This is a genomic window from Collinsella sp. CLA-ER-H3 (genome assembly GCF_040092425.1).
Lineage (GTDB): Bacteria > Actinomycetota > Coriobacteriia > Coriobacteriales > Coriobacteriaceae > Collinsella.
Genome location: NZ_JBBNLP010000002.1, coordinates 57,672 through 288,357, shown reverse-complemented (window position 1 = coordinate 288,357; position 230,686 = coordinate 57,672). Strand labels below are relative to the sequence as shown.

Annotated in this window: 192 protein-coding genes, 1 tRNA gene, 1 other RNA gene and 1 riboswitch (2 of these 195 only partly in view); of the genes, 123 read left to right on the top strand and 71 right to left on the bottom strand. The window is 59.8% G+C overall.

The annotated features are described in order from the left end of the window. From AAAX32_RS02805 to larD, 12 genes are all read left to right on the top strand, one after another. On the top strand, positions 1-61 hold the end of the coding sequence (locus tag AAAX32_RS02805; RefSeq protein WP_349099933.1) for a CpsB/CapC family capsule biosynthesis tyrosine phosphatase. 590 nt of this gene lie to the left of the window's left edge; only the last 61 of its 651 coding nucleotides appear in the window; the start codon falls outside the window, past its left edge; its stop codon occupies positions 59-61. A gap of 39 nt (positions 62-100) precedes the next feature. Beyond that, positions 101-601: a GNAT family N-acetyltransferase gene (locus AAAX32_RS02800; protein ID WP_349099932.1), complete on the top strand. Its 501-nt coding sequence runs from the start codon at positions 101-103 to the stop codon at positions 599-601. A gap of 202 nt (positions 602-803) precedes the next feature. Further along, on the top strand, positions 804-2,828 hold the full coding sequence (htpG, locus tag AAAX32_RS02795; protein ID WP_349099931.1) for a molecular chaperone HtpG: 2,025 nt from the start codon (positions 804-806) through the stop codon (positions 2,826-2,828). A gap of 492 nt (positions 2,829-3,320) precedes the next feature. Continuing rightward, complete coding sequence (locus tag AAAX32_RS02790) at positions 3,321-6,086, top strand: YhgE/Pip domain-containing protein (RefSeq protein ID WP_346963938.1); 2,766 nt, start codon at positions 3,321-3,323, stop codon at positions 6,084-6,086. Beyond that, positions 6,087-8,276: a YhgE/Pip domain-containing protein gene (locus AAAX32_RS02785; RefSeq protein WP_349099930.1), complete on the top strand. Its 2,190-nt coding sequence runs from the start codon at positions 6,087-6,089 to the stop codon at positions 8,274-8,276. A gap of 339 nt (positions 8,277-8,615) precedes the next feature. After that, on the top strand, positions 8,616-9,599 hold the full coding sequence (locus AAAX32_RS02780) for a DMT family transporter (protein WP_349099929.1): 984 nt from the start codon (positions 8,616-8,618) through the stop codon (positions 9,597-9,599). Between the two features lie 115 nt (positions 9,600-9,714). Beyond that, complete coding sequence (locus AAAX32_RS02775) at positions 9,715-11,010, top strand: M20 family metallopeptidase (RefSeq protein ID WP_349099928.1); 1,296 nt, start codon at positions 9,715-9,717, stop codon at positions 11,008-11,010. Between the two features lie 123 nt (positions 11,011-11,133). Beyond that, positions 11,134-12,438 (top strand): MFS transporter, encoded by a 1,305-nt coding sequence (locus AAAX32_RS02770; RefSeq protein ID WP_349099927.1) that lies wholly within the window; start codon positions 11,134-11,136, stop codon positions 12,436-12,438. Between the two features lie 304 nt (positions 12,439-12,742). Continuing rightward, on the top strand, positions 12,743-14,056 hold the full coding sequence (hisS, locus tag AAAX32_RS02765) for a histidine--tRNA ligase (RefSeq protein WP_117640032.1): 1,314 nt from the start codon (positions 12,743-12,745) through the stop codon (positions 14,054-14,056). A gap of 338 nt (positions 14,057-14,394) precedes the next feature. After that, a complete protein-coding gene (locus AAAX32_RS02760; RefSeq protein ID WP_349099943.1) occupies positions 14,395-17,127 on the top strand; it encodes a phosphoenolpyruvate carboxylase in 2,733 nt (910 codons plus the stop codon). Positions 17,128-17,592: 465 nt separating this feature from the next. Next, the gene (larA, locus tag AAAX32_RS02755; RefSeq protein ID WP_349099926.1) at positions 17,593-18,870 is read left to right on the top strand and encodes a nickel-dependent lactate racemase; all 1,278 of its coding nucleotides are present in this window, start codon (positions 17,593-17,595) and stop codon (positions 18,868-18,870) included. Between the two features lie 49 nt (positions 18,871-18,919). Then, complete coding sequence (gene larD, locus AAAX32_RS02750; RefSeq protein ID WP_349099925.1) at positions 18,920-19,651, top strand: D/L-lactic acid transporter LarD; 732 nt, start codon at positions 18,920-18,922, stop codon at positions 19,649-19,651. 307 nt (positions 19,652-19,958) lie between these two features. Here the strand turns inward: larD and AAAX32_RS02745 are convergent, their stop codons facing one another. The 4 genes from AAAX32_RS02745 to serB form a co-directional block, all read right to left on the bottom strand. Continuing rightward, positions 19,959-20,498, bottom strand: a complete 540-nt coding sequence (locus AAAX32_RS02745; protein WP_349099924.1) for a TetR/AcrR family transcriptional regulator — start codon at positions 20,496-20,498, stop codon at positions 19,959-19,961. 2 nt (positions 20,499-20,500) lie between these two features. Further along, on the bottom strand, positions 20,501-21,424 hold the full coding sequence (locus AAAX32_RS02740; RefSeq protein ID WP_349099922.1) for a LarC family nickel insertion protein: 924 nt from the start codon (positions 21,422-21,424) through the stop codon (positions 20,501-20,503). A gap of 10 nt (positions 21,425-21,434) precedes the next feature. Then, the gene (larB, locus tag AAAX32_RS02735) at positions 21,435-22,217 is read right to left on the bottom strand and encodes a nickel pincer cofactor biosynthesis protein LarB (protein ID WP_349099921.1); all 783 of its coding nucleotides are present in this window, start codon (positions 22,215-22,217) and stop codon (positions 21,435-21,437) included. A 114-nt stretch (positions 22,218-22,331) separates the two neighbouring features. Continuing rightward, entirely contained in the window at positions 22,332-22,967 is a 636-nt protein-coding gene (gene serB, locus AAAX32_RS02730; protein ID WP_055285969.1) for a phosphoserine phosphatase SerB, read from the bottom strand. A 256-nt stretch (positions 22,968-23,223) separates the two neighbouring features. Between serB and aspS the strand changes: the two genes are divergently transcribed. After that, positions 23,224-25,011 carry an aspartate--tRNA ligase gene (gene aspS, locus AAAX32_RS02725; protein ID WP_117770446.1) on the top strand — a complete coding sequence of 596 codons (1,788 nt, stop codon included), beginning with the start codon at positions 23,224-23,226 and terminating at the stop codon, positions 25,009-25,011. A gap of 307 nt (positions 25,012-25,318) precedes the next feature. Here the strand turns inward: aspS and AAAX32_RS02720 are convergent, their stop codons facing one another. Then, positions 25,319-26,335 carry a LacI family DNA-binding transcriptional regulator gene (locus AAAX32_RS02720; protein ID WP_349099920.1) on the bottom strand — a complete coding sequence of 339 codons (1,017 nt, stop codon included), beginning with the start codon at positions 26,333-26,335 and terminating at the stop codon, positions 25,319-25,321. Positions 26,336-26,710: 375 nt separating this feature from the next. On the opposite strand from AAAX32_RS02720, the gene AAAX32_RS02715 reads away from it, so the two are divergent. The 9 genes from AAAX32_RS02715 to AAAX32_RS02675 all read left to right on the top strand — a co-directional run bounded on the left by AAAX32_RS02715 (position 26,711) and on the right by AAAX32_RS02675 (position 38,035). After that, the gene (locus AAAX32_RS02715) at positions 26,711-29,719 is read left to right on the top strand and encodes a glycoside hydrolase family 2 TIM barrel-domain containing protein (RefSeq protein WP_349099919.1); all 3,009 of its coding nucleotides are present in this window, start codon (positions 26,711-26,713) and stop codon (positions 29,717-29,719) included. Between the two features lie 3 nt (positions 29,720-29,722). Next, a complete protein-coding gene (locus tag AAAX32_RS02710) occupies positions 29,723-30,178 on the top strand; it encodes a hypothetical protein (RefSeq protein WP_117770449.1) in 456 nt (151 codons plus the stop codon). A gap of 153 nt (positions 30,179-30,331) precedes the next feature. Next, positions 30,332-31,795, top strand: a complete 1,464-nt coding sequence (locus AAAX32_RS02705; RefSeq protein ID WP_349099918.1) for an amino acid permease — start codon at positions 30,332-30,334, stop codon at positions 31,793-31,795. Between the two features lie 421 nt (positions 31,796-32,216). Further along, a complete protein-coding gene (locus AAAX32_RS02700) occupies positions 32,217-32,465 on the top strand; it encodes an HPr family phosphocarrier protein (RefSeq protein WP_195362300.1) in 249 nt (82 codons plus the stop codon). Between the two features lie 188 nt (positions 32,466-32,653). Further along, positions 32,654-32,896, top strand: coding sequence for a FeoA family protein (locus tag AAAX32_RS02695; protein ID WP_022094360.1), 243 nt, complete (start codon positions 32,654-32,656; stop codon positions 32,894-32,896). 39 nt (positions 32,897-32,935) lie between these two features. After that, positions 32,936-33,157, top strand: coding sequence for a FeoA family protein (locus tag AAAX32_RS02690; protein WP_006234774.1), 222 nt, complete (start codon positions 32,936-32,938; stop codon positions 33,155-33,157). A 123-nt stretch (positions 33,158-33,280) separates the two neighbouring features. Next, positions 33,281-35,608 (top strand): ferrous iron transporter B, encoded by a 2,328-nt coding sequence (locus AAAX32_RS02685; protein WP_349099917.1) that lies wholly within the window; start codon positions 33,281-33,283, stop codon positions 35,606-35,608. A gap of 174 nt (positions 35,609-35,782) precedes the next feature. Then, positions 35,783-35,983, top strand: coding sequence for a hypothetical protein (locus tag AAAX32_RS02680; RefSeq protein WP_349099916.1), 201 nt, complete (start codon positions 35,783-35,785; stop codon positions 35,981-35,983). Positions 35,984-36,085: 102 nt separating this feature from the next. Continuing rightward, entirely contained in the window at positions 36,086-38,035 is a 1,950-nt protein-coding gene (locus AAAX32_RS02675) for an NAD(P)/FAD-dependent oxidoreductase (protein WP_349099915.1), read from the top strand. 99 nt (positions 38,036-38,134) lie between these two features. Here the strand turns inward: AAAX32_RS02675 and AAAX32_RS02670 are convergent, their stop codons facing one another. After that, the gene (locus AAAX32_RS02670; RefSeq protein ID WP_349099914.1) at positions 38,135-38,497 is read right to left on the bottom strand and encodes an FCD domain-containing protein; all 363 of its coding nucleotides are present in this window, start codon (positions 38,495-38,497) and stop codon (positions 38,135-38,137) included. Here AAAX32_RS02670 and AAAX32_RS02665 point away from each other — a divergent pair. Next, entirely contained in the window at positions 38,496-38,675 is a 180-nt protein-coding gene (locus tag AAAX32_RS02665) for a hypothetical protein (RefSeq protein WP_205217223.1), read from the top strand. The genes AAAX32_RS02670 and AAAX32_RS02665 overlap by 2 nt on opposite strands. A gap of 108 nt (positions 38,676-38,783) precedes the next feature. Next, positions 38,784-40,562, top strand: a complete 1,779-nt coding sequence (gene ilvD, locus AAAX32_RS02660) for a dihydroxy-acid dehydratase (protein ID WP_349099913.1) — start codon at positions 38,784-38,786, stop codon at positions 40,560-40,562. 195 nt (positions 40,563-40,757) lie between these two features. Here the strand turns inward: ilvD and AAAX32_RS02655 are convergent, their stop codons facing one another. Next, entirely contained in the window at positions 40,758-40,988 is a 231-nt protein-coding gene (locus AAAX32_RS02655; RefSeq protein ID WP_230320329.1) for an ArsC/Spx/MgsR family protein, read from the bottom strand. Positions 40,989-41,489: 501 nt separating this feature from the next. Here AAAX32_RS02655 and AAAX32_RS02650 point away from each other — a divergent pair. The 6 genes from AAAX32_RS02650 (at position 41,490) to AAAX32_RS02625 (ending at position 45,708) form a co-directional block, all read left to right on the top strand. Next, a complete protein-coding gene (locus AAAX32_RS02650; protein WP_035136865.1) occupies positions 41,490-42,929 on the top strand; it encodes an MDR family MFS transporter in 1,440 nt (479 codons plus the stop codon). 3 nt (positions 42,930-42,932) lie between these two features. Further along, entirely contained in the window at positions 42,933-43,439 is a 507-nt protein-coding gene (locus AAAX32_RS02645) for a CBS domain-containing protein (RefSeq protein WP_349099912.1), read from the top strand. A 174-nt stretch (positions 43,440-43,613) separates the two neighbouring features. Continuing rightward, complete coding sequence (locus AAAX32_RS02640; RefSeq protein WP_006234744.1) at positions 43,614-43,922, top strand: MGMT family protein; 309 nt, start codon at positions 43,614-43,616, stop codon at positions 43,920-43,922. 505 nt (positions 43,923-44,427) lie between these two features. Further along, positions 44,428-44,763 carry a hypothetical protein gene (locus tag AAAX32_RS02635; protein WP_349099911.1) on the top strand — a complete coding sequence of 112 codons (336 nt, stop codon included), beginning with the start codon at positions 44,428-44,430 and terminating at the stop codon, positions 44,761-44,763. Between the two features lie 5 nt (positions 44,764-44,768). Next, positions 44,769-45,395, top strand: a complete 627-nt coding sequence (locus AAAX32_RS02630) for a tyrosine-type recombinase/integrase (protein ID WP_329932505.1) — start codon at positions 44,769-44,771, stop codon at positions 45,393-45,395. Between the two features lie 73 nt (positions 45,396-45,468). Beyond that, on the top strand, positions 45,469-45,708 hold the full coding sequence (locus AAAX32_RS02625; protein ID WP_052044012.1) for a hypothetical protein: 240 nt from the start codon (positions 45,469-45,471) through the stop codon (positions 45,706-45,708). Positions 45,709-45,935: 227 nt separating this feature from the next. Here AAAX32_RS02625 and AAAX32_RS02620 read toward each other — a convergent pair whose 3' ends face one another. Further along, positions 45,936-47,027: an ATP-binding protein gene (locus tag AAAX32_RS02620; RefSeq protein WP_349099910.1), complete on the bottom strand. Its 1,092-nt coding sequence runs from the start codon at positions 47,025-47,027 to the stop codon at positions 45,936-45,938. Positions 47,028-47,528: 501 nt separating this feature from the next. Between AAAX32_RS02620 and AAAX32_RS02615 the strand changes: the two genes are divergently transcribed. After that, positions 47,529-48,221 carry a GntR family transcriptional regulator gene (locus AAAX32_RS02615; protein WP_349099909.1) on the top strand — a complete coding sequence of 231 codons (693 nt, stop codon included), beginning with the start codon at positions 47,529-47,531 and terminating at the stop codon, positions 48,219-48,221. A 326-nt stretch (positions 48,222-48,547) separates the two neighbouring features. Here the strand turns inward: AAAX32_RS02615 and eda are convergent, their stop codons facing one another. Together eda and AAAX32_RS02605 are read right to left on the bottom strand one after the other, a co-directional pair. After that, positions 48,548-49,189: a bifunctional 4-hydroxy-2-oxoglutarate aldolase/2-dehydro-3-deoxy-phosphogluconate aldolase gene (gene eda / locus AAAX32_RS02610; protein ID WP_035136869.1), complete on the bottom strand. Its 642-nt coding sequence runs from the start codon at positions 49,187-49,189 to the stop codon at positions 48,548-48,550. 253 nt (positions 49,190-49,442) lie between these two features. Then, complete coding sequence (locus AAAX32_RS02605; protein ID WP_349099908.1) at positions 49,443-50,477, bottom strand: sugar kinase; 1,035 nt, start codon at positions 50,475-50,477, stop codon at positions 49,443-49,445. 234 nt (positions 50,478-50,711) lie between these two features. On the opposite strand from AAAX32_RS02605, the gene AAAX32_RS02600 reads away from it, so the two are divergent. From AAAX32_RS02600 to ligA, 7 genes are all read left to right on the top strand, one after another. Then, entirely contained in the window at positions 50,712-51,734 is a 1,023-nt protein-coding gene (locus AAAX32_RS02600) for a LacI family DNA-binding transcriptional regulator (protein ID WP_349099907.1), read from the top strand. A 42-nt stretch (positions 51,735-51,776) separates the two neighbouring features. After that, the gene (locus tag AAAX32_RS02595) at positions 51,777-52,271 is read left to right on the top strand and encodes a type II toxin-antitoxin system RelB/DinJ family antitoxin (RefSeq protein ID WP_196031451.1); all 495 of its coding nucleotides are present in this window, start codon (positions 51,777-51,779) and stop codon (positions 52,269-52,271) included. After that, positions 52,258-52,629 carry a HepT-like ribonuclease domain-containing protein gene (locus AAAX32_RS02590; RefSeq protein ID WP_117770061.1) on the top strand — a complete coding sequence of 124 codons (372 nt, stop codon included), beginning with the start codon at positions 52,258-52,260 and terminating at the stop codon, positions 52,627-52,629. The genes AAAX32_RS02595 and AAAX32_RS02590 overlap by 14 nt, the downstream gene beginning before the upstream one ends. Before the next feature lie 134 nt (positions 52,630-52,763). Beyond that, the gene (locus AAAX32_RS02585) at positions 52,764-54,101 is read left to right on the top strand and encodes a glutamine synthetase family protein (protein WP_349099906.1); all 1,338 of its coding nucleotides are present in this window, start codon (positions 52,764-52,766) and stop codon (positions 54,099-54,101) included. Positions 54,102-54,151: 50 nt separating this feature from the next. Continuing rightward, positions 54,152-54,814 carry a response regulator transcription factor gene (locus AAAX32_RS02580; RefSeq protein WP_349099905.1) on the top strand — a complete coding sequence of 221 codons (663 nt, stop codon included), beginning with the start codon at positions 54,152-54,154 and terminating at the stop codon, positions 54,812-54,814. A 208-nt stretch (positions 54,815-55,022) separates the two neighbouring features. After that, positions 55,023-56,477: a trypsin-like peptidase domain-containing protein gene (locus AAAX32_RS02575; protein WP_349099904.1), complete on the top strand. Its 1,455-nt coding sequence runs from the start codon at positions 55,023-55,025 to the stop codon at positions 56,475-56,477. Positions 56,478-56,726: 249 nt separating this feature from the next. Continuing rightward, complete coding sequence (gene ligA, locus AAAX32_RS02570) at positions 56,727-58,955, top strand: NAD-dependent DNA ligase LigA (protein WP_349099903.1); 2,229 nt, start codon at positions 56,727-56,729, stop codon at positions 58,953-58,955. 156 nt (positions 58,956-59,111) lie between these two features. Here ligA and AAAX32_RS02565 read toward each other — a convergent pair whose 3' ends face one another. Beyond that, positions 59,112-60,458 carry an MATE family efflux transporter gene (locus tag AAAX32_RS02565; RefSeq protein ID WP_349099902.1) on the bottom strand — a complete coding sequence of 449 codons (1,347 nt, stop codon included), beginning with the start codon at positions 60,456-60,458 and terminating at the stop codon, positions 59,112-59,114. A 258-nt stretch (positions 60,459-60,716) separates the two neighbouring features. Here AAAX32_RS02565 and AAAX32_RS02560 point away from each other — a divergent pair, with 258 nt between their 5' ends. From AAAX32_RS02560 to gatB, 15 genes are all read left to right on the top strand, one after another. After that, positions 60,717-62,546, top strand: a complete 1,830-nt coding sequence (locus AAAX32_RS02560; protein ID WP_349099901.1) for an ABC transporter ATP-binding protein — start codon at positions 60,717-60,719, stop codon at positions 62,544-62,546. Then, a complete protein-coding gene (locus tag AAAX32_RS02555) occupies positions 62,539-64,437 on the top strand; it encodes an ABC transporter ATP-binding protein (protein WP_349099900.1) in 1,899 nt (632 codons plus the stop codon). The genes AAAX32_RS02560 and AAAX32_RS02555 overlap by 8 nt, the downstream gene beginning before the upstream one ends. Positions 64,438-64,652: 215 nt before the next feature. Then, the gene (locus AAAX32_RS02550; protein WP_349099899.1) at positions 64,653-65,690 is read left to right on the top strand and encodes a hypothetical protein; all 1,038 of its coding nucleotides are present in this window, start codon (positions 64,653-64,655) and stop codon (positions 65,688-65,690) included. A 233-nt stretch (positions 65,691-65,923) separates the two neighbouring features. Then, positions 65,924-66,979, top strand: coding sequence for a GTP 3',8-cyclase MoaA (gene moaA, locus AAAX32_RS02545; protein WP_349099898.1), 1,056 nt, complete (start codon positions 65,924-65,926; stop codon positions 66,977-66,979). Positions 66,980-66,983: 4 nt separating this feature from the next. Then, positions 66,984-68,282, top strand: coding sequence for a molybdopterin-guanine dinucleotide biosynthesis protein B (gene mobB / locus AAAX32_RS02540; RefSeq protein ID WP_349099897.1), 1,299 nt, complete (start codon positions 66,984-66,986; stop codon positions 68,280-68,282). 265 nt (positions 68,283-68,547) lie between these two features. Beyond that, a complete protein-coding gene (locus AAAX32_RS02535) occupies positions 68,548-69,834 on the top strand; it encodes an MFS transporter (protein ID WP_349099896.1) in 1,287 nt (428 codons plus the stop codon). A 224-nt stretch (positions 69,835-70,058) separates the two neighbouring features. Next, positions 70,059-70,880 carry an HAD family hydrolase gene (locus AAAX32_RS02530; RefSeq protein WP_349099895.1) on the top strand — a complete coding sequence of 274 codons (822 nt, stop codon included), beginning with the start codon at positions 70,059-70,061 and terminating at the stop codon, positions 70,878-70,880. Positions 70,881-71,385: 505 nt separating this feature from the next. Next, positions 71,386-74,865: an FctA domain-containing protein gene (locus tag AAAX32_RS02525; RefSeq protein WP_349099894.1), complete on the top strand. Its 3,480-nt coding sequence runs from the start codon at positions 71,386-71,388 to the stop codon at positions 74,863-74,865. Next, the gene (locus tag AAAX32_RS02520) at positions 74,858-76,528 is read left to right on the top strand and encodes a SpaA isopeptide-forming pilin-related protein (RefSeq protein ID WP_349099893.1); all 1,671 of its coding nucleotides are present in this window, start codon (positions 74,858-74,860) and stop codon (positions 76,526-76,528) included. The genes AAAX32_RS02525 and AAAX32_RS02520 overlap by 8 nt, the downstream gene beginning before the upstream one ends. Before the next feature lie 114 nt (positions 76,529-76,642). Continuing rightward, the gene (locus AAAX32_RS02515) at positions 76,643-77,530 is read left to right on the top strand and encodes an isopeptide-forming domain-containing fimbrial protein (RefSeq protein WP_349099892.1); all 888 of its coding nucleotides are present in this window, start codon (positions 76,643-76,645) and stop codon (positions 77,528-77,530) included. Continuing rightward, the gene (locus AAAX32_RS02510) at positions 77,527-78,384 is read left to right on the top strand and encodes a SpaA isopeptide-forming pilin-related protein (RefSeq protein ID WP_349099891.1); all 858 of its coding nucleotides are present in this window, start codon (positions 77,527-77,529) and stop codon (positions 78,382-78,384) included. Before AAAX32_RS02515 ends, AAAX32_RS02510 begins: the two co-directional genes overlap by 4 nt. 561 nt (positions 78,385-78,945) lie before the next feature. After that, positions 78,946-79,863, top strand: coding sequence for a class C sortase (locus tag AAAX32_RS02505; protein WP_349099890.1), 918 nt, complete (start codon positions 78,946-78,948; stop codon positions 79,861-79,863). Between the two features lie 326 nt (positions 79,864-80,189). Then, positions 80,190-80,501: an Asp-tRNA(Asn)/Glu-tRNA(Gln) amidotransferase subunit GatC gene (gene gatC, locus AAAX32_RS02500; RefSeq protein ID WP_055250987.1), complete on the top strand. Its 312-nt coding sequence runs from the start codon at positions 80,190-80,192 to the stop codon at positions 80,499-80,501. Further along, positions 80,501-82,015 (top strand): Asp-tRNA(Asn)/Glu-tRNA(Gln) amidotransferase subunit GatA, encoded by a 1,515-nt coding sequence (gene gatA, locus AAAX32_RS02495; RefSeq protein WP_349099889.1) that lies wholly within the window; start codon positions 80,501-80,503, stop codon positions 82,013-82,015. Before gatC ends, gatA begins: the two co-directional genes overlap by 1 nt. Next, a complete protein-coding gene (gene gatB, locus AAAX32_RS02490) occupies positions 82,015-83,691 on the top strand; it encodes an Asp-tRNA(Asn)/Glu-tRNA(Gln) amidotransferase subunit GatB (RefSeq protein WP_117648459.1) in 1,677 nt (558 codons plus the stop codon). The genes gatA and gatB overlap by 1 nt, the downstream gene beginning before the upstream one ends. Before the next feature lie 224 nt (positions 83,692-83,915). Here the strand turns inward: gatB and AAAX32_RS02485 are convergent, their stop codons facing one another. Next, entirely contained in the window at positions 83,916-84,914 is a 999-nt protein-coding gene (locus tag AAAX32_RS02485; protein ID WP_349099888.1) for a helix-turn-helix transcriptional regulator, read from the bottom strand. Between the two features lie 120 nt (positions 84,915-85,034). On the opposite strand from AAAX32_RS02485, the gene AAAX32_RS02480 reads away from it, so the two are divergent. The 5 genes from AAAX32_RS02480 to AAAX32_RS02460 all read left to right on the top strand — a co-directional run bounded on the left by AAAX32_RS02480 (position 85,035) and on the right by AAAX32_RS02460 (position 91,717). After that, the gene (locus AAAX32_RS02480) at positions 85,035-86,861 is read left to right on the top strand and encodes an ABC transporter ATP-binding protein (protein WP_349099887.1); all 1,827 of its coding nucleotides are present in this window, start codon (positions 85,035-85,037) and stop codon (positions 86,859-86,861) included. Further along, positions 86,862-88,619 carry an ABC transporter ATP-binding protein gene (locus AAAX32_RS02475; protein WP_349099886.1) on the top strand — a complete coding sequence of 586 codons (1,758 nt, stop codon included), beginning with the start codon at positions 86,862-86,864 and terminating at the stop codon, positions 88,617-88,619. It abuts the gene before it with no gap. Positions 88,620-88,814: 195 nt separating this feature from the next. Further along, positions 88,815-89,060, top strand: coding sequence for a DUF6110 family protein (locus AAAX32_RS02470; protein ID WP_035136895.1), 246 nt, complete (start codon positions 88,815-88,817; stop codon positions 89,058-89,060). 78 nt (positions 89,061-89,138) lie between these two features. Continuing rightward, positions 89,139-91,154, top strand: coding sequence for a heavy metal translocating P-type ATPase (locus AAAX32_RS02465; RefSeq protein WP_349099885.1), 2,016 nt, complete (start codon positions 89,139-89,141; stop codon positions 91,152-91,154). Between the two features lie 74 nt (positions 91,155-91,228). Then, positions 91,229-91,717 (top strand): PIN domain-containing protein, encoded by a 489-nt coding sequence (locus AAAX32_RS02460; protein ID WP_349099884.1) that lies wholly within the window; start codon positions 91,229-91,231, stop codon positions 91,715-91,717. Positions 91,718-91,775: 58 nt separating this feature from the next. Here AAAX32_RS02460 and AAAX32_RS02455 read toward each other — a convergent pair whose 3' ends face one another. Beyond that, positions 91,776-92,210: a hypothetical protein gene (locus AAAX32_RS02455; protein WP_117817140.1), complete on the bottom strand. Its 435-nt coding sequence runs from the start codon at positions 92,208-92,210 to the stop codon at positions 91,776-91,778. 239 nt (positions 92,211-92,449) lie between these two features. On the opposite strand from AAAX32_RS02455, the gene ssrA reads away from it, so the two are divergent. The 8 genes from ssrA to AAAX32_RS02415 all read left to right on the top strand — a co-directional run bounded on the left by ssrA (position 92,450) and on the right by AAAX32_RS02415 (position 101,927). Continuing rightward, positions 92,450-92,813: a transfer-messenger RNA gene (ssrA, locus tag AAAX32_RS02450) on the top strand. A gap of 762 nt (positions 92,814-93,575) precedes the next feature. Next, positions 93,576-94,454 (top strand): patatin family protein, encoded by an 879-nt coding sequence (locus AAAX32_RS02445; RefSeq protein WP_118094438.1) that lies wholly within the window; start codon positions 93,576-93,578, stop codon positions 94,452-94,454. A gap of 157 nt (positions 94,455-94,611) precedes the next feature. After that, the gene (gene rplM, locus AAAX32_RS02440) at positions 94,612-95,055 is read left to right on the top strand and encodes a 50S ribosomal protein L13 (RefSeq protein ID WP_022094635.1); all 444 of its coding nucleotides are present in this window, start codon (positions 94,612-94,614) and stop codon (positions 95,053-95,055) included. Positions 95,056-95,057: 2 nt separating this feature from the next. Then, positions 95,058-95,453 carry a 30S ribosomal protein S9 gene (gene rpsI, locus AAAX32_RS02435; RefSeq protein ID WP_022094634.1) on the top strand — a complete coding sequence of 132 codons (396 nt, stop codon included), beginning with the start codon at positions 95,058-95,060 and terminating at the stop codon, positions 95,451-95,453. 122 nt (positions 95,454-95,575) lie between these two features. Then, on the top strand, positions 95,576-96,913 hold the full coding sequence (gene glmM / locus AAAX32_RS02430; RefSeq protein ID WP_117805965.1) for a phosphoglucosamine mutase: 1,338 nt from the start codon (positions 95,576-95,578) through the stop codon (positions 96,911-96,913). Between the two features lie 101 nt (positions 96,914-97,014). Then, positions 97,015-97,482 (top strand): PTS glucose transporter subunit IIA, encoded by a 468-nt coding sequence (locus AAAX32_RS02425; protein ID WP_320676340.1) that lies wholly within the window; start codon positions 97,015-97,017, stop codon positions 97,480-97,482. Between the two features lie 272 nt (positions 97,483-97,754). Then, positions 97,755-98,483, top strand: coding sequence for a glucosamine-6-phosphate deaminase (gene nagB / locus AAAX32_RS02420; protein ID WP_349099883.1), 729 nt, complete (start codon positions 97,755-97,757; stop codon positions 98,481-98,483). A 444-nt stretch (positions 98,484-98,927) separates the two neighbouring features. After that, complete coding sequence (locus AAAX32_RS02415; RefSeq protein ID WP_349099882.1) at positions 98,928-101,927, top strand: BTAD domain-containing putative transcriptional regulator; 3,000 nt, start codon at positions 98,928-98,930, stop codon at positions 101,925-101,927. 69 nt (positions 101,928-101,996) lie between these two features. Here the strand turns inward: AAAX32_RS02415 and AAAX32_RS02410 are convergent, their stop codons facing one another. The 6 genes from AAAX32_RS02410 to AAAX32_RS02385 form a co-directional block, all read right to left on the bottom strand. Then, the gene (locus AAAX32_RS02410; RefSeq protein ID WP_349099881.1) at positions 101,997-102,296 is read right to left on the bottom strand and encodes a YhbY family RNA-binding protein; all 300 of its coding nucleotides are present in this window, start codon (positions 102,294-102,296) and stop codon (positions 101,997-101,999) included. 182 nt (positions 102,297-102,478) lie between these two features. Further along, positions 102,479-103,204, bottom strand: a complete 726-nt coding sequence (locus tag AAAX32_RS02405) for a methyltransferase domain-containing protein (RefSeq protein ID WP_349099942.1) — start codon at positions 103,202-103,204, stop codon at positions 102,479-102,481. A gap of 480 nt (positions 103,205-103,684) precedes the next feature. Next, positions 103,685-105,049 (bottom strand): PFL family protein, encoded by a 1,365-nt coding sequence (locus AAAX32_RS02400; protein WP_349099880.1) that lies wholly within the window; start codon positions 105,047-105,049, stop codon positions 103,685-103,687. Positions 105,050-105,157: 108 nt separating this feature from the next. Beyond that, the gene (locus AAAX32_RS02395) at positions 105,158-107,713 is read right to left on the bottom strand and encodes a homocysteine S-methyltransferase family protein (RefSeq protein WP_349099879.1); all 2,556 of its coding nucleotides are present in this window, start codon (positions 107,711-107,713) and stop codon (positions 105,158-105,160) included. A gap of 9 nt (positions 107,714-107,722) precedes the next feature. Further along, positions 107,723-108,511, bottom strand: a complete 789-nt coding sequence (locus AAAX32_RS02390) for a hypothetical protein (RefSeq protein ID WP_349099878.1) — start codon at positions 108,509-108,511, stop codon at positions 107,723-107,725. Next, complete coding sequence (locus AAAX32_RS02385) at positions 108,511-109,383, bottom strand: methylenetetrahydrofolate reductase (protein ID WP_349099877.1); 873 nt, start codon at positions 109,381-109,383, stop codon at positions 108,511-108,513. The genes AAAX32_RS02390 and AAAX32_RS02385 overlap by 1 nt, the downstream gene beginning before the upstream one ends. Before the next feature lie 423 nt (positions 109,384-109,806). On the opposite strand from AAAX32_RS02385, the gene AAAX32_RS02380 reads away from it, so the two are divergent. Beyond that, positions 109,807-111,894 (top strand): glutamine synthetase III, encoded by a 2,088-nt coding sequence (locus AAAX32_RS02380; protein WP_161155731.1) that lies wholly within the window; start codon positions 109,807-109,809, stop codon positions 111,892-111,894. Between the two features lie 636 nt (positions 111,895-112,530). On the opposite strand, the gene AAAX32_RS02375 is transcribed toward AAAX32_RS02380, so the two are convergent. The 4 genes from AAAX32_RS02375 to AAAX32_RS02360 form a co-directional block, all read right to left on the bottom strand. Beyond that, positions 112,531-112,607 (bottom strand) — tRNA-Glu (locus tag AAAX32_RS02375). A gap of 93 nt (positions 112,608-112,700) precedes the next feature. Continuing rightward, positions 112,701-114,878: a MurT ligase domain-containing protein gene (locus tag AAAX32_RS02370; RefSeq protein WP_349099876.1), complete on the bottom strand. Its 2,178-nt coding sequence runs from the start codon at positions 114,876-114,878 to the stop codon at positions 112,701-112,703. 45 nt (positions 114,879-114,923) lie between these two features. Then, complete coding sequence (locus AAAX32_RS02365; RefSeq protein ID WP_349099874.1) at positions 114,924-115,967, bottom strand: hypothetical protein; 1,044 nt, start codon at positions 115,965-115,967, stop codon at positions 114,924-114,926. After that, on the bottom strand, positions 115,967-117,043 hold the full coding sequence (locus tag AAAX32_RS02360; protein WP_349099873.1) for a hypothetical protein: 1,077 nt from the start codon (positions 117,041-117,043) through the stop codon (positions 115,967-115,969). Before AAAX32_RS02360 ends, AAAX32_RS02365 begins: the two co-directional genes overlap by 1 nt. Positions 117,044-117,543: 500 nt before the next feature. Here AAAX32_RS02360 and AAAX32_RS02355 point away from each other — a divergent pair, with 500 nt between their 5' ends. The 6 genes from AAAX32_RS02355 to AAAX32_RS02330 all read left to right on the top strand — a co-directional run bounded on the left by AAAX32_RS02355 (position 117,544) and on the right by AAAX32_RS02330 (position 124,155). Next, positions 117,544-118,767 (top strand): iron-containing alcohol dehydrogenase, encoded by a 1,224-nt coding sequence (locus AAAX32_RS02355; RefSeq protein ID WP_035136916.1) that lies wholly within the window; start codon positions 117,544-117,546, stop codon positions 118,765-118,767. 83 nt (positions 118,768-118,850) lie between these two features. Continuing rightward, positions 118,851-119,951, top strand: coding sequence for a glycerol dehydrogenase (locus tag AAAX32_RS02350; RefSeq protein WP_349099872.1), 1,101 nt, complete (start codon positions 118,851-118,853; stop codon positions 119,949-119,951). 145 nt (positions 119,952-120,096) lie between these two features. Then, the gene (locus AAAX32_RS02345; protein WP_349099871.1) at positions 120,097-121,164 is read left to right on the top strand and encodes a glycerol dehydrogenase; all 1,068 of its coding nucleotides are present in this window, start codon (positions 120,097-120,099) and stop codon (positions 121,162-121,164) included. 151 nt (positions 121,165-121,315) lie between these two features. Beyond that, positions 121,316-122,569, top strand: coding sequence for a 4Fe-4S binding protein (locus AAAX32_RS02340; protein WP_349099870.1), 1,254 nt, complete (start codon positions 121,316-121,318; stop codon positions 122,567-122,569). 114 nt (positions 122,570-122,683) lie between these two features. Continuing rightward, on the top strand, positions 122,684-123,760 hold the full coding sequence (ychF, locus tag AAAX32_RS02335) for a redox-regulated ATPase YchF (protein ID WP_349099869.1): 1,077 nt from the start codon (positions 122,684-122,686) through the stop codon (positions 123,758-123,760). A gap of 11 nt (positions 123,761-123,771) precedes the next feature. Then, on the top strand, positions 123,772-124,155 hold the full coding sequence (locus AAAX32_RS02330) for a DUF1648 domain-containing protein (RefSeq protein ID WP_055309951.1): 384 nt from the start codon (positions 123,772-123,774) through the stop codon (positions 124,153-124,155). Positions 124,156-124,164: 9 nt separating this feature from the next. Here the strand turns inward: AAAX32_RS02330 and AAAX32_RS02325 are convergent, their stop codons facing one another. Further along, entirely contained in the window at positions 124,165-124,554 is a 390-nt protein-coding gene (locus tag AAAX32_RS02325; protein WP_349099867.1) for a hypothetical protein, read from the bottom strand. Between the two features lie 76 nt (positions 124,555-124,630). On the opposite strand from AAAX32_RS02325, the gene AAAX32_RS02320 reads away from it, so the two are divergent. Next, the gene (locus AAAX32_RS02320; protein ID WP_118935309.1) at positions 124,631-124,849 is read left to right on the top strand and encodes a helix-turn-helix transcriptional regulator; all 219 of its coding nucleotides are present in this window, start codon (positions 124,631-124,633) and stop codon (positions 124,847-124,849) included. A gap of 22 nt (positions 124,850-124,871) precedes the next feature. On the opposite strand, the gene AAAX32_RS02315 is transcribed toward AAAX32_RS02320, so the two are convergent. Next, positions 124,872-125,885, bottom strand: a complete 1,014-nt coding sequence (locus tag AAAX32_RS02315; protein ID WP_349099866.1) for an asparaginase — start codon at positions 125,883-125,885, stop codon at positions 124,872-124,874. A 267-nt stretch (positions 125,886-126,152) separates the two neighbouring features. On the opposite strand from AAAX32_RS02315, the gene guaA reads away from it, so the two are divergent. Then, positions 126,153-127,751 (top strand): glutamine-hydrolyzing GMP synthase, encoded by a 1,599-nt coding sequence (gene guaA, locus AAAX32_RS02310; RefSeq protein ID WP_035136929.1) that lies wholly within the window; start codon positions 126,153-126,155, stop codon positions 127,749-127,751. Between the two features lie 154 nt (positions 127,752-127,905). On the opposite strand, the gene AAAX32_RS02305 is transcribed toward guaA, so the two are convergent. From AAAX32_RS02305 to AAAX32_RS02295, 3 genes are all read right to left on the bottom strand, one after another. Beyond that, on the bottom strand, positions 127,906-128,736 hold the full coding sequence (locus tag AAAX32_RS02305) for a class I SAM-dependent methyltransferase (RefSeq protein WP_349099865.1): 831 nt from the start codon (positions 128,734-128,736) through the stop codon (positions 127,906-127,908). Between the two features lie 115 nt (positions 128,737-128,851). Further along, entirely contained in the window at positions 128,852-129,457 is a 606-nt protein-coding gene (locus tag AAAX32_RS02300; RefSeq protein ID WP_349099864.1) for a class I SAM-dependent methyltransferase, read from the bottom strand. Next, positions 129,444-130,073: a class I SAM-dependent methyltransferase gene (locus tag AAAX32_RS02295; protein WP_349099863.1), complete on the bottom strand. Its 630-nt coding sequence runs from the start codon at positions 130,071-130,073 to the stop codon at positions 129,444-129,446. Before AAAX32_RS02295 ends, AAAX32_RS02300 begins: the two co-directional genes overlap by 14 nt. Positions 130,074-130,398: 325 nt before the next feature. Here AAAX32_RS02295 and AAAX32_RS02290 point away from each other — a divergent pair, with 325 nt between their 5' ends. Together AAAX32_RS02290 and AAAX32_RS02285 are read left to right on the top strand one after the other, a co-directional pair. Beyond that, positions 130,399-130,929, top strand: coding sequence for a flavodoxin family protein (locus AAAX32_RS02290; RefSeq protein ID WP_349099862.1), 531 nt, complete (start codon positions 130,399-130,401; stop codon positions 130,927-130,929). A 180-nt stretch (positions 130,930-131,109) separates the two neighbouring features. Continuing rightward, a complete protein-coding gene (locus tag AAAX32_RS02285) occupies positions 131,110-132,399 on the top strand; it encodes an ATP-binding protein (protein ID WP_117776003.1) in 1,290 nt (429 codons plus the stop codon). A gap of 98 nt (positions 132,400-132,497) precedes the next feature. On the opposite strand, the gene AAAX32_RS02280 is transcribed toward AAAX32_RS02285, so the two are convergent. Both AAAX32_RS02280 and AAAX32_RS02275 read right to left on the bottom strand, forming a co-directional pair. Then, positions 132,498-134,738, bottom strand: coding sequence for a DNA gyrase subunit A (locus AAAX32_RS02280; RefSeq protein ID WP_349099861.1), 2,241 nt, complete (start codon positions 134,736-134,738; stop codon positions 132,498-132,500). Positions 134,739-134,783: 45 nt separating this feature from the next. Beyond that, positions 134,784-136,781, bottom strand: a complete 1,998-nt coding sequence (locus AAAX32_RS02275; RefSeq protein ID WP_349099860.1) for a toprim domain-containing protein — start codon at positions 136,779-136,781, stop codon at positions 134,784-134,786. 465 nt (positions 136,782-137,246) lie between these two features. On the opposite strand from AAAX32_RS02275, the gene AAAX32_RS02270 reads away from it, so the two are divergent. Then, positions 137,247-138,263, top strand: a complete 1,017-nt coding sequence (locus AAAX32_RS02270; protein ID WP_349099859.1) for a hypothetical protein — start codon at positions 137,247-137,249, stop codon at positions 138,261-138,263. Between the two features lie 166 nt (positions 138,264-138,429). On the opposite strand, the gene AAAX32_RS02265 is transcribed toward AAAX32_RS02270, so the two are convergent. The 3 genes from AAAX32_RS02265 to AAAX32_RS02255 all read right to left on the bottom strand — a co-directional run bounded on the left by AAAX32_RS02265 (position 138,430) and on the right by AAAX32_RS02255 (position 144,481). Continuing rightward, positions 138,430-142,797: a hypothetical protein gene (locus AAAX32_RS02265; protein ID WP_349099858.1), complete on the bottom strand. Its 4,368-nt coding sequence runs from the start codon at positions 142,795-142,797 to the stop codon at positions 138,430-138,432. Positions 142,798-142,952: 155 nt separating this feature from the next. Continuing rightward, positions 142,953-143,957, bottom strand: coding sequence for a LuxR C-terminal-related transcriptional regulator (locus AAAX32_RS02260; RefSeq protein ID WP_349099857.1), 1,005 nt, complete (start codon positions 143,955-143,957; stop codon positions 142,953-142,955). Positions 143,958-144,100: 143 nt separating this feature from the next. Then, a complete protein-coding gene (locus AAAX32_RS02255; RefSeq protein ID WP_349099856.1) occupies positions 144,101-144,481 on the bottom strand; it encodes a hypothetical protein in 381 nt (126 codons plus the stop codon). A 132-nt stretch (positions 144,482-144,613) separates the two neighbouring features. On the opposite strand from AAAX32_RS02255, the gene AAAX32_RS02250 reads away from it, so the two are divergent. The 4 genes from AAAX32_RS02250 (at position 144,614) to AAAX32_RS02235 (ending at position 146,296) form a co-directional block, all read left to right on the top strand. Continuing rightward, positions 144,614-144,934 (top strand): PadR family transcriptional regulator, encoded by a 321-nt coding sequence (locus AAAX32_RS02250; protein WP_349099855.1) that lies wholly within the window; start codon positions 144,614-144,616, stop codon positions 144,932-144,934. Then, complete coding sequence (locus tag AAAX32_RS02245) at positions 144,921-145,553, top strand: hypothetical protein (protein ID WP_349099854.1); 633 nt, start codon at positions 144,921-144,923, stop codon at positions 145,551-145,553. The genes AAAX32_RS02250 and AAAX32_RS02245 overlap by 14 nt, the downstream gene beginning before the upstream one ends. Before the next feature lie 5 nt (positions 145,554-145,558). Further along, entirely contained in the window at positions 145,559-145,813 is a 255-nt protein-coding gene (locus tag AAAX32_RS02240; protein WP_349099853.1) for a hypothetical protein, read from the top strand. Positions 145,814-145,987: 174 nt separating this feature from the next. Beyond that, positions 145,988-146,296, top strand: coding sequence for an ATP-binding cassette domain-containing protein (locus tag AAAX32_RS02235; RefSeq protein ID WP_349099852.1), 309 nt, complete (start codon positions 145,988-145,990; stop codon positions 146,294-146,296). Between the two features lie 169 nt (positions 146,297-146,465). Here AAAX32_RS02235 and AAAX32_RS02230 read toward each other — a convergent pair whose 3' ends face one another. The 3 genes from AAAX32_RS02230 to AAAX32_RS02220 all read right to left on the bottom strand — a co-directional run bounded on the left by AAAX32_RS02230 (position 146,466) and on the right by AAAX32_RS02220 (position 149,596). Continuing rightward, complete coding sequence (locus AAAX32_RS02230; protein ID WP_349099851.1) at positions 146,466-146,915, bottom strand: PH domain-containing protein; 450 nt, start codon at positions 146,913-146,915, stop codon at positions 146,466-146,468. Between the two features lie 870 nt (positions 146,916-147,785). Beyond that, the gene (locus tag AAAX32_RS02225) at positions 147,786-148,925 is read right to left on the bottom strand and encodes an ATP-binding protein (RefSeq protein WP_349099850.1); all 1,140 of its coding nucleotides are present in this window, start codon (positions 148,923-148,925) and stop codon (positions 147,786-147,788) included. Then, positions 148,922-149,596 carry a response regulator transcription factor gene (locus AAAX32_RS02220; RefSeq protein ID WP_349099848.1) on the bottom strand — a complete coding sequence of 225 codons (675 nt, stop codon included), beginning with the start codon at positions 149,594-149,596 and terminating at the stop codon, positions 148,922-148,924. Before AAAX32_RS02220 ends, AAAX32_RS02225 begins: the two co-directional genes overlap by 4 nt. Before the next feature lie 90 nt (positions 149,597-149,686). On the opposite strand from AAAX32_RS02220, the gene AAAX32_RS02215 reads away from it, so the two are divergent. From AAAX32_RS02215 to AAAX32_RS02200, 4 genes are all read left to right on the top strand, one after another. Further along, positions 149,687-149,833 (top strand): CD1871A family CXXC motif-containing protein, encoded by a 147-nt coding sequence (locus AAAX32_RS02215; RefSeq protein WP_035136962.1) that lies wholly within the window; start codon positions 149,687-149,689, stop codon positions 149,831-149,833. Further along, positions 149,826-150,728, top strand: coding sequence for a 4Fe-4S binding protein (locus AAAX32_RS02210; protein WP_349099847.1), 903 nt, complete (start codon positions 149,826-149,828; stop codon positions 150,726-150,728). The genes AAAX32_RS02215 and AAAX32_RS02210 overlap by 8 nt, the downstream gene beginning before the upstream one ends. A 30-nt stretch (positions 150,729-150,758) precedes the next feature. Then, complete coding sequence (locus AAAX32_RS02205; protein ID WP_349099845.1) at positions 150,759-151,730, top strand: TlpA disulfide reductase family protein; 972 nt, start codon at positions 150,759-150,761, stop codon at positions 151,728-151,730. A 253-nt stretch (positions 151,731-151,983) separates the two neighbouring features. Continuing rightward, positions 151,984-155,238 carry an ABC transporter ATP-binding protein/permease gene (locus AAAX32_RS02200; RefSeq protein WP_349099844.1) on the top strand — a complete coding sequence of 1,085 codons (3,255 nt, stop codon included), beginning with the start codon at positions 151,984-151,986 and terminating at the stop codon, positions 155,236-155,238. Positions 155,239-155,282: 44 nt separating this feature from the next. On the opposite strand, the gene AAAX32_RS02195 is transcribed toward AAAX32_RS02200, so the two are convergent. Then, entirely contained in the window at positions 155,283-156,416 is a 1,134-nt protein-coding gene (locus AAAX32_RS02195) for a hypothetical protein (RefSeq protein WP_349099843.1), read from the bottom strand. 250 nt (positions 156,417-156,666) lie between these two features. Here AAAX32_RS02195 and AAAX32_RS02190 point away from each other — a divergent pair, with 250 nt between their 5' ends. Both AAAX32_RS02190 and AAAX32_RS02185 read left to right on the top strand, forming a co-directional pair. Further along, on the top strand, positions 156,667-157,620 hold the full coding sequence (locus tag AAAX32_RS02190; RefSeq protein ID WP_349099842.1) for a tRNA-dihydrouridine synthase family protein: 954 nt from the start codon (positions 156,667-156,669) through the stop codon (positions 157,618-157,620). 244 nt (positions 157,621-157,864) lie between these two features. Further along, positions 157,865-159,052 (top strand): IS110 family transposase, encoded by a 1,188-nt coding sequence (locus tag AAAX32_RS02185; protein WP_349099841.1) that lies wholly within the window; start codon positions 157,865-157,867, stop codon positions 159,050-159,052. Between the two features lie 132 nt (positions 159,053-159,184). On the opposite strand, the gene AAAX32_RS02180 is transcribed toward AAAX32_RS02185, so the two are convergent. From AAAX32_RS02180 to AAAX32_RS02170, 3 genes are all read right to left on the bottom strand, one after another. After that, on the bottom strand, positions 159,185-160,069 hold the full coding sequence (locus AAAX32_RS02180; RefSeq protein WP_349099839.1) for a Sir2 silent information regulator family NAD-dependent deacetylase: 885 nt from the start codon (positions 160,067-160,069) through the stop codon (positions 159,185-159,187). Beyond that, a complete protein-coding gene (locus AAAX32_RS02175) occupies positions 160,011-160,796 on the bottom strand; it encodes a protein-ADP-ribose hydrolase (RefSeq protein WP_349099837.1) in 786 nt (261 codons plus the stop codon). The genes AAAX32_RS02180 and AAAX32_RS02175 overlap by 59 nt, the downstream gene beginning before the upstream one ends. Positions 160,797-160,937: 141 nt before the next feature. Next, the gene (locus AAAX32_RS02170) at positions 160,938-161,270 is read right to left on the bottom strand and encodes a helix-turn-helix domain-containing protein (RefSeq protein ID WP_117862845.1); all 333 of its coding nucleotides are present in this window, start codon (positions 161,268-161,270) and stop codon (positions 160,938-160,940) included. Positions 161,271-161,468: 198 nt separating this feature from the next. Here AAAX32_RS02170 and AAAX32_RS02165 point away from each other — a divergent pair, with 198 nt between their 5' ends. Genes AAAX32_RS02165 through acgM form a run of 3 tightly spaced genes read left to right on the top strand, consistent with a single transcriptional unit; the run spans position 161,469 to position 163,406 of the window. Beyond that, the gene (locus tag AAAX32_RS02165; protein WP_349099836.1) at positions 161,469-161,669 is read left to right on the top strand and encodes a hypothetical protein; all 201 of its coding nucleotides are present in this window, start codon (positions 161,469-161,471) and stop codon (positions 161,667-161,669) included. A 24-nt stretch (positions 161,670-161,693) separates the two neighbouring features. Further along, complete coding sequence (locus AAAX32_RS02160) at positions 161,694-162,314, top strand: 4Fe-4S binding protein (RefSeq protein ID WP_349099834.1); 621 nt, start codon at positions 161,694-161,696, stop codon at positions 162,312-162,314. A gap of 45 nt (positions 162,315-162,359) precedes the next feature. Further along, the gene (acgM, locus tag AAAX32_RS02155; protein WP_349099833.1) at positions 162,360-163,406 is read left to right on the top strand and encodes a radical SAM/SPASM domain protein, ACGX system; all 1,047 of its coding nucleotides are present in this window, start codon (positions 162,360-162,362) and stop codon (positions 163,404-163,406) included. 74 nt (positions 163,407-163,480) lie between these two features. On the opposite strand, the gene AAAX32_RS02150 is transcribed toward acgM, so the two are convergent. Both AAAX32_RS02150 and AAAX32_RS02145 read right to left on the bottom strand, forming a co-directional pair. Beyond that, positions 163,481-163,726: a glutaredoxin gene (locus tag AAAX32_RS02150; protein WP_349099832.1), complete on the bottom strand. Its 246-nt coding sequence runs from the start codon at positions 163,724-163,726 to the stop codon at positions 163,481-163,483. A 52-nt stretch (positions 163,727-163,778) separates the two neighbouring features. Then, positions 163,779-164,606 carry a TipAS antibiotic-recognition domain-containing protein gene (locus AAAX32_RS02145; protein WP_349099831.1) on the bottom strand — a complete coding sequence of 276 codons (828 nt, stop codon included), beginning with the start codon at positions 164,604-164,606 and terminating at the stop codon, positions 163,779-163,781. A gap of 140 nt (positions 164,607-164,746) precedes the next feature. On the opposite strand from AAAX32_RS02145, the gene AAAX32_RS02140 reads away from it, so the two are divergent. Further along, positions 164,747-165,484, top strand: coding sequence for a TrmO family methyltransferase (locus tag AAAX32_RS02140; RefSeq protein WP_349099830.1), 738 nt, complete (start codon positions 164,747-164,749; stop codon positions 165,482-165,484). A gap of 112 nt (positions 165,485-165,596) precedes the next feature. Further along, positions 165,597-166,808, top strand: a complete 1,212-nt coding sequence (locus tag AAAX32_RS02135) for an aminotransferase class I/II-fold pyridoxal phosphate-dependent enzyme (protein WP_349099829.1) — start codon at positions 165,597-165,599, stop codon at positions 166,806-166,808. Between the two features lie 96 nt (positions 166,809-166,904). On the opposite strand, the gene AAAX32_RS02130 is transcribed toward AAAX32_RS02135, so the two are convergent. Both AAAX32_RS02130 and AAAX32_RS02125 read right to left on the bottom strand, forming a co-directional pair. Further along, entirely contained in the window at positions 166,905-167,384 is a 480-nt protein-coding gene (locus tag AAAX32_RS02130; RefSeq protein WP_349099827.1) for a pyridoxamine 5'-phosphate oxidase family protein, read from the bottom strand. A gap of 42 nt (positions 167,385-167,426) precedes the next feature. After that, positions 167,427-170,231, bottom strand: a complete 2,805-nt coding sequence (locus AAAX32_RS02125) for a transporter substrate-binding domain-containing protein (protein WP_349099825.1) — start codon at positions 170,229-170,231, stop codon at positions 167,427-167,429. Between the two features lie 213 nt (positions 170,232-170,444). Between AAAX32_RS02125 and AAAX32_RS02120 the strand changes: the two genes are divergently transcribed. From AAAX32_RS02120 to AAAX32_RS02110, 3 genes are all read left to right on the top strand, one after another. Continuing rightward, positions 170,445-170,870, top strand: a complete 426-nt coding sequence (locus AAAX32_RS02120; RefSeq protein ID WP_349099824.1) for a potassium channel family protein — start codon at positions 170,445-170,447, stop codon at positions 170,868-170,870. Positions 170,871-170,906: 36 nt separating this feature from the next. After that, a complete protein-coding gene (locus AAAX32_RS02115; RefSeq protein WP_349099823.1) occupies positions 170,907-171,440 on the top strand; it encodes a TIGR00730 family Rossman fold protein in 534 nt (177 codons plus the stop codon). A gap of 125 nt (positions 171,441-171,565) precedes the next feature. Next, positions 171,566-172,855, top strand: coding sequence for a chloride channel protein (locus AAAX32_RS02110; RefSeq protein WP_349099822.1), 1,290 nt, complete (start codon positions 171,566-171,568; stop codon positions 172,853-172,855). Positions 172,856-172,938: 83 nt separating this feature from the next. On the opposite strand, the gene AAAX32_RS02105 is transcribed toward AAAX32_RS02110, so the two are convergent. From AAAX32_RS02105 to AAAX32_RS02085, 5 genes are all read right to left on the bottom strand, one after another. After that, a complete protein-coding gene (locus AAAX32_RS02105) occupies positions 172,939-173,325 on the bottom strand; it encodes a hypothetical protein (protein WP_349099821.1) in 387 nt (128 codons plus the stop codon). After that, positions 173,322-173,675: a class I SAM-dependent methyltransferase gene (locus AAAX32_RS02100; RefSeq protein WP_349099820.1), complete on the bottom strand. Its 354-nt coding sequence runs from the start codon at positions 173,673-173,675 to the stop codon at positions 173,322-173,324. The genes AAAX32_RS02105 and AAAX32_RS02100 overlap by 4 nt, the downstream gene beginning before the upstream one ends. Positions 173,676-173,953: 278 nt before the next feature. Further along, the gene (locus tag AAAX32_RS02095; RefSeq protein ID WP_349099818.1) at positions 173,954-174,652 is read right to left on the bottom strand and encodes an ABC-2 transporter permease; all 699 of its coding nucleotides are present in this window, start codon (positions 174,650-174,652) and stop codon (positions 173,954-173,956) included. After that, entirely contained in the window at positions 174,649-175,530 is an 882-nt protein-coding gene (locus AAAX32_RS02090) for an ABC transporter ATP-binding protein (RefSeq protein WP_349099817.1), read from the bottom strand. The genes AAAX32_RS02095 and AAAX32_RS02090 overlap by 4 nt, the downstream gene beginning before the upstream one ends. Before the next feature lie 23 nt (positions 175,531-175,553). After that, positions 175,554-175,934 carry a GntR family transcriptional regulator gene (locus tag AAAX32_RS02085; protein WP_349099815.1) on the bottom strand — a complete coding sequence of 127 codons (381 nt, stop codon included), beginning with the start codon at positions 175,932-175,934 and terminating at the stop codon, positions 175,554-175,556. A gap of 215 nt (positions 175,935-176,149) precedes the next feature. On the opposite strand from AAAX32_RS02085, the gene AAAX32_RS02080 reads away from it, so the two are divergent. The 3 genes from AAAX32_RS02080 to AAAX32_RS02070 all read left to right on the top strand — a co-directional run bounded on the left by AAAX32_RS02080 (position 176,150) and on the right by AAAX32_RS02070 (position 179,332). Then, complete coding sequence (locus AAAX32_RS02080; protein ID WP_349099814.1) at positions 176,150-177,763, top strand: peptide chain release factor 3; 1,614 nt, start codon at positions 176,150-176,152, stop codon at positions 177,761-177,763. A gap of 156 nt (positions 177,764-177,919) precedes the next feature. Continuing rightward, positions 177,920-178,642 carry a VUT family protein gene (locus AAAX32_RS02075; protein ID WP_226812554.1) on the top strand — a complete coding sequence of 241 codons (723 nt, stop codon included), beginning with the start codon at positions 177,920-177,922 and terminating at the stop codon, positions 178,640-178,642. A gap of 9 nt (positions 178,643-178,651) precedes the next feature. Next, the gene (locus AAAX32_RS02070) at positions 178,652-179,332 is read left to right on the top strand and encodes an SDR family oxidoreductase (RefSeq protein ID WP_349099813.1); all 681 of its coding nucleotides are present in this window, start codon (positions 178,652-178,654) and stop codon (positions 179,330-179,332) included. A 50-nt stretch (positions 179,333-179,382) separates the two neighbouring features. Here AAAX32_RS02070 and AAAX32_RS02065 read toward each other — a convergent pair whose 3' ends face one another. Then, positions 179,383-180,108, bottom strand: coding sequence for a uracil-DNA glycosylase (locus AAAX32_RS02065; protein WP_349099812.1), 726 nt, complete (start codon positions 180,106-180,108; stop codon positions 179,383-179,385). An 88-nt stretch (positions 180,109-180,196) separates the two neighbouring features. Next, positions 180,197-181,099 carry a DMT family transporter gene (locus tag AAAX32_RS02060; protein ID WP_349099810.1) on the bottom strand — a complete coding sequence of 301 codons (903 nt, stop codon included), beginning with the start codon at positions 181,097-181,099 and terminating at the stop codon, positions 180,197-180,199. A gap of 158 nt (positions 181,100-181,257) precedes the next feature. Here AAAX32_RS02060 and AAAX32_RS02055 point away from each other — a divergent pair, with 158 nt between their 5' ends. Continuing rightward, positions 181,258-182,124, top strand: a complete 867-nt coding sequence (locus AAAX32_RS02055; protein ID WP_349099809.1) for a LysR family transcriptional regulator — start codon at positions 181,258-181,260, stop codon at positions 182,122-182,124. A gap of 27 nt (positions 182,125-182,151) precedes the next feature. Here the strand turns inward: AAAX32_RS02055 and AAAX32_RS02050 are convergent, their stop codons facing one another. Further along, complete coding sequence (locus AAAX32_RS02050) at positions 182,152-183,534, bottom strand: MATE family efflux transporter (protein ID WP_349099807.1); 1,383 nt, start codon at positions 183,532-183,534, stop codon at positions 182,152-182,154. Positions 183,535-183,712: 178 nt separating this feature from the next. Here AAAX32_RS02050 and AAAX32_RS02045 point away from each other — a divergent pair, with 178 nt between their 5' ends. Further along, a complete protein-coding gene (locus AAAX32_RS02045; protein ID WP_349099806.1) occupies positions 183,713-184,528 on the top strand; it encodes a putative RNA methyltransferase in 816 nt (271 codons plus the stop codon). 127 nt (positions 184,529-184,655) lie between these two features. Here the strand turns inward: AAAX32_RS02045 and AAAX32_RS02040 are convergent, their stop codons facing one another. Beyond that, positions 184,656-185,057 carry a hypothetical protein gene (locus AAAX32_RS02040; RefSeq protein WP_349099804.1) on the bottom strand — a complete coding sequence of 134 codons (402 nt, stop codon included), beginning with the start codon at positions 185,055-185,057 and terminating at the stop codon, positions 184,656-184,658. A 436-nt stretch (positions 185,058-185,493) separates the two neighbouring features. Here AAAX32_RS02040 and AAAX32_RS02035 point away from each other — a divergent pair, with 436 nt between their 5' ends. Then, positions 185,494-186,198: a class I SAM-dependent methyltransferase gene (locus AAAX32_RS02035; protein ID WP_349099803.1), complete on the top strand. Its 705-nt coding sequence runs from the start codon at positions 185,494-185,496 to the stop codon at positions 186,196-186,198. A gap of 48 nt (positions 186,199-186,246) precedes the next feature. On the opposite strand, the gene AAAX32_RS02030 is transcribed toward AAAX32_RS02035, so the two are convergent. Next, positions 186,247-186,543, bottom strand: a complete 297-nt coding sequence (locus AAAX32_RS02030; protein WP_055310006.1) for a hypothetical protein — start codon at positions 186,541-186,543, stop codon at positions 186,247-186,249. 77 nt (positions 186,544-186,620) lie between these two features. Here AAAX32_RS02030 and AAAX32_RS02025 point away from each other — a divergent pair, with 77 nt between their 5' ends. From AAAX32_RS02025 to AAAX32_RS02010, 4 genes are all read left to right on the top strand, one after another. After that, complete coding sequence (locus tag AAAX32_RS02025; protein ID WP_349099801.1) at positions 186,621-187,109, top strand: N-acetyltransferase; 489 nt, start codon at positions 186,621-186,623, stop codon at positions 187,107-187,109. A 306-nt stretch (positions 187,110-187,415) separates the two neighbouring features. Next, positions 187,416-189,419, top strand: a complete 2,004-nt coding sequence (locus tag AAAX32_RS02020; RefSeq protein ID WP_349099800.1) for a translation factor GTPase family protein — start codon at positions 187,416-187,418, stop codon at positions 189,417-189,419. Between the two features lie 93 nt (positions 189,420-189,512). Then, positions 189,513-190,631 (top strand): ATP-binding protein, encoded by a 1,119-nt coding sequence (locus AAAX32_RS02015; RefSeq protein WP_349099798.1) that lies wholly within the window; start codon positions 189,513-189,515, stop codon positions 190,629-190,631. A gap of 10 nt (positions 190,632-190,641) precedes the next feature. Further along, positions 190,642-193,137 (top strand): excinuclease ABC subunit UvrA, encoded by a 2,496-nt coding sequence (locus tag AAAX32_RS02010; RefSeq protein WP_349099796.1) that lies wholly within the window; start codon positions 190,642-190,644, stop codon positions 193,135-193,137. Positions 193,138-193,166: 29 nt separating this feature from the next. Here the strand turns inward: AAAX32_RS02010 and AAAX32_RS02005 are convergent, their stop codons facing one another. From AAAX32_RS02005 to AAAX32_RS01980, 6 genes are all read right to left on the bottom strand, one after another. After that, complete coding sequence (locus AAAX32_RS02005; protein ID WP_349099795.1) at positions 193,167-193,766, bottom strand: tRNA (cytidine(34)-2'-O)-methyltransferase; 600 nt, start codon at positions 193,764-193,766, stop codon at positions 193,167-193,169. A gap of 99 nt (positions 193,767-193,865) precedes the next feature. Next, positions 193,866-194,996: a GTP-binding protein gene (locus AAAX32_RS02000; RefSeq protein WP_118226587.1), complete on the bottom strand. Its 1,131-nt coding sequence runs from the start codon at positions 194,994-194,996 to the stop codon at positions 193,866-193,868. Between the two features lie 86 nt (positions 194,997-195,082). Continuing rightward, entirely contained in the window at positions 195,083-195,424 is a 342-nt protein-coding gene (locus AAAX32_RS01995; protein ID WP_055252194.1) for an ArsC/Spx/MgsR family protein, read from the bottom strand. A 17-nt stretch (positions 195,425-195,441) separates the two neighbouring features. After that, positions 195,442-196,065, bottom strand: coding sequence for a flavodoxin family protein (locus AAAX32_RS01990; RefSeq protein WP_349099792.1), 624 nt, complete (start codon positions 196,063-196,065; stop codon positions 195,442-195,444). A 111-nt stretch (positions 196,066-196,176) separates the two neighbouring features. Further along, positions 196,177-197,706 (bottom strand): diguanylate cyclase, encoded by a 1,530-nt coding sequence (locus AAAX32_RS01985; RefSeq protein WP_349099791.1) that lies wholly within the window; start codon positions 197,704-197,706, stop codon positions 196,177-196,179. A 128-nt stretch (positions 197,707-197,834) separates the two neighbouring features. After that, positions 197,835-200,552, bottom strand: a complete 2,718-nt coding sequence (locus AAAX32_RS01980) for an EAL domain-containing protein (RefSeq protein ID WP_349099790.1) — start codon at positions 200,550-200,552, stop codon at positions 197,835-197,837. 324 nt (positions 200,553-200,876) lie between these two features. On the opposite strand from AAAX32_RS01980, the gene AAAX32_RS01975 reads away from it, so the two are divergent. After that, positions 200,877-201,746, top strand: coding sequence for a patatin family protein (locus AAAX32_RS01975; protein WP_349099788.1), 870 nt, complete (start codon positions 200,877-200,879; stop codon positions 201,744-201,746). A 101-nt stretch (positions 201,747-201,847) separates the two neighbouring features. Here the strand turns inward: AAAX32_RS01975 and AAAX32_RS01970 are convergent, their stop codons facing one another. From AAAX32_RS01970 to thiM, 3 genes are read right to left on the bottom strand one after another with little or no spacing between them, the layout of a single operon-like run. Next, positions 201,848-202,543 carry a thiamine phosphate synthase gene (locus AAAX32_RS01970; RefSeq protein WP_349099786.1) on the bottom strand — a complete coding sequence of 232 codons (696 nt, stop codon included), beginning with the start codon at positions 202,541-202,543 and terminating at the stop codon, positions 201,848-201,850. Further along, positions 202,540-202,881 (bottom strand): thiamine-binding protein, encoded by a 342-nt coding sequence (locus tag AAAX32_RS01965; protein ID WP_229108032.1) that lies wholly within the window; start codon positions 202,879-202,881, stop codon positions 202,540-202,542. Before AAAX32_RS01965 ends, AAAX32_RS01970 begins: the two co-directional genes overlap by 4 nt. 3 nt (positions 202,882-202,884) lie before the next feature. Then, the gene (gene thiM / locus AAAX32_RS01960; RefSeq protein ID WP_349099784.1) at positions 202,885-203,724 is read right to left on the bottom strand and encodes a hydroxyethylthiazole kinase; all 840 of its coding nucleotides are present in this window, start codon (positions 203,722-203,724) and stop codon (positions 202,885-202,887) included. A gap of 51 nt (positions 203,725-203,775) precedes the next feature. Then, positions 203,776-203,887, bottom strand: a riboswitch (TPP riboswitch). Positions 203,888-204,050: 163 nt separating this feature from the next. On the opposite strand from thiM, the gene AAAX32_RS01955 reads away from it, so the two are divergent. From AAAX32_RS01955 to AAAX32_RS01945, 3 genes are all read left to right on the top strand, one after another. Continuing rightward, positions 204,051-204,959, top strand: coding sequence for an HAD family hydrolase (locus AAAX32_RS01955; protein ID WP_349099782.1), 909 nt, complete (start codon positions 204,051-204,053; stop codon positions 204,957-204,959). A gap of 10 nt (positions 204,960-204,969) precedes the next feature. Beyond that, on the top strand, positions 204,970-205,866 hold the full coding sequence (locus AAAX32_RS01950) for a LysR family transcriptional regulator (protein WP_089572921.1): 897 nt from the start codon (positions 204,970-204,972) through the stop codon (positions 205,864-205,866). Between the two features lie 155 nt (positions 205,867-206,021). Then, the gene (locus tag AAAX32_RS01945; RefSeq protein WP_349099780.1) at positions 206,022-207,155 is read left to right on the top strand and encodes a 5-methyltetrahydropteroyltriglutamate--homocysteine S-methyltransferase; all 1,134 of its coding nucleotides are present in this window, start codon (positions 206,022-206,024) and stop codon (positions 207,153-207,155) included. A gap of 231 nt (positions 207,156-207,386) precedes the next feature. On the opposite strand, the gene AAAX32_RS01940 is transcribed toward AAAX32_RS01945, so the two are convergent. Next, positions 207,387-208,052, bottom strand: a complete 666-nt coding sequence (locus AAAX32_RS01940) for an alpha/beta hydrolase-fold protein (RefSeq protein ID WP_349099779.1) — start codon at positions 208,050-208,052, stop codon at positions 207,387-207,389. A 137-nt stretch (positions 208,053-208,189) separates the two neighbouring features. Beyond that, positions 208,190-209,500, bottom strand: a complete 1,311-nt coding sequence (locus tag AAAX32_RS01935; RefSeq protein ID WP_349099777.1) for an NCS2 family permease — start codon at positions 209,498-209,500, stop codon at positions 208,190-208,192. Between the two features lie 193 nt (positions 209,501-209,693). Between AAAX32_RS01935 and AAAX32_RS01930 the strand changes: the two genes are divergently transcribed. Together AAAX32_RS01930 and bsh are read left to right on the top strand one after the other, a co-directional pair. Continuing rightward, positions 209,694-210,113: a peptide deformylase gene (locus AAAX32_RS01930; RefSeq protein WP_117746174.1), complete on the top strand. Its 420-nt coding sequence runs from the start codon at positions 209,694-209,696 to the stop codon at positions 210,111-210,113. 131 nt (positions 210,114-210,244) lie between these two features. Continuing rightward, a complete protein-coding gene (gene bsh, locus AAAX32_RS01925; protein WP_349099776.1) occupies positions 210,245-211,210 on the top strand; it encodes a choloylglycine hydrolase in 966 nt (321 codons plus the stop codon). A 79-nt stretch (positions 211,211-211,289) separates the two neighbouring features. On the opposite strand, the gene AAAX32_RS01920 is transcribed toward bsh, so the two are convergent. Both AAAX32_RS01920 and AAAX32_RS01915 read right to left on the bottom strand, forming a co-directional pair. After that, positions 211,290-213,506, bottom strand: a complete 2,217-nt coding sequence (locus AAAX32_RS01920; RefSeq protein WP_349099941.1) for a KUP/HAK/KT family potassium transporter — start codon at positions 213,504-213,506, stop codon at positions 211,290-211,292. 243 nt (positions 213,507-213,749) lie between these two features. After that, on the bottom strand, positions 213,750-214,661 hold the full coding sequence (locus AAAX32_RS01915; RefSeq protein ID WP_349099775.1) for a DMT family transporter: 912 nt from the start codon (positions 214,659-214,661) through the stop codon (positions 213,750-213,752). Positions 214,662-214,779: 118 nt separating this feature from the next. On the opposite strand from AAAX32_RS01915, the gene AAAX32_RS01910 reads away from it, so the two are divergent. Continuing rightward, positions 214,780-215,637 (top strand): LysR family transcriptional regulator, encoded by an 858-nt coding sequence (locus AAAX32_RS01910; protein ID WP_349099774.1) that lies wholly within the window; start codon positions 214,780-214,782, stop codon positions 215,635-215,637. 201 nt (positions 215,638-215,838) lie between these two features. After that, the gene (locus AAAX32_RS01905) at positions 215,839-217,320 is read left to right on the top strand and encodes an aminotransferase class I/II-fold pyridoxal phosphate-dependent enzyme (protein WP_082435486.1); all 1,482 of its coding nucleotides are present in this window, start codon (positions 215,839-215,841) and stop codon (positions 217,318-217,320) included. 75 nt (positions 217,321-217,395) lie between these two features. Here the strand turns inward: AAAX32_RS01905 and AAAX32_RS01900 are convergent, their stop codons facing one another. Continuing rightward, positions 217,396-217,806 (bottom strand): peptide deformylase, encoded by a 411-nt coding sequence (locus tag AAAX32_RS01900; protein ID WP_349099773.1) that lies wholly within the window; start codon positions 217,804-217,806, stop codon positions 217,396-217,398. Positions 217,807-218,020: 214 nt separating this feature from the next. Between AAAX32_RS01900 and AAAX32_RS01895 the strand changes: the two genes are divergently transcribed. Continuing rightward, on the top strand, positions 218,021-218,920 hold the full coding sequence (locus AAAX32_RS01895) for a hypothetical protein (RefSeq protein ID WP_349099772.1): 900 nt from the start codon (positions 218,021-218,023) through the stop codon (positions 218,918-218,920). 352 nt (positions 218,921-219,272) lie between these two features. On the opposite strand, the gene pdxT is transcribed toward AAAX32_RS01895, so the two are convergent. Further along, on the bottom strand, positions 219,273-219,860 hold the full coding sequence (gene pdxT, locus AAAX32_RS01890; RefSeq protein ID WP_349099771.1) for a pyridoxal 5'-phosphate synthase glutaminase subunit PdxT: 588 nt from the start codon (positions 219,858-219,860) through the stop codon (positions 219,273-219,275). A gap of 20 nt (positions 219,861-219,880) precedes the next feature. Continuing rightward, positions 219,881-220,771 (bottom strand): pyridoxal 5'-phosphate synthase lyase subunit PdxS, encoded by an 891-nt coding sequence (gene pdxS, locus AAAX32_RS01885; protein ID WP_349099770.1) that lies wholly within the window; start codon positions 220,769-220,771, stop codon positions 219,881-219,883. Between the two features lie 145 nt (positions 220,772-220,916). Here pdxS and AAAX32_RS01880 point away from each other — a divergent pair, with 145 nt between their 5' ends. Together AAAX32_RS01880 and AAAX32_RS01875 are read left to right on the top strand one after the other, a co-directional pair. Continuing rightward, positions 220,917-222,356 carry a PLP-dependent aminotransferase family protein gene (locus AAAX32_RS01880; RefSeq protein WP_349099769.1) on the top strand — a complete coding sequence of 480 codons (1,440 nt, stop codon included), beginning with the start codon at positions 220,917-220,919 and terminating at the stop codon, positions 222,354-222,356. Between the two features lie 540 nt (positions 222,357-222,896). Then, positions 222,897-223,778, top strand: a complete 882-nt coding sequence (locus AAAX32_RS01875) for a hypothetical protein (RefSeq protein ID WP_349099768.1) — start codon at positions 222,897-222,899, stop codon at positions 223,776-223,778. 243 nt (positions 223,779-224,021) lie between these two features. Here the strand turns inward: AAAX32_RS01875 and AAAX32_RS01870 are convergent, their stop codons facing one another. After that, positions 224,022-224,585: a ferritin family protein gene (locus AAAX32_RS01870; RefSeq protein ID WP_070097113.1), complete on the bottom strand. Its 564-nt coding sequence runs from the start codon at positions 224,583-224,585 to the stop codon at positions 224,022-224,024. Between the two features lie 254 nt (positions 224,586-224,839). Between AAAX32_RS01870 and AAAX32_RS01865 the strand changes: the two genes are divergently transcribed. The 6 genes from AAAX32_RS01865 to AAAX32_RS01840 all read left to right on the top strand — a co-directional run. After that, positions 224,840-226,060, top strand: coding sequence for an iron-containing alcohol dehydrogenase (locus AAAX32_RS01865; RefSeq protein WP_349099767.1), 1,221 nt, complete (start codon positions 224,840-224,842; stop codon positions 226,058-226,060). A gap of 8 nt (positions 226,061-226,068) precedes the next feature. Further along, positions 226,069-227,448, top strand: coding sequence for an aldehyde dehydrogenase (locus tag AAAX32_RS01860; RefSeq protein ID WP_349099766.1), 1,380 nt, complete (start codon positions 226,069-226,071; stop codon positions 227,446-227,448). Between the two features lie 423 nt (positions 227,449-227,871). Continuing rightward, complete coding sequence (locus AAAX32_RS01855; RefSeq protein WP_349099765.1) at positions 227,872-228,198, top strand: HIRAN domain-containing protein; 327 nt, start codon at positions 227,872-227,874, stop codon at positions 228,196-228,198. 18 nt (positions 228,199-228,216) lie between these two features. Continuing rightward, complete coding sequence (locus AAAX32_RS01850; RefSeq protein ID WP_349099764.1) at positions 228,217-228,396, top strand: hypothetical protein; 180 nt, start codon at positions 228,217-228,219, stop codon at positions 228,394-228,396. 51 nt (positions 228,397-228,447) lie between these two features. Next, positions 228,448-229,008: a metallophosphoesterase gene (locus AAAX32_RS01845; protein WP_349099763.1), complete on the top strand. Its 561-nt coding sequence runs from the start codon at positions 228,448-228,450 to the stop codon at positions 229,006-229,008. Positions 229,009-229,146: 138 nt separating this feature from the next. Beyond that, a protein-coding gene (locus tag AAAX32_RS01840; RefSeq protein ID WP_349099762.1) for a DUF2130 domain-containing protein crosses the window boundary here: on the top strand, positions 229,147-230,686 show its 5' portion. 218 nt of this gene lie beyond the right edge of the window; the window shows 1,540 of its 1,758 coding nt (coding positions 1-1,540); it begins with the start codon at positions 229,147-229,149; the stop codon falls past the right edge of the window.

The following is a 230,686-nucleotide window of genomic DNA, read 5'->3' as shown; positions in this document are numbered from 1 at the left end:
TTACGACTGCCTGGCGAAGGCTCGCGCGAAGTTTAGCGTGCGCGGAGCTCATTTTCGCTAAAATCTGTCCCTAACGTTCGCGTTGAATGAAAGGGCAGCTATGGATATCCAACTTAAGACGGGATGCTTTGATGACGCGGCGTTGGTGCGCCGCGTCGTTTTTATGGACGAGCAGGGGTACGAGAATGAGTTCGACGCTATTGACGAGGATTCAAACAGCATTCATGTGACGCTCTATGTAGACGGCGAGCTTGCCGGTTGCTCGCGCGTGTTTCCCGAAGAGCTTGAGCGCGTGGCTGACGCAGAGGCCCCGGTGTCGCCGGCGTGCGACTTGGACGAAGGCGTTGCGGCGGGGGAGACCTACATTATGGGGCGCGTCGCCGTGCTGCCGGCCATGCGTCGTCGCGGTCTGGCAAGCAAGATTGTCGAAGCAAGCGAAGCTGCTGCGCGCGATGCCGGCGCCAAGCTCATAAAGTTGCATGCACAGGAGTACGTGCTGCCGCTCTACGTCAAGGCGGGCTACACGCAGATCGCGCCGGTGGACTACGAAGACGAAGGCCAGCCTCATGCCTGGATGGCCAAGCGCGTAGATGGCAGATAGGGACGCTCCTTTTCTGCCGGCAGGGGGGGGCACTCCTTGACAATTGGCGCATCGGAGCGTTTAGACATACAGTTTTTCGATTCCGTATGTATATATGCGCGCTAATGGGTTATAAAATCTAAGTCTGAACATAGCAGGTCTGCGATGCGGCTCGGGCAACCGGGCCGTTTTTGCGGGCAGGGGTAGCGCGAAAGGACTGCACATGCGTCAATTTAAGACCGAGAGCAAAAAACTGCTCGACCTCATGATCAACTCCATCTACACCAATAAGGAAATCTTCCTGCGCGAGCTTATCTCCAACGCGAGCGATGCCGTCGACAAGCTCAACTTTAAGAGCCTGCAGGACCCGAGCGTCAAGATCGATCAGGGCGACCTGGCCATTCGCGTCTCCTTCGATAAGGATGCCCGCACCATCACGATTTCGGATAACGGCATCGGCATGACCGGCGAGGAGCTCGAGCGCAATCTGGGCACCATCGCCCATTCCGGCTCCGAGGAGTTTAAGACCGAGAACGCCGAGCAACAGGGCTCCGATGTCGACATCATCGGCCAGTTTGGCGTGGGCTTCTACTCTGCCTTTATGGTTGCCAGCCACGTAAAGGTTGTCAGCCGCGCCTATGGCGAGGACACCGCTCACGTGTGGGAGTCTGATGGTCTTGAGGGTTACACCATCGAAGACGGCGAGCGCGCCGAGCACGGCACCGATGTCATCCTGACGCTGCGCGAGAACGAGAAGCTCGACGCCGACGGCGAGGCCGAGACCTACGATCGTTTCCTGACCGAGTGGGGCCTCAAGAGCCTGATTCAGCAGTACAGCAACTATGTGCGTTACCCGATCCAGATGATGGTGTCCAAGAGCCGCCAGAAACCCAAGCCCGAGGACGCCGGCGACGATTACAAGCCCGAGTACGAGGACTACCAGGAGCTCGAGACCATCAACTCCATGACGCCGATCTGGAAAAAGCGCAGCTCCGATGTCGAGCAGAAGGACTACGACGAGTTCTACAAGTCCACGTTCCACGACTTTGACGATCCTGCGCGCACCATCAGCTTCCACGCCGAGGGCACGCTCGAGTATGACGCCCTGCTGTTTGTGCCGGGACGCGCGCCGTTCGATCTGTACAGCAAGGACTACGAGAAGGGTCTGGCGCTCTACAGCTCCAACGTCCTGATCATGGAGAAGTGCGACGACCTGCTGCCCGACTACTACAACTTTGTCCGCGGCGTCGTGGATTCCGCCGACGTGTCGCTCAACATCTCGCGCGAGACGCTGCAGCAGAACCGTCAGCTCAAGGCCATCGCCAAGCGTGTGGAAAAGAAGATTACCGCCGACCTTGAGGATATGCGTGACAACGACCGCGAGGCCTACGAGAAGTTCTTTGAGAACTTTGGCCGCGGTCTTAAGTACGGCATCTACTCGAGCTATGGCATGAAGGCCGATGAGCTCGCCGACCTGTTGCTGTTCTGGTCTGCCAAGGAACAGAAGATGATTACCCTGGCCGAGTATGCCAAGGGCATGCCTGAGGATCAGAAGGCCATCTACTACGCCGCCGGCGACTCGCGTGAGCGCTTGGCCAAGATGCCCGTGGTAAAGGGCGTGCTCGACCGCGGCTATGACGTGCTGCTGCTGACGCAGGATGTGGATGAGTTCACGTTCCAGGCTATGCGTGAGTACGTTGCCGCCGATATGCCCAAGATCTACGAGGACGATGCTGCCCGCGAGGCTGCCGAGAAGGCTGTGGCCGACGGTGCCGAGCCCGAGGTCGAGGATCGTCATCTAGAGCTCAAGAACGTTGCGACCGGTGATCTTGACCTGGCGACCGAGGACGAGAAGAAGGAGGCCGAGGACGCCACCAAGGAGAACGAGGACCTCTTTAGCGCTATGAAGGAGGCGCTCGGTGACAAGGTCGAGAAAGTCGCCGTCTCCGCGCGCCTGACCGATGCCCCCGCTTGTATCACCACCGAGGGCCCACTTTCGCTCGAGATGGAGAAGGTGCTCCAGAAGGGACCCGAGGGCGCGCCCGACGGCATGCCCAAGAGCCAACGCGTGCTCGAGCTCAACGCCAAGCACCCGGTCTTTGACAAGCTTGTCGCTGCCCAGAAGGCAGGCGACGCCGACAAGATCAAGCAGTACTCTGGTCTGCTCTACGATCAGGCCCTGCTGGTCGAGGGCATCCTCCCCGAGGACCCCGTTGCCTTCGCGGCGGCTGTTTGCAACTTGATGTAGTTAGGTAGTTACGCGGTTTTACCAAACCGCGTAACGGCTCGACGCTGCCCTCAGTTCCGCCGTTCTAACGAACGGCGGACCAGTCGACGCTGCGCGGGCGCCAGAGCGACAACTTGTCATTCAAAGAGGACGGCATGACCAGAAGGTCTATGCCGTCCTCTTTTCATGCCAATTTGTTCGCTCTGGCGCCCGCTCGCTGGCATTGCTAAAACATCGATGTTACCGTGGTCCAAACTAGTCGTTGGGGGCGTTCTTGTTTGACCAGTCGTTTAAGAACGTCCCCGATGACTATTTGAATTGCTAATTTGTGCGGGTTGTGGTTTTGTGACCTGCTGAAATTAAAGATACTGTACAACTGTACGTTAATTCGTCTTCGTAGTATATTGCTACCCGCAAAACTCAATACCATTGTGCTCTGAGACGCTAAAGCGCTTACGTACAATGGTTATCGATAGTACGATTCGATTCAACGACAGGATGGATGGTCCAAGCGTGAGTCTCGGCAGCAAACTATCCAATGCAAAGGTCTCCTTTGCGATATTTAAGCGCGACATTAAGCGACTGCTTGTGAACCCCGTCGCCTTGGTGGTTACCCTTGGCGTGTGCGTTATTCCCTCGCTGTATGCCTGGTACAACATCGTGGCCAACTGGGATCCGTACGGAAACACCCAGGGCATCAAGATTGCCATCGCCAACAACGATCGGGGCACCCAAAACGACCTGGTGGGCGAGCTCAACGCGGGCGATCAGGTCGTCGATCAGCTCAAGGAGAACGATCAGCTGGGCTGGACCTTCGTCGATTCTGCGGCCGATGCCAAAGAGGGCGTCGAGAGCGGTGAGTACTATGCGGCCATCGTAGTCCCCAAGAACTTCTCGGATAACCTGGTTTCGATGCTCGACGGCAACTACCATCAGCCCAAGCTTACGTACTACGTCAATGAGAAGAAGAGCGCTATTGCGCCCAAGGTTACCGACACCGGTGCAAACACCATCGAGGAGCAGATCAACTCGGAATTTGTCTCCACGGTGGGCGAGACCGTTGCCAGTATTGCCAAGGATGCCGGAGTCGATTTAAAGGACAAGGCAACCCAGACTCAGGATTCGTTGGCCGGTTCGGTATCAGAGGCTTCCGATACGTTGGGCGAAGTGCGTGATTCGATTGGCGACATGAATGCCGCCATCGATAAGACGAGTGGTTCCATTGCCTCGGCAGATGCGGCACTTGCCGGTCTGCAGGGTCAGGCGCCGTCGCTGACGCAGGCGATCTCCCAGGGCAATGACCTGCTGGGCGAGGCTCGCGCCACGGCGGGCAACTCTGTCGCCTCGCTCTCCAAGGCGCTCTCGGAAGGCAGCCTTGCGCTCACCAAGACGTCAGCCTCTGCGAACGCTGCCATCGGCAAGCTGACGGGCACGGTCACATCTACGACCACCCGTATCGACAACTCGCTCGAGTCTCTCCAAGCGACGATCGACCACAATAAGGCCGTTATCGGGCACTTAGAGATTCTCGCCAATGACACGTCGACAGGTTCCGAGGAAATTGACGCGCGCATTGTATCGACCATCGATTTGCTTCGAGAGCAGAATGAAAAGCTTCAGAGCATCAAGGACGGTCTGTCCGCGCAGTCGAGCGCCATGGCGAATGACGCAGCGGCTGTTTCGGGTGCCAGTGACGCTATCAATAACGCAATTCATACCGGTGCGACCAACCTTGGCCAAGCCCAGACGGACTTGGGCCAAAACGCGCTGCCGAAGGCCTCGAGCGCGCTCGACTCTTTTGCTGCCGTTTCGGGCGACCTGACCGGTATCGTCTCGGGTATGACACCTACACTTGCAAATGCGCGCGGCACGTTGGCGCAGCTTAGCGCTACGCTCGGCCAGGCCAAGACCACGCTGTCCCAGACCGATTCCTCGCTTGCCAAGGTCCAGGACAAGCTTGCAACCGCCGCCAATGACATCGCGGCGCTGCAGACCTCCGAGTCCATGGGCGAGCTGGCCGATCTGATGGGCGTCGATGTCAATGACGTGGCAGATTTCATGGCGTCTCCGGTTGAGTTGACGTCCAAGTCAATCTATCCGGTCAAGAGCTTTGGCTCGGGCATCGCTCCCTTCTACACCAATCTGGCGCTTTGGGTGGGCGGCTATGTGCTCATCGCCATTTACAAGCTCGAGGTCGACCGTGAAGGTGTTGGCAGCTTTACGGCGCGCCAAGGCTACTTTGGCCGCTGGTTGCTCATGGTGATCCTGGGCGCGTTGCAGGCCATCATCGTTACGGTAGGCGATCTGGTGATTGGCGTGCAGTGCGTCAGCCCGCTGCTGTTCGTGCTGGGCGGCATCGCCATTTCGTTCACCTACGTCAATATCATCTATGCGCTGTCCACCACGTTTAAGCATATCGGCAAGGCTATCGGCGTCATTCTCGTCATCGTGCAGATCCCGGGTTCGTCGGGCATGTACCCCATCGAGATGATGCCCGGCTTCTTCCAGTGGCTGCACCCGCTGCTGCCCTTTACCTACGGCATCAATCTGCTGCGCGAGACGGTCGGCGGCATGTATTCGTTCAACTACCTGTTTAACCTGTGCATTCTGGGCGTGTTCTTGATCGTGGCGCTCTTTATCGGCCTGCAGCTGCGTCCGCTGCTGCTCAACCTTAACCTGCTCTTTGATAAACAGCTCTCCACGACCGGTATGATGATTTGCGAGTCCAACGACCTGCCGCGCCAGCGCTACTCGCTGCGCACGGCCATGCGCGTCATGCTCGATTCCGATTCGTACCGTCGCGAACTGCTCGATCATGCGGTCGCCTTTGAACATCGCTACCCGTACTACATCAAGGGCGGTTTTGCCGCCGTGGTGGGCGTTCAGGTCCTGCTCTTTGTCCTGTCGACGGTTCTCGATATCGACAATAACGGCAAGATCATCCTGCTTGTCATTTGGATCATCTCGGTTATTGCCATCTGCGGCTGGCTTATCAATATCGAATATATCCGAGCGAGCCTCAATACCCAGATGCGCATCTCGGCGCTTTCGGATGAGGACCTGCGTCGCGAGATGCGCGAACACACGGCCGCCATTCCTGCCGCCCGCCACATGTTTGGCCTCAACGCCAGCGAGCGTGGTGCCAAGGGCGGCGATCAGTCCACGGGCCGCTTGCCGCATATCGGCTCGCACCATAAATCTCAGGGCAGCGACAGCACAGCCACAAATGATGGAGATACCACCGCGCTTGGCAAGCACTCCAAAGGAGGTGAGGCATAAATGAAGAACATCCTGCATCTGTTTAAGCGCGATGTCCAAAACGTGTCTCGCTCCGTGATCGGCTTGGTTGTCGTGATGGGCCTCATTATCGTACCGTGTCTGTACGCGTGGTTTAACATCGCCGGCAGCTGGGATCCGTACGGCAACACCGGCAATCTTAAGATCGCCGTGGTCAACACCGATGAGGGTTACGAGAGCGATTTGATCCCCGTCGAGGTTAACGTGGGCGAAAACGTGACCGCCACCCTACGCGGCAACGAGAGCTTCGATTGGGTTGTGCTCAACAATCGCGAAAAGGCTATCGAGGGCGTTAAGTCGGGCGCGTACTATGCTGCCGTCGTTATCCCCAAAACGTTTAGCGCTGACATGATGACGCTTTTCTCGACCGACGTGAAGCATGCCGATATCGAGTTCTACGAGAATCAGAAGGCCAACGCCATTGCGCAGATCGTGACCGAGAAGGGTTCGAGCGCCGTCCAGAGCCAGGTTAACGAAACTTTTACCGAGACCATTACGAGCATCGGTCTTAAGACGGTGTCCAGCCTGCTCGATTACATGAGCACCGACCAGGTCAGCAACTTTATCGCCAACCTGTCCTCGACGCTCGGCGATTCGATTGAGGACCTGCGAGACGTTCAGGCAAATGCTTCGTCGCTGGCGGGCATTTTGAGCTCCACGTCCGATTCGCTGACGTCGGCGAGCGGCATGCTCAAGCAGACTGGTGCCGTCGATGAGTCGACAAAGCAGCTCATGGAACATGCCAAAAGCGGCATCGATGATTCCAAAGAAGCGCTTAAGGCGGCAAACGATGCCATCGATGCCGCAATCGATGGAAGTGCTGGTTCGTTCGACAATGTGTCTGCCGAGCTCGCGAAGGCGTTCGACACCGCAAACCAGCATGTCGACCTTACGGTGTCCCAACTCAACGATGCCGCTGCGGCCCTCAATGCGCGCGCCAAGGATATCGATGCGATGGCCGATCAGCTCCGCAGCCTTGCCGACCAGGTGAGCGATGAGAATTTGAAGGACGGCCTCAAGTCCGCCGCGACGTCGCTGGGCAGAATCGCCGTTGAGTACCGCAACAATGCCAAGGATCTGGCGGCTACCGCGAAGTCTCTCTCCGATAGCATGGCCGAGGTCAACAACTCGCGTGCCGAGGTCGATCAGGCCATCGCTGATGCCAAGGCCGGCATCGCGGGTGCCAAATCCGATTACGATTCCACGTTCTCGGTTAAGGCCAAGGAGCTCAAGAAGACGGTTTCGGGCATTCTGGACTCGCTTGATGGCATCTCGGGCGACCTGGATAGCGCCGTAGGCGGCCTGACCGACGCATCCGGTTCGCTGGCAAAGGGCCTCTCCAAGGCTGCAAAGCTGGTCAACAAGGCTTCTGATCAGCTGGGCGAGGCGTCGGACAAGATCAGTGCGTTTAAGGACGAGCTCGACGGCGCCTTGATGTCGGATGATCTCGCCACGATCAAGACGATGATTGGCAACGATCCCGAGGGTCTGGCCGTGTCGCTTTCCGGCCCCGTCGCGCTCGATCGCAAGCCGGTCTATCCGATCCGCAACTACGGCTCGGCCATGGCGCCGTTCTACACGATTCTGTCGCTCTGGGTCGGCTCGATCGTGCTGGCGGCCATGATGAAGGTCTCGGTTGACGATGAGCTTATCAACGAGCTCATCCCCGTGCGCCTGCACGAGATCTACCTGGGCCGCTACCTGTTCTTTGGCGGTCTGGCCCTGCTGCAGGCAACGCTCGTGTGTGCGGGCGACATCCTGTTCTTTGGCATCCAGTGCGACGACCCGCTGCAGTTTGTGCTGGCGGGCTGGGTCGCGAGTCTCGTGTTCTCCAATATCGTCTACACGCTTACGGTTTCGTTTGGCGATATCGGCAAGGCGCTCGCCGTCGTGCTGCTGGTCATGCAGGTCGGCGGTTCGGGCGGCACGTTCCCCATCGAGATGACCGGTCCTGTGTTCCAGGCGATCTATCCGTTCCTGCCGTTCACTCACGGCATCAACGCCATGCATGCTGCCATGGCAGGCGCCTACCATATGGAGTACTGGGTTGAGCTGGGTATTCTGGCGAGCTATCTGATTCCGTCGCTGGCCCTGGGCGTCGTCTTCCGCCGTCCGGTCATCAAAGTCAACGACTGGATCATCGAAAAGCTGGAGTCGACAAAGCTAATTTAGTGCGGCAACGTTAACGCTGATGTAGCACTAATGCCAGCGAGCGAGCCGCATTTGCGCCAAGGTGACGTGAAATGAAAGGGCGCTGACCTTCTGGTCGCGCCCTTGAAATTGAACGTCAGATTGGCGTGAATGCGGCTCGCGCAGCGTCGGCCGGTCCGCCGTTCGGTAGAACGGCGGAACAAAACGCTTTAGTGGGCTGGATTGCGATGCAACGCCGGTTGTTGCTACAGTAGCGGGGCGTGCCGGGGGTCCGGTGCGCCCCGTTTTTATTTGACCATGAGGCGGCACGCAGCCATACGCGTGCGGACACCACGCCCAGATTGAGTGTGAGGATGTTCCATGGCCCAATACGCTGCCAACGAAATCGAAAACATGCCCGATAGCCCTGTCGCACGGGAGGACCTGGGCGCCGGCGGCACCTCCCGCGGCGCCGGCGCGCGTTCCCCGTTCTTCTGGAAGGTCTTGCTGCTATCGGTGGCGGTCATCTGGGGCTATTCCTTTACCACCATGAAAGATGCGCTCGACACCATTCCGGTGTTCGAACTGCTCTATATTCGTTTTCTTCCGGCTTCGCTGGTTATGTTCGCCATCTTCCACAAACGCATCATCGCGCACTTTAATGCCCGCAACCTTATCGTCGGACTTGGTATGGGCGCACTTATGTGGGGCGCGTACGGTTTGCAGACGATTGGCCTGGCACAGACCACGGCGGGCAAGAGTGCATTTTTGACGGGTACCTATTGCATCTTCGTGCCGTTTGCGAGCTACGTCCTAAGCGGCGAAAAGCTTACTCGTTACAACTTGGGCGCCGCGTTGCTGTGCCTGGCGGGCATTGGTCTGGTGGCGCTCGATAGCGTCGAGTTCAATGTCGGCGATGTCATCACACTGGGCGGTGCGGTCTTCTTTGCCATCCAGATGGCGGTGACCGCCAAGTATGGCCGCAAGATGGACATCAACGTCATCACGTTTTGGATGTTTGTGGGCAACGGCGTGCTGAGCCTGATCTCGTCGCTGTTATTCGAGACCCAAGCGCCGCTGTCCGTGTGGACGCCGAGCTTTATCGGTGTGATGGCGTTTCTATCGGTGGGCTGTACGTGTGTGGCTCTGCTCATCCAAAACGTCGGCCTGGCGCATGTCCCGGCCTCAACGGGCTCGCTGCTCCTTTCGATGGAGTCGCCTTCGGGTGTGCTGTTCTCGGTGCTGCTGATGGGGGAGGCGCTCACCTCGCGCCTGCTCGCCGGCTTCGCGCTCATCTTTCTTTCGATTATCTTGAGCGAGACGCATTTCGATTTTTTGCGTCGAAAGCCGCGTCCGCAATTGTAAACAATTTGTTGCGCCGCCTCCCGGGGCGGCATTTTTTATGCGTCGCCCTTAAAGTAGTACCTTGCACTTTACGCTATCAAAGTGCTTGCTGCAAAAACGTTACTGGAGGGCATCTATGGCACCAGCACTGTCCGATCTTCAACCGCAATCAGCGCCCAAGGCCACCGCGGCGGCGCAGACCGCTATCGGTGACGGTCTTGTTGCAGAAGCTCAGGCTTTTGCAGACGAGCTCGCTGCGTGGCGACACGATTTACATCAGATGCCCGAGCTGGGTAATAGCCTCCCGCAGACCTCTACGTATATCCAAGCGCGCCTGACCGAGATGGACATCCCATTTGCTACGCTCGTCGATGGTTCCTGCGTTGTGGGCCTTGTCGGCGCCGGTGCCGCCGCGGCCCAAGGCAATGGCATCTGCACGAATGAGCAGGCCGGTACGGTCATCATGCTGCGTGGCGACATGGACGCCCTGCCCGTTGCCGAGGAATCCGGCGAGTCCTTTGCATCCACCAACGGCTGCATGCACGCTTGCGGTCACGATATGCACGCGACGGCGCTGCTTGGTGCGGCTCGTATGCTCAAAGCGCGCGAGGCAGAGCTTGTTGATGCCAACGCTACGGTCAAGTTGCTGTTCCAGCCGGGCGAGGAAACCTTTGAGGGTGCCCGCGCCGCCATCGCCGACGGTCTGCTGCAGAACCCGCGTCCTCAGGTCGCCTTTGCCATGCATGTCAATAGCCAGTCGCCGCTCGGCCTGGTGCTCTACGGCAGCCCGGCGCTCTCGGGCGTGTACGGTTTTCGTATCACGCTTCAGGGCAAGGGCGGCCATGGCTCGAGCCCCGAGATTTGCATCGACCCCATCACGGCCGGCGTGCATGTGCATCTGGCGCTCCAGGAGCTTATCGCTCGCGAAGTGCCGGCGGCCAAGGAGGTCGCACTGACCGTGGGTAAGTTTGCCGGTGGCCAAGCGGCCAACGTCATCCCAGATACCTGCGTGCTCGAAGGCACGCTGCGCGGCTTTGACGTCGAGCTCATGGAGCACCTCAAGACCCGCATCGCGGAGGTCGTAAACGGCGTTGCCACAACATATCGTACGTCGGCGACCATCGAGACGCTTTCGGATGTTCCGCCGCTTGTACTCGACAGCGATATGACTCAGGTGTCGCTTGGCTACGTGGGCGCAGTGCTGCCCAAGGCGGCTTTCTTGCCGCTTTTCCATGCCATGGCGAGTGAGGACTTCGCGCTTATCTCGAGCGAGATTCCGAGTGCGTACTTTACCGTGGGCGCGGCCGTAACCGACACGGACGAACACTTTGCCCAGCACCATCCCAAGGCACGTTTTAACGATGCCGAGCTGCCGCTCGGTGCTGCGGCTTATACCGCCGTCGCTTTGGGCTATATCGCCGACCACCGGTAGCACCCAACCTTGCCTTTCAAGCCTGCGGGCATGGCCGTAAGGCCTATGCCCTTGTCTTTCAAGGCAATCTTGGGCACTACCGGCGCCCGGCGCCGGCTATTCGTTTGTTAAATAAGGAGCAGTATGCCCCAGCAGCGTAAGTTCTTCCCCGGCTGGCTCGTGGTGGCCTCCGGCTTCGTGATCATGGCCACGTGCTACACGATTTTCGTCAACTGCATGAGCCTGTTCCAGCCGCTCATCGTCAGCGACTTGGGAATATCTCTTGCGCAGTACAACATCTCCAATGCGATCTCTACCGTGGTGAGCGTTATCGGATCGCTTGTCATTGGCCATGTTGCCGATAAGGTGAGTGGCCGCGTATTGGGCTCGCTCACCGTTATCGCTACCTCTGCCGTTCTTGCCAGCATGAGCTTTGTCGGTGAGCTGTGGCAGGTCTACGTGCTCTTTGCCGTTTCGGGCTGCTTCGCTGTGGCCTCGACCCGCCTGCTCATCAGCCTAGTGACCGCCAACTGGTTTACCGCCAAGCGAGGCCTTGCCATCTCCATCGCACTTTCGGGCTCGGGCTTTGGCGGCGCTATTCTCTCGCCGATCGTGAGCTCGCTTATCGTGAGTGTGGGCTGGCGCTCTGCGTTCCTGGTACTCGCTGCCGTCTGCATGGTGGCGGCACTGCCCATCACGGCCTACTCCTTCCGCACTAAGCCTTCCGAGATCGGCCTTAAGCCGCTCGGCGAGAACCCGGACGATCCGTCCGTCTCGACGGCTGGCGACAAGGACGAGCACACGGCGCCCGAGGTTAGCGTCGGCTGGTCTCGCATCAAGAAGAGCCCGGCGTTTTGGCTGCTTGTCGTCGCCTTCCTCTTTATGGGTCTCGTTAACGGCGCCATCTTGCCCAACCAAGTCACCAACATGACGAGCGTTACCGTCAACGGCGCCAAGATCGTCACGGGCGGCCACGATCCCATGTGGGCCGGTACGGTGCTTTCGGCCTATATGGTCACCGTCGTTATCGCCAAGATTTCGCTCGGCGCCATCTACGATCGCTTTGGCCTGCGCTTTGGCAACGTGCTGGGATCCGTTGCGTGTATTGTCGCCTGTGTGGCGCTGTGCTTCCCCGCGACCGATCTTGGTCCCATCGTGGCTGCCGTGAGCTTTGGCGTCGGAACGTGCATGGGCACCATCACGCCTACTATTGCCGCGTCCAAGCAGTTTGGCATGGCCGACCTCGGCAAGGTCACGGGTACCATCACCTCGCTCGAGATGGTCGGCGGCACCGTGGGCGCCATTGTCTCGGGCGTGCTGTTCGACGCCACGGGCTCCTTTGCGAGCACCTGGATCGTGTGCTTGGCGTGCTCCGTGGTCATGCTCGTGTTCCTGCTGGTATCCGAGCCCATCGCCGCCAAGCTGCGCGCGAGCGTGGCGGGGGAGTAAGCACGCTGCCGCGTTTGCCGGCTCACCCAACTCTGCCCGCGGCGGTCTTGGGAGCCGAATGGATGCTCGTACCATCATTCGGTTTCCAAGGTCGCCGCAGGCCAAAGGACGATCCCTATTCCTCCGTCCCCAAGGAATCACGTGATCCGAAGGGGACGGAGGAAAAGGGATCACAAACAGCGGCGGCGCGTCTGGCCGAACGAGTCCCCATACCCTCGTTCGGTCAGACGCGCCACCGCTGTTTGTGTTTGTGCCGTATAATGACCGTTACCTATGACGCGATACAAAAGAAAGGTGTTTGCCCATGCAGGCACAGAAGGCGGAGGGAACCCGCGACCTTATCGGCGCCGAGATGCGCGCCTGGCAAAAGATGCAGCAGATTGCGGCCGGCGTGTTCGAGCCGTTTGGTTTTAAACCCATCGAGACGCCCGCGATCGAGCAGGTGGACGTGTTTGTCCACGGTATCGGCCAGTCGACCGACGTCGTGCGCAAGGAAATGTTCCGCGTGTTCAGCGGTGCCAACCTGGAGCGCGTCTTTACCGAGGGCACCGACACCAAACTCAAGCCCAAGCAGCGCCTGGCGCTTCGCCCCGAGGGCACGGCCGGCGTGGTGCGCGCTGTCGTCGAGAACAATCTGGTGCCCCAGGGCTCCACGCCGTTTAAGGCGTACTACGCCGAGGCCATGTTCCGCGGCGAGCGTCCCCAGAAGGGCCGCCTGCGCCAGTTCCACCAGGTGGGCATCGAGTGGCTCGGCGCTCCCGATCCGGCGGCAGACGCCGAGTGCATCATCATGCTCATGGAGTTTTACAAGCGCCTGGGCTTCGATCTTTCCAAGCTTCGTCTGCTCATTAACTCGATGGGCGACGCTCAGTGCCGTCCGGCTTACCGCGAGCAAGTCAAGCAGTTTATCCTCGATCACGCAGACGAGATGTGCGATGAGTGCCGCGAGCGCGCCGAGCTCAACCCGCTGCGTGCCTTTGACTGCAAGAACGACCACTGCCGCGAGATCATGGCCGAGGCTCCGCTGATGGGTGACAACCTGTGCGATGAGTGCCGCGAGCACTACGAGCAGGTCAAGCGCTATCTGGATGCCGCCGGTATCGAGTATGTCGAGGATCCCACCTTGGTGCGCGGCCTGGACTACTACACCCGTACTGTCTTTGAGGTCGAGGCCCCTGGCGCCGGCGTCGGCTCCATCGGCGGCGGCGGCCGCTACGATGGCCTGGTCGAGCTCGAGGGTGGCAAGCCCACGGCGGGCGTCGGCTTTGCTGTCGGTTTTGAGCGCGCCCTGCTGGCCCTGCAGGCCTTTGGCAGCGATTTGGGTGCCGATGAGGCCCCGTGCGTCTATGTCGCCAACGCCGGCAAGGAGCTGCGTCAGAACGTCTTTGCCATTACGCAGGAGCTTCGCGCCGCAGGTATCGTGACCGAGGCCGACTATCAGGGTCGTTCGCTCAAGGCCCAGTTTAAGCAAGCCGATAAGGTAGGCGCCAAGCTCATCTTGGTCCTGGGTGGCGACGAGCTTGCCGCCGGCAAGGTCAAAGTGCGCGACATGCAGAGCCATGACGAGGTGCTCGCCGATCTGGACAACGTCGTCGAGGCGGTTCGCGAGCGCCTGTAGCGCATCTTTTTGAGCTTCGGGCCTGCTAACGTGCCCTGCTCATGGAGAGCGATTGTTACGGGGGTGTTTCGCTTTTATGCGGAATGCCCCCGTTTACGTATGCCGCTCACCGAGAAATACGACCATTTAGGGCAAAAACCTTTGCAATGCAGAAAATACTTTTGTGTGGTAAAGCGCAATCAGTGTCGAAAGTATTTCTCAAGCGCCTATAATGAATACCGCATGTTACGTGCATAGAAGGAGGAATGGGAGGAAACGTGGCTGAGAACCTAAGCAACCAGTCTGTACCCGAAGCCGCGGCGCGTGTCGCTGCCGTGGTCAACCGCCTCGTTAACCGAATCGGCTCGAATGCCGAGTCCAGGGAGCGTCTCGCCGAGATCGAGATCCCCGAGGAGCTGCGCGACAATCTGGCGCTGTTCTTGCGCCTGGAGCGCCGTGTGCTTAGCGAGTATGATCCCGAGATCGCGGACCTGTTCGACAAGATTTTGACAGCCGAGATTGTGGTCAATGCCGGCAACCCCGGTACCTGCGCTGCCGACGAAGCCGTCGACAAGCAGGGCGTGCCCACCGCCGACGAGCCCACTGCCGTGGCATTTCGTGAGGTCGTCGATTTGATCGACAGCCTGCCGCTCGATAAGCAGCAGGTCATCGTTCGCGCCTTTACGAGCTTTTTCCATCTGGCAAACCTGTCGGAGGAGAACTACCGTGTGGCGCAGCTGCGCGAGCGCGAGGCCGGTGCGTCGACCGATACCGAGGTCGATCCTGCCAACGAGCTTACCGTTGCCTATCACCAGCTGGTGAATGAGCTGGGTGTCGAGGGTGCCAACGAGCTGCTCGACAAGCTCGAGTTCCACCCTGTCTTTACCGCACATCCCACCGAGGCCCGTCGTAAGGCCGTCGAGGGCAAGATCCGCCGTATCTCCAACCTGCTGGAGGAGCGTCCGCGTCTGGGCGGCTCCGACCTGGTGGAGAACGAGCGCCATATGCTGCAGGAGATCGACGCCCTGGTGCGTACGAGTCCCATCGCGCTCAAGAAGCCCACGCCGGTCGAGGAAGCCGATACCATCATCGACATCTTCGATAACACGCTGTTCGACGTTATCCCCGTTATCTATCGTCGTTTTGACGATTGGGTGCTGGGCGACAAGGCCGGTACTGTGCCGCCGCTGTGCCCGGCGTTCTTCCATCCCGGCAGCTGGATCGGTTCCGACCGCGACGGTAACCCCAACGTCACCGCCAAGGTGAGCCGTGAGGTCGCCGCCAAGTACTTTACGCACATGGTGCTCAAGCTCGAGGACAAGTGCCGCCACATCGGCCGCAACCTCACGCTCGAGGCTACCTACAGCAAGCCGTCGGCCGAGCTCATTAACCTGTGGAACCATCAGGTCGAGATGAGCCCTCGTTACACGGCCCGCGCCGAGCTGATCTCCGAGCACGAGCCACATCGCGCCGTCATGCTCGTCATGGCCGACCGCCTGAACGCCACCGTCCGTCGTATCACCGACACCATGTACCACAGCGCCGACGAGTTCCTGGATGACCTGCGCGTCGTCCAGCGTTCGCTGGCCGCCTGCGGTGCCGTCCGTGCTGCCTACGGCCCGGTCCAAACCATCATCTGGCAGGTCGAGTCCTTCGGCTTCCATATGGTCGAGATGGAGTTCCGTCAGCACTCCGTGGTGCATGCCCGCGCCCTTAAGGATATCCACGAGAACGGTATCCATGGCGACCTGCAGCCCATGACGCGCGAGGTCATCGATACCTTCCGCGCTATCGGCTCCATCCAAAAGCGCTACGGCAAGAAGATGGCGCACCGCTACATCATCTCGTTTACCAAGAGCGCTCAGCATGTGGCCGACGTCTTTGAGCTGGCGCACCTGTCCTTTGCACACGAGGAGGATGTCCCCGAGCTCGACGTGATCCCGTTGTTCGAGCAGCTCGAGGACCTCGAGGGCTGCGTCGACGTGCTCGATCAGATGCTTACGCTGCCCGTGGTGCAAAAGCGCCTTGCCCAGACCAACCGCCGCATGGAGGTCATGCTGGGCTATTCCGACTCTTCCAAGGATGCCGGTCCTACCACGGCCATGCTCGCGCTGCACTCCGCGCAGGAGCGCATCGCCAAGTGGGCAGAGAAGAACGATATCGACCTGGTGCTCATGCACGGTCGCGGCGGTGCCGTGGGCCGTGGCGGCGGCCCGGCCAACAAGGCCGTGCTGGCGCAGCCCAAGGGTTCGGTCAACTGCTTCTTTAAGCTTACCGAGCAGGGCGAAGTCATCTTTGCCCGTTACGGCAACCGCACGCTGGCTCAGCGCCATGTTGAGTCCGTTGCCGCCGCAACGCTTTTGCAGTCGGCCCCGAGTGTCGAGAAGACCAACACCGAGACCACGCAGAAGTTCTGGGATATGGCCGAGAAGCTCAACACTGCAAGCCACGAACGCTATCTGGACCTGCTGAACACCGAGGACTTTACACCGTGGTTCTCGACCGTGACGCCGCTGACCGAGGTCGGTCTGCTGCCGATCGGCTCGCGTCCCGCCAAGCGCGGTCTGGGCGCCAAGTCGCTCGATGACCTGCGTACCATCCCGTGGATCTTCAGCTGGAGCCAGGCGCGCATTAACCTGGCCGCTTGGTACGGTCTGGGCACCGCCTGCGAGCAGCTTGGCGATCTTGACCAGCTCAAGGCTGCCTACCAGGAGTGGCCGTTCTTCCGCACCTTTATCGACAACATCGAGATGTCGATTGCTAAGACCGATCAGCGCATCGCCAAGATGTATCTGCATCTGGGCGACCGCGATGATCTGTCCAAGAAGGTCTTTACCGAGATGCAGCTCACCCGTAAGTGGGTCCTTGCCATCGTCGGTGATGAGTGGCCGCTGCAGCGTCGTCGCGTGCTCGGCTGCGCCGTTCGCGTGCGTAACCCCTACGTCGACGCCCTGTCCATCGCCCAGGTCCGCGCCCTTCGCGAGGTGCGTATGAACCAGGACGAGATGGCCGAGGAGAAGAAGGCCGAGTACATGAGCCTGATTCTTTCGACTGTGACCGGCGTCTCGGCAGGATTGCAGAACACGGGGTAATCGATAGCCCTGTAGTCGTCCGGGCCCGCCATCAGTTTTCTTTTAGGCACGTCCTCGGACATGCAAGAAGCCCTCGCTGCGCACTTCGTGCGGCGAGGGCTTCTTGCGTCCTGCGGAGTGTGCCTAAAAGAAAACTGATGGCGGGCCCTGCGATGTCCGGTCTTCGGCGGATTACTGGCTGGGGGAATATTGGTGCGCTTCGCGCGCTTTGGATGGGGTCTGTCCCGGCGGCGCGTTTGGCGCTTCGCGCCGCGCGCCTTATCGATCGGGATTGAGATGCATGTGGTGCTTCTCGCCTTACGACTGTAGCGGCCGCGGTCCCGTTTGGGATCGCGGCCATTTTGGTGTGGGTCAAATATGAACGTTGTGTTAATGAGTCGGTGGACGGTGGTGTTTTTCGGTGAGCGGCGTATCCTTCCAACGGTTAATCTAGTGTGTCAGTTGAAAGGAAGAGGGCGCTCGTCATTGTTTGAATGTGAACTACCGTTTGACCACAAGACGTTGCATCTGGAGCTCGAGGATAAGAATTTCGCGGGTGTGATGGAAGGTCATCAAAACGAGTTTAAGACTACAAAATCGCAGGAAAAGCTGGTAGAGGAGTCACTTGCCAACCCTTATGGCTCGCCTTCGCTCGAGGAGCTTTGTGCTGGCAAGAAGGATATCGTCATCATTAGCTCCGATCATACGCGTCCCGTTCCCTCGCGTGTGACGATGCCTATTCTGCTGCATCACCTCCATTCCGCTGCGCCCGAGGCTCGAGTGCGTATTTTGGTTGCTACGGGTATGCACCGTCCGTCGACGCACGAGGAACTCGTCAACAAGTATGGCGAGGAGATTGTTGCCAACGAGGAAATCGTTATGCACGTCGCGACTGACGACAGCATGATGAAAAAGATTGGCACCCTGCCTTCTGGTGGCGAGTGCATCATCAACAAGATTGCCGCCGATTGTGACCTGCTGCTTGCCGAGGGCTTTATTGAGCCGCACTTCTTTGCCGGTTTCTCTGGTAGCCGCAAGTCTGTCCTGCCTGGCATCGCCAGCTACAAGACCATCATGTACAACCACAACGGTCAGTTTGTGAACGATTCCCATTCGCGTGCCGGCAACCTGTGCCACAACCACGTGAGCGAGGACATGTTTGCCGCTGCCGAGATGGCTCACCTTGCCTTTGTGCTTAACGTGGTGCTCAACGGCAAGCACGAGGTCATCGGCTCCTTTGCCGGCGACATTCACAAGGCGCACGAGGCCGGCTGTGAGTTCGTGAAGAGCCTTGCCGGCGTTGAGCCCGTTGAGTGCGAGATTGCCATCACCACTAACGGCGGCTACCCGCTCGACCAGAACATCTATCAGGCCGTGAAGGGCATGTGCTCTGCCGAGGCTACGCTTCCCGAGGGCGGCGTGATCATCGACGTCGCCGGTTGTGCCGACGGCCACGGTGGCGAGGGCTTCTATCACAACATCGCCGACAACGATCCGGCGGAGTTTGAGCGCGCCTGCATCGACCGTCCTAAGGACGAGACCCTGCCCGACCAGTGGACGAGCCAGATCTTTGCCCGCATCCTGGCGCATCACCCTGTGATCATGGTCACCGACCTGTGCGATCACCAGATGATCAAGGATATGCACATGACGCCGGTCAACACCCTCGATGAGGCGCTCAAGCTCGCCTTTGAGATGAAGGGTGCCGATGCCAAGGTGGCCGTCATTCCCGATGGCCTGGGCGTTGTCGTCGCTCAGCACTAGTACGCGGCCTAAACGAATCGTTTATAACCGACAAGAAAGATAAGGTTTTATGCTTACCAAACTCCTCTGCGAATTCGGCGCAACGGCCCTCATGATCATCTTTGGCGTGGGCGTGCACTGCGATACCGTGCTCAAGGGCACCAAGTATCAGGGTTCCGGCCATATGTTTGCCATCACCACTTGGTCTTTTGGCATCTCGGTCTGCCTGTTTGTCTTTGGCGGCGCCGTGTGCATGAACCCGGCTATGGTGCTTGCCCAGTGCATCGTAGGTCTGGTGCCGTGGGGCAGCTGCATCCCCTTCATGATCGCCGATATGCTCGGCGGCTTTGTGGGCGCTGTAATCGCTTGGCTTATGTACGCCGATGAGTTCAAGGCTTCCGAGGGCGTCGTCGACCCCATTGCCCAGCGCAACATCTTCTCGACCAACCCCACCACCGAGGGCACCAACTATGCCCGTAACTTCTTCTGCGAGGCTATCTGCACCTTCGTGTTCATCAGCGCCATCCTTGCTGCCGCTAGCCGCGCCGGCGAGAACGTTTTGATGCTCGCTATCTGCGTCGGTCTGATCGTTTGGGCTGTTGGCATGGGCATGGGCGGTATCACCGGCTTCGCCATGAACCAGGCTCGTGACCTTGGTCCTCGCATGGCCTATCAGGTGCTGCCGATCAAGAATAAGGCTGACAACAACTGGAAGTACGGCCTGCTCGTTCCTGGCATCGCTCCGTTTATCGGTGCCGCTCTGGCCGCGCTGTTTGTGCATGGTTTCTTGGGCATGTTCTAGGCCAAGACAATTGATATAACGCCCGGGTCCGGCATAGGTTAACTTTCCGCCGCGTCCTCGGACATGCAAGAAGCTCCCGCTGCGCACTTCGTGCGGCGGGAGCTTCTTGCGTCCTGCGGAATGCGGCGGAAAGTTAACCTATGCCGGACCCTGCGGGAATCCAGTTGCCTTCGAACAAGCAGCCCAACATATATATCTGAATATAGATGGGAGGGGCTTGTTGCTGTTGGGGGCGTTGAAGTGTGAATGACACTTTGGGATGCGTGGCGGCCTGGGTTGGGTCGATGATTTGGGATGAGCTTCTTACTTAGGTGAAGAGGGGCTTTATGGCTGAGAGGTAGTCTTTGGCTACGTCGGCTTTGTTTGCTTGGAAGTTGTGCCAGGCCCACCATTGGACCATTCCTACGAAGCTTGAGGCTATGTGGTGTAGTAGGAAACTGCGGTCCATGGTGGCGGCGGGGCCTTGGGGGCCGTTGGGGACGGTTTCGGCTGCGCGCGACATGATGGTCTTGCGGAGGCAGTCGGCGAAGACGCGTGAGCCGGCGCCGGCTACGAGGGCTCGAACGCCCTGACGGCGTTCCCAGAGGTTGTTGAGGATATGCTCGACTTGCACGAGTGGGTCGTCGAGCGGCGTACCATCGTCGTCGAGGGCGTGGGTGCAGATGTCGCTCACGAGCTCGGACAGTAGGTCGTCTTTGCTCTTAAAGAGGCCGTAGAATGTCGCGCGGCCTACGTGGGCGCGCGCGATGATGTCGCCGACGGTGATCTTGCCGTAGTCCTCTTCGCGCAGCAGCTCGGAGAACGCCGAAACGATGGCAGCGCGGCTTTTTGCCTTGCGGGCATCCATGGCTATGCGTCCGCGTGAACGAGCAGGCAGCGGAGCGTACCGGAGCAACCCTCGTAGGGGCGCTTGCCAGCGCCGTAGCCGACGGCTTCGATGCGGTAGCGTGAGGGCAGTTGGTCGGACGTACGCAGCGCGGTGACGATGGCGGCGCCCGTGGGCGTCACGAGCTCGCCGGCGACCGGTGCGGGCGTGAGGGCGATATTGCCCGCCTGGCACAGGTTGACGACAGCGGGGACGGGAATGGGCATGAGGCCGTGGGCACAGTGGATGGTGCCGTGGCCCTCGGAGAGCGACTCGACGACAATATCCTCGATGCCCAGGTCATCGAGGCAGATGGCGACAGAGCAGACGTCGACGATGGAATCGACGGCGCCTACCTCGTGGAACATGACGGTCTCGGGCGTTTTGCCGTGGGCCTTGGCCTCGGCGGCGGCGAGCGCGGTAAAGATGGCGAGCGCACGACGCTTGGCGCCATCGCTTAACTGCGAGCCGTCGATGATGGCGGTGACGTCCGCCAAAGAACGATGGTGATGGTGGTGGGCGTGATGATGGCCCTCGTGGCCATGGCCGTGGGTCTCATGATCATGCTCGTGTGTGTGCTCGTGTTCGTGTTCGTGTTCACCATGATCATGATGGTGGTGCTCATGCTCATGTGTGTGCTCGGCAGCTGCTTCGTTGCCGTAGAGCCAGGCCATGTCGTGGTCGTGGTTCTCGAGCTCCTCTGCAAGCTGGACGTCAAAGTCGCAGGCGTCGATGCCATGCTTGTTTGCACGCGTGACGGCGATCGAAAAGCCGTCGACCGGCAGCGTGGCGAGCTGTTCGCGCAGGTGCCCCTCGCTGGCGCCCAGGTCGAGCAGGGCTGCGACGGTCATATCGCCGCTGATGCCCGAGGTGCCGTCGATGATAAGCGTGTGCTGATGGTTGGACATGGAATGCTCCTTAACGGGCGCAGGGTGTGCCGGCGCTCAGATGATTGATAAGACTTGCCTGGTAGGCGGCACCGAAGCCGTTGTCGATATTGACGACCGAAACGCCGCTGGAGCAGGAGTTGAGCATGGCGAGCAGCGCGGCTACGCCACCAAAACTCGCGCCGTAGCCCACGCTGGTGGGAACGGCGATGACCGGACAGCTCACCAGACCGCCGATAACGCTCGCCAACGCGCCCTCCATGCCGGCGATGGCGATGACCACCTGCGCCTGTGCAAGTTCCTCGGCATGCGCGAGCAGGCGGTGCAGGCCGGCAACACCCACGTCGTAGAGGCGGTCGACCTCGTTGCCATAGAATTCGGCCGTCAACGCGGCTTCCTCGGCGACGGGCAAGTCGCTCGTGCCGGCGCAGGCGACGACGATGCGTCCGTTGCCGGTAGGGGAGGGCTTGCCGCCCACGAGGGCGAGCTGTGCGTCCGGGACATATCCCAGGTCGATGCCGTTGTCGAGGAGCTTCGAGGTACGGGCCGCTTTTTCGCTGTCCAGGCGCGTGACCAGGATGCGCTCCTGGCCGGCATCGCGCAGCGCCTCGATAATGGCGGCAATCTGCTCGGCGGTTTTACCGGCACCGTAGACAACCTCGCCGGCTCCCTGGCGCACCCCGCGTGAAAGATCGAGCTGTGCAAAGCCCAGGTCGGCGGTCGGCGCCGTCTGGAGGCGCGTGAGGGCGACTGCCGGGGTGACTACTCCGCCGGCAACATCGCTCAGCAATTGCTCAAGATCTCGCTTATCCATATATGTTCCCTTCGACGGCGCAAAGTCTAGCACTCAAAGGGTATGTTTCCGAACACTAAGACAAAATTGTTCGGAAACTATAGGACAGACTGATTCTCTTGTTAGAAGGATCGACTAGTCGCGCAGGATGATGTCCATGGCGAGCATCAGGTTGCGCTCATCGATGGCAAACGGGGCGGCTTCGCGCGTTTTGGGCTTGGCGCAAAACGCGATGCCCGTGCCCGCGGCCTGAATCATGGGGATGTCGTTGGCGCCGTCACCGATCGCGACGGTGTGGGCCATGTCGACACCGCACTCAACCGCCCAATCCAGCAGCTGGATGAGCTTGGATTCCTTGGTCACGATGTCTGCCGCCAGCTTACCGGTGAGCTTGCCGTCCACGACCTCTAGGCGGTTAGCCAGGCAAAAATCGATGCCCGCGGCGGCCACGATCTTGTCGGCCACCTCATGGAAGCCGCCGCTTACCACGCCGACCTTCCAGCCCTTGCTGTGCGCTGAGCGCACAAGCTCCAGCGCGCCAGGAGTAAACGTCACGCGCTCAAAGGTACGCTCGAACACACTCTCGTCCAAGCCGGCAAGCAGCCCCACGCGCTCCTCGAGCGCCTGCTTAAAGTCCAGTTCGCCGCGCATGGCGCGCTCAGTGATCTTCGCCACTTGCTCGCCTACGCCGGCCTCCTCGCCCAACAGGTCGATGACCTCCTGGTTGATGAGCGTGGAGTCGATATCCATAACAATGAGCCGTGCAGTCATGACGGGCCTTTCCAAGTGCTGTTTTATTGGGGCATATTGTCGCACGTGACGCGTGCAGACGGGTGCCGCGACGCATCAATTGTTTCGTCTCCGTCAAGTCTTTGGGCAGGAGCCACTTTTCCGCGGCACATCGACACAGGTGCGATAAGATAGAACGCCATGTCTGGCTGCGCGGTTTACGCAGGCTGGGCAAATCTGTACGACGCCGCCCGGAACGACACGGGGCGGCACAGATCCATAAAGGAGGATCACTGGTATGAGCCAGACCCGTCCCATCGATGAGCATTCCATGCACACCCGTACCTGCGGCGAGCTTCGCTTCGAGAACGTGGGCGAAGAGGTCACCCTCACCGGTTGGGTGAGTCGTCGCCGCGACCACGGCGGCCTTATCTTCTGCGACCTTCGTGACCGCGAGGGCATCACGCAGCTCACCTTCGACCCCGAGCACTCCGACGGCGATGCCTTTAAGATCGCCGAGACCATGCGTCCCGAGTGGCCCATCAAGATCCACGGCGTCGTGCGCGCTCGTGGTGAGGAGACCACCAACACCAAGCTCGCGACCGGCGAGATCGAGGTCCTGACCGACCACGCCGAGGTGCTCAACACGTCCGTCACCCCGCCGTTCCAGATCGAGGACGGCATCGAGACGAGCGAGGACACCCGCCTGCGCTATCGCTATCTGGACCTCCGTCGTCCCGAGATGATGGCCAACCTCAAGCTGCGCTCCGACTTTACCTTTGCCATTCGGGAGGCGCTGCACAACCGTGAGTTCATGGAGGTCGAGACGCCCTCCCTGTTCAAGTCCACGCCCGAGGGCGCTCGCGACTTCATCGTTCCCAGCCGTATTCAGCCGGGTAACTTCTACGCCCTGCCGCAGTCCCCGCAGCTCCTGAAGCAGCTGCTCATGGTCGGTGGCGTCGAGCGCTACTACCAGGTTGCCAAGTGCTTCCGCGACGAGGACCTGCGTGCCGACCGTCAGCCCGAGTTCACCCAGGTCGATATCGAGATGTCCTTCGTGGACCAGAACGACGTCATGAGCGCGCTCGAGGAGGTCCTGGCCGACGCCTTCGGCCGCATGGGCGTCGAGATGCCTACGCCGCTGCGTCGTATGGACTACTGGGAGGCCATGGACACCTATGGCTCCGACAAGCCCGATACCCGCTATGGCATGCACCTGGTCGACCTGACCGACATCTTCGCCAACTCCAAGTTCAAGGTCTTTGCGACTGCCGCAAACGAGGAGGGCTCTGTCGTCAAGGCCATCAACGCCAAGGGCGCCGGTGCCTGGGCACGTGCCAAGATCGATAAGCTTGCCGGCGTGGCCTCCACGTTTGGCGCCAAGGGCCTGGCCTGGATTGCTTTCCGCGAGGACGGCTCTATCAACAGCCCCATCGTCAAGTTCTTCTCGGACGAGGAGATGGCGGCTCTGCGCGAGCGCATGGATGTCGAGCCCGGCGACCTTGTGATGTTCGCCGCCGGCCCGCGCTTGCTCTCCGACGAGATCCTGGGCGGCATGCGTTCGCACATGGCCAATGCGCTCGAGATCAAGCGCGAGGGCCACGACTTCCTGTGGGTCGTCAACTTCCCGCTGTTCCACTGGGACGAGGATCGCAAGGCCTATGCTGCCGAGCACCAGCCCTTTACCCTGCCGACCGAGACCGACATCGCCAAGATCGAGGCCGACCCGTTGGCAGCCGGTTCTTGCACCTACGACTTTGTCATGGACGGCTTTGAGGCCGGCGGCGGCGGTATGCGTATCCACAACGCCGAGATGCAGATGTCCATGCTCAAGCTCCTGGGCTTTACCGAGGAGCGTGCCGAGTCTCAGTTCGGCTTCCTCATGGAGGCCCTCAAGTTTGGTGCGCCCCCGATGGGCGGTTTCGCTCTGGGCCTGGACCGCGTGTGCATGCTGCTCACCGGTTCCGACTCCATCCGCGACGTCATGGCGTTCCCCAAGACGGCCAGCGGCTCCGACCTTATGTCGGGCGCTCCGAGTGCCGTTAGCGGCGCCCAGCTCAAGGACGTCAGTCTGCGCCTGATGTAGGCGAGCGGCTACATCTTGCTTGCAACGAGGGAAGGACGTGTGTCTTCCCTCGTTTTTTATACGCCGAGATTGTGAGGGTATATAGGGTGACCGGGCGTCGCGGAAAGTGCGTCCCGGAATCTGGGTCCAGAACGGGTCGCGCTTTCCCAAAGGGGGTCCTCTGGGAAAGCGCGACCCAGAATTCGGCAAAATAATGGGGCACAGTTTCCGGTTGAGCTGTCTAACGGAAACTGTGCCCCAGAATGAGCACTCAAAACGGGGCAGGCTTTCCGTAACAACTGTCTGGCGGAAAGCCCGGCCCAGTTTCTTATAGCGAGTCTCTCTGGATCAGCTGCATGTGCATCACGGAGGTGGTGGGCTCGGCGCCCTTGATCATGTCGAGCGCAATGTTGGCGGCCATGTGGCCTTCTTCGCGCAGGGGCTGGCGGACGGTCGTGAGCGCGGGGACGCAGCGCGTCGCAATCTCGTGATCGTCGAAGCCGACGACAGAAATGTCCGCCGGAACGGATAGGCCTTCCTCGTTGAGTGCGGTGATGACGCCAGCCGCGATACGGTCCGATCCGCAGAGCACGCCATCGAAAGCAATCTCGCGCGCGAGGATCTGGTGCATGGCCTGATAGCCGTCTCCGTTGTTCCAGCCGGTATAGATAACGTTTGCGTCTGGGAGGTCTTCGCCCAAGACGGCGCGGTAGCCGCGCAGGCGGTCGACAACGGCGGGGTTGTCTTGCGGTCCCAACACGGCGACGATATCTTTGCGCCCTCGCTCCTTCATAGCGAGCGCTGCAAAGCGTCCGCCCTCTTCGTCGTCAGAGTAGACCGTCGAGAACACATCGCGATAGGGGTGGCCCTCGAGCTGGCCGCACAACACGGTGGGTACGCCCAGCTCGCGCAGCACCTCGAGCAGCTCGCTGCCCTTGTAGGGGGAGACGTCGATCACGGCGTCGAACGAGCGGCGCTCAAAGTGCTCGCGTGCGCGGTTGCGCTCATGCGTAGAAGACGCCTGCAAGATAACGGGCAGATAGGACGACTCCGACAGTTCCTCGGTAATGCCGCTCAAAAACTCGCTATAGGTGGGGTCGCTGAAGAGTTCACTCAGGGGCTCGGTCACGAGTACGGCGATGATTTCCGTGCGCCCGACAGCGAGCGCTCGGCCACGAGCGTTGGGGACAAAATTGACTTCCTTGGCCGCCGCGCGGACGCGCTTTTTGGTTTCCTCGCTAATGCGGGGCGAATCGTTGAGGGCGCGCGATGCCGTGGAGCGCGACACGCCGGCAGCTGCGGCAACCTCGGCAAGCGTAGGTGCGGTGCGAACTGGTTGGGTCATGGCGTCTCCTGGAAAATGTGGTCGATGTTGTCACTGATACGGGCTGGTGCGGATACAGCTTACTATAGTGCGCCTGAACAGCGTTCATGATATCCGGCCACTGGTGGCATTTCACAGTCAGGCTGCTGCTGAACATGGCTTGCAAGGGTGGGGCATAGATGGGCGCGGCCGTTGTCCGCTGCCTGGGAATGCTGTTTTGCGCTGAGTTTCGATACTCAGAGTGACATAAGTGTCGTGGTTGTACAACCGGTTGCACCGTTAATCCGGCGAAATCGACCGTTCAGCGGACAACCGGTTGCACAGTTTTTTGCATCGCCCGTAAGATAAGGACAACCGGTTGCACAAGAATCACTACGATGACGAAGGAGCATCACCATGGACGCCATTAACGATTGGGAAAACCAAGCGCTCACCCACAGGAACCGCCTGGCACCCCATGCGTACTTTATGGGTTACGAGACCGCCGATCTCGCCGCTACGTACAGCCGCGAGCTGTCGCGCGGGTTTGTCCAGCTGTCCGGCTCGTGGCAGTTCCGCCTCTTTGAGGGACCTGCTGCCGTTTCCAACGAGGAGCTCTCCACGTACGAGCCCGAGTGGGATCACGTGGAAGTTCCGCACCTGTGGCAGGTAGATGGCTACGGCAACCTTGCCTATACCGACGAGGGCTTCCCGTTCCCGGTGGATCAGCCGTTTGTTCCCTCCGATGACCCCACGGGCGTCTACCAGCGCATCGTCAACCTTCCCGCTGTTCCTGCCGGCGCTCGCGAGATCATTCGCTTCGACGGCATCGAGAGCTATGGCGAGCTGTACGTCAACGGTCAGTTTATCGGCATGACCAAGGGCTCGCGCCTGTCCGCCGAGTTCGACGTGACCGACGCACTTGTCGAGGGCGACAACCTTTTTGCGGTTAAGGTCTTGCAGTACAGCGATGGCAGCTACATCGAGGACCAGGATATGTGGTGGGCCTCGGGCATCTTCCGCGACGTGTACCTTATGCAGCGTCCCGCCGCGCATCTGGTAGACTTTAGGTTCCGCACGCACCGCGAGGGCGATACCGCTCTGATCACGCTCGATACGGTGGCCGAGGGCGCTTCCCGCATCGTGTTTACGCTCAGCGATGGCGAGAACGTGGTGGCTACGGGTGAGTGCGTCGACGGCCATGCCGAATGCAACGTGACCGATGCCCACTTCTGGAACCCCGAGGACCCCTTCCTCTATGACCTTACGCTTGAGGTCTACGACGGTGACGAGGTCAGCGAGTACGTTCCGCATCGCCAGGGTCTTGCCGAGGTGACGGTCGAGGGCAATCATATCTACCTCAACGGCACTTACTTTAAGATGCATGGCGTCAACCGCCACGATCACGACGATCACAAGGGCCGCGCCGTGGGCCTCGATCGCATGCGCCGCGACCTGGAGCTCATGAAGCAGCACAACATCAACGCGGTGCGCACGTCCCACTACGCCAACGACCCGCGCTTCTACGAGCTGTGCGATGAGTATGGCATCATGCTGGTCGCCGAGACCGATATGGAGAGCCACGGCTTCGAGAATATCGGCAATATCGCCCTGGTCACCGACGACCCGGCATGGGAGCCGGCCTACGTCGACCGTATTGAGCGCCTGGTGATGCAGGAGCGCAACCACGCCTGCATCATTATGTGGTCGATGGGCAACGAGAGCGGCTATGGCTGCAACATCCGTGCAATGTATGCCAAGGCTCACGAGCTCGATGGTCGTCCGGTCCATTACGAGGAGGACCGCAACGCCGATACCGTTGATGTCATTTCCACGATGTACTCCCGTGTTTCGCAGATGAACGACTTTGGCGAGCATCCGTTCCCCAAGCCGCGCATCAACTGCGAGTACGGTCACTCCATGGGCAACGGTCCCGGGGGCCTGTCCGAGTACCAGGAGGTCTTTGATCGCTGGGATTGCATCCAGGGCCAGTTTATTTGGGAATGGTGCGACCACGGTCTGGCTGCTGTGACCGAGGACGGCGTTGCCTACGATATGTATGGTGGCGACAACGGCGATTACCCCAACAACAGCAACTTCTGCATCGATGGTATGGTGTTCCCTTGGCAGCAGCCGAGCCCGGGCCTCACTGAGTATGGCCAGGTCATCTGCCCGGTTCGCATGGCCTACGATGCCGAGGCGGGCGAGCTGACTGTCACCAACAAGCGGTGGTTCACCACCCTCGAGGATGTCTGTCTGTCGGCGGAGACCCTGGTGGACGGCGACGTAGTGTGCCGCAAGACGCTCGTGCCCGGTGCGGTTGCCCCCGGTGAGTCCGTCCAGCTTCCGCTAGTGATTCACGAGGCCGCGGTAGGCGAGACCCTGCTGACCGTGCGCGCCTACACCATGGCCGCTCACGTCTGGTGCAAGCCGATGTTCCAACTGGGCGCAAGCCAGTTTGCCATCGCAAACCATCCGGCGCCGGCCATCGCCGCCCCCGCTCGTCCTGAGCTTACGGTCGAGGAGACCGAGCAGGAGATTCGCATTCACTCCCTCAATGGCGAGCTGACCTTCAGCAAGGTAAGCGGCACCGTGAGCGAGTGGAAGGCATCCGGCCGCGACGTCATGGCCTCCGGTCCCCAGGTTGGTTTTTGGCATCCGCTCGTCGACAACCACGCCCAGGAGTACGACTCCCTGTGGAAGGACAACTTCATCGATGTAATGCAGACGTCCACCCGCAAGGTTTCTTGGAAGCAGGACGGCAATGCGGTCGTCGTTACCGTGAGCCAGCGCATTGCTCCTCCCGTCCGTGCGTTCGGCATGCGCGTCGAGCTTGTCTACACCGTGCTTCCGAGCGGTCGCGTCGACCTCAAGGTTTCCGGCGAGCCTTACGGCGACTATTCGGACATTATCCCGCGCATCGGCATCTCCTTCGAGGTCCCCGGTTGCGATCGTGCCGTCGAGTGGTATGGCCACGGCCCGGGCGAGAACTATCCGGACTCGCTGTGCGCCAACCCGGTCGGCCATTACCGCACTACGGTCGACGACATGTTCACGCCGTATGTCATGCCCCAGGATTGCGCTAACCGCGAGGGCACCCGTTGGGTCGCCCTGCGCTCCAGCCACGGTGACGGCGTGTTGGTGACTCGTCCGACCGACGCCGCTTCCAACCCGTTCTCGTTCTCGGCATGGCCCTATAGCTGCGAGGCCATCGATAACGCCAAGCACGTCTACGACCTTGTCAAGGGTGACACGGTCACGGTCAACATCAACGACCAGCTGCTCGGCCTTGGCTCGAACTCTTGGGGTTCCGAGGTGCTCGATTCCTATCGCACCCGTTTTGAGAGCTTCAGTTTCGAGGTGTCCCTGCGACCGCTGACGTCTGCCGATCTGGCTCAGGCGCTGGCACCCATTAAGGAGGCATAAGTCATGCATGTCTTTAATTCGCGCGCCGATTTCGACGCTCAGATGAAGTCCGTCAGGAAGTGGATGCGTACCGGCCAGGCGCTCGATGGTGTTGCCGACCTGCAGCACGACGTGGCTTACTCCATCGGCGACTCGTTGGTGTACTGGTGGGTGAACGCCCACGAGGCGGCTACCGCCGATCTGGTCGGTCACCGTCGCTATCATGCCGTGCTCGCCCCGCTCGACGGTGACCTGACCGTCGAGGTTGCCCCCAAGGCAAGCCTAACCTGCACCCGCGCTTACAGCGATATCGATGATCGCGAGCGCTTTGAGGGTACGGGGGAGACTGTGACGATTCCCGCCGGCGGCGTTGCCGTCGTCGAAATTGACGAGGCCTACCGTGTCGTGGCCGATGCCGCGGATCCCCGCGTCGTGGTACTGCACGTGACGGTTGAAGGTTATTCCTTCCCCAACAAGTAGTATTCGTCCGTTTGGACGTTTGCTTCGCGCCGTTAAGGGGGATGGCTTTGTTGACTCCCTTTTCCCCATTCCCCTTAGCAGGTGCGCCGTCCACGATTGCGCTTGCAGTCCGGACGGTTTTAGATGACATTTAATAGATGATTGGGAGGGCTTATGAGCTCTGAAAAACGAGGAACGATCGGTTCGTTCGCTCTGCTGGGCATGACGGTCGCCGCCGTGTTCGGTATCAAGAACATCATCAACAACAACGCGGCCATCGGCTTGGCAGCTGCGCCGTCGTTCTTCTTTGCCACGCTTTTGTACTTTGTCCCCTATACCCTGGTTACCGCCGAGTTCGTCGGCCTCAACAAGGACTCCGAGTCTGGCGTGTACGCATGGGTTAAGACCTCGATGGGTGGTCGCTGGGCGTTCCTGACGGCATTTAGCTACTGGTTCGTTAACCTGTTCTTCTTTGCGTCCGTCCTGCCCAACGTCATCATCTACGCGAGCTACGTGTTCTTTGGTGCCAACGCCGAGCTTTCGCAGCTGTGGATCACCATTATCGAGATCGTCGTCTTTGCTATCGCCACGTGGGTTTCGACCAAGGGCGCTAAGTGGATCGGCTCCATTTCCTCCTTCGGTTCGACCGCGGCTCTCGGCCTGACCGCCGTGTTCATCCTGCTGTCCCTGGCTGCTGCCTTTGGCGGCGTTGAGTTCGCTACGGCTCCTACTCCCGCTAACATGGCTCCCGACATGAGCAACTTCGCAACTGCGTGGGGCTTCTTCGGTACGCTTGCCTGGATCATCCAGGGCGTTGGCGGCGCTGAGTCTGTCGGCGTGTTCCTCAACGACCTCAAGGGCGGCGTCAAGGCCTTCGTGCGCACTGTCGTTATCGCCGGCCTGACCATCGGCCTTCTGTATGCAGGCGCTTCGCTGCTGGTTAACCTGTTCATCCCCGAGGGCAGCGTTGCCATCTCCACCGGCATCTTCGACGTATTCGGCGCTGTCTTTGCCCACTTTGGCATTCCCATGGAAGTGTCCACGCGCGTCATCGGCCTGATCCTTCTCGCTGCCACGCTGGGCTCCCTCATGATGTGGACCTCCGCTCCCATCAAGGTGTTCTTCACCGAGATCCCCAAGGGCGTCTTTGGTAGCAAGATCGTCGAGCTTAACGAGCATGGCATTCCCGCCCGCGCCGCTTGGCTGCAGTTCGCTATCGTCGTCCCCATCCTGATCATCCCGGCCCTGGGCTCCGGTAATCTCGACGACCTGCTCATGATCGTCACCAACATGACGGCTGCCACCGCTCTGCTCCCGCCGCTGCTGATCCTGCTTGCCTACTTTATGTTACGCAAGAACTTCGACGCTGCTCCCCGTGGCTTTCGCATGGGTTCGCGCACCTTTGGCCTGGTCATTGCTGCATTCCTGCTTGTGGTCTTCTGCTTCGTGCTTATCTGCGGCACCATTCCGCTCGATCAGCCGCTGTGGCTGACGCTGGTCTACAACGTTGGCGGTGTGGTTGTCTTCCTGGGCCTTGCCGTGATGTGGTACAACCGCTACATCAACCGCCTGCGCGAGACCGATCCCGAGGCTGCCGAGAGCGAGCTGCGTCCGTCTGTCCTTGACATGATGGAGTAGAAGCTGGGATTAATCTACGGCTGTGGAATAAATCGATTCCCCTTCCTAAGGAGGGGCCTTACGAGGCCCCTCCTTTTGTGTTTTGGAGCATGGATTTTGGGTCCTGTGGACAAAAATGCCAAATATGAGTACTGTTGCAAAATAAGTGCCATATCTATCGGCCGGTTTTGAGCAAAAATGGACTCAAAATCAATTTATCTAACCCCCTTTAAAGGGCGTTTGACGGCTTTCAACCTCTTCGAATCGCTCAAAGTAGGCAATTTGCTCTCGATTTTGCTGCTACTAAATTGGTGACAGTACTCATATTTGCCACTTTTTGACCACGGGGTATCCAGAGGGGCTCTCGACAAGCATCTAACGCTACAATAACTACCACGTGGCTGGGTTTGCCGGCCGAATGTGCGATGCCGCGGGAGGGGACATGGTCGAGTTTACAAAGACGATTAAAGATCCGTTGGGATTACATGCCCGCCCGGTTGCGCTGCTCTATGACATCATTGCCAAGCACCGTAGTGACGTGTCAGTCAGTATCGGCGACCGCCACACGGATGGCCGCGATGTCATGGGGCTCATGGCCCTCTATGGTGAGTGCGGCGAAAACGTCGTCTTTCGTGTTTCGGGCGTGGATGAGGCCTCCTGCGTCACATCGATCAGAAATCTCTCGCTCTAGGCATGATAGGGCGTGGTAAAGGATGGTCCTTTGCCGCGCCCTTTTGTTTCGTATAGGAAACTTTTTCGAAAAACTGAACAGGACCCTTTCCAAAAAGTTAACCACGTGCTAGTTTACTATAGCGAACATAGACGTGGCTAACTTTTAACGCGTCGATGTTGAGGACGAACTGACGTTAGGAGCCACTCATGTCTTGCGGACCGCAGATGCCGGCCATGCCGCTTTCGATGGTAAAAGCGGGCGAAACCGTGCGCGTGTCGCGTGTAAAGGGCAATGAGGACATGAAACACCACCTCAAAGACCTCGGCTTTGTCGAGGGCAACGAAATCCACGTGGTGAGCTCGAGTGGCGCCAATATCATCGTCACGGTGCTGGGCGCACGCTTTGGCATCGATTCCAAGGTTGCCATGCACATCATGACCGTCGGTTAGTCCGCAGCATTTCATAAAAACCGAAAGGGGGACAAGAGGATGAAGACGTTGGGTGACGTTAAGGTGGGCGAGAGCTCTACCATCGTCAAGCTTCACGGTGAGGGTGCGCTTCGCCGCCACCTTATGGACCTGGGGCTCATCAAGGGCACTTCGTTCAAGGTCGTGAAGGTTGCACCGCTCGGTGATCCGGTCGAGATCAACGTGCGCGGCTACGAGCTTTCCATCCGCAAGGAGGAGGCGGCTGTCGTCGAGGTCCAGTAAGGGCTCGCGGCGTATATTTCTGCAGATAAAGTTAGGTATTTCTAACTTAATGCAGCAACTTTGAAGCACATTATCCAGCCTGTGCGGAGAAAGCAGCGCAGGCACACAAGGAAGAAGGATTGAATGGCGGATTCTCAGATCCATGTCGCGCTGGCGGGTAACCCCAACTGCGGCAAGACCACGCTTTTCAACCTGATCACCGGCGCCAACGGCTACGTTGGCAACTGGCCCGGCGTCACGGTTGAGAAAAAGGAGGCCAAGCTCCTAAGCGACAAGAACGTTACCATCACGGACCTCCCCGGCATCTACTCGCTTTCCCCCTACAGCCCCGAGGAGCAATGCTCGCGCGATTATCTCATGAGCGGCGAGCCCGATGTCGTCGTTCAGGTGGTCGATGCCACCAACCTGGAGCGCAATCTATACCTGGCGCTTCAGGTCATCGAGACCGGCCTGCCTGTGGTCGTTGCCCTCAACATGGCCGATCTGGTCGAGAAGAATGGCGACAAGATCGACACCGACAAGCTCTCCAAGAAGCTTGGTTGTCCGGTCATGATGATCTCGGCTCTTAAGAACAAGGGCATCAAGGAGCTCTTCGAGCAGGTCAAAAAGTCCGCTGCTTCTAAGGGTCAGGTGCCGGAGCACAAGTTCGATTCCTCCATCGAGGACGTTCTGACGCACATCGAGAACAACCTTCCGGCGAGCATTCCCGCCAACAAGCGTCGCTACTACGCCGTCAAGCTGTTCGAGCGTGATGCAGACGCCTGTAAACTCATCAACCTCACTAAGGAGAAGGCTGCTCGCGTGGAGGAGCTGGTCGCCCGGTGCGAGCAGGACTGCGACGACGATGCCGAGTCCATCATCACCGGTGAGCGCTATGGCGTCATCGCGCACATTATCGACGAGTGCATGACCAAGGCTCCTGCCAAGATGAGCACCTCCGAGAAGATCGATCGCGTGGTTACCAACCGTATTCTGGGCCTGCCGATCTTTGTGGTCATCATGTTCTGCGTGTACTACATCGCCGTTTCCACCCTGGGCGGCACGGTGACCGACTTCACCAACGACCAGCTCTTCGGTACCGACGGTTGGTACGTGCTCGGCCAGGGTCGCGACGCCTACGATGCAGCCGTCGAGGCCGCAGGCGACAACGCCGACTCGGTTGACCCGGCGCAGTACGGCCCCTATGTCCCGGGTATCACCACCGTGGTGCACGACGCCCTTGTGGCGGGTGGCACCGAGGACGGCGGCCTGGTCGATTCGCTGGTCTGCGACGGTATCGTTGGTGGTCTGGGCGCCATCTTCGGCTTCGTCCCGCAGATGTTCCTGCTGTTCGTGATGCTGTCTTTCCTGGAGGACTGCGGCTATATGGCCCGCGTCGCCTTCATCATGGACCGCGTGTTCCGCCGGTTTGGCCTGTCCGGTAAGTCCTTCATCCCCATGCTCGTGTCCTCGGGCTGCGGCGTCCCCGGCGTCATGGCCACCAAGACCATCGAGAACGAGAAGGACCGCCGTATGACGGTCATGACCACCACGTTCATTCCCTGTGGCGCTAAGCTGCCGATCATCGCCCTGCTCATGGGTTCCATCATCGGCGATTCTTCCACCACCGCCGCGTGGATCAGCCCGCTCTTCTACTTCCTGGGCGTTTTCGCCGTCATCGGTTCGGGTCTGATGCTCAAGAAGACCAAGCTCTTCGCCGGTCGCCCGACGCCGTTCGTTATGGAGCTTCCTGCCTACCACTTCCCGGCGATCCGCTCTTGGGCGCTGCACGTGTGGGAGCGCTGCTGGGCCTTTATCAAGAAGGCCGGCACGGTCATCTTCGCGTCTACTGTCGTGGTTTGGTTCCTCTCCAACTTTGGTAGCTACAACGGTTCCTTTGGCTTCCTGCCTGCGATGGACGGCATCCCCGAGGAGTTCATGGACTACTCCGTGCTCGCCATGCTTGGCAACCTGGTCGCCTGGATCTTCGCCCCGCTCGGCTTTAGCACCTGGCAGGCCACCGCGCTGACCGTCTCGGGTCTCGTCGCTAAGGAGAACGTCGTCGCCACCGCCGGCTCGCTGCTGTCCGTTGCCGACGCCGCCGAGACCGACCCGAGCCTGTGGACCGCGTTTGCCGGCATGTTCCCCACCATGGGCGCTTGCGTTGCCTTTGGCGCTTTCAACCTGCTGTGCGCTCCGTGCTTTGCCGCCATGGGCACCATCCGCAACCAGATGGACTCCGGCAAGTGGACCGCGATTGCCATCGGCTACGAGTGCGCCTTTGCCTGGGTGATCGGCCTGTTCATCAACCAGTTCTACAACCTGCTTGTTCTTGGGCAGTTTGGTATCTGGACGATTGTGGCCATTGTGCTGCTGGTTGCGATGCTCTTCCAGATCTTCCGTCCCATGCCCAAGCATGCATGGACCGACGAGGACGAGACCAACACTGCTTCCGCCGCAGTTTCCGCTTAAGTCCGAATAAGGATTAGCCCCTTTCCACGAGCCCGGGTGTCCCAGCGACACTCGGGCTTTTTGGTGGGGGAGATATGGCGTTTCCGCAGATAAAACCGACCAAAATAAACCGTCCCTATTTGGTAGGTGGAGAATGGGGTAAAGTAAGTGATGGTTAACTAGAGGAGGCTTGCTATGGCACCTATCGATATTGTTGTACTGGCTGTTATCGGCGTTGCGTTTGTCGCGGTATGCGTGCGCGTCTACCGCAAGGGCACCTGCGCCGACTGCGCTCAGGGTGGCGTTTGCACGGGGCATTGCTCCAACAAAAAGACGTGCGCCGCACTTAAGGGCGTAGACAAAATTGCCGAAGACTTGGGCCGCGGTATTCATTAGCCGACCGGCGTTTGGGTATGTTTGACTGCGGATGCGGCAGTTGCTGATACGATAAGTACGTTAGCAACTGCCGCCGAGCGGCTCAAACGAAAGGAAGCCTGTATGGAGTCCTCCGCCTATCCGATGCTCTTTAGCCCGATCAAGGTCGGTACGACCGAGGTTAAGAACCGCGTCTTTATGCCGCCGGTATCTACCAACCTGGCCGATCACGGATATGTGACCGACGACTTGGTCGATCATTACCGTGCCCGTGCCAAGGGCGGCGTTGGCCTGATCATCACCGAGGTCGTGACGGTCGAGCCCACCTATACCTATCTGCCGGGTGACATGTGCTGCTACGACGACACGTTTATCCCTGGCTGGGAAAAGCTCGCCGCGGCCGTCCACGAGTATGGCTGCAAGATCATGCCGCAGCTCTTCCACCCCGCCTACATGGCCTTTAACATTCCGGGCACGCCGCGCTTGATCGCTCCGTCCTTTGTGGGCCCGTCCTATGCCCGCGAGGCACCGCGCCCCATCACGGTCGACGAGATTCACGAGCTCACGCATCAGTTTGGCGACGCTGCCGTGCGTATGCAGAAGGCTGGCGTCGACGGCGTCGAGGTCCATGCGGCGCACGCCCATGGTATGCTCGGCGGCTTTTTGACTCCGCTCTACAACAAGCGTACCGATGAGTACGGTGGCTCGCTCGACGCCCGCATGCGCTTCCTGCTCGAGGTCATCGCCGAGATTCGCGAGCGCTGCGGCAAGGACTTTATCATTGACGTCCGCATCTCGGGCGATGAGTACACCGATGGCGGCCTGACCCTCAACGACATGATCTACGTCTCGCGTCGCCTGGAGAAGGCCGGCGTCGACATGATTCATGTGTCGGGCGGTACCACCATCAAGCGCGGCTCCGCGATTCCCGCCGCCGGCACGCAGCAGGCCTCGCACGCCGCTTGCTCGCGCGAGATCAAAAAGCACGTCAACATTCCCGTCGCCACGGTCGGCCGCATTAACGAGGCATGGATTGCCGAGGAACTGATCGAGGACGGTGCCGCCGACATCTGCATGATGGGCCGCGCCAATCTGTGCGATGCCGAGTTCTGCAACAAGGCCGCTGCCGGCAACGCCGACGACATCCGCCCCTGCATTGGCTGCCTGCGCTGCCTGAACGGCATTATGTTTGGCAAGCGCATCTCCTGCACCGTCAACCCCGATGTTGAGCGCGACGAGGCCGGTTACGAGCCTGCCGCCGAGGCCAAGAACGTACTGGTTGTGGGTGCTGGTCCTGCGGGCATGGAGGCAGCCTACATTGCCGCCAAGCGCGGCCACAACGTGGTGCTCGTGGATAAGCAGGATGAGCCGGGCGGCGAGATGCGTATCGCGGCCGTTCCGCCGGCAAAGCAGGAACTCACCCGCGTGATCAAGTATCAGTACCGTCGCCTGGCCGAGGCCGGCGTGAAGTGCGTATTTGGCACCGAGCTTACTGCCGAGGACATTCAGCGTGACTACGCGGGTTACGAGGTTGTCCTGGCTTATGGCGCCGAGCCCATCGCCCCGGCCTTCATGCAGGGCTTTAAGCAGGTTATGACGGCCGACGACCTGCTGGGCGGCAAGGCTTTCCCGGGCAAGAAGATCGTTATTGTGGGCGGCGGCACCGTCGGCTGCGAGACGGCCGATTACCTGGCCCCGCTGGTCAACGACCTCTCGCCGGCCAATCGCGATGTCACCGTCATCGAGATGACCAAGACGCTCGCCGCCAACGAGGGCGGCGCCGGTCGCGCGGTGCTCATCACGCGCATGCTCTCAAAGGGCGTCCACGTGCTGACCGAGGCCAAGGTGACCGAGATTACCGAGGATGCCATCAGCTACGAGAAGGACGGAGAGGTCCACACCATCGCCGATGCCGATACGCTGGTGCTTGCCATGGGCTATCGTCCCAATACCAAGCTGGCCGACGACCTGGTTGCAGCTGGCATTGCTGTCCACGTGCTGGGCGATGCCCAGAAGTGTGGCAACATCCGCGATGCCATCGGCGATGGCTATAAGGTTGCCTGCGAGCTCTAGTCAACCCCTTTGCACCAATCGATTGCAAAAAGCGGCGGCTGCCCTGTGTGTTGGGCAGCCGCCGCCTGCGTTTTGCCAAAGAAAGATTATTGTCGGGCCCTAAATGCCTTTTGCTTCTGCTCCCTCCGCAATCATGTTGCGGTTATACACCAGGTGCAGATACATCGCGTCGTGCGCGGCGGTGGGATTGCGCGAGGCGATGGCGTCGGCCACATCGCGGTGCATGCGGATAGTTTCCTCGACGAGCTTTTTGCCGGTCACGTCGATAAAGAGGGGGACGGATGCCTTGAACACGCCCATCAGGCGGGGAACGACGAGGTTTCCGGAGCTCTCGGCAATGGCATTGTGGAACGCGGTGTCGGCGGCGGAGTAATCCTCACCGGCCTCGGCCAGGCGCTCGGATTCGTCGCAGAGCTCTTTGATACAGACGACCTGGTCGTTGGTTGCGTGCTCGGCCGCCATGCGTGCTATCTGCGGCGGTGCCACGGCCCTCTCGCACGTCAACGATGCCGGTTTTTGGATGTGCTCCTCGTTCCTGGAGATTGACGAGAAGACAACCCTCAAGTCCTGGACCGTTATGGAGACGCTCATCGGCCTTTCGGGTCTTGCCTGCGCCCTGGTGATTTCGTTCTTCGCCTAGTTCGCGTAGCTAAGCATCTTCCGCCGAGTGCATCGCTCGGTACCCATTTACACCTGATTCATTAACCAACGATTGGTACAACCGTTCAAACCAAAAGAGGAGAACATCATGGACGAGAAGACCAAAGCACAGATTCAGCAGGAGGCCGCCGACCTGGTTGCCAAACTGCAGCCGCGTTCCGGCAAGTTTCGCACCATCAGCCCCGAGATGGACCCGCTGCGTCTGGGCTCCGGCTGGACGATCGAGGATCTGGACAAGCCACAGGTCATTATCGAGTCGACGTTTGGCGACTCGCACCCGGGTTCTGCTGGCCTGTTTGAGCTGGTCGAGGAGGTTCGTGCTGGCGTTGCCGAGGCTGGCGGTCACGGTGCCCGTTACTTCTGCACCGATATCTGCGATGGCGAGGCACAGGGCCACGACGGCATCAACTACTCGCTGCCCAGCCGCGACATGATCGCCAACATGATCGAGATCCATGCCAAGGCCACCCCGTTCGACGCCGGTGTCTTTGTCGCCAGCTGCGATAAGGGCCTGCCTGCGAACCTCATGGCCATGGGCCGCATCAACATCCCCTCCATCGTCGTTACCGGCGGTGTCATGGATGCCGGTCCCGATTTGTTGACCCTGGAACAGCTCGGCGCGATTTCTGCCCGCTACGAGCGCGGCGAGATCTCCCGCGAGGAGCTTGAGTTTGCCAAGCACAACGCATGCCCCAGCTGCGGTGCCTGCTCGTTTATGGGCACCGCGTCGACCATGCAGGTTACCGCCGAGGCCCTGGGCCTTATGCTCCCCGGCACGGCCCTGCTGCCCGCAACCAGCTCCGATCTGCGTGAGTTTGCGCGCGAGGCCGGCCGTCAGTCCGTGTGGCTCTCCGAACACAACCTGTGCCCGCGCGACATCGTGACCAAGGAGTCCTTCGAGAACCTCATTATGGTCCACGGTGCCATTTCGGGCTCCACCAACTCGCTGCTGCATATCCCCGCGATTGCCCGCGAGTTTGGCATCGAGATGTCCGCCGACGACTTCGATCGCCTGCACCGTGGCGCCCACTACCTGCTCAACGTTCGCCCCGCAGGTGAGTGGCCGGCGCAGTTCTTCTACTATGCGGGTGGCGTGCCGCGCATCATGGAGGAGATCAAGTCGATGCTTCACCTCGACGTTATGACCGTCACCGGCAAGACCCTCGGCGAAAACCTCGAGGACCTTAAGAACAACGGCTACTACGAGAAGTGCGGCCGCTACTTGGAGAAGTGGAACCTCAAGCGCGAAGACATTATTCGCCCGTTTGACCAGGCTTTTGGTACCGACGGCTCTATCGCCATCCTCCACGGCAACCTTGCCCCCGAGGGTGCCGTCGTCAAACACACGGTTGTTCCGCGCGAGATGTTCCGGGCCACGCTTAAGGCTCGCCCGTTCGATTGTGAGGAGGACGCTATCCACGCCGTCCTGACGCACGAGATCAAGCCCGGCGATGCCGTCATCATTCGTTATGAGGGCCCCAAGGGCTCCGGCATGCCCGAGATGTTCTACACCACCGAGGCTATCGCCAGCGACCCCGAGCTGGGCGCAAGCATTGCCCTGATCACTGACGGCCGCTTCTCCGGCGCCTCCAAGGGCCCGGCTATCGGTCATGTTTCGCCCGAGGCTGCCGTGGGCGGCCCGATTGCCCTGATCGAGGAAGGCGACCTGATCCGAATCAACATCCCCGAGCGCTCGCTGTCCATCGTGGGCATCGCCGGCAAGGAGATGGAGCCGGCCGAGGTCGACGCCGTCCTGGCCGAGCGCCGAGCCGCTTGGAAGCCCAAGGCTAATCGTTACACCTCCGGCACGCTCAAGTTCTTTACCGAGCATGCAGTTTCCGCCATTCAGGGTGGCTACATGGAGTAGCGCACGTACGCATCGAATTTCTCCTCTCATAGATGTGCGGCACAAAGAGCCCCGAGTTCATATGCCACGTCACCGGGGCGCGTTGTTCAGCGCCGCCGGGGCGCTCCACTCAAACGACAAGAGACGTCTTACGCAAGCGCCCGCGTCCGTGGATAAAACCACGGGCGTGGGCGCTTCACTTTATTCCCAGCCGCTTTATTCCCAGCCCTTCCACACGTCAGGCTCGTAGCCAACGGTTGCCTGGCGGCCGTTGCGAACGATGGGCTCACGAAGAATCTGCTGGTTATCGAGCACCTTTTCGAACTTCTGGTCGGCAGCAAGATACTGTACGAGCGCAACCGTGTCGGCATCTTTCGCCTTTGGATCGATCACAGCGTCGATCCCGCCGACGGCGCGCGCCACGCTTTCGAGCTCGCCTTCGCTCAATTCTCGTCCGTCCATGATACGACAAGGGAGCCGAGCAAAAACAGAGCAGGCGGAGATGGAGGAGGACGGCGACCGACCGTCGGCAAGAGTCGGCCGGATCGGACTGGCGCCCAGCGCGCGCCGGCGACACGCTCGCAGCTGCACACATAGCCGATGTACAAGCTCGCCGCGGCGTTCCCTTGCCCCGCGGTGTGGCGATAGAGAAGCACGCCACCCGTCAACGATGGCGCCTCGGTAAAGAAAATCAACGTCTGGGTTACATCCCTTGAAAGGGGCGAAGACGGCTGCTAGAATACCTCCCCGCTATGAAGGATTTGACCAAAGCATACATCGCAATTCGGCGGCCCCTGGTATACGGGGCCTCTCCTGTTGTTCCCCAAGTGCGCTCTGAGCAGCCGCTTTCTTCCTGTCGTATCTGATGCACGCATAGCACGTGCATGTTATTTCGCCCGTGGGCCGGCGCGCCTTCGGCGAAGAATCGAATAGATACGAAGGAAGCTTATGTCTGATAATTGTACGGTCGCGCCCGCCAATGGGCGCATTACCGGTACCCAGATCCGCATCGTCGCGGTCGTCGTCCTGGGTGCCTTCTTGGCGCTACTGAACCAAACGGTGATGTCGCCTGCGCTGCCGGTCATCATGTCCGATTTCGCCATCGATGCCTCGACTGCCCAGTGGATCATGTCCATATACCCGCTGGTGAGCGGCATCATGGTCCCCGTTTCGGCGTTCCTTATCGACAAGTTCAGCACCCGCGCGCTATTCTTCGGGGCGACGCTGGTGTTCGCGCTGGGCACGCTGCTGTGCGCCGCAGCCCCTGATTTCCTGTTCCTCATCATCGGTCGCGTGTTGCAAGCGGCGGGCTCAGGCGTGCTCATGCCGCTTGTCTCGGTGGTTCCCATGCTGGTGTTCCCCGTCGAGAAACGAGGAACGGCTATGGGCATGGCGGGCATCGTCATGTCGGCGGGTCCCGCGGTCGGCCCCGTCGTAGGCGGTGCGGTGATCGACACGTACGGCTGGCGCACCATGATCGGCGCCATCGTCCCCCTCGCAATTCTCGTGCTGGTGCTGGGCGTGTTCATGCTGAAAAACGTGGGCGAGCTGAAGAACCCCAAGCTCGACCTGCCCTCGGTCGTCCTCTCCACCATCGCCTTCGGCGGACTTCTCTACGGGTTCTCGAGCGCCTCGTCGATGGGTTGGGGCAACCCCGTGGTGCTCGGCTCGATCGTCGCGGGTGTCGTGTGCTTGGTGCTGTTCGTCGTACGCCAGGGCAAAATCGAGGACCCGCTGCTTCAACTGGGCACGCTCAAGACGCGCGAGTTCCGCGTGGCCGCCATCATCGTCACGCTCATCAACGCCGCATGCCTGGTCACCAACACGCTGTTGCCGTTGCTGCTGCAAACCTCGCTTGGCGCTTCGGCCTTCGAAACCGGCATGGCCATGCTTCCCGCCGCGGCGGTGGGCATCATCATCAGCCCTATCTCCGGCGTGGTGTTCGACAAGTTCGGTCCGCGTGCCATCTCGATCGTCGGCCTGGCCCTCATGACCGGCGCCCTGTTCCTGCTCTCGCTTTCGACGGTAAACACGCCCATCTTGGTGGTTGCGCTGTTCTGCATGCTGCAGTCCGCCGGCCAGTCGCTCGCGAACATGCCGGTGAACACATGGGGTGTCAATGCCTTGAAAAATGACATGATCGCCCACGGCAACGCCATCGCGAACACCGGCCGCCAGGTCGCCGGCGGTTTGTGCACGGCGCTCATCATCACGGTCATGACAAGCGTCACCGCGTCGGCCGGCGTCGATGCGAGCATCCAAGTAGCCACCGCCGTGGGCGCGGGCGTCGCTTACAAGGTGTGCGCGGCAATCGGCCTCGTTTCCCTTATCTGCGCCATATTCAGCGTGCGCACCAAGAAAACCGCACCGAAAACGAAGGAGGCATAAGCGATGTCCGAGATTCTGTCCGAGCGCATCCCGCTCGAGCTCGAGGGGACGCCCGTTTCGAGCATCATGATTGAAGAGCCGTTCACCTGCACGCAGGATTGCACGATTTCCGACGTGGTGCGCATGCTCGCCGAAAACGAGGTGAGCAGCATGCCCGTAATCGATGAGCGCAACCAGGTGGTCGGGTTCATCTCCGACGGCGATGTCATGGGAGCCATCGCGCAGCATCGCGCTCACACCATCTTCACGGGCGGCGACGCGTCCATGCTGTACTTCGACGATCAGAGCCTTGAGCAGCGCATCGAAGCCCTGAAGGATCGCTGCGTCATGGATTTCGCGACGCGCCAGGTAGTGTGTGCCCGTCCCGAGCAGAGCATCGCCCGCGTCGCCGCGCTGCTGGCGAAGAAGAAGTTCAAGAAGCTTCCTGTGGTTGATGACGAGGGCAAACTCGTGGGGGTCATCCGCCGCTCCGCCATCACCAAATACATCTTCGGCATCCTTTTCCAATAGGGGCAGGTCGCACTTGAGGCGAACATCTCGAGGCATCGAGCCAGCAACTGGACCAGACAACCTTGACACGCACGCGCTTTCCCTCGATGCTTCGGTAAGGGGAGCTGCGAAAATCGCAGCACGGGTGATCGGCGCCGCGCCCCCGAAGGCAAAAGCGAACACGGGAGCGATACGATGGGAAAAGTCCTGGACGAAGATTTGGTTTATGAGATTCTCTCCGTCGTGGCAGAGATTCCGGCGGGATGCGTCGCCTCGTACGGTCAGATAGCGCGCCTCATCGGCAGGGAGAAAAACTCTCGCCTGGTCGGAGCGGTGCTGAGCGAGGCGGATCGCTACGGCGATTATCCCTGCCACCGCGTCGTCAACCACGCGGGACGCCTCGCGCCAAACTTCCCCGACCAGCGAGCACTACTGACGGAGGAAGGAGTCGCCTTCCGAGACAACGGCTGCGTCGACATGAAAAAGCACCAGTGGAACGAGTAGCCAGGCAGCGTAGCGTCGAAAGGAGCGACGCCACGGGGAACGACCTGCGCCCCGCCGCCGGACAACCTATGGCAAAGTGACACGTCCCACAAAGAGCGGCGCACCAGTACGAGACACGACCGCGACGTAAAAAGACCCTATGATACTCGTAAGCATCTATCTGATTGCCCGCCTCGAGGTACCCAAAGAACGAGAGATGCCGAAACCCCTAGACAAAGAAAAAGGTCGGGAGCTTTTATGCTTCCGACCTGAAGTTTCATGGTCGCGGGGGGCGGATTTGAACCACCGACCTTCGGGTTATGAGGTCGCTACGACGTTGTTTCATTCAGACATTTCGACCCAAATTCGACCCACAACGAGCTTGAAAGCGGTCAGGCGGAGCATTACCCTTGGGGTGTGACCCCACGCAGGGCCCACCACCAAGGGTAATGCCCACCCGCCCCAGCCCTTTGCGCCATTCCGCGCAACCGAGCGCGATTCTCAGGCACTTCAGGCAAGGAACACGATGAACGACCGACCTCTCGTCATAGGCAAAGGAACGAAGCAACGCCGCGACAAATACAGGTGGCGCTACCGTCACAGCCTCGGCAAGGATCCGGTCACGGGCAAATACCGCTATTCGCCGTGGCAGACCATACATACCACCAAAAGCCGAGAGGTCGACGCCGCACTCGAAGCCTACAAGGCAGAACTCAACAGCGGCACCTACGTCCAAAAATCGAGGGACACCGTCGGCTCGTACGCAAAAAAGTTCCACGACAACCGCGAAGGAACCATCACGCCGCTCGCCTACTCGACATCCTACTCAATCGAGAACCGGACGCGCACATCACATGCGTGATGCTCATGCTCGACACCGACATGAGAAGGGCAGAAGCCCTCGGGATGACGTGGTCCGATGTCTCCGTCGAGAACAGAAGCATCCTCATTGAGCAGCAGTTCGCGGCCGATCGAAGCGTTCGCTCGCCCAAAAGCAAGAAAAGCGTGCGGAGGATCTCGATAAGCGAGACGCTGACGTCGTATCTCGAATTCTGGAAAAAGGAGCAGGCCCGCGAAATGGAAGCCTTCGGCCTGGAACAAGTCAAAGGCACTCCGCTCGTCCACTCATTCGAACGAACGAAAGACAGGCATCCCCAAGTCAACTTCATGGACCTGAATGGGTTTTCGCGCTGGTTCAGAAACTTCAGCGTCGAGAACGGGTTCGGCAAGTTCGAAGGCGTTCGAACATACCATTATGTGAAGGAAACTGTCGACGGGGAAACGATTTCGAAGCGTTATGAGCATAAAGAGTGGCTCGAATTGAGGGATTACCTCAGGAAGCATCCCAAGGTTCGCGAGGCGAGGCATATCAGCACATATGAGAGCGAGCACCTTCCTTACGGATATTCGGGCCTATCGAGCCACACCGCTACTGCCGCTACTGCCCGCTACTGCCCGCTACTGCCCGCCAGCTTCCGAACCAGCGGGCGGTAGCAGCACCCCGAACATCTCGCCGACAGCACAGAGAGTCGTCGACCTGGCGGCCAAGGCCGACATCGAGGACGTGATGCTGTGCGACCTGCCCGGCGTCCTGTCCTTCCTAGGGCTGCCACCTGAGACGGAGATGCCGCCGGGCAACAAGGGGAAGACGAAGCTCAAGAAGCTCTACAGGAAGGTGGCGCCGAACAAGGCATACCACTCCGGCGAGCGCGCCAAGGATTTGATCTCGCACCTCGACATGGCAGAGATCAGGGCATCGGCGCCCGTCCCGCTCGGAGAGATAGACAGAGCGGTCGTAAGCGGCTGATGTAACTTCTGACACCCTAGAACTTACATCGAGCCCCGATTCGAGCTCGGGGCTCTTTTCGTCTAGATTGGGGACGCATGGCCGGACGAAAACAATTTGCGTCTGGTAATAAGCGTACGAAAGCGCAATTTACGTCTTAATTCCGTACGCAAATCAAGACGAAAATCGTTTACGTCTGCTTTAATCCGTACGAAAACGGTTTTCGTCTTGCAGGGCAGTTGCCGTTTCTACAGTTCAACTTCCAGTTCGGCTTTGTGCTCGTAGAGGTAGTCGCGCATGTAGGGGATGGCAAATGAGACCTTGCCGTACGAGGGAGCCTCGATAATCGATTCTCTTAACAGGCGGCTGCGGACGGAACTCACCTGTTGAGGCGTTTTGTTTAGGGCATCGGCAACCATGCTGGTCGAGCTCGTCTGCCCCAAAGACGCCATGCTCAGCAGATAAGCGATGCACGTGGGCGGAATGCGCTGCAGCGCGGGCTCAATCACCATGGCGCAGAAGCGTTCGCGTGCCGTTGCAATGCCACGCTCGGCTTCTTCTTCTCCAATAATCGTTGTATGTGCGCGTCTTGCCAACTGCCATGCGTAGTATCCAACGAGTTGGATCATGAAAGGATAGCCCTGCGTTGCCTCGGCAAGTTGGCCGGCAATACCTGGCTGCAACTCCATGCCAGACGCTTCAATGGTTTCCTCGAGGGAGTACGACACTTCGGTTACTGCCACAGCCTTCAGGTCAAAGGGGAGGGCGCGGCGCAAAAACGCAAGTGTCTTTCCGTTGATGATGCTTTCAATCATCGAAGGCAGCCCAGCAAAAACAAAGGCTATATCAAGGTCTTCGCCGATAACCTGCTGAATCGCAATGGAGAGCGTTCGGACCTCATCGAGCTCTGCGTCTTGAACCTCGTCGAGAGTGATGAGCAGGCCATTTCCATTCTTGGATATTGTCTGTCTCATGGCGTCGCGTAGCGATGGACCGATTCGCTCAATGTCTATGCTGCCGATGGATATGCCAGCTACGGTGGGCTCAAATCTGGCGTGTTTGGCCTGGAATTTGGGCTGCAGCTGTTCGAGAATGCGTTGGCAAAGTCCCTCGGTTGCGACCTCTTTTATGACCGTCCAGCCACGGCTTTGCGCCAAACGTGAGCACTCGTCAAGGAGGACCGTCTTGCCCGTTCCACGGACGCCGGCTATGCGCATTAGGCGCCCCGGGGCACCAGGCCCGTTGACGAGGCCCTCATTGAATTCTTCGAGCACATCTTCGCGGCCGATAATCGTGGGAGGTGTTTTACCTGCTGTGGGCTTAAAAGGGTTTGTTTGCATGTGAGCCACCTTTGCTCAAGATATAGCAAGATATAGCAAAGTATAGCAAGATATAGCAAAGTATAGTGAGATATAGCAAAGTAAGCGCTACTCGCGGGTTTTGCGGTGGTGCTATTTTCCAAATGCCGCGCGGATAAAGCGCTGGTCGAACAGCTTGTTGGCAACTCACGAGGGCTCGGGGTGCCAATTTGGGATGGAGTGGTGCTGTGCCACGAATAGGGCCTATCTACTACGTTTAAGCCGCAGAGGTCAACCATAGCCGGCTTTTTCGAAAATCGACAAGCTGCCTACCTGCGGTTTTGTTTTCACGGTTTTCGGTATGGCCGAGGCTGTCCGTGTTAACGTAGTAGATGGGCCACTTTTGTGGCAAGGGGGCCGATCTGCGGGCCAGGGTAGCTAAAAGAGCCCCGTCCCAAAAAGACTGATTGGGAGCTGGGGCGTGTCGATGCGATAGTATTGCATGGTGGTATTCGACTAACCGAGGGTTTATCCGAGGGCTTTATGGAACAGCACCGGCATTATCAGAGCCTGCAAGATCAGGCATACAACGCATTACGCTCCAAGATCATCTATGCCGAGCTCAGGCCCGGCACGCGTCTTTCGGCGATTGGTCTGGAAAAGGAGACGGGAATCGGGCGCACGCCCATTCGCGAGTCATTTGTGCGCCTGCGTGAGCAGGAGCTGGTGGAAACGCGTCCCAAAAGCGGCACCTATGTCTCAAAAATCAGCATGGAGCGTGCCGAGAACGCCTGTTTCTTGCGTGAGAAGCTCGAGAGAAGCGTGCTTATTAAATGCTGTTCGGCTTCCTCGCCCGAGCAAAAGCAGCGGCTTGAGCAGATTCTTACCGAGTCCGAGTCGCTCGACCATAGCGAAACGCGTCGTTTCTTTGACCTGGACAACCTGTTCCATGAGACGTGTTTTGAGATTGCTGGCCGTCACATGTTGTGGGATTGGATGAAGAGCATCAACACGCATTTTGAGCGATACAACTGGTTGCGTATGGTGTCGCAGGATTTGGATTGGGAGCCGATTCGTCGTCAGCACCGTCGGATTTTGGAGGCCATTAAGGAAGGCGACACCGATACGGCGAGCTATCTGGCAGAGACGCACTTGCACCTGATGCCCGAGGAGCAGGGCCCGGTTATCGCCTTGCATCCCGACTATTTTGAGCTGTCCAAAGACTCGTTCATCTAATCAATCCCCATATAAGTTGCGGTGAAATAGGGGCACGAAAAAGCTGCGGCGCCGCTTGGAGGAAAAGACCGGAAGCAAGGGTCCATTCCTCCAGACGGCACCGCAGCTGTTTTGGTGGCTCGGCTTTTGTCGAAGTGGCTTAGTTGAGCGCGACGGCCAGCCGAGTAGGCAAAGCGGCTTGGAGGCGTGTCGCTTCCGTCACGTTCTATCAGCATACAAGACGGTTTTGGTTCTTGTTCGTGACGGAAACGGCGCGCTTCCGAGCCGCTTTAAAAGAAAGGGGGCGAGGTTTAGGGCACGCCCCCTTTCACGATAGAGAGCTAAACCTAGCCGCGGACCTTCTTGACGACGTCCATGGCCTCGTGGGCGATCTGCTCGACCTTGGAGAAGTCGCCGTCGGCAAACAGGGCCGGCTTGACCATCCAGGTGCCACCGCAGGCGATGATGGCGGAGGAGCTCAGGTACTCCTCGACGTTGGCGGTGCTCACGCCGCCGGTAGGCATAAAGCGGTGACCGACAAACGGAGCGGCGAGGGCCTTGATGGTGTTCAGGCCGCCATACTGGGACGCGGGGAAGAACTTGGTGACCTTGAGGCCCAGGTTCTCGGCTGCGGTGACCTCGGAGGGGGTCACGGTGCCGGGAAGGACGGGCAGGTCGATGTCGATGCAGTGCTTCACGACGTCCTCGTTGTAACCCGGGGAGACGATGAACTTGGCACCGGCTGCGCGGGCCTGCTCAACCTGCTCGACGGTCAGGACAGTGCCGGCGCCAACGCACATCTCGGGCTCGGCCTCGGCCATAGCGGCGATGCACTCGGCGGCGCAGGCGGTGCGGAAGGTGACCTCGGCTGACTTCATGCCAGCTGCCATAAGGGCGTGGGCGAGCGGAGCGGCGTCCTCGACCTTGTCGAGCACAACGACCGGCACGATGCCCAGGGACTCAAGCGTGGTGTAGAACTGATCGAACATGATGTTCCTTTCGATGTGTGGCGCGCATGGGCGCGTGATTGCCAAATGTGCTGGTCAGGAGCCGATTTTGGATTGGTTATCGGAGGCACTGCTTGGGGTTCAAGCAATTCCAAAACCGGCTGCTCGACCAGTCATGTAGGGAATGCCAGGCAAAACCGGAATGGGACTGGTGGTTTTGCCCGGTCGGAGGAATCGGGGAGCGGGCCGCAGGGGTATGGGATTGGAAAGCTGCGGCCCGCGGAATGGAGACGGACTAGCGCGCGACGCGGGTGCCACCGTCGGCGGCTGATGCCACGGCTGCGATCTCGTCTGCGGTCACCAAGTTGGAATCGCCCTTGATGGTGAGCTTGAGGATCGACGCTGCAATGGCGTAGTTGACGGCGTCCTGCGGGTCAAAATCGTTGATGAGGGCATGGACGAGGCCGGCGTTGAAAGCGTCGCCGGCGGCAACGCCCTCGAGCACGTGCACGTCGTGAGCAGGGGAGAACCAGTGCTCGCCGCTCTCGGCGTCAAAGAGCATGCCCATCCAGATGGAGCGCTCGACGCAGGAGATGTTGCGGACGACCGAGGCGACCTTCTTGCAGCCGTACTCGGCGCAGATCTGGCGGGCCATCTCGACGTAGGTGTCGCGCTCCTCGATGCCGTGGGCAAGGGAACCGGAGACGCAGGTCATGCCGAGGCCGGCAGGCGCATCCTCGTCGTTGGCGATGCAGATGTCGACGAGCGGCAGGAGTTCCTTCATGGTGGCCTGCGATTTCTCGGGCGACCACATCTTGCCGCGATAGTTCACGTCGCACACGGTGGTGATGCCCTTGGCGCGGCAGGCGGCGAGCGCCTCCTTGCAGGCGGCGGCCATCTCGTCGGAGACGGCGGGGGTCACGCCGGAGAAGTAGAAGACATCGATGCCCTTGAGGATCTCGTCCCAGTCAAAAACATCGCGCTTGGCCATGTTGATGGCAGAGAACTTGCGGTCGTAGACGCAGCCGTTGCCGCGCTGCGAGGCGCCGACCTCAAACACATAGGAGCCAAGACGGTCGCCCTGACGCACGACGCGCGTTGTGTCGACGCCGTAGGCCTTCAGCGAGCGCAGCGCGCACTCGCCTAGGCGGTTGGCCGGAACAACGGAGACGTAAGCGGCCTTGTCGCCCTGGTAGGCCAGGGAAAGCGCAGTGTTGGCCTCGGCGCCGCCGTAGCGGACGTCAAACTCGGTTGCCTGCTCAATACGCAGGTGGTCTTTGGGCGAGAGTCTCATCATGATCTCGCCGAAGGTAAGAACCGTTTTACCCATGGTCGCGCAGCTCCTTTTACTCATGCGTACACCTTTGATATGGCGTTGGCACGCAGGTGCCAAGACGGTAGGGTGCGTCTTTGCACCTGCGTGCCAACGCTCGCCGAAATCGGTTTACGAAATCGGTTTCGTTTCGAGTTGTAGTATACTCACCTACAACGTTTTGCAACCGAGATTTTTAAAAAAATGCCTAAAATGGCTCAGATCGCCGACAATTGGGAAACGGGGTGCGTTATGGCGCAGATGAGAATCAAGGACATTGCCGCCGAGGCGGGCGTGAGCCCGGCCACGGTCTCGCGCTATCTCAACAACCGCCCCGGGCAAATGACCGAGGAGACCCGTGCTCGCATCGCGGCAGTTATCGAGCGCACCGGCTATCGCCCACGTGCCGCCGCGCGCAATCTGCGCAGCTCGCGTACGAACCTCATCGGTGTGATTCTGGCTGACATCGCCAACCCGTTCTCGAGCGCCATGCTCGAGGGCCTTTCCGCCAGCGCCGCGGCGCGCGGCTGCTCGCTCATGACGGCCATTAGCGGCAACGATCCCGCCAAGGAGGCCGAGTCGCTCACCAGACTTATCGATGCCGGCGTGGACGGTCTGGTCGTCAACACCTGCGGAGGCAATGACGAGGCAATCGCCGCGGCAGCGGGACGCCTGCCCGTAGTGCTGCTCGACCGCAACGTTGCCGACGGCGGTGTCGATCTGGTGACATCTAACAACCGTGAGCTGGTCGCCGGCTTGGTAGACGCCTTGGCCGCCGCTGGCAGCGAGCGCCTGTGCCTGCTCACCGAGGCAAGCGACGACAGCCCCGTGCGTCGCGAGCGTGCCGAGGCCTTTGCCGACGAGCTTTCGCGACGCGACCTTGCGGGCGAGGTCGTCACCTTGGCCGACGGTGGCGCCACGGGCGTTGGCCGTTTGGACAAGACCATCCGCGACTACGCGGGCAAAAGGCTCGGCCTTATCGCCGTCAACGGCCTGGTTTTCCTGCGTCTGACCGAGGCGCTGGCGCAGCTTGGTCCCTCGCTGCCGGTGGGGCTCAAGATCGCGACGTTTGACGACTACCCCTGGAACCATGTGCTCTTTGGCGGCGTCACCACGGCCGCGCAGGACACTCTCACCATTGCCGAGCGCGTAGTCGAGCGCCTTTCCGAGCGCATCGACGTCGTTACCACCACCGTGGGCGAGGCCGCAAAGCTGGCGCCCAAACGCATCGAGATCCCCGGCCACATCGAACACCGCGCATCGACCTCGCGCTAGCCTGTGTGATAATATATAGACAATATCATACAGGAGGTATCCATGGCTGCGTCTGTGCTGAGTGTGCGAGTGGACTCGTCAATTAAAGACTCATTTGCCGAGCTGTGCGAAGAGCTTGGCATGACTTCGTCTGTTGCGGTCAATATGTTTATGAGGCAGATGCTGCGCGAGCGCTCTCTGCCGTTTGTTCCTTCACTTGGTAAAAGCTCTGCGAGCGAAAGCGCCGCGACGGGCATTTTGGATACTGCCCAGATTGAGTCCGCCGTCCGCGAGGCAGCCAGCTCGATTCCCGCCATCAAAACCGTGATTCTTTTTGGTTCGTATGCCCGGGGCGAGGCACATGTCGATAGCGATATTGACTTGCGTCTCGAAGTCGATCGCGAGCAGGGCTTTGGTCTTTTCGCGTTGTCGGCGTTTGGCGAGGCGGTTCGCAAAGAAACCGGGAAGCAGGTTGACCTTGTCTCGAGTGACTATCTTGATGACGATCTTGCCGCGGTAATCGAGCGCGAAGGAGTGATCCTTTATGATCGCGCGTAAGTCAGACAGCCTTCGCGCCCAAGAGGTTTTGGATGCCATTTCTGAAACGAACGAGCGCATCAAGGTTTTTGATATCACCGAGGACCAGTTTCTGCATGCGAATGACGTGCGGACGAGGGCGTTGGCGGACTCCCTTTTGATGTGTGCGCTTAGGGTAACGGAAGAAGCGGGCAAATTGTCGGAACGCTCGCAGCGGCTTCATCCCGAAATCGAATGGCGTGGAATTATCGGCATGAGAAATTATCTTGCGCATGATTACGGCAATGTCGACCGCTCGGTTGTTTGGGATGCAGTGACGATGGAGTTCCCTACGCTGGAACGAGCCTGTAGACAAATTGTCTCCGAATCTGAACGCTAGCCGCTCGTTCGTAACGGCCAGTTCGCGCACGTTTTTTGAGCGCTTGATACGCTTTAACCCTGCGGAAACATTTTTCTGCGATAGTATCTGCGATATAGACCAGTCGAAACCCGCCCGAAAGAAAGGGGAGCGACATGAACCAGCAGAACATCGATTACGTACTCCGCTCCGTAGAGCAGCGTGACATCCGCTTTGTGCGTCTGTGGTTTGTCGACATTCTCGGCCGCCTCAAGAACTTCGCCATTAGCCCCGAGGACCTCGAGGTCGCTTTTGAGGAGGGTATTGGCTTTGACGGCTCCGCCATCGAGGGCTTTGCCACGCCCGAGGAAGCCGACATGCTGGCGTTTCCCGATGCATCGACCTTCCAGATCCTGCCGTGGCGCCCGAGCCACAACGGCGTCGCCCGCGTGTTCTGCGACGTGTGCACTCCCGATCGCAAGCCGTTTGCCGGCGACCCGCGCGATGCCCTGCGCCGCATGTTCCGCAAGGCCGAGAAAGCTGGCTATCTGCTCAACGTGGGTGCCGAGCTGGAGTATTACTACTTCCCCGACGAGCACACCCCCGAGCCGCTCGACAACGTGGGCTACTTCGATCTTTCGGTGAGCGATGCCGCTCGCGACCTGCGCCGCAACACGGTCCTCACGCTCGAGAAGATGTCCGTGCCCGTGGAGTACACCTTCCACGCCGCCGGTCGCTCGCAGCACGGCATGAGCCTGCGCCACGCCGAGGCCCTGAGCATGTCCGACGCCATCACCACGGCCAAACTCATCATTAAGCAGCAGGCCTACGAGAGCGGTTGCCACGCCTCCTTTATGCCCAAGCCGTTGGCGGGCGAGGACGGCAGCGCCATGTTTTTGCATCAGTCGCTGTTCGACCACGACGGCAACAACGTCTTTTGGGGCGAGGACGACGAGAAGTACCATCTCTCCGATATCGCCAAGCACTACATGGCCGGCATTCTGGCACACGCGCGCGAGATCAGCGCCATCACCAACCCCACGGTCAACTCGTACAAGCGCATCACCACGGGTGGCGATTCCGTGCCGCAGTACGCCACGTGGGGTCTGCGCAACCGCGCGAGCATGATCCGCATCCCGGTCTACAAGCCCGGCAAGCAGCTGTCCACGCGCATCGAGCTGCGCAGTCCCGATCCCATGGCCAATCCGTACCTGGTCAACGCCGTCACGCTGGCGGCTGGTCTGGACGGCATCGAGCGCAAACTGGAGCTCCCGCCCGAGGCAACGGCCGAGACGCTCAAACTCACCGACCGTCAGATGCTCGAGGCCGGCTACACGCCGCTGCCGCGCTCGCTCAAAGAGGCGCTCGACGTCTTTGAGGACTCGCAGTTTATGAAGGATGCCCTCGGCGAGCACATTCACAGCTTCTTCCTCAAAAAGAAGCGCAACGAGTGGCATAAGTTTGAGTCCACGATCACCGAGTGGGAGATCAAGCATTATCTGGCGAACTCCTAATCGCGCTGGCTTGTTCCAGTACGATTGAGCTCATTTCCTTGGAGGCCGATATGTCCGAAAAGAGTGCCCTGTTCATGGCGCGCACGACGCGCTTCCACGAGTTTGCCCGCAGCTTGACGACCACCCTGGGTGTCGAGGTGAGCCTGGCTACCCCCGATTCGCCGACTGCGTCGCACGACTTTGACCTGCTGATCCTCGATTCCGACGGCATCCGCAGCGACCGCATCGATCAGATTGCCAAGTGGCTTGACGATCGCGGCGGCGTCCCCATGTTGGTGATCGTCGACGACGAGGCGCTCGGCACCCTGCGCCTGCCGAATCACGCGCATGCCGACTTTGTATGCCCCACGGCGACGCCCAACGAGCTTAAGGCTCGTGCACAGCGCCTGATGGGCGAGGAGGAGACCGTCGCCGCCGACGATGTGCTCAACATCGACAACCTCGAGATCAACTTGGCCACCTACCAGGTGACGCTCGATAACGAGCCCATCGACCTGACGCTGATGGAGTACTCGCTGCTGAGCTTTTTGGCGACGCATCCCAACCGTGCCTACAGCCGCGAGGTGCTGCTGCACCGCGTGTGGGGCTTTGAGTACTGCGGCGGCACGCGCACCGTCGACGTGCACATTCGACGCATCCGCTCCAAGGTGGGCCCGCAGATCGCGGCACACATCACCACCGTCCGCGGCGTGGGTTATCTGTTTAAGGACTAGATTTCCACCACAAAGGGGACAGGCACCTTTGTGGTGGTATTGACGCAGGTGCGGGTTCCTTTCGGGCCTGCAACAGAACTTAAGCCTTCCTAAAAGATTGCGTTCTCATACACTTGCGCCCGCATATTGGGGTACAACTCAACGTGAACAATGATGGCCCGCCACATGTTTGGCGGGCCTTTGGTTATTTGACGAAAGGATCGCAGCTATGAGCGAGTACGATTCCCAGCGTCCCCAGGATGCGGGCAACGCCGGCGAGACCCAGCAGCAGCCGCGTGTGCAGGTGGAGTCGACGCCTACCGACGGCAACATTCCCTACGTGCAGGCCTACGACACGCAGACCGGCAAGCCGCTCGGCGGCCAGCAGGTCGTGAACAAGCACACGGTGGTCAAGACCAAGACCAAAAAGCTGCCGATCTTTATTACGGCACTTGCCGGCTGCGCCTGCGGCGCCCTGCTGGTCATTGCGCTCATTATGAGCGGCACGCTCGATATCGGTGGTGGCAAGAATGCCGTGACGGCGGGCGCTTCGGGTTCATCGACGCAAAAGATCACCATCGACTCCGAGGACACCACGCTGGCCGAGGCCGTTTCTGCCAAGGCCCTGCCTTCCGTCGTTTCCATCACCGCCACTTCGAGCGGCAGCCAGAATGGCTCGCTTTCGCAGTCTGCCGACGAGTCGGATAGCTCGGGCAGCGTTGGTTCGGGCGTGGTGCTCGATACCGAGGGCCACATCCTCACCAACAACCATGTGGTCGATGGCTATGACCAGTACGTGGTGACCATGGACGACGGCACCACCTACGAGGCCGAGTTCGTGGGCAACGATGCTTCGAGCGACCTGGCCGTCATCAAGCTCAAGGATGCAGACGCTTCCAAGCTCACGCCGATTGAGATCGGTGATTCCTCCAAGCTCAACGTGGGCGAGTGGGTCATGGCGATCGGCTCGCCGTTCGGCAACGAGCAGTCTGTCTCCACGGGTATCGTGTCGGCGCTCTATCGCTCCACGGCCATGAGCTCTACCAGCGGCAACACCATCTACGCCAACATGATCCAGACCGATGCCGCCATCAACCCGGGCAACTCCGGCGGCGCGCTCGTCAACGACAACGGCGAGCTCGTGGGTATTAACTCGCTCATCGAGAGCTACTCGGGCTCCAGCTCGGGCGTGGGCTTTGCCATTCCGGTCAACTATGCCAAGAACATTGCCGACCAGATCATCGACGGCAAGACGCCGGTTCATCCGTACCTGGGCGCCACGCTTTCGAGCGTCAACGCGCTCAACGCCCGTACCAACAAGCTAAGCACCGATAGCGGCGCCTACGTGGCAAGCGTCGTCGAGGACGGTCCCGCCGCCAAGGCTGGCATCCAAGAGGGCGATGTCATTACCAAGCTGGGTGACGACGAGATTACGAGCGCCGATGGCCTGATCATCGCGCTGCGCAGCCACGAGGTGGGCGAGAAGGTCGAGATTACGCTCATGCGTGGCAAGGACGAGAAGAAGGTCACCGTCGAGCTGGGCTCCGACGAGGAGCTGCAGAACCAGCAGCAGGACGACAGCGCGACCGATACCGGCAACGGTGGTATTACCGACGAGCAGCTGCGCCAGTATCTGGAGGAGCTGTTGGGCCAGCAGGGTCAGGGCTACGGCCAGGGTTACTAGCGAGCCGTATCGCACATATCGAAGCCAGAGGGGGCTGTTCCGCCAACGCGGGGCAGCCCCTCTTTTCTCATTGATCCGTTGGGGACGGAGGAAAACGGATCATTTAAAGCTGATAAGAGCATGGTTTGATCGCGCGATCCACCCCGGTCCGTCGGCTGCCGATTCGGTGCGGTTCGAAAGGGCTATTCGGCGCTATGGTGACCGGTGGTACTCTTGTATCCGTTTGAAATCGAGCGAAGGAGTGCCGCTATGGAGCAATCGAGCCTGTTTGGTGACGGCGTGGACATCGATACCGAAACGCCCGCGAGCGCGGATGCCGCCGCACCGACCGACGCTCGTGCCCAGGCGGCAGCGCGCGCGGCCGAGCTGCGCCACGAGCTCGATTACCACGCCTATCGCTACTACATGCTCGATGCCCCCGAGATCACGGACGCCGCCTTTGACAAAATGCTCGTTGAGCTGCAGGAAATCGAGGCCAACTACCCCGACCTGGTGACACCCGACAGCTACACCCAGCGTGTGGGCGGCTACGTGAGCGAGCAGTTTACGCCGGTCACGCACATGGCACGCATGTATTCCATGGACGACGCCATGGATCTGGACGAACTCGACGCGTGGCTCCAGCGCACCGAGGATGCGCTCGGTGCCGGTAGCGTCACCTATACCTGCGAGCTTAAGATCGACGGTCTGGGCGTGGCGCTTACCTACCAAAACGGCACCTTTGTACGTGCGGCCACACGTGGCGATGGCACCACGGGCGAGGACGTGTCGCTCAACGTTCGTACCATCAAGGATGTGCCCATGCACCTGTCCGAGCCGGCGCTCGCCCACATGGGTGCCGACCGCGAGCGCACCATCGAGGTGCGCGGCGAGGTCTATATGCCCAAGGGCAGCTTTGTTCGTCTGAACGACGAGGCCGATGCCGAGGGCCGCGATCCCTTCGCCAACCCGCGCAACGCCGCTGCTGGCAGCCTGCGACAGAAGGATCCCAAGGTCACGGCGCGCCGCGATCTCGCTACCTTTATCTATGCCATCGCCGATACCGACCCGCTGCACGTCCACAGCCAGCGCGAGTTCCTCGATTGGCTGCGTAGCGCCGGCTTTAGCGTCAACCCTAACGTGGCTCGTTGCGCCACGCCGGCCGAGGTCCATGAGTTCTGTGCCCAGGCGCTTGAGCATCGCGGTGACCTCGATTACGACATCGACGGCGTGGTCGTAAAGGTTGACAGCTTCCAGCAGCAGCTCGACCTGGGCTTTACCGCCCGCGCACCGCGCTGGGCCATCGCCTTTAAGTTCCCGCCCGAGGAAAAGCAGACCGTTCTACGCGAAATTCGCATCCAGGTGGGCCGCACCGGCGTGCTCACGCCGGTCGCCGAGTTCGACCCGGTGACGGTTGCCGGCTCCACCATCGCGCGCGCCACGCTGCACAACATCGACGAGATCCGTCGCAAAAACGTGCGCGAGGGCGACACTATCATCGTGCACAAGGCAGGCGACGTAATCCCCGAGGTCGTGGGCCCGGTGCTCGACAAGCGCCCGGCCGATTCGGTCGACTGGCACATGCCCGAGGTCTGCCCCGTGTGTGGTAGCCCCTTGGTCCACGAGGATGGCGAGGTTGCCTACCGCTGCGTCTCCATCGACTGCCCCGCGCAGCTCAAGGAGCGCCTGCTGCACTGGGTGAGCCGCGGTTGCATGGACGTCGACGGCCTAGGCGATGAGATCGTCGACAAGATGATCGCCGCCGGCCTGATCCACGATGTCGCGGACTTCTACCAGCTCACGGTCGACGACATCGCAGGCTTGGACACGGGGCGCACTTATGCCAGCTCCAACAGCAAAAAGGGCGTCAAGAAGGGCGACCCCATCCCGGTGGGCCTCAAGACGGCCGAGAAAATCATCGCCGAGCTCAACAAGTCCAAGAGTCAGCCGCTCGGTCGCGTACTGTTTGCCCTGGGCATCCGCCACGTGGGCAAGAGCGTGGGCGAGGTCATCGCCGAGCGATTCCTGTCGATTGACAAGCTCATCTTGGCGAGCGAAGAGGATATTGCCGAGTGTGAGGGCATCGGTCCCAAGATTGCAGCGAGCGTCAAGCAGTTCCTGGCCGTGCCCGAGAACCTTGCCGTGCTGGAGCGCCTGCGCCAGGCGGGCCTGTCGCTCGAGGTCGATTTGAGCGCCGCGCACGCGCAAGCCGCAGCCGACGCTGGCGTGGCAGGCGAGCTCGCCGACGCACAGCCGCTTGCGGGTCTGACCTTCGTGCTGACAGGCACGCTCGTCAACCGCACCCGCGACGAGGCGGGCGCGGCGCTCAAGGTGCTCGGCGCCAAGGTTTCGGGCAGTGTGTCGAAGAAGACGAGCTATCTGGTTGCCGGCCCCAAGGCAGGCTCCAAGCTCACCAAGGCCGAGCAGCTGGGTGTACCCGTGCTGGACGAGGACGCGCTCGAGCAGATCCTGGCGACTGGTCAGGTGCCCCAGGCTTAGCGCATTGATAGCCTAATTGAAGAACCGCCCGGGAAGCATGATGCCTTCCGGGCGGTTCTTACTTTGCTGGGGAAACCGGCACCGTGATCTGCGTCACGTAGGTCGCTGGGTCGTCGCTGATGATGTCGTCGATGAGGGCGATTTCGCGTCGCCCCGCTACGCCATCAGTTTGTCAAAAGCTCCGCGGCGGTTGAGCACGGTAAATGCGACAACACAGATGACTGCCGACAAAATCGATCCGCACGGCGAAGCGATGCCCATGGGAAACAGCGTGTCGGAATAGGCGTTCGACAGCAGCCACGCGCCCGGCACGCGAATGAGCGCCACGGCCAGCACGTTGTGCGCAAAGCCGATATAGCTCTTGCCATACGCGGCGAAAAAGCCGCTAAAGCAAATGTGGATGCCGGCAAAGATTGCATCGAAAATATAACTGTGCATATAGCCGGTACCGGCCGCGACCACCGCGGGGTCCTTGGCAAAAAAGCCAATAAACGCCGGCGCCACCAGCCACATCAGCACCGTGATCAGGCAGCCGTACACCACCGAGATCGTCATGGCGTCCTTGAGCACCTGACGCGCGCGATCGCCCTTGCCCGCGCCGGCGTTTTGCGCCGTGAGTGCGCTGACGGTGGCGCCCATGGAACTCGGAACAATGAACAAAAAGCTGATCATCTTCTCGACCAGGCCTACGGCGGCGGCGTCGACGAGCCCTCGGTGGTTGGCGATGACGGTGATAAACATAAACGCCACCTGGATGCAGCCGTCCTGTACAGCCACAGGCACGCCGATCTTAAGAATGCTGCCGAGCACCTCGGGCTGGGGGCGCAGGTCGCTGCGCTTAACGTGGATGTTCGTGCGGCGGCTCTTGAGCCACACGAGCGCGAGGGCAACGCTGGCCGTCTGGGCGGTCACTGTGCCGAGCGCCGCGCCCACGGGGCCGAGCCCCATGTGGCCGATAAGCAGAAAGTCGAGCGCGATGTTGATGATGCATGCCACGCCGATCACGTACATGGGCGAGCGCGAATCGCCCAGGCCGCGAAAGATGGCCGAGAGGATGTTGTATGCGGCGATAAAGGGAATGCCGACAAAGCAGATACGCAGGTAGGCGGCGGTGCCTTCGACCGCCTCGGGCGGCGTGCCAATGAGCGCCACAACCTGCGGGCAAAGTGCAAACAAGATGACGGCCAGTACTACCGAGACGCCCATAAACAGCGTGATGGTATTGCCGATGGCGGTCTCGGCGCGGTCGAAGCGGCGCGAGCCCACGGCGTGGCCGACGATGACCGTCGTTCCCATGGCCAGGCCCACGAGCGTCACGGTAATGATATAGAGCGTCTGCGCGCCATTGCCCACGGCGGTGATGCCGGCGGCGCCACTAAACTGCCCCATCATGTACAGGTCGGCCATGCCGTAGAGCATCTGCAAAAAGTACGAGAGCATATAAGGCAGGGCAAAGACCGCGATGGTCTTGAGGACATTGCCGCGTGTGAGGTCGTGTTCCATGGGCGGGGCTTTCTGGCTGGGTTTGTTTACGTACCAGTGTAGTGAAAACCCTACAACGATTGTAGAGTCAAGGTTTATGTTGGCAGTGGGGCGAAAAAGTCTCGCGCACCATTATTCCGAGTGAATATGGACACACATCACGAGAACTCGCCGCCGGCGCTAACCTTGCAGAAAACGATTTCGGAATACTTGACACCATTATTCGGCGCGCAATAATACGTGCGTTTGCGAACAACGTTTGATGGGGGTTGAACCTGCGTGCGCAATCTCAAAATACTGTTTTCCTATCTAGGGGCATACCGTCGCGATGCCATCCTCGGCGTGTTCTTTGTGTCGGTCGAGACGGTGCTCGAGCTGTTTATCCCGGTCATCATGGCCAACATCATCGATGTGGGCGTGCCTGCGGGTGATATCAACTACATGCTGCTGCAGGGCGCGTATATGTTGGTGTGCGCTGCGCTTTCGCTGGTACTGGGCTTGGGTTATGCCCGCACGTCCGCCCGCGTTGCCTCGGGCCTAGGCGCCAACCTGCGCGAGGCCGAGTACAAAAAGATTCAGACGCTCGCTTTTGGTAACCTGGACAACTACGACGCCAGCTCGCTCGTCACCCGCATGACCACGGACATCACCGTTATCCAAAATGCTGTGGGCAACGGTTTTCGCCCTATGGTGCGCGGCCCGGTGACGCTTATCGTCGGCCTTATCTACGCGCTGATGCTGTCGCGCCCGCTCGCCACCGTCTTTGCGATCATCTTGCCTGTGCTGGCAATCGTACTGGGCGTCATCACCTATCGCGTCAGTCCGCTCTACCGCCAACTCCAGACCTCGATGGACCACCTCAACGGCGTGGTACAGGAGGACCTCACCGCCGTGCGTGCCGTCAAGGCCTACGTTCGTACCGAGCACGAGGAGGCCAAGTTCGACACCGTCAATACCGAGCTCGCGCGCACTGCGACAAAGACCTTTGGCAGCGCGGTGCTCAACCTGCCGGTGTTTCAGCTGTCGATGTACGTGGCTGCGCTCTCCATCCTGTGGATTGGCGGCCGCATGATTCTCGCCGGCAAGCTGGGCGTGGGCTCGCTCACGGGCTTTATGAGCTACGTGCTGCTGATCATGAATTCGCTCATGATGATTTCCAACGTGTTTTTGCTGCTCACGCGCGCTCTTACGAGTGTGGGCCGTATCGCCGAGGTGCTCGATGAGGAGCCCTTTATCGCCAACCCCGCGGGAGACCTCGCGACTGCGGCGCCAGCGGACGGCAGTATCGAATTTCGCGACGTTTCCTTTAAATACCGTGCGGATGCAGCCGAGGATGTGCTCGAGCATATCGACCTTCGCATCGAGAGCGGCTCGACGGTGGGCATCCTCGGCGGCACGGGCTCGGGCAAGAGCTCACTTGTGCAGCTGATTGCGCGCCTGTACGACGCTACCGAGGGCGCCGTGCTTGTGGGCGGACACGACGTGCGCGACTACGACCTGGTCGCCTTGCGCGACGCCGTGGGCATTGTGCTGCAAAAGAACGTGTTGTTCACGGGCACCGTGCGCGAGAACCTGCAGTGGGGCAATCCGCAGGCGTCGGACGATGAGCTCCTCGCGGCTTGCCGCGCGGCGTGCGTGGACGAGTTCCTTGATCGCATCGGCGGGCTGGACGGCGAGTTGGGTCAAGGTGGCGCCGGTGTCTCGGGTGGCCAGAAGCAACGTCTGTGCATCGCGCGCACGCTGCTCAAGCATCCGCGCGTGCTCATTTTTGACGACTCCACCAGCGCGGTCGATATGGCGACCGACGCAAAGATTCGCGAGCACATCGCTCGGATTCCCGATACTACCGTGCTCATCATCGCCCAGCGCATCGCGAGCGTCATGGATGCCGATCGCATTGTGGTGCTGGACGACGGTCGTGTCCACGGCGTGGGCACGCACGAGGAACTGCTGGCGGGCGACAACATATACCAGGAGATTTACGCCTCGCAGATGGAGTGTGCGGGGAACGCGTGCACCGGCGACGGCAGCGATGATGACTGCGCGAAGGATCCGTTTTCCTCCGTCGCATGCGGATCACCCTTGGAAGGGGGTGAGCGCCATGCCTAAGACCGCAGCCCAAGCACGCCCGGCCGACCTCAAGCGCACTGTGCGCCGCTTGCTCTCCTACATGGGGCATGCCAAGTTCTCGTTGCTCGCGGTGGGCGTGCTCGCCTCCGTCGCCGCCATCGCGAGCCTCGCCGGCACCTACATGGTGCGCCCCATCGTTAACGGTTTGGCCACGGGCGGGGAGGAACTGCTCGCCAAGCAGGTCATCCTGACGGCGATCATCTACGCCGCGGGCGTGCTCTCGGCCCTGGGCTACTCACAGATCATGGTGCGCGCGGCCCAACACGTGGTGTCCGATATTCGCCGCGACCTGTTCGCGCGCATCCAGACGCTGCCGCTCAGTTATTTTGACAGCACGCGCTCGGGCGACATCATGAGTTTTTTCACCAACGACGTCGACACCGTCTCCGAGGCGCTCAACAACAGCTTTGCCAACGTGATTCAGGCCGCCATTCAGGTTGTGGGCACCACGGCTATGCTCATCATCCTTAACTGGCAGCTCACGATTATCACACTCGTGTGCGATGCGGCCATTGTGCTGTATGCGCGCTACTCGGGCGCGCGCTCTAAGCGTTTCTTTGCTGCCCAGCAGGCATCGCTTGGCGACCTGGACGGATATATCGAAGAAATGGTCTCGGGCCAAAAGGTCATCAAGGTCTTTAACCGTGAGGCAGCGAATGTCGCCGGCTTCACCTGCCGCAACGACGAGCTTCGCCGCACCGGTACCGCCGCCGTGAGCTATGCCAACTCCATGGTGCCCATGACCGTCGTGATTGGCTACGTCAACTATGCCATCGTCGCCGTGGCGGGCGGCATGCTCTGCATCAAGGGGCTCGCCGATGTGGGCGCACTTGCAAGCTACCTGGTCTTTGTGCGCCAGGCCGCCATGCCCATCAACCAGTTTACGCAGCTCGGCAACTTCTTGCTCAACGCGTTGGCCGGTGCCGAGCGCCTGTTTGCGGCTATGGACCTTGAGCCCGAGGTGGACGAGGGCTGCGTGGAGCTGGTGCAGACGGGCGATGCCGCGTGGGCGTGGAAAATTCCCGAGGGCCAGGGCGTGGGCGTCTACGGGCATCTGCATGACGTGGCAGCCGTTGATGAGTCGGGCCGCGCGGTGGCCGCCGACGGCACCGAGCTCACGTGTGGCTTGGTCCCGCTTGCCGGCGACGTGCGCTTCCATGCCGTGGACTTTTCCTACGTGCCGGGCGCCCGCGTGCTCACGGACCTCAACCTGTTTGCCAAGCCGGGGCAAAAGATTGCGTTTGTGGGCTCCACGGGCGCCGGCAAGACGACCATTACCAACCTCATCAACCGCTTCTACGAGGTCGATGACGGCGAGATCACGTACGACGGCATCGACGTCAAGCACATTGCCAAGGCCAGCCTGCGCGGGTCGCTCGGCATTGTGCTGCAGGACACGCACCTGTTTAGCGGCACCATTGCGCAGAACATCCGCTTTGGCAAGCTCGACGCGACCGACGAGGAAGTGCGCGCCGCTGCCGAGGCCGCCTGCGCCGACTCGTTCATCCGCCGCCTGCCGCGGGGCTACGACACACCGGTCACGGCCGACGGCGCCAACCTGTCGCAGGGTCAGCGTCAGCTGCTCGCCATCGCGCGCGTGGCCGTCGCCGATCCGCCGGTGCTCATCCTGGACGAGGCCACGAGCTCCATTGACACGCGTACCGAAAAGCTCATCGAGCGCGGTATGGACCGCATCATGCGCGGACGCACCACGTTTATGATTGCGCACCGCCTGTCCACCGTCCGCGACGCCGACGCCATCATGGTCCTCGAACACGGCCGCATCATCGAGCGCGGCACGCACGAAGAGTTGCTCGCCCAGCACGGCGAGTACTGGCAGCTGGCGCATGGCTTAAAAGAGTTGGATTAACCCGTTCGAGCACGATGCTTTGATTCCTCCGTGTTCCTCACCTCGCCTCAAACCATCACAACATTCGCCGTTTTTTGCCAAAATCGGGAAAAGCATCGAATGTTGTGATGGTTTTTCTGCCACTCGAACGGGTGGAATCGCTTTCTTGCGCACGAAGGTGTGCGGACCCGTGGGCAGGGGAATAAGGTTGGTTATCCGACTTCATTGGAGGGCTCATGGATCTGCCGATCGTCCTGTCCCATAAGACTGCCTGGCTGTACCACAACGTGGCGCGCCCGTCCGAGCCGCTCTCGCGAGCAAGCAGTCTATACGATGAGGACTCGCTTGCTAACGAGGCGGAGCCGACTGCGGGCCTGTCCAAATTGGGACTCGATGCCAAAGGGCTGAGGGCTTCAACGGCAGTTGGGATCGTTGCCGATTATCTGGTCTCGCTTGGTATTCCACGAGAAGAGCTCGATCATATCGATACGCTCGTCAACTTCGATTTTGAGCGCTCGACGCCGGCTGGATTTAGGTGCCACGTGTTTGGAGCGCCGGTACCTCCAGGTCATCTTATCGAGGTGGCAGAGGGCCTTCTAGTGGTTGATGAGGCCATGTGCTTTGTCCAAGCGGGTTCGTGGATGAGCGAGCCCGAGCAGCTGGAATATGGCTACGAAATCTGTGCCCGATACCATTTGAATCATCTGTCGACAGGCGATTATATCGAGATGGGGCAGAGGTATACCGCTGCCGATTTAATTGCCTATTGCAATGAGAACCGATCTCGTCAGGGGACTATACGTGCGGCCGCCGTGCTCAAGCGCGTGCACGATGGCGCGCGGTCGCCCATGGAGACGGCCACCGCAATCATGGTCGTAGCAAAACGTTCCCAGGGAGGGCTGGGATACACCAAGATCGAGCTCAACCATCGGGTGGATGTTCCCAATGAGTTCAGATATCTCGCTAAGGCCGGGTATTTCGAGATCGACGTATATGCGCCTGCGAGCGGTACGGGGATTGAATACAACGGTTCGGACCATCTTGATAAACAGCGCAGCGCGTCGGATGCGGAGCGTATGACCGTGCTGAGCGCGCTGGGCTTTAGAATGATCGTCCTCACCGGGACTCAGTTTGCCCACCAGCTGCAATTGCACCGGGCGACGAACGCCATCGCACTCGCTATGGGTCTTAAGTGCGACCGAAGCGAAGCGTTCCAGAAACGTCAAAACGACCTGCGAGAATTCGTGATTCGGCACTGGGACGGCGGCCTTTAGGGACGTTCCGGTCCTTCTACGGGGTGCCGTGGGCAGGCAAAGCATCACAACATTCGACGTTTTTTGCCAAAAACGGGAAAAGCATCGAATGTTGTGATGGTCTGTGTTGAGGATGGGCTCGGGAAGCCGGTCTTGCTCGAAGCGACCTGTCCTGTCGTACGGGTGTCGGCATAAATCTGTCGTGGGGTATTATGTTTTCCGAAGAATAAAACGCTGCGTGAGGGGAGGGCTGCGTGGACTGGCTCGTGCAACATGACGGTTTTGGCCGTGATATCAACTACCTGCGCATTGCCGTTACCGACAAGTGCAATTTCCGCTGCATCTATTGCATGCCAGCCGACGGCGTGGCACCCCGCGCGCACGACGAGCTGCTCAGCGCCGAGGAAATCGCCCGCTTTGTGCGCTTGGTGGCGGGGGAGGGCATTCGCCGCGTGCGCCTGACGGGTGGCGAGCCGCTGGTCAGCCGCCGCATCATCCCGCTTATTCGCGATATCCGCGCGATCCCGCAGATCGAGGACATCTCGCTCACCACCAACGGCGCCCTGCTGCCCAAGCTGGCGCCGCAGCTCAAAGATGCCGGGCTTAACCGCGTCAACATTTCGCTCGACACGCTCGACCCTACGCTGTTTGGAAAGATCACGCGCCTGGGCCGACTCGAGCAGACCATGGCTGGCATCGACGCGGCGCTGGCTTGGGGCTTTGAGCCCGTTAAGGTCAACTGCGTTGTTGTGCGCCGGCTCAACCAGGATGTGGCAGCCCTCGCGAGGCTCACGCTCGACCGCCCCATTCACCTGCGCTTTATCGAATACATGCCCATTGGCGACGAGCGTACGAGCTCGCATTGCGCTGTGGACCCGCATGCGCCCGCGCTCAATCCCGAGCTGTGGGACGCGAGCGATACCGTGCCGAGTAACGAGCTGCGAGCGCGCATCAATGCCGGGGGCGCCGCGGCGGGACTGGGCGAGCTCGAGCCGCTCGACATCAACGACGCTCCTGCCGGCGCGGGCCCTGCGCGCTATTGGCACTTTCCGGGCGCGGCGGGAACGGTTGGCTTTATTAGCGCCATGTCCAACCATTTTTGTGCGAATTGCAACCGCCTGCGCCTGACGGCCGATGGCAACGTGCGTCCGTGCCTGTTCAGCGATGCCGAGTATTCGGTGCGTGAGGCGCTGCGCCGTGGTGATGATATACAGGTACTTTCGATTTGGCGCGATGCCGTGGCCCACAAACCGCAGGAACACGCGATAATTGAGGGCACGCAACGATTTATGTCCCAAATCGGAGGATGATCATATGGCCAAGAGCAGGTACGCCGATGCCACCAAGGCCGCTCGCAGGGCCGCGATGTCTGCCTATGCGGCCGCGGTGAATGCCGACAACGCCGACGCGTCCGCGCGACCGACTGCCGGCGCTGCCGTCGAGCCCACCCGTGACGCCCGTCGCGACGAGCTGACGCACGTGGACGCCAAGGGTGAGGTACGCATGGTCGACGTGTCCGACAAGGCCGAGACCCATCGCATTGCCATCGCCGAGGGCACCATCCTCATGCACCCCGAGACGCAGGCCATGGTGCTGCAGGACCGCGCCAAAAAGGGCGACGTGCTTGCCTGCGCGCGCGTGGCGGGCATTATGGCCATCAAACGCACGAGCGACATCATCCCCATGTGCCATCCGTTGCTCATTACCAAGAGCAAGTGCGACATTGCGCCCATCGCTGCGGCGGGGACGCCGGCCGAGGACGTGCTCGAGGGCTGGGCACCGGCGCGCGCGGACGGACAGGTTGGCTTTCACGTGCTGGTCACGGCGGGCGTGACGGGCAAAACGGGCATCGAGATGGAGGCCCTGACCGGCGCGAGTGCCGCGTGCCTAACGATTTATGACATGTGCAAGGCCGTTGATCGCGGCATGGAGATCGTCGACGTGCGCCTGCTGCACAAGGAGGGCGGCCGCTCGGGCGTGTGGGATCGCGCAGAGCGTCAGGCCGCTGCTGTTGAGGCCGTGGCCGCTGACGGTGCCGCGCCCGCGAGCGCACCCGTCGCCGTTTCGCCCGCAGCTCCGGCACCGGCCGTCCCCGCGATTGCGTTTATCGGCTACCAAAACTCGGGCAAGACAACGCTCGTCGAGAAGGTTATCGCCGAGCTCACCCGCCGCGGCCTGCGCGTGGGTTCGCTCAAGCATCATGGACACCACGGCTTTGATATCGACGTGCCTGCTAAGGATACGTGGCGTCATCACCAGGCCGGATCCAAGCACGTGGGGCTCATCTGCGCCACGCGCTGGGCGGAGTACGCCGACACGCGCGAGGAGGACGAGATGCCCGCTCGCGAGCTGCTGTCGCGTTACAACGATGTCGACGTGGTGATCATCGAGGGCTACAAGACCGAGGGCTTCGACAACATCGTGGTCGCGCGCTCCGGTGTCGACCGTCTGCGCGGCAAGAGCTCGCTCGACCTGGTCGATGGCCGCACGCTGGCTCTTGCCTGCAACGAGGCCCTGGCGCGTCAGGCCTTCGACGCCGGCTTTGCGACCCGAGCCATCAACATCAACGACGCCCGAGCCATCTGTGATCTCATCCAAGATCATCTGGCCTAAAACCAGTCAAAAAGGGACAGGTTTGTTTTGGCAGGTTTTATATGGGCAAACGTCATTTCCACCACAAAGGGGCCAGGCGCCTTTGTGGTGGTTTTTGCTTTGGTAGATGTGTGGGACATGCCTTACAATCTACCAAGTAGTTCATGACGGGCGAAAAACGGAGAGAAGGGGCTTGATGCGTCCTTAATGTTTCATGCGGATAGATTGATTTGACAGACGGTGGCGAATGCCCGCCGTCCACATTCGTATGAAACAAGGAGTCTCCATGCTCACCCCTCTTTTCTCAAAACCTCAATCATCGCTGTCCACGCAGGCTAAACGCCTGGTGGCCATGCGCTTTCTCATTTACACCGGTTTTCAGACCAGCTACTTTATCGGCGTCATCGGAACGCTCACCTATGCGGACGGCGCTTCGGTCGTCGCGACATCGCTGGCCGTCCTGTTTATGAATGTATTCGTGATCATGGGATCCTTTGCGGGTGGCGCGGTGCTCGACGCCTGGGGCCCGCGCCACCATTTCTTGCTGAGCATCGTGGGCACGCTGGCAACCGGCGCGGCGATCCTCGCCTTTGGCAGCGCGACCGGCGTCGTCCTGCTCGGCGCGGTGTTTCTGGGCTTTACGATGGGATTCGCCCAGCCCATTGCCACATCCTATCCGGCCTATCTCACCGACGACCCCGTCGAGCTCAAAGACATCAACTCCGCCATCGCCATGTTCTCAAACGTGAGCATCATCGTTGGCCCCACGCTGGGTGGCTTTGTCGCGGCGGCTGCGTCGTCGCGCGCGGTGTTTGTGCTCATGATGCTCTTTACAGTGCTGGCGCTCGTCGCCGGCTGGGGCTTTAGGCCGCGGGCGGGTTCGGCCACCACGCGCGAAGGCAAACCTACGACCGGTGAGATCACATCAGACAAGGCCAGTCAAAGTCCCGACCCCAACACATCTCCCCGCGTCACCTTCGCAGCCAGCATCAAGACAGTCTTCACCAACAGCGTCCTCGCGCTACTTTTCTGCATCATTTTTCTTTCGAACTTTGGCTATGGCGCCTTTGACCCGCTGGAGTCGTTCTTCTACCGCGATGTTCTGCACGTCGGTGTCGAATGGATGGGCTGGCTCTCGTCGGCCTCGGGCGTGGGCGCGGTGCTGGGTGCCGTGCTCGCGCTCCGCTTGCCGCCGCACCTGGTCAACCTTAAAACCCTGCTCGTGGCACTCATGTCCGTAGGCCTGGGAAGTCTGCTCTATGTGGGGACGCCGTACGTGGGTGTGGCCCTTGTCGGCCAAATCGCCCTGGGCATAGCCTGGGGTGTCGTCAACCCACTCCACAACACCATCGTGCAAACGACGGCGCCGCTCGAGCAACTCGGCCGTGTGAACTCGGTCATGGGCTTTGGCAATATGTTCGCCGGCGTGGCGCCGCTGGCGATTGCCCCGTGGCTGGCGGCGACGTTTGGCGTGCAGCAGACGCTCATCGGAGCAGGCATGGTCGTGACGGCAGTCCCCGCGGCGTTGCTGCTATTTGGTCGCCGGCACTTGGATCGTGCCGCAAAGCAGTAAAAACCATCACAACATTCGATGAAAATCGCGATTTTGCCGAAAAACGTCGAATGTTGTGATGCTTTGCGCCCCGGGCCAGGCCACCCTTCGGGCCCGGCCACCACAAAGGGGCCAGGCTCCTTTGTGGTGGTTTTTGCTTTGACGGGCCGCGCCTGTGCCTTGGTATACCATGTACGCCGTTCACGAATACACCCCGCATCGCCGCACAACCCAGAAAGGCCCCCATGGACACCACCTTCAGCCACATCAAAGCCGTGTTCTGCGATATCGACGGCACGCTGCTCACGAGCCAGCACACGGTGTCCCCGCGCACCGTGGCGGCGATCCGCGCCCTGCGCGAGCGCGGCGTGCTCTTTGGCCTGTGCACCGGGCGCGACGCCCACGCGACCGAGGCCATGTACGAGCTCTGGGGCATCGAAGGTCTGGTGGACGTGCTCGTGGGCTGCGGTGGCGCCGAGGTCATCGATCGCGCGCACGACATCAACGAGCTGAGCTATCCGCTGCCGGGCGAGACCATCGCGCGCATCTGCGAGCACATGGCGGACCTTCCGGCAACGCCCGTCTGCCCCCGAGACGGCGTGTTCTACGTGCCCGAGAGCAACGCGTACGTCGAGCACCTGTCGCGCGTCGACGGCGTGCCCTACCAGGTGGTCGATTTTGCCGAGTTCTTGCGCGAGCCGCAGCCCAAGGTGATGTTTACCATGGCGCCCGAGGTAATGCCGCGGGTGATTGAGCGGGCGTCGACGTTTGCCGATAACACTGTTAAGGCGGCGGCTCTGCAAACCACGCAGCGGCTCTACGAGTTCATGGATCCGCGCGTGTCCAAGACGCGCGGCCTTGTGCGCGTGGCGGAGCTCAACGACATGGAGCTCCAGGACATCTGCGTGTTTGGCGATGCGGACAACGACACCTGCATGGTGGCTGACGCCGGCGTGGGCGTGGCCATGGCAAACGGCAGCGACGCCACCCGCGCCGCCGCCGATTTTGTAACCGCGAGCAACGACAAAGACGGCATCGCGATCTTTATCGAGGAACATCTGCTGTAGCGCCGGGGCGGAACCACCGCAAAAGGGGACAGGCTCCTTTGCGGTGGCCTCAGGCGATTTGGGCGAATTGATACCTAAAATCTGTGGGAAAATTCAAATATTGTTGTCTGAGCATTACGCTTCTAACCGCCGATGAGTTAAAGATATTCTCATCAGTTTAGTAGGATATTCCTTCCGGTTAATGACCTACTGCTCACGGTCGATGTTCGACCGTGAGCGGGATGTTTGCTCTTGAGCAAAAATTTGTGCAAATAAATCTAATGCCATTAAAAAATGATAGGCAACTAAATTACCAGTAGAAACAAATAATAGATAGCGAATAAACGAAGGTAAATCTGAGCAAATGTCAAGAGAATTGAGAATCCGCTACAAAAATGTCGGTTTTGTTGCTCAGATGTCTAAACAATCGTTACAATATGTACACTAAACGTGCGCAATTACAGATTGCGCAGATACGTTTGATAGGGAAAGAGCAAGATCGCGGTCTCTTGGGGAGGAGACATCGATGAAAGCGAATTCAGATAAATCTAAGCAGCGTAAAAAAGCGACGCGCCGTGTACTGGCAGGCGTTTTGTGCGGAGCCTCCGTGTTGAGCCTGGTACTGTCGCTCGTCATGCCCCCGATCTCGCAGGCCATTGCCAACGATGCCCAGGCGGTTGCCGCCGGGGAAGCTGTGATGGGGGAGGGTTCCTCAAGTGAGTCTACTGGTGTAGACAGCACCACTAACGGGGGTGCCGAAAAACAGAAAAGTGATGATGCCGAGAATGGCGCGAGCGAAGACGCCGCTGCCGCAGGCCTGCCGTCCGACGACACGGAGGCCGAGGGCGATGCTCGGTCTGCGGATGATAGTGCTAACGGCGAGGGCGCAATCGCACTTGCTGCAGAAAATGAATCGACTCATACAATCAGCAATGGGGCTGAACTCAGCGCGAAGCTTCTTGAGAAGGACCTTCGCGATGCAAACGGCTGCGCGACTTTTAAGCTTGTTAACGATATTGAATACAACCAAGAGATTAGGTTTGAACAGACTGACGACAACCCTATCAATATCACTCTTAACCTAAACGGCCATAAGATTAAGTACTCGAACTCTATCGCGCCGTTGTTCGATGTCGCTAACGGCGCGACGCTTACAATTACGGATTCCGAACAGGCGAGTGAGACGGTCAACGACGGTCAGCCGATAACTGAACAGGGGCAGAGCCTGACTGCCGATAATTATGGCAAGAAAGCGAAGCTAACTTACGGTAACGGTGACATTCCGTCTAACCTTACCTACTACGTGACCCAATCGTCCCCGATTGAAACAGGCACAACCAAGACAGCCGAGACGCTTTACGAACATAGCGTCGAGATTAAAGGTGCCATCGTGGCGTGCGGTGGCGGCGAAGGTCTAAAGCTCATCAATCTGTATAACAACAACGGCAAGGGCGGTAAGTTCAACCTTGAGGGCGGCGTGCTCACGCAACAAAAAGGCAGTCGCGTTCGCAGCTTGGTCTATGCTCAGGGCGGCTCTACCGTTTCCATGAGCGGCGGCTATGTGTGTGGTGCTTCTGGCTCGGGTGCGGGCGGCGGAATTGAAATACGCGACAATTCGAGCCTCAACGTTTCCGGTGGCGTAACTGCCGGCAACAGCGCTTATAGTGGCGGTGGTGTGTATGCCAACGCTTCCACGGTCACCATAACTAATGGCGTAATCGCCGGTAATAGCACACTCAACGAGGGACTCGGTGGCGGCATTATGGCCGAGGGCGGCATCGTGACCGTTTCTGGTGGCTATGTCACGAATAATAGAATGGCTAAATTCTGCGGTAATGAAGGCGATGGTTGTCATGGCGGCGCTGGGCTTGCTGCCAATAACGGCGCCCATGTCACCATTTCCGGTGGCCAGATTACCGGCAACTACTCCGAGGAAGCTGGCGGTGGCGTTTATGTTACCGATGTTGGTCGACAAGGGTGGTCTCGCAAGGATACGGCATGGCTCACAATTACGGGGGGAACTATTGCCTCTAATGTGAGCTTCCGATCTGAGGGTGCCGGCATCCGAGTGGGCCAGATGGTTGACGCGATGGTAAATGGATCGTCAAAAGATAGCCCAGTCTACATCACTAATAACCACTGCATGTCTCGCTTTGACTGGGGCGGAGGCGGCGTCTTCGTCCAGGGCGATTCGAATACCGCATCTAATGCTGGCAGGCTCTTTGTGTACAACTCGTACATTAGCGCCAATATCGCTGGCGGCTATGGCGGCGGCGTAGCAGTCTGTCCCACGGGCAAGACGTTGGTAACGAACACTGAGGGCACGGCAATCTTTGGCAATTCGTCTGCTGGCGCTGATTACGACTATCATGATGATTACAACGCACAGGACAATACCGGTAATGAAGGTAAGCCCCATCTTTCCGAAGGTGGCCACGATAAAAATCAAGATTTCACTGCGTATAATAAAAATCCTGCGATTTTCCGCGAAAACGGTCATGCGGATTTCTTCCTTGCTGCAACGGGCCACAGCGATCCAATCGCAGCGGTAATCGGCAAGATGCTTGGTGGCGGTGACGCCAAGTTTTCGGGAAGCATTGAACTTGAAAAGAAGATTAGTATTCCGGCTAATGGTGGTGTTCAGGTCAAGAATAGTATCGGCTTGTCTTCGGGTGTTAATGCCGGAGATGATGCTGCGACGGCCGCGCAGGGTCTTGCCACAACCTTCATCACTGGCAACTATTCCTGGAACCATGGCGGCGGCATCATGTCGAACGGCGACCTGTACTTGGGCCAGCCAGCGGATACGTATGTCTACCCGAGCCTTAAGCTGAAGGCAACCAAGGTGTTGGACGGCCGTGGCCTCAAAGATGGAGAGTTCTCCTTTACGGTCTACCGTAAGGACTCGAATGATCCTTTCACAAATGGGGTATTCAATCGTGACGCTTGTACCGAGGTTGGAACTGCAAATAATGATGAAAGCGGCAACATTGCGTTTAACCTTGGTGAACAGTTCGCAGCGAGCGGTACGGCTGACAAAATCACATACTACTTGGTCGAAGATGCCGGCGAGGACTCCGACATCACATACGACTCTGCTGTGTATGAGATTGTGGTAAAGGCTAAAGATACCCAGACCTCGCTCATGTCTGTTCCGGAAAAAGACAATCCAAATGAGGAAAAGCAGCTCGTCATCCATAACTACACGATTGAAAACGTCAGTGTTACCAAGCGTGAATTCGATAAGTCGTCCGGTGCGTGGATCAACGTAAAGCAGTGGGGCGACGTAAAACAGGACAGAGGCTATTATTGTATTGGCGGTGCCGAAGGCTCTACGACCTTCACCAACAAATACACCCCGTACACCTCCACTGGCTCCTGGACTCCTGAGGCGACTAAGGTCGTTAAGGGTGGCGAGATGAAGGAGTTTACGCTCGAGTTTGCGGATAACGAGAAGTTTGAGGGTGGTAGCGTTAGGACCGTGAAGACTGATGCAACGGGAGACGCGACTCAGACGCTTCCGTTCTTGAGCGCTTCTGGCGAAGGGGTCAAGTATTCACTTTCTGATATCACTAAGAACCCCTACGCTGTTGGTGACCCTACGGGTCGCGGTGCTTCCAAGACCTTCACGTACTATGTGCACGAGAAAGACGAGAGTTCGCCTCTCTCGCACTACAAGTATGACAAGTCGATATACAGGTTCGACGTTACCATGACGGACCAGAAAGACGGCTCAATCGTTGACACGAAGGTGACCTACACCCAGATCAAGGACGCTGACGGTAAGGATATCGATTCCAATAAGCAGGTTCCCGTCAACTTCGACGGTAGCAAGCCTGAGTCCACCCCCACCTTCACCAACACCTATTCCACCTCTTTGCCCCTTTCTGGTATGTCGGGCGTCACTCTGACGTACCTTGCCGGCGCGGCGGTGCTTTGCGCTGCTGCGGCCTGGATGCACATTCGTCGCAAGGCGAATGCGAAGGGAGGCGAGCGTCGTGAATAAGAAAGTTTGCTCCTTCCCGATCTTGTTTGCGCTGCTTGCCCTCCTGATCGGTACCTGCGCGGTTGTGTTCCCCGCATCCGCGCAGGCCGCGCCGACCTCGACCGGTTCCATCACGGTGAGCGGCGCCGTGGCGAGCAGCTACGACGCCTACCAGATCTTTAGCGCCAACGTCGTCGACGGCGACAGCGACGCCAAGATCGCCACCGGCCTCGCCTGGGCAAGCGACACCGTGCGCGACGCCGCGCTGCCTGTGCTGCACAGCGCTGGCATGCCCAATTCCCAGACCACCGCGCAGGAAGCTGCCGAGTGGCTCAACACCGATTCCCACCTTACGAGCGCGCTGAGCGCACAGCTCGCTCGTTCCCTTCAGAGCTCTGGCGCCGTGTCTGTGGCCCTTAACGCGGGCACGACGGCTGAGCTGCCCTGTGGCTACTGGCTCATCGTCGCCGACGACGATGCCATCGCCCAGGGCGAGGCCGGCACCGCGCCGATCATGACCCTGGTGGGCGGCAGCGCCGTCACCGTCAAGCCCAAGGCGGCGACACCCAAGGTCGCCAAGCACGTGCTGGAGGACAGCGCCGCCGCATGGCAGAAGGCTGCCGACGCCACGGTCGCCGATGACCTGTACTGGCGTCTCTCTGCCACGGTCCCGGCGGGCCTTACCGCCTACGACACCTATACGGTGCAGTTCGTCGATACTATGAGCGCGGGGCTCGACCCCTCCAAGGTGGCCGCTAGCATGCATGTGTACGTGGCGGCGGGCGCGGACGGTGGCTTTGACGCCGTCTCGGCCGGTAAGGACGGCCGCGCCGGCACTGAGCCCGCGAAGGGCTGGACCGATATCACGGCCCAGTGCGCCACCAAGGTGGCGGCCGACGGCAAGACCTTCACCGTGCGCACCGGCGACCTCATCGCCGCGCTCGGCGGGGTCGACGCCTTTACCGCGGGCGCCCGCGTGGTCGCTGTGTACAATGCGCCGCTCAACAGCGCATGCAACCACGGCATCGCGAAGGGCAACCCCAACGAGGTCTACCTGCGCTACCCGCGCTCTCCCTTTGCCGACCAGTCCGGCGATGCCGGCTTCACCCGCACGCCGAGCGACGATGCGTGCGCCTACACCTGGGATCTCGCGCTCACCAAGCGCGGCAGCGACGGCGACAAGCCGCTTGCCGGGGCGATCCTGAGCATCGCCGACGACCGCGGCCGCACGCTAGCGGCCGACGGCACGTGGGATGCGGAGGGCAAGGCCACCGTCACCACGGGCGAGGACGGCCGCGTGACCGTCTCGGGCGTGGACTCGGGCAAGCTTGAGGTCCGCGAGCTCAAGGCGCCCAAGGGCTACACCGCCTTCGAGGGCACGTGTTCCGTGACGGTCAAGGCCGAGGGCCTGGACGTCGACCAGGTGGCCGCCGCCAAGCCCAAGCTCACCATCACGGCCGAGTCGCCCCTGCGCGCCGACAGCGCGGACGGGTCGACGGGCAGTCTGGAGGCGTCGCTCATTAATACGCCCACCGGCACACCCCCTAGCATTACCACCGGAGGCTTTATGCCCTCGACTGGCGATATGGCAATGTACGCCGCGGCCGCCGCAGCGGTCGCCGGAGCCGCGCTCATCGTGGTCGCGCTCCTGGTCAAGCGGGGAGGTGGCAGCCATAAAGAGTAGCTGGCAGCCCCACCGAGAGCGGGGCGAAACGTAGCGAAGCAGATGCTAAGACACAGACAGATGATGACCGATCAAATGAGAACCAACCGGAAAACGGAGGAAAAGAAGATGAGCATGAGCAAGAACATCGCACGCCTGGCAGTAACCGCCGGCCTCACGGCAGCGTTGAGCTTCGGTGGAGTCATGGCCCCGGTAACCATGGCGTTTGCTGAGGGTGCGGCGGGTTCGACCGTAACTTTCAATGACCCTACTTATCAAAAGACTACGACCTATAAGGGCATCCAGATCTTTACGGCTAATGTGAGCGATTCTGCTGTCACCAACATTCAGTGGGCCGGCTCTTCCCAGGCCGAGAAAGATGCAATTCGGGATGTTGTTGTCAGTGCAATTGATGAAGCCGTGAAGGCAGAAGATTCCACCAAAAGCTACAGCAGCAAAAACGCACAGGAGGCTGCCGAATGGCTGAATGAACATGCTGAAACTAATGAAGCTACAAAGGTTGCGAGCGACAATGTTCTGAATGTAATTGCGAAAAAACTGAATACCGCTGCTTTTTCCGGTGCATGGAAGGCGACTAATCAGGACAATAAATCCCTTTCCGGCCTTGCCGCCGGCTACTGGCTCTTCTTGACCAATAGCGTGGCAGAAGGTTCAAATAACAGCTCGAAGGACGTTTTCACTTCGCCCGTATATGCGGTCGTTGATGGTGTGAAAGATAAAGTGGTGACTCCCAAAAAGAGCGTACCTACCGTCGATAAGAAAATAGTGAATGCCAAAGGCGATGAAGAGCTCGATGCCAGCGACTCCCATGTTGAGCAGGAGGTTACGTACAACCTCTATGGCACTGTCGCCGATAACTACGATACGTACGGCACGTACTTCTATAAGTTCTCCGACCAACTCTCCGAGGGTCTGACGCTGAAGGATGGTTTCAAGGCAACTCTGTATGCGAATAAAAACCTCGCTCAGGCTGATATTAACCACACGGGGGCAGTGATGTGACGAGTCACTTTACTCAAAGTGCGGAAACTGTAGACCCAGAAACTAAAAATAAGACAACGACTTGGACGTGTAACGATCTTAAGCAGGTAGCGGACGTTAAACCGGGATCCTGCATTGTGATTTCCTATAAGGCAAAGATTAACCACGAGGCTGCCATTGGAGACAACGCGGGTAACGCCAACTCTGTCACTCTTGAATACTCAAACAACCCTATGACCACCGACACCGGCACGACGGTGCCCGATGAGGTCAAGACCTACACCTATGGCCTTAAACTGAATAAGGTTGACCTTGGCACTGAGAAGGCACTCCCGGGTGCGACATTTACCATCAAGGTGAAGGCAGCGGCGGATCGAAGCCTGGTGGGGAAATACGTTCAGTACAATGGAGCTCTTAAAGAAAATGAGCAGGTGATCCCGACTGACGAGAATGGCACCCTTACCGTCAGGGGCCTCGGTGCGGGAACCTATACGGTAACGGAGATTGACGCTCCCGAAAACTACGATAAGGTCGTATCTTTCGATTTCACGATTAAGTCGAAGAATGAAAGCGGGACAACAGGTGAAAGCTCGAGCGCGGATAAGTATGAACTAATCGCTCCAAGTGATCAGGTTATCATCGGTACGCCGGATGATAAGAAGGGCGACAACAAGCTCGAAGCCAAGACTGGCACAGCTACAAACGATGACGGCACCTTCAACATCACCGTTGGCGATACCAAGCATGTCGGCCTCCCGCTCACCGGTCTCAACGGCGTGACCTTCACTTGGATCGCTGGTGGCGCGGTGCTGTGCATCGGCGTGGCGCATCTCATCCGCAGCCGTAAGCAGGCCGAGGAGTCCGAGCAGGAGTAACGCTCGCTCACCCATCCCTTTGGCAGGTGGGATGTGATGGCCATGAGACTTGCGGACACTTTTCTCGTCCATCGACGTTCTTGCTTTGCCATTCTCTTTTCGGGGCAGACTCCGCACTGGAGTTTGCCCCGTTTTTTGGGATAACGCAGCCAGCCTCCATCGTCCGATGCGGGCTCGTTCGTCATCGCGTTTCTTGACTCGTATGAGGTTCGGTTTAAGGTCCGTAGGCGCACGCGCGGTGCGGACGGTAGAAGGCATTTGCGCCGCAACAAGCGCAAATAAGAATGCCCGGGGTTAGAGGCCCGGGCATTTAACAACGTCGGAAACTGGTCGCCCGCGCTCTCGAACACTTACGCGGGGTGCGTCGTTTCCTGTAGTCATTGTATCCCGAATCGCCCCGCCGATCCGGGATATTCTGAAAACTCAAATGTTGGCCTATGCTCGCGCCGCACAATGCTGTCTAGCTGTGTTGTCCGGCGCGGGGCTCGCTAATCGGCTATTATTTGTTTAGACAACCTGAGCTGTAAGGAGTGACCGGCGATGGTGCAGGGCGCCAAACATATGAAGAGCAATAACGCCGCGGCCAACGGTGACTCAAGCCCTCAGCCCAAACCTCAACCAAAGCCCAAGCGCCGTCGCAAGCGACTGCCGCGCTGGGCCGACCGTCTCATCACCATCGTCATCATCCTTATTGGCGTGGGCCTTATGACCTGGCCGTGGATCTTGGACCGGCTCGAGGCCTCGGGCGTGTTCAACCAGATCAGCACGGTGTCCAGCACCGTGGACGCGCTGTCTGCCGAGGAGCGCGAGCGCATCCTGCTCCAGGCGCGCTCCTATAACGAGCAGCTGGCGGGCGAGGCCACCGAGCTTCCCGCCGACCAGATCGAGCCCTACGCCCAGCAGCTCATCTTTGACCGCGACCCCATGATGAGCTGGGTCGAGATCCCCTCCATCGACGTGAGCATGCCCATCTACCACGGCACGAGCGAAGAAGTCCTTATGGCGGGCGTCGGCCACCTGGAGGGCACGAGCCTGCCGGTGGGCGGCACCTCGACGCATTGCGTGCTCACCGCGCACTCGGGCATGCGCAACCTGAGCATGTTCGACGACATCCACTCGCTGGAGCCCGGCGACCTGGTGCTGCTGCACACCATGAACAAGACGCTCGCCTACAAGATGGTGGACTCCGAGGTCGTGCTGCCCGAGGAGATGGAGTCGCTGACTATCGAGCCCGGCGCCGATAAGGTGACGCTCGTCACCTGCACGCCCTACGGCGTGAACGACCATCGCCTGCTGGTGCATTGCGTGCGCACCAAGTACAACAAGAAGGACGTCGACAAGCAAAAGTCGCTGGCCGGCCGCCACTGGGGCAAGCGCGAGTTTGCCGTGCTCATCGTGGTCGTGGCCATTGTGCTGTTGCTGCTGGACATCGTGATCCACGCGGTCCGCAAGCGCCGCAAGGCCAAGGCTTCGGCATAAGACATTCTCCAGAACCACCACAATGGGGACAGGCACCTTTGTGGTGGTCGGGGGTTCCAAACCATCACAACATTCGATAAAAATCTCGATTTTGGCGAAAAACATCGAATGTTGTGATGCTTTTCGTTGCGGGCGGGACGGTTTTCGCTATGGACGGTACGGTTTTCGCTACGGACGGCGCGGTTTTCGCTGCAGAGCCGCCAGCCCGCAGCCTGCCAATCCACCGCCCTCGTTACGTTTTCGCTGCATTTGGGTAAAGCACCTGCTCCAAGTGGCGTTGCCTTGTATACTAGAGCGGTTTATCTGTTATGCGGAAGGGAGCGCCTATGGCACTCAGCGAGAAAGACGTGCGCGGCATCGCCGAGTACGCAAAGATCGCACTGACCGATGACGAGCTCACCCAGATGACGTCCTACATGAACGACGCCGTCCAGATGCTCGAGCCCGTCCTGCAATATGACTTGCCCGACGTGGAGCCCACGTTCCATCCCATCGGAAGCCTGTCCAACGTGATGGGCGATGACCTGCGCGAGCCCGAGCGCGATCTGCCGCTCGACGTTGCGCTCGAAAACGCCGGCAGCGCGCGCGACCGCTACTTCCGCGTGCCGTCCATTTTGGGAGAGGGGGAGAGCGAGTAATGGCACAGAGCTTCGATTCCCTTACCGCCGCCCAAATCGCCGCGGGCGTTGCCGCCGGCGACTTTACCGCTACCGAGGTGGCCCAGGCCTCCCTTGCCGCCATCGAGGCGCGCGAGGGCGGGGTCCAGGCATTCCTGCAGGTGTCGCCCGAGCTTGCGCTCGAGGCCGCCGCGCGCGTGGATGCCGACCGTGCCGCAGGCAAGCCGCTGCCCCCGCTTGCGGGCGTGCCGCTGGCCATTAAGGACAACATGAACCTCGTGGGCACGCGCACCACCTGCGCTTCCCGCATGCTCGAGAACTACCAGAGCGTTTACACCGCCACCTGCGTCCAGCGCATGCTCGATGCCGGCTGCCTGCCCATGGGCAAGGCCAACATGGACGAGTTCGCCTTTGGTAGCTCTACCGAGAGCTCGGCCTTCCATCGCACCAACAACCCCTGGGATACCGAGCGCGTGCCCGGCGGCTCCTCGGGTGGCTCCGCTGCGGCCGTCGCCGCGGGCGAGGTCGCGCTCTCGCTGGGCTCGGACACCGGCGGCTCCATTCGCCAGCCGGCATCGCTGTGCGGCGTGGTGGGCTTTAAGCCCACGTATGGCGCCGTGAGCCGTTACGGCGTGGTTGCCTTTGGCTCGTCGCTTGACCAGGTGGGCCCCTTCGGCCGCACGGTCGAGGATGTCGCGCTGGCCATGAACGCGCTTACCGGCGCGGGCCACGATCCGTACGACTGCACCAGCCAGGACTGTGCCGTCGACTTTACCGAGCACCTCAACGACAGCATCGAGGGCAAGCGCGTAGGCATCATCCCCGCGTTCATGGAGGCCGAGGGCCTGACGCCCGAGGTCAAGGCCGCTGTTCAGCGTGCCGCTCGGGAGCTGCAGAACCAGGGTGCCGAGCTGGTCGAGGTCGACCTGCCGCACCTGGACGCCGCTATCGCCGCCTACTACGTCATCGGCCCGGCCGAGGCGTTCTCCAACCTGGCCCGCTTCGATGGCATTCGCTACGGCTATCAGGAGGAGGGCTGCGCCAACCTGTCCGACCAGAGCTCGCTTTCGCGCGCCCACGGCTTTGGCGCCGAGGCCAAGCGCCGTCAGATGCTCGGCGCCTACCTGCTGAGCTCGGGCGTGTACGACAAGTACTACTACGCCGCGCAAAAGGCCCGCACGCTCATCACGCAGGACTACGACGCCGCATATGCCAAGGTGGACACCATCCTCATGCCCGCCTCGCCGCGCACGGCCTTTAAGTTTGGCGAGATCAGCGACCCCACGCAGATGTACCTCTCCGACCTGTACACCATCTCGCTCAACATTTGCGGCAACGGCGGTATCTCGGTGCCGCTGGGCCTGGGCGAGGATACTCAGCTGCCCGTTTCTGCCCAGCTGGTGGGGCCTGCCTTTAAGGACCGTCAGCTGCTCACGTTTGCCCGCGCCCTGGAGCGCGGCTTTGCCGATGCCGCCACGGGTGCGCCCGCGCTTTCCGTCGCGCCCGATTTTGCCGGGAAGGGAGGCGAGCTGTAATGAAGGAGCTTTCCGAGGTCCTGCAGGATTGGGAGGCCGTGATCGGCCTGGAGATCCATACCGAGCTCACCGCACTCGATACCAAGATGTTCTGCAACTGCAAGCTCAGCCACGATGACGAACCCAACGCCAACGTGTGCCCGGTGTGCCTGGGCCTGCCCGGCGCCCTGCCGGTGCCCAACAAGCGCGCCATCGAGAGCATCGTCAAGGCCGGTCTCGCCACCAACTGCGAGATTCAGCGCCACTCGATGTTCTACCGCAAGCACTACTTCTATCCCGATATGGCCAAGAACTTCCAGACCACGCAGGGCCCGGTCGCCTTTGCCATGTACGGTCACCTGGACCTGGACGTGACCGGTCGCGGTGCCGCCGAGCGCCCCGACTGCGCGTTTGGCGAGGCCGAGGCCCAGAGCCTGGCGAGCGCTTCGGCCAACGCCGAGGGCCTGTCCACGTCCATGACGTCGACCATGCGCGAAGGCAACCAGCGCGCCGGCCATCTGGCCAGCTATGACGCGTCCAACCTGCAGATGCCCGAGCGCCGCGAGGACGGTTCCTACACGGTGCCCATCCGCATCCTGCGCATCCACATGGAGGAGGACGCCGCCAAGATGGTCCACGTGGGTGGCGCCGAGGGCCGCATTACTGCCGCGGCCGAGTCGCTCGTCGACTACAACCGCTGCGGCACGCCTTTGATTGAGCTCGTGACTGAGCCCGATCTGCGCACGCCCGAGGAAGCGCGCCTGTTTATGGAGAAGCTCCGTCGCATCTTTGTGACGCTGGGCATTTCCGATTGCTCCATGGAGAAGGGTTCCATGCGCTGCGACGGCAACGTGTCGCTGCGCCGCCGTGGCGAGACCAAGCTGGGCACCAAGACCGAGCTCAAGAACCTCAACTCGTTTAAGAGTCTGCACGACGGCCTTGCCTACGAGATTTGCCGCCAGGCCGAGGTGCTCGAGGAGGGCGGCATCATCTATCAGGAGACCCGCCACTGGGAGCCCAGCCGCAAGCGCACCGTGGTCATGCGTGTGAAGGAAACGGCAGACGACTATCGTCTGTTCCCCGATCCCGACCTGGCGCCGTTCGATCTGGACGACGAGTTCATCGACCGCTGCCGTGGCGAGATTCCCGAGCTGCCCGATGCCAAGCGCGTCCGTTTTGAGGCCGACTTTGGCATTAAGACGGCTGACGCCGAGCAGATTGCTGGCGACCCTGAGTTTGCCGACTTCTTTGAGGCCGCCGCTGCCGGTATGGCCGGCAAGGAGGCCCAGACGGTCGCAAATCTGCTGGTCAACGAGATGATCGCCTACCTTAAGGGCGCAGGCGTGTCGCTCGCCGAGTCCGGCATCGCGCCGGCTCAGGTGGCGGCACTCGCCAAGCTGCTGGCGACCGATGCCATCAGCTCCAACCAGGCGCACGAGGTCTTTGAGGCGATGGCCCAGACCGGCGACGACCCCAACAAGATCGTCGACGAGCGCGGCATGCGTCAGGTGAGCGATGCCGGCGCACTGCAGCCGATCGTGGACGAGGTGCTGGCAAACTGTGCCGATCAGGCGCAGCAGTATCGTGACGGCAACCAGAAGGTCATCGGCTTTTTGGTAGGCCAGTGCATGAAGGCGAGCCGCGGCAAGGGCAACCCGAAGCTCTTCAACGAGTTGCTGAGAACGTCGCTCTCGTAGCTGCGAGGCCGGGGAAGCCCCGAGTCGCCGGGGTATTTCCTCCAAATTTCAAACAGTCCTATGCAAGACGAAGGCCACATTTAGTGGCCTTCTTTGCATGCGGAACTCATTTGGAGCAAACACCCCGGCGACTCGGGGCTTCCACGATCAGACGACTCGGCCGTTCGGGTCAGGTGGGCTGGATTGAATTTGGTGAATGAGGGCGCCGTTGGCGCCTTCATTCTTTATATATGTTGGGAGCGCCAGGCGGTGGGGGTGGTGCCGGTGTGTTGCTTGAAGGCTTGGGCGAAGGCGGCCTGCTGAGGGTAGCCTAGACGCTCTGCCACCTGCGCTATCGTGAGCGCGCTATCGGCCAAAAGGTCCTGTGCTCGCTCTATACGGCGTCTGCGAATGTAGGCGCCCAGGGACTCGCCAGTTTGGGCCTTAAAGGTGGCGCATAGTTTGGAGCGGCTTGTGTAGAGCCTCTCGGCCACCTCGTTGATACCCACACGTCTGCTTTTGTCGAGCGCGCGCTCAATCATTGCCGTTGCTTCTTCGGCAATGGTTATGCTGACGCGTGTGTCTGCCGCCTGCCGCGCCTGCTTGTGGGCCGCGCGCGAACAGGCGAGCTCCGCGACCATGGTCTCCACGATGCCTTGCATATAGACGTGTCCGCCTACGGTACGGGCGCGTTCCTCGTTAATCCGACGCAGCGTGTGGCAGATGGCAGACGTCGCCTCCTCGTGCCATGGCTCGGCAAACGCCTCGAAGATTCCCGCGAACTCGGTGGGATAGCGGTGCTCCAGTTCGTCAAAAAATCCAGGCAAAAAGAGCACCGAGCGCGAGTGATAAAGCTGCCCTGCAAACAGCGGACTTAGCTCCTCGCCGCAGCTATCTTGGATAAAGCTGCACACCGCGCTGTTCGGCCACGGCCCGCGCAGTGGCTTAAGGTTCGCAGGCGTTATGCCAGCCTTGGGCATGCATATGAGCGTGGGCGCGCTGACCTCGCTCACGCAGGCGTACGGCTCGGGTGTGTATTCCGCCAGGTACATATCGTGCGTCGGGGTAATGAAATGCTCTATGACGATGCAGGTGGGGGAGAGGGGCATGATCCATGCGCGTCCGTGCGCCCGATCGTTTGCCACCTCGCCGGTAAAGACGGCGCCCTTGCCGGAAAGCTCCAGGCCAAACTGCTCAAACTGCGGTGCGTAGAGCTCGGTTATGTTGGTCGCGGCCCGATGCATTTTCGAAAGCGTCCCCTTCCTTTGCAGAAACATCCACGTCTGGCTCGATTGTGTGCCTTGGCTAACATATCAATGATAAGTTGATTACGGTTAACTCTCAAGCCGTTAGAAAGGAATCTCATGGCAAAGGGATCAAAAAGGGAAGGCGGCGGTATCGGCGAGCTACTTGCATATGCCGGCGACCGTAAATTCCTAACGTATTTGGGCATGGCGCTCTCGGCGCTCTCGCAACTGCTGAGCTTTGGCCCGTATGTGTGCATCTGGTTTGTCGCGCGAGACCTTATCGCTGTGGCGCCTAACTGGAGCGAAGCCACCGATATCGCGATGTATGGCTGGTGGGCCGTGGGTTTTGCCCTGGCAAGCATCGTAGTGTATTTCGTGGGACTCATGTGCACGCACCTGTCTGCGTTTCGCTGCGCGTCCAATATCCGCAAGACTGCGAGCGAACACCTGCTTAAGCTGCCGCTTGGCTACTTTGACATGCACGCCACCGGTGAGCTGCGCCGTATCGTAGACGGATGTGCCGCCTCAACCGAGACGCTGCTCGCACACATGCTACCCGATATCGCCGGCGCCACCGCCATGGTTGCAGGTCTGCTCGTGTTGCTTTTCGCCCTCGATTGGCGTTTGGGCGCGGCGTGCCTTATCTCGGTCGTCGTTTCGCTTGGCGCCATGGCTACCATGATGGGCGGCAAGGGCGGCGAGTTTATGAAGGTCTACATGGGCGCGCTGGTCAAGATGAACAAGACCGGTACCGAATACGTACGCGGCATTCCCGTGGTCAAGGTGTTTCAGCAGACGGTCTATTCCTTTAAGGCGTTCCACGACGCGATCGCCGAATACGCCGACATGGCGCAAAACTATTCGGGCACGTTCTGTCGAGGTCCGCAGGTACTCAACCTTACCGCGCTCAATGGTCTTGTGGCATTCCTATTGCCCGTGGCGTTGCTGTTGGCGCCGGGCGAGACGGACTTCGCGCATTTTATGGCCAACTTCACGTTTTACGCGATATTTTCGGCCGTGGTGCCGACGGCCATGACCAAGCTCATGTTTGTGGGCGAGGCGTCTCAGATGAGTGCCGATTCGCTGGCTCGCATCCGAAGCGTCATGGATTCCAAGCAGCTCTCCGTGCCCGCTCAACCCAAGTACCCTGCCAGCAGCGACGTGCGATTTGAGGATGTGAGCTTTACCTACGAGGGCGCCGAGGCGCCTGCCGTCAACCATGCGAGTTTTAGCGTTTCCGCGGGTAGTACCCTCGCGCTTGTGGGTCCTTCGGGAGGCGGCAAGTCAACCTGTGCAAGCCTGATCCCGCGTTTTTGGGATGTTTCCTCGGGTCGAGTGCTCGTAGGCGGTGTGGACGTTCGCGATATGGATCCGAACGAGCTTATGGACCAGGTCGCCTTCGTGTTCCAGACCAACCAGCTGTTCCGGCAAACACTTGCCGATAACGTGCGCGCCTCCAAGCCTACGGCCACTGACGACGAAGTGCGTGCGGCCCTCTCCGCAGCTCAGTGCGACGACATTGTGGCCAAGCTCCCACAGGGCATCAACACCATGCTCGGCGCCGGCGGAGCATATCTTTCGGGCGGCGAGGTCCAGCGCGTGGCACTCGCCCGCGCGATCCTTAAAGACGCTCCTATCGTGGTGCTCGATGAGGCCACGGCGTTTGCCGACCCCGAGAACGAGGCGCTCATCCAGCGCGCCTTTAGCAAGCTGGCGGCGGGTCGCACGGTCATTATGATCGCGCACCGGCTTTCTACCGTGGTGGGGGCCGACAAGATCGTGGTGCTCAACCAAGGTAGCGTGCAGGAGGCCGGCACCCATGCCGAGCTGCTGTCCCAAAAGGGTCTATACGCCAAGATGTGGGCCGAATACGAACAGGCCGCGAGCTGGAAAATCACTGCAGCGACCGCGGATGCCGCCGTCACGAAGGGAGGCGAGGCCTAAATGTTCGCCTCATTCCAAAAGAAGTATTTCCTATCCGATAAAGGCGTCGCCGGCGTAAAACGCGGCATTTTCTGGACCACGCTCACTAATCTCATTACCATGGCCGGCATGGGCTTTTTATTCCTGGTTATGGCCGGCTTTGTCGAGCATCTCGCCAGCGGGGCTGACCTGCCGGATGCCCTGCCGATCGTGGGCGGCCTCCTGGTCTTTTTTGTGTTGCTCTTTGCCTCTAACTGGCAGCAGTATTACTACACCTACTGCATCTTTTACGAGGAGTGCGGCAAGCAGCGCATGGGGATTGCCGAGCGCTTGCGCAAACTGCCGTTGTCGTTTTTCGGCCGTCGTGATCTGGCCGATCTAACCGAAACCATCATGGGCGACGTTCAGACTATGGAGCACGCCTACAGCCACGTGCTGGGAGAGCTTTGGGGTGCCGTCATCGCAAGCGCCATTGTGTTCGTGGCGTCGCTGCTCTTTTGCTGGCAGCTGGCGATCGCGGCGTTTTGGAGCGTTCCCGTGGCCTTTGCCGTGCTGTATCTAACACGCGGCCCCATGACCCCGGTGTTCGACCGTGTGCGCGCCGAGAAGGTCAAGGTCACCGAGGCGATCCAGGAGACGCTCGACTGCGTGCGCGAGATTCGCGCCACCAACCAGGAGGCCCATTATCTTGAGGGGCTTAACGCCGTGATCGATGCCGAGGAGCGCGAGACCACCAAAGGCGAGCTCGCCAACGGGCTTTTGGTCAACTCCGCCTTTGCCATCCTGCGCCTGGGGATAGCCACCACGTTGGTCACGGGCGCCACGATGGTCGCCTCCGGGCAGGTCGACTTTTTGGTGATGTTTGCCTTCCTGCTTATGGTGAGCCGTATCTACGCGCCGTTTGATCAGGCCCTTATGCTCGTGTCGGAGCTGTTTGTCGCCGAGTCGTCTGCCAAGCGCATGCGTTCCATCATGGAAGAGCCTGTGGCGCGGGGCAGCGAGAAATTTGAGCCCGTGGGCCACGATGTGGTGTTCGATCACGTGGCATTTGGCTATGGTGCGGGCGAGGACGGCCGCGCCGGCGAGAAAGTTCTTACCGATGTGAGCTTTACCGCCAAGGAAGGCGAAGTTACGGCGCTGGTCGGTCCTTCGGGTTCCGGTAAGTCTACGGTGAGCCGCCTGGCCGCGCGCTTTTGGGACGCCACCGAAGGCACGGTCACCGTGGGTGGCGTGGATGTTGCGAGCGTGGACCCCGAGGTGCTGCTGCGCGACTACGCCATTGTGTTCCAAGACGTGCTGCTCTTTGACGACACGGTGATGGGAAACATCCGTCTTGGTCGTCGCGATGCCACCGATGAGGAAGTGCTTGCTGCCGCGCGTGCCGCCAACTGCGACGAGTTTGTGAGCCGCATGCCGCAGGGCTATGACACCATGATCGGCGAGAACGGCTCCAAGCTGTCCGGCGGCGAGCGCCAGCGCATCTCCATCGCCCGCGCGCTGCTCAAAGATGCGCCGATTGTGTTGCTGGACGAGGCGACGGCGAGTTTGGATGTGGAGAACGAGACCGTGGTGCAGCAGGCGCTCTCCCGCCTGCTCGCAGGAAAGACAGTTATCGTGATCGCCCACCGTATGCGCACGGTAGAAAATGCCGATAAGATCGTTGTACTCAAGGATGGTGTGGTTGCCGAGCAGGGCACTCCGGCGCAGCTCAAGGCGGCAGGTGGAGAATTCGCCCGCATGGTTGCGCTGCAAAAGGAAGCGGCTGCCTGGCAGCTGTAAGAAGGGGCAAAGGAACAGTCCCTTTGTCACATTGACAATCGGTTACTCCGCATCGTTAATTTTCAAAAGGTTAGCCATGGCTGACCTAGATAGTTAGATAGAATTAAGGTATTTCAAAAGCGTGCTCGAGCTAACTGATGAACTCGGGTGCTAAGGCACCATGCCGCGCCCCATGCGGCAAAAGGGAGAAGCAACATGAAGAAGTCGACGTTTAACACCCTGCTTGTTGGTGGCGGTTTTCTGCTTGGCACGGCCGGCATCAAGCTGCTTACCAGCGCTCCGGTCAAGAATGCCTGCGTGCAGGGTATTGCGTGCGGTATGCGCATCAAGAACGGCTACCAGGACATGGTCGAGCAGGCCAAGGCTAATGTCGACGACATGGTTGCCGAGGCTGCTTACATCACCCAGAGCGAGGCCGCCGCGGACAACGCAGCTGAGTAGCGCTTCCAGGCACAAACTATGAGATTCTCGATTATTAGCGAGATCCCCGGCAGGACCCGTCTTCAATTGGCGGGTCCTGTGCCAGAGAGCGATCTCGATGCACTTCTTAAGCTTGGCGGCGACATCGACGGCGTGCACAAGGTGCGCGTCTACGGCCGCATCGGCCAGATGGCGCTCGAATACGATGAGCCGCGCCGCGCGAGCGTGCTCGACGCCTTGGGCGCACTCGATGCTCAAGCTATCGCTGATGCCAAGTCGGGCTACGTGATACAACTCGAGCCGCGCAAGCACAAGCTCGTCATGGATCTTGCCACACTTGTCGGCGCCCACTACGCACGTCGCTGGTTTTTGCCCACGCCCCTGCGTGCGGTGTTTGTCGTGGCCGGTTACATGACCTTTTTGCGCGCCGCCCTCCGTGAGCTCGCGCAGCCGCGCCTGACCGTTCCCGTGCTCGACGCTTCGGCCATCGGCATTTCGTTCGTCAAGCGTGATGTCGACACCGCGGGCCAGACGATGTTCCTACTCAACGTGGGCGAGCTGCTCGAGGACTACACCCGCGCCATGAGTGAAAACGAGCTCATCAACTCGCTGCTCGATGTGCCCGACAAGGCGCAAAAGGTTGTCGGCGACACCGAGGTAAGCGTTGCCGCGACCGAGCTTGAGCCCGGCGATCTGGTCGCCGTGCGCACCGGCATGTCCATCTGCATCGACGGTGTTGTCGAGCAGGGGAGCGCTATGGTCAACCAGGCGACCCTGACCGGCGAGCCGCTGGCCGTCGAGCGCAGCGTGGGCGACGACGTGTTCGCCGGTACCGTCGTGGAAGACGGCGGCATCTTGGTGCGCGTGCGCGCCAATACGGCGCAAACCAAACTGCGCTCAATCGTCTCGCTCGTGCAGACGGCCGACTCGCTCAAGTCCGAGGGCCAGTCGCATATGGAGGACCTTGCCAACAAGATCGTCCCGTGGAACTTCCTGCTCGCGGGCCTAGTTGCGCTTACTACCCGCAGCCTCATCAAGACCTCGGCGGCACTGATGGTCGACTACTCGTGCGCACTCAAGCTCACGGGTTCCGTTGCCGTCATGACCGCTATGAGCGATGCTGCCAAGATGGGCGTCATGGTCAAGGGCGCGAAGTACTTTGAGTCGTTTGCCAAGGCCGACACCATTGTCTTTGACAAGACCGGCACGCTCACCGAGGCGCAGCCGCGTCTTGCCTGCGTACTCACCACCGATGGCTGGAGCGAGGATGAGGTCCTGCGCCTTTCCGCTTGCCTGGAGGAGCATTTTCCGCATCCGGTGGCACGCGCCGTGGTCAACGCCGCCCGAGAGCGTGGGCTCGAGCATCGCGAGCGCCATGCCGCCGTCGAGTACATCGTGGCGCACGGCATCGCTTCGTCCATCGAAGGGCGTCGCGCCATCATCGGTTCGGCGCATTTTGTATTTGAGGACGAGGGCGCACAGCTCGAATCCAACATCAAGGAGCGCATCGAGTCCCAGACGCAGGGCCTGTCGCCGCTGTACCTGGCGGTCGACGGCACGGTCGTGGGCGTGCTCGGCATCGAAGATCCGCTCAAGCCCGGGGTCCGTGAGGCAATCGCCGACCTGCATGCGCTGGGCGTCAAGCATGTCGTTATGCTCACGGGCGATTCGGAGCGCACGGCCGAGCGCATTGCGCGCGAGGCGGGTGTCGACGAGTTTAAGGCCGAACTGCTGCCCGAGGACAAGTACGCCTATGTGGAGCAGATTAAGTGCGAGGGGCGCCACGTTGCCATGGTGGGCGACGGCGTCAACGATTCGCCGGCGCTCGGTTTGGCCGACGTGGGCCTGGCCATGGGTGGCGGAAGCGACATCGCCAAGGAAGTCGCCGATATCATCCTGACCGATACGGATCTGGCCGCGATCGTGCGCCTGCGCCGCATGAGTCAGGGTCTCATCGACCGTCTGACGAGTTCGTATTCCAAGGTGATGCTCACCAACTCGGCGCTGTTGGCATTGGGTATTACCGGCATGATCACTCCGCAGACGTCGTCACTGCTGCACAACGGCTCAACGATCGCCTACAGCCTGGGCAACGCCAAGGCATATCTGCGTTAGCAGACGTGTTCGCCCACGTTATCTGGCCTGCGCCCAGACGGCATCGGTGTCGTCCGGGCGCAGGCCTTTTGCGTTTGGATGCCAACGTATGGGTTGATTCGTTTTGCGTCGACCATGCTGAGTCGCTTGCCGCGCGTGCGTTTATTGGGCAGGCGGCGGAGGCGGGGGCATTGCTGTTCTTTCCGGTGCATATCGCCAAGGACGTGCTGTACGTTGTTCAACACGAGCTGAAGCGTAGCGTTCTTGCCAGTGGGGAAGCGCTCGACGAGGCATCTGCCCGTGCAATTGGCGATGCGGCGTTGGCGTTTGTTCGGAACATGACCGAAAACGCCACGGCCGTGGGTGCAGATGCGTCGGACCTTTGGCTGGCCGACAAATACTTAGCGCTCCATCGCGATTACGAGGACAACTTGGTGCTCGCCGCGTGCAAGCGCGCGCAGGTCGATTACTTGGTGACCAACGATCGCGAGCTGCTCGAACATGCCGATCTTGCAGCAAAGACCCCGCGCCAAATGATGCCGATTCTGGCTTTGGCCGAACGCGGCGGCGCGGCTATCGGTTGACGCGAACTGTTTGTGGGCCTCTTGGACGACGATGCGCCAAGGGACCCGCGCCTTCTATTTACAAAAGCTCGGCCTTAATGGCGGGACTTTCTGCGAGCTGCTCGGCTGCCTTTTCGTCGGAGCTGTCGAGTGCTGCCAGACTGCGGTAGACCCACTCGTTGACCTGGGTGTTCTTGACGCCTGCGGTCTGCATAAGGGCGCCTACCTCGCGGATTGCTGCGAGCAGATCGGCTTTGGGACCCGCGAGTTCGACCTCGATGCCGTGGTAGGCGGCCACGCCGCGGTTCTCACTCACGTGGTCGATAAAGCCCTCGACGGTCTCAAGCTGCTGGGCGAGAGCCACATCATCGTTAGCGTCCAGCGCGACGAGTGCGTTCGAAACCGTGAGGGCGGGATGTCCGCAGGGGACAAAGCCTTCGATGACATCCATAGCTTCGGTAATGGTTGAGCCCAGGCCTGCGAGGGCATTGACGAGTTGCTGCTTGGTATCCATAACGGTCCTTTCGACGGGTCAATTTTGCTTGGCGAAAATATACGTTACGCGATCGGTGGCAAAAGTGCGAAGTGCGGCGCACATTGGGGTCTTCACAGCTCGTGCATAGAACAGCTGTCCGCTTTCAGAACGTGGTAAGATAACACTCCACAAGCGGGGCTCGCCCTGCATGCTCCTTGAAAAGTCGACGGGTGTTGGGTGCTTGCGTGCCCAATGCCATCCAGACTTTCCCGACATTCGGGGGCGACTGGTTTCGACACGATAGCTCTGAGAGAGGAAGCAAGCCGAGGTCTCCTCGCCTCGTTAAACAGGGGTACCGTCAAATTGAATTGACAACAACTCTTCTTTTGAGCCTATGGCTCTCGTTGCTTAGTTTATAGCGGCGCGTCAACCCGGTGATTTCCCCGACACCGGCGCGACGTCATTTTAGGGGAATGCTCCTGCGCACGTAATCGGTATGGCGCAGGCTAAGACCGAACCGGTTAGGACGCCGCGAGCGTGTCGCTGAGCGCAAAGCGTCCGAGACAAAACCAGCGACTGAGCTTGGAGATGCCAATCAGGGGGCTTTCGTGGACCGGAGTTCGATTCTCCGCGCCTCCACCAATAGTTATAGGCAGGTAGAGAAGTGTCTCTACCTGCTTTTTTATTACTTACAGATACCGCGGAGAATCGAACTCTATGCAGGGCGCGAGCGTTAAGCAAACGCGAAGCGTTTGTAGCGAGCGGGCGAGGGCGGCGGCAGCCGACCGAAGCCGGTGCGGATTTGCGAAGCAAATACGCGGATTCTCCGCGCAAACTTTCGACTCAAAACGGATGCGATGTTTACCGAATTTCAGCTGGACCTGCCTCGCATCAGCAAATCCCCGTACCGCGGAGAATCGAACTCTATGCAGGGCGCGGGCGTTAAGCAAACGCGAAGCGTTTGTAGCCCGCGGGCGAGGGCGGCGGCAGCCGGCCGAAGCCGGCGCGGATTTGCGAAGCAAATACGCGGATTCTCCGCGCAAACTATCAGCCCAATATGGATGCGATGTTATCGAATCTCAGCCGGCCATGCGCCGCATCAACGGAACCCCAAACCCGCGGAGAATCGAACTCTGTGCAGGGCGCGGGCGTTAAGCAAACGCTACGGCAACGTAGGGTGGGACGCGCTTTCCTAACGGCGGCCCAGGCGGAAAATCCATCCCGGAATCCGCGCTCAGAACGGGACACGCTTTCCCAACGGCGGTCCAAGCGGAAAGTTCATCCCGGAATCCCGCCTCAAACTGGAACACGCTTTCCGCTCCATATTCTCAACTCCAAAACCTATGCGCCCTCCATTCCAAAACTGGGTAGAAGAAAGCCAAAACGCAATCGCAGGAGGTCAATATGACTGCAGAAGATAAGGCAAAGAACGCCGGCAAGGTCGCGCTCGTTTTGGAGGGCGGCAGCTTCCGCGGGCAATTTACCGCAGGCGTACTCGACGTTCTCATGGAGGCCGGCGTCGAGATTCCGGCGGTATATGGCGTATCGGCCGGCGCTCTCAACGGCGTGAACTACAAGTCGCATCAGATCGGCCGTGCCAACCGCATCAACCTGGCTTTCTGCAATGACAACCGCTTCATGGGCGCCGCATCGTTTGCGTCCACGGGCTCCATCGTGGGTTACGATTTTATCTTCAACGATGTCCAGGACCGCCTGGATCCCTTTGACAACGAAGCGTTCGACGCGAGCCCCACCAAGATGTACGCCGTCGCGACGGACATGCTCTTTGGAACCGCTGCATACCTGCCGGTCAAAAGCGCCGTGCTCGACCTCGATGCCGTGCGCGCCTCGACGTCGCTGCCGCTGGTGACGCCGCCGGTCGAGATCGATGGGCACAAATACGTCGACGGCGGCGTAGCCGATTCGGTCCCCATCGAGCACGTGCTGGAGGAGGCCGGCTTCGACCGTGCAGTCGTCATTGTCACGCAGGATCGCTCGTACGAGAAAAAGCCCTACGAGTTTATGCCCGCCGCACGCGCTCGCTATGCCGACTACCCCTACCTGCTTGAGGCTATCGAGACGCGCCACGACCGCTATAACATCCAGCGCATGCATCTGTGGAAGTATGAGCGCGAGGGCCGCGCGCTGGTCGTTGCTCCACAAAAGCCGGTCGAGGTCGGTCACGTTGAGCATGATCCGGCAAAGCTCCTCGACCTGTATATTCAGGGCCGCCAGGAGGCAAAGCGCCTACTGAGTGATATCGAGGCATTTGTCGAGCGCTAGTGTCGCGACGTCATGACCCATGGATGACATGTGCAGAAACTCTGGTCGGAGCCAAAATACCTGTTGACTCGGGCGGCGAGCGGGGTAATATGGACGGGTTACTTGCAGAGCCCCGTGAATCTCTGTAACAACACGTACTGTACATGGAGGAGTCTAAGTGATTTCGAAATCGACTCACTACGCCAAGCAGGGCGAGGTCCAGCGCAACTGGGTTCTCGTCGACGCCGATGGTGCTGTCCTGGGCCGTCTTGCCACCCAGATCGCAATGATCCTGCGCGGTAAGAACAAGCCCCAGTTCACGCCCAACAGCGACTGCGGCGACTTCGTTGTCGTCATCAACGCCGATAAGGTCCAGCTTACCGGCAACAAGGCCGACACGAAGACCTATTATCGCCACAGCGGCTACAACGGCGGCCTCAAGGCTGAGAGCTTCCGCCAGGCTATGGAGAAGCACCCGGAGAAGGTCATCGAGCGCGCCGTTCGCGGCATGCTGCCCAAGACCACCCTCGGCCGTGCCCAGATGACCAAGCTTAAGGTCTACGCTGGTGCCGAGCATCCGCACGCTGCCCAGAACCCCACGAAGATTGAGCTGGAGGCTTAAAGATGGCTGAGAACACCGTTGTCTACCAGGGTACCGGCCGTCGTAAGAACGCCGTCGCCCGCGTCCGTCTCGTCCCCGGCACCGGCAAGGTGACCATCAACAAGCGTGACGCCGAGCAGTATTTCGGCCGTCATCAGCTCGTTGAGAACGCCCTTGCTCCCTTCAAGGTGACCGACACCGCCGGTCAGTTCGACGTTATCGCTCTGTGCGATGGCGGCGGCATCTCCGGTCAGTCCGGCGCTCTGCGCCTGGGCATCGCTCGTGCTCTTCTGAACGCTGGCGATTACCGTGCTGACCTCAAGAAGGCCGGTTTCCTTACGCGCGATGCTCGCGTGGTCGAGCGCAAGAAGTACGGCCTCAAGAAGGCCCGCCGCGCTCCCCAGTTCTCCAAGCGCTAAGGTTTTATCTCCTTACGAGATACAGTGTACAAGCGGGGCCTACCGACTGCTCGGTGGGTCCCGCTTTTCTTTTCGACTAGGGTGGGCGGCTTCGTTTTGCCCACTTGGGAAGGAGCGATCCTATGCCCCAGAACATCTTCGGTACCGATGGCGTCCGTGGCGTCGCCAACGCCGACCTCTCGTGCGACCTCGCGTTTCGCCTGGGCCGCGCGGCGACCAAGTTCCTTGGCCCGGACATCTGCATCGGCCGCGACACGCGTCTTTCGGGTACCATGCTCGAGAGTGCTCTGACCGCTGGCATTATGGCAGAGGGCGGCCGTCCGCATTGCTGCGGCGTTATCCCTACGCCGGCCGTGGCGCTGCTCACCGTCCAAAACGAGCTCGACGGCGGCATCGTCATCTCCGCTTCGCACAATCCGCCGGAGTTCAACGGCATCAAGTTCTTTAGCCGCAAGGGCATGAAGCTTCCCGATGCTGTCGAGGAAGAGATCAGCGCCTGGGTCATGTCCGAGGAGGCCATGGCTGCCGACACGCTGCCGACCGGCGCCGGTGTGGGTCATATCATCAAGATGAAAGACGCCCGCAAGGCCTATGTCGATCATGCCATCAGCACGCTCGACGGCCTTAAACTCGATGGCCTGGTTGTTGCCGTCGACTGCGGCCACGGTGCTTCCTGCCAGACCACGCCCGCCGCGCTGCAGCGCCTGGGCGCCACGGTCCATGCCATCAACACCGATTACTGCGGCACCGACATTAACGTTGAGTGCGGCTCTACGCACCTTGAGCCCCTGCGCGAGCTCGTGCTGCGAACCCACGCCGACATCGGCCTGGCCCACGACGGCGACGCCGATCGCGTGCTGTTCGTGGACAGCGAGGGCAACGAGATCGATGGCGACTACATTCTTGCCATCTGCGGCTCCGACCTGGCCGCTCGCGGCAAGCTCGCCAATTCCGAGATCGTCTCGACCGTTATGTGCAACCTGGGCTTCTCCATCGCAATGAAGGAGCAGGGCTTCGAGATGGTCCAGACCGCCGTGGGCGACCGCTATGTTCTTGAGCGCATGCTCGCGGATGGCGCCGTCATCGGTGGCGAGCAGTCCGGCCACATCATCTTCCTGGAGCACAACACCACCGGTGACGGGCTGGTGACGGCCCTGCAGCTGCTGGCCGTGCTCAAGCGCACCGGCCGCACCCTCACCGACCTTGCCGGCATCATGAAGAAGTACCCGCAGGTACTCGTCAACGTGCATTCGGACAACAAGGCCGGCCTGGACGATTGCCAGCCCATTTGGGACGCCGTCGCTGCCGCCGAGAAGGAGCTCAACGGCCGCGGCCGCATCTTGGTGCGCCCGAGCGGTACCGAGCCGCTGGTTCGCGTTATGGCCGAGGCGGAGACGCACGAGCTCACCCAGCGCGTTGTCGACGACATCGTCGAGGTTGTCAAGCGTGAACTTCCCTAATGGTCAAAAACGGGTGCCAAGTGGTAAACTGTTAAAGCAATTTTGATTGATTGGTATGTCCGAGGGGGAGCATGTTCACTAAAGTCCTAAGGTCTTTTGGTATGCGTGGTCGAGTCCTTACGCTGGATGCTCCCATCTCGGGCGACGTCATTCCGCTCTCCGAGGTAAACGATCAGACGTTTGCCACCGGCCTTTTGGGCCAGGGCGTTGCCATTCAGCCTACGGGTACGCGTGTGATTGCGCCGGCAGACGCCAAGGTCGAGGCCATTTTTCCCACGGGTCACGCCGTCGCGCTCAACACGGTCGATGGCTTGGACGTGCTCATCCACGTTGGTTTGGACACTGTTCAGCTCGAGGGCAAGCACTTTACTGTACATGCGCAAGTGGGTGACATCGTCCATAAGGGCGATGTGCTCATCGAGTTCGATCGCGAGGCAATTGCTGCCGAGGGTTACGATGTGACGGTTCCCATCTTGGTGTGCAACTCCGTTGAGTTCTCGAGCATCAAAGGCTCCGTTGGCGAGCATGTCGAGGAGATGGACCAGCTCATCGTCGCGCGTGAGCGCTAGTCGCTCCGCTTTGCCTTTAGCCTACAATTCAAACACGTTTACGGAGGGCGCCCTTGAAACAGGGCGCCCTCCGTGGCAAGATGGGATTTGTCCGAAGCTAAACAGCTTTGGGTCACCGTGGACGGGCAGGGGCCTCGACGCGGGTAGACACGAGACGCATACATTACGCGACCTCGCCCTGGTGGCCGCACACGTTGGTTGCGGCCGACGCGGGCCGCGGGCAAGTGCTTGTAAGGGGAGCCTTGCCTCTCTTGTACGAGAAAGGACGCGTAATGAAGATCATTAAAGCTAAAGACTACGAGGATATGAGCCGCAAGGCCGCCAATATCATCTCGGCCCAGGTTATTCTCAAGCCCGATTGCGTGCTGGGTCTTGCCACCGGCTCCACTCCGATTGGCGCCTACAAGCAGCTCGCCGCTTGGTACAAGAAGGGTGACGTCGACTTTGCCGAGGTCAGCACCTACAACCTCGACGAGTATCGTGGCCTTTCGCACGACGATCCCCAGAGCTACCACTACTTTATGCGTGAGAACTTCTTCGATCACATTAACATCGACCTGAACAACACGCATGTGCCCGATGGCTCCAATCCCGACGCTGCCGCTGCCTGCTCTGAGTATGACAAGATCGTCGCTGCTGCCGGTTACCCTGATCTGCAGCTGCTCGGCATCGGTAACAACGGTCACATTGGCTTCAACGAGCCCGATAATCACTTCTCCAAGGGTACGCACTGTGTCGACCTTACCGAGAGCACTATTCAGGCCAACAGCCGCCTGTTCGACAGCATCGACGACGTGCCTCGTCAGGCCTACACCATGGGCACTCAGACCATCATGTATGCCCGCATGATCCTGGTTGTCGCCAATGGCGAGGCCAAGGCCCAAGCCGTGCATGACATGTGCTTTGGTCCGGTTACCCCCGAGTGCCCTGCCTCGATCCTGCAGCTGCACACCAACTGCGTTGTCGTTGCCGACGAGGCCGCCCTTTCGCTCTGCGAGTAGCGAAAGCCTATCACCTCGACATAGCTTTGCCGAAGGCCTCCGCTTTGCGGGGGCCTTTTTTCTGAGTGCACGCCGTGTGCTTGACGAAAACCTTGCCGCGAACTTGACGGGTGCGTCTGGTGCAGCATGATTCATTCTATAGCAGATACTATGCATAAATGCTATGAAAAGGTCGCAGACGGTAGCTGGCGCTAGGTGAGTTGCGCAACACAATTGAACAGCGCTCATTTAAGGTAAACTGCCAAAGGATGGGACAAGCTGGCAAGCGCATTGACCTGCGCAAAGACTGATTGGTTGGGGGATAAGTTTCAATCGGACCACGCTGAACAAAAACTTGCCATTTGCGTACCAGCAAACATCCTAAACCGTAGCATCGCTCTATTCATCTAGCGATACATATGGTCTAGCGTTACGGTGTCCATGTGGTCGAGTTGAGGAGCGGGCATGGTTAACGATTTGGGCAATACGGACGACCTTGAGCTTATGCCGCTGGGCAGTAGCTATATGGTGCGGCGCGATCGCTTGATGAACGAACTTATCGCCAAGGGCCGAAAGGCCGGCATCGTAGTCCTCTACGCGCCTGATGGCTTTGGGAAAACCTCGGTGCTGCTGCAGTATACCCAAGAGGTTAAAAGCGATCCGACGCGAGGTCCCGTGCGGATCATCGAGGCAGACCGCGCCATTGGGCGCGAGGTGTTTATGCAGCTCGAGGTCGTTACCGAAGAGCTTAAGGACAAGCCGCACTCCCTGATTGCAATCGATAACGTGCCTAACCTCAGCCAGAGCGAGACCGAGGAGCTGATCGACCGAATCCGAACCCTGCGTGCTATGGGGGTTGGGGTCTTTATGAGCTGCCGTCCTTCGAATCGCCAGCTGATTCACGGACTGGGCGATTCGATTAAAGTCAACGCGCAGATGCTCAAGGTGCATGCCTATGAGTATTCGGCGTGGGCATCGGCGTTTTCGATCAGCACGTCGCTCGACTTCTATCAGCTTACGCAGGGCGTGCCCGAGCTCGTCTCGGCTATGCAGTCGGGACTATACGGGCAGGGAGACGTTGCCCAGATGCTCGAAAACGAGATCGTCAATATCTACGGTGCGGCACTTGTTGATCTGGCGTCGCTCGAGAACAACGCCCTGTTTAGTGTGGCATGCTTGATGGTCTTAATGGGTGAGGGCAATATTTCGGAGCTCGAGGCTTGCGGTGTTAGGCTTTCGGCGATTGACCAGTCCTATCTTGTCCGCGATTATCCCATTTTTGGCGTTGATCCGGCAGACCGGCGCTTTACCTGCTTGGGTACCGAGGACAACGCACGCCTGCGATTGCGCAAGCTGGTCGCCGAAATTCGCCCCGAACTCGTTGTGCGGGCGGCGCGTATATTGATTAAAGCGGGGCGCTGCGATACCGCGATGGACCTCGCCGACGCGTTTTTGGACCGCAGTGCGGTGTTGGAGCTTGCCGGGCAGTATGGAGTCGATCTGGCCCTGACGGGGCATGGAGGGGATGTCTGCCGCGCGGCGCTGGGAAAGACCGAGGCAGATGACCGGGCCTCGGAGCCGACGCCTGACGAGGCGCTCGGCATCTATCTGGCGGCGGTGAGCGTCTCCAATACAAAGCTTGCGCGGTATATGGCCTCAATTATCGAGCGTGCGGGCGAACAAGCGATTTCCGAGCTCAATCCCGTGTCGTGGAAGGTGGCGCACGCGTTTACGGCCGCCTGTTATGGAGATAGTGGTCTGGGGCTTCCGGCAAGCCATACGGCGTTGGAAAGCGAGGCGTCTTGTGCCGCACTCGACATGCTGTCCGCACATGTCGAGATAAAGCATGGACTGACCGAGCGGGCGAAGGGTGGCGAGATCCTCGCGGGGCTCAAAACGGATAAAGCCTACGATTGTGAGCTCGATATCGCGGGGACGTTTGTGCGCGCGGACCGCATGTTGACGGAGCTATTTGATGGGTCGTATGCGGGGACTGACGAGCGTGATGACGAGATGGCTCTGACGCTCGAGGCACTCGAAGCGCGTGGAATCCGAGCGCTCGCCATCTGGGTGCGCATGGTGTTATCGGCGCGGCGCCTGTTTGCCGGCATGCCGGTGACCGACGAGCAGGCATTCAATGAGCTCGACCGTTTTGCCGTGCGTGTGCGTGACAATCAAGTCCAGTTGTTTGGCTTGATACTGGAAGGCTGGCAGTCGTTGGCTGAGGGGCGTCCGGTCAATGCCAAATTCCGTGCGGTGCAGGTGCTTAGGCTTGCCGAGGAATCGATTGGATACATACGCGACAACGCGCTGCTGCTAGAGCGCGCGGCGTACTTACGCAATACATCGATGGTATCGGTGCGCGAAGAGGCAGAGCTGCTCGATTTGAGTCGGACGCAGGTCGGTGGTGCCGAGGCTTGGATGGTGGCGCTGCATTTGGCCTCCGCGGGCCGCGATAGCGACCTTGCAGCCTGGATGTCCATGAACCGCCCGGGGATTTTGGATCCGTCGTATCGGCTGTTTGCGCGTCTTGCGATGCATTGTCTGGGTGAGCCGGCTGCTAGAATTCGAAAGAAGCTCCCGGTGCGCGAGCTGTCGCGGTATTCGCTGCGTGACGACTTTGAGGGCGAAGGCGAGCGTCTGTTCCAGGCCGGCGATGCCGAGGGTGTCGATGTGATTGGCCATATCGAGATCCGCATGTTTGGGGCGTTTCGCGCCGAGCGCGACGGGTTTCCCATCACGGATAAGATGTGGCGCCGCAAGAAAGCGGCGACGCTTGCCGAGCGACTTGCGCTGGGCATGGATACACTGGTCGACCGCGAGACGCTGGCTATGGAGCTGTGGCCCCATGCCGAGTTCAATAGCGCTCGTAACAATCTGTACTCGACGATATCGCGCCTGCGTTCGGCCTTGGGGCCGACACCGGACGGCAAGTCGTGTGTGCTGATCCAAAACGAGTGCATTGGGCTTAACGGCGATTACGTCAAGACTGACGTGCGGTTATTTGATCAGATAAGCCGCGAAGTTTTGGGAAATCGCACAGGTGCGCGCGGACCCCATCTGGTCGAGCTGTGCCTTAAGATCGAGCAACTCTACGCCGGCCCGTTGTATGTTCCCAATGGCTGTAATCCCACCTACTTTTTGCGTATGCGGCGCATTATGGAATCAAAGTATATCGACTGCATGATTCGGGGCGCGAATGCCGCCCTAGAAGAAAACGACCTGCAGTCGGCGGTATGGCTGGTGGAGTCGGGGCTGCGGCAAGAGACGGCGCGCGAGGACATGGTGCGTTGCGCTATGCGCGTCTACGGTGCGGCGGGGCGACGACGCGATATCATCGAGCTGTACAGTGGGCATATGCATCACCTGAGGGAGCAGGTCAATGGCGTGCCCGAGCCCGAGACGCGGCGTCTGTACGAGCGCTTGGTGGAGGGCAGGCTCAACCGCGTGCTCGTCGAGCGATAAAAAATGAGCGTCCGGATTGCTCGGACGCTCGCAAGCTTGATGTATGTTGGCTCGCCGGATCGTTAACTCTTAGACGAGCTTAATCTTCTCGATGTCCTTGCGCGAGGACTCGCGATACAGCGAGAACTTGCGGCCGATGACCTGGACGACCTCGGCATGGCAGCGATCGGCGAGCTCTTCGGCGGCCTCGCGGGCAGAAAGGCTGGAGCCATCGAGTACGGAGCACTTAACGAGCTCGTGCTTCTCCAGGTAGGCGACCGTCTGCTCGACGGTGCCGTCGTTGATGTCGGACTTGCCGATGATGATGGCGGGGTTGAGGTGATGGGCCATGCTGCGAAGCTGCTTGACCTGGGCTCCTGTCAGTGCCATGGGTTCTCGCTTTCTATGTTATGGGGCGCCCCGCGATGGGGCCTTAATCTACGTGAGCTGTCCCACGATAGCGCAGGAACGGCGCGGTGTGGGGCGTGTTTGCCCAGTTCAAAAAGAATGCGGATGCCGAGCGGGAGAACAGCGCGGGTTACAGGCGGACGTGTACGGCGGCTGAAAGCGGTCTATGGACGGCTCGAAGAGACCGGCTCCCATGCAATAAACGCCCAACGGACCTTGCGGACGTGGTCGAGCATGTAGCGCCCCTGCGGCACCCCTTTGGACCCCGGCTCGCCGGCATGGGGGTTCTCAATCATATGTTGAGCGACGTAGTCACGCAGACGGTCGATCTTGTCCTCGTTACCGTGCTCGAGCATGCGGGAGAAGTCCGCCACGCCCGCCTCAAGGCTATCGAAGGTATCGCGACGAGGCGATTCAAAGTACGTAACCTGCGGCAGGGCACCCATCTGAATGAGGATATTAAAGGCGTACAAAAAACCATTGCTACAGGTAACCGAGGCACCGATGGCGTTCATTAGGTGCAGGTCATAGCGCGGGCTGGAGTTGGCGACCATCGTGACGGCACAACGCCGACGAGCCGTTCGATCAAGCTTGGTAAGCGCGCCTTTTAGGTTGGTCGTGGTGACAGAGCGACTGGCAAAGGCAACATCTACCGCTTTCGCGACCGGTCCAACCAAATCCCAGTCATCATCCCAAGCAAGCTCAAGCGGTGTAATGCGATTCTCGAGTCCATAGTAATCAATGCCAGCATCAAGCGTGCCCAACATGGCAGGGGAAAAGTCAGCAGCAATCACAGGATGCCCGTCTTGCGCAAGCGGAATAGCAATCGACCCAGCCCCACATCCCATATCCAGCACGGATTCACCAGGCTTTAACGCCAACAGTTTCATAAAGTCCCGAGCATACGGAGCAGTCTCAAGCGGCCGAAAATGCCGAGCCCTTTTGTCCCACTCAAAAGAGTCATCAGCCCGCCGCCGATTAGCTTGCAGACGCATCCATTCGCCATTCCAATCAGCAGCAAGAAGCTCAGAGCGAGCATCCCCATCAACCACGGGCCAACCTCCTAGCAACAAAAAAGCGACTCCTCCCAAAAGAAGAGCCGCAACAAGCATATATCAGAAAGAACCGATCCAACGCCAAACCGCCGTACCAGCAAAGTAGGGCAGAAGCGAAGCGACTGCCAAAGGGATAGAACCCAACCGAGGTCCCGTTGTGCGGGAGCCCCGGGGGAGGGCAAATATATAAGGTCGATCGCGAGTTCCGCACGAGCCGGAGAGCACTTAATGTGCTCTCCGTGCGAGTCAGGACTGTCCGAGCAGGCGACCTTATATATTTGCCCTCCCCCGGGGCCCCTCGCCAGTCCCCCTCAGCTAGTTCTTCAGCGAGTTCAGCGGTGCCGGGAAGCGTCCACCACGGTGGGCAAGCACGGTGCCGGCGTTGGGGTTCACCGGCATGATGGGCGCACGGCCGAACAGGCCGCCGTACTCGACGCAGTCGCCCACGCCCTTGCCAATGGCGGGAATCACACGGACGGCCGTGGTCTTGTTGTTGATGACGCCGATGGCCATCTCGTCGGCGATGATGCCGGCGATGGTCTCGACCGGGGTGTCACCGGGGATGGCGATCATGTCCAGGCCGACGGAGCATACGCAGGTCATAGCCTCGAGTTTCTCAAGCGAAAGCGCGCCAGCCTCGACGGCGGCGATCATGCCGGCGTCCTCGGACACGGGGATAAAGGCGCCCGAGAGGCCGCCCACGCTGGAGCTGGCCATAACGCCGCCCTTCTTGACGGCGTCGTTGAGCATGGCGAGTGCGCAGGTCGTGCCCGGGCCGCCGCAGGTGCCCACGCCGATGATCTCGAGGATGCGCGCGACGGAGTCACCGACGGCAGGCGTAGGTGCCAGCGACAGGTCGACAATGCCCTTCTCGACACCCAGGCGATGGGCGGCCTCGCGGCTCATGAGCTCGCCGGCGCGGGTGATCTTAAAGGCGGTCTGCTTAATCTTCTCGGCGACCTCCATCATCGATGCGGAATCGGGCAGCGTCTCCAGGGCTGCGGCCATAACGCCGGGACCCGAGACGCCCACGTTGATGACGGCGTCGGCCTCGCCACCGCCGTGGACAGCGCCCGCCATAAACGGGGAGTCCTCGACCATGTTGGCAAAGCAGACAAACTTGGAAGCGCCGACGGAATCCTCGTCTGCCGTGAGTTTAGCGGCGTCGATGATGGTCTGCGCAGCCATGAGCACGGCGTCCATGTTGATGCCGGCACGCAGGCTGGCGACGTTGACGCTGGAGCAGACGCGGCTGGTGGCGGCGAGCGCCTGCGGGATGGACTGGATGACGCGGCGGTCGGCGTCGCCGATGCCCTTCTGGACGAGCGCGGAGAAGCCGCCCAGGTAATCGATGCCGAGCGTTTCGGCCGCGCGGTCGAGGGCATGCGCGATGGGGGTGAGGTCCTCATCCTTGCAGCACGCGGCGATCTGCGCCACCGGGGTGACGGAAACGCGCTTGTTGACGATGGGGATACCGTACTCGCGCTCGAGGTTCTCGGCGGTCTCGACCAGATGCTCAGCCGTGTGCGTCACGTGGTCGTAGATCTTCGTGCACATGCGGTCGAGGTTCTCGTCACCGCAACCCATGAGCGAAACACCCATGGTGATGGTCCTGATGTCGAGGTTCTGCTCCTCAACCATGCCGCGGGTTTCCGCGATTTCTGCGGGCGTGATCGCCATCCTTGCGCTCCTATCTGCCAAAACGAGCATAGTCTTTTCTATTCTAACGTGCCGCACGTGCCAAGTGGCGCGTGCGGCACGTTTTAGTGCTCGGTTGTTTCCGTTGTGTTACTGCCCAAAGACCTCTTCGGCGATGCGCGCGCTTTCGGCGGCATCCTTGGCGTAGTAGTCCGCGCCAATCTGCTTGGCGTATTCGGGGGTGAGCACGGCGCCGCCTACGATGATCTTGACGCCCGGCACCTCGGCATGAAGCAGCTTGATGGTCTCCTCCATGGCGACGACGGTGGTGGTCATAAGTGCCGAGAGGCCGACGAGTTTGATATCGCGCTCCTTGACGGTCTTGAGCACCTCTTGCGGGTCGACGTCGCGACCCAGATCAAAGACGGTGTAGCCGTAGTTGTCGAGCAGCATCTTGACGATGTTCTTACCGATGTCGTGGATATCGCCCTTAACGGTGGCCACGCAGATCTTGCCCTTGTCGGCAATCTCGCCGGCGGGCATCAGGCGCTTGATGGTGTCGAAGCCCACGCGCGCGGCCTCGGCCGAGGCCATGAGCTGCGGCAAAAAGAACTTTCCCTGGTCAAAGAGGACTCCGACCTCATCGAGGGCGGGGATAAAGTGGTTGTTGATGAGGTCCATAGCGTCGTGGTCGGCCAGCAGGCGCTCGGTCTCGGCTGCGATTTCGCCCTTGCGGCCCGAGACGACCATGTGGCGGATGGGGTCGTCATCGGCGCTTGCGGTGGTGCTTGCGGCAGGTGCGGCATCGCTCGATGCTGACTGGGCGGCCGCCGGGTTGGCGGCAATCTTATACGGATCGGTCCAGCCGGCGTAGCGCTCGATGTATCCGGTCGAGCCCTCGTCCTCGACGCTCAGCACGCGATAGCTGTAGACGGTATCCATAAAGCGCTTGGAACCCGGGTTCATGATGGGGGCGTCCAGACCTGCACCAAAGGCGGCGGCCAAAAAGACCGAGCCCAGCAGCGGGCGGGCAGGCAGGCCAAAGCTGATGTTCGACACGCCGAGTGCGCACTTGACGCCCAGGCGCTCCTTGCACATAGACATGGCACGTAAAATCTGCTCAGCCTGGCGCTGGTTGGTCGAGGCGGTCATGACCAGGCAGTCGATGAGGATGCAGTCCGGGCCGATGCCGTAACGGGCGGCTTCGGCCACGATGCGCTCGGCGATGGCGAAGCGAGCCTCGGCGGTATCGGGGATGCCGTCCTCGTCGAGCGTGAGGCCGACGACGTTGGTGCCATAGTGGGCGACCAGCGGGAAGATCTCGTCCATGATCTGCTGCTTGCCGTTAACCGAGTTGATGATGGGCTTGCCGGCGTAGCGACGTACGGCGGCCTCGACGGCGGCGGGGTCGGTGGAGTCGATCTGCAGCGGCAGCAGCGTGGAGCCTTGGAGCTGCTCGGTTGCCTGTTGGATAATCCTGACCTCGTCGATCTCGGGCAGGCCCACGTTGACGTCCAGGATGTCGGCGCCCTGCTCCTGCTGGCTGATGCCCTGGCTCACGACGTAGTCCAGGTCGCCGTCGCGCAGGGCCTGCTGCAGGCGCTTTTTGCCGGTGGGATTGATGCGCTCGCCGATGACGGCGATCTTGTGGCCGTCGCAGGGGAGGTCCACGACCGTCTGGGCGCTCGTGACCGACATACTGGGCTTGCGATGGCGTGGACTGGGCGTGTGGTTGTCGATAAGCGTGCGTAGAGCCGCCATGTGCGCCGGTGTGGTGCCACAGCAACCGCCCACGACGCTCACGCCGTCCTCGATCATGCCGGCGACGGCCTCGGCGTACTCGGGTGCCTGGATATCAAAGACGGTATTGCCGTCATCGTCCACGCGGGGCAGTCCCGCATTGGCCTGCACCATAACGGGCTTGTCGGTGACGGTGAGCATACGCGCGGCGAGCCCTCGGAGCTCGGCCGGGCCCTGGCTGCAGTTGATGCCCAGGACGTCGGCGCCGATGGCGTCGAGGGTGATGGCGGCGACCTCGGAGCTCGTCCCCAAGAAGGTGCGGCCGTCTTCCTCAAAGGTCATGGTGGCAAAGACGGGCAGGTCGGAGTTCTCGCGGCAGGCGAGGACTGCCGCCTTGATCTCGGCCAGGTCGGTCATGGTCTCGATAATAAAGAGGTCCACACCCGCAGCAACGCCGGCGCGCACCTCCTCGGCAAAGAGGTCGTAGGCCTCGTCAAAGCTGAGGGTGCCCAAGGGACGCAGCAGGGCGCCGATGGGGCCGATGTCGCCGGCGATGTAGCGGGCGCCGGCCTCGCGGGCGCAGGTGACTGCCGCGGCAAAGACGTCTGCCACGGTGGCGGCGCCATCGAGCTTGTGAGCGTTGGCGCCAAAGGTGTTGGCGGTGATCACGTCGCAGCCAGCCTCGACGTACTGACGCTGGATATCGGTGATGACCTGGGGCTCTTCAAAGTTGAGCAGTTCGGGCAGGGCGCCTGCCTTCATGCCGGCGGCCTGCAACATGGTGCCCATGCCGCCGTCGAACAGTAGGTGCCCCGTGCCCTCGATGGCGGCGCGCAGGCGATCGTCCTTAATGTGCAGGTCGTCGATCGTGCGCGTCTTGTACGTGGCGCCGTTACAACGTGCGGCATCAACGGGTGCCGCCAGCGCGGAACCGTCCAGATCGTGAGTGATAAGCGGAGTAAACATCGATGGCTCCTAATGGCCGGAATAGCAGGTGGTGTGGGCGGCGCGGAAGCGGCAGTGCTCACGCATGCGGCAGATATTGCAGGTGGGGCGACTCTGGGCGTCGTGGACCTCGCCGTCAAACAGACCGATCACCGCGGTCACGCTCTTGGTGGGCATGAGCAGGCTGGTGGGGGTGACGGTAAGTCCAATGAGGCGCGTGGCGTTGAGTGCATCCACGATTGAGCGCTGGGCCGAGAGCGGGCAGTCGCCATAGCCGGGACTGAAGCGCCAGTTGCCGGCGAGCCCATGAACGGCGGCGTCCGTCTTGATCTGCTGGTCCATTTGCTCAACGGCGGCTTCCACGTAAGCGGAGCACGCGGCGTCGAGCACGGCGCCCTCCAGGGGATGTTGGGCTCCCGTGGTGCGCAGGCGACGCTCGGCGTCCATGCCGAGGGTGCATGCCATGAGTGCGGCAAGGCGGGCGTCCTTAAGGTGGCGATAGATATCACGACCCCGCAGCTCAACATTGGTGCCAACCAAGCGGATGCAGGGCTCGCCCTGCTCGTCGACGCCCGTGGCATCGACGGCAAATACGCGGCGCACGCCACGGGGTTCGATATCCAGCTCTAGGCGCTCGACTACAAGCTCAATTCGTCGGGACAGCTCGGGCTCAATCTGTTGGCCGCCGTAGCCCAGATACCGCAGCATCTCGGCACGGTCGACACGAGGGTGGTGGGCAGCGTCGATACGGTAAAGCGCCGGCGACGCAAGGTCGGCCGGCACTTCAACAACGGTTGTATCGACGTGCGGTTTTTCCATTACCCCAGACGCTCCATAATGGTCGCGGCGATTGCAGGACGGTTCATAGTGTACAGGTGCAGACCGTCGGCGCCGTGCTCCTTGAGGTCGCAAAGCTGGCGGGCGGCATAATCTACACCGGCTGCCTGCAGGCTCTCGGGGTCGTTCTCGTACTTGGCGAGAATCTTGATGACGGGGGAGGGCAGCGACGCGCCGCACATAAAGACCATGCGGCTGATCTGCGACTTGCCCATAAACGGCATGATGCCCGCGGTAATAGGCACGGTGATGCCGGCCTTGTCGGCAAGCTCGCGGAAGCGATAGAAGCACTCGTTATCAAAGAAGAGCTGTGTCACAAAGAAGCTCGCGCCGGCGTCTTGCTTTTGCTTGAGGTGCTCGACCGAGAGGCTGAGATCCTCGCAGGCAATGTGGCCCTCGGGGTAGGCTGCGGCGCCCACGCAAAAGCCGGCGTCGACGAGCTCGGGGATGAGGTCACGGGCGTAGGCGTAGTCGGAGGCGGGCTTGTCGTCCTCGGTCGCGCCAGCGGGAAGATCACCACGCAGGGCCAGGATGTTTTCAACGTCGGCGGTGCGATACTCGTCGATCTTGGCGGCGATATCGGCGTGCGAGCGGCCCACGCAGGTGAGGTGCGCTACCGAGGGCGTATCGAATTCGCTCGTAATCATATGTGCGATGGGGGCGGTGGTGGCCCCGTTACCCGAGCCGCCAGCGGAACAAGTGACCGAGACAAAGCTCGGTGAAAGCTTGCACAGGTTGCCTGCCACCTCGCGAGCCGTATCGAGGGTAAGCTCACCCTTGGGCGGGAACATCTCAAAAGAAACGGGCGTGGTGCCCTGGGATGCTGCCTGCTTAAAAACCTCGTCGACGCGCATATCGTGCTCCTTTAGATATTTAGTGCGATGTGTTGTAAGGATTCTACAGCACCGCTGTGCCACGGTGGAGTTTTACTCGCGATTTAGGGATACCAATCAAAGATGCCTTGCTATCGGCATTGCCTATAGCAGAGCGGTCAATGTAGGAAAGGGCTATATTGAATGGTATCTGATGCGAAATACCAGTTAATAGAGCCCCATCCCAAATTGACTACCCTTAAACTATGGGGAGAGGTCTGCAATTTATACAGTTGATTGGCTGTTGAGGGTGGCAACGCCGCCGCGATGCGTTAACCTCATTGATTGGTTTCGCGACAGCAACATAACGGTAATGTTGCGGAAACACGACGAGCCTAATCTATGACTCGTTCGTTAGTAATCAACACCGCATCTCACGCGGTGCCGATACGAAGGGAGTTCCGTATGGCCGATCTTACTGACCGCTTCGGGACCATGGTGTTCTCTGAGGAAGTCATGAAGGACTACCTCCCCAAGGACATTTGGAAGCGCCTTGCTGCAACCCTCGAGGACGGTGAGCCGCTCGACCTGGATGTGGCCAACGCCGTTGCCCACGCCATGAAGGTCTGGGCCATCTCCAAGGGCGCGACGCACTACGCGCACTGGTTCCAGCCGCTTTCGGGCATTACTTCCGAGAAGCACGACAGCTTCCTCGAGCCCAACCACGACGGCACCGCCATTACCAAGTTTACGGGCAAGAACCTGATCCAGGGCGAGCCGGACGCCTCCAGCTTCCCCAACGGCGGCCTGCGCGCCACCTTCGAGGCCCGTGGCTACACCGCTTGGGATCCCACTAGCCCCGCTTTTATCAAGGACGATGTCCTGTGCATCCCCACGGCTTTCTGCTCCTACACGGGCGAGGCCCTGGACAAGAAGACCCCGCTGCTGCGTTCCATGACTGCGCTCTCGCGTGAGTCCAAGCGCGTTTTGGCGCTGTTTGGCAAGACTCCCAAGAAGGTTGTTCCTTCCGTGGGCGACGAGCAGGAGTACTTCCTGATCAAGAAGGACGCCTACCGCAAACGCAAGGACCTGGTTATCACCGGCCGCACCCTCTTTGGCGCCGCTCCCTGCAAGGGCCAGGAGCTCGAGGAGCACTACTTTGGCGCTATCCGCCCCACCGTCTCGGCCTATATGAAGGACCTGGACGATGAGCTGTGGGCGCTCGGCATTCCCGCTAAGACCAAGCACAACGAGGTCGCTCCCTGCCAGCATGAGCTCGCACCGGTCTATGGCGAGGTCAACGAGGCCATCGACCAGAACCTGGTCATGATGGAGAAGATGAAGCTCATTGCCTCCCGCCACGACTTGGTCTGCCTGCTGCACGAGAAGCCCTTCGAGGGCATCAACGGTTCGGGCAAGCACAACAACTGGTCGCTTGGCACCGAGTCCGAGAATCTGCTCGACCCGGGCGACACCCCGCTCGACAACCTGCAGTTCATCGTCTTCCTCACCGCGGTGATCGAGGCCGTCGATAACTATCAGGAGCTCCTGCGTGCCTCCGTTGCCTCGGCCGGCAACGATCATCGTCTGGGCGCCAATGAGGCTCCTCCGGCGATTATGTCCATCTTCCTGGGCGACCAGCTTACCGAGGTCGTCGAGAAGATCATCGATGGCAAGGCTTCCGTCCATGCCACGCGCGGCGTGCTCGACCTGGGCGCCGATACCCTGCCCAAGCTGATGCAGGACAACACCGACCGCAACCGCACCTCCCCGTTTGCCTTCACCGGCAACAAGTTCGAGTTCCGTGCCTGCGGCTCCGAGCAGAACGTCTCCGACTCCAACCTGGTGCTCGATGCCGCCGTGGCCAAGTCGCTCAAGTCCTTCGCCGATGCCCTTGAGGGTACGCCCGAGGATGATTTCCAGGACGCCGCGCTCGAGTACTGCAAGAAGGTCCTGACCGACCACCAGCGTATCCTCTTCTCCGGTGACGGCTACTCCGATGAGTGGCCCGTCGAGGCCGAGAAGCGCGGCCTTGCCAACAACAAGACCACGGCCGACGCCCTGCCCGCCTTTGTTTCCGATAAGGCCATTGCGCTCTTTGAGGAGACGGGCGTCCTGACCAAGGCCGAGGCTCAGTGCCGCTACGACTGCAAGCTCGAGAAGTACAACAAGCTCATGAACATCGAGGCCACCACGATGGTTCGCGAGGCGCGTCGTACCTATCGCCCGGTCATCACCGCCTATGCCACCAAGGTCGCTAAGGGCCTGGAGGCAATCCGCGCTGCCGGCGCCGATGCTGCCATGCAGTGCGAGCAGAACACGCTCAACAAGCTCTGCAACGGCATCACCGCCATCAACGACTCCATCAAGGCGCTCGACGCCGTGCATCAGAAGGCCGAGGCCCTCGATGGCCAGGAGCAGGCCAATGTGTATGCACACGAGGTCGTTCCCGCTATGGATACGCTGCGCGCCGCCGTGGATGCCATGGAGGAGATCGTGGCAGCCGACTACTGGCCGGTCCCGACCTACGACGACATCCTGTTCTACGTGTAGGACTGGGACAGCATACCGTCACGGTTGAAAGCCGGGGTCCGCATCGCGCGGGCCCCGGCTTTTTGTTTGCGAGGGACGCTTTGGAGTCCGTTTTGCAACTGATTCGCCCGCGCAATAAGGGGTTGTGGGCAAAAAACGTCAAATATGAGTACTGTCACAAGTCCTGTAGCATTATCTTTTTGAAAAAGACGCAGAATTACGCAACATATATCCAAGTACTTGGCTGATAAACGCCTACATTTCCTCCGCCGTAGGACGCTTGGCGTCCAAATTGTCTTCTGATGGCATGAAATCGCTGTTACTAAATTGGTAACAGTACTCATATTTGCTATTTTTTGCCCACAGGCCCTTGGATGACAGTGTGATTTAATGCCCTCGGGATTCGAAACCCGGCATATCGGTAGCAAAAAGCCCGTCACCGCGGGGGTAACGGGCTTCTTAATTTAAATGGTGCCCCCAGCGGGATGTCCGCGTGCGGCTGGCGCCGCCCGCTTTCGCTGCGTCGCTCCGCTCCTTGCGTGCTGCGCTGGAAAACGCTTCGCGTTTCCTCAGCTCCGCACCCTGTCGGGTTCGAATCCCGGCATATCGGTAGCAAAAAGCCCGTCACCGCGGGGGTAACGGGCTTCTTAATTTAAATGGTGCCCCCAGCGGGATTCGAACCCGCGATATCCACCTTGAAAGGGTGGCGTCCTTGGCCGCTAGACGATGGGGACAGCGGGAAAGAGTATAGCAGACTTTTTTGCCGGCGCGTATATCGTTGGCAAACTGGAAAACCACCACAAAGGTGCCTGTCCCCTTTGTGGTGGTTAGGGGAGAAGCTTCATGGCGGCGTCGTGGGCGGCGTGCTCGTAGGTGTCGTCGAGGGGCTTGAGCGGCAGCAGGGCTGTGGCCTGCGCATCGCCGCGGCGCTCGAGGGCGTGGGTAATGAGCCAGTCGGCGAGCTCGGGGTTCTTGGGTAGCGCCGGCCCGTGCAGGTACGTGCCGATGACGCCCTTGTAGATCAGTCCCTCAAAGCCATCGTCGCCGTTGTTGCCGGTGCCCGCGACGACGGACGTTCCGAGCGGCGTGGCCTCTGTATCGAGCAGGGTGCGGCCGCCATGGTTCTCGAATCCCACAAAGGGCTCGGGTGCCAGGTCGGTCTTAACGGCGACGTTGCCGATCAGGCGGTCGGAGCCGCGTACGGTTTCGGCGGCAATGACGCCCAGACCCTCAATGCGATCGTCGCCCATGTAGTACGAACGGCCGAGCAGCTGATAGCTGCCACAGATGGCAAGCAGTGTGCCGCCATCCTCAACATAGGCCGCAACCTTGTCTTTTTGAGCGAGCAACTCGTGCGCCACAGCCAGCTGGTCGCGATCGGAGCCGCCGCCCATCATGACGATATCAGCATCATGCAGATCGAGCGTCTCGCCCATACGGACCTCGTCCACGTGCACGGGAATGCCACGCCAGGCGCAGCGGCGCTCGAGGGCGATGACATTGCCGCCGTCGCCGTAGAGGTTGAGGGCATCGGGATACAGGTAGACGATGCGCAGCGGGCGCGAGAGCTCGACCGGCGCGACGCCGACGGGGACGGCGCTGCCATCGGCGCACGTTGCGGCGTGGGCGGCAACCGTAGCCGCATCGGTGCCTTTGAGCCCGTCGAGCTCCTTGACTAGCGGCGGAAAGGCCGTGTAGTTGGCGACGGCATAGAAAGTGTCGCCGGCGGCTTCATCCGCAACGGCACCGATCGCCTGCTCGATATTCGAGATAATCGTGGCATCGATGCCGGCGTACTTGAGGCGTACCTGCATGTCGTGTGCGCGCGTGCCGCCGGCAAAGGCGACAAGCCCCGTTGTGTCGGCGATGCGCTCAAAGTCGACGTCGTAGATCCACGATACATCGTGGCCGTCGGCGTCATTGTCGTTGAGGAAGAAAGCGCAGAGTCTGCCGCCTGCCGTCTTGATGGACTGGATTTGTCGATCGAAGCCTACGGGATTCTTGGCCAGGTTTGCCTCGACGGTACGGCCGGCGATCTCCCAGCGGCCCATACGCCCGCCGGCGGGGACGTAGGCATCGAGCGTGGGCTGCAGATGCGCTGCGTCCACGCCCAGCTCGTGGGCGGCGAAGAAGGCTGCGGCTACGTTGTAGACCATGTACAGGCCGTTGTAGCGCGTGGCGATGTGCGTTGCGGGTGCGTCGGTATCGGGTCCAAAGACCAGGTCAAAGCCGTAACCGTCGCAGCCGAGCTCCACGCCCGTCACGCGACGGACCAGCCCAGGGCGGGCCCAGCCGCACGAGGGGCAATGGTATGCGCCAAGCTGGCCGTACTGCACATAGTCGTACTCCAACGGCGCATTGCACTGCGAGCAAAAACGCGAGTCGCTAATGCGGTCGGACTCGGTGCCCGTGGCGCCGTCGATGCCAAAGGCGATGCTTGCATTGGGAACGCGCGCGGCGATTGCGGCACACAGCGGGTCGTCTGCGTTGTAGATGAGCGTTGTTGCCGGAGAGAGCTCCAATGCATGGGCGATGACGTTTTGGGTATGGTCGATCTCGCCGTAGCGGTCTAGCTGGTCGCGGAACAGGTTGAGCAGCACAAAGTACGTCGGCTTGAGCTTGGGCAGAACGCGTACGGTGTAGAGCTCGTCGCACTCAAAAACGCCCACGCGCTTGCCGCTGCTGGTGTGCTTAAGGCCGCCGCGGGCCTCGAGCAGAGCACCCACCACACCAGGCTCCATATTGTTGCCGGCACGGTTGCACACCACGGTAGCACCGCTGGAAGCAACGGCGTCGGCGATGAGGTTGGAGGTGGTGGTCTTGCCATTAGTACCGGTGATCACCACGCTGCGGTCGACCAAGCTCGCGAGGTCGCTTAGCAACTCGGGGTCGATCTTCATGGCGATGCGGCCGGGGAGTACGCCGCCCTGGCGCTTAAGGACGGAGCGCAGCCCCCAGCGGGCGATATCGCTCGAGGTGCAGGCGAGAGATGAGCGGAGGTTCATGAAGCCGTTCCTAACATAGATGACATGGTCGGGGTGATCGCGTCGCTAAAAGCCGTAGCGGCGCGCAAATTCCTGGGCAAGCTGCGATACGTCTTCGCAGGCGTTGGCCCAGGGGGCAAAGTCGGGGGTGTCCGAGATAATGCCGTCGGCTTCCCAAACCGCCTGGTGCGAGAGGTCCCAGGGGTCGCGCGGCTCGGGTCGGCAGGGAAGATACGGCGTCTGGTACATGGGGTTCAGCAAGAAGAACGCGCCGCCCTCGCAACGGTTAGCGAACTCACGCAGCGCGCGCGTCGCCGGGCGCATCTTGTTTGTTTTGAACAGCAGAATCGTGCGGGCGAGCAGGTACCAAGGAGAGTTTTCGAGTACGTCTGCCCCCATCTGTTCCTCGAGCTGATGCGCCAGGGCAAAAAAGCCGTCTTGGTCTTCCAAGCGGGCGAGGGCAAGCAGCACGGTGCCGGCGGCCCGGGTGAGATAGCCTTCTGCCTTAAGGACGCGGCGGGCGTAGTTGGCGGCAGCGCGGTAGCGGGCGCTCGCCATGCACAGCTGCGAGATGGCCTCGAGCGTGTGGAGCCACCCGATAAGCACCGGCTCGCTCACGGTAAGGTCTGCTGCGGTGACACCGTCGGCCAAAACATTATTGGCCCAATAGTGCGGGGCCTCCATATCAAACCCGGGCACGCTCTGTTGCAGGTAGTCGGCCGTGCTCGCCTCGAGCTTCATCAGGTCGCCCAGGCAGGCATCGACGGGCGTGTCCGCCAGGATGATGGCGAGCAGCTGCGCGTCGACGGCCAGTGCGTCGACGCGAACAATCTTGAGCAGCTCATCGCGCATGTCGTCGAACAGGCGGTTGCGCGTCTGCTCGAACTCCTCGTCGCTGCCCATGTCCTCGATGCGGCGAAGCTCGTCAAGCAAATGACGATGAACGCCGGCATAGGACAGCAGCGCTTGGGCATGCTCGGTCTGCGCATACTTGTGAGGGTTTGCGCTGATGTCGTTATGGACAAGCTCGCGTGCTGCATCGGTGAGTTCGGGGTGCGATGCCAGATAGGTACGCTCCAGATAGGCGGGGATGTAGACGCTCGGATCCATTAGAGGTCTCCTCCCTTAAATGGAAGCCCCTGCTCGGCTGCACGCAGGATGCGCTCGTCGATCTGGGAGCGCACGATGTCGTTGGTGGCGACCCAGGCGGCAAAGCTGGCGTTGTCGGGCGCGCCTAGGCCCTCCTGCAGTACCGGCGTCGCCTCGGACAGGGCAAGGACAAGCTCATCGGTGGAGCCCACGCCCACGTTGACGCGGGCATAGACGCCATCGGGAAACTCGGTTTGGAAGTAGAGTGCTTCGGCCGCGTGCGGGCATGAGCGCACCAGGATGCGTAGGTAGTGTTCGGCGCCCTCGTAATCCAGCTCGCGCCAGGCAGCGCTCATCAGCGCGATGAGCGTCCACGGGTCCAAGTCGCGCTCTGCGTCCTTGGGACGGCGGCGCAGCGGCGTGTTGGCGAGATAGGGCACGGAGTGGGCGGAACGAAAACGTTTGAGCTCCTCGGCAGGGTATTCGAGCTTTGCCATGGCAAGCATCGCGGTATGGCGGACGCCGGCGGGGTCGTTGGGTGCAAAGTCCAGGCTGCGATTCGCGGCATCCAGCGACATGCGGTAGCGGCCGCTAATGAGCGCGCGCGATGCCAAGGCGGCAAGCCAGCGCAGGTAGGGACGGCGGGTCAGGTCGCCTGCGGCCTCACACTCGTAGGGGTCCTGCGCCGAGGCAATCTTGAGCGCCAGATCGTGCTCCACCTCGTCGCACTTGGACACCAGATACTGTACGTATTCCTCGTTGGATTCGGCGGTGAGCGCCGTCAGCATGCGCTGGGCATCCCAGTTGGCCGGATCGAGCGCGGCTGCCTCGCGGAGCATGTTCTCGGCTGCGGTCTCTTCTTGCTCTGCTTGGGCGTCGTCGGGGATAAAGGGGATGCGGTAGTCGACAGCCTCGACGACCTTGGCAATCAGATGCCCAGCTCGGTCGCGGTCGTGCACGATGAGCGGCGCGGGGTTACGGGTGAATTGCTCCATCAGACGTTCTACGGCGGCACCGTCGGTGAGCGGGATATTGTCGCGGCGCAAGGCCTCAAGAACGAGGCGATGGCAATCCTCTTGAATGGGATCGAATGCCATGTGGCCTCCTTTGCTGCGGTTAGGGTTCAAATGTCTCTATATAGGGTTCTAGTTTACCCGCATGTGGCACACCGGGGGTGCCGCACTTGGACATGCACCTTTGCACCACGAAGACGGATGTCGCACAAATGTCGGCACCTTGGACGACTGAGTGGTATCGCGGTGCCGCAAACGGTCGATTTTTGGCGGCGAACGGGGCGCATTTTGGAGGGGCACCGTCCTGCCCGGGATATGTGGTCAACCTTGATAAAACGTTTGCCCAGCTTGGGAGTATGAATGCCCCACAAGGGTCTTCAGGGATGGAAAAAACGTTTCATCATTGTTGGCTTTAGGTGAATAACTGACCAACCAGAACGGTAGAATAGTGTTTGTCTGAGCGTTGAGACGTTTAGACATCGCGCATTGTCATCGCCGGCAACGCGCAAAACGGTCCTAACGGAGCCAATCGGGTGCTCCGTTATATACGCAAGTCTAAGAGGGGCTTGTTTAGGAGGCACAGTATGGGACGTTTTACCAATCCTCGCGATCTGTACTTTGGTGAGGGCGCTCGCCACGAGGTGAAGAACCTCAAGGGCAAGAAGGCCATCATCGTTTCTGGCGGCAGCTCTATGCGCCGCGGCGGGTTCCTGCAGGACGTTGAGGCCGACCTTAAGGAAGGCGGCTTCGAGGTCAAGCTGTTCGAGGGCGTCGAGTCCGACCCGTCCATCGAGACGGTCATGAAGGGCGCCGAGGCCATGCGCGAGTTCGAGCCCGACTGGATTATCGCCATCGGCGGCGGCTCGCCCATCGATGCCGCTAAGGCCATGTGGGTCTTCTACGAGTATCCCGAGGAGTCCTTCGATAACATCATCCAGCCGTTCAGCTTCCCCGAGCTGCGTCAGAAGGCTCATTTCTGCGCCATCTCCTCTACCTCCGGCACCGCTACCGAGGTCACTGCCTTCTCCGTCATCACCGACTACGCCAAGGGCATCAAGTACCCGCTGGCCGACTTCAACATCACCCCTGATGTCGCCATCGTTGACCCCGAGCTCACCTACACCATGCCCGCCAAGCTGTGCGCTCACACCGGCATGGACGCTCTGACCCACTGCATGGAGGCTTACGTTTCCACTTGTGCTTCCATGTTCACCGACGCTAACGCTCTGCACGGCATCCGCGAGATCGTCGAGTGGCTGCCCAAGTCCTATGCTGGTGACCATGAGGCCCGTCAGCACATGCATGAGGCTCAGTGCATCGCCGGCATCGCCTTCTCCTCGGGCCTGCTGGGCATCGTTCACTCCATGGCTCACAAGACCGGTGCTGCCTTCGAGAACGGTCACATCATCCACGGTGCTGCTAACGCCATGTACCTGGGCAAGGTCATCCAGTGGAACTCCAAGGACCCGCGTGCTGCCGAGCGTTACGCTTACGTGGCCAAGGAGATCCTGCACCTTCCCGGCGAGACCAACGAGGAGCTCATCGCTGCGCTCGTCCAGAAGATTCGCGACCTCAACGACCAGCTCAACATTCCGCAGTCCATCAAGGATTACGCGAATGGCGGCGTGAAGGTCGACGCCGAGAACCCGCAGATGGTTTCCGAGGAGGAGTTCCTCGCGAAGCTCCCCGAGATCGCCGCGAACGCCGAGCAGGACGCCTGCACGCCCGAGAACCCGCGTGAGACCAAGGCTGCCGACTTCGAGAAGATCCTCAAGGCCTGCTACTACGACACCGACATCGATTTCTAATCGACTCTTGTTATCGTAACGAGGGGCTCCGCACGTATCCGTACGGAGCCCCTTTCTTTTTTCTTTTAGAGAATGGGATAGTTATGGCTGCAATTTTCAATAGCCCCAGCAAGTACATCCAGGGTCCGGACGAGCTCGCCAAGCTCGGCTCCTATGTCGAGCCGCTCGGCGCTAAGGCCCTCGTTATTGTGACGCCTTCGGGCAAGAAGCGCGTCGGTGCCAAGATCGAGGGCGGCTTTGCCGAGGCTAAGGCCGAGCTGCTGTTTGAGGACTTTAATGGCGAGTGCTCCAAGGGCGAGGTCGACCGTTTGGTGGCGCTCGCGCGCGACAACGGTTGCGATATCATCGTTGGCGTCGGTGGCGGTAAGATCCTCGACACCGCCAAGGCCGTTGCCTACTACCTGGAGTCCCCGGTTATCATTTGCCCCACCATCGCTTCGACCGATGCACCGTGCTCGGCACTTTCGGTGCTCTACACCGATGACGGCCAGTTCGATAAGTACCTGTTCCTTAAGGCAAACCCCAACATTGTCCTGATGGATACGACGGTTATCGCGGCGAGCCCGGTGCGCCTGACGGTTTCCGGTATGGGCGATGCACTCGCAACCTACTTTGAGGCCCAGGCGACGCACGATGCCGACGGTGGCACTTGCGCCGGCGGCAAGGGCGGAATGGCCGGCCTGGCGCTCGCCAAGCTCTGCTACGAGACGCTTATGACCGATGGCGTCAAGGCCAAGGTCGCGCTGGAGAAGGGTGCGCTCACGCCTGCCGTTGAGCATATCATCGAGGCCAATACGCTGCTTTCCGGCATTGGCTTTGAGAGCTCGGGCCTTGCTGCTGCTCATGCCATCCACAATGGCCTGACGATGCTGCCCGAGTGCCACGGCATGTATCACGGCGAGAAGGTCGCCTTTGGCACCATCGTCCAGCTGGTACTCGAGGATGCTCCGACTGAGAAACTCGAGGAAGTCTTGGGCTTCTGCATTGAGCTGGGCCTGCCGGTCACGATGAAGGAACTTGGCGTTGCCGAGCTTACGCGCGAGCAGGCCATGGTCGTTGCCGAGGCCGCTTGCGCGCCCGAGGACACCATGTGCAACATGCCGTTTGAGGTGACGCCCGAGATGGTCGCAAACGCCATCCTAGGTGCCGACGCGCTGGGCCACTACTATCTCATGGATGAGTAAGTCAAGCTAAGGAAGGGACAAAGCCAGCAGATGGCTTTGCCCCTTTTTGCTATGGTGCAAACTAACCTGACCCCATCGCACCAAGTTGGTGCAGGGGGCAGGTTACTTTGCACCAATCGTTGTTTGATGAAGGGCGGATTCTCGTATGGCGCTTCCTATGGTTTACGGCGGTCCCGGCCGGTATGTTCAGGGGCCGGGCGAACTATCGCGTCAGGGCAGGTATTTGTCATGGTTGGGCTGCGCTGCCTATGTTTTGTTTGACCAGGGCACCGAGGATCGGCTGTGCAGGCAGATCGTCGATGGATTTCTGGATGAAGATCTAAGCGAGCCGTTCTTTAAGATTTACGACGGTCCGTGTACGGAAGATGCCGTTGTCGAAATGGCCAAGGAAGCCCGGGCCGAATATTGCGACATGGTGGTGGGCATTGGCGGCGGCAAGATGCTCGATATCGCTAAGGCCGTTGCGTTTTATGCCGAGTTGCCGTTGTGCGTAAGCCCCACGGCGGCTTCGATGGACGGTCCGTGCAGCGCGATTTCGGTTCTGTATCACGAGGATGGGTCGTTCGACCGCTACCTGATGCTCGAGAAGAATCCAGACCTGGTCGTGGTCGATACTGACGTGGCCGCCGCGGCGCCGTTGCGCATGACGGTCGCCGGTATGGGCGACGCGCTGGCAACGTACTTTGAGGCGCGTTCGTGTGCCGCGGCGCACGGCACCAACGAGCACGGTGGCACGCCGGGGCACTTGGCCCTGGTTGCGGCTCGGGCCTGCTACGACACGCTTATGGAGTGTGGTGTCGCTGCCAAGCGCGATCTTAAAAAGGGCCGTACATCGCCAGCGGTTGAGCGCCTGATCGAGTGCAATATTTTGCTCTCGGGTGTCGGCTTTGAGAGTGGCGGCCTAGCGCTCGCCCATGCTATCGCTAACGGGTTGACGATTCTGCCCGAGTGCAAGGCCATGCACGGCGAGGCCGTAGCGTTTGGCCTGGTGGTCCAGCTTCGCCTGGAGCGTGCGCCCGAGCTCGATCGGGTGCTCGAGTTTTGCCAGCGCGTCGGCCTACCGACGACGCTTGAGGAGCTGGGGCTTGGTGAGATTACCGATGCCGACCTGATGAGCGTTGCGGATGCAACTTCTAAGAACGAGCGCAATATGGCTAACGAACAGGCCAAGGTGACCAAACAAAAGCTCGTCGAGCTCATGCGCGAGGCATAGCTTGGCGCTTGATCGACCTTGTGCAATCAAGTCGGCGATAGGCCATAGATTATTTACCTCAAAGATGCTCCGCGTGTAATTTGCCCGAGACGTGGGCCGATAGCGTATCATTATCTCTTGCTTGTTTGCACTGCTCAGGGAGGGGCCGCGCATGGCGCAGGAACACGATCTGTTTGATGACATTATCGAGATCAGCAAGGGTTTCGACTTTCTTAAAAACCCGCTTGGCGGTGTGACCGATGCACTCGATCCGTCAGCGCCGCAGTGGAATCCTGCCGACTACAAGGAGCGCCCGCGCGGAAACACCATTCCGTGCCTGACCTGCAAAAATGAGAAGAGCGGCTGCACCGCGTGCATGGACGTATGCCCGGTCAACGCTATCGAGGTCGAGGAAGACGCCATTGAAATCCTCGACTCCTGTCGCAAGTGCGGCCTGTGCGCCGCTGCCTGTCCGACCGAGGCGATCATCTCGCCGCGCCTGGCGCCCAAAAACCTTTACGACGACATTGTCTCGGCAGCTACGAGCCACGAGACAGCCTACGTTACCTGCACGCGTGCCCTTAAGCGCATGCCGCGCGAGAACGAGGTTGTCGTTGCCTGCGTGGGCGATATTACGGCCGAGACCTGGTTCTCGGTACTGGCCGACTATCCCAACGTGAGTGTGTACCTGCCGTTGGGCGTGTGCGATAAATGTCGCAACACCGGTGGCGAGGATATTCTGGGCGAGGCCATCGCCACTGCCGAGGAGTGGGCCGGTACGGGCATGGGCCTGGAGGTCGACCCCAAGAGCCTCAAGTGCCATAAGCTTCGCGAGTACGAGCGCAAGGAGTATATGGAAAAGATCGCCCGCACCACGGGCCTGACGGTGACCAAGCTCAATCCGGCGACGGCGGCGCTGGCCTCGGTGACGCAGAAGTTGAAGGCCCACCGTCACCAGATCACGCAGCTCGAGCGCACACTCAACACCATGTGCGGCACCACAACGACTAAGCGTCGCCGTTCTCTCACGCACGGGCGCCAACTGGTGCTCTCGACGTTGCAAAACCACCCCGAGCTTGCCCAGAACATGCAGGTGAGCACGCCGGAATGCGATTTTGACAAGTGCACGTCGTGCGGCGAGTGCGTCAACGTGTGCCCCACGTTTGCCTGCGATCTGGTGGGAAGCGGCCGCTTTGCACTGGAATCCACGTATTGCCTGGGTTGTGGAGCCTGCGTCAAGGTGTGCCCCGAGCATGCACTCAAGCTTGTTGAGCACGACGCGTCTAACTTGGTCGTCGTCGACCCCGAGGCCGAGGAAAAGGCCGCTCAGAAGGCCAAGGCCCACGAAGAGGCCGAGAAGGTCAAGGCCGAGGCAAAGGAAAAGCTCAACAAGATGCTCGACCAGGTGGAAAAGCTCGCGGACTAGTCAGCGATCCCTATCTCTGCTTCATTCGTGCCGCTGCGGTGTCCGGATTCGCCCGGATGCTGCGGCGGCGCTATACTTATGCAGTTTGAAATACTTGTACCAAAAGGAGCTGTCGTGTCCCTTTCCATCGGTATCGTGGGCCTGCCCAACGTAGGCAAGTCGACGCTGTTCATCGCGCTTACCAAAAAGACCGGCCTTGCCGCCAACTACCCGTTCGCCACGATCGACCCCAACGTGGGTATCGTCGACGTGCCCGATAGCCGCTTGCAAAAGCTCGCCGACATCGTCAACCCGGGTCGCATCGTGCCGGCAACGGTCGAGTTCGTCGACATCGCAGGTCTGGTGAAGGGCGCCAACGAGGGCGAGGGCCTGGGTAACCAGTTCCTGGCTAACATTCGCGAGACCGACGCCATCTGCGAGGTCGTACGCTACTTTAAGGACCCCAACGTTATGCGCGAGGTGGGCCGCACGGGCGAGTTCGTCGACCCCGCCGGCGATGCCGACACCATCATGACCGAGCTTATCCTGGCCGACATGGGCACGCTCGAGAAGCAGCTGCCTAAGCTCGAGAAGGAGGCCAAGCGCGACAAGGAGCTCATGCCCAAGTTTGAGGTCGCCAAGCGCCTGCTCGCCTGGCTCAACGAGGGCAAGCGCGCTGCGTCTATGGAGATGACCGACGAGGAGCGCGCCGCCGCCAAGGGCCTGTTCCTGCTCACCATGAAGCCCATCCTGTACGTGGCCAACGTGGACGAGGATATGCTCAACGACGATCTGGCGCCCATCGACGGCGTTAAGCCGCTGCCCATCTGCGCCAAGATCGAGGCCGAGCTTTCCGAGCTCGATCCCGAGGATGCGGCCGACTACCTGGAGAGCTTGGGTCTGGAGCAACCCGGTCTGGACGTGCTCGCGCAGGCAGCCTACAAGCTGCTCGGTCTGCAGTCGTTCTTTACGGCTGGCGAGATGGAGGTCAAGGCCTGGACGGTTCGTCAGGGCGCGACCGCCCCGCAGGCCGCCGGCGTTATCCACACCGACTTTGAGCGCGGCTTTATTAAGGCCGAGGTCATTGGCTATGACGACTACATCGAGCTCGGCGGTGAGCAGGGCGCCAAGGCCGCCGGCAAGCTGCGTATCGAGGGCAAGGACTATGTCATGGCCGATGGCGATGTCGTGCACTTCCGCTTTAACGTGTAAGGACGACGCATATGTTTAAATATGGCAAAAAAGCTGGCTACATGGGTATTGCGCTGCTCGTACTTGCGGTGATTCCGCTGGTGGTCGCAGCGTTTGTTATCCCCAACATTGGTCCCGAGGTGGCAACGAAGTTTAACGCAGCCGGCGAGGTGACGCGCTGGGGCAAGAGCTACGAGCTGCTGGCACTGCCGGTGCTCAACCTGTTGCTGAGCGTGGCGACGTACTTTACGGCGGGACGCCAGGCTAAAAACAATGATGACTCCGCCGCCATGGCGCGCATCGTGTGCGAGCGCTACCTGCGAAACGGCTGCATCACGGGCGTGTTCCTCAACGTGATTAACGTTTACTTTATGTACTCGGCGATTACCGGAACGGGCTTTGGCTTTGGTTTCTAGCTTGTCCTTTTAGGCAACGAGCCTGCACGCATATTCAATGGCTGCTGCGAGGCCGCCGCTCGATCGTGGTTTAAAGACCATGTCGGCGGCGGCCTCGTTTTCGTATCCGGCGCCGCGAAGGGCGAGTGCGATGCCGGCTTCTAGAAGGAGCGGCAGGCCGCGTTGGCTGGTTGCGATTACGGCAGCCTGATTGAGCGGGCAGCTGTGCGTTTGGCATTGGATGGCAAGTTCACCTTGCGCCGGGCAAGGGACCAGAACGGCGGCGACGCGACTTGATAGCAATGCAAATGCTGTGCGCTCATCGGGCGAAAGGCATTCGGCTTCAACGACGACGAGCTTGGGCGGTGCGCTGTTTGTGCGAAGCGTGGCTCGGTACATGCGGACCGAAGAACCCGACATAGAAAACTCCTGTGTATTCGGCAAAACGTAAACTATAGTTTACGTTTTTGTTCAGCTCCATTTCAAACTCGGCTGCATGGACGAACGTGCGAAACAGATTCTTGGCAAGCGAGTCGAGCAGACGCGCAAGGACCTTGGTATCTCCAAGGTCGATTTTTGTGTGGCAGCAGGAATCAGCCGTCCCTATCTCGACAGAATCGAAGATGGGACGGCAAATTTCACGCTCAAGGTTCTATTTAAGATCGCGCCCGCACTCGGCATGACGGTGTCAGAGCTTCTCGAGGGGATCGAATAGGGGATACCCGTCGATAACTGAATTACGCCATCGGGACGCGGTCGTGGTTGACTTGGCTGTAGAACAGGCGCTGGATTTCGGCGGCATCGCGTGACTGGCCGAGTGCCCACATGGTTTTGGCCACGAGCGTCTCGGTGGTCATGTCATCGCCGCGCAAAATGCCCGGATGATCGGCGTAGGCACGGCCGACCTCATAAACACCCAGGTCAAGGCCCTCTTCGGGGACCTGCGTGGTCATAACGACGGTGCGGCCCGAATCGACCCAGCGGAAAATCGCCTCTTGGAACGACTCGCCCGACTCGCCAAACTCGGGGATACCGCCAATGCCAAAGGTCTCCAGAATCACGGCGTCGTAGCTATCGGCAAGGGCGTCGAGGATGCCCGGGTTTACGCCGGGCGTAAGCTTGAGTACAAATACGCGCGGGTCGATGCTGTCGTAGAAACGAACCGGGTTCTCGTTCTGGTGAGTGCCGTGGAGTCCGTTGCGAACGATGCGGTCGTTGCGGATATAGGCGATAGGCGGATAGTTGACGCTAATGAACGCGTTAAAGCTCATGGTGCGCTGTTTGCGGGCGCGCGTGCCGGCAATGGCTACGCCGCCAAACACGATTGAGACGTCGTGCGAGTGCTCGTCGAGCGCATAAAGCAGGCTCTGGTACAGGTTGAGCTTGGCGTCGGTAAAGGGATTGCCCATGGGCTTTTGCGAGCCGGTGAGTACGATGGGCTTGGGGCTGTCCTGAATCAGGTAGGAAAGCGCCGCCGCGGTGTAGCTCATGGTGTCGGTGCCGTGCAGAATCACGAAGCCGTCGTGGTCGGCATAACCCTCGACGATGACGTCGCGGATACGCATCCAGTCACTGGGGCGCATATTGGTGCTGTCGATGTTCATGGGCTGCACCACGTCGAGCTCGCAGAGGCCCGAGATCTCGGGGACGCTCTGGGCGAGCTCCTCACCGGTCAGGGCGGGGGAGAGGCCATTGCCGTCCTCGGTCGATGCGATGGTGCCGCCCGTGGCGATGAGAAGGATGCGCTTCATGCTGGTATTCCTATCGTATTTGCCGCCGCAGAGGCGGAGTCGTTCGGCAGTATTGTGGCACAGGGCGTCCAATGTTCAAACGTAATACATCATCTGTAACGTTTAGTAACACTTCAATTGCCGTCAAATAAGGGCCCAGGTCGTGCGTTTGCCGTGCGCTGATGGCTGCGAGGGACGAGAAACCCCATATAACGTGTACACTATGAAAGCTATTTTCGTTCATTCACGCGGGTGGGCACCGGCTCCCCGCCAACAGGAGGGGAAACCATGGATCAAAAGGCTTCCGCAAAGGTCCTCGTACTCGACTTTGGTGCGCAGTACGGTCAGCTCATTGCCCGTCGCGTCCGCGACCTCAACGTGTATTCCGAGATTGTCCCCTGCGACATCTCGGCCGACGAGATTCGCGAGATGAACGCCTCTGCGCTCATCCTTTCCGGCGGCCCGGCTTCTGTGTATGCCGAGGACGCTCCGTCCATCGACCCCGCCATCTTTGACCTTGGCCTTCCCGTCCTGGGCTTTTGCTACGGCCATCAGATCACGGCCGTGACGCTCGGCGGCAAGGTCGGTCACTCCGAGGTGGGCGAGTACGGCCGCGCCACTATTACGCGCACTGCCGGCGCCAAGCTCTTTAACTCCACGCCCATGGAGCAGACCGTGTGGATGAGCCACCGCGACGCCGTGTCCGAGGTGCCCGAGGGCTTTACCGTTACCGCCAGCACCGACGTGTGCCCGGTTGCCGCCATGGAATGCGTCGAGCGCAAGATCTTCACCACGCAGTTCCACCCCGAGGTCAAGCACTCCGAGTACGGTCAGCAGCTGCTGAGCAACTTCCTGTTTGAGATCTGCGGCCTGGAGCCCAACTGGAGCATGGATAACCTGGTCGAGACCATGACGGCCGAGTTCCGCGAGAAGGTCGGCGACGACCGCGTGATTCTGGCCCTGTCCGGTGGCGTCGACTCCTCCGTCGTGGCTGCGCTGGGCGCTCGCGCCGTGGGCAAGCAGATGACCTGCGTGTTCATCAACCACGGCCTGCTGCGCAAGGGCGAGCCCGAGCAGGTGGAGGAGGTCTTCACCAAGCAGTTCGATGTCGACTTTATCCACGTCCACGCCGAGGACCGCTATGCCGAGCTTCTGGCTGGTGTGACCGAGCCCGAGGAGAAGCGCCGCATCATCGGTACGCAGTTCTGGAAAGAGTTCTTCGCCGTGGCGCAGCAGCTCGAGACCGATGGCAAGCCGGTCAAGTACCTGGCTCAGGGCACCATCTATCCCGACATCATCGAGTCCGGCGCTCGCAAGACGGGCGGCAAGACGGCCACCATCAAGAGCCACCACAACCTGATCCCGTTCCCCGAGGGCGTGCACTTCGACCTCATCGAGCCGCTCGACCACTTCTTTAAGGACGAGGTCCGTGCGCTTGGTTTGGCGCTCGGCCTGCCGGGTCACATCGTGTTCCGCCAGCCTTTCCCGGGCCCGGGTCTGGCCATCCGCATCATCGGTGCGGTCGACAAGGAGAAGCTCGAGATTCTCAAGAATGCCGACGCCATCGTGCGCGAGGAGCTCGACGCCTACAACCAGCGTCTGTTTGAGCAGACCGGCGAGCGCAACTCCGAGCACAGCTGCTGGCAGTACTTTGCGGTTCTGCCCGACATCAAGTCCGTCGGCGTTATGGGTGACGAGCGCACCTATCAGCGCCCGATCATTCTGCGCGCCGTCGAGTCCAGCGACGCCATGACCGCCGACTGGGCCAAGCTGCCCTATGACGTGCTGGCTCGCATCTCCGGCCGTATCGTTGCCGAGGTCCCCGGCGCCAACCGCGTGTGCTACGACATCACGTCCAAGCCGCCCGCGACGATTGAGTGGGAATAGAACAGACGTTCGATAAAAAAATATAGTATCAGATAGCGGGCACGGTTTCAATTGAATCCGTGCCCGCTGCTGTATGCGTGTCCTTGCATGCCCAATATGCGCCGTAAAAGCCCTCTTCTTCGACGTCAAAGTGAATGCGCTTCGTTTTTGCCTCTCAAAATCTTATTTTCACGATTTGCATTTTCATCCCGTTGTCACCGACCCTTGCGAGAAACCGGAAAAAGCCGCTGACAGAAGGGTCTCTCAAATCGTTGTAGCCCAGCATATAGCCGCGACTTGTGACCTGCAGACGGCTGTCCCACGTGCCGATTTCCTTGGCGGCATCCGAAACCGCAAAATATGCCCCCACATCCTTGATTTTTGCAGTCTTAAGCCATGTTTTTGCGATCATCTTTACCGCCGTCCGATTGGCAGCATCAAAGACCAGCACACTGCCGGGGAAAGCGTCCGCCATCCCCCGCACCAGTTCCCGGACCTGCTGGGTCAGAAAGTAATAGAACACCCCGGAGGCAAAGAACACCGCCCCGCGGGAGGCATCGATTTTGCTAAACCATGCGGTGTCTTTCAGGTCGCAGGGGATATTTTGTTCTCGATCCCCGGCGGGCAGTAGCTGCTGCCGCAAGGCAATCACATCCGGGAAGTCCAGATTGTAGATCTTGCATCTACCGTTGTCGCAGGTTCTGCCGGTGTTGTCCAGCCCGCAGCCCAGATTGACCACCGCCGCATTGGGGTGGCCTTTCAGGTAATCCCGCACCTCGAAAGCAAGATCACTCTGCCGTGTGGCCACCTCCAGCGCACCAAAGCGCTGCATCAGGCTGCGGGAGTTTTTCTCTGCCTCTGAAAAGTCGTAGTCGATCTGGTCGAGCAGACGAACCGCTGTTTCATCCCTGTAAAGGTTCGGGTACAACTCCGTACACAGCTTCCGGGAATACAGCGGGAGGATCAGCGTCTCCTGCACGGTGTTTTTCTCAATTTTACATTTCATAGGTTTCTTCCTCAGTGAATAAAAACTGTCATAATTGCCGCCAGCATAGCCGCTATGACCGTCATGCCTATCGCCATGTGCAGGATGGATGCAAAAATACCCGTGCTTGATGCCCCTACTTCCGCGCCGTGACGCAGAGCCACTTTTTCTTTTTGTGTATCTGCACCTCGTGAAAACCCGCCTGCTCCAGACATGCCTTTAATTCAATGTCCTTGTAGATGATCATGCCGCCGATGATCTGCGTCCACCTCTCGTCCTTGTCCGTATCGCCATTGCTCTCGTTGCAGATGAGAATTGTCCCGCCTGGCTTCAGCGTCCGCCAGACCTCACGGAAGCATCGGGGCAAATCAGGCCAAAAATAGACGGTCTCAAAGGCCGTGGCAGCATCGAAGTAGCTATTCTCAAACGCCATATCCGCCACACTGCCTTGCAGAACGGCGCAACGCCCCTCCTGAATTGCAGTTCGGTTGAGCTTTCTAGCCTTCTCCACGCTGACGGGCGAATAGTCGATGCCCTTGACGATGCCATGCGAGTATTTTTTCAGCAGCCGTTTTATGTTCGCCCCGCCTCCGCAGCCGCAATCCAGCACCTTGGCGTTTGGCGCAAGTCGTAGAAATCGAAGCCCCCACCGCGCCACAGGGCTGTGGCCCAGATTCATCATGGCAACCATAAGTTTTCCGCCGAGGCCCACGGGCTTGCGGGTGTTTTCAAAGAACGACATCTGGCCCCTCCGATTTCGTGCATTCCGCATAGGTCAACGGGAACGAGGCCTTCAGCACTGCGCTTTTCTGCACCGCCCAGCCGTTTTGACGCAGGAAACGTAGGTATTCCTCGCTTGTCCACCTGCTGTGGAGGGGGAATCCCGCCATACTCATGAAAAAGGCTTTTGCCTTGCCGGAAACCGAGCTCCCCGCGTGAGTGAAGGTTGGCGCGATGAGCACGCCGTCGTCCTTCAGCACCCGTCTGATTTCTTGCAGGGCCTTTTCCGGATGCGGCACTATGTGAAGCGCGTTGGACGCGATCACCACTTCGAAGGACTTCTGTGCATAGGGCAGGCGGAACATATCTTGTACGGAAAAGTGCAGCTTTGCGGATTGATTGTCCCGCTTTGCTTCAAGGATCATCTTTGCAGAGGCGTCCGTAGCCTCGATGTGCGCCGCCGCATCCACGATGCTCTTTGCGATAAGCCCCGTGCCGGTGGCAACCTCCAGCACGGTTTTTGCTTTCACCACCGGCCTGATCAGCCCATACATCTTCTCATACGCCGCCCGGTCCTTTCGCATGAAACGGTCGTACCGAGCGGCATTCTTGTCCCAGAAGCCCTTGCATTCGTGCATGGCTATCGCCCCCAAATAGTTAGAGCAATCTAACTATAACACGCGTATCATGTAGTAAGATAGGGCTAACCTTATTTTCTTGGCTAAGACGCATCTCTTCGGTTTTCGCTTATAACGGCGCGAGTCAGATACTAGGCTGAAGCTGAAGAAGGAGCTTGGCGGACAGGTAGGTCGATACCGGTTCCCGGAACGGTGATCCAGCCAATTACACCAGGGCTCTAGTCATTGAGTGGGAGTACCTGAAACGAGGCGATTGATTAACTCCATTCATTTTGGTTACAAAAAAACATGCCGCGCGCCTGCAGTATGAAGGGGAGGGAATCCTATGAAAATCGTTGTATTGAGTGGTAGCCCGCGCAAGGGCGCCAATACCGACACCATGGTCGAGGCATTTGCCGAGACCGCGCGTGAGGGCGGCAATACGGTCGAGGTCGTCCGCGTTGCCAGCAAGAAGATCGCTGGTTGTCTGGGATGCCAGTACTGCTTTACCCATGAGGGCACCTGTGTGCAGAAGGACGACATGGCCGACGTGATCGAGTCATTGAAAGGCGCCGATATGGTTGTCTTCGCTTCGCCTATCTACTGGTTTGATATCACTGCGCAGGAGAAAGCCGCCATTGACCGTCTGTACGCCTTTGGTGCTACGGGCTTCCCGTTCACCAAGACGGCCCTTTTGCTCGATAGCCACAGCGAGGGCGCCTATGATGCGGCGATCGCTATGTACAAGTCAACCTGCGCGTACTGCAAGTGGGAGGACCAGGGCATTGTCACCATTAGCGGCATGACCGAGCGCGACAGCATGGCATCGTCGCCCAAGTTGGAAGAGGTGCGAGAGCTCGCTCGCAAGCTCGCCTAAGGACAAGAAGAACGCATGGCAATCAGTGTTGGTGGAAATGCTTGCTGTCCTTACCAAGAGATAGGGGTGTATTCCCTCAAGTGCCGTATAGAACAATTTTTAAACGCAGAAAAATAACTGAAAACAAATTAATCCGCGTTAAAATATTGTCAAACAGAAGTTCATGAGGGAAGGTTGCGTATGCGTCGCAAGGCAGACGAGCTCCTTAGGGAATGGCGAGACAGGGCTGATAGAAAACCTTTGCTGGTCAAAGGCGTGCGCCAGTGTGGCAAGACCTATCTGCTCAGAACGTACGCCCAGGATCTTTTCGAATCGGTTGTCTACGTTAATCTTGAGAACGACCGGTCGGCGCGAGCGGATTTTTCGGGCGGTCTTGACCCTCATTCGATCGTACGCGCGATCGAGGCTCGTACGGGACAGCGTATCGTGCCTGGCAAAACCTTACTGTTCATTGATGAGATCCAGGCATGCGAGGAAGCGCTCACTTCCCTTAAATACTTTTGCGAAGATGCTCCCGAGTATTACGTTGCGGCTGCTGGGTCGCTTCTTGGGGTTGCCATTAACCATCAGTCGTATTCGTTCCCCGTCGGAAAGACCGACTTGATTGAGATGACTCCACTCGATTTCGAGGAGTTTCTCTGGGCGATGGGGCACGATCAGCTGGTCGACGAGATACGCTCATCATTCGAGTTTATGGGTCCTCTTGCGCCAAGCCTTCATGAAAAGGCGCTTGGGCTCTATCGGCAGTATCTTGTTGTTGGCGGAATGCCCGAGGCGGTCCAAACGTACATCGATGATCAGTCAATCATTGATGTGGCCGAAAAGCATCGGATTATTCTCGACGGATACTCCGCCGACACTAATAAATATGCTGATGAGCGCTTGAGCGCAAAGACGCGTGCGTGCTTCGATTCCATTCCACAGCAGCTTGCCAAAGAGAATCGTAAATTTCAATACAAGGTAGTGCGAGCGGGGGGCAATGCGTCTCTCTTTGGAGATGCTCTCGACTGGCTTGTATTGTCGGGTACGGTGGCGCGCTGCAGCCTAGTCGGGCAGATCGAAAGCCCTTTAGAGGCTTTCGTTAACCCTTCTGCTTTTAAAATCTATCAGGCGGATACAGGGCTGCTCGTCTCCAAGGCCGGTGCTCAACGCGCCGATATTCTTGCCGGTATCGGCGGCACATTCATGGGTGCACTTACCGAAAACTACGTTGCCCAACAGCTTTCAGCCATGGGCTATCCGCTGCATTATTGGGCGCGAGATAATCGTGCGGAAATCGACTTTGTAGTAGAGAAGCAGGGATGCTTGTCTGCGATTGAAGTCAAGGCGGGAGAGAACACAAGATCTCGAAGTCTGTCCTCACTTAAAAAGACCCATCCGGGCGTGCGCCTTATCAGGCTATCGACTAAGCCCTTTGGAATGAATGATGGGCTTATGTCTGTTCCACTTTATGCGGCATTTTGTCTATAGGGATGATGCTGCTGTAATGCATGGGGCCCGGAGCGCGATGTTGCTGCGCTCCGGGCCCCGCTGCTTAGTTAAACCATGACGGTTTGGTCGCCGTCGTCCTAGTCAAACAGGCTCGGCATGTCGTTTTCCTTCATGAGGGCACCGGCGGAAGGTAGGCTCTGCGCGGTGAACTTTTCGGCCGAGACGCCGGCGCCAAGGATGTCCTCGGTCGTGCCGACGGTGGTGACCGAGCGGCCCTTCTTGGCCGTGAAAGCCTGGACGCCCTGCGTGTTGGTGGTCGTCTTGGTCTTGAGCAGCGACGTGTTGAAGTTCATCAAACGATAGTCGCTCGAGACCAGCGCGAGGTCGCGGTCTTCCTTGAGCGCCTGGGCATACAGCAGCTTGCTGCCACCGTAGATGGCGTTCTTGAGGCGCTTGCGGTTGGTCTTGGTGACGTATCCAGAAAGCGCGACGCGCACCACGCGGCCGTTCTCAAAGACGAACAGCACGTCGGCCTTGTAATCCTCGGGGTCGATGACCCAGATGACGCTCTCGTCGGGTTCCATCTCAAGATCGGTCGGCAGGTACGAGCCCAGCTGGGCCGACTTGGTGTCCTCAAACGCTGCAACCTTGCACTTGTACACCTGGCTCTTGTTGGTAAAGACCAACAGCTCGTGGGTGTTGGAGGACGGGAACTCGATAAAGGGTTTGTCGCCGTCCTTGTACTTGAGCGTGGTCGCCTTCTTGAGCACGCGGTCCGTCATCTTCTTAAGGTAGCCATCGCACGAGAGCATGATGGTGACCGGGTATTCCTCGACCTCGGGCTCCAAGCTTACCTCGATAACCTCATGGGGCTCGATCCTGCCCGTGCGGCGCGGCATCACGTACTTCTTGTTGACCGCGGCCAGCTCGTCGCTGATGACCTTCTTGATGTTCTCCTCGCTGGAGAGGATCTCCTCAAGCTCGGCAATCTCGCCCTCAAGCTTGGCAATGTCCTTGGTGCGGTTGAGGATGTACTCCTCGTTGATGTTGCGGAGCTTGAGCTCGGCAACAAACTCGGCCTGGGTCTCGTCGATGTCGAAACCCTTCATAAGGTTGGGCACGACCTCGGCCTCGAGCTTGGTGCCGCGGATGATGGCGATCGCCTTGTCGATGTCGAGCAAAATCGCCTCGAGGCCGTGCAGCAGGTGCAGGCGCTCGGACTTTTTGCCCAGGTCAAAGTTAATGCGGCGGCGCGTGGACTCAATACGCCACTTGACCCACTCGTGCAGGATCTGGCGCACGCCCATAACGCGGGGATAGCCGTCGACCAGCACGTTAAAGTTGCACGAGAACGAATCCTGCAGCGTGGTCGAGCGATAGAGCTTCGCCATGAGCTTGTCGGGGTCGACGCCGCGCTTAAGGTCGATAGCGATGCGCAGACCCGAAAGGTCGGTCTCGTCGCGAATGTCTGCGATCTCCTTGACCTTGCCCTCTTTGGAGAGCTTGACGATGCGCTCGATAATGACATCGGTCTTGGTGGTGTAGGGGATCTCGTAAACCTCGATGATGCGCTCTTCGGGAATCCAGCGCCAGCGGGAGCGGATCTGGAAGCTGCCGAGGCCGGTCTCGATAATCTTTTCCATCTCCTCGCGGCGGTAGATAATTTCGCCGCCGGTCGAGAAGTCGGGCATGGGCATGTACTCGAGCAGATCGCAGTCGGGATCCTGCAGGTAATGCATTGTGGCGGTACAGACCTCGTTGAGGTTGAAACCGCAGATATCGGATGCCATGGCGACGCCGATGCCCTTGTTGGCCGAGACGAGGATGTTGGGGAACGTGGTGGGCAGCAGGCGCGGCTCCTTCATGGCGCCGTCGTAGCTGTCGACGAAGTCGACCGGGTCCTTGTCGATGTCCTTGAAGATCTCGGCGCTGATGGGGGCGAGCTTGGCCTCGGTATAACGCGAGGCGGCGTAGCTCAGGTCGCCCGAATAGTATTTGCCAAAGTTGCCCTTCGACTCCACGAAGGGGGCGAGCAGCGCCTCGTTGCCGGTGGCCAGGCGCACCATCGTCTCGTAGATCGCGGCATCGCCGTGCGGGTTGAGCTTCATGGTCTGGCCCACGATGTTGGCGCTCTTCTGGCGCTCGCCCTTGAGCAGACCCATCTTGTACATGGTGTAGAGCAGCTTGCGGTGCGAGGGCTTAAAGCCGTCAATCTCGGGAAATGCACGCGAGACGTTGACGCTCATGGCGTAGGGCATGTAGTTGACCTCGAGCGTCTGCGTGATCGGCTGGTCGGTGACCTCGGAGTGCAGGCCGATGACGTTCTCGGCGTTAACCTGCTTTTTCTTTGGCTGGTTCTTCGTCTTCTTCTTTGCCACGATATCCTCTTGAACTTCTTATGGGCCGTCGTTATCTATTAGCTGCTATTGCAGGTCCAGCTGGTCCAGATATTCCTTGCCGTGCTCGGAGATATGGCGCTTACGGCCCGCCTCGTCGTTGCCCAGCAACAGGTTGAACATGGTCTCCATCTTGGTGACGTCCTCGGGCTCCACCTTGATCAGGCGGCGCGTCTCGGGGTTCATGGTGGTGAGCCACATCATGTCCGGATCGTTCTCACCAAGACCCTTGGAGCGGTTGATCGAGCACTTCTGGTCGCCGATCTCCTTAAGGATGCCGTTCTTCTCGAGCTCGGTGTAGGCAAAGTAGGTCTTCTCTTTGCAGTTGATCTCGTAGAGCGGCGACTCAGCGATATAGACGTAGCCCTCGTCGATAAGCGTGGGCACCAGTCGATAGAGCATGGTGAGTACGAGCGTGCGGATGTGGTAACCGTCGACGTCGGCGTCCGTACAGATGATGACTTTGTTCCAGTTGAGGTTGTCTAGGTCGAAGGCACCAAGGTTTTTGATGCGCTTGTCCTTGATCTCCACGCCGCAGCCCAGCACGCGCATGAGGTCCATGATGATGTCGGACTTAAAGATGCGCGGGTAGTCCTCTTTCAGGCAGTTGAGGATCTTGCCTCGGACGGGCATAACACCTTGGAACTCGGCATCGCGCGAGGTGCGGATGGCGCCTGCTGCCGAGTCGCCCTCTACGATGTAGATCTCGCGACGGTCCTTGTCCTTGGAGCGGCAGTCGATGAACTTCTGCACGCGGTTGGCCATGTCGGTCTTCTGCTGCAGGTTGGTTTTGATGCTCTGGCGCGTCTTCTCGGCGTTCTCGCGCGAACGCTTGTTGATGAGCACCTGCTCCATGATCTTGTTGGCAGCGTCTTTGTTCTCGATCAGATAGGTCGAGAGGCGCTCCTTAAAGAAGGCAGTCATGGCCTGCTGGATAAAGCGGTTATTGATGGCCTTCTTGGTCTGGTTCTCGTAGGACGTCTGGGTGGAGAAACAGTTAGTCACCAGCACCAGGCAGTCCTGGACGTCTTGCCATTTGATGCCGCTCTCGTTTTTGTTGTACTTGCCCTGTTGCTTAATGTAGGCATCGATGGCGCTGGTCAGAGCGCTACGAGCCGCCTTCTCGGGCGAACCGCCGTTTTCGAGCCATGACGAGTTGTGGTAGTACTCCTGCATCATGAAGGTGCGCGAGAAGCACATGCACGCGGTAATCTTGACGTTGTAGTCGGGCAGGTCCTCGCGGTCGCGACCGCGGCGGTCGGCCTCGATAAAGAAGGGCTCGGTGAGGTAGTCGGCACCGACCTTCTCGAGCACATAGTCCTCGATGCCCTTGGGGTAGCAAAAGTCCTCTTCGGAAAACTCGCCATCGTCGCCCTCGATGCGCAGGCGGAAGGTAACGTTGGCGTTGACCACGGCCTGGCGGCGCATGGTCTCGCGATACCACTCGTGGGGAATACTGATCGAGGTAAAGACCTCAAGATCGGGGCGCCACTTGATGGTGGTGCCGGTGCGGTTCTCGTTGCTGGGCTCAATCTCGAGCGCCTTCTTTTTGGCGCCGACGACCTTACCCTTCTTAAAGTGCAGGGAATATTTGTTACCGTCACGCCAAACCGTGACGTCCATGTACTCGGAAGCGTACTGGGTCGCGCAGGAGCCCAGGCCGTTGGTGCCGAGCGAGAAGTCGTAGTCGCCGCCCTGGTTGTTGTTGTACTTGCCGCCGGCGTAGAGCTCGCAAAAGACGAGCTCCCAGTTAAAGCGTTTCTCGGAAGGGTTCCAGTCGAGCGGGCAGCCGCGGCCGTTGTCCTCTACCTGAATGGAGCCATCGCGAAAGGCGGTAAGGGTGATGAGCTTGCCGTAGCCCTGGCGCGCCTCGTCAACGGCGTTGGACAGGATCTCGAAGGCAGCATGCGCGCAGCCATCGAGTCCGTCCGAGCCAAAGATGACGGCGGGGCGCAGGCGTACGCGCTCCTCGTCCTTGAGCTGGCGGATACTGTCGTTACCATAGTTTGCGGTGTTTTTTGCCATACTCGCTCTCTCGGTGCTCCTTTGCTGCGTTTAAGTCATATAGATAGTCAAGGTAGCATAGCCCAGCCCATAGGCGATTCCAACCAACACGAAATCCATCGAACAATCGTTCGGAGTTCGATGGGGATTCGTTTACTCGGACAAAACCGAGTCGGCTCTGTCCGAGTAAGCTTGAAGGCGGCCGGAGGCGTCTTGCTGCGTTTGCGGTTGGATACGTTGTCGAAAACGTGTCGTGCGGATTGTTGTTCCGAATCGAACATTGGGACAAGCGTCTCGTTTTATGGGCCACGGGCGTGCGTGTGCGAGTCCCTTTGGCCCATAAGGAACGCTGGCGGGTCGTTATTTGGGCCGTGGGTCACTTCGCCCGCGCCGTGTTTCGTCATACGCTCATAGTGGAAGCCGATGCCACGGAGTCGACTTGCGACTCGGGCAACGGATGAGCTGCAAGCGAAAGGAGCGGTGAGGATGATGAAGCCCATGACGAAGAAGCTGCTGTTAGGAATTCCCACCGTGACGCTTTCGGCTGTGTTGGCGTGTACGGTGGCAGGCTGCGGCGGTAATGCGCCGAGTGGTTCGGGTGGTAGCGCGCCTGTGCAGGAGAAGTCCAAGAAGGCCAAGGCCTATGAGTCGCAGACGGTCGAGGTGGCAGGCATTACCTATGAGTCGATGGCTCACGGTACGTTCTATCGCGGTGATGCCAAGAAGCAGGACGGCTTTTACCTGCACATCAAGATTACCAACAACAACACAAAGAACAGGACGTTCAGTTCCTTTAACGTGCATGCTGCCCAAGGCGATCTTGAGGCAGGCGACCCGTTGTTTACTTCCGGCAAGTCGGCCGTGCTCGACTACGTTGCAAGTGAGGCTCCCGATGAGCTTCACGAGGGCATCGATCTTTCCAAGAGGCCAGATATCGGCCCGGGCGAGACCGTTGAGTACGTGTATTTCTGGGCGCCCAAGACGGCGTACTACGGGCCCATCACTGTCGAGTTCGTAGACGCTTACGCCCCCGCCAAGAATCATGAGGCCATGCACTTTGACACCACGGGATGCGAGACTAAGGAGTTCAAGGCGGCCGGCGGCGTGGCCGATTCTGGCGAGAAGGCAGATTTAACGGGCATCGACTGCGCATCGTACAGCATCGAGGCCGCCGATGGGTACACGCTGGATTCGTCCGACGAAGAGCGCGAAAAGGCAAACTTCTTCCACGACGAGACTGGAGGACGCCTGAACATCAGCATCTTCCCGCGCTCGCCGGAGGAAGAGGTTGCAAGCCTAGAGCAGGTCTACGAAGGCAAGGAGACAACAACCGACCAGGTTGAGTACAACGGCATAACGTGGCTGCGCTTTACCGGTCCCGACAACGGCCATACGCTGTTTGCGACGGCTCCCGCGACGGGCGAGACCGTCCGCGTGTCGATTGGCTGGAAGATCGACTGGGATGCCGCCGTGCCCATGATGGAGGCACTGAAGCTCAAGTAACGCCGCGATTCTTACGTCAGGCGACTCAGGGCTGGCTCCGAGTTATCGGGGCCAGCCCTTTTTGGTGCTCGATGAGCAGGGTCAGTGCCTCGCGCGGTTTCGGGCACAGCGGGGCATCGTGCACGCAATGACGAACATGATTTCCATAATGACATGTAACTAGGAGCTAGCGAGGCTTATCCGAATTGACCTCATCGGCGGTGTCTTTTTCGAGCGCCGTGCGGCGGGCGCTGTAGGCGATGAGGCCCGCGCCTGCCGCGGCGAGTGCTGCAGCGGCTGCCGTAAGGGGAGCGTTGACATCGCCCGTGCCCGCAAGCGCGCCCGCTTTTCCGGAGCGTTTGTTATTGCCGTGGTCCTTGCTGCTGCCGGAGCTGCTTCCGCCGGAGCCGCCGCCCTCGTCAGTACCGCTGCCACTCGAGCCACCATCGCCGTCTGCTGTCATCGGGGCGTCGTGAAGTCCTGTCGTATCCGCGCTGTCGCATACGCCGACCTGCACTTCCGAGCGTTCGCATGCCGCATCGGACACATGAAGCTCGTGCAGTACGGCACCCAGCGTCGAGTTTGCGCCCGGTCGAATTTCCTCGAGCGTCACGGGATCGAGCGCCACCAGATTACGTGCCTTCGCATACAGCGTTACGCGTTTGCCCACTTCGTCGCTCCAACTCTCGGGGATGGCGAAGCTCATGCGGAACTGTGCCGTGCAACCCGGTGCCAGCACGGCGTTGCCGTTGTCGGCTACCAGCGGGTGCGTTGCAAAACGTGCGCCCAGCGTCTCGAGCGCGTACTCTACGTGTGCCATGTCGTTGGCCGAAGCATCCTCGGCAAGCTCTGGATCGTAGATCGAAGCCATGCGTGCGTTCGCTCCGAACCCGATGGATGCGCTGGAGAACGGCTGGCTGGAGCCCTCTCGGTACAGATCGATCGTGCCGGCGGTCAGCAAGGTGTTGCCGTCGTTTCGCACCGTGACCATGAAGGATTCGCCTGCTGCTCCGGGCACCACCGCGCCCGAGGTAGCGACCGCGCCCGTCGGAGTGGCACACGCCACCAAGGGCACTTCGATGCCGCGCAGCTCTGCCTCGCTCTTCTCCGCGCTCACAATGTGCGTGGCGAGCGCGGAGAGCATACCTCCCGACGTCAAAAATGTCGTTATCTGATCGACGGGATGGTCCAGCTCGCACATCACGAACGGCTCTGTGAACAGATCGCCTGCCAAGGTGCTGGCGAAGATGCGGAAGTGCTTGCCCATCACTGCTACCGGGTTGCCTTCTTCGTCGTAGGTTTGTCCCACCTTGCCATCGGTGTTCTCTACATAGAGCACGCACCTGCCGTTGTTGCTTACGCTAAACGATGCCGGGCCACAGCCTGCGGCACCCACGGGCTGCTTTGCAAATGCCGATGCGCCTCGCGTCCAAGTAATATGCTGCAGCTGCTCGTTGACGGTGGCCAAAAAGCCCGAATGTTGTGGCCACGGCACCGCATGGGGCACCGTGGCGTCTGGTGGCATAACGCCCCAGCCCGCAATGGACTGGCCAATCACGGCGTACGATGCGCAGCCGCAACCGTCTGCGGTCTCGTACGCAACGGGCGTCACCATTTTGCCGTTGATATTCTCGGGTTCGCCCAGCTCGATACTCGACGGTGCCTGCGGAAAGCGGAGAACTTGGCGGAACGTCAGGCTGTCGCCCGAAACGTCCGACCACAGGGTGAAGCACTCCAGCGCAACCTCAGCCTCGCTGCCGAGCGCCTTTTCTGCGGTGGTTCCGCGGCGGTGGAGGTAGGCACCCGACAGGCGTCCGTCGACCAGCGTCTTGCCCACCGTGATGCGTGGGCACTGCAGGCAATGGTAGCCATCCTCCTGAAGGCGGCCGCGCGAGATACTGCGCCATGACGTATGCGACACCACGCGAACTCCGCCGTTGCTTATGCGCAGGCGCACAACGGACAGTATGCCGGATGTGCTCGCCGCATCGAAAAGGGTGTTGTCGCCGGCGGGGCGCTCGCCCGAGACCAGCAGCACGTAGGCGTCCTGGTTTCCCCTCCCGTCTGTATATTCCACCACATCGAAGTCGTAATCGAATATGCCGTCGCGCTCCACGTCGCCCTCGCCAAACCCAAGGGGGAAGTCCACGGGCGTGGGAGCGGACCACGTGCCGTTTGCCTTTGTATGCACCACCAGGCGCGAGCGGCCATTGTCGCCGTAGCGCACCGAGGCGATACGGAATAGGCATTCTGCGCCGGCAATCATTGCCAGTTTCATGTGAGCTTCGCTGAGCACGCCGGTAAACAGTACGTTGTCGCTCGAGGGTTTGATGCCGCCACGCTCGTCCTCCGATACACCGGCAGAATTGGCGTTGGGGTCCGCAACGGCGTTCGTCGCCTGCCCGATATAGGCGTACTTATACATCGGCGCGGCGTTTTCGTCGTCCTCTATCAGTGCATGGACGAAATGCTCGATCTGTCCCGTGTCGTCGCTTTCTGCATCCGCCTCGAGCTCAATGTGCGTGACCGCCCGGTCCCAATCGCGTACGGTAGGCGCGACGTTTATCGCGGCGGCTGCAACCTCGGCGCGTGCGAGCAGCTCGGCGTTGGTGACGATGGTGGCCGATGCGATAAATTGCGGCACGCCGCCCGCCTCGATGTTGCCGGGCGTGCCGAAGCAGGCATCCAGCGTGTAAGGCGTATCTCCACCCAATGCCAGCTCAGAGCGTTGGGGCACATGCTGGTCGCCATTGTTCACCGACATATTCCACGAATCGATGAGTGTGGGCCACGACCCCGACCAAGCCTTGGTGGTCCACTTGAACATTACGAACTGGAGTATCACATCGACATCGACGTCTGCACCTACACGCAGCCGCGGAAGCTGGTGTCCATCTGCCTTCTCGTACCCAATGAACAGCGTGAGGGATGCGGCGCCGCGCACGGCAGACGAGGCGACGCCTGCAACGCCGGCGCCAAAGGTGACGGCAAGCCCGATCTGGATGGTGAACGAGCCCGACGTGTTTGAATAGTCGAGCGAAATGTTTTTAAAAAACGCCGCGCCGCTGCCGTGCGTGTGGGCACCCACGGCGAGCGCCAGCTTCGCCAGCACCCAGGGATTGACGTTTAGGAAAAACGGCACCGGTCCTAGGGTAAACTGCTCGGTCCAATTGAGGTCGGTTCTTACCTGGAAGAGGGCCTTAATATTGCCGTATGCGGGGTCGTTGTTGTTACCCCAGGTTTTGCCCACCCAATCGTAGGCGAGCGAGCCGTACAGCTGTGTGGCGATATCCATCGTGAACAGCGGCGTGCAATGGTGGCGAAGGAGCTTGGTGTTTCTTGGATCGGTGCCCGAACCGGCACTCATACTCTTGTACTGATTCCACTTCCCCTCCATCTCGTCGAGGTAGCGGTTTGCCTGCTTGGCGCCCGACTCGCGCGGCGACTTCTTCCAGTACTCCGGATCCGGATTGCCCGAATCGTTCATATAGCTGGCTGGTTTGTATCCTCCGCCAAACAGCACGTATCCAGCAAACGAGAAATCGAAGAGGATCGGAAATGTGGGCATCCAGCACGTGAACTTATTGCCGCCGATGCCGGGAAACGCCGCGGGGAAATCAAACGGAGTGATCTCTTGGTCCATGGTAGTGGGGACGATAGTGGTCGAGCCCGATTCTGCCTTTGCGGCCGGCGCAGTGACAACGGCCATGGGGGAGGAGAGTGTGTAGGTCTTGCCCTGGTAGTCGAGGACAAAGCGCAACTTGCATCCTTCTTCCAGAAGGCTCGACGCTGCATCGAGGAACTTGTCTTCCAGCGTGAATGTCGCCAGATTGTCCACGCCCGATGCGCTGGCCTTGATCTGACCAATCTGCGTGACGGTTTCGGTTGAGCTGCCCGCAGCGGGCATCACTTTATTGATATGCAATGTTGCCTGCCCGCCCTGCGGCAGATGAGCCTGCACGGTAAAAGCGTGCGTGTCGGGCTGGTCGTTTGCCGCTTCGTCCGCTGGCATTGCCATAAACGTGGCGTCGGCGTACTGGATGTCCCATTCGTCGAACGTGAGCTGGCGGAAGTACGGCTCGCCATCGGAGAGCGGACGTGTGGGTGCGGTTATGGCGGTGCCGCCCTGGATACGCGTAAGGGGAATCTCGACATCGCGGTAGCCCGCCATGCTAATGGAGATGCCGCCGTTAAAGTCGTACGCGTCAAGGAGCGTTGCCTCGTCTACGTAGCCTTCCGAAAGAGGGGCGACCTCAAAGATGGCGGTGCCTTCGTCATCGGTCGTGGCGGCGAGCTGCTTGCCTGCGGCGTAGCGCGACGTGAGCGTGACCTGCGCTCCCTTGATGGGCATATTCTTGTTGGCGACGTCGACCACGACCACACCAAACATGGTGCGCGAGAGAACGAGCACCCTGAAGGGGTCTTTTTCGTCGGCATAGGCTTCGGTGGGCGCGAACGGCAGCAGGAAGGCATTTTCGCTTCCCGGCACGCGAGGCAACATGATGCTCGCTAGCGAGGACGCTCCGGCAACAAGTAACGAACGGCGATCAAGCATCTTGGGCTCCCATCCCGCAAATATCGGTGGAAATAATCCAATTGTGCGAGAAGGCGCCCCGTGGCGGTAGTGCCGTTCAAGGGTCAAAATGTCCAAATTGATCGAGCGAAGCGTCGGGTTCCGGAACGTGTTCGATGCGCTTGGCAGCCCGGTCGCTAACGCAACATATGCGCGACCAGCTCGGCGCGCGTGCCGATGCCAAGCTTTGCATACACGTTGGACAGCCGATTTTTAACGGTACCCGGCGATACTCCCATATGGCGTGCGATTTCGGCGTTGGTCCACCCACGACAGGCGAGCATGGCCATGGTGAACTCCGTGGTCGTTAGATCGTCTGCCACGTCCTCGCCCGAATCGGGGTTGTGGATGCGCCGCCAACCGTAGCTGAAGCGGTACGTGATCTCGATGATGCGCGCGAAGTCGTCAGGGTATTGCGTTTTTAGGCACGCCTCGATGAGCCCCTGTAAAAGGCCGTGGTGCTCGCCGATGAGCTCGATAAGGCCGTCGGGGCGCGCAATGTTCCAAGCGGCTCCAAAATGCGCTTTTGCGGCGTCGATGTCCTTGAGGCTCATGCATGCCATGGAAGCTGCCAGGTGCAGGAACAGTTCCGAGATGGGATAGCTTCCCTGTTTCATGATCAGGGCGTTTTCCGCCATGCCCAGGCTGCGGCCGTATTCGCCGCGCAGATATAAGGCGTGCGCCATCACGTAGCTGGCGAACAGGCGCAAGCCTTCGGGCAGATGCGCCGCAAGTGGATAAAACTCTTCGGCAGAATACGGGGAAGGCAAGTGCAGCAGGACGCTCGCGGCCGAGGCGAACAGGATATGCGTGGTGTGGACGGTGGGCGATTCCTCGTCAGTTGGCGTATCGAGGATGCCCGCAAGGCAACGGCGGGCATCCTCGATACGGTTGAGCGACAGACTGGCATATCCGCAGATAAAGCATGCGGAATAGCGCAGTACAGGGTCGGTGGCGTCAAGATGGGGGCGTGCTGTCTCGGCGGCGAGGGCGGCCTGTCCGCGAAAGTACAGCGCTTCTGCCATGGCGATGGTGCGTGAATTGGGGTCGGAAATGCCTGCAACTGCAGCGTCAATCTGCCCCGGCGCAAAGGCAGTGCACATCAACGGCATGGGAACGCATGGGTAGCCATCGCAGTCCATCTTCCATCTCCCAACAGCTGGCAACAATAGCAGCAATTGTACCCCTGTTGCTCAGGACTGGAATTTGTGGGTATCGTCCACGATTATGCCGAACGTATAAAGGAAGAGTCTATTGGCGATGCTCCCAAGGTGGCTACCGAAGCCTAGCTGACCTTGGGATATAGAAAAACTGCCACCCCTGCAAAAAGCTCTGCCGCAGCGATGGGAAACGGATCTTCTGGGCATTCCGTCGTCTCCAGCCAGCGCTGGACTGCTGCTGTCGCCTGCGCGTTGGCGAGCGGGGCGTGGGGACCGTCCGGCGACCAGCGGTGACGGGCGAGCCCTGCCGCGTGCGTGGGCCTCCATCGGCGTAGACCCATGACCCGCATGGCATCGGAGAAGTCCACCATGGCGTCCAGCACCTTACCGTCCGGCACGTCCAGCCTAGCGGCTCTCTTGAACCCGAGGTCGAAGAGGGCGTTGTACAAGGCATATGGGGCCGAGCGGAAGCGGATCAAAAGAGCGTTACTTGACGTTTCATGCATAATGCCAACCGCCCCGCGACATCACGTTCGCAGCGCGCAGGGGCCGGAGAATCTTCGCGATGAGAGTTGACGTCTAATACCTTGCATCGTATAGTGTGTATAGCATAGTATATGACGAGAGGAGGTGTGCGGATGGAGGCACAGATGAAGCGCGGCTTCCTGGAGGCCTGCGTGCTCGCGGCCGTCTCCGGCGAGGAGTCCTACGGCTACCAGATCGTGAAGGACGTACCGGCGAGCATGGGGCTCACAGAGTCGACGCTCTACCCGCTGCTCAAGCGCCTGGAGAAGGCCGGGTGCATCACGGCACGCTCCGCCGAGCACAACGGGCGGCTGCGCCGGTACTACCGCATCACGGACGACGGGCGAGCGCGCACCGAGGAGTTCCTGGCCGAGTGGCCGTCCGTACGGGAGATTTACGCATACGTTGAGGGGGCGCACCATGACGCGCGATGAGTTTCTGGGCCGGTTGGGCGAGCTGCTCGCCTGCCTGCCGGCCGAGCAGGTGGAAGAGACCAAGGCGTTCTATGCGGAGGCCATCGCCGACCGCATGGAGGACGGTATGAGCGAGGAGGAGGCCGTGGCCGCCATGGGCACGCCCGGCGGGGTGGCGGAGGCCACGCTCGACGACCTGCCCGCCGTGCCGCGCGCGATCGCGAGGACGCGCCGGCGCAGCACCGCGCTGCTGTGGTTGCTGACCATCGTGGGCTCCCCGGTGTGGGTGCCGCTGCTCGCCGCCTTCGCCGCCGTGGCCGTCACGGTCTATATCTGCATCTGGGTGCTGGCGCTCTGCGTGTGGATCGTCGCGGCGGCACTCGGGGGCGCGGGCGTAGTTGAGCTCCTGCTTGCCATAAGCGGCGTCACATCGGCCACTTCCCGTACGCCCTCGCCTCGGCGGGCGCGGGGCTCGGCCTCGCCGGCGTGGCGCTCTTCGTTGGTGCTGGCGCTTGGGCCGCCTCAAAACAAATTGCGCGCCTCTCGGCGCTCTGGGCGAGGAAGGCCGCCTCGCCTTTCTGGAAGGGTAAGGGCGAGAAGGGCGGCACTGCCGCGCATCTCGCAGCGTAGAAAGGAGTGAGTACCATGACCAGCGCGAAGAAGATCTACCTCGCTGTGGCGGGCGGGCTCGTTGCCGCGGGTGTTGTCCTCGCGGGCATTGGCTTTATCGCCTCGGGCTTCGACCCGGCCGTGTTCACAACCCAAATCGATACGCGCGACAGCACCATCGTGCTCGGCGGCGTCGAGGTGGACGAACACGAGAGTATCCCGTTCATCAGCCAGCTCGCCAATCTGGGCGAGATCGACACCTCCAACGTCGCGGACCCCGCCGCGCCCTAGGGGCGGCGAGTCCGGGCGCTCCGTCCGCCAAGCTGCGTAAGCCGGCGAAACCCGAACCTCGGCTCCAGTGCAACTGGTCTCAAGCCTGCGCCGATTCGCTCTCAGCGCCGCGCGGGGGCCCATGACGCATACCCAAAATCCATCCGAGGAGAAAAGAACGCAATGACGACAGCCGTGCCTCTCCACCTTCACGGGGTCACGAAGGCGTACCGCGGGGGGGGGACCGTCCTCGGCCCCATCGACCTCGCCCTCAAGGCGGGGCGCGTCTACGGGCTCATCGGCGAGAACGGCGCCGGGAAGTCAACGCTCATCTGTATCGTCACTGGCACCGCCAGCCCCAGCTCGGGCTCGGTTGAGCTGTTCGGCGAGCGCGGCGCGCGCGGGCTTGCCGCCGCCCGGAGGCGTATGGGCTACATGCCCGACGCGAGCTCGGCCTACCCGGGGCTCTCCGCGCGGGAGAATGGATTTGCAACGGTTGCTTAAACAATTTTTACAGGGACAGCCCTGCGTTCCTGAACTCAACTGGGCTCATGTAGCCCAGTGTCGAAGGGACAGTCGCCCCAGTCCGCGTACCAGACCTGCGTGCCGCCGAGGGAATACTTCCTCCAGTAGGGCCAGTGCGGGACGTCCATCCTCTCCTCCTTTCGGGGCGTCAGGCGCCGGGCCCAAGGCCGCACCTGCGCCCCAGCTCCGCCACGAGGGCGTCGTTGTCTCTGACCGAGACGATGGCGTCGCCGTCGTAGGGCGCCTCGATGTAGACGCGATCGAGCGAGTTGGCCGTCCCCGCCCAGAGCGTCCTGGTGCGCCGGACGCCCCGCACGTGGGCGTAGGGTATCACCGAACGCGTCCCAGCGTACACGACGACGAGGCGGTCGCCGTAGAGCTCGAGGCGATTGCTGCGGACGGGAAGGGCAGCCAGGGCCACGAGGGCCGGGATGGGCGGCAGCGCGAGCCAGCCCCATAGGAGCGCGGGACTCGAGCTCAGGAAACACGCGATACACGCCGCGGATAAACCGCCCGCCACAATCACCATGGCCGCTATGAACCACGGGTCTGTCCTGCCGGGGAACACCCGCTCCGGCCGCTCGCCCTTCTCACCCATTACGGCCTCCCTCCCGACGCCCTCCCTGGCGGCGCGTGGGGCCGGAGAGTGCCTTGAACCCGTCGCCAACCATCTCGCCCCCCGTTCTGTGGGCCTTCTGTAGTGGTATGTACCCCCGACTGTTCGGCGGATGTCGTATTATACGTTTGTCGAACTTTTGGAGGAGTACCTCGACTGGAAGCGTGGGTTCAGTGGAGCATGAACCTAATCTCTGTCTCTCTTGCTTTTTCTGATTTGTTGAGAAGCCGGCGTTTGGGGGCATTTTGGATAGCGAACAGTTCAAACAAGAAGCTGAGAAAATAGAACAAAGCCTGAGTGCCTTGAGAGTCGCCGAGCGCAATGCAGTGATTCCCTTCATGAACGGCGACTTTACCCAATGGGATCTATATCTGGCATCCTCCTCTGAATATGCGATGAGATTGATAGACGGATTCATCTCCATGCTCGAGTCGAGGAATCTTGTTTGCGTCGCCCAGCTTCTCCGCGCACAGGTTGGAGTCTGCCTGCGGACATTCGCGTTATTCGCCGCCGAAGACCAGGATGACTTTCTCCCAAAAGGCTGCCAAGTACCATGGCGTGAGCGTTGGGGTAGCCATCATTCAGCGTGGATACATCCGGATGCGCATAGATCCAGACGATTCCAACGTTCTCGTATTTCCCGTGCAGGTAATCGAAGAAGGCAAGCGACACCATACAGTTACCGCCGACGGTCACGACTCTGTCGGGGTTTTCTGCCGTAAGCTTCCTCTGCGCATCCTGAATCCCCGCCAGGACTTCGTCCTCGGCATAGATGTGAACTGCCTCCCATTTCTCATGTTCAAGTTTTGGGACGCGTTTCACAATGCCGAGTGGGACCCCTGGACAGTCGGATCACGTGGTGGCCCCCTTTGAGAGGGTCACGAGCATCACGGTTCCGTCCTCGGAACTTGCTTCGACCTCTACAGCGCCACCGTGAAGCGCTGCAATCTCCCAAACGAGCGCTAGTCCGAGTCCTGCGCCGCCGTATGCCCTGCTGCGGGAGTTGTCTAGACGAAAGAACGGCTGGAAGATGCTCTCACGGTACTGCTTGGATATTCCCGGGCCCTGGTCCTCGACTCGCAGGAACACGCGGCTGTCGTTGTCGCAGATGGAGACGTTGACAGTCGAGCCGGGGCGGCTGTAACGGATGGCATTTTCGACCAGGTTAAACACCAGCCGATAGAGGAGCGTGTCGCTCCCGATTACTAAAGCGTCTCCAGCACAATTGAGGGCTATGCCCTTATTTTCGGCAAGTGGCGCAAGGTCGGTGAGGACCTCTTCGGACAAGGGACCAAGTTCCACATCGTCCTCGCAAGGAACGCTGCGCAGCTCACTCATCTCGAGCAATACCTTGGCCATTCGAGACATGCGCTCGGTTTGTTCTTGTAGCAGGCCGAGCAGCTCGGCTGTTTCGGGTTGCAAACCGGAGTGTTCGGAGATGAATAGTTCAATCTGTGCCTGCATAAGGGCGAGCGGGGTGCGCAGCTCGTGTGCGGCGTTGCCGGTAAACTGACGCTGTGCAGAGAACCCCTCGCCAAGACGAGCGATCATGTCGTTGAATGAGGCGCTGCATCGCTGTAGCTCGGTGGGTACATCTTTGCTGAGCTTAATTTCGCTTAGGTTGTCAGGCTGCACGCGCTCAACCTGGGCTGCAAAAGCCCGTAGCGGTTTAAGTGCACGGCCGCTCACAAAGTATGCCAGCGCGCCGCCAAGGAGTGTGACTCCAGCCGTGATGTACCAGGTTGTCGTGCCGAAAGACTCTTGTGCGTCGTTTACGACGATCGTGACCTTTTCATCGAGGGTCGCTTTCGTTGGGTCAAACGCTTGGGGCGAATCTTCACCGGTTGCGTTAAAGGCCGAGATGTCACTGCCGATGGCATCCATGTAGCGCATACCCGTATAGCCGACCAGGCAGTTCGTCAGCACGCACGCCGCGCACGTCAGAAGTGCCGTCATGATCGTTATGCGCCATTGCAGCGAAAGCCCTTTCATTCGCCATCCTCCATAACGTAGCCCTCTCCAATCCGATTGCGAATCGGGTCGTATCCCAAAGCGCCGCGCAACTTTTTTCGGAGCGACGAGATGTGAACGCGGGTTGCGTTGCTAAAGCTGTTCACGGTGCTATCCCAAACGTGCTCTATAAGCTCCTCTTGGCTTACCGGTCGCCCCTGATTAAGCATCAGGTATTCCAAGATTCCCGTTTCCTTGCGTGTAAGAGATAGAGCCTCACTGTCCACGGAAGCGATGCGCGCCTTGGTGTCAAAGTTGAGCTTTCCGCAGGTTAATACTATGTCGCTTTGTGCGAAGCGCCTGAGGGTAAGGCTGCGGATCCTTGCCGCAAGTTCGTCCAGATGAAACGGCTTGGTAAGGTAATCGTTGGCGCCGGCATCGAGTCCGGCGACTTTATCGGATACTTCGCCACGTGCGGACAGAATCAGTACCTTGGTCTCGCAGTCGGTTTTCCTAAGTTCCCTGAGCACGGTCATGCCGTCGATACGGGGGAGATTGAGGTCGAGCACCACGAGGTCAAAGACTTCGACGCCCAGCAGGTCGAGCGCCTCCTGTCCGTCGTGACAGCAGTCGACGCTGTATGCCAGGTTTCGTAAGCTGCGTGCGATTGTGTCGCACAGCGCCCGCTCGTCTTCGACGATCAAAATACGCATAACAGTCTCCTTGCACATTCCATATCGCGCTTAACACGGATTTTATAGCCGATATGGTCCAATGGTCGCGTAACGAAAGGAGTGGTTGGGTTGTTCAAAGCGGTAAAACCCGTGGTACAGGTCGCTTTGTTGATCGTCGGAATTACCATGGTGTGCTTTGGCGTTATGCGTGGCGAGGCGGATGCCGTGCTGGCCAAAGCGATTAGGCTGTGCTTGGAGTGTATCGGAATTGGATAAAAGAGAAAACACTGCGTCGCATGTTTTGGCCCGATTTCGCGGATTTATTCAGGCGGCGGCGACGCTCATCACCAACATTCACCTGCCAAACTTTGCCAAAGGCGGCATCTATCAGGGCGCGGGAAAAACAGTCTGCGTACCTGGACTTAATTGCTATTCGTGCCCCGCGGCATCGGGTGCGTGCCCCATCGGGTCGTTCCAGTCGGTGGTAGGTTCATCCAAGTTCAACTTCTCCTACTACGTTACCGGTACGCTCATTTTGCTCGGCGTGCTGCTGGGTCGCTTTGTATGCGGCTTTCTGTGCCCGTTTGGCTGGCTGCAGGAGCTGCTTCACAAGATCCCCGGCAAAAAGCTTTCGACAAAAAGGCTCAAGGCGCTTACGTATATCAAATACGTTGTGCTGCTGTTTGCCGTGGTGGTGCTGCCTGTGCTGGTGGTCAACGATGTGGGGATGGGCGATCCGTTCTTTTGCAAATACGTCTGTCCGCAGGGTGTGCTCGAGGGTGCCATTCCGCTGGCCATTGCCAATGCCGGCATTCGATCTGCGCTGGGCCAACTCTTTACCTGGAAACTTGCCGTTCTCATTGCCGTGGTAGTGCTGAGCATTTTGTTCTATCGCCCCTTCTGCAAATGGATTTGTCCACTCGGCGCATTCTATGCGCTCATGAATAGGGTGTCCCTACTGGGGATTCAGGTTGACGCGTGCAAATGCGTCTCGTGCGGCAAGTGCTCAAAGGTTTGTCAGATGGACGTTGATGTGGTCCGCGCGCCCAATCATGCCGAATGCATCCGGTGCGGAAAGTGCATCGGGGCCTGTCCTGTCGATGCCATCAGCTATCGCTATGGCCTGGATGTGTCGGCGGAAAAGCTCCCCTTGACCGCCGATAAAAAGTAAAACAAGCTTCGACAAAACGGAGGAATGACTATGAAGCTTTCTAAGATTGCGGCCCTGTTTATGGTGCCGGTATTGGCCTTGTGCCTTGTGGCATGTTCGGCGCCCGGTGGCAATGCGAGCGAATCTGCGAGCTCCGATCCTAAGATCGCAGAACTCACTGCGCAGAAGCCGGCCAATGCCGACGAGGCCGCCGAGTTGTATGCAAAACTCATGCAGAAGGAGAACGAGATCTTTTCGAGTGATAACGCGCTGTGGGAAAAGGTATTTAATGCGGCAAATAAAGACTCGGCAATGATTGAGGACGGCAGCAATTACGGCGATTTTCTGCTCAAGACCATCGACGGCGCCAAGGATGAGTTCATGGCGGATGAGCTTAAGACACTCAAGGCCGGTGCACAGCAGATCAAGGAGATCGAGGACAAGCTCGAGAGCCTGGAGAAGGAGTTCCCCGGCTGTGGAAGCACGCCGAGTGCAGGCGAGAGCGTCGACGCTTCGACCGCTGGCATGACGGCTGGTGCCAATGCTTCGAGCGAGGCGACGAAGTTCCCCAGCTTTACGGGCAAGGACCTGAATGGCAACGACGTGAACAGCGACGAGCTGTTCTCTAAGAACAAGGTCACCGTCATGAACTTCTGGTTCACCACTTGCAAGCCGTGCGTGGGTGAGTTGGGCGACCTTGAGGACCTGAATAAGGAGCTTGCCAAGAAGGGCGGCCAGGTCGTGGGCGTCAATTCCTTTACGCTCGATGGCAACAAGGGCGAGATTGCAGATGCCAAGGACGTGCTGAGCAAGAAGGGCGTGACATATAAGAACATCTGGTTCAAGTCGGATAGCGAGGCCGGTAAGTTTACGTCAAATTTGTTCTCGTTCCCGACGACGTATGTCATCGATCAGAATGGCAACATCGTAGGGGACCCAATCGTGGGAGCCATCAGCTCCGCCGAGCAGCGTGCAGCACTCGACAAGCTTATCGACCAGGCGATTGCGAATAGCGAGCAGTAAAAAACGCGTAAAGCATAGCGAGGATCGCGTGTCGCTGTGCGAAGTAGTCCGCTACCTTTCAAGATAAGCTCCACCATATAGAGGTCCCGCTCGGGACCTCTTCTTTTGGGCGCCGTCCCGTTCGTTTTTTGATGCGCTTCGTTACATTCCTCACTGGCGCTGGTAAAAAATGGGGATAGAGTAGGACAAACGCGTCGAATACGAACGGCGGGGGAGAGCGGGCAGAGTGCCCGCGCGGGAGAGGTTGCCGTCCATGCTGGAGCTCAAAGGTATTTGCAAAAGGTACGTCACGCAGTCGTTTACGCAGGTGGCGCTCGATAACGTGAGCCTGGCTTTTCGCGATAACGAGTTCGTGGCCATTCTGGGACCTTCGGGGTCGGGTAAAACTACGATGCTCAACGTTATCGGTGGGCTCGATCATTTCGATTCTGGCGACCTGCTGATCGACGGTATTTCGACCAAAGACTTTCACGATCGCGATTGGGATGCCTACCGCAACAACCGCATCGGCTTTGTGTTCCAGAGCTATAACCTCATTCCGCATCAGACCATTTTGGAAAACGTGGAGCTGGCGCTCACGCTCACGGGTGTGGGGCATGCCGAGCGCCGCCAGCGTGCGCGCGAGGCGTTGGAGAAAGTCGGCTTGGGCGAGCACGTTAACAAGCGCCCGAGCCAGCTTTCGGGCGGGCAGATGCAGCGCGTGGCCATTGCCCGCGCCCTGATCAACGATCCCGAGATTGTGCTGGCAGACGAGCCGACCGGCGCTTTGGACTCAACGACATCCGTGCAGGTCATGGATTTGCTCAAAGACGTGGCGCGCGACCGCCTGGTCATCATGGTCACGCACAATCCCGAGCTGGCGTACCAGTACGCCACGCGCATCGTCAACCTGGCGGACGGCAAGATCACCGACGATTCCGATCCCTTCGATGTTGCCAAAGCCACGCGCCGCGAAGCCAGGCCCACGCGCAAAACCTCGATGAGTTTTGTGACGGCGTTGGGTCTTTCTGCCCGAAACCTTATGACTAAGAAGGGCCGCACGGCCATGACGGCCTTTGCGGGGTCCATCGGCATCATCGGCATCGCGGCGATTCTGGCGCTTTCCAACGGCGTAAACGGTTACATCAAAAAGGTCGAGGAGGACACGCTCTCGAGCTACCCGCTTACCATCTCCAAGCAGGACTACGACCTGTCGTCCATGATGGGCGGGCAGGGGGCTGCGGATAATGACTCGCCTGAAAGCGTGGATTCGTCCGACGACAGTGTCGGCGGCAAGGCTAAGGGAACCGATAAGATTCCCGTGGTCACGGCCGTAAAGGATATGTTCGCGAGCGTTAAGTCCAACGACATGACGAGCTTTAAGGCATGGCTCGATGCCGGTGGCGACGGTATCGATAAAGAGGTCAACGCCATTCAGTACGGCTACGGTGTATCGCCGGTTGTCTATCGTGCCGGGAAGGGCGATGAGAAGCCTGTCCGGCTGGTGCCCAACGCCATGACCGAGGCCATGAGCGGGGGCGCGAGCTCGGCGGCAACGGTGAGCATGGAATCCATGGGAACCTCGGTCTTTAACGAGATGATTGACGACCAGAGCTTGCTCGACAGCCAGTACGATGTCGTCGCCGGCCATTGGCCTACGTCTGCTAACGAAGCCGTAATGGTGCTTTCGAGCCGCGGCACGGTGGGCGACTACACGCTCTACAGCATCGGTGCGTTGGATATCGATGAGCTCAACGACCTGGTTAACAGCGCTATGACGGCTGACGGTGGCGTCGAAGCGCCCGAGACCGGCACCGACTTTACCTACGACGATGCGCTGTCCACGACGTTTAAGGTGCTGTCGCCGGCCGATGCGTATCGCAAAAACGAAGAGACCGGCATGTGGACTGACATGTCTGGCGACGCCGACTTTATGACGGCCAAGGTTGCCGACGGTATTGACGTGCGTATTGTGGGCGTGGTGCGACCGAACGAGACGGCCAACGCGAGCGCGTTGTCCCCGGGCATTGCCTATACGCATGCGCTGACTCGCCAGCTTATGGAACGCGCTGCCAATTCGCAGATTGTGCAAGAGCAGCTTGCCCACCCCGAGACGGATGTCTTTACGGGCAAGTCTTTCGACGAACTGCAAGGCGAGGCCAAACAAGGAGTGGATCTGGGCAGCATGTTCAGTGTGGACGAGGCGGCGCTCAAGAGCGCGTTTTCGTTTGATACCTCCGCGCTCTCGGGTGTCGCCGGCGGTATGGACCTGTCGGGTCTTGACTTGTCCGGGTTGGATATCGACCTTTCGGGCGTTGGGAAGGACATCGACTTCGGCGACATCATGGCCAAAGCGCCGGTCCCAGATTTCTCGGGCATCTTTGACGGTTTGGAACTTACGCCCGAGCAAATGCAACAGGTGGGAACGCTTGCCAACCAGCTGTTTGAGGGCTTTTTGCAGTCTGATCAGTTTAAGGCGCTGACGCCCGATGATCTTAAGGACGCGTCAAAGCTTGCCGCCGCATTCTCGACGTATCTTGAGAGTGATACAGCAGCCCAGCAAATCCTGGCCCAGCTCAAAGCGCTCGGCGGCGATGCCCTGGCCGAGCGCCTGCAGCAGGCGATGACCGACTATGTGCAAAAGCAACTGGCTCCGTATCTGCAGCAGGCTATGGATCAGGTGACGAAGACAATCAGCGATCAGATTGCGGCGACGGTGTCAGCTCAGCTCAAGGCAGGCGCGGCAGGGCTCATGGGCCAGATGGCGACGCAGGTGTCATCGAGTTTTGCCAACCTGGCGAGCGCTATGCGTGTGGATGCGAGCGCCTTTGCGCGTGCCATCCATTTCAACATGGACGCCGAAGATCTGAGCTCGCTCATGATGAGCTATGCCAAGGCTTCGAAGCTCACCTACGATAACAATCTGACCACGTTGGGCTATGCGGATGAGGCAGACCCCATCTCGGTTAAGATTTTCCCGCGCGACTTTGAGGCCAAGGAGCGCGTGCTCGATCATATCGATGCGTACAACAAGCAGGTCAAAGCCGCTGGCCATGATGATCGGGCAATTTCGTACACCGACTACATGGGCATCATCATGGGCTCGGTGACCGACATCGTGAATACCATCAGCTTGGTGCTCATCGCGTTCGTGAGCATCAGCCTGGTGGTGAGTTCCATCATGATCGGTATCATCACCTACATCAGCGTGCTGGAGCGCAAAAAGGAGATTGGCATTCTGCGCGCGATCGGCGCGTCAAAGCGCAACGTGGCCAACGTATTCAATGCCGAGACCTTTATTGAAGGCCTCATTGCCGGCGTCTTTGCTATTGTCGTGGTGGTGCTTGTGAGCTTCCCAGTCAATGCCTGGGCGCTTGCGGCCAAACAGGTCCCCAACCTGATGAGCCTGCCCGTGCAGGATGCGCTGGTACTCATCGCGATTTCAGTGCTGCTGACGGTCGTTGCCGGTCTGCTGCCGGCCCGCAGCGCATCCAAAAAAGACCCCGTAGAAGCCCTGCGCTCCGAATAATGTGACAAAGGGGCTGTTCCTTTGTCACATTCCTTTCCCGGCGCCTAGCTTGTTTTGCCCATCAGCGTGATGCGGATGGCTGGATGGGTATGCTCGTCAAACTCGTCCTCGGGTTCCGTACCAAACGAGTAATACGCTTTGACGGGGCCGTCATTCGTCCTGATAGAGATTCTCTCGTAGAGCGAGCCGTTCAAAAAAGCCTGCCTGAACTCTTCGGGGAGCTTCTGCGCTGCTAGGAGCTCGGGGCTTGTGGTCTTGACGTCTATGGTTTGGACGGCAGAGGAAAGCTCGTCAAGGTCGAGCTCGATACGGGTAAGGTTGTCCTCGAGGCTCGCGCCGGGGTCGACCTCTGCCGCGTAGCTCACTTCCGTGAGTGTCCCCTTGTTGTCAAAATCCAGGTACGTATAGGTCTTTTGGGCGTCGGAGTCGCCGTCGTGCAGATAGCCGCGGACGTGGTAGCCGTAATCTTGATATCGCTCGTAGGGGTCATCGGCGGACACGTACTCGCATGAGGGCTCTAATGCCTTGCGAGCAATGGCGATCTGCTCAGCCGCGGCCGCGGCGTTCTCCTGCATCTCGATGTTTCCCTGCGCCAGCTGCGGGATATAGGCGCCGCATACGATCGCGAGGGGCAGCGCCACAAGCGCGATGACCCACTTCTTTGCACGGGGGACAGGCACGCCACAGGCCTCTGCCATAGCCTTCGCGTTGGCGAGGCTCTCGGTAAGCACGTCTGCCGCGGTGGCGACGGCGCCTACGGCAGCGGCGACTTCTGCCGCGCCGCCCAGGTTGCGCGCGGTCTCGTTGTCGCTGTTCTTGAGCAGGCGCGCGGCGGCCTGCGTGCCAACAACGCCTGCGATTTGTGCCGAGCGGTCTTTCTCGCTCTGCTCGACGGCGAGCCGGCGCTGCATTTCCTTCCACTGCTTGCCACGCATGCCAAAGCGCGGGGCGAGAGCGCAGTAGCAGAATATAACGAGCTCGATGGAGGTGAGCACCAAGGCGGTCATCATGCCTGTCTCTTGGAAGCCTTCGTGATGGAAGACGATGTCGTCGACCATTTCGAAAGGAATGATCGATAAGGGCAGCACGAATGCCATGGCAAGCGCCGCGCCGGCAACCTTGGGGCAAATGCAGTATCGCTGGATGCGCTTACGTTCTTGTTCGGTGAGCCGCTGCATAGGGTCCTCGACTCTCATCGTTTTCGGGGTGCAATGCGCACACGCTTTTGAGTATAAATGAGTGGAGGGCGTCTGCTGTTCAAACATAGTGGCCAACAGCGTGGTATTGGTGATCGTTGCGCAGTGACTGCTGGAGGGGTGGTTAACGTCAAGCAACCGCCTCTGCCTTGTGGGTGGCCTCAAGCACAAGGCATAATGCATGTGACAAAGGGACTGTCCCTTTGTCATATTGATGTGAGAATGGATGTTGATGATTCTATCGTTGGCCCCTATGGAGGGGATTACCGGGCACGTGTTCCGTCGCGTGCATGCGGAGTGCTTTGGCGCGCTCGATTGCTATTACACGCCGTTTTTGCCGCCGCCGCGCGTGGGCAACCGCTTTGGCGGTAAGGCGTTTAAAGAGGTCGATCCCGCCAATAACCAGGGGCTTAACGTGGTGCCTCAACTGATGTCCAAAAACGCGGACGAGTTTGTGTGGGCGGCGCAGGTGCTCGCCGACATGGGTTACCGCGAGGTCAATCTCAACCTTGGCTGCCCCTCGGGCACGGTTGTCGCCAAGGGCAAGGGCTCGGGCTTTCTGCGCAACCTCGATGAGCTCGAGGTGTTCTTGAGCGATGTGTGCGAGCGGTCGCCGTTGCCGGTATCGGTAAAGACCAGGCTGGGGTTGGAGCGCGATGACGAGTATGAGCGTGTGCTCGATCTGTATTGCCGCATGCCGCTGGCAGAGCTGATTGTGCATCCGCGCGTGCAAAAGGACCGCTATACGGGCTCGCCGCGCAAGGAGTTTTACGGCGAGACACTGGAGCGGGCGCCGTTTCCCGTGGCCTACAACGGTGACATCTTTGATCTTGAGGACATGGATGAGCTGGTAGAGGCCTATCCCGGAACGCGCCACGTAATGTTGGGACGCGGCCTGCTTGCGAACCCCGCGCTGGCTCGCATGGTTGCCGGCGGCCCTGCTGCTACGGCAGCTGAGCTGCAGCGCTTCCACGACACGCTGTTCGCAGCCTATGCGGACGAGATTGGCGGCAACGCGGTCTTCCGCATGAAGGAGTGGTGGTTCTACGCCAAGTGCGCTTTCGCCGACCCCACTACCGTTCACAAGCTCGTACGTAAGACCAAAAAGGCCGACGAATACCGCGCCGCCGTCGATCGCGTCTTTCGTGAGCAGCCGCTCGCGCCCATAGCCCGCTTTTGCGGCTAAATGTAGTCGTTGGGGACGTTCTTAAACGACTAGTCATTAAAGAACGTCCATTACAGTCGAAATTGTCAGCCCGGGACCGTCTCGGGCTACGATTGAGGCGCGCCCAGAACGGGCCGCCGACCGGGCGCCCGCGCACGGCCGAACGTCCCTGCCCCCGAGAGGGCCCGTTGGGTGCTGCCGGCGCGGGACGCGCCGCCCCCGACGGCTGATAGGAAAGTGCCGGGCAGGTGCCGCGGCTGGTAATGTGAGTGCCGAGGGGGAGGCCATCCGGTCGAACGACTACCGGAAGGATACCACCGTGAAAGCGCCATCCACCAGGCCCGCGGCCGTGCTCGGCCTGGACGTCGGCAAGTCATCGCACTGGGCCTGCCTGATCGACCGCGACGGGGAGGTGCTGGCCAGCGCCCCCGTCCGCAACAGGGAGGCCGAGCTCGACGCGCTGTTCGCCTCCGCGCCCGCCGGCACGCTCGTCGTCGTCGACCAGTTCCGCAACATAGGGTCCCTCGCCGTGAGGCGGGCCCGCGCCGCGGGGCTCGGGGTCGCCCACCTGCCCGGGCTCGCCGCCAGCCGCGCCGCCGGCCTGTTCGCCGGCGAGGCCAAGACCGACGAGCGCGACGCCGCGGTGATCGCGCGGACCGCCCTGGGCGTGCCGGACTCCCTGTCGGGGGTCCCGGGCCGCGGCGAGGCCCTCGAGGCCGCCCGCGCCCTCTCGTCGCAGCGCGACCACGTCGTCGCCTGCGCGACCAGGGGCAAGAACCGCCCGCGCGCGGTGCTGCTCGAGTCCTGCCCGGCCCTCGAGGCCGCGGTCGACCTGTCGGACCGGCGGTGGCTGGAGCTGCTCGCCGGGTTCGGCGGGGCGTGGGGGATCGCCCGCTCCGGGGCCGGGGGCCCGCGGGCCGAGGCCGCCGGGGAGGCCGCGGCCGCCTCCACCGCGCCCCCGCCGGCGCTCGTCGAGGCCGAGAACAGGCAGGTCAGGTTCCTGGCCGCCCGGATATCGGAGGCCCTCGACGAGGCCGGGGCCCTCGAGGCCGAGACGGCGGCGCTGCTCGAGGGCGACGAGACCTACGCGTGCCTGCTCACCGTGCCCGGCATCGGCCCGAGGACCGCGGCGCAGCTCGCGGTGTCGGTCGACATTGGGAGGTTCCCGGACCACGACCACCTGGCCTCGTACTGCGGCATAGCCCCGAGGGTGAGGAGCTCCGGAACGTCGGTGAGGTCGGTCAGGGCGTCCAGGCGCGGCGACGCGAGGCTCAAGTCCCTGCTGATCTTCTCGTGCAACAGCCTGGTGAGGTCCTCGGGGCGCTACGGCGAGTACTACCGGGCCTGCAGGGCGCGGGGCATGGGGCACGGGCGGGCGCTCAAGGCCGTCGCGAGGAAGCGGCTCAGGGCGATATACGCCGTGATGCGCGACCGGGTGCCCTACCGGGAGTAGCCCCGACGGTTGACAAAACTATAGGAACACCCAACGACCATGTTGTAAAAGCTGTACGTCAGCATCCAAAGATGTCAAAAAATGCCGACTTTGGATGCTGACGTACATGTTTATGAGACAGTATTGTCTTTGCTATCTGACGGCTTGGACGGCAAGTGCGTCCAGCGCGCGCCCTGCGTCGGCGTCAATCAGGATGCTGCGATCGGCGATTTCTGCCGGAGCGACTGCCTCGCCAAAATTGACGCATGCGTACGTCGCTCGCTCGTTTTTGGCGGTCATCTGCCAAAACGGGTACTTGATGATGACGGGCGTGTTGCCGCCCACACCAAGCTCCAAGAACAGGATGCGCATATTGCTGTGGCGGCGCAGGAAATCTTGGTAACGGTCGGCCGCGGCATACCAGCCCTTATCCTGCACAAACGTATCGTCGGCGCGCAGGTTCATCGTGAGCGGGGAGCCGCAATGGGGGCAACGGGGCACTAGCGCAGAAGGAATGCGCAGGTCTTCTTGGGCGGCGACCATGTAATGTACGAGCTCTTCGTTGTCCCAAGTTTCCTGACAGCAGGGCTTGCTGCACTGGAATAGACCATAGTCGCCCTGCGTGTAAAAGAGTCGCTGTTTATCGAAACCGGCGCGTTGGAAGCAATGGTCTACGTTTGTGGTCAGCACAAAGTAATCTCGGTCGCGCAGCAGGCCCAAAAGCTGTTCGTAGATGGGCTTGGGTATGGGGTCATATCGGTTGCACATGATATAGCGGCTCCAAAATGCCCAGTATTCCTCGAGGGAGTCATAGGGGTAGAAACCGCCGGAGTACATGTCGGTAAAGCCGTAGCGTGCGGCGAAGTCGCCAAAGAGTTTCTCGAAGCGCTCTCCCGCGTAGGCGTAGCCAGCCGCGGTGGAAAGACCCGCGCCGGCGCCGATTATCACGGCGTCGGATGCATCGAGTGCGGCTCGGAGCTTAGCGATCTGCTTGGAGAAGGTCGCGGTAGATTGACTCGTCAGACGCGAGAAAAACATTGAAGATCACCTTAAGGTTGGGGTCGTTATGGTCTAGATGATGACGAACGGCATCGATGGCAACGCGCGCGGCGGCTTGTTGGGGATAGCCAAAGACGCCCGTCGAAATGCAGCAGAAGGCAAGCGTGTCGAGCTTTCGACGTGTCGCTTCTTCCAGGCAGCTGGTGTAGCAACGGCGTAGCAGTAATTCCTCGCGCGGGCCAGGCTTATGGCTGGGCACGATGGGACCGACGGTGTGGAAGATATGGCTGCTCGGCAGGTTAAACGCTGGCGTGACCTTAACGCGTGCGGTCGGTTCCTCGTGTCCTTGTTTGCACATGAGGCCGGCGCATATTAGGCGCAGCTGCATGCCGGCGTATGTGTGGATGGCATTGTCGATGCAGCGGTGTCCCGGCACAAAACAGCCGAGCATTTGGCTGTTGGCGGCGTTGACGATGGCGTCGGCCTTAAGCAGCGTGATGTCGCCACGCCAGACGGCAATGCGATTGCGGTAGGGGAGCGTGCTGGCGTCGGTCGCTCCACCGCGCTCAACAAGCCGCTGCTGCAGGTAGGCATCCTGGACGTTGAGCACCTCTGTCGCGAGCGCTTCGGGCGACCGCACGTTCATAAGGGCCCTGAGTAAATCACGCTGCTCGCCGGCTCCGGCGGGAACGGCAATGCCGCGTCCGTCCGCTCGCTCGTTGAGCAATGCGTCGATAAGCCAAATACGACGCTCGGCTTGATTCATGGCTGACCTCCTGTCCAATTGAGTTGGGCGTGTTTGACAGCAGTGTGCAACCCGGACCGCTTCTTCAAAAGAAGGCACAAAAAGGTAAGCGCCGTGGAGCGGTATGCCCCACGGCGCTCAATTTGCAAAAGCCCGTAGCTGCTAGGAGCTTCGCACAAGCTGCTGGTAGTCGGTGCCCCATTCCACAAGAGAATCGATGATGGGCATAAGGCTTTGACCCAGCTCGCTCAGCGCGTATTCGGTACGGATGGGCGTTTCGGGAATGACGGTGCGCGTGATAAGTCCCGCGGCATCCATTTCCTTTAGGTTTGACGAGAGCACCTTTTGACTGATGCCGGGAATAGAGCGATGTAGCGCGTTGAAGCCCAGGGGCTGCTCAATGAGCTGCTGGATGATATAGATTTTCCACTTGTTGCCAAAGAGCTGAAAACACGTAGCGACGGGGCAGGGAGGCAGTTCTTCTTTGGTGAGCATGGTAACCTCGCAATCGGGTAGGTTGCTTGCATTATCGCAGCTGCTGGCGCCCGCGGCTACAACTTACTTTTTGGTAACTGGCTAATAGATTAGTGCCTTCTTTTGGGTGGGGTGCATTCCTCGCATGATGTGCTTAGGCGCAAAAGCGTCTACGTCCGGGCGGCTTCGCCCAGCCGCCCCCAATCGAAAGGAATTGCCATGTCCGAGAATCTCGAGAACGTTGCCGCCTTCGCTTCTTGCGGTACCTCCGATCCCGCGCCCGCCTGCGGCTCCGCCGATCCCGCGGCTGCTCCTGCTTGCGGCTCCGTCGATCCTGCTGCCGCTCCTGCCTGCGGCTCTGCCGATCCCAAGGCTGCTCCGGCCTGTGGTACCGCTTGCGGCGCTGCGGACGCTCAGTAAGCAATCGCTAGAAAGGGACTCGTAATGGATGCTCAGACTTGCCTCAAAAAGATGCAGCTTGCCGGGACGCTCTCGCTGGCAACTGTGGACGAAAATGGCGCGCCGCAAATTCGCTGCGTGAGCGCTGTACATTACGAGTCCCGCGCCATCTACTTCCTCACGGCGCGCGGCAAGGAGATGGCCCGCCAGCTTATGGCCGATGGGCGCGTCCAAACGCTCGTCCACACGCGGTTTAACGAAATGATCCGCATGTCCGGCGTTGCCACTCCCGCCTTGGATTCCGAGCAAGTTTACTGGCGTGACGTTATTTATGCCGAGCAGCCGTATCTTGCCAACGTTTATCCCGGTGATACGCGTGATATCAACATTATCTTTAAGGTCGAAAACATCGTGCTCGACTACTTTAACCTGGGGGTTCGTCCTATTGAGCGCGCTGTCTTTACCCTAGACGAGGACATGGCGTCCGCGCCCGTTAAGGGTTTTCGTATTGATTCCGATGCGTGTATCGGTTGCGGTACCTGTCTTGAGCACTGTCCGCAGAAGTGCATCGAGCCGGGTGACTCGTATCGCATAGAGCCTGAGCACTGCTTGCACTGTGGCGCCTGTGAAGAGAATTGCCCCGTCGGCGCCGTTGAGCGCCTGTAGCCCAATATCGTCATCAATTTGAACATCGACCAAGGGAGTCCCACGATGCAAAAGCCCGCGTTTGCCTTCCAGTGGCATATTACGGATGAATGCGATCAGCGTTGCAAACATTGCTATATCTTCGCCAACGGTGCCTGCGCTGGTTTTAAGCGCATGCCGTGGGAGCAGATGGTCGAGGTCGTCGATCAGGCCCAGGCCCTCTGCGAACGCATCGGTCGTCAGCCGTACTTTTACGTTACGGGCGGTGACCCCATACTCCATCCCGATTTTTGGCGCCTTGCCAAGCTTTTGCACGAGCGGGGTTTTATGTGGTGCGTGATGGGCAATCCGTTCCATCTGACCGACGAGGTCTGCGCCCGCATGAAAGAGTTGGGATGCCGCAAATACCAGCTCTCGCTCGATGGACTCGAGAAAACGCACGATTACTTCCGTAAGCCCGGCTCGTTTGTCGAGACCTTGCGTGCGATTGGGTGCCTTAAGCGCGCGGGTATCTGGGTTGCCGTTATGAACACGGTTTCGAGTATGAATGCCGCCGAGCTGCCGCAGCTCATTGACCTTGTGGCAAGCCTCGAAGTCGACGTGTTCGCTTTTGGACGATACTGCCCCACCTCGGGCCAAAAGCGTGATGAGTTCCATCTGGAGCCGCTGGAATATCGCGACGTGCTGCTGGGCGCGCAAGAGCGTATGGAGTTTCACCAGGCTGCGGGCTGCAAAACGTTCTTCCAGTTCAAAGATCACCTGTGGACGCTTCTTTTGTGGGAGCAGGGCAAATTCACCATCCCCATGAGCGCCAAGCCCGGCATGATCTATGACGGCTGCCATTGCGGTACGGGCCATATGACGGTGCTGCCTACGGGCGACGTCTATGCATGTCGCCGCATGGAGAGCAAGGTGGGCAACGTTGCCGAGAACACGCTCGAGGAGCTGTTCTTTTCGCCGCAGATGGAGGCAAAGCGCGACTTTAAAAAGTTCAAGAAGTGCTCCAAATGCGAGCTTTTCGGCTGGTGCCGAGGCTGCCCCGCTGTGGCGTATGGTTACACAGGCGATATGTACGAAGCCGATCCTCAGTGCTGGAAAGAGATCGAGGAATAGGATCGCCGTGTCATCGGGTAGCCGTTGGGGACGTTCTTTAACGACTACTCATTTAAGTACGTCCCCAATGAGTGCTAGAGCAGGTTCTCCTGTACCCATGCGATGATGTCACTCGATTCGTAGAGTGGTTTGCCGTCGATGAATAGGCAAGGAACCTGGCGCTTTCCGCCGACGGCGATGAGTGTCTGCTCGGCATCGGGGTCGGTCGAGATATTGCGCTCGGGAATGGTCACGCCGTTATCGGCCAAAAAGCGCTTGACCTTTATGCAATACGGGCAGCCGGTCATAACGTACAACACGAGCTCATGATCAGTAGCCATGGTGTCTCCAATCGGTTGAGGTTTCGATTGAGATACCCAAAGCCGCCGCGGTCTATGCGCAAGCCAGCGATGACTCGATGGCCTGGACCAGAAACGCTGTGGCCCCGGCGCCGCAGGGCTTGTCGTAGTAGTCGACAAAGCGCTGGTCGGCAAGATAGCCGTGAGCGAGCCCCAGGTATGCCTCGTCTTGGGGTTCGCTTCCCCAGTTGAGGCCAATCCAACGACGATGCATCGCAACAAGTTTTTGGGCCTCGCTGCTCTTTGGATCGCCGTCGCCCATGGCAATCGAGAGCTGACCCAGAATAGCGCGCTCGAGTTCTTTCATGTCGTTCCATGTCTGAGGATCCATGTCCAGTAACGTTTCGTTTGCTGCATCGATAGCCTCATCGCCATAGCGCGCCCGTGCTTCGGCGCCGTAGCGCTCCTCGTTTTCCTGCACGGTGCGCCAGCGCTCCAGTTGTGGCAGGACGGCTCCCATGAGCGAGACGGCTTCGTCGAGCGACATGCCGGTGTTTTGTGCCAGCCGCGGGGCACAATCCTCGATCATTGCCTCCATGGTGGTGTCGTAGGTGTACTTGCCGTGGTCGTAGCACCACTTGCAGTAATGGTCGGTCGTGGCGCCCGTGGCGTCGGTGCCGCAGACGTCGGGCGTGAGTATCATGCCGCAGCTCTGGCAATAGTGCTCGGGCATTTCGAGCAGGTGAGACAGCGGCTCCCCGGTTACGGCGGCGATGAGCTTCATCATGTCGATGCCCGGTGTGACCTCGTCGCGCTCCCAACGGCTGACGGCTTGGCGTGTGACGAAGAGCTTGGCGGCAAGCTGCTCTTGGGTGAGATTGTTGTCGCGGCGGATGGCGATGAGCTTTTCTGCAAAGGCCATGACGGCTCCTTTCTGCTGTTTGTTGCTTTAAGCATACGCGGCGGCCGGCACCCTTCCAAGCAACCGTTGGTTGCACGACGGGGACCGCGGCGAAGAATTGCGCGCAACACCCCACGCCTCCATGCCGTACAATGACCGGCATGGAACCTATTGCACACATACATACCGACCTGCCGCAGAAGTTCGGCATCCCACGCAACAGCTTTTTGGCGCCCCATCTGCAGGGTCGCATCGTCTTTGAGCCGGAATTTGCCTCCAACGCTGCAGTTGAGGGTCTGGACTCCTTCTCTCACCTATGGCTGCTGTGGTGCTTCGAAAACGGAACGCCCGGCGGCACGGCTAAGGACATAGCCGCCGATGCCAAAACGCAGGACAGGTCCGGCACCAACGCAAAATGGTCGAAAACCGTGCGCCCGCCGCGTCTGGGTGGAGCCGAGCGTGTGGGCGTGTTTGCCACACGCAGTCCGTTTCGCCCTAATCCCATCGGGCTCACCTGCGTCAAGCTCAGCCGTGTTGAGCTCACCGATGATGGCCCGATCATCCATATACTGGGGGCCGACCTGCGCGACGGCACGCCCATCTACGACATCAAGCCCTACATTCCATTTGCCGACTGTCACCCGGATGCGACGGGCGGCTGGATTGAGGACGCGCCGTGGCAAGAGCTCGATGTTGAGTTCCCACAAGCGCTGAAAGATACGGTCCCGCCTGCAAAGCTCCCCGGCTTGGTCGAGGTCCTTCGCCAAGATCCGCGCCGTGCGGGTAGCAAGCACGAGCCCAACCGCGTTTACCACTTGGCCTACGCCGGGCTCGACATATCGTTTACGGTCGACGGAACAAGGCTGACGGTAACCGCTATCAACGACGCGCAAGACTAACCAGCCATTCGTCCGCACCCGTCAAATTAAGCGCCAAACCCCATGTCAAAACCGCCCACGCTGGTGGACAATAACGCCTACCGAAACAATCCGCTTTGCACGGGAGCTCAGCATGAAATACGACTTTACCTCGCTTATCGACCGCCACGGTATGGACGCCATCGCCGTTGACTCCTGGGGAGAAATTCCCGACATGGCTCCGAACGCACCCGACGAGGGCTTCGACCGCATCCCCATGTGGGTGGCGGATATGAATTTTGCCACGGTGCCCACGGTTCAGGAACACATCATTCAGCGCGCCCAGCATCCCATGTTTGGCTATTTCAATCCGCGTGACGAGTACTTCGACCGCATCATCGAATGGCAAAGCCGTCGCAACGGCGTTGAGGGCTTGGCGCCGGAGCATATCGGCTACGAAAACGGCGTGCTGGGCGGTGTCGTGTCGACGCTGCGCGCATATGTCCAGCCGGGCGATGCGGTACTGGTCCACAGTCCCACCTACATCGGCTTTACCAAGTCTATCGAAGCCGCGGGCTATCGCATTGTCCACAGCCCGCTTAAGCTCGACGATCGAGGCGTGTGGCGCATGGACTTTGAGGACATGGAGCGAAAGCTCGCCCAAAACCACATCCATGCCGCGGTGTTCTGCTCGCCGCACAATCCCTGCGGCCGCGTATGGGAGCGCGACGAGATCGAGCGCACCATGGATATCTATCGCCAGCACGATTGCGTGGTGATTTCGGATGAGATTTGGTCCGATATCATCCTGCCGGGGCACAAGCATATCCCGACGCAGTCGGTGAGTGAGGATGCCCGCATGCGCACGGTTGCCCTCTATGCGCCGAGCAAGACGTTCAACCTGGCGGGCTTGGCCGGCAGCTACCACATCATCTATAACGAGACGCTGCGCGACCGCGTGTGCGCCGTGTCCAACAAGACGCACTACAACGAGATGAACGTCCTCTCCATGCATGCGCTTATCGGTGCCTACCAGCCGCAAGGCTACGAGTGGGTGGACGAGCTCAACCAGGTGCTTTCCGGTAATATCGACTACTTCTGCAGTTACGTGGACAAGCATTTTGCGGGCGTGTCCTATTCGCGTCCGCAGGGCACGTACATGGTGTTCCTGGACTGCACAGCGTGGTGCCGCGAGCATGGCCGCGATATTCAGTGGCTGCTCGACGAGGGCGCTCGTGTGGGCGTGGGGTATCAGGACGGCCGCCCGTTCCACGGGCCCTGCCACATTCGCGTGAATCTGGCACTGCCCCTTTCGCGGGTAAAGGAGGCGTGTGAGCGCCTGGACCGCTACGTTTTTGGGGTATAGGGGGCGCTCGATTCGAGTGCTGCCCCATGCGCCCACGCCGTCAAAATGCGTGGGCGCATGGGGCGCAGAGGGTAGCGAGCGCGTTTTTCGCATTCGCTACTTTTCCTGAATCTGCTTGCCGCAAAGATGCTCAATCGTAATCTCGTAGAGTTGGACGCCCTTGATGTCTTTGGCGATTTCCTCCTCGACTTCTTCGGCGGAAGGGTAGTACTTAAGCGCGAGCTGGCGGACTTTGTCCTCGATAAACGCGGGCGCTTCATCTACCAGGCGACAACGGCCAAAGACCACGGTACTCATAACGTAGGGAGCCCAGTCATCGTCCTTGTACCACTCGTTGCCGTAAACGGTAAAGCAGATCTTGTCATCGCGCTTGAGTGCGTCGACCTTGTGGCCGGCTTTGGCGCCATGGAAATAAATCTTGTCGTGCTCGGCGTCGAAGAAGTAGTTGACGGGAATGGCGTACGGGTAGCCATCGTCGCCGTTGACGGCAAAGACGCCGCGCTTGCAGGTGGCGAGCAACTCGCGCGCTTCCTCGTCGGTGATGGCGCGTTTCTTTCGACGTAAGGGCCTAAACATCGTTGGTTTCCTTTCTGGCCGTGCATGGTGGTTGAGCACAAACTATAGCGAAACTGATCCGTATTTCTTGATGCGGGCGAGCATGTTTTTGAGCTTGTTAAAGTCGAGCGGCTTGGGCAGGTGAGCGTTCATGCCGGCATCGTGTGCCGCCTGGGCATCCTCGGCAAAGGCGTTGGCGGTGAGCGCGATGATGGGGATATCGGCCGCATCGGCCTTCTCGCTTAGACGAATCGCGCGGGTTGCCTCGTAGCCGTCCATGCCAGGCATCATGATGTCCATTAGAATCGCATCGAAGCTACCCGCGGGACGGCCAACGTATAGGTCGACCGCTTCGTTGCCGTCGGCGGCGCGAGTTACGACGATGCCCTCGCTTTCGAGCAGAGCCTGGGCAATCTCGGCATTGAGCTCGTTATCTTCTGCCAAAAGAACGTTCATGCCGGCAAGCGAGCAACTGTTTGCCTGGCCGTCCGCACGTTCTTTAGCCTGAGGGTTCTTGTCGATATCGAGCGGAATCTGGACGTTGAACGTGCTTCCCACGCCAACCTCACTCGAAATCTCGATCGTGCCGCCCATCAGTTCAATAAGCGACTTGACGATTGGCATGCCCATGCCGGTTCCTTGGAACTTGCTGCGCGCATCGTTACCTTCTTGGGCAAACGGCTCATAGATATGCTTTAAAAACTCGGGAGCCATGCCAATGCCGGTATCCAAAACGCTAAAGCAAAAGAGCGCGCGCCCATCATCGAGTGGCTTGGTCTGTGAGCTAAAGGTGACGGAGCCGCCGCGCTTGTTGTACTTAATACTGTTGTCTAGCAGGTTGATTATGATCCGTCGGATATGGGTGGGACTGCCGATCATGTATGGCCCCGTGGCGTACGGCAGGCTATTGTCCTGCATTGTGATGCCGTTACCGGACGCGCGGAGCTTGCACAGCACCAGCGCATCGTCACAGAGCTCTTTGAGGTTAAAAGGAGCATGTTCCAGTGTTAGCTTGCGGTCCTCGATTTTGCCCATCTCGAGGATGTCGTTGATCAGCGAGAGCAGGTGATTGGCGGCAACACGCGCCTTGGCGCGGCTTTCGCGGGCGACTTGCATATCGCCGTCTTTCAATTCCTCAATTTCGATAAGACCCAGGATGCCGTTGAGCGGCGTGCGGATGTCGTGACTCATGCGCGTGAGGAATGCTGTCTTAGCGGCGTTGGCGGCATCGGCTTTCTGCTGTTCTTTCTGTGCGCGGTAAAGCGACCAGACAAGGATGACGATGCCGGTGAGCAAAATGCAGATGACAACTGCCGCAATGACGATGCGGTTGCGGTAGAGAAGTCGGAACGCATCCGATTCTTGCGCCGAGTACGATGTGGGGAAATAGCTGTTTGCAGAGAGCGATTCACCTGCATTGACGATGCCCTTATTGATGATTCCCAGCAGCTCGGGCTTGCCGCGCGAAATTAAACACGATAGTTGCGCCGTGTTGGTGAGTTCCTGTGTTTCGAAATCCTCGATGTCGTAGATGTCGCGGAGAGTTTCCAGGCGCGTGCTGGGGACAATGATGCAACGTGCCTTCCCCTCATTGAGGGCTTTGAGCACCTCGCCGTCATTCGAATACTCGGTTACCGTTGCGTTCGGAAAGAGACTTTCGAGCTCAAAACGGTTAACGATTGTGCTCTTTGTACAAGCGATGTTCTTAAGGTCGCTGTTCAGGTTTTTGCCACTGTGAATGGCGGTCAGCGAAACCGTTCCCATCGAGTTTGACTGGATGACCCCTGTCTGCTCGGCGAGCCAGTAGTCGCGAAACAACGGCAGGGCGACATCGATGGTTCCGTTGGAAAGGGCTTTGATCATTTGCTTGTTGTTCGAGAGTGCGATTGTTTTGACCGTAATGCCAAACTTGTCGTGCAACGTCGTTGCAAGCGAGGCGAGCGACCCTTCCATCTCGCCGTCGTCATTTTGCGTACAGTAGGGAAGTTGGTTTTTAAGATAGCCGAGCGTGATGGTATTGCCGTTTTCTTTGAGCCAGGTGGTCTCGGTGCCGGTGAGCGATGACGAGCCACTGTTTTGGGCCGAGTGACTCGATTTGACTTCCTCGTTATAGCGCGGGTTATCGCGAGCGATGGTCGTCATGGCGGCGTTGATGTCGTTCATCAGATCAGGGCGGCTTTTGGGAACGGCAAAATAGTAGTCGCTCGAGCCAACGTAGAACATGGGCGACGCATCGGGCGACGAGATGGTGTCGTTCATAATGACGGCGTCGACCTCGCCGTCTGCAAGCGCCTCAAAGAGGGCGCCGCCGGTGCTGATTTCTTTATAGGTGCAGGTGATGCCTTCGTTGGTGAGCCACTGTTGGCCGACGATAGTTTGCATAACGCCAGAGTTGCAGCCGATGGTGAGGCCTTGGAGCGCCTGGGGGTCACCCTTGGCCAGGTCGTCGCGGTCGGGCCTGGCGTAGATGTAGTAGCGCTCGGTGCCCTCGGGGTTCGAGGAAAAGAGCAGCTTCTGCTCGCGTTCTGCCGAATACGAGATGTTGGGCATGAGGTCGATTTCGCCTGCCTCGAGCATGTCCATAAGCTCGGAGAAGGTGCCGCTAACGTATTCGTATTGCCAGCCCTTTGTGTAATACGAGAGGGTCTGGAGGTACTCGTAGCCCCATCCCGAGAGGCGCTCGCCCGGTGTGCCTTCCTGGAAGCCTCTGTTGTTGACGAGCCAGCCAACGCGGACCGTCTTGACCTGCTGGTCGGAGTCGGCGGCAAAAGCGGGGGCGGGCATGATGGTGCTCAGTATGGCGAGTGCGGCAAGCGCGACAGCCAGGGTGCGACGTAGGGCTAAGCGAAGGACGGCGGAAGGTTTCACATGAAATCCTATCGAGTCGAGACAGTTTCGCATAAGGATACCAGCACAGCCTGCCTCGTCGGCAGCTGCACCGCTAAACGGTCACTCCCGGCAGTTGGGGACAGTCCCTTTCTGCCGGCACATAAGGAACGTCCCTAACTGCCGGTTGCCCAAGTGCCGGTTGTGGGACAATACCGAGCGAATGTGATGGGGCGTCTGGGAAAAGGGGTCGCGATGAACAAGTTGAGGACGCTTGCCGACGTGTTGCGCCAGGCTGGCTTTGCACGCATCACGGGCCTGTTTCTTGTTTTCTATCTGCTGTGCTCGACGGCCGTCTGGCTGTCCGAGCCCACGACCCTTACGTTTGGCGACGGCCTCTGGTTTAGCTTTGAGACCGTATCGACGATCGGCTTTGGCGATATTCCGGCCGAGACACCGGTTGCCCGCGCCATCACCGTCATTTTGAGCGTCATCAGCATCTTCTACATCGCCATGCTCACGGGCGTGGCGGTGAACTACTGCAATACGCTTATCAAGATGCGTCAAAAGGACACCATGGCGCGCTTTATGGACGATCTTGAGCATTTGGAAGAGCTCGATCGCGACGAGCTTGCCGATCTTTCGCGTCGCGTGCGCGAGTATCGTCGACGCCAGCGCTAGAACGGGCGCCGCGCGTCACGACGAGGGGGACTGAATATGAATATCACGGTATACCTGGGCGCCAGCGTTGGTAACGACCCAGCATTTCTGCCTGCGGTGCAAGAACTGGGCAACTGGATTGGCTCCAACGGCCACGCGCTGGTATACGGCGGGTCCAAATCGGGCCTGATGGGTTCGCTTGCCGATAACGTACTCGAGGCAGGTGGACACGTGACGGGTGTTGAGCCGAGCTTTTTTATCGAGGCCGAGTTTCAACATGACGGTATCGACGACCTCATCGTGACGAGCGATATGGCCGAGCGCAAAGCCAAGATGATCGAGCTTGGCGATGCCTTCATTGCCTTTCCCGGCGGGACGGGCACGCTCGAGGAGATTGCCGAGGTCATGTCCGCGGTGTCGTTGGGGCACCTGAGTGCTCCGTGCATCCTGTATAACCTGGACGGTTACTACAACGACCTCAAGGCACTGCTCGGACACATGATCGATAAGGGCTTATCGAGCCCGCAGCGCCAGCACGGCATCTACTTTGCCGACGATTTGCGCGAGATTGCCTCGATTATTAACGGATAAGTCTTGAGCCTGCCCCACTATGACTCCCAATGGTGCCGTTTGCGGCGCAGACGGTTGGCTCGTTCGGGCAACGCTCGCCCTACAATAAAACGTATCCTTGTCGATTTTGACCGCGGGAGGACCCGATGAATAGTCTTGCAAAACCCAAAAACCGTGCGCTGTTTTTAGTGAGCGTTGCCGTGACCGGTGCGTTCGCAGGCGCCGCGGTCTGGCTGTTTTTCTTTGCGATGGAGTACGGTATCGACTATCTATGGACCGAGATCCCTCATATGCTGGGCGTCGCTTCGCCCGAGCTCGCGAGCGGTCCGTTCGGTTTTTTGCCGTACCCGTTTTTCGTCTGCCTGCTGGGCGGCCTGCTGATCGGTCTGTACGAAAAGATGACGGGCACCAAGACCGATGACCTCAACCAGGTGATGGCCAAGGTTAAGCAAGACGGTCGCTACCCGTACGACAACCTCGGCAAGCTTTCGCTTGCGGCATTGCTGCCGCTGCTGTTTGGCGGAAGCATTGGACCGGAGGCCGGCCTGACCGGTGTTATCGCGGGTCTGTGCAGCTGGGTCGGCGACCGCATGCGTCGCTTTGGCGCCGAGTTTAGGGAGCTCACGCTGCTGGGCACCCAGGCTGCCCTGACGGCGCTCTTTACCGCGCCCGTCTTTGGCTTTGTGGCACCGCTTGCCGGTAGCGCCGACGGCGACGGGGACCCCGCATCCGATGAGATCACCATCAAGCTCCCCAAGGCGCAAAAGACTGTGGTCTACGGCATTGCGATTGCCGGCGGTCTGGGTACCTACCTGCTGCTTGGCCAGCTTGTGGGCGGCGGCATGTGCATGCCCAGGTTCGAGTCCGCCGAGGTGGGCAACCTGGAGCTTGCCTGGCTCATTCCGCTGGCGTTGGTCGGTACCGTATGCGGCTGGCTGTACTTTGTCTCTGAGCATGCAAGCGAGGTACTGTCCCATGCCATAGGGGAGCACCCTGTCGTCAAGGCAATGCTGGCTGGTCTGGCGCTCGCCATCTGCGGAACGGTCCTGCCCTACACCATGTTTGCCGGTGAGACCCAGGCCGATGTACTTATGGAGACCTACCTCACCATTCCCGCCGGCGTGCTTATCGCGACCGGTCTTGTTAAGGCCATGCTGACGCCCGCCCTCATCAACCTTGGTTGGCGCGGCGGCCACTTCTTCCCGGTTATCTTCTCGGGCGTAAGCCTGGGCTACGGCCTTGCCATCCTCACCGGTGCCGATCCGGTCTTTTGCGTCGCCATCTGCACGGCATCGACGATGGGTGCGGTCATGCGTCAGCCGGTCATGGTCGTGGGCCTGCTGCTCATGTGCTTCCCGCTCAAGGGTATCGTCTGCATGATCATCGCCGCCGTTATCGCCGCCGGCATTCCGCTGCCCAAGCCGCTGCGCAAGTAGCGTATTGCGCTTTACGGTTGTTCAGAACTTGTTTTAAAGAAGCCGCGCGAGGCCGTTTGTTTACGGCCTCGCGCGGCTATTGTTTAGAGCTTCCTCAGCACAATGGCGATGGTGTTGAGGTATTCGAGCGCGCCGGCTTCAACGGCAGCGCGGTCGCCTGCTGCGTACTCGTTGTCGCAGGCGAGCCAGTCTTCCCACGCTTCGTCGGTGCAGAGCATAGGCTGCATCGAGATAATTTCGACGCCGGGGGTCGGCTCGATCATGGCACGCCACCAGGCTATGTCGTGCACATAGTCGAGCTGCTCGGGTGTCCAGGATTTGAGCAGGCAAACGGGCAGGTTGTCGTGGCAGTCGCAGGCCATGCCAGGGATGCTCAAATACAGCATGCCCCCGCGCCTGACATAGGGGAGCAAGCGCTCGCTCAGATAGTGCGGGTCGCGGCCGTAGTAGTTGTACGAGTCGATGCTCACGACCGCATCAAAATAGTCGTGCTCAAACGGGAGCCCCTGTGAGGCGTCCGCCTTAACAGGTGAATCGTGTTGCGGGGAATACCGAGCGAATCGAAGAACGCGCGGTTTTCGACGGGATCGCTCCACAGGTCGACAGCATACGTGTCAAACCCGTATTCGCGGGCAAGTAGGGCGCTGGTGATACCGGTGCCCGATCCAAGGTCGCAGACGCGGACGCCGCAGGGGATATGCACATCGTGAAGCAGCTCTTCGCAGAGTTTGAGGGGATTGGGGCCCATAATCTTAGAGTGCACAAGTGCCGCGTCGAAGCTGGTGGCTTTTGGGAAGGATTGAGATTTCGCAGAGTTCATTGTTCTTTCCTATCAGGTGCATATGTGGCAGATGACGGAGGCGGAACGGCGCAACAAACCGCGGCCGTTGGACGGCCGTTTTCAATTTGTATGCGATTGACCGTTCCCTAAAGAACAATGACCAAAAAGACATCCCCTTGGATGATCGAAATTGGGCCGAGGCCCGTGACGCTTTGATTATAGAACGTTGCGCACGGGCCGGGGAAATGCCATTTGTCACGGATTTGAGGGGCGCGATTGTGGCCGATTACGACCTGCGTGGGTCGAGATTCGCCCGCCTACAGGTCGCGTGCCCGATAGACCTTGGTGCTGACGATGCAGCTAAGTGCACATAGCGCGAGGGCCAGTACGGCAATTCCTGCGCACAGGCAGCCGAGGACGGCGGGATCGGGATTCGCCCCAGCAATCGACATGAGCCAGTTGCTGATGGGGCTGGAGGAGCTCAGTGTGGCCATGGCAAGGCATCCGAGCAGGGCAAACAGGCCGACGGAAAGGCGCAGCGCCTCCATGTGTCCAAATCGAAAGAACAGCGGCTGTGCCAGAAACACCATCATGAGGGAAATGAGCATGGACGCGGTCGAAGCGATTGCGGTCTCAAAGACGGTCTGTCCCGTCGAGGGGATACCCACGCTGTTGAAGAGCGGGATGGAGACGATGCTCAGAAGCGCGGCGGCGCACGCCATGACGGCCGAGAAGACAATGATGCTCAGGTAGCGTGCGCAGATGATGTCTTTGCGCGAGATGGGCAGCGTTGCCCGATAGCGCTCCCATCCGTTTTGATTGTCGTAGCCGGCCAGCGAGTTCATAACCACGATGGGCGACATGGCACTGACCGCACAGGCGCCGGCGCTCATACCGGAATCGCCATCCGATGCGTTGGCGAGGGTCAGTACGACGAAGATGAACAGGCCGACGCCCGCGATGCTCGGGACAAGCGTGCGGACGATGGCGAGCTCAGACATAAAGGCGCGTTTCATTTCGAAGCCCCTTTCAGCATGAGGCGAAGATAGTCATCAATTGTTGCCCGGTCGCAGGGAATCTCGGGGAAGGCCTCGAGCGCCTCGCGACGGTTGGGCACGAGCACGTCCACGCTATAGGCGTGGTGGGCGGCACGGGCGCCTTCGACGCAAGCCATGAGCTCGGACGCCTGTGCTTGGGTGCAGTGGGCGATGCCGGCTCGGTCGGTAATGTCCTCGCGCGGCAGGTCAAACACAATCGAGCCGTTATCGATGCAGATGACGCGGTCGGCAGTGCGATCGAGGTCGGATGTAATGTGGCTTGAGAGCAGCACGCTGTGCTGGCCGTCGGCGACAAAGGCAAGCAACTCGTCGAGCAGTTCCTCGCGCGCCATGGGATCGAGGCCCGCGGTGGCTTCGTCCAAAACGAGCAGCTTAGCATTGTGACTGAGCGCACAGGCGAGCTGCAGCTTCATGCCCATGCCGCGGGAGAGGTCCTTGACCTTCGTCTTGGGATCGAGGCCAAATCGGTCGATGAATCCGGCGAACGTTTCGCAGCTCCACGTGGGGTATGCCGGGCCTACGAGCCTCTCGACCTGGCCCACCTTGAGCGTGGAGGGGAAGGGACACGTGTCCAGGACAAGCCCGATGCGGGAGCGCAGGTGGCGCTGCGTCTCGTCGGGCGCGTTGGCGTCGCAGCGCTGTCCAAGCAGATGCACCTCGCCGGCATCGAGCTTTATAAGCCCAAGCGCGGCGCGAATGGTCGTCGTCTTGCCGGCGCCATTTGCGCCCACAAAGCCAACGATCTGGCCGGGCTCCACGGCGAGTGTGACCTCTCGCAACGAAAAACGGTCGCTCACACGGCGTGAGATGCCTTTGAGTTCTAAAAGGTTTTGCATGGTATAGCCTTTCTTGCAGATGGCTACTGCATGGTTTCGGGGGCTACCAGGTCGAGCATCTCGTGCAGCTTGTCGCGCGTAACGCCCAGGGCTTCGGCTTGGCTCGCCGCTTTCGCAAGCAGTTTTTCGATATGGCAGAGCTGGTTTTCGCGCAAGAGCTCCTGGTTGCCCTCGGCGACAAAACAGCCCTTGCCCTGCACGGTGCAGATGAAGCCGAGTTGCTCCAGGTCGGCGTAGGCGCGCTTGGTGGTGATGACACTCACGCCAAGATCGCTCGCGAGTGCACGGATACTGGGGAGTTTGGCTCCCGCCGCGAGCGTGCCCGAAAGGATCTGAGCTTTGACTTGCGAGGCTATTTGCTCGTAGATGGGCTTGTCGCTCGAATTGGATAGGATGATGTCCACAGCGGCTCCTTAGCTGATGGGCTACACGTGTATATAACCGGTAAGCACAGTATATATACACTATGCACAGTTACGCAAGAGACAAATTCGGATTGGGCCGGCTACCCGGGCCTTAACTGATGAATTTGTCCTGATAGGTGCCCTATGGCGAGGTTTCGCGGCTACAATAGGGCGGTTACATCGACGTAATGCACTCAATGCAAGAAAGGATCCGCATGGCAAGCCTGTCGGATGAAATCTCGTCGCGCCGCACATTCGCGATCATCAGCCACCCGGACGCCGGTAAGACCACACTTACCGAGAAGCTGCTGCTCTATACCGGCAGTATCCAGACCGCCGGCTCGGTTAAGGGCAAGAGCTCGGCCAAGCATGCCGTCTCGGACTGGATGGACATCGAGAAGGAGCGCGGCATTTCCGTTACCTCCTCGGTACTGCAGTTCACCTACAACGGCGCCTGCGTCAACATCCTCGATACCCCCGGCCACCAGGACTTCTCGGAGGATACCTACCGTACCCTTATGGCCGCCGACGCCGCAGTCATGGTCATCGACGGCGCTAAGGGCGTCGAGGCCCAGACCAAAAAGCTCTTTAAGGTCTGTACGCTGCGCCATATTCCCATCTTCACCTTTGTGAACAAGCTCGACCACGAGGCTCGCGATCCGTTTGAGCTCATGGAAGAGATCGAGAACGTTCTGGGTATCAATACGTATCCCATGAACTGGCCGATCGGCAGCGGCCGCAACTTCCGCGGCGTGTTCGACCGTCAGACCCGTCGCGTTATCGCCTTTGAGGGCGATGGCCACGCCAACGCCACCAAGAAGGTCGCCGAGGTCGAGGCCGAGCTGGGCGACCCCGCCATGGATGAGCTTATCGGCGAGGAGAACCATAAGAACCTGATGGACGACATCGAGCTGCTTGATGGTGCCGGCGACGAGCTCGACTTGGATGCCGTGGCCTGTGGCAAGCTGAGCCCGGCGTTCTTTGGCTCGGCGCTCACCAACTTTGGCGTGGAGCCCTTCCTCAAGGAGTTCCTGCGTCTGGCCCCGACGCCGCGCGCCTATACCGATACGCTTACCAGCGAGCCGGTCGATCCCTGCCGTGACGACTTTAGCGGCTTTGTGTTTAAGATCCAGGCCAACATGGACAAGAACCACCGCGACCGCATCGCCTTTGTGCGCATTTGTTCGGGCAAGTTCGAGCGCGGCATGGATGCCTTCCACGTGCAGGGCAACCGCAAGCTCAAGCTGGCCACGGGCACGTCGATGATGGCCGACGACCGCGCCATCGTGGACGAGGCGTACGCGGGCGATATCGTGGGCCTGTTCGATCCGGGTATCTTTAGCATCGGCGACACTGTGTGCTCTGGCAAGCACCACGTGCAGTATCCGCAGATCCCGACGTTTGCCCCCGAGATGTTCGCTCGCATTACGCAGGTCGACACGCTCAAGCGCAAGCAGTTTGTGAAGGGTATGGAGGAGCTTGCCCAGGAGGGTGCTATCCAGATCTTCCGCGAGTTGGGTGCCGGCATGGAGAGCGTCATCGTGGGCGTGGTCGGTGTGCTGCAGTTTGAGGTACTCGAGCGCCGCCTCAAGGCCGAGTACCGTGTTGAGGTTCGTCGCCAGCCACTGCCCTATACGGACATCCGCTGGATCCAGAACGACCCCGACACCATCGATATCCCGGGCCTTTCGCTCACGCGCGACACGCTGCGCGTCGAGGACATGCGCGGCGGTAAGCTGTTGCTGTTCACGAGCCCGTGGAACGTGGATTGGGCTACCGACCACAACCCCGACCTTATCCTGTCGGAGTTTGGCAACGTAGCCTTTTAATGCATCGGCGCGGTGGCCCTGCGGGGCTGCCGCGTCGTTTGCTTGCCTGATGCCGTGTGAGCGGCTATCATACCCACCGTCGTCTCAAGACCGTGACGTCCGAGCAGTTCGGGTCCGATATCCTGCTCGTTAAACCTAAAACCAAAGGAGTACATAATGATCAAGAAGGTCATGGAGGACTACAAGGTCCTGTTGCGGAGCATTCCCGCGGCAACGGTTTCGCTGTTTTTCGTGAGCGTCATCATGATGAACCTGCTGGCCAACAAAGAGCTCATCAGCCTGCCGTATCTGGCACTCGATTGCGGCTTTGTGGTGAGCTGGGTTTCGTTTTTGTGCCAGGACATGATCTGTAAGCGCTTTGGCGCCAAGGCATCCATCAAAATCTCTATCCTCGCGCTGCTGGTCAACCTGGCCGTGAGCCTGTGCTTTTGGGCATGCTCGCTCACGCCCGGCATGTGGGGCGCCTACTACGACACGGGTATGATCGAGGTCAACACCGCCCTTAACGCCACCATCGGCGGCACCTGGTACGTGGTGCTGGGCTCTTCGCTGGCAATGCTCGTTTCTGCCGTGGTTAACTCCACGCTCAACCAGTCGCTCGGTCGTATGCTCAAAAAGAATAACTTTGCGAGCTTTGCCTTCCGCTCCTATGTGTCCACGGGTGTTGGCCAGTTTATCGACAACCTGGTCTTTGCCATTGTGGTGAGCCACACGTTCTTTGGTTGGACCTGGGTGCAGGTCCTTATGTGCTCGCTGACCGGCGCTGTTGCCGAGCTGCTGTGCGAGGTCTTCCTGAGCCCCGTGGGCTACAAGGTCGTGCGTGGCTGGGAGCGCGAGAACGTGGGCGCCGAGTACCTCGAGCGCCACGCAACCGCCTAAGGAGCAAGTATGCGGGTTTTGATCACGGGCGCTTCGGGCGGTATCGGAACCGCGTGTGTGCAGCGCTTTTTGGACGAGGGCCACGAGGTCGTGGGCTTTGATCTGCTGCCGGCGGCGATCGAACATGAGCGCTACCGCCATCTGATCGTTGATGTCCGCGAGCCGGACTCGTTTCCAGGCGACCTTGAACCCCAGGTAATCGTGAACGTTGCCGGTACGCAGGATTCGGCCGATGACATCGCCGCCAACCTGTGTGGCACCATCAACGTGACCGAGCGCTACGCCTTTGTGGGGGAGGGGCTTGCCGCCAAGCCGGCGCCGGCAATCAAATCCGTGGTCAATGTGGGGTCGGCGAGCGGGCATACGGGATCGGAGTTTCCCGCCTATGCCGCCAGCAAGGGTGGCGTTATCGCCTATACCAAAAACCTTGCAAACCGCCTGGCACCGCAGGCCATCGCCAACAGTGTGGACCCGGGCGGCGTTATCACGCCGCTCAACCGTTGCGTGATGGAAGACGAACACCTGTGGAACCAGATTATGGAGCTCACGCCGCTTAAACGCTGGGCCACCGCCCAAGAGATCGCCGAGTGGATCTACTTTGTGGGCGTAACCAACCGGTTTATGACCGGGCAGAGCTTGCTGATCGATGGCGGCGAGGCCGGCCGCACACAATTTATTTGGCCCGAATAGGAAACGCGCCCGATGGAAAGCCGTCGGGCGCGTTTTTGATGTCTCGATTTTTAGTCGAGGCAAGTCCAGTTGACGGGGGTCGAGCCATGCTGTTCGAGTAGCCGATTGGCTGCCGAGAAGGGGCGCGACCCCATAAAGGCGGGGAGTTCTGCCGTGGCACGGTTAGCTGAAAGCGGCGAGGGGTGTGTGGAGGCCAAGCAGAACTTGTCGGTTGCCTTGCCCGCGCCGGTCGCGGCGAGCTTGCCCTCGACCATCTGCTGGGCAAAGCGGCCCCATGCCAAAAAGACTACCGGCTGGGGCAGCTGGCAGCAGCGCTCGATAACGTAGTCGGTCAGCGTGCTCCAGCCCAGCTTGGCGTGCGAATTGGCGGCATGCTCACGCACGGTGAGCGTGGTGTTGAGGAGCAGGACGCCCTGTTGCGCCCAGGGGGTTAGGTCTCCCGTGGCGGGGATGGGGCAGCCTAGGTCGGCGTTGAGTTCCTTATAGATGTTGCGCAGGCTCGGCGGCAGTTTGGTTTGCGTCGCGGGAACCGAGAACGACAGTCCCATGGCCTGGTTGGGTCCGTGATAGGGGTCTTGGCCCAAGATGACAACTTTGACCTGGTCTGCCGGCGTGTAGGCGAGGGCATTGAGGATGTCGTCTTGTACCGGGTAGATAGTCTGCTCGGCACGCAAAAGGGCGATGCGCTCGAGCAGCTGGTCCGTCGTGTCACGTACCGGCTGCGGCGCATCGCCCAACCAAGTTGCTATGTTGCGGTCGCGGGTTGCGGTGTCCATGGGGCTCCTTTATGGCAGATGCTGTGTTGGCATCTATTGTAAAGGCGTACCGGAGACCTTTATGCCGCGGCTGTATGAAGAGTGGGGCCTACGAGACGTGCTCGGGCGCTCCTTCCATGTGAGCGTGTACTTGCGAACGAAGGCGCGGGAGCTCGACGGTTGCCACCATGACGCCGGTGAGGATGAGGGCGGCGCCAAAGAAGGCGATGGGGCTTAGGACCTCGCCGACCAGGAAGAACGAGAAGACGGCGGAGCAGACCGGCTCGAGCGAGAAGGCAAAGCCGGTGGTCTCGGCGGGCACGTGGGGCTGCACGAGCGTCTGGGTGATAAAGCCGTAGGCAGAGCAGATGAGTGCGAGTGCGACGACAACGACGATTTCGTTGGGCGTGCTGGGAAGCGTGAAGTCGCCAAAGGTGCACGCGGCGATGCCCGAGAACAGACCGCCAAAGCCCAGCTGCCAAACGCCCAGGGCCAGTGGGTCGACTTCTTCGACAAAGCGCTTGGCTACGATAATGTGGCTGGCATAGATAAAGGCAGAGAGCAACATGATAATCGCGCCGGGATTCAGGCTGGTAAAGTCGGCACCCGAGAGCAGCAGCATACCGCAGGTGACGATGGCAGTGCCGACGAGCACCTTGCGCTCGGGGGCACGACGCAGCAGGGCCGCATTGGCAAACGGCACGATCACGACCGTCAGGCTCTGCAAAAAGCCGGCGGTGGAGGCGGAGGTAAGGCTGGAGCCCAGGCACATGCAGGTGAGCTCGGTTGCCATAATGGCGCCGATGATGGCGGCGCGAACCATCAGGTCACGGTTGATGCGCAGTGCGTGCTTGTGGAAGAGTAGCAGACAGGCCACAAAGGCGATGATGCAGCGCAGCGCAACGATGCTCGTGGCGTTCATGCTGTCCATGCCGATCTTCATGAGGGGGTACGAAAAGCCCCATGCGATGGGAACGGAAAATGAGAGCGCGATTGCTTTTTTGCGATCCATGGGACTCCTTTTGTTACAGAACGGTTTCGCAAAAAGGATTCTGCTCCCAGATGTGGATGTAGTAAAGCGAATGTATCTTCAGTATGATTAAGAGATACTAATGTAGGTAGAAAAAGCCCTGGCAAAACGTTTTACAGCTACATCGATGTGGAGGCACGATGGCATCGCGGTATCAGATTGTTTGTATGGTGGTCGATCGCGGCAGTCTTAAGGGCGCGGCGGACGAGCTGGGCTATACGCAAAGTGCGGTGAGCCAGGCCGTCAAGGCGCTCGAGCGCGAGCTGGGTACCACGCTTATCGAGCGCGGAAAGCAGGGCGTTACGCTTACGCGCGACGGTAAACAATATCTGCCGTACCTGCGCCAGATCGTGACTGCCGAGGCCGAGCTCGAGGGCAAGCGCCAGGAGCTGCTGGGGCTTTCGTCGACCGATATTCGCATTGCGACGTTTACCAACGTGAGTCGAACCGTGTTGCCGCGCGTGATCCGCGACTTTGGGGCTCTGCATCCTGGCGTACGCTTTACCCTCAAGCAGGGCGATTACACGCGCAACGCTCAATGGGTGCACGACGGCGTGGTGGATTTTTGCTTTACGGCGCGCGGGTTTACCGCAGGGCTCGAGAAGCGCGTGGTTTATCACGACGAGTTGGTGGCATTGTTGCCGACCGCGCATCCGCTGACGGCAAAGGAAAAGGTTACGCTTGCCGACCTGGCGTCCGAGCCGTTTGTGCTGCTGGACGAGGGCGAGCAGAGCTTGGTGCTCGACGCATTCGCGGCACATGGGCTGTCGCCGCACGTGACGAGCGAGGTGACCGACGACTACACCATCATGGCGATGGTGGAGGAGGGCCTAGGCGTGAGCATGCTGTATCGTCGTACCGTCGAGGGCATGAGGGCCGATTTTCGCGTACGTCCTATCGTGCACGCTCCCTCGCGCGACGTAGTGGCAGCTTGGCGCAGCTGGGACACCATGCCTATCGCCACGAGGCGTTTTATCGACTATATGAGCTCGCATATTGTCAATTAATGACTGGCGTGACGTTGAGTGCGGTGTTTAGCGGGCTGTCGCTTTGGCTTGGGCGGCGCGATAGGTGCGTGCCGGGTGGCAGAGTAGTACCGCCGCGACCATAAAGAACGCCGTGGTGCCCAGGCTGATGGGGTAGACCATCATGATGTTCGCAAAGGTGCGGAAGTGCGGGAACACGCAGAAGACCCAATAGAAGCGAATGCCGCAGACGCAGATCATGGTGATGAGGGCGGGCATAAGCGAGATGCCAAAGCCGCGTAGGTAACCGGACATGTTTTCGTAGAACATGCTAAAGGCGTATGCCGGGAAGATCGAGCACACGCGGATATAGCCGATCGAGACGATGTTGGGGTCGCTGTTAAAGAGCGCCAGGATCTCGCGCCCCAGACCGACGATGATGACGATGGTGGTGAGCGCGACGATGCCGCCTTCGACCAGGCAGACCTTGAGCGTCTTAGTGCAACGGTCGATCTGGCGGGCACCGTGGTTTTGCCCCACAAAGGTGGTGCAGGCCTGGCTAAAGCTGTTGAGCAGGTTGTAGCACACGTACTCCAGGCTCATGGCAGCGCTGGATGCCGCCATGACCTCGGTGCCCAAGCTGTTGATGGCGGACTGGATGATGATATTGGCGACGGCAAAGACGGCGCTTTGGATACCGGCGGGCAGGCCAATCTTGACGATGCGCTTGAGGGCGACGGGATCGATTGCCAGGTCGCGCGGGGTGACATGGACGACGGAGTCGGTCTTGAGCAGGCGGATAAAGAGTGTGGCGGCGCTGACGGTGTAGGCGATGGCGGTGGCGATGGCGACGCCCGCGACGCCCCAGTGGAGTACGGGGACAAAGATGAGGTCCAGGCCAATGTTGAGGACGGTGGACACGGCAAGCGCCTGCAGCGGCATGCGGGTGATACCGACGGAGCGGAAGATCGCGGCCTCAAAGTTGTAGAGCAGGATCGAGGGCATGCTGAGCAAAAAGACGCGCAGGTAGAGCGATGCGAGCGGCATGGTTTCGGCAGGGACGTTGAGCGCGGCGAGCATGGGCTCGGCAAAGATCTCGCCCAGCGCGATGACGACAAAGCCCACAAGCGCCATGAGAATCGAGGTGTGGACGGCGCGTTTGACCATGTTCTGATCGTTGCGGCCGATAGCGTTGGCGATGACCACGTTGGAGCCAAGCGACATGCCGATAAACAGGTTGAGCATAAGACTGGTAAGCGGAACATTGGAGCCGACCGCTGCCATGGCGAGGGTTCCCTGGTCGCCCGAGAAGTTACCGATGATGACCGTGGCGATGAGGTTCGACAGCTGCTCCAAGATGCTCGTGGCGGCCACGGGGAAGGCGAACAGGGGAATATTGCGCCACAGCGAGCCGGTGGTCATGTCAATGTGCTTAGATACGGTGTCAGCCATATGCTCTCAATCTCTAATATGCTCTTTTGTGCTTATTTGCGCAGACGATGATACTCCTAATCGACTAGTCATTGGGGACGTTCTAAAACGATTACTCATTCAAGAACGTCCCCAATGACTAGGCGGGGAAGGCGTGCGACAATGGTGGGCGTTGTGTTGTTCGCGCTAAGGAGTTGCCATGTTGTTGTGTCCCGTTTGCCATGAGCTGCTGGTGGATGACGAACGCGGTGCTGCATGCGCGGGTGGGCACCGGTTTGACCGTGCGCGCGAGGGCTATCTATATCTCCTGCGCTCGTCCAAGAGCGGTGACTCCATGGGTGATCCCAAGTCGCAGGCGCGCAGCCGTCGTGACTTTCTGAACTGCGGATACTATGCGCCGTTGCGCGATGCGATGGTCGAGCTGGTGCGCGAGCGGGTGTCTGGTCGTGCCGTGTCAACGAACTGCCCCATGACGTTGCTCGATATTTGCTGCGGCGAGGGCTACTACACCAGTGCCATGGGCGCGGTTTCGGGCGTGGATGCTTACGGCTTTGACCTGGGTAAAGAGATGGTGCGCCTGGCCGCCAAGCGCGGCGATGCGACCTACTTCGTGGCCAACATGAAGGACATCCCCGTGGCCGATGGCGCCTTCGATATGGTGACCGAGCTCTTCGCTCCCTTTAACGAGCGTGAGTTTGCCCGCGTGCTGGCGCCAGAGGGCTCGCTCTACACCGTGGTGCCGGGTGCCCGTCATCTCTTTGGGCTTAAAGAGGTGCTCTACGACACACCGTACCTTAACGATGAGAAGCTGCCGAAGACCACCGAGCTCGAGTTGGTCGGAACGCAGCGGGTGTCTGCGAACATTACGCTTCAGGCCCAGGCTGACATCGAGGCGGTGTTCCAGATGACGCCGTACTATTACCGCACGCGCCCTGCCGACAAAGAGCGCCTGGCAAACCTGGACACCCTTCAAACCGACATCGACTTCATCATCGCTGAGTACCGTCACAGCTAACAAGCTGTCAAAAAGGGACGGTTTATTTTGGCAGGTTTTATCCTGGCAAACGTAAAGGGCCGACCGCGGAGATGCGCGATCGGCCCTTTTTAGTTGCTTGGCTGCAGAGGTTATGAGACGTGAGCGCTTACAGGCGGTCCTTGTTCTCGGCCTTAACGGCGTGTGCCTGCTGAACAAAGAACAGGTCGTACACCACGATGACAAAGGCAACGATGTTGACGGAGCTGCCGCCGAGCGCGGGAAGGGTAAGCACGGCTTGGACGAGCGTAGCGACCGCGGCAACGATACCGAGCTTAAACGCGCCATCCACCTGCGAAGGCTTGTTGGCGCCCTTGATGCCTGCAACACCTGCAGCAAGATCGACAATGCCCTTGGCGACAAGCACGACCGCGGCGAGCATGGCGTTCGACCCGTACGTGGAATCGAGCTTGCCGGTCGCGATGCCGGCGATTCCAATGACGAGACTGGCGATGCCCAGAACAAAATAAATCAGGGCAAGGATTTTGAGTGTCTTGCGAGCGGCGCTCATAGCTGGTCCTTTCGATGCGGGCGCGGAGAATCTGTCGCACCCAGGTTGCGGCACATATCGTGAAGCACATTGTAGTTCAACGGGGCGATGCATGCGCCTGAAAGCGTCTCTTGCCTGTACGGTCCAACCTTTCAAAAAGGAAAGCTGGACGTAAGCCAAATCGATGGCAGCCCATGTGCGGCGCTGCGATGATGAGGCCGTAACAAGGGGCTGGTCTCAAGGAGGAGCCATGATGTACGGAGCCAAGCAAGTGGGTGAGCCGCGGTCGTTGGGAAGGCGCATGAGTGATTCTGTGATCGCTGCCGTGTGCACGGGATTGATGGCGGTGCTTTGCATTGCGATGCTGTGGACCATGTCGCATGTGGGACAATAGCGGACGGTTGGGTGTCGTCATGAACGGCGCTCACGCATTCGTTTTGCTTGTTAAGGAGTGTCCATGGGTGTCGTCGATCCCTTTTCTGTTGCTCGGGCCGCGGGGCTTGAGTTGATCGGGAAGTCCGAGGGCCTCACGCTCACCGGCGGCACGATGGAGCTGCGCGCCGATTTTGGCCGCATGCTTCCACGGCTCAAGCAGGGCCGTCTGCAGCAAGAGCTGCTGGTAAAGGCTGCGCGCGCAAAAGGCATCGAGCGCCCATGGGCGATTGACGCCACGGCGGGCTTTGGCGAGGATTCGCTGCTGCTGGCGGCCGCGGGCTTTACCGTCGACCTGTATGAACAGGATTGCGTGATCGCGGCGCTCCTCAAGGATGCCTTGGATCGCGCGGCAGATGATCCGGCGCTTGCAGCTGCCGTGGCGCGCATGCGCTTACATGCGGGCGAGGACAGCATTGCCGGCCTTCGCCATGTAGCTGAGCTGATCGGGCGGGGCGAGCTTGCGGCTCCCGACGTAGTGTATCTGGACCCCATGTTTCCCGAGCGCACCAAGAGCGCGGCGGTGAAAAAGAAGTTCCAACTTTTGCACCATTTGGAACAGCCGTGTACCGATGAGGAAACGCTGGTCGAAGCCGCGCTTGCGGTGCGCCCACGCAAGGTTGTTATCAAGCGGCCGGTGAAGGGGCCTCTGCTTGCCGGCGTTAAGCCGAGCTATCAGCTTGCGGGCAAGGCCGTTCGTTACGATGTTTTGGTGCCGCCGCGCCCTTAGCTTGCGCACGATGACTGGCGTCCCGTCAACACCGTGCCGATACGGCGCCTATTTCCATGGATGCGACGTCAGGTGCCAGCCACCGCAGTATTCGCATTTGTAGCAGGCCAAACCACGCCGCCCGCGGTTTTCGCAGTCGGCCATAACGGCCTCGGCCTCGGCGCGTGTGTCGTAACGGTTTTTGCGCTCGCACGATTTGTAGCGCCAGGCTTCATCGCGCTCGGCGTCCAGGGCGTCGCGGCGCTCGTCTTCGCGCGCAAACAGGTCGCTCATATCGCCGCCGGTGGCAGCGCCCAAAAACTCGCTTTTGGCCTTTGACCAGGCGGCTCGCTTTTTGCTTCCCATCCGCTTCGCGCCCCTCTCCAAACGCTGGTATCATTGCTCAATCAAAGTGATACCAATAAACATGAGGTCGCCGCGTGATGATCAGAAAAACCCTCGATACCGACATTCCCGCCGTCATGGCTATCTACGACGCTGCCCGCGCCTTTATGCGCGCGCATGGCAACGCCACGCAGTGGCCCGAGGGCACGCCTTCTGCCGAGCAGCTGGCTGTCGATATCGCCGCTGGTGGCAGCTATGTGTGCGAAGTCGACGGCCGCGTGGTGGCGACGTTTGCCTTTTTACCGGGTCCGGACGAGTGCTATGACGTGATTGAGGACGGTCAATGGCGCAGCGACACTCCGTATGCCGTGCTGCACCGCGTGGCGTCGGGCGGCACCACGCATGGCGTCGCTGCTGCGATGTTTGCCTTTGCCAAGGAACGCACCGACCATCTGCGTATCGACACGCACCAAGACAATCTGCCCATGCAGGGCGCCATCGCCAAGGCCGGGTTTAAGCGCGCCGGTATCGTATATGTGTCGGACGGTACGCCGCGTGTCGCGTTTGATTGGCTGCGCGAGGCGTAGGAGCCAAGGCACGTATCATCACCCAGCTCAAATAAAAAATGGCCCCGAGTGGGGCCATTTTTGGTAAAACGCGTCGTTGTGGGGCTCGCGTTGTTACTGCCCCAGATGAGCCCGGGCAGACAAAAAGGGGAGGTGCCGGCTTTCGCAAGGCGCGAACCTACGAAAATCGCCGCGCGGCAACGCGGGGCGATGAGCTCGGTCGGGGGGTAGGGCCCGCTTCGCCCGCCGGCCTGTAAATTGTATCATCCAGTGTGGAACGAGGATGCCCGTTGCCGCGTGCGATGGGCTTGCAATAAGGGGAGAGCCATGTCGAAGCAAGCGGTCGTTGGAATCTTGGCGCATGTCGATGCCGGCAAGACCACGCTGGCCGAGGCCATGTTGTTCAACGCGGGTCGCATTCGCAAGCGCGGCCGCGTGGACGATGGCGATTCGCATCTGGACACGAATGCGATCGAGCGTGAGCGTGGCATTACGATCTTCTCGTCGCAGGCCGTGCTCGACCATGGCGATACCCACGTCATGCTCGTGGATGCGCCGGGACATGTCGATTTTTCTGCCGAGGCGGAGCGCACGCTGCGTGCCCTGGACTACGCGATTCTGCTGGTGGGCGCCAACGACGGCGTGCAGGGGCATACCGAGACCCTGTGGCGCCTGCTCGCGCGCTATGACATTCCGACGTTCATCTTTATCAACAAGATCGATTTGGAGAATCCCGGTCGCGATGTTTTGCTGGCACAGCTGAGGCAACGTCTTTCCGAAGGCTGCTTGGATGCTAGCGAACTGCTGGCGGGCGGGGCCGTTCAGGAGGACGCTGCTGCGTTGGACGAGGCGGCGCTCGAGGAGTTTTTTGAAGCGGGTGAGCTTTCTGTCGCAACGCTGTCGCGCATGGTTGCCGAGCGCAAGCTCTTTCCCTGCTTTGCCGGCTCGGCGCTCAAGGACCAAGGCGTGGACGAGCTGTTGGATGGCATGTGCACGCTGATGCGCGAGCAGGCATGGCTCCCGGAGTTTGCCGCGCGCGTCTATCGTGTCAGTCGCGGGGATCGCGGCGAGCGTTTGGCTTGGGTTAAAGTGACCGGCGGCACGCTGCGTGCAAAACAGATGATCGATGGACACTTCGGTGCCGAGGCATGGGAGCAGAAGGTCGATCAAGTGCGCATCTATAACGGCGAGAAGTATGAGCTTGCCCAAGAGGTTGCCGCTGGTGGAATTTGCGCCGTGACGGGTCTTGCGCACGTTCGCCCAGGGGACGCCCTGGGCGCGGAGCCCGCGGGCGATGCGCCCGTCATTGCGCCAGTCCTCACCTATACGGTGCTGCCGGGCGAACACGACGTCCATACGGTGTTCAAAGCATTGACTGATTTGGCGGACGAAGATCCCATGCTCGGCGTAAGCTGGAATACGCATCTTGAGCAGATTCACCTGCAGTTGATGGGCGCCGTGCAGCTCGAGGTCGTGCAGCGTGTGCTGGCCGATCGTTTTGGCCTTGCGGTCGAGTTTGAGCCCGGCGGCATTCTCTATAAGGAGACTATTTCGCAGCTGGTCGAGGGTGTGGGCCATTTTGAGCCACTGCGCCACTATGCCGAGGTGCATTTGCGCTTGGAGCCGTTGCCGGCGGGTTCGGGCGTGCAGTTTGGCACCGTGACCTTGACCGACGAGCTCGATCTTAACTGGCAGCGTTTGGCGCTCACCAACGCTATGGAGCGCGATCACCTGGGCGTGTTGACGGGCTCGCCCATCACCGATGTGCGCATTACGCTCACGGGCGGGCGTGCGCACGCCAAGCACACCGAGGGCGGTGATTTTCGCCAGGCCACGTACCGCGCGATTCGCCAGGGCTTGATGCAGGCGTGCGAGGCAGGCGCAGCCGTGCTGTTGGAGCCGTGGTACCACTTTGAGCTCGAGGTGCCGGGGGAGTGCGTGGGCCGGGCGCTCTCAGATGCCACGCGCATGAGTGCCGAGTACGAGCCGCCCACGATGGCGGGAGACCGGGCGAAGCTTGTGGGTCGCGTTCCGGCATCCGAGGTGCAGGATTATGCGCTGGAGGTGGCTGCCTACACGAGCGGTCGCGGGCATCTGTACCTGGAGTTCGCCGGTTATGCGGCCTGTCATGATACCGAGCGCGTAATCGAGGCGGCCGCCTATGAGCCCGAGGCCGATCTGCCCAACACGCCCGACTCGGTCTTTTGCTCTCACGGCGCCGGCTACACGGTCAAATGGTACGACGTACCCGCCGCAGCCCACGTAAAGGTCGATCCCGCCACCTTCCGCCCCTGGCGGGCGGCGGACGCCGAGTTTTTCGGCCATAGGTGATAGAGGTTCAGTCTCTTTGTCGCATCCTGTTGGTATAACTCGGTATAAGTTGGTATAACTGTTACCAGGGTTTGCCAATCCGAGGAGGCCGATATGAATCCAAATCCCTTTAAGCCCACAGCTGGTAAGCGGCCCCCGATACTCATCGGTCGCGAGTCGGTCATCGAAGATTTTGAGGAAGGGCTCGACAACGGCGCCGGAGCGCCGGGCAGGCTCATGCTCATTACGGGAAACCGCGGCTGCGGTAAAACGGTTCTCCTGCGGGAGCTGCAACGTCTAGCCAGCGAGCGCGGATGGGCGGTTGTCTCCGATTCCGCTTCGCTTGGCTTGTGCGATCGCCTGGCCGACGCGCTTCGCTCGAATAAACTCGTTGTGACGTCAATGGAGTTCGGTCCGTCGTTTGGCCGGATGTCGGTCGAGGCGGCGCGAGCAAAGGGCGAGACGTTGCGAGGGCTGGTCAACGAGCGCCTCAAGAAGCTCGGTCCAGGCAAGGGCATACTGTTTGCGATTGACGAGGCGCAATCTGCGTCTATCGAAGAGCTGGCGGCTCTTGCCGTTCTCTATCAGCAAGTGCTCGGAGATCAGGATGCTACGGGATTGCCCGATAGCGACCAGTGCGGTCTTGCGCTGGTGTTCGCTGGATTGCCCAGTATGGTTGACGATCTGCTCGAAGAGCCGAGCGTGACGTTTTTGCGCCGTGCCCAGCAGCGTACGCTGGGAGCGATTTCTTTGCCCAAGGTGCGCGATTCATATATCCAGACGGTCAAAGGCGCTGGCCTTTGCGTTGATGTGGAGACGGCGGACCTTGCGGCACACAAGAGCATGGGACATCCCTATATGGTTCAGCTCGTGGGATATTACATGTGGCGCTCTGCTGTCCGGCGTGGCTCGCAGGTCATTGAAGTGTGCGATGTCGAGGCTGGCTACGCCGATGCCATCTCCGAGTTCTATGAAGCAGTCGACGCTCCCTTGTATTACGGGTTGCGCAGTCCGCAGCGCCTCTTTATCGAGGCCATGGCGGCTGACGGTGGCAAACCGACGCGCATGGCGGACATCATTGAGCGCTGCGACCGTACCCAGAGCTGGGCGAGTAAATATCGCGCAAGCCTGATTCGCGAGCGCGTCATCGAGGCTGCCGGATACGGCCTCGTCCGGTTTACCGTGCCCATGCTGGGCGAGTACATTCGCGACCGCATTTTATGGCATGAGTAGGGTGATAAAGGTGACGGAACAGAAGATGAGCCCGCAAGCTATCGAGGTGCGTGGCGCGCGCGTCCATAACCTTAAGGACATCGATATCGATATTCCGCTGGGAAGGCTCGTGGGTATTGCCGGCGTATCGGGTTCGGGCAAGAGCTCGCTGGCGCTGGGAGTTCTTTATGCCGAGGGCTCGCGCCGTTACCTGGAGGCGCTCAGCACCTATACACGTCGCCGTCTGACGCAGGCCGAGCACGCCCAGGTGGATGAGGTATTGCACGTGCCGGCGGCGCTCGCGTTGCATCAGCGCCCCAGCGTACCGGGTGTGCGCTCGACCTTTGGCACCATGACCGAGCTCAACAACAGCCTGCGTCTGCTCTTTAGCCGCTGCGCCCATCACGTGTGCCCGCACTGCGGGGCGCGTGTGGAGCCGAGCCTTAATGTGGCTGCAGGCCTGTCGCTCGCATGCCCCGCATGCGGCCGCGAGTTCTATGCGCCAAGTGCCGAGGACCTTGCCTTCAACAGCGGCGGTGCGTGCCCTACCTGCGGCGGCACGGGCGTTATGCGCGAGGTGGACGAGGCGAGCCTGGTGCCCGACGAGTCGAAGACTATCAACGAGGGTGCGGTGCTTCCCTGGGGCACGCTCATGTGGGACCTGATGAAGCAGGTGGCTGGCGAGATGGGCGTGCGCACCGACGTGCCGTTTAACCAGCTCACGCCTAAAGAGCGCGACATCGTGTTCCATGGTCCGGCGGTTAAGAAGCACATCCTCTACGTTCCCAAAAACGGCGAGGGCGCCACGCCGCTTGACTTTACCTATTACAACGCCGTCTATACCGTCGAGAATGCGCTCGCCAAGGTTAAGGACGATAAGGGGCTTAAGCGCGTTGCACGCTTTTTACGCGAGGGGCCGTGCCGTGACTGCGGCGGCACGCGCCTCTCCGAGGCTGCGCGTCAGCCCCAGGTGCGCGGTATCAATCTGGCGCAGGCGGCTGCCATGACGCTGGGCGAGGCGATTGGGTGGGTGCACGGCGTGCCCGCATCCTTGCCGACCGAAATGCGGCCCATGGCGACGGATATCTGCGATTCGTTTTTGGGCGCGGCCCGTCGCCTGGTTGACCTGGGTCTCGATTACCTTTCGCTCGACCGCGCCGGCGCCACGCTGTCCACAGGCGAGCGCCAGCGCGTGCAGCTTGCCCGCGTGGTGCGCAACCGCTCGACAGGTGTGCTTTATGTGCTGGACGAGCCTTCGATTGGCTTGCATCCTGCCAATGTCGACGGCTTGGTGGGCGTAATGCGCGATCTGGTGGATGACGGCAACACCGTGGTTGTTGTTGACCACGATACGCGCGTTCTAGCGGAAGCTGACTATCTGGTCGAGATGGGCCCCGTTGCCGGAGCAGGCGGCGGTAATGTGATCGCTGCAGGTACGGTGGACGAGGTCGAGCAATCGCAGGGCAGCCGCATCGCCCCGTTTTTGCGCGCAGACCCCAAGCGCATGCGTCCGCAGGTGACTGACGACGAAATGTTCGACCAGGGCCATATCCGCATGGCGACCGATACCATCCATACCGTCAAGTCGCTTGAAGTCGATATCCCGCGCGGCCGTCTCGTTGCGGTTACGGGTGTTTCGGGTTCGGGCAAGACGACGTTGGTGCTCGAGACGCTCATCCCGGCACTCAAGGCGCAGGCGGCCGGCGAGCGCCTGCCGGGGCACGTGCGTTGGGTCGATGCCGAAGGCATTGCCCGCGCAAACCTGATTGACGCTACGCCTATCGGCGCCAACGTGCGCTCGACGGTGGCAACTTATGCCGACATCCATGATGAGCTGCGTCGCGCCTTCGCCCGTACGCCCGAGGCCAAGGTGGCCGGCTACAAGGCGGGCGCCTTTAGCTACAACACTGGCACTCTGCGCTGCCCTACGTGCGATGGCACGGGCTCGATATCGCTCGACGTACAGTTTCTGCCCGATGTCGAGATCGTCTGCCCCACGTGCCGTGGCTCACGCTATGCAGACGCTGCTTCGCATATCCATCGCGAGGGCAAGGACGGGAGTCTGCTTACGTTGCCGCAGCTCATGGATATGAGTGTGGACGAGGCTCTCGACGCCACGCTGGGGCTCAAGAAGGTTCAGACGCGCTTGCAGACCTTGCATGACCTGGGCTTGGGCTATCTCACGCTCGGTGAGCCCACGCCGGCGCTCTCGGGCGGTGAAGCGCAGCGCCTTAAGCTTGCGAGCGAGATGGGCCGCGTGCAGGATGATGCCGTATTCGTGTTCGACGAGCCCACGATCGGCCTGCATCCGCTCGATGTCCAGGTGTTGCTGAGTGTGTTTGACGGCCTCGTTGCCAAGGGCGCCACAGTTGTCGTGATCGAGCACGATCTCGACCTTATCCGTAACGCCGATTATGTGATCGACATAGGCCCGGGCGGCGGTGACGCGGGCGGGCAAATCGTCTGCGCCGGCACGCCTGGCGACATTGCAGCCTGCTCCGCAAGCATCACCGGTCGCTACCTCTAACCGAATGTGACAAAGGGACAATCCCTTTGTCACATTCCCGGAAAGCCTGTTTGGCGCAGGGCCTCGTAGAGGACGATGGCAGCGCTGTTGGAGAGATTGAGTGCGCTGATGCGGTAGTCGTCCGGATTGACGAAGTTGCCGCAGATGTCCTGTTGAAGGATGGTCTCGTGGCCGTCCTCGATATGCCCGAGTGATTCCTCGTGGGCTTCCCATGCCTCGGCGTTATCGAGTGAGTCGCAATCGCGCAGCATCGGGATGCGCTCGCAGCGCTCGGGCGCCGCGGCGAGCAACTCCTCGGGAATGCCCGAGCTCTCGCTGCCAAAGACCAAGTAGTCGCCATCGCGGTAGGTACTCTGAGCGTAGGTGCGGCGTGCCTTTTTGGTCAGCAGATGCAGGCGACCATCGGCGGGGGAGAGACCGTTGCGCGTAAGGAAATCCTCCCAGCCGGCATAGGTCGTCACGTCCAAGTTTTGCCAGTAGCCCAGACCGGCGCGGCGCACCGTCTTGTCGTCGAGCGAAAAGCCCAGTGGCTCCACCAGATGCAGATGGGCGCCGGTGACCACGCAAGTACGGCCGATATTGCCCGTATTGGCCGGAATCTCGGGTGCATACAGCACGATATTGAACATGAATCTCCTTGGCTCAGAACGAAAAACCACCACGAAGGGGACAGGCACCTTCGTGGTGGTTTGGCGGTTACGTGGGCGAAAAACGCCCGTTTGGATAACCTAGGCGCGGTGCCAGTCAGTCAGGCAGGCATCGAGGGAGGCGATGAGCGCATCCTTGTCCATGTGACGGCCGATGATGCACAGGCTCGTCATGCGGTCGCCTGTCTCGTCGTCCCAAATTTGCATGATCTCGGGGTTCTCGTCGATGATCTTCTGCTTCTCGCCCTCGGGCGCGGAGTCAACGAACAAGCCGTTCTCCATCAGGCGCATCTGGTGGCCGGCCTGCTCAAACATGTAGCACATGTCCGGATTGCTGGCTTGCCACAGCGGGCCCTTGACGCGGATGACCTCGTCGGGCCACTCCTGCTCAACAAAATCGGTGAACTTCTGCAGGTCAAACGGCTTGCGGCGCGAGTACACAAAGGTCTCGATGTCGTACTCGAGCACCTCGGGGTCGTCGTGCTCCTCGGGGTGCTCCATGGCCTCGATCCAGGCGGCGGAGTTGTAGGCGCGCATAAAGTCGAAGCGGTCGGTATCGAGCAGTTCCTCCATGGGGACCTCGCCGTTTTGGGCCTCGACGATCACGGCGTCCTTCTGCAGGCTGCGCACGATGGCCTTGAGCTCGGCGATCTGCTCAGGCGTCACGGTATCGGTCTTGTTGAGGATCAGCGTGGAGCAGAACTCGATCTGCTGGATGAGCAGGCTTTCGATGTCGTCCTCGTCGATATCCTCGGCCAGCAGGTCGCGACCGCCGTTGAACTCGTCGTACATGCGGGCGCAGTCGACTACGGCCACGATGTTGTCGAGCGCGAGCTTGGGCTCGCCGCCCACCTTGGCCTCGTCGCAGAAGCTCGAGATGGTGTAGGCGATGGGGATGGGCTCGCAAATGCCCGATGCCTCGATGATGATGTAGTCGAAGTTGCCCGAATCTGCGATGCCCTGCAGCTGGTTGGCCAGGTCATCCGAAAGCGTGCAGCAGATGCAGCCGTTGGTGAGCGGGATGAGGTCGTCGGTCTCGGAAAGGCCGCCGTCAGCGATGAGGCTGGCATCGACGTTGATTTCGCCGATGTCGTTGACAATCACGGCGGCGCGGATGCCGCCGTCGTTAGCGAGGATGTGGTTGAGCAGCGTGGTCTTGCCGGCACCGAGGTATCCGGTAAGCATGATGATCTTCACGGGTTTGTTGGGCATGTGCCCTCCTTTGTTAGACATGGCTTACAGCTGAATCATATGCCAAACGCCTGCTCTTATACCCACGCGCCGGCAAATAACACAAGCTACTCCCAGGCTCCCCATACATCGGGGCAATAACCGACGGTGGCCTTTTTGCCGTTGCGCACGATGGGCTCGGCCAGAACCTGCTGGTTCTCGAGCAGTTTATCGAAGCGCTGACTGGGGGTGAGGTGCTGAATGAGCGCGAGCGTCTCCTCGTCCTTGGCTTTGGGGTTGAGCAGCTTGTCGATGCCGCCGACCGCCTGCATCACGCTCGTGAGCTCGCCCTTGCTCATCTCCTTTTCCTTAAGGTCAATAAACTGCACCTTAATGCGGCGCTCCTTAAAATAGCGCTGGGCCTTCTTGGTATCGAAGGACTTTTTGGTGCCAAAAATCTGCACGTTCATGTATTTGTTCCGCCGTTCTACCTGATGAAGTTGGTCGTTGCTCGATCTGCCTCGGGTGCGTTGATGCCGGCGGCCTGTCCTGCCTCGATACAATGCAGGAGCCAGGCCATGTTCTTGCCGATGTTGCGCATGGTGGCCAGGCCCTCGGCATCCTGGGCAGCCTCGCCCGGCATGGCGCCAAAGACGTTGTTCCAGTACGTGGAGGCGACCACGGGCATCTGGTTGATGGTGAAGTACTTGTTGAGTACATCGAACGTGGTCGAAGTGCCGCCACGACGGGCGACGGCGACAGCGGCGCCCGGCTTGTGCGCAAAGGCCTTGCTGCCAGCATAAAACGCGCGGTCGAGGGCCGAGAGGATGCGGCCGCTGGGGTGTGCGTAGTAGACGGGGGAGCCAAAGACAAAGCCGTCGGCCTGCTCGGCGGCGGCAATGAGCTCGTTCACCACGTCGTCATCAAAGGTGCATCGACCGCCAAGCTTGCCGCACTGGCCGCAACCGATGCAATCGCGGATGGGCTTGGCGCCCAGCTGAAACACCTCGGTATCAATGCCCTCGGCGTTGAGTTGCTCGGCGACCTCGGCGAGTGCGCGGGCGGTGTTGCCGTTTGCCTTGGGGCTGCCATTGACTAAAAGAACCTTCATCACAAACTCCCTCTGCTTTTGGTGACTTCTGCGGAGGATTATCGCACGAGAGGGCAGATGGCGTGGGGCGCGGTGCGAAACGGTTTGTGTTTCACATCGCGCCCCGTGGTGCTAGTCCAGCTTGGTGCCCGGTACTTGCGGCGCCTCTTTAAGCAACGCTTTGAGCTCGTTCAAAATGGAAACAGGCTGTCGATCGACAGCGTCCAGATGAAGCGTCGCCACACGAATGGGCGGCTGATATTCAAGCGAGCCGATGAGCACGGGAGAACCCAAGAACCGTTCGATTTCGTCTGCGATCGCGTCGGTCTCTTCGGGATCGAATTCGTCGAAAAGCGCCACGAACATCGGTCCCGTCGAACGGAACAGACGACCCTTGCCGCGCGAACAATCCATGAGGCAGGCGGCGCTTTCGGCGAGCACGCGGTCGCCTGCATCGAATCCAAAGCGGGCATTGACCTGAGCGATATCGTCGATTTTAATGGCGACCAAGCCCGCCTTGCGCGCGACGCGACGCATTTCGCCAATGGCGTTGACCAGGGCGTGGATGTCGCCCAGGCCGGTCACGGAATCAGTCGTATCTGCCAAGCTGCGGTTGATAATCATGCCCACGTACATGTTGGGCTCGGTATCGGTGCCGTCCAAGCGGTAGCCCGTGCAGTCGCAAAGCACGTATGCTTCGGTGGCATCCATCACGCGATACTGCATGTAGTGGAAGTGCCACGTACCGTTTATCACCATATCGAGCTCGGCGCGTACGTTGTCGCGGTCCTCGGGGTGAACGCGGGCAAGCCACATATCGAGCGAGTTGTAAGGATGCTGGGAGGGCAGGTCAAAATCGCGTACGGCATTAACCGACCATTGCGATTCGCCCGTATCGAGATTGAGGATAAACGGATAGCGCGTCTCGGAGCTCATAGCGATCGCTTGGAATACGCGGTCGTTGCACGGAAGCTGCTCGGCAATTGGGTGTGGCGGCGCGTCATTGTCTTTCGGTTGCTGCACACGATGCATAAGCTTATAGCGATACATCTTGCGATCGGCATCCATCGTCATCTGGCGACGCGTGTCGCCGGCAAGTGGATTGACGCGCGAGCAGCCAAAGCTAAAGCTAGCGATCATGGGCGCCTTGCCGTCTGATGTTGCCTCGACAAGATCGGTGCGTGTCCGCTCCAAGCGCTGCTCGAGCTCGGCTTCGCCTGTCGTGGGGGACACGAGTACAAATTCATCTCCACCGATACGGAACAGCATTTCATCGTGCTCCATTGCCTCGGTGAGCGCGCGGCAGATGCCCAGAATATAGCGGTTGCCTTCGGCGTGGCCAAACTTATCGTTGCAGTGCTTAAGGTGGTCGATGTCAATATAGGCGCAGGTGAAGGGGTCGCCTTTGCGCCAGAGCTGCTCGACGTGACGGTCGAGTCCGCCGCGGTTGCCCAAGTTGGTGAGCGGATCGATATAGGCGTTGCACTCAAGTAGCTGGCGCTCTTGTTGCAGGATGGCATGCGTCTTTTGCAGTTGCTCACCAACGGCGCGTAGCTCAGCAGGCAGCGCGGAAACATCGAGTTCGGCGGTCGAGACACCATTCGCAAGTCGCTGAAGATAGGCAATAATCGATTGCTCGCCCAAGCGATATGACTCGTTCATGATGAATAACCTCCTTGGGCAGAACAATGGTTTGTATCATATCCCCAAATCGGTTTGAATTGGGGATATAAGTTAGCTAATGGGGACAAATGCCCCCCTTCGGCGGTGGCGTTTTGCGCGCGAGCGTATCAGTTGTTATTGCCGCCATCGAGCAATGCCTCAAAATCCTTCGCCGGCATGGGACGGTAGTAGAGGAAGCCCTGAGCGTAGCGGGCGCCCATCTGTCGTAGCATGTTCGCCTGCTCATTTGTCTCGACGCCTTCGACCACGACGGGCAGATGGAGCGACTGTGCCATCTCGAGCATTGATGAAATGATTTGCGTGCTGCGGCCATGATCGCCGTCGACAGGCACAAACGTGCGGTCGAGCTTGATGACGTCGACGTTGACGTTCTTGAGCATCGCGAGCGTGGACTGGCCGGTGCCAAAATCGTCCATATAGGTCGAGAAGCCGCGGGTGTGCAGGTCGGCTGTCAGTTTGTCCACGGCCTCGGATTCTCCCGTATAGGCTGTCTCGGTGATCTCGATGCGCATGAGTTCGGGCGGTAGGTTGTATTGGGCGGCAAGTGCTCCCATATCTTCGGCAACGTCGCAGGCAAGGATATCCACGCGCGACACATTGAGCGAGATCGGAACCACGCGAAGCCCCCGGTCGATGCGCTCGCGCAGCCACGAGGCGACGCCCTGCCAAATGTACTTGTCGAGCGTCACTACAAAGCCGCTTTCCTCGAGTGCGGGGATAAACGTTACAGGCGAAATGAGGGAACCGTCCTTGCCAATCCAGCGCGTGAGCGCCTCGGCGCCAACGATCTCGCCAGTTTCCATGTCGACCTGGGGCTGCAGGTAGTAGGTAATGCGGCCGTTTGAGAACGCATACTGGAATTCGGTCAGCGTGCGGTGGAACGCGGTTTCGCGCTCGTACTCCTCGGGGCGGAAAATGGCGACGCGCTCCTTAAAGTCGTTTTTTGCGCGCCGATTGGTAAACATGGCCTTGGCCTGCGCGTCGATGGTGATTTCCTCGTTGGGGTCGATGGGGCAAACGCCCATGGACGGCCAGAAACCCACGCCGTCATCATGCTTGGCCACGGCGGCGCGAACGCGGTTATAGATTTGATGGACGGTGTCGTGCTCAAAGGGGATGAGAATGCAAAAGTCGTCTTGGCCCCAGTATCCTGCGACGCCCATTTCGGCATTCTCGATGTCTTTGAGGACCGTGCCCACATCGGCGAGCACGCGGTCGCCCTCGGCCTGTCCGTGCCATTCGTTAAACAGTCGCATATGACCCATGTCGACGGTGGCGATGCACCAAGCGCCGCCGTGCCTTGTCTTAAGAAATGCGTTGGCACGCCGCATAAACTCGCTGGGCCGATAGAGGCCCGTGAGCGTATCGATGCGTTCGGCGACGGCGCTTTTACGCTCAATCTCGGGTATGGGGAGGCTGTCGTTGGGGGCAAGCCCGCCGGCGGCGCGAAGACGACGGTCGAGTTCGCCTAAAACAGCGGTCGCTTGATTGATTAAGCGCTCGTAAAAGGCCGGGACGACAAGACAGACGGGGGTAATGGTGTCGTTCGCGATTCGAACAGGAGCGAAAACGGCCTCTTTAAGATGATGGGTCAGTTGCTCGAATGCCTCGTGGTCCAGATCGTTGCTGAGCACGACGAACTGGGCGTTTCGCGAGCGGAAGACGCGACTTCTGCCGCGGGTGATCGATAACATGCGGCCTGCGTATTCGGCGAGCATGTTGTCGACAGCCTCGGCCCCGTAGAGCTCGTTGAACTTTGCCGTGCCACAAACGCGGACCGCTATAAGCCCCGTCTCGCAACGGTCGCGACGGCAGGCATCGATAGCGTTGATCAGCATACGCTGCGTTCCGAGGCCCGTGGCGGCGTCGACGGTCTCGGCGAGTGAGTGGTTAACAAGTTCGCCGACATAGAGCGAGGGGGTATTTCCGTCGCCGTCGATGCGAAACCCGCGAGCGCGGCAGAGGACGTAGTCGCCCGCGGCATTGCGCATGCGGTACTGCATGACGCGGCGGTGTTTGGAGCCATTATAGATTTGGTCGATGTCGTTGATGTAGGCCTCAAGGTCATCGGGGTGGACGCGCGTTTTCCAGTAATCGTGGCAGTTGTCTACATGCTCAGAAGGAAGACCGAGATCGCGCGAGGCGCCTTGTGACCAAAGGGTGCGATGTTTGTCCAAGTTCTCGATAAAGCAATAACGGCCTTCGTTGAGCATCGAAAAGGCGTCAAAAACGCGATCGCTTATTTCGAAGTCGTCGGTGTGGACTTGCGCGATATTGCGTCGATCAAGATGCATGGCATGGCGTAGCTTGTAGTCGTACATGCGATGGTCGGCATCGAGTGTCATGCGATTGGAGACTTCACCCAGGGCGGGGTCGGCGTGCGACACTCCGTAGCTAAACGAGTGAGGCATCTCGGAATCGTTGTTTTTGAGTAGGACCGTTCGGCAGTGTTCCAGGCGCTCGGCGAGGTCGTCCTCGGTCGCAATCGTAGACAGGATGGCAAACTCGTCGCCGCCTATGCGAAACGCCGCCTCGTCCACCTTCATATACAGCTTGAGATAGAGACTTACCTGCAAGATATAGCGGTTGCCCTCGTCATGCCCAAAGACGTCGTTGCAGTGCTTAAGGTTATCGATGTCGATAAACGCCATGGTCACGGGCAGTTCCTGCTCCCAGATTTCCTCTAGGGAACGGGCAAAGCCACCGCGGTTGCCAAGTCCGGTGAGCTGGTCGGTAAAGGCCGTCCTAATCAGATCATCCTGACGCTCGAGAAGGTCACGGACGGTCTTTTCGAGCGTTTCGGTGTAATTGCTGACGGTGTCCATGTTGTAAGCGGCTTTCTGAGGTCGGGGCGGATGGCGTCGGGCGAGCTCGTAGTGTACACGCGTCGTTGCTCGGCGCCTTGCGTGTATCCAGGCCCCCGCCTTGCTGCGTTGTTGAGTTACTTTGCCGGCTAATGTTCGCTGTTGATAACTGCTGAGTAGCGTAAACAACAGTACGCAATTATATATGGGTGTCCATGCTGTTGGCGGCTACTATTCGCCAAGCGGTAGCGCGACAATGCGATGTTCGATGAAAATGCGACTGAGTCGATATATGTTGACGGGTATACTTGTCCCGTTTTAAAACGCAGGAACGGAGATGGTCACATGGCACAGCCGGATACGACGCGCACGGTGGGGCTTGCGCTCGAGGGAGGCGGCTACCGCGGTATGTATACGGCGGGCGTGCTCGACGTTTGGATGGAGCACGGTTTGACCTGCGACCATATGGTGGGTGTCTCGGCGGGCGCGGCGTTTGGCTACAACTTTAAATCGCGGCAGATTGGGCGCGCCATTCGCTACAACAAGGCCTATTGTGCCGACAAGCGCTATGCGAGCGTGACAAGCTGGCTGCGAACCGGTGACATGTTCAATGCCGATTTTGCCTATCATGAGGTGCCTATCGAGCGCGATCCCATCGACTTGGAAGCGTATCGCGCCTGCCCCATGCGATTTACGTGCGTGTGTACCGATATCGAGACGGGCAAGGCTGTCTATCACGATTTGCCGTATGGCGACGAGCGCGATATCGAGTGGATCCGGGCGTCGTCTGCTATTCCTGTGGCGACGCGTCCCGTTGCTATTGGCGGGCATAAGTATCTGGATGGTGGCGTGGCTGATTCTATCCCCAGCGCATGGCTGTTTGCGCAGGGGTATGACCGCAATATCGTGGTGCTCACGCAGCCGGCGGGCTTTGTGAAGCAGCCTAACAGCGTGATGCCCATGCTGCGGCGCGTGTTCCGTCACTACCCGGAGTTTGTTGCAGCGCTTGAGCATCGGCATGAGGTCTACAATGCCACGCTCGATGACCTGGCGCGTCGCGAGGCTGCCGGCGAGGTCTTTGTGGTGCGGCCGAGCGAATCGGTGAAGGTGCCGTCGCTGTGCCGCGAACCGGATGAGCTCGAGCGCATCTATCAGATCGGCCGCCACGATGCGGAGGCGACCTCGCCCGCGCTGGAAGCGTATCTGGCGGAGTAAGAGTCGCATGCGGAAAGCGCATCCCGGAATGGACGTTCGAACCGGGATGCGCTTTCCGCTATTGAAGATATGAGGTTGCGAATCAGCTGTTCGGCCTATGCCTATGCCTGCTGCCAGGTGTCGACAAGCTCCTTGGCCGCGGCGTAGGGGTCGTCGGCGCTGCAGACGGCGCTCACCACAAAGAAGCCGTCGACGCCGGTGGCCTTGAGCTGCGGCAAGTCGGCCGTCTTAACGCCGCCGCCCACCACGATGGGCACGGGGCTTGCCACGTGGAGTGCGGCCAGGTCCTCAAAGCTCTTGGTGATGATGGAGCCGTCGGCCGCGCGTCCGCAGTCGCGCTTGGTCTCGGTCTCGTGGAGCGGGCCGATGCCCAGGTAGTCGACCAGGCTCATGTCGGCGGTCTTGACGTACTCGAGCATCTCCTCGCAGCGGGCCGAAAGGCCCACGATGGCATCGGGGCCCAGCAGCTTGCGACAGACCTCGACGGGAATATCGCTCTGACCCACGTGCACGCCGTCGACAGCAATACCCTGCTCGCGCGCGGCAAGCACACAATCCAGACGGTCGTCGATCAGCAGGGCGACCTGACCGGTCTTGCCGGCCTGTGCGATTGCCTGCGCGGCATCGCCCGTCAGCGCGATGATCTCGCGGGCGCTTGCCACCTTGGAGCGCACCTGGATGCAGGTAAAGCCGGCGTCGAGTGCCTGGGCCACCACATCGCCCACGGGGCGCCCGAGGGTGTTTTCGGGGCCGAGTACCAGATAGGCGGAGATATCAAGGTTGTCGCGGATGCTCATCGTGCTTCCTCCTGCTTTTTGATCTGTGCTTCCATGCGCTCGAGTTTGCCGGTCATGGTGTCGGTAAATCCGGGTCGAATATCTGCCTTGAGCACGACTTCGGTCCGGATGCCCTTGCTCGCCAGCACAAAGGTTGCGTCGCGCACGACCTGCATGACCTCGTCCCAGTCGCCCTCGATCTCGGTGAACATCGAGCTGGTGCGGTTGGGAAGGCCACTCTCGCGAATGACGCGCACGACCTCGGCGACTTCGGCGGACAGCTCATCGCCGGTGCCGCACGGGGCGATGGCCACGGCGACGAGTGTGTTCATGCCGGCGCTGGTTGTGGACTCGGACATGGCTTATGCCTCCTCGAGTTCGAGTTGGTTGTCGGCAATATCCTGGGCGGTCGCGCGGTAGAGCTCGTCGATAAAGGCGACCTTAAAGCTTGCCGGGGCATCGGCGACAGCGGCGGCACGCGTACCGGCGACGTTGTAGACGGCGGTGCCGCAGATGGCTGCCGTAAACGGATCGGCAGCACAGGCGTACACGGCCAGTACGCCGCCTTGCGAGCAACCGCAGCCGGTGATCTTGGACATGAGCGGGCTGCCGCCGTGGGACTTGGCCACGGTCGTGCCGTCGGTAATCAGGTCGACTTCGCCCGAGACGACCACGGCGCCGCCAGTGTAGCGGGCGAGCGCCACGGCGGCATCGCGGGCGGCGTCGACCGTGTCGGTGGTATCGACACCGCGCACGCGGCTCAGATTGGCCGCCTCGCCTTCAAGACCCCACAGGCCGGCGAGCGCGATGATCTCGGAGGCGTTGCCGCGCACGATGGCGGGCTTGTACTGCTTGAGTTCGTTTACCAACTGGGTGCGCAGGCTGCCAATGCCCAGGCCCACCGGATCGAGCACCCAGGGCTTGCCGGCGTCGTGTGCCGCCTTGGCCGCGCGGGGAATCGTCTGCTCGTAGATGGGGAAGAGCGTGCCCATGTTGAGATAGATGGCGCCGCCGCCGGCAACGAGTGCCTCGCCCTCGTCGGGTAGATAGACCATGGCGGCCGAACCGCCCACGGCGAGCTGCGCGTTGGCGACAAAGTCGATCGTCACCGTGTTGGTGATGGAGCCGGCCATCGGATTGGTGGCGCGAATCTCCCCCACGGCCTTGATCACGTTTTGCTTAAGCTGTTTCGAATCAATCACTGCACATGCCTCCTTGGCATAGAAAAGGGGCGCTGTGCATAGACAGCGCCCCTGTAAAGGCGGCATGCTCCCTACGCCAGCATTAACTGACAGGTTCAAAGGATTGGGCCCCCATGCCCTCTCAGCCTTGTGGTTTGCACCGCCGGCACTCCCGCATCGAATCTGTTGTTCCCTATACTAGCGCACCTGCCAAATAGGGATAGGTTTATTTTGGCAGGTAACAACTGGGGCTTTGCGTTTTCCCAGATAAAACCTGCCAAAATAAACCTGTCCCTTTTTGGCAGGTCGGTACAATAGACGGGATTAAGAATGACCGAGGGGACCTTATGATCAAACTTGTGCTGACCGATATGGACGATACGCTGATTCCTGCTGGACACGATGGCGCCAGCGACTACGCCATCGAGGGCATTCATGCCATGCAAGCGGCGGGCCTGCATTTTGGCCCGGTTTCGGGTCGCCAGCCGTCCGCGATGGGCTGGATGTTCCGCAATCGCTCCGAGTGCTTCTCGACCGGTGCGTTTTGCAACGGCCAGGTGATGTTTGTCGATGGCGAGGCGGTTGCCTCGCGCACAACTGATAACGATGCCCTGATGCGCCTGGCCGACTACCTGGAGCAAGAGACCGACGATACCTATCTGAAGGTCTACCGTCTGGGTGATGACTTTTGGGACAACGACGCCTATTGCGTGACAAGCGATCCCGAGCGTGTGCGTCGCGCCATGGAGTCAGGCGGCAACGCGTGGCTCAAGGGCGAAGAGGCTCCCTGTCGTCCTGTCGTTGACGATGCCCCGGTATACAAGGCGAATATCTGGAGTGCCCGTTCGCGCGAGGAGCTCGCCGAGCTGCGCAAGCGTGTTGCCGCCGAGGTGCCGGAGCTCTCGCTCGTGTTTCCCAACAACCGCGTGCGCCTGTTCGACGTTCTTCCGACCGGCTGGGACAAGGGCTGTGCTGCGCTGGAGCTGGCGCGCGCTTTGGGCCTGACGCCCGACGAGGTGGCCGTATTCGGCGATTCCGATAACGATTTGCCCATGATCGATGCCGTTCCCAATTCCGTTGCAGTCGCCAATGCCAACGAGGCCGTCACGGCTGCCGCGCGCTGGCATATCGGCGCTGCGGCAGACGATGCGGTCGCCGGGGCTCTACATCAGATTGCCGCCTGCGCCGCGACGGGGGAGATGCCGTCGTTTATGCGTCAGATGGACGCGACGGGTTTCGACGTCACGAACGTCTAGGGAGGGCGCTATGAAGCTTCAGCAGCTCAGATATGTTGTTAAGGTTGCCGAATGCGGCAGCATCACCGAGGCCTCGCGCCGGCTCTTTGTGTCGCAGCCTTCGATTACCGCGTCAATTCGCGATCTCGAAAACGAGATGGGTGTACACATCTTTGAGCGCACCAACAAGGGCGTCATTGTGTCCGAGGAAGGCGAGACCTTCTTGGGCTACGCGCGCCAGGTGCTCGACCAAGCCGACCTGCTCGAGGGCAAGTACAAGGGCACATCCGAGCAGGTGCCGCACTTTAGCGTGAGCTGCCAGCATTATTCCTTTGCCGTTAACGCGTTTGTTGACGTGATCCGCGAGTTCGATGCCGCGCGTTACGACTTCACCCTGCGTGAGGAGCAGACTCACGAGATTATCGAGGATGTCGCGCATATGAAAAGCGAACTGGGCATCCTGTACTTATCCGAGCATAACCGCGAGGTTATCGAGCGCATGCTTGCCGCCAACGAGCTCGTATTCGAGGGGCTCTTCTGCGCCACGCCGCATGTCTTCGTGTGCGCCGACCATCCACTGGCGGACCATGCCAGCGTGACGCTCGAAGATCTCGAGGACTACCCGTTCCTGTCCTATGAGCAGGGCAGCTATAACTCGTTTTACTATTCCGAGGAGCTGACCTCGACCTTTGAGCGCCGCAAGAATATCCGCGTGCGCGACCGTGCGACGTTGTTCAATTTGGCCATGGGCCTCAACGGCTACACGGTATGCTCGGGCGTGATCAGCCACGAGCTCAACGGCCCCGGCATTATCTCGATTCCGCTCGACGTGGACGAGTACATGGAGATTGGCATTATCACGCGCAAGAACACGACACTTACGCGCTACGGGCAGGCCTATATCGAGGCGATTCGTCAGCACATCTAGGCTGCTGTGCTCCGCGCGGGTCAAATTTCTTTATGGCAGTCCAGACTGATATAGGAATCATCTATATCAAACTGTTATAAACGTATATTTTACGATGGCTATATGAGCGCTCATACTCTGTCCCAGTAAAGCAACCAATGCAAAGGGAGATATCTATGAGCACCTTGATTCAACCGAACGCGCCGTTTCGCGCCGATATCGTCGGCAGCTTTCTTCGTCCGCAGGCCGTAAAGGACGCTCGTGCTGCCTATGCGGCAGGCACGCTTGATGCCGAGGGGCTTAAGGCCGTCGAGGACGATGCCATCCGCGATTTGGTGGCAAAGCAAAAGGCCGCCGGCCTGCAGGTGATCACCGATGGCGAGTTCCGCCGCAGCTACTGGCATCTCGATTTTATGTGGGGACTCAACGGCATTGAGCGCCGCGCCTCGCGCACGGGCTACATGTTCCACGATGAGGAGACTACCGCCGACACTGCCGTGGTGACCGGTCCCATTAGCGGCGAAAACCATCCGTTCGTCGAGCACTTCAAATTTGTCAAGGCGCTCGAGGGCGAGGGCCAGGTCGCGCGCCAGACCATTCCGGCGCCGATCCAGACGTTCTCGGAGGTTACGCTCGACCGCTGCGATGGCCAGCAGGAGAGTCTGCGCGCCGTCTACAAGACTGACGAAGAGCTCGCCGATGCCATCGCCGCAGCATACCGCACCGTGATTGCCGACCTGTATGCCGCGGGCTGCCGCAACATCCAATTTGATGACTGCACCTGGGGCATCTATTGCGATACCGACTTTGTGTCCAAGACCGGCATGAACCCGGTTGACCTGCAAAAGGTGAGCGAGCTGGGCGTGGCGCTCAACAATGCCGCCATCGCGGGCAAGCCCGACGATCTGGTCATCAACACGCATGTATGCCGCGGCAACTACCACTCCACCTACGCTTTTGAAGGCGGCTACGACCCCATTGCGCCGTATCTGTTTGCGCATGAGGACGTTGACGCGTTCTATCTGGAGTTCGACACGCCCCGCGCCGGTGGTTTTGAGCCGCTCAAGTACGTTGCTCCCGGCAAGAAGGTCGTGCTGGGCTTGGTGACCACCAAGGCGGCAGAGCTCGAGAACGAGGATGTTATCGTCGAGCGCATCCGCGAGGCGGCAAAGTACGTGCCGCTCGAGAACCTGTATCTGTCTCCGCAGTGTGGCTTTGCCAGCTGCGAGATTGGCAATAAGCTGACCGAGGACGAGCAGTGGGCAAAGATTGCGCTGGTCAGGCGCATTGCCGAGCGCGTTTGGAAGTAACGCTACCGTTTGCAGGTGACGGCGCGTGCGAGACATGGCGTATCACGTACAATGGTTCGGATCGTATCGTTCGGGCAGGTTATCCGATATGCCTGATCGCCCTTCCATTCGAAAGGACTTCCATGTCCCAGTCTTCGACGCCCGCCGTCACCGATGCCATCTACGATGCATCGTCGCTCGGCCGCCCGCGCATGTTCCCGCTCGGCCTACATATGCGCGTGGACGCCATTTTTAATGCGTCAGTATCCAGTGGATGCCGCGCGCCATGCGCAGGTCAGTTTGGGCAAAGTGATTGCCGGGGTTGAGCTCCAGCGTTGTTGGAATGTCACGCTCGATAAGCAACTCTTCCATCGCGTGCGTATCGTCGAGTACGTGCCGCATCATGCGGTTGGGCGTCTTGGTTTCCTTTTTACCGAGCGACAGATAGGCGGCGTCGGGCGTAGCTGTCATCGTGCGCTCGCGCGCGTAGTCGATAAAGCCAGGGAACCACAGCGACCCCGATGCACTCGCTGCGCGCTCAAAGACATCTGTTTGCCAAAGTGCCCACAGTGCAAAAAGACCCGCCAACGAGTAGCCGGCAACGCCGCGCCAGGCAGGCGGTTGCGGGAGCGATGATTCGGCCTGGGGGATTATCTGCTTCAACAACTCGTCAAGAAAACCAGCAGCCTGTCCGCCAAAGGGCTCGGCATCTCGTATAGTTCCGTCGCATGCCCAGGGGCTCAGCTCGCGATTCCAATCGAGCCCTCCAATGGCGACAAGGGTAAACGGCGGGCAGTCGAGCTCTCGGCAGCGCTCGTAGACTTCACTACCGTCGCCCATGACAACGGGGAGGTAGATGACGGGCGCGCCCTCCGCACACTCTGAATAAACGGTTATCTGCTTATGATGCGCTTCCAAGGCAGGCTTCTCTCGGTGTTGTGATATTGACAGCCTCAATTGTCGCACGCTGGCACGGGGGCAGACGCTAAAAGAAAGGCGCGGAGCCGCTCGATGCGACTCCGCGCCTTGTTGTTTTGCTTTAGCAGACTATGCCGTTACGCTACGAAGAAGTAGACGAGGAAGGCAAGGGCTGCGATCCACATGAGCGGCTTGATCTTGGAGGCCTCGCCCTTAAAGAGCGCGACGATCACGTAGGCGATAAAGCCCAGGCCAATGCCGGCAGAGATGGAGTAGGTGAAGGGCACGCCGGCGACAATCATGAACGCCGGGAAACCCTGCGACACGTCGGACCAGTCGATCTCGGAGGCCTCGCTCATCATGAGGTAGCCGACGTAGACCAGAGCACCGCAGGTGGCGGCGCTGGAAACGATGGTGACGATGGGGGAGAAGAACGCGGCGAGAATGAACAGCACGCCGGTGGTGACGGAGGTGAGGCCCGTGCGGCCACCGTCGGCGGCGCCGGAAGTGGACTCGACGAAGGTGGTGATGGAGGAGACACCCATGAAACCGCCCACAGCAGCGGCGGCGGAGTCGACGATCAGGATCTCCTTGATATTCTCGACGTTGCCGTCGTCGGTGAGGAACTCGCCCTGCTTGGCCACGGCCATCGCGGTGCCCATGGTGTCGAAGAAGTCACTCATGAGCAGCGAGAACGAGATGACGAGGAGCGCGGGGTCGGTAAGGACCTTGACGATGGCGGGCACGCCGCCGGCGTCGGCGATGGGGCCACCGATGCTCGAGAAGTCGAGCGGGGCGATGATACCGGTCGGAGCCTGGGTCACACCTAGGGGGATACCGGCGATGACGGCGACGACGATGCCGATGAGCAGCGAGCCGGGGACGTTGCGGCAGGCGAGGGCGACCGTCACCAGGATGGAGATGATGCCGACGATGAAGGTGGGGGAGGTGATGTCGCCCAGATCGACGAGTGTACCGGCGCCAGCGGTGATAATGCCGGCATCGCACAGGCCAATCATGGCGATGAACAGGCCCAGACCCACCGAGATGGCGTGACGCAGGACAACCGGGATGGCGTCCATGATGGCCTCGCGCAGGCCACAAAGCACGAGCAGCAAGATGACGATACCCTCGAGGAAGATGACGCTCATGGCCACGTGCCAGTCACCGCCGCAGACGGTGGTGGTGATTCCAGCGATCATCGCGTTGACGCCTAAGCCCGACGCGCAGGCGAGCGGGCGGTTAGCGAAGATGCCCATGCAGATGGTCATGATGCCAGCGCCCAGACAGGTGGCGCAGGCGAGCGCTCCCGCATCGATGCCAGCGCCCGAGAGCACTGCGGGGTTGACGGCGATGATGTAGGCCATCGCCAGGAATGTTGTCAGTCCAGCGCGAAGTTCGGTCCCGATTGTGGACTTGCGCTCACTGACGTGAAATAGTTCGTCCATGCATACCCTTTCCTTGTTCGGCCCCGAGTTTAGGCCGATTGACACGAACTCACCCACTATAGCCCCTTTACGACGCTGTTGTTCCTCGCATGTTGATGTTCGGCGCTTTGTAGCAGACGGACGGTATTTTTCGCATGAAAATGTGTGGGTACCGTATACTTAAGCGGTTACAACGACCCCTATGGAGGAACGTATGATTAAAGAGCTTTGCCACGACGAGGCTATCCTGTCCCAGCGTTGCGAGGTTGCGACCGTCGAGGACGAGTCGGTTGCTCAGGACCTGATCGATACCATCAAGTCGCTCGACGATGCCGGCTGCCTTGCCGCTAACCAGATTGGCGTTACCAAGAAGGTCTGCGTCTACCTGGACGACGCCGGCGAGCCCCACGTGCTCTACAACCCCCGTCTGGTGTTTGGCCTGGGTGCCAGCAAGATGGAGGAGAGCTGCCTGACGCACGAGGAGGTCACCAAGTCCACGCGCTATATCAAGTGCAAGGTCGCTTATGACGTGATCGTCGACGGCAAGATGCGCGAGCGCAAGCAGGACTTTGTGGGCTTCGAGGCGCAGATGATTCAACACATGATTGACCACTGTCTTGGAAAGTTGGTCTAAGGGGACCAAAGCACCGCACTTCGTCTCTTTTGGCCCGGGCATGACATTGTTGTCATGTCCGGGCTTTTGTGTTTAGCGCCTCTTTGTTTGGTGACAATGAGTTTAGCAAGAACGAAAAGCTAGGAGGCGCTATGTGTACGAGCATTCGATTTACCGATAATTCTGGCCACATGTATCTGGGCCGCAACCTCGACTGGAGCTTTGACTACGGCCAACAGGTTCGCGTGATGCCGCTCGGGTTCCATATCCCGTATTCGTATATCGATGATGCGACGGCGGCGCACGCGGTGATCGGTATGTGCATCGATTACAAGAACTACCCTATGTTCTTCGACTGCGGCAACGATGCGGGCCTCGCCGTGGCGGGTCTCAATTTCCCGGGTTATGCCGAGTATGCCGAGGACCCTGTCGACGGCAAGACCAATATCGCAGCCTATGAGTTTCCCCTGTGGGTGGCAGCGACGTTCTCGACGGTCGACGAGGTCGAGGCCGCGCTGCGCGATACGGTGATTGTCGCCAAATCTGCAGGAGAGGGGCTGGGCGTGTCGCTGCTCCATTGGATTATCGGCGACAGCCAGCGCAGCATCGTGGTCGAGATGATGGCTGACGGCCTGCATGTATACGACGATCCGGTCGACACCCTTGCCAACCAGCCGACCTTCCCGTGGCACATGGAAAACCTGCGCACCTATATCACTGCCACAAGCGATTTTCCGCAGACGGCGACATGGCGTGGCGCCGAGCTCAAGCCCTATGGCGCGGGTGCCGGCATGCGCGGTATTCCGGGTGACTGCTATTCGCCGAGCCGTTTTGTAAAGGCGGCGTACCTCAATGCCAATTACCCGCAAAAGGAGAGCGAGACCGAAAACGTCATTCGCATGTTCCGTTCACTCGAGGGCGTGGTGATGATTGAGGGGGCGTCCAGGATGGGCGATGGCAAGTTCGAGAAGACTATCTATACCGGATGCTTTAGCGCGCGCACGGGCAATTATTACTACGCGATGTATGGGGATCCGTCGATTCGCTACGTGAGCCTGATGGATGCCGAGGGCGCGAGCCCCGATAGGCTCGTGGTTCCCGAGCCGCGTCGTTCGTAGGTGAGAAGTCCGTCGCGATACAAAGCGGCCCTGCATCTCTCGTGAGGTGCAGGGCCGCTGTCGTCGATTCGCGGCGTTGCTAGAAGTTGGCGTCGTTGAGTTGTTCACTCTCGAGGCCGTCGAGCTGTTGCTGCTCGGGCGTATCGGCGACGCTCTCGAGCAGCTCAGTGGGATCGACGTTCATATTCCTACCGGCCTCGTTGCCGTTGACCAGGTCGTCCGAGAAGATGTCGACTTCCATTTCCTCGGCTTCCTCGATCTGAACTTCGAGTGGCACCTGGGTGCGTACAAGCTTGACTGCCGGACGCATGCGGGCAAAGAGGGGCACGTACTCGATGATGATGGCCGAGTTCTCTAGGCCGTACCAACGTGCCGGGCTTCCGCAGGCGCGGCGGACGGCGTACTTGATGGCCATCACGCGGTGGTCGTTGCGGTTGATGTCCGTTTCGGGGGCAAGCATCTTGCGTAGCATGCAAAAACGGAAGTCGCCCACGTTGCCGCGGGTCTCGTAGATGGAGTAGGTGTGATGCTGCGGCGGCAGCTCACCCGATGCCATCAAGTCGCCAACGATCTGGCGCAGGTAGGCGTTAACGCGCTGATTGACCTTAAAGCCCAGGTCCAAGCGCACGCGGAACAAGAAGTCCGTGCCAAAGGTCTCAACGGAATACTCATGCGTATAGGGCTCATCGGTAACGTGCACGTTGATGAACCAGTATGCCTTGGCGCGCTTGGGATGCTTATCCAAGATGGAATAGAGCACGTCGCGGTCGAGCGTGAGCGGGTCGGGGCTGTTGGTAAGGAACACCAGATTGTCGGCGAGCACGGGGTAGGTCTCGTCGTTACGCAGACGGTTGAGCTGATCGATGTACTTGGAGACGGGCAGCAGAATCGTCTGCGTGCGCTCGATGGCGGTGCCGCGGCGCCACACATACATAAGGCCAAACAGCAGCGAGGCCAAGAAGATCATGACGTAACCGCCGTCAAAGAACATGGTGAGGCACGAGGCAAAGAAGCAGAGCTCGATGGCGCCAAAAAGCAGGGCGAAGACACAGGCGCCCAGCTTGTGCTTGAGAATGCCGGCGATATAGCTCGTCAAAAGCGTCGTGGTCATGAGCATGGTCACGGTGATGGCGAGGCCATAGGCGCTTTCCATGCGCTCGGAGTTCTGGAACAGCAGCACAATGAAGATGCAGCCGACCCACATGATGTTGTTGACGAGCGGAATATAGAGCTGACCCTTGGTGTCGCTGGGGTAGTGGATGCGCAGATGCGGCATAAGGTTGAGGCGCGTTGCCTCGGATACCAGCGAGAACGAGCCGGTGATGAGCGCCTGCGAGGCGATGATGGCCGCTACGGCCGAAAGCACGATGGCAAAGGGGCGCAGGGGCTCGGGAAGCATCATGTAGAACGGGTTGACGATATCCATCGCGAGCATCTGGGGGTTGGAGTTATTGGCGAGCAGCCAGGCTCCCTGACCCAGATAGTTAAGGATGAGGGCCGCCTTAACAAACGGCCAGGATGCGTAGATATTCGCTTTGCCCACGTGGCCCATGTCCGAGTAGAGCGCCTCGGCACCGGTTGTCGACAGGAAGACAAAGCCGAGCACCATGATGCCCGAGTGGTTGATGGGCGAGAAAAGGAACATGATGCCGCGGATGGGGTTGAGCGCGCGCAGGATGGACAGGTTGCCGAGCATGTTGAACAGGCCGGCGCCTGCCAGGAACAGGAACCACAGCGTCATGAGTGGGCCGAACAGCTTGCCGATTGACGAGGTGCCGGCGCGCTGCATGGCAAATAGGCCGCAGATAATAATGATGGTGATAATGATGACGTTGGTCTGGCCATCACCCAAAAGCGCATGGCCCCACTCGATAGTGCGTAAGCCCTCGATGGCCGTGGTGACCGTGACGGCGGGGGTGAGGATGCCGTCGGCGAGCAGTGCCGCACCGCCGATCATGGCGGGCAGAATCAGCCATGGTGCCACTTTGCGCACCAGGCTAAACAGGGCGAAGATGCCGCCTTCGTTGTGGTTATCTGCCTTCATGGCGATCAGCACGTACTTGACCGTGGTCACGAGCGTCATGGTCCAGATGACGAGCGAGAGCGCGCCCAGGATCATGTCCTCGCTGACGGTACCGATGCCGCCGTTGTTGGCGACGATTGATTTCATGGTGTACATGGGGCTCGTGCCGATGTCGCCATAAACGACGCCGAGCGTTACGAGCAGCATGCCAGCGGAGAGGGGAATGGCTCCATGCCCGCCTTGACTACGCTGGTCTTGGGGGCTTACCTCCATTTTGTTGTGTGCCACGTGGACTCCCTTAGACATCCGGTTATCTGTCTAGGACAGATAACCTTTATGCCGTCTTTATACATACAAGAGCAGTTTGGCACATCGGGTGATTTTAGACAATAATCCCCATCTGGGGAGTAGTTGTTTGCGCAGGTAGCATTTCAAAGCAGGGGCACTTCCGGCTGTGTGGTTTGCTGCAATGTGATAACCGCGGATGCGTCCCTGCTTTGAGCTGAAGAGGGGCTTTTAGGCGCGTGCCGCTTGGGCGATGCTTGCTTTGGTGTCTGCGCGTTTGCCGGCGACTTCGCAAAAGATCGCGCCGCCGATGATCAACGCGGCGCCCATGAGGCGGATGGGCGTCATGGTCTCGCCCAAAAGGGCAACGGAGAACACGACGGCCGAAAGCGGCTCAAGGTAGCCGACGACCGCGACGGTCTGGACGGGCAGCTTGGCGACGGCACTAAAGTAGAGCAGGCAACCGATGCCGGTGTTGACGACGCCGAGCATGGCGACGGCGCGCCAATCGATGCCGGCGGCAATGCTGGGGGAGAGGAACGAGGGGGCGCCCTGTGTGAGGAGCGTAAGGACCAGCGCGGTCATAAAGGCGGCGCTCACCTGGAGCGCGGAGTTTTCGAGGCCTTCGACGTGTGGCGCACCCTTGCTAGCGATGACCATCAACGCGTAGCAGAAGGCCGAGGCGATGCCGCAAGCGATACCCGCAATGGGCATATTGCCGCCTAGACCTTGTGCCGCAATGAGAAAGGCGCCGCAGGCAACGGCGATAAACCCGGCGATTATGCCGCCGGTCAGCTTTTCGCAAAAAATGAGCGGGGAGAGGGCCATAACGATGATGGGGCCGCAGTAATACAACAGCGAGGAGATGCCAACGCCGATCGTCTGATAGGCGCGGAACAGGAAAATCCAGCTGGCGCCCAGCGCGGCGCCCGAGACGATGAGCGCTGCGGCCTCGCGGGGGCGAGACGGAGCCTGCAGGTTATGGCGCTTGGTTATGAAGAGGATGGCGGCAAGGGTGAGAGCGCCCAAAAACGTGCGCAACAGTACGATATCGGAGCTCGGCAGCGCGATGGCAGCGGCGATGATGCCGTTGGAGCCAAACAATAGCAATGCTGCTAAGTACGTAAACAGTCCGTTGTTCATGTGCTGACATCCCCTCTATATCCGAGCATGTTCACTATGGGTGAGGTGGCTTTAGAAGAAAAGCGAATATAATTCATGGATGACATGACAAATACTCATGCAAAGGTGGGGACGTGCCGTGGAGACCAATATCCAAAAGATGCAGGTGCTGCTCGAGACGGTGCGTGCCGGCAGCTTTACGCGTGCTGCAGAGCGGCTGAGCTATTCGCAGTCGGGCGTGAGTCGCATGGTAGGCGACCTTGAGGCAGACTGGGGTTTCAAGGTGCTTGATCGCAGCCGCGAGGGCGTGGTGCTTTCTGCCGACGGGCGGCAGGTCATGCCGGCAGTCGAGGCGTTATGCGAAGAGTTTGGCCGCTTGCAGCGATGCGTGGACGAAATGCGGGGGCTCATGCGCGGCAAGATCTGTATCGGTACGTTTTCGAGTGTGGCGACCCATGTACTGCCGTCGGTGATCGCGCGGTTTCGCGCTGATCACCCGGATGTCGATTACGAGCTTCTGATGGGTGATTACTCCGAGATTGAGCAATGGGTGGCGGAAGGTCGCTGCGACCTGGGCTTTATTCCGCGCGAGCCACGCGGCGCCGGCATGGCGTCGCGGCCGTTGGTGCAAGACGAGCTGATGGCCGTGGTGCCAGCGGACTCCTCGCTTGCCACCGCGGAGGTCGTTTCCCTTGCCGATTTGGCCAACGAGCAGTTTATTCTGCTGGAACGCGGTAGCGACGACGAGATTACGCCGCTGTTTCGCCGCGCGGGCCTGGCGGTGCGCTCTAAGCTGTCGACCTGGGATGATTATGCGATTATGGCCATGGTCGAGGACGGTCTGGGCGTGAGCATTCTTCCGGCGCTCATCTTGCGGCGCTGCCAGTTCGATGTTGCCGTGCGCCCGCTCGAGGGGCATCCCCATCGGCAGATCAACGCGATATATCGCACGGCTGACGTTTCGCTTGCCGCCGCTCGATTCCTTGAATACCTCTAAAAGCGCGTACCTGTTGTCCACTTTTGGACAATTCTCGGGGCTCGGTACATTTTCTTGTGAAATTGAACTTCCGGAAAATGCGCCGCGCTATACTGCTTGCTAAATTGAACCTTGGTTCAATTCGTGTTCTATAAATTGAACTTTGCCAGCAAGGAGGTTCTAGTGGCCCAAGAGACGTTTAGCGATCGCCTGCGACAGGCTATGTCCGATCGCGACGTTCGCCAGTCGGACGTAATCCGCGCATCGGAGATGCTCGGCAAAAAACTCGGCAAGAGTCAGATGAGCCAATATGTGAGCGGCAAGACGATCCCGCGGCGCGATGTGGCAGAGCTGCTCGCCCGCATTTTGGAGGTCGATGTTACCTGGCTGCTTGCCGGTGGCGCCGATCAAGGCGAGACGTCCTCGTCCCATAACGTTGCCAAATCCGAACCTAGCCCCACGGCTCAAATTCCAAGGAGCGCCACCATGCGTACTTTTTCTAAATCCACCAAACTCGATAACGTCCTGTATGACGTGCGCGGTCCCGTCGTCGACGAGGCTGCCCGTATGGAGGATGAGGGCGAGCGCATCCTCAAGCTCAATATCGGCAACCCGGCGCCCTTCGGTTTCCGCACACCCGATGAGGTCATCAAGGACATGCGCCAGCAGCTGCCCGACTGCGAAGGCTATTCCAACTCGCGTGGCCTGTTCTCCGCGCGCAAGGCGATCATGCAGTATTCGCAGATCAAGGGCCTGCCCAATGTTCAGATGGAGCACATCTACACGGGCAACGGCGTGTCCGAGCTCATTCAGCTTTCGATGAACGCGCTGCTCGACAACGGCGACGAGATTCTGATCCCCAGCCCCGACTACCCGCTGTGGACGGCGTGCGCAACCCTTGCCGGTGGACATCCCGTGCACTATCTATGCGATGAGCAGGCGGATTGGTATCCCGACCTGGAGGATATGGAGTCCAAGATCACGAGCGCGACCAAGGCCCTCGTCATCATCAACCCCAACAACCCCACGGGCTCTGTCTATCCGCGCGAGGTGCTCGAGGGCATCGTCGAGGTTGCGCGCAGGCACCAGCTCATGATCTTTGCCGATGAGATCTACGACCGCCTGTGCATGGACGGCTACGAGCACGTCTCGATTGCCTCGCTCGCCCCCGATCTGCCCTGCGTTACCTTTAGCGGTCTGTCCAAGTCGCACATGATTGCGGGCTATCGCATTGGCTGGATGGTGCTTTCGGGCAACCAGCGCTGCATGAGCGACTTTATCATGGGCATCAACATGCTCTCCAACATGCGCCTGTGCTCCAACGTGCCGGCTCAGTCGATCGTTCAGACGGCGCTCGGCGGACACCAGTCCGTCAACGATTACATCCGCCCCGGCGGTCGTGTCTACGAGCAGCGCAACTTTGTGTATGAGGCGCTCAACAAGATCGACGGCATCTCGGTGGTTAAGCCGCGCGCGGCGTTCTATATCTTCCCCAAGATGGATGTTAAAAAGTTCAACATCACCGATGACGAGCAGTTTGCCCTCGACCTGCTGCACGAGAAGAAGATCCTGATCACGCGCGGCGGCGGCTTTAACTGGGCTGAGCCCGACCACTTCCGCATCGTGTACCTGCCGCGCATGGAAGTGCTCAAAGAGTCGCTCGAAGACCTCGCCGACTTCTTCGACCATTACCGCCAGAGCTAGTGGGGTAGAAGCTCCGCACTATGAAAAGCTCCCTGCAGTTGTTTTGCTGTAGGGAGCTTTCTTGAATCGGCGGAACTAGATCACTATCCCGTTGCAGTGGTCGATTTCGTGTTGGATGATCTCGGCGGTGTAGCCCGAGAAGTTCTTGATGCGGTGGACGAAGTTCTCGTCCAGATATTCCACCTTAATGCGGCGATAGCGGGTACAGGGACGCTCGCCGATCAGCGAGAGGCATCCTTCGCTCGTCTGATAGGCATTGACCTGCTCAAGAATTTGAGGGTTGTACATGAGCAGCGCCCTGTTGCCGTCTTTTACGCAGATGACGCGTTTGCGCACGCCGATCATGTTGGCAGCGAGGCCCACGCACTCGTGCTCATGCTCATGGAGCGTATCCAGAAGATCCTGTCCGGTCGTGGCATCTTCTGGGCCGGCGTCTTCAGAAGGCAGGCGCAAAAAGAACTCGGATTTCATGATGGGCTTAATCATGGCGGGCTCCTTAGGGTGGACACGTTTGGTTCAGGCCATGATACCGCGACATGTCGCATTAATGTGTGCACATAGATTCTGCAGCTAGATTGGCGGGCAAGACCATAAACTAATGGACGTTTTGCCGAGAGGCATGAATGTTTAAAGCGCAAAGAGTGCGCGACGGGCCCCGCGAATGGGGCGATGATGCCCGAGAGGGCCAAGAAGGAGTCTCATGTCCGAGAACGAAGAGATCATGAACGAGACCGAGAACGAGACCATGGCTGCCGAGGTAGAGGCAGTCGAGACCGTGGAGACCGAAGCTGCCGAGGTTGAGGCTGCTGACGAGGTTTCCGCCGAGGAGGAGGCCGAGGTTGTCGAGGCCGCCGTTGATTACGATGACGAAGAGCTGATGGACAAGATGCAGAAGGCCGCCCGCCTGCTGCGTAGCCGTCGCTTTGCTATTTCCAAGGAGGAGGAGGCCAAGGCCGAGCGCATGGCGAACATCGAGCGCGCCATCAAGCTCCTTGACCTCAAGCCCAAGATGGAGCAGAAGGAAATGTCCGACCTGCTGGGCATGCGCCTTCGTGAGCTCGATGGCCTGATGGCCGAGGCCGAGGCTGCCGATCTGGTCGGCCGCATCGACGACGCCGAGGGCGATATGCGCAAGATCGTCGTCTTCGCTGCCGAGGATGCCGCTGAGGGCCTGGTCGAGCTTGCCAACAAGAAGGAGAAGCTCCTGCCCGAGCTTTCTTACGAGGAGGCCACCGAGCTGATGGCCGCTCTCGATAAGGTTATTGCTCCGCTCGTCGCCATGGGCCTGGACGAGGACCGCGGTCCTCGCGGCGGCCGTGACGACCGCGGTGGTCGTGGCGGCGACCGTGGCGGTCGCGGCGGCTTTGGCGATCGCGGTGGCCGTGGTGGCGACCGTGGCGGTCGCGGTGGCGATCGCGGTGGCCGTGGCGGCTTTGGTGACCGTGGCGGCGACCGTGGCGGTCGCGGCGGCTTTGGCGGCAACCGTGGTGGCTATGGCGACCGCGGTGGCAACCGTGGCGGCTTCGGCGGCAACCGTGGTAACGACCGTGGCGATCGTGGCGGCCGCAACGGCGGCGGCTTCCGCGGCAACCGCTTTTAGGGGTTACGCGGTTCTACGAACCGCGTAACTAGTTGACGCTGCAAACCCGCCAGAGCGGCAACCTGCCTTTCAACTTCGGCGGCATGACCAGAAGGTCAATGCCGCCTCGTTTCAAGGCACCTTGCTCGCTCTGGCGGGTTTTCGCTGTCGGTACCAAGACATCGGCGTTGCCTTTGTTGCCATAGTCATTGGGGGCGTTCTGGTTTGACTAGTCGTTTAAGAACGTCCCCAACGACTACATAGCATGAGAGTGGATAATCTCCCGGTTTGAGCCTGCATTCAAGCTCAAAGTGGGAGATTATCCACTCTCATTTGTTGTATGTCCGAAAATCCACGCTCGTTTAAATTCTGCCTACATTTGCAGGAACAGTTCGTGGAGGCGGGTGTCTTCGTCGAGCTCGGGGTGGAAGGTGACGCCGAGCTGGTTGCCTTGGCGGGCGGCGACGATGCGGCCATCGACTTCGGCCAGGGCCTCGGCATCGCCGTGCACCTCAACGATGCGGGGTGCACGGATAAACGTCAGCGGCACTTCACCGTCGATGCCGGACACCTGGCCCTTGGTGCGAAAACTGCCGAGCTGCCTGCCGTAGGCATTGCGCTCGACAAGTACATCCATGGTTGCCAAACGCGGCGTGCCCTTATCGTCATGGGCGGCAAGATCGTGAGCCAGCAGAATCAGGCCGGCGCAGGTGCCCAGGACGGGCATACCTTCAGCGATACGGGCACGAAGCTCCTCGAGCATGCCCAACTCATCAAGCAGCTTCCCTTGAACGGTAGACTCGCCGCCGGGAAGTACCAGGCGATCAAAGTCCTGCTGCAAATCGGCCGCCTGCCTCAGCTCGATACAACGTGCGCCCAGCTCGGACAGTCTTGCCTCGTGCTCGGCAAAAGCGCCCTGGACCGCCAGCACGGCGACCGTTTGGTCTGCATAATCGCTCATGTGCGATCCTTTCTGCTGGACTAGCGCCCGCGCTCCTCCATGATGATCTCGATTTCGTCGGCGTTGATGCCCACCATGGCCTCGCCCAGGTCCTCCGAAAGCTCGGCGATGAGCTTGGCGTCGGTGAAGTTTGCCACGGCCTTGACGATGGCGGCGGCGCGCTTGGCGGGGTCGCCGCTCTTAAAGATGCCCGAGCCAACAAAGACGCCCTCGGCGCCCAGCTGCATCATCAGCGCGGCGTCGGCGGGGGTCGCGACTCCGCCGGCGGCAAAGTTTACGACGGGAAGCTTGCCCGTGGTATGGACCTCGCGCACCAGCTCAACCGGAACCTGCAGCTGCTTGGCTGCCTCAAAGAGTTCGTCGTCGCGCAGAGCAACAACGTCGCTGATCTGCTTTTGGATCTTGCGCATGTGACGCACGGCCTGAACGACGTCGCCCGTGCCCGGCTCGCCCTTGGTACGAATCATCGTGGCGCCCTCGGCAACACGGCGCAACGCCTCGCCCAGATCGCGGGCGCCGCAGACAAACGGCACGTCAAACTGGGTCTTGTCGATGTGATAGACATCATCGGCGGGGGAGAGGACCTCGGATTCGTCGATGTAATCGATTTCGATGGCCTGCAGGACCTGCGCCTCGACAATGTGGCCGATGCGGCACTTGGCCATAACGGGGATGGAGACGGCCTCCTGGATGCCCTTGATCATCTTGGGGTCGCTCATGCGCGAGACGCCGCCTGCGGCACGGATATCGGCCGGAATGCGCTCGAGTGCCATGACGGCGCAGGCGCCCGCCTCCTCGGCGATGCGCGCCTGCTCGGGTGTGGTGACGTCCATGATGACGCCGCCCTTGAGCATCTGCGCGAGTTCGCGATTGAGTTTGACGCGATCGGCCTTGTTGGTCTGTTCTGCCATGGTTGCTCCCTTGGTTGGCATGTGCATTGCTTGACGGAACATCCTATCGGGGAGCTGGGTATGGCGAAATACTCAGTTTTTGAGATAATAACAAGGTCAGGTTAATACCAGATTAAACGGTTCGATATGGTCAGGTGATAAACTCATGCTTGACTACAATTTGGAAAAACGCGGCGAAGCATCGCTCTATGAGTATGTTTACCAGCAAATTCGAGATGATATTGTTGCTGGCCGTATTGCGGCGGGGGAGCATCTGCCGTCTAAGCGCGCCTTTGCGAGTCATCTGGGTATCAGTGTCATTACCATCGAGAATGCATATAGCCAGTTGCTTGCCGAGGGTTATATTTGCTCAATGCCGCGTCGTGGCTACTACGCGTGCGAGCTTCCGGATGCGCCGGTTTTGGCTTTGGCTGCGGGGGATATCGACCGAGATGCTGTCCCTGTTGGTCCCAGCGCGCATGATGCCATGGGGCAGGCAGAGCGATTCGATGCACTTTCTCCTTCCGCTTTGGAGGCGGCGCGGCTTTGGCAAAGTGCGCTACGGGCGACGCTGACGTCCGAAGACGAGCGTGAAATCTTTTCGCCCGCACCGGCGCAGGGCACCGCTCGACTGCGACGTGCGATTGCGCACCATCTGCGCGGGACAAGGGGCATGAATGTCAATCCCGACAATATCGTTATCGGTGCGGGCGCCCAGCTGCTCGATACCATGTTGGTTCAGTTGCTTGGCGCGGACAAGGTGTATGCCGTCGAGGATCCAGGCTATTTGCGCTTGACGCGCATCTATCAGGCCATGGGTTGCGAAGTGCGGCATGTCCCGTTGGATGCTGAGGGCGTGGACTTGAGCGCGCTGCAGAAAACCGGGACCGATGTCCTTCACCTGATGCCGTCTCATCAGTATCCGACCGGTCTTGTGACGAGCATTGCACGTCGCTATGCGTTGCTGAGCTGGGCCGCCGAGCGGCCGGGTCGGTATCTCATCGAAGACGACTTTGATTGTGAGTTTCGCCTTGCCGGCAAGCCGATTCCCGCGCTCGCGTCGATCGATGCCGCTCAATCGGTCATCTATACCAACACGTTTTCGAAGAGCCTTTCATCGGCGTTGCGTTTGGCGTACATGGTGTTGCCCGATGAGCTGATGGAACGGTTTGGGCGCGACCTTGGTTTTTACGCTTCGTCGGTGAGCTCTGTTGACCAGGTCGCTTTAGCGCGCTTGCTGGAATCGGGTGATTACGAGCGGCATGTTAACCGCGTGCGCGTGCGTGCTCGCGAGGCACGCGATGGCCTGGCAGCGCTTGTACGGAAAGCGTTTCCGGCAGGGGAAGTCTCGATCGAGCATGCAGACGCGGGCCTTTACTGTATCGTGGTTGCGGAGCGTAGAACGGGCGGAAGCTCTTTTATGCGGACCCTTACGCGCTTAAGCATCCCGTTCATCGATATCAGTGACTGTTATTGGTGTGCCGATGGCGCATATGTTCCTGAAAACTCAAGTCAAATTCTTGTTCAGTATGACGATCTGAGTCCAAAAGTGCTAACAACCTTGGAATTGCAGCTAATGGGGGCACTCTGCAACCTAAGTGAGTAGGCTTTTGGAACTTTGGCGACCAGACGGTTTTGTAGCAAGTTGTCTACCTGCGGTTTTGAAAAGCAAGATGACCGGTCTGCTCGGGATGTTCCAAAAAGTCTACTCACTTGCCGCGCAAAGCTTCCGCACGAGAAAAAAAAGGGGGGTTTTCAACAGAGCTTCGTCCAGTTCTTGGCAAGCTTTTGGCCAGTTGGGGAGGGCTGTTGAAAACTTAGCGGTCCGTTTGGCGCCATTTTCGGTGCGTTCGCGCCAATGCGAGACCGGATGGGTTGAAATTCGTGTTTTCCTGTGCCTATGAAGGATCTACTTTGTGACATATCGGCTTTTAGGTACTGGCGTTTGCCCCCTCAAGTGCGTGCTTTGTGTCCGCCGCTTCCGCGACCGGAAGAAGACCGGCAGCGATATGACCTCGCCCGTAACCCGACGGCTGCGGTTGCGCTCGGTTTTCCGTTGTATACATTGGTTCGGACAAGAAACAAACGGACATGTCCTGCCAGCATTAGGCAGCGGCTGTTCCTTGGTGAGCTTCCCAGGGAATCCGTGCTGGAAACGGAGCATGGATTTTTGGTTACGTCTCCTCTGCTGACGGCATTCATCATGTCGCGGCATCTGACGGATCTTCAGCTTCTTTTGGTATTGGCGGAGATGTGCGGCCTGTTTGCGGTGTGCGCTCTGCCGGCGGCACTTGAGGCGGAGCTTACGCGTGCAATTGATTCGGGCGCGATTTCGACAACGTTCGGTTGGGTGCGCTGCCCGTCCGAGGACGGTACCGCTTCAAATTTATGGCGTCGAGACGCTTTGGTTTTGGGCAGAGACCTTGACCGTTTTTGTTCAGATGTTTGCGGGATGCGTTACGGCAATAGATTTATGGCGGTATCGCAGCTCGTTCCATTGGGCGCCGCGTCGCCTTTTGAGGTCGAGGTGTATTTGTTGCTTGGACTGCCGCGATCCCTGGGAGGTGAAGGTTTTTGCAGCATAGAGCTCAATGTCGAAGTGACGCTAAGCGCAAGTGCTCGATCGATTGTGGGAAAGTCCCGTGTATATATCGACCTACTTCTGTCTTCGCCGGACGGCAGGCGACAGGTGGCCATTGAATGTCAGGGAAAGGCCTCGCACGGACGAGCAGGGGATGGCTTGCGTGACGCTGACCGCATGACGGCCCTTCAGGCCATGGGCTACGATGTACTTCTCCTGACACACAGACAGATATCCGATGAGGATAGATTCCGCGCGATCGTTAAGGCCGTATGCAGGATGCTCGATGCTGAATATCGTGATAAAAGCCCAGATGAGCAAAGGGCTGAGACATTACTCCGGTCTGAGCTATTCGTGGACTGGTCAAAATTGGGAGTAATCGACGGAAAGATGCCCGTTAGACACAAAACAGCTCGATCGTGGACGGCTGCGGTTCTAAGTGAGTAGACTTTTGGCGCTTTGGCGACCGGGCCGTTTTGCAACAAGTCATTTACCTGCGGCTTTTTAAAGCAATATGGACGGAGTGCTTGGTAAGTTCCAAAAAGCCTACTCACTTAGTTTTTGACGAGAAGCCGATGCCTAAGGCAGTCCTATTTCAGAGTGTTAACGAGTCCTCGAGGCACAAAAAAGGCCCGAACCGATACGGTCCGGGCCTTTTTTGTGCTAAAGATTATCTCTCAGGCGGCTGACTTAGCCAAAGTAGCGCTTGAGCAGACCGGCGAAAGCCTTGCCGTGGCGAGCCTCGTCGCGAGCCATCTCGTGCACGGTGTCGTGGATGGCATCGAGGCCAGCGGCCTTGGCGCGCTTGGCAAGATCGGTCTTGCCGGCGGTGGCGCCATTCTCGGCCTCAACGCGCATCTCGAGGTTCTTCTTGGTGGAGTCGGTCACGACCTCGCCCAGGAGCTCGGCGAACTTGGCGGCGTGCTCGGCCTCCTCGTGGGCAGCCTTCTCCCAGTACAGGCCGATCTCGGGATAACCCTCGCGATGGGCGACGCGAGCCATGGCCAGGTACATACCGACCTCGGAGCACTCGCCCTCAAAGTTGGCGCGCAGGTCGGCAACGATGTCCTCGGAGACGCCCTCCATCTTGGCGACGCCCACGACGTGCTCGGCAGCCCACTCGAGCTGGCCCTCCTCCTGCTTCAGGAAACGAGAACCAGGAACGCCGCACTGGGGGCACTTGAAATCCTCGGGCAGCTGGTCGCCGTCGAACTCTTCCACATAACCGCAAACGGGGCAAACAAACTTCATGATTCGATCCTTTCGATCGATGGCGATGGCGCGCTCGTCCGGTCCCGTAAGGGCCCTCTCCGGACGTGCGTCTTGACGAGTTCTATTATCCATAAATGAGACCGAATGTGAAGCCTATTAGGAATGATTTTTAATAAAACAATTATGGGCATGTGAAGATGTTGATTGATTAACGATTGTTAGACCTCGTACGACCTCCGATGAGTACAATCGGGCGAGCAAATGTTGACCTATCAACAAATGAAGGAGTTTCCTTTATGCATCTAGCCCGTCGTGCCTGGTGCCGAACATATCAGACGGTTTTTCGCATCGCATTGCCGATCCTGCCCTATACCGAGCCGCGCATTTTGGAGCATGCCGAGGATGTGCCCGCGATGCTTCAAAAGCGCTCGATCCAGAAGGTCCTTATCGTGACAGACCCTGGTATTGCTCGTTTGGGACTCACGGCATCACTCGAGCGTGCGCTTGCGGCTCAGGGGATTGGCGTTACGGTCTATGCCGAAACGCGTGCGAACCCCACGGTCTCGAATGTGGAGGAAGCGGCGGCGCTGTATCGCGAGAACGACTGCCGGGCCATTATCGGTTTTGGCGGCGGTTCGGCCATGGACTGCGCCAAGGGCGTGGGCGCACGCATCGCACAGCCAAATAAGCCCATCAACAAGATGCGCGGCCTGCTGCGCGTCCACCGTCTCTTGCCGCTGCTTATTGCGGTTCCCACTACCTCCGGTACGGGAAGCGAAGTCACACTCGCGGCGGTTATCACCGATGACGAGACGCACTATAAATACCCCATTAACGACTTTGTGCTTATCCCGCGCTTTGCGGTGCACGACCCCGAGTTTACACGCGGCCTGCCCGCCTCCATTACGGGGCAGACGGGCATGGATGCCCTGACGCATGCCGTCGAGGCCTTTATCGGCCGTAGCACCACGCCCTACACGCGCAAGATGGCGCGTCAGGCGGTCCAGCTCATCCACGACAATTTGCCCGAGGCCTATGAGCATGGCGACGACATGCGCGCTCGTCGCAATATGCTTTCGGCGGCGTATAAAGCGGGTGTTGCATTTACCCGCTCCTATGTCGGATATGTGCATGCCATCGCGCACAGTCTGGGCGGCCGATACGGAATTCCGCACGGTTTGGCCAACGCGATCATCCTGCCGCACATGCTTCGCGCTTATGGTGACGCCGCCGCCCCCAAGCTTGCCGATCTTGCTCGCATGGCCGGTCTCGCGCCGGCTAACGCGCAGGACAGTCTTGCGGCCGAGGCCTTTATCGATTGGGTCGACCGCATGAATGCCGCCTTGGGCATTCCAAAATATGTGACGGGCATTCGCCGCTCCGATATTCCGCAAATGGCGGCCCATGCCGATGCCGAGGCCAATCCGCTATACCCCGTTCCACTTTTGATGGATCGGTTGGAACTCGAGCGTATGTACGAGGTCGTCGCGGGTGGTATGTTTGAGGTCGAGAACTAGGAGGGTCCATGAACACCGAGGAAATCGCGCGCATCGTTGCCGATCAGCGCGCCTATTTTAAGACGCATGCCACGTTTGATGTCGATGTTCGACGTCGCGCGCTCGTGAGTTTGCGCGATGCGGTACGGGCCCACGAGGCCGATATTGCCCATGCGCTCAAGACCGATTTGGGAAAGTCCCATGATGAGGCGTATATGTGCGAGATCGGCACGTCGCTTTCCGAGATTCGTCATCAGATCGCGCATGCGGCTCGATGGAGTCGTCCTCGCCTGCATCCGTGTGATCTCGCCAATGCCGTGAGCGTTTGCAAAACGCAAGCCGTGCCCTATGGCGTCACGCTCATCATGGCTCCGTGGAACTACCCGTTTTTGCTAACACTCGAGCCGCTCGCCGGCGCCCTTGCCGCGGGCAATACTGTGGTCATCAAGCCGAGCGCCTATGCTCCGGCATCGAGTGCGGTGCTCAGGCAAATCTGCGAAGAGGCATTTGATCCGCGCCTGGTGACGGTTGTCGAGGGCGGGCGCGCTGAGAACGAAGCGCTGCTCGACGAGTGCTGGGACAAGATCTTCTTTACCGGTAGCGTTCCGGTCGGTAAGCTCGTCATGGAGCGCGCAAGTAAAAACCTTACGCCCGTGACGCTTGAGCTGGGCGGCAAGAGTCCCTGCATCGTGGATGCGACGGCAAACTTGAAGGTCGCGGCGCGGCGTATCGCCTTTGGTAAATGGCTCAACGTGGGACAGACCTGTGTGGCGCCCGACTATCTGCTGGTCGATACGCGCGTGCACGACGAGCTGCTGGGCCTTATCAAGGAGGAGGTCCGTCGCATGTTTGGCGAGTACCCGCTCGACAACGAGGATTATGGGCATATCGTCAACGCCAAGCATTTTGCGCGCGTGCGTGGGCTGATCGATCCCGATAAGGTTGTGCTTGGAGGCACGGCGCGCGAGTCATCGCTCAAGATTGAGCCGACGATTTTGGACGGCGTGACCCCCGATGACGCCGTGATGCAGGAGGAGATTTTCGGCCCCATCTTGCCGGTGCTGACGTTTGAGAGCCTAGACGAGGCCGAGACGTTTATTACGGATCGTCCGACGCCGCTGGCCCTGTATATCTTTAGCCAGGATCGCGCGGTTCAGCAGCGCTTTGTGCGCTACGTGCCCTTTGGCGGCGGCTGCGTCAACGACACCATCATGCATCTGGCTACGAGCCATATGGGCTTTGGCGGCATGGGCGCGAGCGGTATGGGGCAGTACCATGGCCGGGAGAGCTTCGATACGTTTAGCCACAAGAAGAGCATCGTGAACAAGGCAACCTGGCTCGACGTGCCGTTTCGGTATGCGCCCTACGCAAGCTGGAAGCACAAATTCGTGCGCATGTTTGTGCATTAGGAAATGGCAGGTAATACGAACAAGTGTTCCTATTACCTGCCATTTACGTTAGACTACTGCTATGGGGTACGGATGGGCCAACTCCCTTTAGAAGGGAATTGGTATGAACGTAAGCGATGTTATTTCGTTATTGGCGTTGTTGATCGCGGCTATCGAACTCGGCCTGTTTATCGGCCGAATGAAATAGCCGTCCCCGCGTAAGCGAAGACGGCCACTTCTCACGATGAAAACGTGTATCGGAGTTGGCAAGACCCGCTGCCACGGGTGCCATCCGTGCCTCTATCTTATCTGCAAGCGCTCTGTCTCGCAAGCGTTGCGGCGAGCGATTGAAAGACGCGGGCAGGATGAATTTGTGTCCGCACGAGTTCGTAGACTTCTCAGTAAGGTTAAGCGTCGGTTTATCCGGCCGTTAGAGGAGTTGCTATGTACGAGCCTTCGCGTGTTCTTCTGTCGTTTCATATTGCGGGATTTCAGTATGCCGACGGTGCCTTGGTCCTGGGCGATCTTAAAGCGGGCGATAAGCTGACGCTGTGTGCCGAGCACGATAACCCCCATGATCCCGAGGCGGTTGCGATCTATTACGACAAGACCAAGCTCGGTTATGTTCCGGGAAACGAGGTCGGCCCGTTGTCCTTGATGATGTATTACGGACATGAGGGTGTATTTGAGGCGCGCGTGCAGCAAGTTGCCCCAGAGCACAGCCCGTGGCATCAGGTGCGTGTTGGACTCTACGTGGTGGATGCTCGCTAATCGGTAAGGGAGACTGCCATGTTTGATGACGACGACCAGTTCGATCTGACAGACGATCCGTTTGAGTGGGATATGCTACTCGATGATGATGAGTTGGAGCGGGATCGTAAGAAGCGGCAGGACAAGAACACCCAGGGTGGCGCTTCGAAAAAGCAAGACAAGAGCCGCCGCGGACTGTTCGGCGGGTTCTTTGGATAACCGCCGCATCGCTGCGTCTGTATACTTAGCACGAGTTGAACGCGTTGCGAAATGAGGACAGAGACGATGATGTGGTTTACCGCCGACCTGCACCTGGGCGATACGAATATCTTGCACGACATGGACCGGCCGTTTGGCTCGGTCGAGGAGATGAATCGCAAGGTCATCGATGCCATCAATGAGTGCGTGGCTGCGGATGACCGTCTCTATATTCTGGGTGACTTTACCTATCGTTTGCCCCTGGCGGAGGCGGTGCGCCTGCGCGAGCGTATCGAATGCCAGAACGTGACGCTCATCCGTGGTAACCATGACGGCGACTGGGAAGATTCCGACGCCCCGCAAATTTGGGAAGACGTGCGCGATTACCTGGAGATTGCTCCCGGCTATGCCAAGGGCCATCGTCTGGTTATGAGCCACTACCCCATGCTCAGCTGGAACGGCAAGGCACGTGGCGCCATTATGCTGCATGGGCATATCCACAGCAGGGGTGACCGCACCAACGCACGCAACCGCGATCGCGAGCGCCCGATCCTGCGCTATGACGTTGGCCTTGATGCCAACGACTACAGACCCGTAAGCCGCGATCAAATCCTGGGCTTCTTTGGACTGTAATGCTCGAACCACCACAAAGGGGACAGGCACCTTTGTGGTGGTTCTGGCGCCGTTGCCATTATGGCGGCGGCGCCTTTTTTGTCCGTGCGGCGCGGTAGAGTGTAGGCGGTTGAAATTTGCGTCCATCGAGGAGCTGCTATGAACGAGATCAAGTGCCCGCATTGCGGCGAAGTTTTTAAGGTCGATGCGTCCGGTTATGCGGATATCGTCAAACAAGTGCGCGATGCTGAGTTTTCGCGCGACCTGGATGAGCGTGTGAAGGCAGTCCAGCGCGAGGGCGAGCAGGCGCTGGAACTTGAGCGCTCGCGTTCGACGGCTGCCTTGCAAAAGGCAGAGTCTCAGCGCAATGCTCAGCTTGTCGAGCAGAAGAATGCTGCAGCTCAGCAGTTGGCACAAGAGGTTGCCAAGCGCGATGCCGAGCTTGCCGAGCTGCACGCCAAGCTCGAGGGCGCTGCCGCAGAGCGTGAGAGTGCAAGCCAGCGTGCAGCTGTTGAGGCCCGTGCGGATGCGCAGAAGGAAAACGCAGAGCTCCAGCGCGAGATTGACAATTTGCGTGCGCAGCTGGAGCGCAAAGATGACGAAGCTAAGCTTGCCGAGGCTTCGGCGCGCAATGCTGCTCAGAACGATTTGGCTGCACGCGATGCGCAGATTGCAGAATTGCAGGCAAAGCTCTCCGCGGCGGACAAGGCCCAGGAGATGGCGCTTGCCACCGCTGCGGCCGAGTCGCAGCGTGAGCTCGATGCCGCTCGCAGCGAGGCTGAGCGCACACTTGCCGACTATCAGGCGAAAGTACAAGAGAAGTTTTCCGCCGCAAAGGCTCAGTCCGAGCAAGAGGCCGAGGGCCTGCGTGCGCAGCTGCGCGAACAGGAGCTGACGGCCAAAATGAACCTATCGGAGGCGGTCGCCGCGGCAGAGCGTGAGCGTGACGAGGCACGTGCCAAACTGACGAGCGAGCTGGCGGTGCGCGATTCGCGCGAGGAACAGGCCAGAGCAGCACACGAGCTCGAGCTTGCGCAGGCCAAGCGCGTGAGCGACGAGTTGATTCGCTACAAGGACGAAGAGATTGAGCGCCTTAAGGACATGAAGGTCCGCCTGTCCACCAAGATGGTGGGCGAGTCGCTCGAGCAGCACTGCGAGACCGAGTTTAACCGTCTGCGCATGACGGCGTTTCCTAATGCGTACTTCGAGAAAGATAACGATGCGTCCGAGGGCACCAAGGGCGACTTTATCTTCCGCGAGTGCGATGCGAGCGGCAACGAGGTCATTTCGATTATGTTCGAGATGAAAAACGAGAACGATGAGACCGCGACCAAGCATAAAAACGAGGACTTCTTTAAGAAGCTCGATCACGATCGTCGCCAGAAAGGCTGCGAGTATGCGGTGCTCTGCACCCTGCTGGAGCCCGAGAGCGAGCTCTATAACGCGGGAATCGTGGACGTGAGTTACCGCTATGAGAAGATGTACGTGATCCGCCCGCAGTTCTTCATTCCCATGATCACGCTGCTGCGCAACGCCGCTATGGGCTCGCTGCGCTATAAGCAGGAGCTGGCGGAGTACAAGCAGCAGAATATCGACGTCACGAACTTCGAAGCCAAGATGGAAAAGTTCAAGAATGATTTCGGTCGCAACTACGAGATCGCGAGCCGCAAGTTCCAAACGGCGATCGATGAGATCGACA

Coding starts and splice junctions, on each gene's coding strand:
- AAAX32_RS02045 (WP_349099806.1), top strand. CDS start 183,713: ATGTTGTTGTGTCCCGTTTGCCATGAGCTGCTGGTGGATGACGAACGC.
- AAAX32_RS02090 (WP_349099817.1), bottom strand. CDS start 175,530: ATGCAAAACCTTTTAGAACTCAAAGGCATCTCACGCCGTGTGAGCGAC.
- AAAX32_RS02115 (WP_349099823.1), top strand. CDS start 170,907: ATGAATATCACGGTATACCTGGGCGCCAGCGTTGGTAACGACCCAGCA.
- AAAX32_RS01920 (WP_349099941.1), bottom strand. CDS start 213,506: ATGGAGGTAAGCCCCCAAGACCAGCGTAGTCAAGGCGGGCATGGAGCC.
- AAAX32_RS01845 (WP_349099763.1), top strand. CDS start 228,448: ATGAGGACAGAGACGATGATGTGGTTTACCGCCGACCTGCACCTGGGC.
- AAAX32_RS01850 (WP_349099764.1), top strand. CDS start 228,217: ATGTTTGATGACGACGACCAGTTCGATCTGACAGACGATCCGTTTGAG.
- AAAX32_RS02120 (WP_349099824.1), top strand. CDS start 170,445: ATGAACAAGTTGAGGACGCTTGCCGACGTGTTGCGCCAGGCTGGCTTT.
- AAAX32_RS01865 (WP_349099767.1), top strand. CDS start 224,840: ATGCATCTAGCCCGTCGTGCCTGGTGCCGAACATATCAGACGGTTTTT.
- AAAX32_RS02060 (WP_349099810.1), bottom strand. CDS start 181,099: ATGGATCGCAAAAAAGCAATCGCGCTCTCATTTTCCGTTCCCATCGCA.
- AAAX32_RS02780 (WP_349099929.1), top strand. CDS start 8,616: ATGGCCCAATACGCTGCCAACGAAATCGAAAACATGCCCGATAGCCCT.
- AAAX32_RS02470 (WP_035136895.1), top strand. CDS start 88,815: ATGAAGAAGTCGACGTTTAACACCCTGCTTGTTGGTGGCGGTTTTCTG.
- AAAX32_RS02690 (WP_006234774.1), top strand. CDS start 32,936: ATGAAGACGTTGGGTGACGTTAAGGTGGGCGAGAGCTCTACCATCGTC.
- AAAX32_RS02530 (WP_349099895.1), top strand. CDS start 70,059: ATGGACACCACCTTCAGCCACATCAAAGCCGTGTTCTGCGATATCGAC.
- AAAX32_RS02580 (WP_349099905.1), top strand. CDS start 54,152: ATGTCCGAAAAGAGTGCCCTGTTCATGGCGCGCACGACGCGCTTCCAC.
- hisS (WP_117640032.1), top strand. CDS start 12,743: ATGCAGGCACAGAAGGCGGAGGGAACCCGCGACCTTATCGGCGCCGAG.
- ilvD (WP_349099913.1), top strand. CDS start 38,784: ATGGACGAGAAGACCAAAGCACAGATTCAGCAGGAGGCCGCCGACCTG.
- AAAX32_RS02675 (WP_349099915.1), top strand. CDS start 36,086: ATGGAGTCCTCCGCCTATCCGATGCTCTTTAGCCCGATCAAGGTCGGT.
- AAAX32_RS02480 (WP_349099887.1), top strand. CDS start 85,035: ATGGCAAAGGGATCAAAAAGGGAAGGCGGCGGTATCGGCGAGCTACTT.
- AAAX32_RS02230 (WP_349099851.1), bottom strand. CDS start 146,915: ATGGGTGAGAAGGGCGAGCGGCCGGAGCGGGTGTTCCCCGGCAGGACA.
- AAAX32_RS02775 (WP_349099928.1), top strand. CDS start 9,715: ATGGCACCAGCACTGTCCGATCTTCAACCGCAATCAGCGCCCAAGGCC.
- AAAX32_RS02405 (WP_349099942.1), bottom strand. CDS start 103,204: ATGAAACTGTTGGCGTTAAAGCCTGGTGAATCCGTGCTGGATATGGGA.
- AAAX32_RS01945 (WP_349099780.1), top strand. CDS start 206,022: ATGAGCACCTTGATTCAACCGAACGCGCCGTTTCGCGCCGATATCGTC.
- AAAX32_RS02240 (WP_349099853.1), top strand. CDS start 145,559: ATGACCAGCGCGAAGAAGATCTACCTCGCTGTGGCGGGCGGGCTCGTT.
- AAAX32_RS01905 (WP_082435486.1), top strand. CDS start 215,839: ATGTCCGATCGCGACGTTCGCCAGTCGGACGTAATCCGCGCATCGGAG.
- AAAX32_RS02065 (WP_349099812.1), bottom strand. CDS start 180,108: ATGGACACCGCAACCCGCGACCGCAACATAGCAACTTGGTTGGGCGAT.
- AAAX32_RS02630 (WP_329932505.1), top strand. CDS start 44,769: ATGCTCGACACCGACATGAGAAGGGCAGAAGCCCTCGGGATGACGTGG.
- AAAX32_RS01900 (WP_349099773.1), bottom strand. CDS start 217,806: ATGATTAAGCCCATCATGAAATCCGAGTTCTTTTTGCGCCTGCCTTCT.
- AAAX32_RS01895 (WP_349099772.1), top strand. CDS start 218,021: ATGTCCGAGAACGAAGAGATCATGAACGAGACCGAGAACGAGACCATG.
- AAAX32_RS02385 (WP_349099877.1), bottom strand. CDS start 109,383: ATGCGCGTCGACGAGGTTTTTAAGCAGGCAGCATCCCAGGGCACCACG.
- AAAX32_RS02635 (WP_349099911.1), top strand. CDS start 44,428: ATGAACGACCGACCTCTCGTCATAGGCAAAGGAACGAAGCAACGCCGC.
- guaA (WP_035136929.1), top strand. CDS start 126,153: ATGGATCAAAAGGCTTCCGCAAAGGTCCTCGTACTCGACTTTGGTGCG.
- AAAX32_RS01860 (WP_349099766.1), top strand. CDS start 226,069: ATGAACACCGAGGAAATCGCGCGCATCGTTGCCGATCAGCGCGCCTAT.
- AAAX32_RS02595 (WP_196031451.1), top strand. CDS start 51,777: ATGGCTGCGTCTGTGCTGAGTGTGCGAGTGGACTCGTCAATTAAAGAC.
- AAAX32_RS02455 (WP_117817140.1), bottom strand. CDS start 92,210: ATGGATACCAAGCAGCAACTCGTCAATGCCCTCGCAGGCCTGGGCTCA.
- AAAX32_RS02285 (WP_117776003.1), top strand. CDS start 131,110: ATGCGTCGCAAGGCAGACGAGCTCCTTAGGGAATGGCGAGACAGGGCT.
- AAAX32_RS02745 (WP_349099924.1), bottom strand. CDS start 20,498: ATGGATGCCCGCAAGGCAAAAAGCCGCGCTGCCATCGTTTCGGCGTTC.
- AAAX32_RS02130 (WP_349099827.1), bottom strand. CDS start 167,384: ATGTTTAGGCCCTTACGTCGAAAGAAACGCGCCATCACCGACGAGGAA.
- nagB (WP_349099883.1), top strand. CDS start 97,755: ATGAAGATCATTAAAGCTAAAGACTACGAGGATATGAGCCGCAAGGCC.
- AAAX32_RS02140 (WP_349099830.1), top strand. CDS start 164,747: ATGGAACCTATTGCACACATACATACCGACCTGCCGCAGAAGTTCGGC.
- AAAX32_RS02785 (WP_349099930.1), top strand. CDS start 6,087: ATGAAGAACATCCTGCATCTGTTTAAGCGCGATGTCCAAAACGTGTCT.
- AAAX32_RS02255 (WP_349099856.1), bottom strand. CDS start 144,481: ATGCATGAAACGTCAAGTAACGCTCTTTTGATCCGCTTCCGCTCGGCC.
- AAAX32_RS02800 (WP_349099932.1), top strand. CDS start 101: ATGGATATCCAACTTAAGACGGGATGCTTTGATGACGCGGCGTTGGTG.
- AAAX32_RS02485 (WP_349099888.1), bottom strand. CDS start 84,914: ATGCATCGGGCCGCGACCAACATAACCGAGCTCTACGCACCGCAGTTT.
- AAAX32_RS02365 (WP_349099874.1), bottom strand. CDS start 115,967: ATGGATCCGAGCGTCTACATCCCCGCCTATCTGGAGCGTACCTATCTG.
- AAAX32_RS02145 (WP_349099831.1), bottom strand. CDS start 164,606: ATGGCCTTTGCAGAAAAGCTCATCGCCATCCGCCGCGACAACAATCTC.
- AAAX32_RS02535 (WP_349099896.1), top strand. CDS start 68,548: ATGCTCACCCCTCTTTTCTCAAAACCTCAATCATCGCTGTCCACGCAG.
- AAAX32_RS01970 (WP_349099786.1), bottom strand. CDS start 202,543: ATGAGCATCCGCGACAACCTTGATATCTCCGCCTATCTGGTACTCGGC.
- AAAX32_RS02275 (WP_349099860.1), bottom strand. CDS start 136,781: ATGGCAAAAAACACCGCAAACTATGGTAACGACAGTATCCGCCAGCTC.
- AAAX32_RS02110 (WP_349099822.1), top strand. CDS start 171,566: ATGAATAGTCTTGCAAAACCCAAAAACCGTGCGCTGTTTTTAGTGAGC.
- AAAX32_RS02325 (WP_349099867.1), bottom strand. CDS start 124,554: ATGTCGGGTTCTTCGGTCCGCATGTACCGAGCCACGCTTCGCACAAAC.
- AAAX32_RS01855 (WP_349099765.1), top strand. CDS start 227,872: ATGTACGAGCCTTCGCGTGTTCTTCTGTCGTTTCATATTGCGGGATTT.
- AAAX32_RS02315 (WP_349099866.1), bottom strand. CDS start 125,885: ATGAAGCGCATCCTTCTCATCGCCACGGGCGGCACCATCGCATCGACC.
- AAAX32_RS02370 (WP_349099876.1), bottom strand. CDS start 114,878: ATGAACCTCCGCTCATCTCTCGCCTGCACCTCGAGCGATATCGCCCGC.
- AAAX32_RS02615 (WP_349099909.1), top strand. CDS start 47,529: ATGGAACAGCACCGGCATTATCAGAGCCTGCAAGATCAGGCATACAAC.
- AAAX32_RS02695 (WP_022094360.1), top strand. CDS start 32,654: ATGTCTTGCGGACCGCAGATGCCGGCCATGCCGCTTTCGATGGTAAAA.
- AAAX32_RS02250 (WP_349099855.1), top strand. CDS start 144,614: ATGGAGGCACAGATGAAGCGCGGCTTCCTGGAGGCCTGCGTGCTCGCG.
- AAAX32_RS01935 (WP_349099777.1), bottom strand. CDS start 209,500: ATGGACGAACTATTTCACGTCAGTGAGCGCAAGTCCACAATCGGGACC.
- AAAX32_RS01975 (WP_349099788.1), top strand. CDS start 200,877: ATGGCACAGCCGGATACGACGCGCACGGTGGGGCTTGCGCTCGAGGGA.
- AAAX32_RS02190 (WP_349099842.1), top strand. CDS start 156,667: ATGATTCTATCGTTGGCCCCTATGGAGGGGATTACCGGGCACGTGTTC.
- AAAX32_RS01955 (WP_349099782.1), top strand. CDS start 204,051: ATGATCAAACTTGTGCTGACCGATATGGACGATACGCTGATTCCTGCT.
- AAAX32_RS02170 (WP_117862845.1), bottom strand. CDS start 161,270: ATGCTCACCAAAGAAGAACTGCCTCCCTGCCCCGTCGCTACGTGTTTT.
- larB (WP_349099921.1), bottom strand. CDS start 22,217: ATGGATAAGCGAGATCTTGAGCAATTGCTGAGCGATGTTGCCGGCGGA.
- AAAX32_RS02195 (WP_349099843.1), bottom strand. CDS start 156,416: ATGCAGCGGCTCACCGAACAAGAACGTAAGCGCATCCAGCGATACTGC.
- AAAX32_RS02320 (WP_118935309.1), top strand. CDS start 124,631: ATGGACGAACGTGCGAAACAGATTCTTGGCAAGCGAGTCGAGCAGACG.
- AAAX32_RS02715 (WP_349099919.1), top strand. CDS start 26,711: ATGGACGCCATTAACGATTGGGAAAACCAAGCGCTCACCCACAGGAAC.
- AAAX32_RS02425 (WP_320676340.1), top strand. CDS start 97,015: ATGCGTGGTCGAGTCCTTACGCTGGATGCTCCCATCTCGGGCGACGTC.
- AAAX32_RS02605 (WP_349099908.1), bottom strand. CDS start 50,477: ATGGGTAAAACGGTTCTTACCTTCGGCGAGATCATGATGAGACTCTCG.
- AAAX32_RS02205 (WP_349099845.1), top strand. CDS start 150,759: ATGAAGCTTTCTAAGATTGCGGCCCTGTTTATGGTGCCGGTATTGGCC.
- acgM (WP_349099833.1), top strand. CDS start 162,360: ATGCAAAAGCCCGCGTTTGCCTTCCAGTGGCATATTACGGATGAATGC.
- AAAX32_RS02040 (WP_349099804.1), bottom strand. CDS start 185,057: ATGAGCGCCGCTCGCAAGACACTCAAAATCCTTGCCCTGATTTATTTT.
- AAAX32_RS02345 (WP_349099871.1), top strand. CDS start 120,097: ATGGCGCTTCCTATGGTTTACGGCGGTCCCGGCCGGTATGTTCAGGGG.
- ligA (WP_349099903.1), top strand. CDS start 56,727: ATGGAGCAATCGAGCCTGTTTGGTGACGGCGTGGACATCGATACCGAA.
- AAAX32_RS02075 (WP_226812554.1), top strand. CDS start 177,920: ATGATCAAGAAGGTCATGGAGGACTACAAGGTCCTGTTGCGGAGCATT.
- AAAX32_RS02390 (WP_349099878.1), bottom strand. CDS start 108,511: ATGGAAAAACCGCACGTCGATACAACCGTTGTTGAAGTGCCGGCCGAC.
- AAAX32_RS01990 (WP_349099792.1), bottom strand. CDS start 196,065: ATGAAGGTTCTTTTAGTCAATGGCAGCCCCAAGGCAAACGGCAACACC.
- AAAX32_RS02165 (WP_349099836.1), top strand. CDS start 161,469: ATGTCCGAGAATCTCGAGAACGTTGCCGCCTTCGCTTCTTGCGGTACC.
- AAAX32_RS01915 (WP_349099775.1), bottom strand. CDS start 214,661: ATGAACAACGGACTGTTTACGTACTTAGCAGCATTGCTATTGTTTGGC.
- AAAX32_RS02050 (WP_349099807.1), bottom strand. CDS start 183,534: ATGGCTGACACCGTATCTAAGCACATTGACATGACCACCGGCTCGCTG.
- AAAX32_RS02720 (WP_349099920.1), bottom strand. CDS start 26,335: ATGACCCAACCAGTTCGCACCGCACCTACGCTTGCCGAGGTTGCCGCA.
- AAAX32_RS02340 (WP_349099870.1), top strand. CDS start 121,316: ATGGCGCAGGAACACGATCTGTTTGATGACATTATCGAGATCAGCAAG.
- AAAX32_RS01880 (WP_349099769.1), top strand. CDS start 220,917: ATGCTTGACTACAATTTGGAAAAACGCGGCGAAGCATCGCTCTATGAG.
- AAAX32_RS02395 (WP_349099879.1), bottom strand. CDS start 107,713: ATGTTTACTCCGCTTATCACTCACGATCTGGACGGTTCCGCGCTGGCG.
- AAAX32_RS01985 (WP_349099791.1), bottom strand. CDS start 197,706: ATGAACGAGTCATATCGCTTGGGCGAGCAATCGATTATTGCCTATCTT.
- AAAX32_RS02180 (WP_349099839.1), bottom strand. CDS start 160,069: ATGTTTTTCTCGCGTCTGACGAGTCAATCTACCGCGACCTTCTCCAAG.
- serB (WP_055285969.1), bottom strand. CDS start 22,967: ATGACTGCACGGCTCATTGTTATGGATATCGACTCCACGCTCATCAAC.
- AAAX32_RS02590 (WP_117770061.1), top strand. CDS start 52,258: ATGATCGCGCGTAAGTCAGACAGCCTTCGCGCCCAAGAGGTTTTGGAT.
- gatC (WP_055250987.1), top strand. CDS start 80,190: ATGGCACTCAGCGAGAAAGACGTGCGCGGCATCGCCGAGTACGCAAAG.
- aspS (WP_117770446.1), top strand. CDS start 23,224: ATGAGCCAGACCCGTCCCATCGATGAGCATTCCATGCACACCCGTACC.
- AAAX32_RS02305 (WP_349099865.1), bottom strand. CDS start 128,736: ATGAAATGTAAAATTGAGAAAAACACCGTGCAGGAGACGCTGATCCTC.
- AAAX32_RS02350 (WP_349099872.1), top strand. CDS start 118,851: ATGGCTGCAATTTTCAATAGCCCCAGCAAGTACATCCAGGGTCCGGAC.
- AAAX32_RS02150 (WP_349099832.1), bottom strand. CDS start 163,726: ATGGCTACTGATCATGAGCTCGTGTTGTACGTTATGACCGGCTGCCCG.
- AAAX32_RS02200 (WP_349099844.1), top strand. CDS start 151,984: ATGCTGGAGCTCAAAGGTATTTGCAAAAGGTACGTCACGCAGTCGTTT.
- AAAX32_RS02330 (WP_055309951.1), top strand. CDS start 123,772: ATGTTTAAATATGGCAAAAAAGCTGGCTACATGGGTATTGCGCTGCTC.
- AAAX32_RS02600 (WP_349099907.1), top strand. CDS start 50,712: ATGGCGCAGATGAGAATCAAGGACATTGCCGCCGAGGCGGGCGTGAGC.
- AAAX32_RS02710 (WP_117770449.1), top strand. CDS start 29,723: ATGCATGTCTTTAATTCGCGCGCCGATTTCGACGCTCAGATGAAGTCC.
- AAAX32_RS02300 (WP_349099864.1), bottom strand. CDS start 129,457: ATGTCGTTCTTTGAAAACACCCGCAAGCCCGTGGGCCTCGGCGGAAAA.
- AAAX32_RS02270 (WP_349099859.1), top strand. CDS start 137,247: ATGATGAAGCCCATGACGAAGAAGCTGCTGTTAGGAATTCCCACCGTG.
- AAAX32_RS02645 (WP_349099912.1), top strand. CDS start 42,933: ATGTCCGAGATTCTGTCCGAGCGCATCCCGCTCGAGCTCGAGGGGACG.
- AAAX32_RS02525 (WP_349099894.1), top strand. CDS start 71,386: ATGAAAGCGAATTCAGATAAATCTAAGCAGCGTAAAAAAGCGACGCGC.
- AAAX32_RS02650 (WP_035136865.1), top strand. CDS start 41,490: ATGTCTGATAATTGTACGGTCGCGCCCGCCAATGGGCGCATTACCGGT.
- AAAX32_RS02575 (WP_349099904.1), top strand. CDS start 55,023: ATGAGCGAGTACGATTCCCAGCGTCCCCAGGATGCGGGCAACGCCGGC.
- AAAX32_RS02055 (WP_349099809.1), top strand. CDS start 181,258: ATGGCATCGCGGTATCAGATTGTTTGTATGGTGGTCGATCGCGGCAGT.
- AAAX32_RS02295 (WP_349099863.1), bottom strand. CDS start 130,073: ATGCACGAATGCAAGGGCTTCTGGGACAAGAATGCCGCTCGGTACGAC.
- eda (WP_035136869.1), bottom strand. CDS start 49,189: ATGTTCGATCAGTTCTACACCACGCTTGAGTCCCTGGGCATCGTGCCG.
- AAAX32_RS02095 (WP_349099818.1), bottom strand. CDS start 174,652: ATGAAACGCGCCTTTATGTCTGAGCTCGCCATCGTCCGCACGCTTGTC.
- gatB (WP_117648459.1), top strand. CDS start 82,015: ATGAAGGAGCTTTCCGAGGTCCTGCAGGATTGGGAGGCCGTGATCGGC.
- AAAX32_RS02770 (WP_349099927.1), top strand. CDS start 11,134: ATGCCCCAGCAGCGTAAGTTCTTCCCCGGCTGGCTCGTGGTGGCCTCC.
- bsh (WP_349099776.1), top strand. CDS start 210,245: ATGTGTACGAGCATTCGATTTACCGATAATTCTGGCCACATGTATCTG.
- AAAX32_RS01980 (WP_349099790.1), bottom strand. CDS start 200,552: ATGGACACCGTCAGCAATTACACCGAAACGCTCGAAAAGACCGTCCGT.
- AAAX32_RS02030 (WP_055310006.1), bottom strand. CDS start 186,543: ATGGGAAGCAAAAAGCGAGCCGCCTGGTCAAAGGCCAAAAGCGAGTTT.
- AAAX32_RS02005 (WP_349099795.1), bottom strand. CDS start 193,766: ATGTTCAATATCGTGCTGTATGCACCCGAGATTCCGGCCAATACGGGC.
- AAAX32_RS02245 (WP_349099854.1), top strand. CDS start 144,921: ATGACGCGCGATGAGTTTCTGGGCCGGTTGGGCGAGCTGCTCGCCTGC.
- AAAX32_RS02555 (WP_349099900.1), top strand. CDS start 62,539: ATGCCTAAGACCGCAGCCCAAGCACGCCCGGCCGACCTCAAGCGCACT.
- AAAX32_RS02360 (WP_349099873.1), bottom strand. CDS start 117,043: ATGGCATTCGATCCCATTCAAGAGGATTGCCATCGCCTCGTTCTTGAG.
- larD (WP_349099925.1), top strand. CDS start 18,920: ATGCTTACCAAACTCCTCTGCGAATTCGGCGCAACGGCCCTCATGATC.
- rpsI (WP_022094634.1), top strand. CDS start 95,058: ATGGCTGAGAACACCGTTGTCTACCAGGGTACCGGCCGTCGTAAGAAC.
- AAAX32_RS02565 (WP_349099902.1), bottom strand. CDS start 60,458: ATGGAACACGACCTCACACGCGGCAATGTCCTCAAGACCATCGCGGTC.
- AAAX32_RS02625 (WP_052044012.1), top strand. CDS start 45,469: ATGCTGTGCGACCTGCCCGGCGTCCTGTCCTTCCTAGGGCTGCCACCT.
- AAAX32_RS01995 (WP_055252194.1), bottom strand. CDS start 195,424: ATGAACGTGCAGATTTTTGGCACCAAAAAGTCCTTCGATACCAAGAAG.
- AAAX32_RS02020 (WP_349099800.1), top strand. CDS start 187,416: ATGTCGAAGCAAGCGGTCGTTGGAATCTTGGCGCATGTCGATGCCGGC.
- AAAX32_RS01950 (WP_089572921.1), top strand. CDS start 204,970: ATGAAGCTTCAGCAGCTCAGATATGTTGTTAAGGTTGCCGAATGCGGC.
- AAAX32_RS02175 (WP_349099837.1), bottom strand. CDS start 160,796: ATGAATCAAGCCGAGCGTCGTATTTGGCTTATCGACGCATTGCTCAAC.
- AAAX32_RS02740 (WP_349099922.1), bottom strand. CDS start 21,424: ATGTCCAACCATCAGCACACGCTTATCATCGACGGCACCTCGGGCATC.
- AAAX32_RS02445 (WP_118094438.1), top strand. CDS start 93,576: ATGACTGCAGAAGATAAGGCAAAGAACGCCGGCAAGGTCGCGCTCGTT.
- AAAX32_RS01965 (WP_229108032.1), bottom strand. CDS start 202,881: ATGTCCGAGTCCACAACCAGCGCCGGCATGAACACACTCGTCGCCGTG.
- AAAX32_RS02260 (WP_349099857.1), bottom strand. CDS start 143,957: ATGGACTGCGATGGCTACCCATGCGTTCCCATGCCGTTGATGTGCACT.
- pdxT (WP_349099771.1), bottom strand. CDS start 219,860: ATGAGCGATTATGCAGACCAAACGGTCGCCGTGCTGGCGGTCCAGGGC.
- AAAX32_RS02505 (WP_349099890.1), top strand. CDS start 78,946: ATGAAGAGCAATAACGCCGCGGCCAACGGTGACTCAAGCCCTCAGCCC.
- AAAX32_RS02135 (WP_349099829.1), top strand. CDS start 165,597: ATGAAATACGACTTTACCTCGCTTATCGACCGCCACGGTATGGACGCC.
- AAAX32_RS02220 (WP_349099848.1), bottom strand. CDS start 149,596: ATGCGTATTTTGATCGTCGAAGACGAGCGGGCGCTGTGCGACACAATC.
- AAAX32_RS02070 (WP_349099813.1), top strand. CDS start 178,652: ATGCGGGTTTTGATCACGGGCGCTTCGGGCGGTATCGGAACCGCGTGT.
- AAAX32_RS02640 (WP_006234744.1), top strand. CDS start 43,614: ATGGGAAAAGTCCTGGACGAAGATTTGGTTTATGAGATTCTCTCCGTC.
- AAAX32_RS02410 (WP_349099881.1), bottom strand. CDS start 102,296: ATGGCACTGACAGGAGCCCAGGTCAAGCAGCTTCGCAGCATGGCCCAT.
- AAAX32_RS01930 (WP_117746174.1), top strand. CDS start 209,694: ATGATTAAAGAGCTTTGCCACGACGAGGCTATCCTGTCCCAGCGTTGC.
- AAAX32_RS02475 (WP_349099886.1), top strand. CDS start 86,862: ATGTTCGCCTCATTCCAAAAGAAGTATTTCCTATCCGATAAAGGCGTC.
- AAAX32_RS02265 (WP_349099858.1), bottom strand. CDS start 142,797: ATGCTTGATCGCCGTTCGTTACTTGTTGCCGGAGCGTCCTCGCTAGCG.
- AAAX32_RS02380 (WP_161155731.1), top strand. CDS start 109,807: ATGGCCGATCTTACTGACCGCTTCGGGACCATGGTGTTCTCTGAGGAA.
- AAAX32_RS02620 (WP_349099910.1), bottom strand. CDS start 47,027: ATGCAAACAAACCCTTTTAAGCCCACAGCAGGTAAAACACCTCCCACG.
- AAAX32_RS02225 (WP_349099850.1), bottom strand. CDS start 148,925: ATGAAAGGGCTTTCGCTGCAATGGCGCATAACGATCATGACGGCACTT.
- AAAX32_RS02415 (WP_349099882.1), top strand. CDS start 98,928: ATGGTTAACGATTTGGGCAATACGGACGACCTTGAGCTTATGCCGCTG.
- pdxS (WP_349099770.1), bottom strand. CDS start 220,771: ATGGCAGAACAGACCAACAAGGCCGATCGCGTCAAACTCAATCGCGAA.
- AAAX32_RS02585 (WP_349099906.1), top strand. CDS start 52,764: ATGAACCAGCAGAACATCGATTACGTACTCCGCTCCGTAGAGCAGCGT.
- mobB (WP_349099897.1), top strand. CDS start 66,984: ATGGCCAAGAGCAGGTACGCCGATGCCACCAAGGCCGCTCGCAGGGCC.
- AAAX32_RS02000 (WP_118226587.1), bottom strand. CDS start 194,996: ATGCCCAACAAACCCGTGAAGATCATCATGCTTACCGGATACCTCGGT.
- AAAX32_RS02515 (WP_349099892.1), top strand. CDS start 76,643: ATGAGCAAGAACATCGCACGCCTGGCAGTAACCGCCGGCCTCACGGCA.
- AAAX32_RS02080 (WP_349099814.1), top strand. CDS start 176,150: ATGGCAAGCCTGTCGGATGAAATCTCGTCGCGCCGCACATTCGCGATC.
- AAAX32_RS02685 (WP_349099917.1), top strand. CDS start 33,281: ATGGCGGATTCTCAGATCCATGTCGCGCTGGCGGGTAACCCCAACTGC.
- glmM (WP_117805965.1), top strand. CDS start 95,576: ATGCCCCAGAACATCTTCGGTACCGATGGCGTCCGTGGCGTCGCCAAC.
- AAAX32_RS02035 (WP_349099803.1), top strand. CDS start 185,494: ATGGGTGTCGTCGATCCCTTTTCTGTTGCTCGGGCCGCGGGGCTTGAG.
- AAAX32_RS02015 (WP_349099798.1), top strand. CDS start 189,513: ATGAATCCAAATCCCTTTAAGCCCACAGCTGGTAAGCGGCCCCCGATA.
- AAAX32_RS02025 (WP_349099801.1), top strand. CDS start 186,621: ATGATCAGAAAAACCCTCGATACCGACATTCCCGCCGTCATGGCTATC.
- AAAX32_RS02400 (WP_349099880.1), bottom strand. CDS start 105,049: ATGGCGATCACGCCCGCAGAAATCGCGGAAACCCGCGGCATGGTTGAG.
- AAAX32_RS02705 (WP_349099918.1), top strand. CDS start 30,332: ATGAGCTCTGAAAAACGAGGAACGATCGGTTCGTTCGCTCTGCTGGGC.
- AAAX32_RS02680 (WP_349099916.1), top strand. CDS start 35,783: ATGGCACCTATCGATATTGTTGTACTGGCTGTTATCGGCGTTGCGTTT.
- AAAX32_RS02670 (WP_349099914.1), bottom strand. CDS start 38,497: ATGGCGGCCGAGCACGCAACCAACGACCAGGTCGTCTGTATCAAAGAG.
- AAAX32_RS02355 (WP_035136916.1), top strand. CDS start 117,544: ATGGGACGTTTTACCAATCCTCGCGATCTGTACTTTGGTGAGGGCGCT.
- htpG (WP_349099931.1), top strand. CDS start 804: ATGCGTCAATTTAAGACCGAGAGCAAAAAACTGCTCGACCTCATGATC.
- AAAX32_RS02665 (WP_205217223.1), top strand. CDS start 38,496: ATGCGTGCTATCTGCGGCGGTGCCACGGCCCTCTCGCACGTCAACGAT.
- AAAX32_RS02160 (WP_349099834.1), top strand. CDS start 161,694: ATGGATGCTCAGACTTGCCTCAAAAAGATGCAGCTTGCCGGGACGCTC.
- AAAX32_RS02550 (WP_349099899.1), top strand. CDS start 64,653: ATGGATCTGCCGATCGTCCTGTCCCATAAGACTGCCTGGCTGTACCAC.
- AAAX32_RS02290 (WP_349099862.1), top strand. CDS start 130,399: ATGAAAATCGTTGTATTGAGTGGTAGCCCGCGCAAGGGCGCCAATACC.
- AAAX32_RS02700 (WP_195362300.1), top strand. CDS start 32,217: ATGGTCGAGTTTACAAAGACGATTAAAGATCCGTTGGGATTACATGCC.
- gatA (WP_349099889.1), top strand. CDS start 80,501: ATGGCACAGAGCTTCGATTCCCTTACCGCCGCCCAAATCGCCGCGGGC.
- AAAX32_RS02100 (WP_349099820.1), bottom strand. CDS start 173,675: ATGAACTCTGCGAAATCTCAATCCTTCCCAAAAGCCACCAGCTTCGAC.